Origin of the sequence: Streptomyces griseobrunneus, from assembly GCF_046713465.1 — a bacterium.
Lineage (GTDB): Bacteria > Actinomycetota > Actinomycetes > Streptomycetales > Streptomycetaceae > Streptomyces > Streptomyces microflavus.
On the sequence record NZ_CP177080.1, the window covers coordinates 6,530,885 to 6,757,740 of the forward strand.

The 226,856-nt window shown below is 71.2% G+C and carries 203 protein-coding genes, 1 tRNA gene and 8 pseudogenes (2 of these 212 running past the window's edge); 131 read left to right on the forward strand and 81 right to left on the reverse strand.

Annotated features, from left to right (window positions below; genetic code table 11):
* From ACK8N7_RS29740 to ACK8N7_RS29750, 3 genes are all read left to right on the forward strand, one after another.
* Positions 1-718: the 3' portion of a glycosyltransferase family 4 protein gene (locus tag ACK8N7_RS29740; protein ID WP_403211704.1), read on the forward strand. Its footprint begins 566 nt before the window's first position; the window shows 718 of its 1,284 coding nt (coding positions 567-1,284); the start codon falls outside the window, past its left edge; its stop codon occupies positions 716-718.
* 82 nt (positions 719-800) lie between these two features.
* Positions 801-1,766, forward strand: coding sequence for a helix-turn-helix transcriptional regulator (locus tag ACK8N7_RS29745; protein WP_500444546.1), 966 nt, complete (start codon positions 801-803; stop codon positions 1,764-1,766).
* Positions 1,767-2,132: 366 nt separating this feature from the next.
* A complete protein-coding gene (locus ACK8N7_RS29750; RefSeq protein WP_031123857.1) occupies positions 2,133-2,348 on the forward strand; it encodes an I78 family peptidase inhibitor in 216 nt (71 codons plus the stop codon).
* Positions 2,349-2,427: 79 nt separating this feature from the next.
* Here ACK8N7_RS29750 and ACK8N7_RS29755 read toward each other — a convergent pair whose 3' ends face one another.
* Positions 2,428-3,426 carry a phosphatase PAP2 family protein gene (locus ACK8N7_RS29755; protein WP_403211708.1) on the reverse strand — a complete coding sequence of 333 codons (999 nt, stop codon included), beginning with the start codon at positions 3,424-3,426 and terminating at the stop codon, positions 2,428-2,430.
* 462 nt (positions 3,427-3,888) lie between these two features.
* On the opposite strand from ACK8N7_RS29755, the gene ACK8N7_RS29760 reads away from it, so the two are divergent.
* Positions 3,889-5,667, forward strand: a complete 1,779-nt coding sequence (locus tag ACK8N7_RS29760) for an MFS transporter (protein WP_500444547.1) — start codon at positions 3,889-3,891, stop codon at positions 5,665-5,667.
* 104 nt (positions 5,668-5,771) lie between these two features.
* Complete coding sequence (locus tag ACK8N7_RS29765; protein ID WP_500444548.1) at positions 5,772-6,992, forward strand: acyl-CoA dehydrogenase family protein; 1,221 nt, start codon at positions 5,772-5,774, stop codon at positions 6,990-6,992.
* A 67-nt stretch (positions 6,993-7,059) separates the two neighbouring features.
* Here the strand turns inward: ACK8N7_RS29765 and ACK8N7_RS29770 are convergent, their stop codons facing one another.
* A complete protein-coding gene (locus ACK8N7_RS29770; protein ID WP_355292971.1) occupies positions 7,060-7,503 on the reverse strand; it encodes a cell division protein SepF in 444 nt (147 codons plus the stop codon).
* Between the two features lie 311 nt (positions 7,504-7,814).
* Between ACK8N7_RS29770 and ACK8N7_RS29775 the strand changes: the two genes are divergently transcribed.
* The gene (locus ACK8N7_RS29775; RefSeq protein WP_500444549.1) at positions 7,815-9,023 is read left to right on the forward strand and encodes a DUF5685 family protein; all 1,209 of its coding nucleotides are present in this window, start codon (positions 7,815-7,817) and stop codon (positions 9,021-9,023) included.
* A gap of 25 nt (positions 9,024-9,048) precedes the next feature.
* On the opposite strand, the gene ACK8N7_RS29780 is transcribed toward ACK8N7_RS29775, so the two are convergent.
* Positions 9,049-9,999, reverse strand: a complete 951-nt coding sequence (locus ACK8N7_RS29780; protein WP_500444550.1) for an ABC transporter substrate-binding protein — start codon at positions 9,997-9,999, stop codon at positions 9,049-9,051.
* 482 nt (positions 10,000-10,481) lie between these two features.
* Between ACK8N7_RS29780 and ACK8N7_RS29785 the strand changes: the two genes are divergently transcribed.
* The 10 genes from ACK8N7_RS29785 (at position 10,482) to ACK8N7_RS29830 (ending at position 21,179) form a co-directional block, all read left to right on the forward strand.
* Positions 10,482-11,354, forward strand: a complete 873-nt coding sequence (locus ACK8N7_RS29785) for an amino acid ABC transporter permease (RefSeq protein ID WP_403211718.1) — start codon at positions 10,482-10,484, stop codon at positions 11,352-11,354.
* Positions 11,351-13,192, forward strand: a complete 1,842-nt coding sequence (locus tag ACK8N7_RS29790) for an FAD/NAD(P)-binding protein (protein WP_500444551.1) — start codon at positions 11,351-11,353, stop codon at positions 13,190-13,192. The genes ACK8N7_RS29785 and ACK8N7_RS29790 overlap by 4 nt, the downstream gene beginning before the upstream one ends.
* Positions 13,193-13,280: 88 nt before the next feature.
* Positions 13,281-14,198 carry an amino acid ABC transporter permease gene (locus ACK8N7_RS29795; protein ID WP_403211722.1) on the forward strand — a complete coding sequence of 306 codons (918 nt, stop codon included), beginning with the start codon at positions 13,281-13,283 and terminating at the stop codon, positions 14,196-14,198.
* Between the two features lie 17 nt (positions 14,199-14,215).
* Positions 14,216-14,968: an amino acid ABC transporter ATP-binding protein gene (locus ACK8N7_RS29800; RefSeq protein ID WP_032758278.1), complete on the forward strand. Its 753-nt coding sequence runs from the start codon at positions 14,216-14,218 to the stop codon at positions 14,966-14,968.
* 58 nt (positions 14,969-15,026) lie between these two features.
* On the forward strand, positions 15,027-16,001 hold the full coding sequence (locus ACK8N7_RS29805) for an ABC transporter substrate-binding protein (RefSeq protein WP_500444552.1): 975 nt from the start codon (positions 15,027-15,029) through the stop codon (positions 15,999-16,001).
* A 142-nt stretch (positions 16,002-16,143) separates the two neighbouring features.
* A complete protein-coding gene (locus ACK8N7_RS29810; RefSeq protein ID WP_500444553.1) occupies positions 16,144-17,238 on the forward strand; it encodes an LLM class flavin-dependent oxidoreductase in 1,095 nt (364 codons plus the stop codon).
* Between the two features lie 14 nt (positions 17,239-17,252).
* The gene (locus ACK8N7_RS29815; RefSeq protein WP_403212249.1) at positions 17,253-18,533 is read left to right on the forward strand and encodes an NtaA/DmoA family FMN-dependent monooxygenase; all 1,281 of its coding nucleotides are present in this window, start codon (positions 17,253-17,255) and stop codon (positions 18,531-18,533) included.
* A gap of 4 nt (positions 18,534-18,537) precedes the next feature.
* The gene (locus ACK8N7_RS29820; RefSeq protein WP_403211728.1) at positions 18,538-19,359 is read left to right on the forward strand and encodes a DUF1684 domain-containing protein; all 822 of its coding nucleotides are present in this window, start codon (positions 18,538-18,540) and stop codon (positions 19,357-19,359) included.
* Positions 19,360-19,586: 227 nt separating this feature from the next.
* A complete protein-coding gene (locus ACK8N7_RS29825; protein ID WP_403211730.1) occupies positions 19,587-20,486 on the forward strand; it encodes a S1 family peptidase in 900 nt (299 codons plus the stop codon).
* Between the two features lie 213 nt (positions 20,487-20,699).
* Positions 20,700-21,179: a hypothetical protein gene (locus ACK8N7_RS29830; RefSeq protein WP_403211732.1), complete on the forward strand. Its 480-nt coding sequence runs from the start codon at positions 20,700-20,702 to the stop codon at positions 21,177-21,179.
* Positions 21,180-21,197: 18 nt separating this feature from the next.
* On the opposite strand, the gene ACK8N7_RS29835 is transcribed toward ACK8N7_RS29830, so the two are convergent.
* Entirely contained in the window at positions 21,198-22,127 is a 930-nt protein-coding gene (locus ACK8N7_RS29835) for a DUF4231 domain-containing protein (protein WP_403211734.1), read from the reverse strand.
* A 263-nt stretch (positions 22,128-22,390) separates the two neighbouring features.
* On the opposite strand from ACK8N7_RS29835, the gene fxsA reads away from it, so the two are divergent.
* From fxsA to fxsT, 4 genes are all read left to right on the forward strand, one after another.
* Complete coding sequence (gene fxsA / locus ACK8N7_RS29840) at positions 22,391-22,507, forward strand: FxSxx-COOH cyclophane-containing RiPP peptide (RefSeq protein WP_099127303.1); 117 nt, start codon at positions 22,391-22,393, stop codon at positions 22,505-22,507.
* Positions 22,508-22,558: 51 nt separating this feature from the next.
* A complete protein-coding gene (gene fxsBH / locus ACK8N7_RS29845) occupies positions 22,559-24,856 on the forward strand; it encodes a radical SAM/SPASM protein FxsBH, inactivated beta-hydroxylase extension form (protein ID WP_500444554.1) in 2,298 nt (765 codons plus the stop codon).
* Positions 24,857-24,967: 111 nt separating this feature from the next.
* A complete protein-coding gene (gene fsxC / locus ACK8N7_RS29850) occupies positions 24,968-26,314 on the forward strand; it encodes an FxsC protein (RefSeq protein WP_158819164.1) in 1,347 nt (448 codons plus the stop codon).
* Positions 26,311-30,246, forward strand: a complete 3,936-nt coding sequence (gene fxsT / locus ACK8N7_RS29855) for an FxSxx-COOH system tetratricopeptide repeat protein (RefSeq protein ID WP_500444555.1) — start codon at positions 26,311-26,313, stop codon at positions 30,244-30,246. The genes fsxC and fxsT overlap by 4 nt, the downstream gene beginning before the upstream one ends.
* A gap of 85 nt (positions 30,247-30,331) precedes the next feature.
* Here the strand turns inward: fxsT and ACK8N7_RS29860 are convergent, their stop codons facing one another.
* Positions 30,332-31,240 carry an alpha/beta fold hydrolase gene (locus ACK8N7_RS29860; protein WP_403211740.1) on the reverse strand — a complete coding sequence of 303 codons (909 nt, stop codon included), beginning with the start codon at positions 31,238-31,240 and terminating at the stop codon, positions 30,332-30,334.
* Between the two features lie 437 nt (positions 31,241-31,677).
* On the opposite strand from ACK8N7_RS29860, the gene ACK8N7_RS29865 reads away from it, so the two are divergent.
* Positions 31,678-32,763: a S1 family peptidase gene (locus ACK8N7_RS29865; protein WP_500444556.1), complete on the forward strand. Its 1,086-nt coding sequence runs from the start codon at positions 31,678-31,680 to the stop codon at positions 32,761-32,763.
* A 98-nt stretch (positions 32,764-32,861) separates the two neighbouring features.
* On the opposite strand, the gene ACK8N7_RS29870 is transcribed toward ACK8N7_RS29865, so the two are convergent.
* The 3 genes from ACK8N7_RS29870 to ACK8N7_RS29880 all read right to left on the reverse strand — a co-directional run bounded on the left by ACK8N7_RS29870 (position 32,862) and on the right by ACK8N7_RS29880 (position 35,338).
* Positions 32,862-33,407: a hypothetical protein gene (locus ACK8N7_RS29870; RefSeq protein WP_500444557.1), complete on the reverse strand. Its 546-nt coding sequence runs from the start codon at positions 33,405-33,407 to the stop codon at positions 32,862-32,864.
* Positions 33,408-33,532: 125 nt separating this feature from the next.
* A complete protein-coding gene (locus ACK8N7_RS29875) occupies positions 33,533-34,036 on the reverse strand; it encodes a phospholipase (protein ID WP_403211746.1) in 504 nt (167 codons plus the stop codon).
* Positions 34,037-34,273: 237 nt separating this feature from the next.
* The gene (locus tag ACK8N7_RS29880; RefSeq protein ID WP_403211748.1) at positions 34,274-35,338 is read right to left on the reverse strand and encodes a DUF3533 domain-containing protein; all 1,065 of its coding nucleotides are present in this window, start codon (positions 35,336-35,338) and stop codon (positions 34,274-34,276) included.
* A gap of 182 nt (positions 35,339-35,520) precedes the next feature.
* Here ACK8N7_RS29880 and ACK8N7_RS29885 point away from each other — a divergent pair, with 182 nt between their 5' ends.
* The 3 genes from ACK8N7_RS29885 to ACK8N7_RS29895 all read left to right on the forward strand — a co-directional run bounded on the left by ACK8N7_RS29885 (position 35,521) and on the right by ACK8N7_RS29895 (position 41,114).
* Positions 35,521-39,036: a DNA polymerase III subunit alpha gene (locus ACK8N7_RS29885; RefSeq protein ID WP_500444558.1), complete on the forward strand. Its 3,516-nt coding sequence runs from the start codon at positions 35,521-35,523 to the stop codon at positions 39,034-39,036.
* Positions 39,033-40,043 carry a DNA polymerase Y family protein gene (locus ACK8N7_RS29890; protein WP_500444559.1) on the forward strand — a complete coding sequence of 337 codons (1,011 nt, stop codon included), beginning with the start codon at positions 39,033-39,035 and terminating at the stop codon, positions 40,041-40,043. The genes ACK8N7_RS29885 and ACK8N7_RS29890 overlap by 4 nt, the downstream gene beginning before the upstream one ends.
* Before the next feature lie 177 nt (positions 40,044-40,220).
* Positions 40,221-41,114 (forward strand): esterase/lipase family protein, encoded by an 894-nt coding sequence (locus ACK8N7_RS29895; protein WP_500444560.1) that lies wholly within the window; start codon positions 40,221-40,223, stop codon positions 41,112-41,114.
* A 96-nt stretch (positions 41,115-41,210) separates the two neighbouring features.
* Here ACK8N7_RS29895 and ACK8N7_RS29900 read toward each other — a convergent pair whose 3' ends face one another.
* The gene (locus ACK8N7_RS29900; protein ID WP_403211756.1) at positions 41,211-42,275 is read right to left on the reverse strand and encodes a lytic polysaccharide monooxygenase auxiliary activity family 9 protein; all 1,065 of its coding nucleotides are present in this window, start codon (positions 42,273-42,275) and stop codon (positions 41,211-41,213) included.
* A gap of 419 nt (positions 42,276-42,694) precedes the next feature.
* Here ACK8N7_RS29900 and ACK8N7_RS29905 point away from each other — a divergent pair, with 419 nt between their 5' ends.
* A complete protein-coding gene (locus ACK8N7_RS29905) occupies positions 42,695-43,072 on the forward strand; it encodes a hypothetical protein (protein ID WP_500444561.1) in 378 nt (125 codons plus the stop codon).
* A gap of 125 nt (positions 43,073-43,197) precedes the next feature.
* Positions 43,198-43,782, forward strand: a complete 585-nt coding sequence (locus ACK8N7_RS29910; RefSeq protein WP_500444562.1) for a DinB family protein — start codon at positions 43,198-43,200, stop codon at positions 43,780-43,782.
* 235 nt (positions 43,783-44,017) lie between these two features.
* Here the strand turns inward: ACK8N7_RS29910 and ACK8N7_RS29915 are convergent, their stop codons facing one another.
* Complete coding sequence (locus ACK8N7_RS29915) at positions 44,018-44,233, reverse strand: DUF6243 family protein (RefSeq protein WP_403211791.1); 216 nt, start codon at positions 44,231-44,233, stop codon at positions 44,018-44,020.
* Between the two features lie 245 nt (positions 44,234-44,478).
* Between ACK8N7_RS29915 and ACK8N7_RS29920 the strand changes: the two genes are divergently transcribed.
* Positions 44,479-45,120 (forward strand): hypothetical protein, encoded by a 642-nt coding sequence (locus ACK8N7_RS29920; protein ID WP_403211793.1) that lies wholly within the window; start codon positions 44,479-44,481, stop codon positions 45,118-45,120.
* A 57-nt stretch (positions 45,121-45,177) separates the two neighbouring features.
* On the opposite strand, the gene ACK8N7_RS29925 is transcribed toward ACK8N7_RS29920, so the two are convergent.
* Positions 45,178-45,666 carry a GNAT family N-acetyltransferase gene (locus tag ACK8N7_RS29925; protein ID WP_403212251.1) on the reverse strand — a complete coding sequence of 163 codons (489 nt, stop codon included), beginning with the start codon at positions 45,664-45,666 and terminating at the stop codon, positions 45,178-45,180.
* A 155-nt stretch (positions 45,667-45,821) separates the two neighbouring features.
* Between ACK8N7_RS29925 and ACK8N7_RS29930 the strand changes: the two genes are divergently transcribed.
* Complete coding sequence (locus ACK8N7_RS29930; RefSeq protein WP_403211795.1) at positions 45,822-46,163, forward strand: hypothetical protein; 342 nt, start codon at positions 45,822-45,824, stop codon at positions 46,161-46,163.
* A gap of 64 nt (positions 46,164-46,227) precedes the next feature.
* Here ACK8N7_RS29930 and ACK8N7_RS29935 read toward each other — a convergent pair whose 3' ends face one another.
* Entirely contained in the window at positions 46,228-46,914 is a 687-nt protein-coding gene (locus ACK8N7_RS29935; protein WP_403211797.1) for a response regulator, read from the reverse strand.
* 116 nt (positions 46,915-47,030) lie between these two features.
* Here ACK8N7_RS29935 and ACK8N7_RS29940 point away from each other — a divergent pair, with 116 nt between their 5' ends.
* Genes ACK8N7_RS29940 through ACK8N7_RS29955 form a run of 4 tightly spaced genes read left to right on the forward strand, consistent with a single transcriptional unit; the run spans position 47,031 to position 51,607 of the window.
* Positions 47,031-48,014 carry a Bug family tripartite tricarboxylate transporter substrate binding protein gene (locus ACK8N7_RS29940; protein ID WP_403211799.1) on the forward strand — a complete coding sequence of 328 codons (984 nt, stop codon included), beginning with the start codon at positions 47,031-47,033 and terminating at the stop codon, positions 48,012-48,014.
* A complete protein-coding gene (locus ACK8N7_RS29945; protein WP_403211801.1) occupies positions 48,011-48,550 on the forward strand; it encodes a tripartite tricarboxylate transporter TctB family protein in 540 nt (179 codons plus the stop codon). Before ACK8N7_RS29940 ends, ACK8N7_RS29945 begins: the two co-directional genes overlap by 4 nt.
* Positions 48,551-48,553: 3 nt before the next feature.
* Entirely contained in the window at positions 48,554-50,101 is a 1,548-nt protein-coding gene (locus ACK8N7_RS29950; protein WP_403211803.1) for a tripartite tricarboxylate transporter permease, read from the forward strand.
* 12 nt (positions 50,102-50,113) lie between these two features.
* Positions 50,114-51,607, forward strand: coding sequence for a trifunctional class I SAM-dependent methyltransferase/NUDIX hydrolase/VOC family protein (locus tag ACK8N7_RS29955; RefSeq protein WP_500444563.1), 1,494 nt, complete (start codon positions 50,114-50,116; stop codon positions 51,605-51,607).
* 27 nt (positions 51,608-51,634) lie between these two features.
* Here the strand turns inward: ACK8N7_RS29955 and ACK8N7_RS29960 are convergent, their stop codons facing one another.
* Positions 51,635-52,147, reverse strand: coding sequence for a ribonuclease FAU-1 family protein (locus tag ACK8N7_RS29960; protein ID WP_403211807.1), 513 nt, complete (start codon positions 52,145-52,147; stop codon positions 51,635-51,637).
* Positions 52,128-53,048 carry a GNAT family N-acetyltransferase gene (locus tag ACK8N7_RS29965; RefSeq protein ID WP_403211809.1) on the reverse strand — a complete coding sequence of 307 codons (921 nt, stop codon included), beginning with the start codon at positions 53,046-53,048 and terminating at the stop codon, positions 52,128-52,130. The genes ACK8N7_RS29960 and ACK8N7_RS29965 overlap by 20 nt, the downstream gene beginning before the upstream one ends.
* A gap of 71 nt (positions 53,049-53,119) precedes the next feature.
* Between ACK8N7_RS29965 and ACK8N7_RS29970 the strand changes: the two genes are divergently transcribed.
* Complete coding sequence (locus tag ACK8N7_RS29970; protein WP_015607600.1) at positions 53,120-53,494, forward strand: GntR family transcriptional regulator; 375 nt, start codon at positions 53,120-53,122, stop codon at positions 53,492-53,494.
* Positions 53,495-53,568: 74 nt separating this feature from the next.
* Here the strand turns inward: ACK8N7_RS29970 and ACK8N7_RS29975 are convergent, their stop codons facing one another.
* On the reverse strand, positions 53,569-54,663 hold the full coding sequence (locus tag ACK8N7_RS29975) for a DUF5925 domain-containing protein (protein ID WP_403211811.1): 1,095 nt from the start codon (positions 54,661-54,663) through the stop codon (positions 53,569-53,571).
* A 255-nt stretch (positions 54,664-54,918) separates the two neighbouring features.
* On the opposite strand from ACK8N7_RS29975, the gene ACK8N7_RS29980 reads away from it, so the two are divergent.
* Both ACK8N7_RS29980 and ACK8N7_RS29985 read left to right on the forward strand, forming a co-directional pair.
* The gene (locus tag ACK8N7_RS29980; RefSeq protein ID WP_500444564.1) at positions 54,919-55,728 is read left to right on the forward strand and encodes an SGNH/GDSL hydrolase family protein; all 810 of its coding nucleotides are present in this window, start codon (positions 54,919-54,921) and stop codon (positions 55,726-55,728) included.
* A gap of 241 nt (positions 55,729-55,969) precedes the next feature.
* Complete coding sequence (locus tag ACK8N7_RS29985; protein WP_015607597.1) at positions 55,970-56,233, forward strand: hypothetical protein; 264 nt, start codon at positions 55,970-55,972, stop codon at positions 56,231-56,233.
* Positions 56,234-56,284: 51 nt separating this feature from the next.
* On the opposite strand, the gene ACK8N7_RS29990 is transcribed toward ACK8N7_RS29985, so the two are convergent.
* From ACK8N7_RS29990 to hmgA, 4 genes are all read right to left on the reverse strand, one after another.
* Complete coding sequence (locus ACK8N7_RS29990) at positions 56,285-57,481, reverse strand: CaiB/BaiF CoA transferase family protein (RefSeq protein WP_500444565.1); 1,197 nt, start codon at positions 57,479-57,481, stop codon at positions 56,285-56,287.
* Positions 57,482-57,552: 71 nt separating this feature from the next.
* Positions 57,553-58,827: a type ISP restriction/modification enzyme gene (locus ACK8N7_RS29995; protein ID WP_500444566.1), complete on the reverse strand. Its 1,275-nt coding sequence runs from the start codon at positions 58,825-58,827 to the stop codon at positions 57,553-57,555.
* Positions 58,828-58,933: 106 nt separating this feature from the next.
* A complete protein-coding gene (locus ACK8N7_RS30000; RefSeq protein WP_403212253.1) occupies positions 58,934-59,707 on the reverse strand; it encodes a GntR family transcriptional regulator in 774 nt (257 codons plus the stop codon).
* A gap of 140 nt (positions 59,708-59,847) precedes the next feature.
* Positions 59,848-61,167 (reverse strand): homogentisate 1,2-dioxygenase, encoded by a 1,320-nt coding sequence (hmgA, locus tag ACK8N7_RS30005; RefSeq protein ID WP_500444567.1) that lies wholly within the window; start codon positions 61,165-61,167, stop codon positions 59,848-59,850.
* A 204-nt stretch (positions 61,168-61,371) separates the two neighbouring features.
* Here hmgA and ACK8N7_RS30010 point away from each other — a divergent pair, with 204 nt between their 5' ends.
* From ACK8N7_RS30010 to ACK8N7_RS30040, 7 genes and pseudogenes are all read left to right on the forward strand, one after another.
* A complete protein-coding gene (locus tag ACK8N7_RS30010) occupies positions 61,372-61,983 on the forward strand; it encodes a TetR/AcrR family transcriptional regulator (protein ID WP_403211821.1) in 612 nt (203 codons plus the stop codon).
* A gap of 134 nt (positions 61,984-62,117) precedes the next feature.
* Complete coding sequence (locus ACK8N7_RS30015; protein ID WP_500444568.1) at positions 62,118-64,319, forward strand: molybdopterin oxidoreductase family protein; 2,202 nt, start codon at positions 62,118-62,120, stop codon at positions 64,317-64,319.
* Positions 64,320-64,458: 139 nt separating this feature from the next.
* Entirely contained in the window at positions 64,459-65,901 is a 1,443-nt protein-coding gene (locus ACK8N7_RS30020) for a CitMHS family transporter (RefSeq protein ID WP_500444569.1), read from the forward strand.
* A gap of 58 nt (positions 65,902-65,959) precedes the next feature.
* Positions 65,960-66,807: pseudogene (locus tag ACK8N7_RS30025) on the forward strand (MFS transporter).
* A gap of 140 nt (positions 66,808-66,947) precedes the next feature.
* Positions 66,948-68,327, forward strand: a complete 1,380-nt coding sequence (locus ACK8N7_RS30030) for an ABC transporter ATP-binding protein (protein ID WP_500444570.1) — start codon at positions 66,948-66,950, stop codon at positions 68,325-68,327.
* Between the two features lie 157 nt (positions 68,328-68,484).
* The gene (locus ACK8N7_RS30035; protein WP_500444571.1) at positions 68,485-69,879 is read left to right on the forward strand and encodes an aldehyde dehydrogenase family protein; all 1,395 of its coding nucleotides are present in this window, start codon (positions 68,485-68,487) and stop codon (positions 69,877-69,879) included.
* A gap of 33 nt (positions 69,880-69,912) precedes the next feature.
* Positions 69,913-70,992: a Zn-dependent alcohol dehydrogenase gene (locus tag ACK8N7_RS30040; protein ID WP_500444572.1), complete on the forward strand. Its 1,080-nt coding sequence runs from the start codon at positions 69,913-69,915 to the stop codon at positions 70,990-70,992.
* A 7-nt stretch (positions 70,993-70,999) separates the two neighbouring features.
* Here ACK8N7_RS30040 and ppk2 read toward each other — a convergent pair whose 3' ends face one another.
* The 4 genes from ppk2 to ACK8N7_RS30060 form a co-directional block, all read right to left on the reverse strand.
* The gene (gene ppk2, locus ACK8N7_RS30045) at positions 71,000-72,019 is read right to left on the reverse strand and encodes a polyphosphate kinase 2 (RefSeq protein ID WP_403211836.1); all 1,020 of its coding nucleotides are present in this window, start codon (positions 72,017-72,019) and stop codon (positions 71,000-71,002) included.
* Entirely contained in the window at positions 71,985-72,968 is a 984-nt protein-coding gene (locus tag ACK8N7_RS30050; RefSeq protein ID WP_500444573.1) for a DMT family transporter, read from the reverse strand. The genes ppk2 and ACK8N7_RS30050 overlap by 35 nt, the downstream gene beginning before the upstream one ends.
* 300 nt (positions 72,969-73,268) lie before the next feature.
* Entirely contained in the window at positions 73,269-74,027 is a 759-nt protein-coding gene (locus ACK8N7_RS30055; protein ID WP_500444574.1) for an ArsR/SmtB family transcription factor, read from the reverse strand.
* Between the two features lie 14 nt (positions 74,028-74,041).
* Positions 74,042-74,719 carry a TetR/AcrR family transcriptional regulator gene (locus ACK8N7_RS30060; protein ID WP_403211842.1) on the reverse strand — a complete coding sequence of 226 codons (678 nt, stop codon included), beginning with the start codon at positions 74,717-74,719 and terminating at the stop codon, positions 74,042-74,044.
* Between the two features lie 89 nt (positions 74,720-74,808).
* Here ACK8N7_RS30060 and ACK8N7_RS30065 point away from each other — a divergent pair, with 89 nt between their 5' ends.
* From ACK8N7_RS30065 to ACK8N7_RS30080, 4 genes are all read left to right on the forward strand, one after another.
* Positions 74,809-75,960, forward strand: a complete 1,152-nt coding sequence (locus ACK8N7_RS30065) for an acyl-CoA dehydrogenase family protein (protein WP_500444575.1) — start codon at positions 74,809-74,811, stop codon at positions 75,958-75,960.
* A gap of 97 nt (positions 75,961-76,057) precedes the next feature.
* A complete protein-coding gene (locus ACK8N7_RS30070; protein ID WP_015607581.1) occupies positions 76,058-76,348 on the forward strand; it encodes a YiaA/YiaB family inner membrane protein in 291 nt (96 codons plus the stop codon).
* A 104-nt stretch (positions 76,349-76,452) separates the two neighbouring features.
* The gene (locus ACK8N7_RS30075) at positions 76,453-77,082 is read left to right on the forward strand and encodes a TetR/AcrR family transcriptional regulator (RefSeq protein ID WP_500444576.1); all 630 of its coding nucleotides are present in this window, start codon (positions 76,453-76,455) and stop codon (positions 77,080-77,082) included.
* A gap of 101 nt (positions 77,083-77,183) precedes the next feature.
* Complete coding sequence (locus tag ACK8N7_RS30080; protein ID WP_500444577.1) at positions 77,184-78,302, forward strand: substrate-binding domain-containing protein; 1,119 nt, start codon at positions 77,184-77,186, stop codon at positions 78,300-78,302.
* On the opposite strand, the gene ACK8N7_RS30085 is transcribed toward ACK8N7_RS30080, so the two are convergent.
* The gene (locus ACK8N7_RS30085) at positions 78,259-78,771 is read right to left on the reverse strand and encodes a MarR family winged helix-turn-helix transcriptional regulator (protein ID WP_403211848.1); all 513 of its coding nucleotides are present in this window, start codon (positions 78,769-78,771) and stop codon (positions 78,259-78,261) included. The genes ACK8N7_RS30080 and ACK8N7_RS30085 overlap by 44 nt on opposite strands.
* A 384-nt stretch (positions 78,772-79,155) precedes the next feature.
* On the opposite strand from ACK8N7_RS30085, the gene urtA reads away from it, so the two are divergent.
* The 5 genes from urtA to urtE are packed head-to-tail and all read left to right on the forward strand — an operon-like array spanning position 79,156 to position 83,942.
* Positions 79,156-80,403 (forward strand): urea ABC transporter substrate-binding protein, encoded by a 1,248-nt coding sequence (gene urtA / locus ACK8N7_RS30090; protein ID WP_500444578.1) that lies wholly within the window; start codon positions 79,156-79,158, stop codon positions 80,401-80,403.
* Positions 80,400-81,284 carry an urea ABC transporter permease subunit UrtB gene (gene urtB / locus ACK8N7_RS30095; RefSeq protein ID WP_015607576.1) on the forward strand — a complete coding sequence of 295 codons (885 nt, stop codon included), beginning with the start codon at positions 80,400-80,402 and terminating at the stop codon, positions 81,282-81,284. Before urtA ends, urtB begins: the two co-directional genes overlap by 4 nt.
* The gene (gene urtC, locus ACK8N7_RS30100) at positions 81,281-82,456 is read left to right on the forward strand and encodes an urea ABC transporter permease subunit UrtC (protein ID WP_500444579.1); all 1,176 of its coding nucleotides are present in this window, start codon (positions 81,281-81,283) and stop codon (positions 82,454-82,456) included. Before urtB ends, urtC begins: the two co-directional genes overlap by 4 nt.
* Positions 82,453-83,238, forward strand: a complete 786-nt coding sequence (urtD, locus tag ACK8N7_RS30105) for an urea ABC transporter ATP-binding protein UrtD (protein WP_403211853.1) — start codon at positions 82,453-82,455, stop codon at positions 83,236-83,238. Before urtC ends, urtD begins: the two co-directional genes overlap by 4 nt.
* 5 nt (positions 83,239-83,243) lie before the next feature.
* Positions 83,244-83,942: an urea ABC transporter ATP-binding subunit UrtE gene (urtE, locus tag ACK8N7_RS30110; RefSeq protein ID WP_500444580.1), complete on the forward strand. Its 699-nt coding sequence runs from the start codon at positions 83,244-83,246 to the stop codon at positions 83,940-83,942.
* A 27-nt stretch (positions 83,943-83,969) separates the two neighbouring features.
* On the opposite strand, the gene ACK8N7_RS30115 is transcribed toward urtE, so the two are convergent.
* Complete coding sequence (locus tag ACK8N7_RS30115) at positions 83,970-84,431, reverse strand: MaoC family dehydratase (RefSeq protein WP_015607572.1); 462 nt, start codon at positions 84,429-84,431, stop codon at positions 83,970-83,972.
* 114 nt (positions 84,432-84,545) lie between these two features.
* Between ACK8N7_RS30115 and soxR the strand changes: the two genes are divergently transcribed.
* Positions 84,546-85,037 carry a redox-sensitive transcriptional activator SoxR gene (gene soxR, locus ACK8N7_RS30120; RefSeq protein WP_015607571.1) on the forward strand — a complete coding sequence of 164 codons (492 nt, stop codon included), beginning with the start codon at positions 84,546-84,548 and terminating at the stop codon, positions 85,035-85,037.
* Between the two features lie 45 nt (positions 85,038-85,082).
* On the opposite strand, the gene ACK8N7_RS30125 is transcribed toward soxR, so the two are convergent.
* Both ACK8N7_RS30125 and ACK8N7_RS30130 read right to left on the reverse strand, forming a co-directional pair.
* Entirely contained in the window at positions 85,083-85,829 is a 747-nt protein-coding gene (locus ACK8N7_RS30125; RefSeq protein WP_403211855.1) for a 3-keto-5-aminohexanoate cleavage protein, read from the reverse strand.
* 76 nt (positions 85,830-85,905) lie between these two features.
* The gene (locus ACK8N7_RS30130) at positions 85,906-86,529 is read right to left on the reverse strand and encodes a hypothetical protein (RefSeq protein ID WP_031123776.1); all 624 of its coding nucleotides are present in this window, start codon (positions 86,527-86,529) and stop codon (positions 85,906-85,908) included.
* A 278-nt stretch (positions 86,530-86,807) separates the two neighbouring features.
* On the opposite strand from ACK8N7_RS30130, the gene ACK8N7_RS30135 reads away from it, so the two are divergent.
* Positions 86,808-87,290 carry a GNAT family N-acetyltransferase gene (locus ACK8N7_RS30135; RefSeq protein WP_403211858.1) on the forward strand — a complete coding sequence of 161 codons (483 nt, stop codon included), beginning with the start codon at positions 86,808-86,810 and terminating at the stop codon, positions 87,288-87,290.
* A gap of 111 nt (positions 87,291-87,401) precedes the next feature.
* On the opposite strand, the gene ACK8N7_RS30140 is transcribed toward ACK8N7_RS30135, so the two are convergent.
* Positions 87,402-88,673 (reverse strand): exo-beta-N-acetylmuramidase NamZ family protein, encoded by a 1,272-nt coding sequence (locus tag ACK8N7_RS30140; RefSeq protein WP_403211860.1) that lies wholly within the window; start codon positions 88,671-88,673, stop codon positions 87,402-87,404.
* Between the two features lie 220 nt (positions 88,674-88,893).
* Here ACK8N7_RS30140 and ACK8N7_RS30145 point away from each other — a divergent pair, with 220 nt between their 5' ends.
* From ACK8N7_RS30145 to ACK8N7_RS30160, 4 genes are all read left to right on the forward strand, one after another.
* Entirely contained in the window at positions 88,894-89,667 is a 774-nt protein-coding gene (locus ACK8N7_RS30145; RefSeq protein ID WP_403211862.1) for an SDR family oxidoreductase, read from the forward strand.
* The gene (locus ACK8N7_RS30150; RefSeq protein ID WP_403211864.1) at positions 89,664-91,379 is read left to right on the forward strand and encodes an AMP-binding protein; all 1,716 of its coding nucleotides are present in this window, start codon (positions 89,664-89,666) and stop codon (positions 91,377-91,379) included. The genes ACK8N7_RS30145 and ACK8N7_RS30150 overlap by 4 nt, the downstream gene beginning before the upstream one ends.
* A 49-nt stretch (positions 91,380-91,428) precedes the next feature.
* Positions 91,429-92,022, forward strand: a complete 594-nt coding sequence (locus ACK8N7_RS30155; protein WP_015607564.1) for a TetR/AcrR family transcriptional regulator — start codon at positions 91,429-91,431, stop codon at positions 92,020-92,022.
* A gap of 252 nt (positions 92,023-92,274) precedes the next feature.
* Positions 92,275-93,612, forward strand: coding sequence for a M28 family metallopeptidase (locus ACK8N7_RS30160; protein WP_403211866.1), 1,338 nt, complete (start codon positions 92,275-92,277; stop codon positions 93,610-93,612).
* A gap of 52 nt (positions 93,613-93,664) precedes the next feature.
* On the opposite strand, the gene ACK8N7_RS30165 is transcribed toward ACK8N7_RS30160, so the two are convergent.
* Positions 93,665-94,879, reverse strand: coding sequence for an acyl-CoA dehydrogenase family protein (locus ACK8N7_RS30165; RefSeq protein ID WP_403211868.1), 1,215 nt, complete (start codon positions 94,877-94,879; stop codon positions 93,665-93,667).
* 6 nt (positions 94,880-94,885) lie between these two features.
* Positions 94,886-95,908 (reverse strand): phosphotransferase family protein, encoded by a 1,023-nt coding sequence (locus ACK8N7_RS30170; protein ID WP_403211870.1) that lies wholly within the window; start codon positions 95,906-95,908, stop codon positions 94,886-94,888.
* 140 nt (positions 95,909-96,048) lie between these two features.
* Between ACK8N7_RS30170 and ACK8N7_RS30175 the strand changes: the two genes are divergently transcribed.
* Both ACK8N7_RS30175 and ACK8N7_RS30180 read left to right on the forward strand, forming a co-directional pair.
* The gene (locus tag ACK8N7_RS30175) at positions 96,049-97,353 is read left to right on the forward strand and encodes a glucarate dehydratase family protein (RefSeq protein WP_500444581.1); all 1,305 of its coding nucleotides are present in this window, start codon (positions 96,049-96,051) and stop codon (positions 97,351-97,353) included.
* Positions 97,354-97,442: 89 nt separating this feature from the next.
* The gene (locus ACK8N7_RS30180) at positions 97,443-98,378 is read left to right on the forward strand and encodes an NADP-dependent oxidoreductase (protein ID WP_403211874.1); all 936 of its coding nucleotides are present in this window, start codon (positions 97,443-97,445) and stop codon (positions 98,376-98,378) included.
* 20 nt (positions 98,379-98,398) lie between these two features.
* On the opposite strand, the gene ACK8N7_RS30185 is transcribed toward ACK8N7_RS30180, so the two are convergent.
* Genes ACK8N7_RS30185 through ACK8N7_RS30195 form a run of 3 tightly spaced genes read right to left on the reverse strand, consistent with a single transcriptional unit; the run spans position 98,399 to position 99,644 of the window.
* Positions 98,399-98,713: a DUF202 domain-containing protein gene (locus ACK8N7_RS30185; protein ID WP_403211876.1), complete on the reverse strand. Its 315-nt coding sequence runs from the start codon at positions 98,711-98,713 to the stop codon at positions 98,399-98,401.
* A complete protein-coding gene (locus ACK8N7_RS30190; RefSeq protein WP_403211878.1) occupies positions 98,710-99,105 on the reverse strand; it encodes a YidH family protein in 396 nt (131 codons plus the stop codon). The genes ACK8N7_RS30185 and ACK8N7_RS30190 overlap by 4 nt, the downstream gene beginning before the upstream one ends.
* A gap of 29 nt (positions 99,106-99,134) precedes the next feature.
* The gene (locus tag ACK8N7_RS30195) at positions 99,135-99,644 is read right to left on the reverse strand and encodes an NUDIX domain-containing protein (protein WP_403211880.1); all 510 of its coding nucleotides are present in this window, start codon (positions 99,642-99,644) and stop codon (positions 99,135-99,137) included.
* A gap of 120 nt (positions 99,645-99,764) precedes the next feature.
* Here ACK8N7_RS30195 and ACK8N7_RS30200 point away from each other — a divergent pair, with 120 nt between their 5' ends.
* Complete coding sequence (locus tag ACK8N7_RS30200; RefSeq protein WP_403211882.1) at positions 99,765-101,423, forward strand: FAD-binding dehydrogenase; 1,659 nt, start codon at positions 99,765-99,767, stop codon at positions 101,421-101,423.
* 124 nt (positions 101,424-101,547) lie between these two features.
* Here ACK8N7_RS30200 and ACK8N7_RS30205 read toward each other — a convergent pair whose 3' ends face one another.
* Complete coding sequence (locus tag ACK8N7_RS30205) at positions 101,548-101,994, reverse strand: ASCH domain-containing protein (protein WP_500444582.1); 447 nt, start codon at positions 101,992-101,994, stop codon at positions 101,548-101,550.
* A 204-nt stretch (positions 101,995-102,198) separates the two neighbouring features.
* Here ACK8N7_RS30205 and ACK8N7_RS30210 point away from each other — a divergent pair, with 204 nt between their 5' ends.
* A complete protein-coding gene (locus tag ACK8N7_RS30210; protein WP_403211886.1) occupies positions 102,199-103,170 on the forward strand; it encodes a hypothetical protein in 972 nt (323 codons plus the stop codon).
* A gap of 48 nt (positions 103,171-103,218) precedes the next feature.
* Positions 103,219-104,799 (forward strand): APC family permease, encoded by a 1,581-nt coding sequence (locus ACK8N7_RS30215; RefSeq protein ID WP_500444583.1) that lies wholly within the window; start codon positions 103,219-103,221, stop codon positions 104,797-104,799.
* 88 nt (positions 104,800-104,887) lie between these two features.
* Here the strand turns inward: ACK8N7_RS30215 and ACK8N7_RS30220 are convergent, their stop codons facing one another.
* Entirely contained in the window at positions 104,888-106,285 is a 1,398-nt protein-coding gene (locus ACK8N7_RS30220; protein ID WP_500444584.1) for a GntP family permease, read from the reverse strand.
* Positions 106,286-106,296: 11 nt separating this feature from the next.
* Complete coding sequence (locus ACK8N7_RS30225; protein ID WP_403211892.1) at positions 106,297-106,806, reverse strand: gluconokinase; 510 nt, start codon at positions 106,804-106,806, stop codon at positions 106,297-106,299.
* Between the two features lie 130 nt (positions 106,807-106,936).
* Between ACK8N7_RS30225 and ACK8N7_RS30230 the strand changes: the two genes are divergently transcribed.
* From ACK8N7_RS30230 to ACK8N7_RS30240, 3 genes are all read left to right on the forward strand, one after another.
* The gene (locus tag ACK8N7_RS30230) at positions 106,937-107,638 is read left to right on the forward strand and encodes a FadR/GntR family transcriptional regulator (protein WP_015607549.1); all 702 of its coding nucleotides are present in this window, start codon (positions 106,937-106,939) and stop codon (positions 107,636-107,638) included.
* A 70-nt stretch (positions 107,639-107,708) separates the two neighbouring features.
* Positions 107,709-108,794, forward strand: coding sequence for an S-(hydroxymethyl)mycothiol dehydrogenase (locus ACK8N7_RS30235; protein WP_403211894.1), 1,086 nt, complete (start codon positions 107,709-107,711; stop codon positions 108,792-108,794).
* Complete coding sequence (locus ACK8N7_RS30240; protein WP_500444585.1) at positions 108,794-109,423, forward strand: MBL fold metallo-hydrolase; 630 nt, start codon at positions 108,794-108,796, stop codon at positions 109,421-109,423. Before ACK8N7_RS30235 ends, ACK8N7_RS30240 begins: the two co-directional genes overlap by 1 nt.
* Before the next feature lie 12 nt (positions 109,424-109,435).
* Here the strand turns inward: ACK8N7_RS30240 and ACK8N7_RS30245 are convergent, their stop codons facing one another.
* Together ACK8N7_RS30245 and ACK8N7_RS30250 are read right to left on the reverse strand one after the other, a co-directional pair.
* Complete coding sequence (locus ACK8N7_RS30245) at positions 109,436-110,374, reverse strand: RluA family pseudouridine synthase (protein ID WP_403211898.1); 939 nt, start codon at positions 110,372-110,374, stop codon at positions 109,436-109,438.
* Between the two features lie 62 nt (positions 110,375-110,436).
* A tRNA-Leu gene (locus ACK8N7_RS30250) sits at positions 110,437-110,524 on the reverse strand.
* 182 nt (positions 110,525-110,706) lie between these two features.
* Here ACK8N7_RS30250 and ACK8N7_RS30255 point away from each other — a divergent pair.
* From ACK8N7_RS30255 to ACK8N7_RS30265, 3 genes are all read left to right on the forward strand, one after another.
* On the forward strand, positions 110,707-112,041 hold the full coding sequence (locus ACK8N7_RS30255) for a M20/M25/M40 family metallo-hydrolase (RefSeq protein WP_403211900.1): 1,335 nt from the start codon (positions 110,707-110,709) through the stop codon (positions 112,039-112,041).
* Positions 112,042-112,205: 164 nt separating this feature from the next.
* The gene (gene chpH, locus ACK8N7_RS30260) at positions 112,206-112,439 is read left to right on the forward strand and encodes a chaplin ChpH (protein WP_015607544.1); all 234 of its coding nucleotides are present in this window, start codon (positions 112,206-112,208) and stop codon (positions 112,437-112,439) included.
* A 139-nt stretch (positions 112,440-112,578) separates the two neighbouring features.
* A complete protein-coding gene (locus tag ACK8N7_RS30265; protein ID WP_500444586.1) occupies positions 112,579-113,364 on the forward strand; it encodes a chaplin in 786 nt (261 codons plus the stop codon).
* A gap of 88 nt (positions 113,365-113,452) precedes the next feature.
* Here the strand turns inward: ACK8N7_RS30265 and ACK8N7_RS30270 are convergent, their stop codons facing one another.
* Positions 113,453-113,641 carry a DUF5703 family protein gene (locus ACK8N7_RS30270; protein ID WP_003970138.1) on the reverse strand — a complete coding sequence of 63 codons (189 nt, stop codon included), beginning with the start codon at positions 113,639-113,641 and terminating at the stop codon, positions 113,453-113,455.
* A gap of 47 nt (positions 113,642-113,688) precedes the next feature.
* Between ACK8N7_RS30270 and ACK8N7_RS30275 the strand changes: the two genes are divergently transcribed.
* Positions 113,689-114,351, forward strand: coding sequence for a hypothetical protein (locus ACK8N7_RS30275; RefSeq protein ID WP_031123751.1), 663 nt, complete (start codon positions 113,689-113,691; stop codon positions 114,349-114,351).
* Positions 114,352-114,402: 51 nt separating this feature from the next.
* Here the strand turns inward: ACK8N7_RS30275 and ACK8N7_RS30280 are convergent, their stop codons facing one another.
* Complete coding sequence (locus ACK8N7_RS30280; RefSeq protein WP_500444587.1) at positions 114,403-116,730, reverse strand: helix-hairpin-helix domain-containing protein; 2,328 nt, start codon at positions 116,728-116,730, stop codon at positions 114,403-114,405.
* Entirely contained in the window at positions 116,727-117,710 is a 984-nt protein-coding gene (locus tag ACK8N7_RS30285; protein WP_403211906.1) for an aldo/keto reductase, read from the reverse strand. The genes ACK8N7_RS30280 and ACK8N7_RS30285 overlap by 4 nt, the downstream gene beginning before the upstream one ends.
* 138 nt (positions 117,711-117,848) lie before the next feature.
* Here ACK8N7_RS30285 and ACK8N7_RS30290 point away from each other — a divergent pair, with 138 nt between their 5' ends.
* Complete coding sequence (locus ACK8N7_RS30290) at positions 117,849-118,898, forward strand: LLM class F420-dependent oxidoreductase (RefSeq protein WP_500444588.1); 1,050 nt, start codon at positions 117,849-117,851, stop codon at positions 118,896-118,898.
* 245 nt (positions 118,899-119,143) lie between these two features.
* Positions 119,144-119,932, forward strand: coding sequence for a ferritin-like domain-containing protein (locus ACK8N7_RS30295; protein WP_403211910.1), 789 nt, complete (start codon positions 119,144-119,146; stop codon positions 119,930-119,932).
* 47 nt (positions 119,933-119,979) lie between these two features.
* Here ACK8N7_RS30295 and corA read toward each other — a convergent pair whose 3' ends face one another.
* Positions 119,980-120,966, reverse strand: coding sequence for a magnesium/cobalt transporter CorA (gene corA / locus ACK8N7_RS30300; RefSeq protein WP_403211912.1), 987 nt, complete (start codon positions 120,964-120,966; stop codon positions 119,980-119,982).
* A 123-nt stretch (positions 120,967-121,089) separates the two neighbouring features.
* On the opposite strand from corA, the gene ACK8N7_RS30305 reads away from it, so the two are divergent.
* From ACK8N7_RS30305 to ACK8N7_RS30325, 5 genes are all read left to right on the forward strand, one after another.
* Positions 121,090-121,812 (forward strand): histidine phosphatase family protein, encoded by a 723-nt coding sequence (locus ACK8N7_RS30305; protein ID WP_500444589.1) that lies wholly within the window; start codon positions 121,090-121,092, stop codon positions 121,810-121,812.
* A gap of 71 nt (positions 121,813-121,883) precedes the next feature.
* Positions 121,884-122,474 carry a DUF3090 domain-containing protein gene (locus ACK8N7_RS30310; protein ID WP_015607534.1) on the forward strand — a complete coding sequence of 197 codons (591 nt, stop codon included), beginning with the start codon at positions 121,884-121,886 and terminating at the stop codon, positions 122,472-122,474.
* Complete coding sequence (locus ACK8N7_RS30315) at positions 122,438-123,277, forward strand: SCO1664 family protein (protein ID WP_403211916.1); 840 nt, start codon at positions 122,438-122,440, stop codon at positions 123,275-123,277. Before ACK8N7_RS30310 ends, ACK8N7_RS30315 begins: the two co-directional genes overlap by 37 nt.
* A gap of 132 nt (positions 123,278-123,409) precedes the next feature.
* The gene (mshC, locus tag ACK8N7_RS30320) at positions 123,410-124,639 is read left to right on the forward strand and encodes a cysteine--1-D-myo-inosityl 2-amino-2-deoxy-alpha-D-glucopyranoside ligase (protein ID WP_403211918.1); all 1,230 of its coding nucleotides are present in this window, start codon (positions 123,410-123,412) and stop codon (positions 124,637-124,639) included.
* Between the two features lie 125 nt (positions 124,640-124,764).
* Positions 124,765-127,812 carry an NPCBM/NEW2 domain-containing protein gene (locus ACK8N7_RS30325; protein ID WP_500444590.1) on the forward strand — a complete coding sequence of 1,016 codons (3,048 nt, stop codon included), beginning with the start codon at positions 124,765-124,767 and terminating at the stop codon, positions 127,810-127,812.
* Between the two features lie 70 nt (positions 127,813-127,882).
* Here the strand turns inward: ACK8N7_RS30325 and ACK8N7_RS30330 are convergent, their stop codons facing one another.
* The 6 genes from ACK8N7_RS30330 to ACK8N7_RS30355 all read right to left on the reverse strand — a co-directional run bounded on the left by ACK8N7_RS30330 (position 127,883) and on the right by ACK8N7_RS30355 (position 135,373).
* Entirely contained in the window at positions 127,883-128,932 is a 1,050-nt protein-coding gene (locus ACK8N7_RS30330) for a PAC2 family protein (protein ID WP_403211922.1), read from the reverse strand.
* A gap of 134 nt (positions 128,933-129,066) precedes the next feature.
* Positions 129,067-130,125, reverse strand: a complete 1,059-nt coding sequence (locus ACK8N7_RS30335) for an LLM class flavin-dependent oxidoreductase (protein WP_403211924.1) — start codon at positions 130,123-130,125, stop codon at positions 129,067-129,069.
* Positions 130,126-130,254: 129 nt separating this feature from the next.
* On the reverse strand, positions 130,255-131,865 hold the full coding sequence (locus ACK8N7_RS30340; protein WP_403211926.1) for a glycerol-3-phosphate dehydrogenase/oxidase: 1,611 nt from the start codon (positions 131,863-131,865) through the stop codon (positions 130,255-130,257).
* Positions 131,866-131,880: 15 nt separating this feature from the next.
* Positions 131,881-133,425, reverse strand: coding sequence for a glycerol kinase GlpK (gene glpK / locus ACK8N7_RS30345; protein WP_403211928.1), 1,545 nt, complete (start codon positions 133,423-133,425; stop codon positions 131,881-131,883).
* A 57-nt stretch (positions 133,426-133,482) separates the two neighbouring features.
* A complete protein-coding gene (locus ACK8N7_RS30350) occupies positions 133,483-134,274 on the reverse strand; it encodes an MIP/aquaporin family protein (protein ID WP_500444591.1) in 792 nt (263 codons plus the stop codon).
* Positions 134,275-134,608: 334 nt separating this feature from the next.
* Positions 134,609-135,373 (reverse strand): IclR family transcriptional regulator, encoded by a 765-nt coding sequence (locus ACK8N7_RS30355; protein ID WP_031123735.1) that lies wholly within the window; start codon positions 135,371-135,373, stop codon positions 134,609-134,611.
* Positions 135,374-135,612: 239 nt separating this feature from the next.
* Here ACK8N7_RS30355 and metH point away from each other — a divergent pair, with 239 nt between their 5' ends.
* The 3 genes from metH to ACK8N7_RS30370 all read left to right on the forward strand — a co-directional run bounded on the left by metH (position 135,613) and on the right by ACK8N7_RS30370 (position 141,832).
* Entirely contained in the window at positions 135,613-139,131 is a 3,519-nt protein-coding gene (metH, locus tag ACK8N7_RS30360) for a methionine synthase (protein ID WP_403211932.1), read from the forward strand.
* Between the two features lie 142 nt (positions 139,132-139,273).
* Positions 139,274-139,975 (forward strand): HAD family hydrolase, encoded by a 702-nt coding sequence (locus ACK8N7_RS30365; protein ID WP_015607523.1) that lies wholly within the window; start codon positions 139,274-139,276, stop codon positions 139,973-139,975.
* Positions 139,976-140,236: 261 nt separating this feature from the next.
* Complete coding sequence (locus ACK8N7_RS30370) at positions 140,237-141,832, forward strand: ABC transporter substrate-binding protein (RefSeq protein ID WP_403211934.1); 1,596 nt, start codon at positions 140,237-140,239, stop codon at positions 141,830-141,832.
* An 87-nt stretch (positions 141,833-141,919) separates the two neighbouring features.
* Here the strand turns inward: ACK8N7_RS30370 and ACK8N7_RS30375 are convergent, their stop codons facing one another.
* Positions 141,920-142,591 (reverse strand): response regulator, encoded by a 672-nt coding sequence (locus ACK8N7_RS30375; RefSeq protein WP_015607521.1) that lies wholly within the window; start codon positions 142,589-142,591, stop codon positions 141,920-141,922.
* A 9-nt stretch (positions 142,592-142,600) separates the two neighbouring features.
* On the reverse strand, positions 142,601-143,446 hold the full coding sequence (locus ACK8N7_RS30380) for a RecB family exonuclease (protein WP_500445870.1): 846 nt from the start codon (positions 143,444-143,446) through the stop codon (positions 142,601-142,603).
* 177 nt (positions 143,447-143,623) lie between these two features.
* Between ACK8N7_RS30380 and ACK8N7_RS30385 the strand changes: the two genes are divergently transcribed.
* The 3 genes from ACK8N7_RS30385 (at position 143,624) to ACK8N7_RS30395 (ending at position 146,588) form a co-directional block, all read left to right on the forward strand.
* Entirely contained in the window at positions 143,624-144,874 is a 1,251-nt protein-coding gene (locus ACK8N7_RS30385) for a site-2 protease family protein (RefSeq protein ID WP_403211936.1), read from the forward strand.
* Positions 144,875-144,933: 59 nt separating this feature from the next.
* A complete protein-coding gene (locus ACK8N7_RS30390) occupies positions 144,934-145,845 on the forward strand; it encodes a tRNA (adenine-N1)-methyltransferase (protein ID WP_366389759.1) in 912 nt (303 codons plus the stop codon).
* A 161-nt stretch (positions 145,846-146,006) separates the two neighbouring features.
* Positions 146,007-146,588 (forward strand): hypothetical protein, encoded by a 582-nt coding sequence (locus tag ACK8N7_RS30395; protein WP_500445872.1) that lies wholly within the window; start codon positions 146,007-146,009, stop codon positions 146,586-146,588.
* A gap of 19 nt (positions 146,589-146,607) precedes the next feature.
* On the opposite strand, the gene ACK8N7_RS30400 is transcribed toward ACK8N7_RS30395, so the two are convergent.
* Entirely contained in the window at positions 146,608-146,919 is a 312-nt protein-coding gene (locus tag ACK8N7_RS30400; protein WP_403211938.1) for a ferredoxin, read from the reverse strand.
* A gap of 241 nt (positions 146,920-147,160) precedes the next feature.
* Between ACK8N7_RS30400 and arc the strand changes: the two genes are divergently transcribed.
* From arc to prcA, 6 genes and pseudogenes are all read left to right on the forward strand, one after another.
* Positions 147,161-148,927 (forward strand): proteasome ATPase, encoded by a 1,767-nt coding sequence (gene arc, locus ACK8N7_RS30405; protein WP_403211940.1) that lies wholly within the window; start codon positions 147,161-147,163, stop codon positions 148,925-148,927.
* A 234-nt stretch (positions 148,928-149,161) separates the two neighbouring features.
* Positions 149,162-150,673, forward strand: coding sequence for a depupylase/deamidase Dop (dop, locus tag ACK8N7_RS30410; protein WP_403211942.1), 1,512 nt, complete (start codon positions 149,162-149,164; stop codon positions 150,671-150,673).
* Positions 150,674-150,802: 129 nt separating this feature from the next.
* Positions 150,803-151,021: a ubiquitin-like protein Pup gene (locus tag ACK8N7_RS30415; RefSeq protein ID WP_031123725.1), complete on the forward strand. Its 219-nt coding sequence runs from the start codon at positions 150,803-150,805 to the stop codon at positions 151,019-151,021.
* A 153-nt stretch (positions 151,022-151,174) separates the two neighbouring features.
* Positions 151,175-151,361 (forward strand): annotated as a pseudogene (locus ACK8N7_RS30420) (endonuclease domain-containing protein); the annotation flags it as partial.
* Entirely contained in the window at positions 151,313-152,158 is an 846-nt protein-coding gene (gene prcB, locus ACK8N7_RS30425; RefSeq protein ID WP_403211944.1) for a proteasome subunit beta, read from the forward strand. The pseudogene ACK8N7_RS30420 and the gene prcB, both read left to right, overlap by 49 nt.
* Before the next feature lie 57 nt (positions 152,159-152,215).
* Positions 152,216-153,019 (forward strand): proteasome subunit alpha, encoded by an 804-nt coding sequence (gene prcA, locus ACK8N7_RS30430; RefSeq protein WP_500444592.1) that lies wholly within the window; start codon positions 152,216-152,218, stop codon positions 153,017-153,019.
* Positions 153,020-153,066: 47 nt separating this feature from the next.
* Here prcA and ACK8N7_RS30435 read toward each other — a convergent pair whose 3' ends face one another.
* The gene (locus tag ACK8N7_RS30435) at positions 153,067-154,098 is read right to left on the reverse strand and encodes a LacI family DNA-binding transcriptional regulator (protein ID WP_500444593.1); all 1,032 of its coding nucleotides are present in this window, start codon (positions 154,096-154,098) and stop codon (positions 153,067-153,069) included.
* A 131-nt stretch (positions 154,099-154,229) separates the two neighbouring features.
* On the opposite strand from ACK8N7_RS30435, the gene ACK8N7_RS30440 reads away from it, so the two are divergent.
* The 12 genes from ACK8N7_RS30440 to ACK8N7_RS30495 all read left to right on the forward strand — a co-directional run bounded on the left by ACK8N7_RS30440 (position 154,230) and on the right by ACK8N7_RS30495 (position 166,352).
* Positions 154,230-155,489, forward strand: a complete 1,260-nt coding sequence (locus ACK8N7_RS30440) for an MFS transporter (protein ID WP_403211950.1) — start codon at positions 154,230-154,232, stop codon at positions 155,487-155,489.
* A 9-nt stretch (positions 155,490-155,498) separates the two neighbouring features.
* Complete coding sequence (pafA, locus tag ACK8N7_RS30445; RefSeq protein WP_214961680.1) at positions 155,499-156,860, forward strand: Pup--protein ligase; 1,362 nt, start codon at positions 155,499-155,501, stop codon at positions 156,858-156,860.
* Between the two features lie 128 nt (positions 156,861-156,988).
* Positions 156,989-157,927 carry an FKBP-type peptidyl-prolyl cis-trans isomerase gene (locus ACK8N7_RS30450; protein WP_403211953.1) on the forward strand — a complete coding sequence of 313 codons (939 nt, stop codon included), beginning with the start codon at positions 156,989-156,991 and terminating at the stop codon, positions 157,925-157,927.
* A 43-nt stretch (positions 157,928-157,970) separates the two neighbouring features.
* Positions 157,971-158,342, forward strand: a complete 372-nt coding sequence (locus tag ACK8N7_RS30455; protein ID WP_391461973.1) for an FKBP-type peptidyl-prolyl cis-trans isomerase — start codon at positions 157,971-157,973, stop codon at positions 158,340-158,342.
* A gap of 190 nt (positions 158,343-158,532) precedes the next feature.
* Positions 158,533-159,486 carry a helix-turn-helix transcriptional regulator gene (locus tag ACK8N7_RS30460; protein ID WP_015607505.1) on the forward strand — a complete coding sequence of 318 codons (954 nt, stop codon included), beginning with the start codon at positions 158,533-158,535 and terminating at the stop codon, positions 159,484-159,486.
* A gap of 16 nt (positions 159,487-159,502) precedes the next feature.
* Positions 159,503-160,456, forward strand: a complete 954-nt coding sequence (locus tag ACK8N7_RS30465; protein ID WP_403211955.1) for a helix-turn-helix transcriptional regulator — start codon at positions 159,503-159,505, stop codon at positions 160,454-160,456.
* Positions 160,457-160,478: 22 nt separating this feature from the next.
* A complete protein-coding gene (locus ACK8N7_RS30470; RefSeq protein WP_500444594.1) occupies positions 160,479-160,775 on the forward strand; it encodes a hypothetical protein in 297 nt (98 codons plus the stop codon).
* 37 nt (positions 160,776-160,812) lie between these two features.
* Complete coding sequence (locus ACK8N7_RS30475; protein ID WP_403211959.1) at positions 160,813-161,010, forward strand: hypothetical protein; 198 nt, start codon at positions 160,813-160,815, stop codon at positions 161,008-161,010.
* 217 nt (positions 161,011-161,227) lie between these two features.
* Entirely contained in the window at positions 161,228-161,524 is a 297-nt protein-coding gene (gene tatA, locus ACK8N7_RS30480) for a Sec-independent protein translocase subunit TatA (protein WP_403211961.1), read from the forward strand.
* A 49-nt stretch (positions 161,525-161,573) separates the two neighbouring features.
* Positions 161,574-162,539 carry a twin-arginine translocase subunit TatC gene (gene tatC / locus ACK8N7_RS30485; RefSeq protein WP_403211963.1) on the forward strand — a complete coding sequence of 322 codons (966 nt, stop codon included), beginning with the start codon at positions 161,574-161,576 and terminating at the stop codon, positions 162,537-162,539.
* 18 nt (positions 162,540-162,557) lie between these two features.
* A complete protein-coding gene (locus ACK8N7_RS30490; protein ID WP_403211965.1) occupies positions 162,558-163,448 on the forward strand; it encodes a diacylglycerol kinase in 891 nt (296 codons plus the stop codon).
* Between the two features lie 63 nt (positions 163,449-163,511).
* Complete coding sequence (locus ACK8N7_RS30495; protein ID WP_403211967.1) at positions 163,512-166,352, forward strand: DEAD/DEAH box helicase; 2,841 nt, start codon at positions 163,512-163,514, stop codon at positions 166,350-166,352.
* 144 nt (positions 166,353-166,496) lie between these two features.
* On the opposite strand, the gene ACK8N7_RS30500 is transcribed toward ACK8N7_RS30495, so the two are convergent.
* From ACK8N7_RS30500 to ACK8N7_RS30510, 3 genes are all read right to left on the reverse strand, one after another.
* Complete coding sequence (locus ACK8N7_RS30500) at positions 166,497-166,934, reverse strand: SPW repeat protein (protein ID WP_403211969.1); 438 nt, start codon at positions 166,932-166,934, stop codon at positions 166,497-166,499.
* Between the two features lie 68 nt (positions 166,935-167,002).
* Complete coding sequence (locus tag ACK8N7_RS30505; RefSeq protein ID WP_403211970.1) at positions 167,003-167,977, reverse strand: ADP-ribosylglycohydrolase family protein; 975 nt, start codon at positions 167,975-167,977, stop codon at positions 167,003-167,005.
* 75 nt (positions 167,978-168,052) lie between these two features.
* The gene (locus ACK8N7_RS30510) at positions 168,053-168,700 is read right to left on the reverse strand and encodes a fasciclin domain-containing protein (protein ID WP_403211972.1); all 648 of its coding nucleotides are present in this window, start codon (positions 168,698-168,700) and stop codon (positions 168,053-168,055) included.
* Between the two features lie 678 nt (positions 168,701-169,378).
* Here ACK8N7_RS30510 and ACK8N7_RS30515 point away from each other — a divergent pair.
* The 5 genes from ACK8N7_RS30515 (at position 169,379) to ACK8N7_RS30535 (ending at position 174,891) form a co-directional block, all read left to right on the forward strand.
* Complete coding sequence (locus ACK8N7_RS30515; RefSeq protein ID WP_500444595.1) at positions 169,379-170,653, forward strand: NAD(P)/FAD-dependent oxidoreductase; 1,275 nt, start codon at positions 169,379-169,381, stop codon at positions 170,651-170,653.
* Positions 170,650-171,384 (forward strand): DUF1365 domain-containing protein, encoded by a 735-nt coding sequence (locus tag ACK8N7_RS30520; RefSeq protein WP_403211976.1) that lies wholly within the window; start codon positions 170,650-170,652, stop codon positions 171,382-171,384. The genes ACK8N7_RS30515 and ACK8N7_RS30520 overlap by 4 nt, the downstream gene beginning before the upstream one ends.
* A gap of 152 nt (positions 171,385-171,536) precedes the next feature.
* Positions 171,537-172,745, forward strand: a complete 1,209-nt coding sequence (locus ACK8N7_RS30525; protein WP_403212261.1) for a class I SAM-dependent methyltransferase — start codon at positions 171,537-171,539, stop codon at positions 172,743-172,745.
* Positions 172,742-174,091 carry a class I SAM-dependent methyltransferase gene (locus ACK8N7_RS30530; RefSeq protein ID WP_403211978.1) on the forward strand — a complete coding sequence of 450 codons (1,350 nt, stop codon included), beginning with the start codon at positions 172,742-172,744 and terminating at the stop codon, positions 174,089-174,091. Before ACK8N7_RS30525 ends, ACK8N7_RS30530 begins: the two co-directional genes overlap by 4 nt.
* Entirely contained in the window at positions 174,088-174,891 is an 804-nt protein-coding gene (locus ACK8N7_RS30535) for a DUF1295 domain-containing protein (RefSeq protein ID WP_403211980.1), read from the forward strand. The genes ACK8N7_RS30530 and ACK8N7_RS30535 overlap by 4 nt, the downstream gene beginning before the upstream one ends.
* A gap of 40 nt (positions 174,892-174,931) precedes the next feature.
* Here ACK8N7_RS30535 and ACK8N7_RS30540 read toward each other — a convergent pair whose 3' ends face one another.
* From ACK8N7_RS30540 to ACK8N7_RS30560, 5 genes are all read right to left on the reverse strand, one after another.
* On the reverse strand, positions 174,932-176,287 hold the full coding sequence (locus ACK8N7_RS30540) for a cryptochrome/photolyase family protein (protein WP_500444596.1): 1,356 nt from the start codon (positions 176,285-176,287) through the stop codon (positions 174,932-174,934).
* Between the two features lie 40 nt (positions 176,288-176,327).
* Positions 176,328-177,080 (reverse strand): anti-sigma factor, encoded by a 753-nt coding sequence (locus tag ACK8N7_RS30545; protein ID WP_403211984.1) that lies wholly within the window; start codon positions 177,078-177,080, stop codon positions 176,328-176,330.
* Entirely contained in the window at positions 177,077-177,661 is a 585-nt protein-coding gene (locus ACK8N7_RS30550; protein WP_403211986.1) for a sigma-70 family RNA polymerase sigma factor, read from the reverse strand. The genes ACK8N7_RS30545 and ACK8N7_RS30550 overlap by 4 nt, the downstream gene beginning before the upstream one ends.
* 127 nt (positions 177,662-177,788) lie before the next feature.
* Entirely contained in the window at positions 177,789-178,253 is a 465-nt protein-coding gene (locus ACK8N7_RS30555) for an ABA4-like family protein (RefSeq protein ID WP_500444597.1), read from the reverse strand.
* Complete coding sequence (locus tag ACK8N7_RS30560) at positions 178,250-179,179, reverse strand: hypothetical protein (protein WP_500444598.1); 930 nt, start codon at positions 179,177-179,179, stop codon at positions 178,250-178,252. Before ACK8N7_RS30560 ends, ACK8N7_RS30555 begins: the two co-directional genes overlap by 4 nt.
* 157 nt (positions 179,180-179,336) lie before the next feature.
* Here ACK8N7_RS30560 and ACK8N7_RS30565 point away from each other — a divergent pair, with 157 nt between their 5' ends.
* A complete protein-coding gene (locus ACK8N7_RS30565; protein WP_403211992.1) occupies positions 179,337-180,008 on the forward strand; it encodes a MerR family transcriptional regulator in 672 nt (223 codons plus the stop codon).
* A gap of 156 nt (positions 180,009-180,164) precedes the next feature.
* Here ACK8N7_RS30565 and ACK8N7_RS30570 read toward each other — a convergent pair whose 3' ends face one another.
* The gene (locus tag ACK8N7_RS30570) at positions 180,165-181,016 is read right to left on the reverse strand and encodes a siderophore-interacting protein (protein WP_500444599.1); all 852 of its coding nucleotides are present in this window, start codon (positions 181,014-181,016) and stop codon (positions 180,165-180,167) included.
* Positions 181,017-181,143: 127 nt separating this feature from the next.
* Complete coding sequence (locus ACK8N7_RS30575; protein ID WP_403212263.1) at positions 181,144-182,052, reverse strand: 5'-3' exonuclease; 909 nt, start codon at positions 182,050-182,052, stop codon at positions 181,144-181,146.
* Between the two features lie 260 nt (positions 182,053-182,312).
* Between ACK8N7_RS30575 and ACK8N7_RS30580 the strand changes: the two genes are divergently transcribed.
* The 4 genes from ACK8N7_RS30580 (at position 182,313) to ACK8N7_RS30595 (ending at position 187,525) form a co-directional block, all read left to right on the forward strand.
* A complete protein-coding gene (locus ACK8N7_RS30580; RefSeq protein ID WP_403211996.1) occupies positions 182,313-183,464 on the forward strand; it encodes a quaternary amine ABC transporter ATP-binding protein in 1,152 nt (383 codons plus the stop codon).
* Complete coding sequence (locus tag ACK8N7_RS30585; protein WP_403211998.1) at positions 183,457-186,084, forward strand: ABC transporter permease/substrate binding protein; 2,628 nt, start codon at positions 183,457-183,459, stop codon at positions 186,082-186,084. The genes ACK8N7_RS30580 and ACK8N7_RS30585 overlap by 8 nt, the downstream gene beginning before the upstream one ends.
* 162 nt (positions 186,085-186,246) lie before the next feature.
* Positions 186,247-186,792, forward strand: a complete 546-nt coding sequence (locus ACK8N7_RS30590; protein ID WP_403212000.1) for a helix-turn-helix domain-containing protein — start codon at positions 186,247-186,249, stop codon at positions 186,790-186,792.
* A 22-nt stretch (positions 186,793-186,814) separates the two neighbouring features.
* Entirely contained in the window at positions 186,815-187,525 is a 711-nt protein-coding gene (locus tag ACK8N7_RS30595; protein ID WP_403212265.1) for a helical backbone metal receptor, read from the forward strand.
* On the opposite strand, the gene ACK8N7_RS30600 is transcribed toward ACK8N7_RS30595, so the two are convergent.
* On the reverse strand, positions 187,464-188,651 hold the full coding sequence (locus ACK8N7_RS30600; protein WP_500444600.1) for a TDT family transporter: 1,188 nt from the start codon (positions 188,649-188,651) through the stop codon (positions 187,464-187,466). The two genes, ACK8N7_RS30595 and ACK8N7_RS30600, sit on opposite strands and share 62 nt — an antisense overlap.
* Positions 188,652-188,721: 70 nt before the next feature.
* Here ACK8N7_RS30600 and ACK8N7_RS30605 point away from each other — a divergent pair, with 70 nt between their 5' ends.
* Positions 188,722-189,669 (forward strand): LysR family transcriptional regulator, encoded by a 948-nt coding sequence (locus ACK8N7_RS30605; protein WP_403212004.1) that lies wholly within the window; start codon positions 188,722-188,724, stop codon positions 189,667-189,669.
* 52 nt (positions 189,670-189,721) lie between these two features.
* A complete protein-coding gene (locus tag ACK8N7_RS30610) occupies positions 189,722-190,675 on the forward strand; it encodes a DUF2510 domain-containing protein (protein WP_500444601.1) in 954 nt (317 codons plus the stop codon).
* Between the two features lie 17 nt (positions 190,676-190,692).
* Here the strand turns inward: ACK8N7_RS30610 and ACK8N7_RS30615 are convergent, their stop codons facing one another.
* The gene (locus tag ACK8N7_RS30615) at positions 190,693-191,895 is read right to left on the reverse strand and encodes an amino acid deaminase/aldolase (RefSeq protein ID WP_500444602.1); all 1,203 of its coding nucleotides are present in this window, start codon (positions 191,893-191,895) and stop codon (positions 190,693-190,695) included.
* A gap of 548 nt (positions 191,896-192,443) precedes the next feature.
* Between ACK8N7_RS30615 and ACK8N7_RS30620 the strand changes: the two genes are divergently transcribed.
* The 3 genes from ACK8N7_RS30620 to ACK8N7_RS30630 are packed head-to-tail and all read left to right on the forward strand — an operon-like array spanning position 192,444 to position 195,287.
* Complete coding sequence (locus tag ACK8N7_RS30620; RefSeq protein WP_500444603.1) at positions 192,444-193,328, forward strand: hypothetical protein; 885 nt, start codon at positions 192,444-192,446, stop codon at positions 193,326-193,328.
* Positions 193,325-194,506 carry a type VII secretion-associated serine protease mycosin gene (gene mycP, locus ACK8N7_RS30625; protein WP_500444604.1) on the forward strand — a complete coding sequence of 394 codons (1,182 nt, stop codon included), beginning with the start codon at positions 193,325-193,327 and terminating at the stop codon, positions 194,504-194,506. The genes ACK8N7_RS30620 and mycP overlap by 4 nt, the downstream gene beginning before the upstream one ends.
* 52 nt (positions 194,507-194,558) lie before the next feature.
* On the forward strand, positions 194,559-195,287 hold the full coding sequence (locus ACK8N7_RS30630) for an SseB family protein (RefSeq protein ID WP_500444605.1): 729 nt from the start codon (positions 194,559-194,561) through the stop codon (positions 195,285-195,287).
* A gap of 69 nt (positions 195,288-195,356) precedes the next feature.
* On the opposite strand, the gene ACK8N7_RS30635 is transcribed toward ACK8N7_RS30630, so the two are convergent.
* Positions 195,357-195,719 carry a DUF1844 domain-containing protein gene (locus ACK8N7_RS30635; protein ID WP_032758388.1) on the reverse strand — a complete coding sequence of 121 codons (363 nt, stop codon included), beginning with the start codon at positions 195,717-195,719 and terminating at the stop codon, positions 195,357-195,359.
* Between the two features lie 387 nt (positions 195,720-196,106).
* Between ACK8N7_RS30635 and infC the strand changes: the two genes are divergently transcribed.
* The 9 genes from infC (at position 196,107) to ACK8N7_RS30680 (ending at position 206,041) form a co-directional block, all read left to right on the forward strand.
* Positions 196,107-196,766, forward strand: a complete 660-nt coding sequence (gene infC / locus ACK8N7_RS30640; protein WP_403212267.1) for a translation initiation factor IF-3 — start codon at positions 196,107-196,109, stop codon at positions 196,764-196,766.
* A gap of 121 nt (positions 196,767-196,887) precedes the next feature.
* Positions 196,888-197,082 carry a 50S ribosomal protein L35 gene (gene rpmI, locus ACK8N7_RS30645; RefSeq protein WP_266808799.1) on the forward strand — a complete coding sequence of 65 codons (195 nt, stop codon included), beginning with the start codon at positions 196,888-196,890 and terminating at the stop codon, positions 197,080-197,082.
* Positions 197,083-197,189: 107 nt separating this feature from the next.
* Positions 197,190-197,573, forward strand: a complete 384-nt coding sequence (gene rplT / locus ACK8N7_RS30650; RefSeq protein WP_007457565.1) for a 50S ribosomal protein L20 — start codon at positions 197,190-197,192, stop codon at positions 197,571-197,573.
* A 114-nt stretch (positions 197,574-197,687) separates the two neighbouring features.
* Positions 197,688-198,533 (forward strand): TrmH family RNA methyltransferase, encoded by an 846-nt coding sequence (locus tag ACK8N7_RS30655; RefSeq protein ID WP_403212017.1) that lies wholly within the window; start codon positions 197,688-197,690, stop codon positions 198,531-198,533.
* Between the two features lie 172 nt (positions 198,534-198,705).
* Positions 198,706-199,887: a sensor histidine kinase gene (locus tag ACK8N7_RS30660; RefSeq protein ID WP_500444606.1), complete on the forward strand. Its 1,182-nt coding sequence runs from the start codon at positions 198,706-198,708 to the stop codon at positions 199,885-199,887.
* Positions 199,888-200,003: 116 nt separating this feature from the next.
* Positions 200,004-201,143: a phenylalanine--tRNA ligase subunit alpha gene (gene pheS, locus ACK8N7_RS30665; RefSeq protein ID WP_403212021.1), complete on the forward strand. Its 1,140-nt coding sequence runs from the start codon at positions 200,004-200,006 to the stop codon at positions 201,141-201,143.
* Positions 201,143-203,656 (forward strand): phenylalanine--tRNA ligase subunit beta, encoded by a 2,514-nt coding sequence (gene pheT, locus ACK8N7_RS30670; RefSeq protein ID WP_403212023.1) that lies wholly within the window; start codon positions 201,143-201,145, stop codon positions 203,654-203,656. Before pheS ends, pheT begins: the two co-directional genes overlap by 1 nt.
* A gap of 418 nt (positions 203,657-204,074) precedes the next feature.
* Complete coding sequence (locus ACK8N7_RS30675; RefSeq protein WP_403212025.1) at positions 204,075-205,424, forward strand: NsdA family TPR-like regulatory protein; 1,350 nt, start codon at positions 204,075-204,077, stop codon at positions 205,422-205,424.
* Positions 205,425-205,510: 86 nt separating this feature from the next.
* Positions 205,511-206,041 (forward strand): NUDIX domain-containing protein, encoded by a 531-nt coding sequence (locus ACK8N7_RS30680; RefSeq protein ID WP_403212027.1) that lies wholly within the window; start codon positions 205,511-205,513, stop codon positions 206,039-206,041.
* A gap of 85 nt (positions 206,042-206,126) precedes the next feature.
* Here ACK8N7_RS30680 and ACK8N7_RS30685 read toward each other — a convergent pair.
* The 6 genes and pseudogenes from ACK8N7_RS30685 to ACK8N7_RS30710 form a co-directional block, all read right to left on the reverse strand.
* Positions 206,127-206,249: pseudogene (locus ACK8N7_RS30685) on the reverse strand (3-hydroxyacyl-CoA dehydrogenase family protein); the annotation flags it as partial.
* A gap of 89 nt (positions 206,250-206,338) precedes the next feature.
* The gene (locus ACK8N7_RS30690) at positions 206,339-207,610 is read right to left on the reverse strand and encodes a tyrosine-type recombinase/integrase (protein WP_500444607.1); all 1,272 of its coding nucleotides are present in this window, start codon (positions 207,608-207,610) and stop codon (positions 206,339-206,341) included.
* Between the two features lie 137 nt (positions 207,611-207,747).
* A complete protein-coding gene (locus ACK8N7_RS30695; protein ID WP_403212031.1) occupies positions 207,748-207,987 on the reverse strand; it encodes a helix-turn-helix transcriptional regulator in 240 nt (79 codons plus the stop codon).
* 7 nt (positions 207,988-207,994) lie between these two features.
* Positions 207,995-208,975 (reverse strand): IS630 family transposase, encoded by a 981-nt coding sequence (locus ACK8N7_RS30700; RefSeq protein ID WP_500444608.1) that lies wholly within the window; start codon positions 208,973-208,975, stop codon positions 207,995-207,997.
* Between the two features lie 502 nt (positions 208,976-209,477).
* Entirely contained in the window at positions 209,478-210,752 is a 1,275-nt protein-coding gene (locus ACK8N7_RS30705; RefSeq protein ID WP_500444609.1) for a wax ester/triacylglycerol synthase domain-containing protein, read from the reverse strand.
* Positions 210,753-210,931: 179 nt separating this feature from the next.
* The gene (locus ACK8N7_RS30710; protein WP_403212036.1) at positions 210,932-212,410 is read right to left on the reverse strand and encodes a pyridoxal phosphate-dependent decarboxylase family protein; all 1,479 of its coding nucleotides are present in this window, start codon (positions 212,408-212,410) and stop codon (positions 210,932-210,934) included.
* A gap of 41 nt (positions 212,411-212,451) precedes the next feature.
* On the opposite strand from ACK8N7_RS30710, the gene ACK8N7_RS30715 reads away from it, so the two are divergent.
* From ACK8N7_RS30715 to ACK8N7_RS30735, 5 genes and pseudogenes are all read left to right on the forward strand, one after another.
* The gene (locus tag ACK8N7_RS30715; protein ID WP_403212038.1) at positions 212,452-213,369 is read left to right on the forward strand and encodes a 3-methyl-L-tyrosine peroxygenase-related protein; all 918 of its coding nucleotides are present in this window, start codon (positions 212,452-212,454) and stop codon (positions 213,367-213,369) included.
* Between the two features lie 232 nt (positions 213,370-213,601).
* A complete protein-coding gene (locus ACK8N7_RS30720; RefSeq protein ID WP_500444610.1) occupies positions 213,602-215,656 on the forward strand; it encodes an MMPL family transporter in 2,055 nt (684 codons plus the stop codon).
* A gap of 138 nt (positions 215,657-215,794) precedes the next feature.
* Positions 215,795-216,196: a transposase gene (locus ACK8N7_RS30725; protein ID WP_500444611.1), complete on the forward strand. Its 402-nt coding sequence runs from the start codon at positions 215,795-215,797 to the stop codon at positions 216,194-216,196.
* Positions 216,100-216,354: pseudogene (locus ACK8N7_RS30730) on the forward strand (transposase); the annotation flags it as partial. The gene ACK8N7_RS30725 and the pseudogene ACK8N7_RS30730, both read left to right, overlap by 97 nt.
* Positions 216,355-216,381: 27 nt before the next feature.
* Positions 216,382-216,944, forward strand: a pseudogene (locus tag ACK8N7_RS30735) (IS5 family transposase); the annotation flags it as partial.
* A 104-nt stretch (positions 216,945-217,048) separates the two neighbouring features.
* On the opposite strand, the gene ACK8N7_RS30740 reads toward ACK8N7_RS30735, so the two are convergent.
* From ACK8N7_RS30740 to ACK8N7_RS30780, 9 genes and pseudogenes are all read right to left on the reverse strand, one after another.
* Positions 217,049-217,465: a DUF7144 family membrane protein gene (locus ACK8N7_RS30740; protein ID WP_403212044.1), complete on the reverse strand. Its 417-nt coding sequence runs from the start codon at positions 217,463-217,465 to the stop codon at positions 217,049-217,051.
* Between the two features lie 551 nt (positions 217,466-218,016).
* Positions 218,017-218,304: an SHOCT domain-containing protein gene (locus ACK8N7_RS30745; protein ID WP_403212046.1), complete on the reverse strand. Its 288-nt coding sequence runs from the start codon at positions 218,302-218,304 to the stop codon at positions 218,017-218,019.
* A 6-nt stretch (positions 218,305-218,310) separates the two neighbouring features.
* A complete protein-coding gene (locus tag ACK8N7_RS30750; protein WP_500444612.1) occupies positions 218,311-218,772 on the reverse strand; it encodes a DUF6325 family protein in 462 nt (153 codons plus the stop codon).
* 147 nt (positions 218,773-218,919) lie between these two features.
* On the reverse strand, positions 218,920-220,278 hold the full coding sequence (locus ACK8N7_RS30755) for a hypothetical protein (RefSeq protein ID WP_500444613.1): 1,359 nt from the start codon (positions 220,276-220,278) through the stop codon (positions 218,920-218,922).
* A 142-nt stretch (positions 220,279-220,420) separates the two neighbouring features.
* On the reverse strand, positions 220,421-220,624 hold the full coding sequence (locus ACK8N7_RS30760; protein WP_403212052.1) for a hypothetical protein: 204 nt from the start codon (positions 220,622-220,624) through the stop codon (positions 220,421-220,423).
* Positions 220,625-220,741: 117 nt separating this feature from the next.
* Positions 220,742-222,148 (reverse strand): DUF2252 domain-containing protein, encoded by a 1,407-nt coding sequence (locus tag ACK8N7_RS30765; protein ID WP_500444614.1) that lies wholly within the window; start codon positions 222,146-222,148, stop codon positions 220,742-220,744.
* A 310-nt stretch (positions 222,149-222,458) separates the two neighbouring features.
* Entirely contained in the window at positions 222,459-223,163 is a 705-nt protein-coding gene (locus ACK8N7_RS30770; RefSeq protein WP_500445875.1) for a DUF1214 domain-containing protein, read from the reverse strand.
* Positions 223,164-223,304: 141 nt separating this feature from the next.
* Positions 223,305-223,692, reverse strand: a pseudogene (locus tag ACK8N7_RS30775) (DUF1254 domain-containing protein); the annotation flags it as partial.
* Between the two features lie 466 nt (positions 223,693-224,158).
* A complete protein-coding gene (locus ACK8N7_RS30780; protein ID WP_403212058.1) occupies positions 224,159-224,674 on the reverse strand; it encodes a GAP family protein in 516 nt (171 codons plus the stop codon).
* On the opposite strand from ACK8N7_RS30780, the pseudogene ACK8N7_RS30785 reads away from it, so the two are divergent.
* Positions 224,625-224,879: pseudogene (locus ACK8N7_RS30785) on the forward strand (DNA methyltransferase); the annotation flags it as partial. The gene ACK8N7_RS30780 and the pseudogene ACK8N7_RS30785 overlap by 50 nt on opposite strands.
* 96 nt (positions 224,880-224,975) lie before the next feature.
* Here the strand turns inward: ACK8N7_RS30785 and ACK8N7_RS30790 are convergent.
* Positions 224,976-225,911 carry a DUF5655 domain-containing protein gene (locus ACK8N7_RS30790; protein WP_403212060.1) on the reverse strand — a complete coding sequence of 312 codons (936 nt, stop codon included), beginning with the start codon at positions 225,909-225,911 and terminating at the stop codon, positions 224,976-224,978.
* A 552-nt stretch (positions 225,912-226,463) separates the two neighbouring features.
* Here ACK8N7_RS30790 and ACK8N7_RS30795 point away from each other — a divergent pair.
* A pseudogene (locus ACK8N7_RS30795) lies at positions 226,464-226,856 on the forward strand (DUF6236 family protein) (its annotated part continues 258 nt past the right edge of the window); the annotation flags it as partial.

A 226,856-nucleotide genomic window follows, 5' to 3' on the forward strand; every position in this document is an offset into this window, starting at 1 on the left:
CGCCGTTCCCGAGTCCGCCTTCCCGCCCGCCGACGGCGACCTGAAGTGGGTGGTCGCGGCGGGCCGGCTGCACCGGGTCAAACGGTACGACCTGCTCGTACGGGCCTTCGCCCAGGTCTCCGCGGCCCGCCCCGACTGGCGGCTGCGGATCTACGGCGGCGGGGACGCGTCCGGCGACGAAGAGGCCTCGCTGCGCGCGCTCATCGGCCAACTGGACCTGCGCGAGCAGGTGTCCCTGATGGGCTCGGCCAACCCCATGGAGGCCGAGTGGCCCAAGGGGTCGATCGCCGCCGTCACTTCGGACCGCGAGTCCTTCGGCATGACCATCGTGGAGGCGATGCGCGGCGGACTGCCGGTCGTGGCCACCGCCTGCCCGCACGGACCGGCGGAGATCATCGAGGACGGCGTCGACGGCCGTCTCGTACCGGTGGGTGACACCGACGCGATCGCCGTGGCGCTGCTCCAGCTGATCGAGGACGACGGCCTGCGCCACCGGATGGGCCGCGCCGCGCTCTCGGCGTCGGAACGCTTCGACCCGGCGCGGATCGCCGAGAGCCACGAGAGCCTGTTCACCGAACTGGTCGCCCACGGCGCCCGGGGCCGGGGCCACGGCCCCCTGCGCACCGCGCTGCACCGCACCCGGGGCACCGTCCTCGACGGGGCGTACGCGCTCCGCTGCAAGGCCGCCGACGTCCTTCGTAAGGGCGGGGCCGCCTGACCGGCACAGGGTCGCCCGACCGCCACCGCCTGCCAGGGCTTGCGGACCGAGGCTGTCCGCAAGCCCTGGCAGACTTCTCCCCATGTTGGAGACCTCGGCACGACTGCTGCGTCTGCTCTCACTGCTCCAGGCCCACCGGGACTGGTCCGGCGCGGACCTGGCCGAGCGGCTCGGCGTCACCCCGCGCACCGTGCGGCGGGACGTCGACAAGCTGCGTGAGCTCGGCTACCCGGTGAACGCCAGCCCCGGCACCGGCGGCGGCTACCAGCTCGGGGCCGGGGCCGAGCTGCCGCCGCTCCTGCTGGACGACGAGGAGGCCGTCGCGGTCGCCGTGGGGCTGCGCACGGCGGCGGGCCACGGCATCGAGGGCATCGGCGAGACCTCCGTACGGGCACTGGCCAAGCTCGAACAGGTGCTGCCGAACCGGCTGCGCCGCCGGGTGAGCGCGCTCGGCGCCTTCACCGTGCCGATGCTGCGCGGAGCCGACACCTCCACCGTCGACCCGGCCCTCCTCACCGAGCTGGCCGCGGCCTGCCGGGACAGCGAGCGGCTGCGCTTCTCCTACCGCTCCCACGGCGGCTCCGACTCCCGCCGGACCGTGGAGCCGCACCGGCTCGTCTGCACCGAGCACCGCTGGTACCTGGTCGCCTGGGACCTTGACCGGGCGGACTGGAGGACCTTCCGGGTGGACCGGATCACCCCGACCCCGCCGCACGGCCCCCGTTTCACGCCCCGGCCCCCGCCCGCCGAGGACCTGGCCGCCCACGTCTCCGAAGGCGTCGCGGTCTCCGCCTACGCGGCGCGGGCGGTGCTCCTGGTGAAGGCCCCGCTGGCGGAGGCCGCCCAGCACATCTCACCCTCCGCCGGGGTGCTGGAGCCCGTCGACGCGCAGACGTGCCGGCTCACGGCGGGGGCGCCGAACCTGGAGGTCCTGGTGATCCACGTGCTGCTCATGGGGATCGATTTCGAGGTGGTCGAGCCGCCCGAGCTCATCGAGGTGATGACCCGGGCCCGGGACCGGCTGACCCGGGCGCTGGCCGGATCGTGAGATTCCGCCTGTTGTCCGGGAGACGGAGATCCGTGGGAGAAACGTGAGGAAATATAAGACGGGTATAAGGGAGCATGAAATTCAGGTGTCCCGCCCATTCGGGTGACGGACCATCGGACGGTAAAATCAGCAGGTCACCCCGGGTGTTTACGGAGTGTCGCGACCGGCACCGCCGCGAGACCGTACAGGGGCGTCCAGCCATTTCGCACCCCCACTTCCGGGCGGGCCGTTCGAGTGAATAGGCCGGGCTATACATGTGTGGGGATTCTGTGACACAAGCGTGACCGCGGCGGCACCCGGGGATGCGGGGGACGGCCTCGCGGCCCGGCCTTCCGTCCTCGCCCGCAGCCGCCTACGGTGAGGGGTATGGCCTCACTACCGACCCCTCCCGCACAGCCGGACGACGCCCCCGAGCCGTACGTCGGCCTCGCTGCCGACACCGCCGAGCAGCTGGCGAGAAGCCGTGGCTGGGACACGGTCCGGGCGGTTCCGCCGGGCACGTTCCTGACGATGGAGTTCCGTTCCGGCCGGATCAACTTCCAGGTCGAGGACGCCACGGTGACCCGCTGCTGGGTGGGCTGACCCCCGCACGCGCTCCGATACGACGGAAGGCCCCGACCACGTGGTCGGGGCCTTCCGTCGTATCGGAGCGCGTCGCTTCCTAGCCGCCCGTCATCGGGCGCGCCGGGCTCGCGGCGCCCCGGGAGCCGTGTTCGGGCTGCGCGCAGCGGGTGCCCGCGGGAGCCGCCGCCGGCCGCTCCGGGCAGACGGCGGGCGCCGTGTGCGCCCGCACCCGGGATCCGGTCGCCAGGTGCGCGCCGGGAGCGCCCGCACCGGCCGCGAGGGCGGCGCCCTCGGCGGCGATCGACTGGGGGAGCAGCACCGGCTGCGGCCCGCCTTCGGGGGCCCGGACCGGGCGGCCCGCCCTGCGCCGCTCGCGCCACCGCTCGCGCACGTCGAAGATCCAGCTCTCCGTGCGGGCGATCAGCGGCTCGAACCAGGGCAGCGCCAGCAGGATGAGCAGCCCCGCCGCCCAGCCCAGCACCACATCGCTGAGCCAGTGCGTGCCGATGTAGACGGTGGTGAGGCCGACGCCCAGCGAGACCGTGGCGGAGACCGCCGACAGATAGCGCCTGGCCCGGGGCGTGGTGGCCAGATAGGCCAGGATTCCCCAGGTCACGACGGCGTTCGCGGTGTGTCCGGAGGGAAATATATCGCCGCCGGCGAACATCTCGGCCGAGCCGATCTGCGTCGCGTAGTGCGGGCCCAGCCGCCCCAGCCCCAGCTTGACCGCGCCCACCGTCACATTGAGCAGCAGCAGGGAGGTGCCGAGGACCAGCAGCGGCCGGAGCGTGTGCTGACGCCAGGAGCGCCAGCCCAGCCAGCAGGAGACCATCACCGCCGTCGGGCCGCGCTGGCCGAGCACGACGTAGTAGTCGAGGAAGGCGTGCAGTTCGGGCCACTGCTGGTAGGGCCGGAACAGCATGACCTTCCAGTCCAGGGTCACCAGCCAGGACGTCACGAGCACGGCGAAGACGATGGCGAGATAGAACGCCAACGTCCCGCCGAAGAGGGCGATGCGGTGACGGCTCATCCGCGGTGCCACTATCTTCGGCGGTTCCGGCTCCCGGTCCAGGCGGGCAAAGATGTCGGTACGCACCCAATCGACGTTACAGCGAGTGAGTGTGTGAGCAGGCCAATCCGGCCGCTTTGTGATGACGATGTGATGTGGACTTCGTCTCAGAACGGTGACTTTTTCCGGGTGCGGAGAAGAATCTCCGTGATCTTGCGGCCAATTTCCCCGGGGTTCCGTTCGGAAGCATGTTTGATCTTCCAGGTAATTTCGCACACAGGAATCCGCGGGAATTGATCGGGCCATTCGGGGGAGGCGCACCCCGTCCCGCCCCGCCTCCGGCGGGCCCGGCACGGGGTCACCGGCGGGTCCGGTGTGGCGTACGCCACACTGTGTGGCGGACCGGCGTATGAGGTGGGCCACGTGTCACCAGGCCGAACTCGCGTACGCTGACGGCTCACTCGCCCGTCGATGCCGGGCCCCGGGAGACACGCACACCACGTCCCCGCCGGTCCACCGAGCGCGAGGAACCCATCGGGAGGTAGGCAGATGTCCGGGACGACCACGGCCGGAGTCCGGCTGCGCCGAGCCGCCGACGGCGCCAACCGCTGGGTCGTCCTCGTCGTCCTCTGCCTCAGCCTGCTGGTGGTCGCGCTCGATGCGACCGTGCTCCATGTCGCGGTCCCCTCGGTCACCGAGGATCTGCGCCCGAGCGCCACCGGACTCCTGTGGATCGTCGACGCCTACCCCCTCGTCTGCGCCTCGCTGCTCATCCTCTTCGGCACGCTGGGTGACCGGATCGGCAGACGCCGCGTGCTGCTCTTCGGCTACGCGCTGTTCGGCGTCGCCTCCCTGCTGGCCGCGACCGCCGACACTCCGGCCGTTCTCATAGCGGCCCGCGCCCTGCTCGGTGTCGGCGGCGCGATGATCATGCCGGCGACCCTGTCGATCCTGCGCCAGGTCTTCCCGGACCGGCGGGAGCGGGCCCTCGCCATCGGGGTGTGGACCGCGGTCGCCGCGGTCGGCGCCGCCGTCGGACCGGTCGTCGGCGGCTTCCTGGTCGAGCACTTCTGGTGGGGCTCGGTCTTCCTGATCAACATCCCGCTGATGGCGGTCATCCTCCCGCTCGGCCGCTGGCTGCTGCCGGAGTCGCGCGGCGCCGAGGACGGCCCGTGGGACGTGCTGGGCGCGCTGACCGCCGCCGCCGGGGTGCTCGGAGTCGTCCTCGGCGTCAAGCGCCTGGGCGGCGGCGAGGCTCTCCTGGACCCGGTCTCGCTGGGCCCGCTGGCCCTCGGGCTGGCGCTCCTGATCCTCTTCGTGCGCCGCCAGAAGCGCCGTACGCATCCGCTGATCGACATCTCGATGTTCGCCCGCCCGGCCTTCTGCACCGCCGTCGGCTGCATCGTGCTCGCCATGCTGGCCCTGGTCGGCCTCCAGCTGATTGCCGTCCAGTACCTCCAGCTCGTGCTGGGCCTCAGCCCGCTGGAGACCGGGCTGCGGCTGCTGCCGCTGACCTTCGCCGCGATGGCCGCGGGCGCCACCGGCTCGTACACCCTGCGCCGCGTCGGCCCCCGCAGGATGGTCGGCTGGGGCTTCGTCCTGACGGCCTCCTCCGTCCTGCTGCTCACCTCGATGGGCCAGCACGACCGGCCCGCCCTGCTGACCGCGGCTTTCGTCCTCCTCGGCTTCGGGCTCCAGTCGACGCTCTTCGGGGCGTACGAGTCGATGCTCAGCGACGCCCCCGCGGAACGGGCGGGCGGGGCCGCGGCGATAGGGGAGACCTCCTACCAGCTGGGCGCGGGCCTGGGCATCGCCCTCCTCGGCAGCGTCATGAACGCCGCCTACGCCCCCGGACTCGCCTCCCTGCACGAGAAGGGCGTGCCCGCCCGCGCCGGCGCGGAGGCCTCCCACTCGCTGGGCGAGGCCTACCAGGTGGCCGCGCAGCTCGGCGGCCCGGCGGGGGAGCTGCTGCGTTCCACGGCCCGGCACGCCTTCGTCGGCGGGCTCCACGTCACGCTCTTCGTCAGCGCCGGTCTGCTGCTGCTCGGGGCACTGGCGGCGCTGCGGCTGCCGAGGGTGATGGACTGTGCGCCGAATGAGCTCTGCGCCCTGGGCGACCGCCCGGCCGCCGAGTCCGGCACCTCCGAGCTCCCGGCCGCGGAGCCGAAGGTCCCCGGCCGCCCGGCCGCCGAGTCCCAGACCTCCGACTCCCGGACCTCCGGCGCCCTCCCGGCTCCCGCCGTCCCGGAGCGCCCCGCCCCGCGCCTGACTCTCCCCGCGCGGCGCGAACCGGCTGAGGCCACCGGCTCTGGACGAGCGGCACACTGAGCCGTAACGTCTCCACGACGCTCTGACTACCACTGCTAGTTTTCGGAGGGCCGCGGCCGACCCCCGCCCCTCCGCTCACCGTGCGAGCCGCCGGAGGCACCCTCATGTCCAGCACCGAGTCCGCGAAGCCGTCGAAGCTCCCGCCGTTTGACGCCACCGACCCCCTCGGCATCGACGATCTGCTCGGCCCCGACGACCTCGCGATCCGCGACACCGTCCGCACCTGGGCCACCGACCGGGTCCTGCCGCACATCGCCGAGTGGTACGAGAAGGGGGAGCTGCCGGGCATCCGGGAGCTGGCCCGGGAGCTGGGCGCGCTGGGCGCGCTGGGCATGTCCCTCGACGGGTACGGCTGCGCCGGGGCGAGCGCCGTCCAGTACGGGCTCGCCTGCCTGGAGCTGGAGGCCGCCGACTCCGGGATCCGTTCGCTCGTCTCCGTACAGGGTTCGCTCGCCATGTACGCGATCCACCGCTTCGGCTCCGAGGAGCAGAAGCAGCGGTGGCTGCCCGGCATGGCGGCGGGCGAGATCATCGGCTGCTTCGGGCTGACCGAGCCGGACCACGGCTCCGACCCGGCCGGGATGCGGACGTACGCCAAACGCGACGGCGCGGACTGGGTGCTCACCGGCCGCAAGATGTGGATCACCAACGGCTCGGTCGCCGGGGTCGCCGTCGTCTGGGCGCAGACCGACGAGGGCGACGAGGGCCGGGGCATCCGAGGCTTCGTCGTACCGACCGACACCCCCGGCTTCTCCGCGCCGGAGATCCACCACAAGTGGTCGCTGCGGGCCTCGGTCACCAGCGAACTGGTCATGGACGGCGTCCGGCTCCCCGCCGACGCGGTGCTTCCGGACGCGCGGGGGCTGCGCGGCCCGCTCAGCTGTCTGAGCCACGCGCGGTACGGGATCGTCTGGGGCGCCATGGGCGCGGCGCGGGCCAGCTTCGAGTCGGCCCTCGACTACGCGAGGACCCGGGAACAGTTCGGCCGGCCGATCGGCGGCTTCCAGCTCACGCAGGCCAAGCTGGCGGACATGGCGCTCGAACTGCACAAGGGCATTCTGCTCGCCCACCACCTGGGCAGCCGCATGGACGCGGGACGGCTCCGCCCCGAGCAGGTCAGCTTCGGCAAGCTCAACAACGTGCGGGAGGCGATCGAGATCTGCCGTACCTCGCGCACGATCCTCGGTGCCAACGGGATCTCACTGGAGTACCCGGTGATGCGGCACGCGACGAATCTGGAGTCGGTGCTCACGTACGAGGGCACCGTGGAGATGCACCAGCTGGTGCTGGGCAAGGCGCTCACCGGTCTCGACGCCTTCCGGTGACCACGGCCCGCCCCGGGGGACGCGCCGACCGGAGGCGCTGACCGGAACTTTCCGGCGAGCGCCCTGCTCAGCTCTGGTTGAAGAATCCGCCGGCCTTGCGGCCGGCGGATTCCCCGGCGACCACCTGGGTGTCGGCCGGGGAGAGCAGGAAGACCCGGGTGGCCACCCGGTCGATCGAACCGCGCAGGCCGAAGATCAGCCCGGCGGCGAAGTCCACCACGCGCTTTGCGTCGGCGGGGTCCATGGCCGTGAGGTTGACGATCACCGGGACACCGTCCCGGAACAGCTCACCGATGGCCCGTGCGTCCCGGAAGCTGTCCGGGGTCACCGTGGCGATCCGGCGGTCCTGCTGCTCGGCCGTCTCGGCGGCCACCTGCACCCGCGGGTCGGTGACCCAGGCCTGGTTGCCCGTGCCCGTCTCCGTACCCTCGGCGTACTCGTCGTCGTAGTACCGCTCGTCGTTGTCCTCTACGAGGCCCAGCCACGCACTCGCCTTGCGCACCGATCCCATGGACGCCTCCTCTCAACCGCGGTTCCTTGGTGTTCCGCATCTCTTTCGTATCCCTATGGTCGTCCATGATGCGGATACCGCGCCAAGTGGATAGTCGCCGCGCAGGTGATTCGTGACGGTACTGGTGCAGAACATGTGGCGGTTCGTCAAGGTTCCTCCTGCATAAGGCCGGTCCCGATGGGAAAATATGATGCGCCGGTCCGTACGGGTGACATGGGGGACGTACGGGTGAACGGATCGCCCGATACGATGCACGGCGCTCAGGTGCGCGAGCGGCGCGCACCGGCTGGAACGGCTCGCGGGGGATCGTCGTGTTCGGAATCGTGAGGCCCTGTACCCATCGGCTCTCCGAAGGTCTGCGGACCGAGTGGATGGCCCATCTCTGCGGTCTCTGCCTGGCCCTGAGGGCGGATCACGGGCAGTTCGCCCGGATTGTCACCAACTATGACGGTCTGATCGTCTCCGTCCTGACGGAGGCTCAGACGGGGACCACCCCGGCCGGCCGGCGCACCGCTGGGCCGTGCCCGCTGCGCGCCATGCGGACCGCCCCGGTCGCCAAGGGGGAGGGGGCCAGGCTCGCCGCCGCCGTCTCGCTCGTCCTCGCCTCGGCCAAGGTGCGCGACCACGTCGCCGACCGGGACGGGCTGTTGGCCCGCCGGCCGGTCGCGGCGGCCGCGCGGCGGGTGGCGGCGGGTTGGGACCGGGCGGGCGCCCGTACGGGGGCGGCGCTCGGCTTCGACACCGCCCTCCTGGTCGACGCGGTCGACCGGCAGACCGGCATCGAGACCCTCGCGGGGTCCGGCACCCCGCTGCTGACGGTCACCGAACCCACCGAGACCGCCACCGCGGCGGCCTTCGCCCACACCGCCGTCCTCGCCGGGAAGCCGCAGAACGCCGCCCCGCTCGCGGAGGCCGGACGCCTCTTCGGGCGGCTCGCGCATCTGCTGGACGCCGTGGAGGACCGGGAAGCTGACGCCGCGTCGGGTGCCTGGAACCCGCTCACCGTGACCGGCACCCCGCTGACCGAGGCGCGCCGGCTCTGCGACGACGCGCTGCACGGCATACGGCTCGCACTGCGTGAGGCGGAGTTCACCGACGGCAAGCTCGTCCATGTGCTGCTCGCCCATGAGCTGCGGCGCTCGGTCGACCGGGCCTTCGCCACGTCGTCCTGCTCGCACACGGGGCTCGAGGTGCCGCAGGGCTCCTTCGGGCCGCCCCCCGGCAACCCGTACGGTCCGATGCCGGGCAACCCGTACGGTCCGACGCCCGGCGGTCCGGCCGCCCCGCCCCCGCCCCGGCCGCCGCGCGACCGGCGCGGGCTGATCGCCGGGTGCCTGGTGTGGGCCGGGCTCGCCTGCACCTGCCAGATGTGCTGCGGCAGCTTCGAGGACCCCTGGAGCCGGGAGCGGCGGGAAGGGCTGTGCAACAGCTGCGGCGACTGCTGCGAGGCGTGCGACTGCTGCGGCCAGTGCGGCGAGGGCTGCTGCTGTTGCGGCGACTCCTGCGGGTGCGACTGCTGAGGCCGCAGGAGTCACCGGCGCCGGGCTACTTCGGCGTGGGACCCTTCAGCTCGGGCGGTGAGATCTGCGACGTCTCGATCGCGGACTCGGTGGTGCCCCACTTCTTCAGGATCCGGTCGTAGGTCCCGTCCTTCTTGAGCTGGTTGACCGCCGCCTGGAAGGCCGGGGTCAGCGGGCTGCCCTTCTTGAAGGCGAAGCCCACGTCGAGCCGCTTGAACTCGTTGAGGAAGCGCAGCCCCTCCTGCTGGGTCACCGCGTAGCGCAGTCCGTTGATGGTGGACATGTTCACGTCGGTACGGCCCTGCTTGAGGGAGAGCCAGACCGCCGCCGGGTCGGCGTACGTCTTCACCTCGTAGGGCTTCTTGCCCTTCTCCGCGCACCGGGGCAGGTTCTCCTGAAGTGCGACCTCGAAGGTGGTGCCCGCACCCGTGGACACGTTCAGGCCGCACAGGTCGGTGAGGTCGGTGACCTCCTTCAGCTTGCTGTCCTCGCGGACGGCGAAGCCCTGGCCGTCGTTGATGTACGTCACGAAGTCGATCGTCTTGCGGCGTACGTCGGTGACGCCGAAGTTCCCCGTCCCCAGGTCGTACTTCCCGCTCCCGAGCGCCGGCAGGATCGCCTCGAAGGACGCCACCTCACGCTTCAGCTCCACCCCCAGTACCTTGGCCGCCGCGTCCGCGAAGTCGATGTCCGCGCCGGACAGCGTGGTGCCGTCCGCCTCGTAGAAGGCTCCCGGCGGGGAGCCGGTGGCGGCCGCGATCCGCAGGGTGCCGGCCTTGCGGACCTCCTCGGGCAGCAGCTCCGCCACGGCGTCGACCTTCTTCACCGAGGACACCACGTCGGTGGTCGGGGTCTTCCCCTTGGCCTCGCCCTTGGCGGTGCTCGCCCCGGGCTCCGCCGGGTCCGCGCAGCCGGTCAGGGTCAGCGCTGCGACGGTGATCAAGGCGAAAAGGGCACTGTGGCGCGATCTGGACATGGCTCTGTTTTCTCCGGGTTCGTCAAGGTATGCCGACCGGCCCCGGGCCCGGAAGGGCGCGGAGCGGCGACGGGAGGTTCAGCTGTGCGCGGGAAGGTACGGCGAAGCGAGGGGGAGGGCGACGCGGTGTGGTGGAGGTGAAGTCACGCGAGGAACGGTGCTCGAACGCCTTCAGAGCAGGCGTGAGCAGGGAAAACCGGACAGCAGAGGGTCAGCTCAACAGGAAGAGGACCACACTCGACCGAAGTCGATGTGGGAGCGGGTGACCAGCCACTGCTGCGAATACATGGGGCCAGTGGAACAGGCATCCGGGTGCGCGTCAACTGACGTGAGACATACAGCTCAGAGTGTGGACAGGCTTGACAACGCGCCGTGTTCACCGCTTATCTCGGAGGCGGATCGGCGCTGAGGGGCCCGGTCCGTGTGGTTCATGGTGTGAAGGTACGCCCCGTGTTCGATCTCAGCATCCACGGAGCCCTCGCATGCCCCCGCAGACCGATCTGCTGCCCCCCTCGTCCTCCGCGCCACCACCCGTCAAGCACGACGGTGACGGTGCGGTCCCCCGCATCGTCCCCGTACGCCGAACGGGCCGCTGGACAGCGGCTGTTGCCGTCCTGGTCCTCCTCGCGCTGGCGCTGAGCTCGGTCATCCGCAACGAGGCCTTCGAGTGGGACGTGGTCGTCTCCTACTTCGCCACCGCCTCCGTCCTGCGCGGCCTCTGGCTCACCCTGTGGCTCACCGCGGTCGTCATGGTGCTCGGCTTCGCCCTCGGGGCGCTCCTCGCCGTCCTGCGACTCTCCGGCAACCCCGTTCTGCAGGCGGTCAGTTGGGGCTACGTCTGGCTGTTCAGGTCCACCCCGATCCTGGTCCAGCTGCTGTTCTGGTTCAACATCGGCGCCCTGTACCCGCAGATCCTCGGCGTCTCCACGGTCACCCTCATGGGCCCGGTCACCATCGCCGTCGTCGGACTGACCCTGCACGAGGCCGCGTACGCCGCCGAGGTCGTCCGGGGCGGCATCCTCTCCGTCGAACGCGGCCAGGTGGAGGCCGCCCAGTCCCTGGGGCTCGGGCCCTGGCGGCGGTTCCGGCGGATCGTGCTGCCGCAGGCGATGCGCTCCATCGTCCCGCCGGCCGGGAACATGCTGATCGGCACGCTCAAGGGCACCTCGATCGTCAGCATCATCGCCGTGCAGGACCTGCTCTACTCCGTCCAGCTCGTCTACCACCGCACGTACCAGGTCATCCCGCTGCTGCTCGTCGCCACCCTCTGGTACGCCGGGGTCACCTCCCTGCTGAGCATCGGCCAGCGCTATGTGGAGCGCTACTACGCCCGCGGCACGGCGGGTGCGCGATGAGCGCCGCACCCACCCTCGTGGTGATCGGGGGCGGGCCGCGCGGCACCGGGGTCGTCGAGCGCATCGCCGCCAACGCCCGTGAGCTGTACGGGGACCTGCCCCTGGACATCCACATCGTCGACCCCTACCCGGCGGGTGGCGGACGGATCTGGCGGCCGGACCAGTCGCCGCTGCTCTGGATGAACTCCATGGCCGAGGACGTCACCATGTTCACCGACGAGACGGTGGAGCTGGCCGGACCGGTCGTGGCGGGACCCGCGCTGCACGCGTGGGCCGAGGACGTTCGCGCCGGGCGTGTCACCCCCGATGCCGAGCCCGCCGTACTGGCGGAGATACGGGGCCTGACCGGCCAGGACTTCCCCAGCCGGCGGCTCCAGAGCGCCTATCTGCGCTGGACCTACGACCGTGCGCTGGCGGCCCTGCCGCCCGGGATCACCGTGCACGAGCACCGCACCACCGCCATCGCCGTCACCGGACCGCGCGGCTCCCGCCAGCGCGTACGGCTGCGGGACCGCGCCGAACCGCTCCTCGCCGACCTCGTCGTCCTGACCGTGGGCCACCTCAACGCCGAACAGGATCCGGAACAGGCCGAGTTGAGCGACTTCGCGGCGCGGCACGGGCTGATCCACCTGCCGCCCGACTTCACCGCCGACACCGACCTCACCGCGCTGCCCGCCGGTGAACCGGTCATCGTCCGGGGCTTCGGCCTCGCCTTCATCGACCTGATGGTCCTGCTCACCGAGGGGCGCGGCGGACGCCACGAGAACGACGTCTACCTTCCCTCGGGCCAGGAGCCCGTGCTGTACGTGGGATCCCGGCGCGGGGTCCCGTACCACTCGAAGATCGGCTACACCTGGACCGGCGAACGCCCGCCCCTGCCGCGCTACTTGAACCCCGCCTGGGCCGACGAGCTGCTGAGCCGCCCCGGCCCGCTCGACTTCCGGCGCGATGTGTGGCCGCTGGTCGGCAAGGAGCTCGGCCACGCCCACTACCACCGGCTGTTCACCGCCCACCCCGAGCGCACCGCACTGGACCCCGAGGTCTTCGACGCGAAGTACGCAGCCGCCGACCCCGGCAGCCCCGAACTGGCCGACCTCGTCGCCGGTGCCGTACCCGACCCCGCCGACCGGCTCGACCTGGACGCGCTCGACCGGCCGCTGGACGGCGTGACGTACGAGAGCGCCGAGGCGCTCCAGGAAGGGCTGCGCGACTACATAACCGCCGACCTGACACGTCGTCACGACCCGGACCGCAGCACGGACCTCGCGGTCTTCCTCGGGCTGCTCTCCGCCTACGCCCAGCTCATCCGGCTCGGCGACATCGGCAACTGGTGGCACGGCTTCTTCAGCTACCTCGCATCGGGCCCGCCCGGCCCCCGCCTGGAGCAGCTCCTCGCCCTCTCCCGGGCCGGCGTCGTCCGCTTCCTCGGCGCCTCCGTCGCCGTGGAGGCCGACGAGGAGCACGGCGTCTTCCGGGCGAGCGGCGCCACCGTCCCCGGCGAGCACATCGAGGCCCGAGCCCTGGTCGAGGCCCGCCTGCCGGACCCCTCGCTCCGCCACACCGCCAGCCCGCTGCTGCGCACCCTGTACGAGGGCGGGGCCGCCGTCACCGACACGGGCCTGCTCTCCGTGGACCCGGGCGACAGCCGCATCGTCGACCGCGAGGGCCGGCCGCACCCGCGCCGCTTCGCGCTCGGCCCGTTCACCACGGCACGCAACAGCGGCGCCTTCACCCGCCCCCGCACCGGCGGACCCGCGTTCCGGCAGAACGACGCCACCGCCCGAGCCGCCCTCAGCTACCTGCGCGACCTCTCCTGTAGCGACCGAATCGCCTCCTGAGCGCGCCGCACCCGCGCTCCTGCCCGTACCACCGCCACCCGCGCTCCTGCCCGGACCACGGCCACCACTGCGTCCAAGGAACTCCGCCATGTCGCTGACCAGCGATCCACCCATCGATCAACCCGCCGGGGTCCCCGACGGCCCGCCCCCCGGAAAAGCCGCCGACCCCGGCACCGACTACGGAGAGCTGACCGTCGTCCCGGCCCGCCACCCCTGGCGCTGGGTCGCCGTCGCCGTGACCGCGGTCCTGGTCGCCCAGTTCATCAACGGGCTGGTCACCAACCCCGGCTGGGAGTGGGACGTCTTCGCGCAGTTCTTCACCGCGCCGGTCATCCTCAAGGCCGTCTGGCTCACCCTTCAGCTGACCTTCTACGGCACGGTCCTCGGCTTCGCGCTCGGCATCGTGCTGGCGTTCATGCGGCTGTCGGCCAGCCCGTTCCTGCGGACGGTCGCGTACGGCTACATCTGGGCGTTCCGCTCCATCCCGCTCATCGTGCAGCTGCTGTTCTGGTTCAACCTCGCCTACCTCTACCGGGAGTTGCAGTTCGGCATCCCGTTCGGGCCGGGCTTCTTCACCTTCGACACGATGAACCTGGTCGGCGCGGTGAGCGCGGCCGTCCTGGGCCTCGCGCTGCACCAGGCGGCCTACGCGGCGGAGATCGTCCGCGGTGGCGTACTGGCCGTCGGCGGCGGCCAGTTGGAGGCGGCGGCCGCCCTCGGCATACCCAAGCTCCGGCAGCTGCGCCGGATCGTGCTCCCGCAGGCGATGCGCTCCATCCTGCCCAACGCGGCCAACGAGATCATCTCGCTGTTCAAGGGCACCTCGATCGTCTCCGTCATGGCGATCGGCGAGCTCTTCTACCAGGTCCAGGTCGTCTACGGCCGCAGCGGCCGGGTCGTTCCGCTGCTGATGGTCGCCACCGCCTGGTACATCCTCCTGACCACCGCCCTCTCGGTCATCCAGTACTACGTCGAACGCCACTACTCCAAGGGGGCCGTGCGATGAGCGCACCCAGCGAAGCCATGGTCGAGATCCGCTCCGTACACAAGAACTTCGGCTCCCTCGAAGTGCTGCGCGGCATCGATCTGTCGGTGCGGCCCGGCGAGGTGACGGTCATCCTCGGCCCCTCCGGCTCCGGCAAGTCCACCCTCCTGCGCACCATCAACCACCTGGAGAAGGTCGACCAGGGCTGGATCAGCGTCGACGGCACCCTCGTCGGCTACCGCAGGGACGGCAACAAGCTCTACGAGCTCCGCGAGCGCGAGGTGCTGCGCCAGCGCACCAAGATCGGCTTCGTCTTCCAGAACTTCAACCTCTTCCCGCACCTCACGGTGGTGGAGAACATCATCGAGGCGCCCGTCTCCGCGCTGCGCCGCCCCCGCAAGGAGGCCGTCGAGGCGGCGGAGAAGCTGCTCGCCCGGGTCGGGCTCGCCGACAAGGCGACCGCCTATCCGGCCCAGCTCTCCGGCGGTCAGCAGCAGCGCGTCGCCATCGCCCGCGCCCTGGCGCTGGAGCCCAAGCTCCTGCTCTTCGACGAGCCGACCTCCGCACTCGACCCGGAGCTCGTCGGTGAAGTCCTCGACGTCATCAAGGACCTGGCGCACGGCGGCACCACGATGATCGTCGTCACCCATGAGATCGGCTTCGCCCGTGAGGTCGCCGACACCGTCGTCTTCATGGACGAGGGCCGGATCGTCGAGCAGGGCCCGCCCGCCGACGTACTGGACCACCCCACCCAGGAGCGCACCCGTGCGTTCCTCTCCAAGGTTCTCTGAACCGCCTTTCATGTCCCCTTCATCCGCGTCATTCGCATCACTCGCAAGGAGTACGTACGTGTCCGTCCGCCGCAGCATCACCCTCGCCATCGCCACGCTCACCGCCACCGGACTGCTCACCGCCTGCGGCAACCCCGACGCCTCCACCGATGTGGCCGCGTCCAAGGACAAGAAGGACACCGGCCTCAACACCGGTCCCGACCAGGACCGCCTCAGAGGCAAGAAGGTGGACGCCGTCGCAGGCCTCGTCCCCGAGGCGATCCGCGAGCGCGGCACGCTGAAGATCGGGGCCAGCGCGGACGCCGTGCCGCCGCTGGGCTTCTACGCCACCGACGACAAGACCCGGATCGGCTCCGAGATCGACCTCGCCACCCTCGTCGCCGACACCCTCGGCCTGAAGCCGGAGTTCGAGCAGGTCTCCTGGGAGAACCTCTTCGTCGGCCTGGACAGCTCCAAGTTCGACGCGGTCCTCTCCAACGTCACCGTGACCGAGGAGCGCAAGGAGAAGTACGACTTCGCCACCTACCGGCTCGACAACATCGCGTTCGAGGCCAAGAAGGGCTCCGGCTGGAAGGTGAACGGTCCCGCCGACGTCGCCGGCAAGACGATCTCGGTCTCCTCCGGCACCAACCAGGAGAAGATCCTCGTCGAGTGGAGCGAGGAGAACGTCAAGGCCGGGCGGAAGCCGGTGGAGATCAAGTACTTCCAGAAGGAGAACGACTACTACCTGCCGCTCCAGTCGGGCCGCATCGACGCCCACCTCGGCCCGAGCCCGTCCGCCGCGTACCACGTGGCGACGGCCGGCCAGAGCGAGATCGCCGGACAGATCTCCGGGGCCGGCGGCGACCTCCAGGGCAAGATCGCCGCGACCACCAAGAAGGACAGCGGCCTGGTCAAGGCGTACGCCGCCGCGATCGACCACATCATCGAGGACGGCTCGTACGGCAAGGTCCTCCAGCGCTGGGGGCTGACCGGCGAGGCCGTGGAGAAGTCGGAGATCAACCCGCCCGGCCTGCCCAAGACCAAGAGCTGACCCACCGGGCACCCCTCGCAGGACCGGCAGCAGGCCGGTCCTGCGAGGCCCGGCAGGTCTCCCTCTACGGGGCCTCGCACCGCCGATGACCACGACCGCCCCGCGAGGCCCCCGCCCGACCGTCGACCCGAGAGGTCCCGCAATGTCCGCCCGTACCCCCCTCCACCTGGCCGCCGAGATCGGCGGCCCGCCCCACTACGACGCCGGGCACTACCTCCGCCTCGCCCGGCTCGCCGAAGGCGGTGCCCTCGACTACGTCACCCTCGGCGACTCCTTCGCCCGCCCCGGGCTCGACGCGCTCGCGGTCCTCGCCCGCGTCGCGCCCGCCACCGACCGCATCGGCCTCGTCCCGACCGTCACCACCACCCACACCGAGCCCTTCCACGTCTCCTCGGCCGTCGCCTCCCTGGACTGGGTCAGCAACGGCCGGGCCGGCTGGCACGCCGACGTCTCGACCACCGAGGCGGAGGCCCGGCTCTTCGGCAGACGTTCCGCCGCCCCGCCCGCCGCCCTGTGGCAGGAGGCCGGAGAGGTGGCCGACGTCTCCGCGCGGCTCTGGGACAGCTGGGAGGACGACGCGGAGATCCGGGACACCGCGACCGGACGCTTCATCGACCGGGACAAGCTGCACTACGTCGACTTCGAGGGCTCCACCTTCACGGTGCGGGGCCCCGCGATCGTGCCGCGCCCGCCCCAGGGCAGGCCCGTCACCGTCATCGACGCGACCAGCGCCCCGGCCAGGGCGGCGGCGGCCCGGCACGCCGACGTCGTCCACATCCGGGCCACCACTCCCGAGCAGGCCGCCGCGGTCCGGGACGACCTGCGCGCCGGGGCGGCCGCCCACGGGCGCGACCCCGACGCACTGCGGGTCCTGGTCGCGCTGACGGTCGACCTCGGGGACGTCGAGACGGCACCGGAACCCGGCCTGGAGAGCGGACCGCAACTCGCCGGGCGGGGCACCTACTTCCGGGGCGGACCGGTCGACCTCGCCGACCTCATCGCCCAGTGGCACCGGGCGGGTGCCGCCGACGGCTTCCACCTCACGCCCATCACCCCGGAGCGCGACCTCGAAAGGATCGTCAACGACACCGTGGCCCTCCTCCAGCACCGCAGCCTCTTCCGCACCTTCCACCCCGGCGGAACCCTGCGCGAACACCTGGGGCTCGTCCGCCCCGCCAGCCGCTACGCGACCGCCAAGGCCGCGGCGGCCCCGTCGGCTTCGTCGAAGGAGGCCTGACCGTGCCCCGCACCATGCATCTGGCCGCACACTTCCCGGGCGTCAACGCCACCACCGTGTGGGCCGACCCCCGCTCCCGCAGCCAGATCGACTTCTCCTCCTTCGTGCATCTGGCCCGGACGGCGGAGCGCGGCAAGTTCGACTTCTTCTTCCTCGCCGAGGGGCTGCGGCTGCGTGAGCACAACGGCCGCGTCCACGACCTCGACGTGGTCGGCAGGCCCGAGTCGCTGACCGTGCTGAACGCGCTGGCCGCCGTCACCGAACGGCTCGGCCTCGCCGCCACCGTGAACGCCACCTTCAACGAGCCCTACGAGCTGGCCCGCCGGCTCGCCACCCTCGACCACCTCAGCGACGGGCGCGCCGCCTGGAACGTGGTGACCTCCTCCGACGCCTTCACCGGGGAGAACTTCCGCCGGGGCGGCTACCTGGACCGCGCCGACCGCTACAACCGGGCCGCCGAGTTCGTCGCCACCGCCCGGGAGCTGTGGGACTCCTGGACCCCGGACGGCGAGTCGCGGCCCTTCGCACACGACGGGGAGCAGTTCACGATCTCCGGCGAGTTCACCGTGCCGCGCTCCCCGCAGGGCCACCCGGTGGTGATCCAGGCCGGGGACTCCAGCGAGGGCCGGGAGTTCGCCGCCTCCGCCGCCGACATCATCTTCACCCGGCACGGCACCCTGGAGGCGGGCCGCGACTTCTACGCCGACGTCAAGGCGCGGCTCGCGGCGTACGGGCGGCAGCCCGACGACCTCAAGATCATGCCCGGGGTCACCGTGGTGGTCGGCGACACCGACGCCGAGGCGCAGGAGCAGGCGTACGAGATCCGCCGCCAGCAGGTCTCCCCGCAGAACGCGATCCTCGCCGCCGAGCAGCTCTGGGGCCTCGACCTCTCCGCGTACGACCCCGACGGGCCGCTCCCCGAGATCGACCCCGTCACCGACTCCGGCCTCGTCAAGGGGAGGGTCCTGCACGGGGACCCGTTCGCCGTCGTCGCCCGCTGGCGCGAGATCGCCGCGGCCAAGGGGCTCTCGCTGCGGCAGACGGTCATCGAGACGACCACCCGGCAGTCGTTCATCGGCTCCGCGCAGACCGTGGCCGCGGAGCTCACCGCGTTCGTCGACGAGCGGGCGGCCGACGGGTTCATCCTCGTACCGCATCTCACCCCCGGCGGCCTGGACGACTTCGTCGACCGGGTCGTCCCGCTCCTCCAGGAGAGCGGAGCATTCCGCTCCGAATACTCCGGCTCCACGCTGCGGTCGCACCTCGGCCTGGCGGAGCCGGTGTGGAAAGGTTGACCGCATGAGCACGGACGCACAGCAGCACCAGCAGGCCGGTGGGCCGGATGCCGCACAGGACTGGCAGCGGTGGCACGAGGAGCGGGTCCTCGCGGTCGCGGCCCCCTACGGCCCCCTCTCGCTGACCGGAACCCACTGGCTCTCCGACTACCCGGAAGGGCGAATTCCGGCCGTCCCGGGGCAGTGGCGCGAGGATGGCGACGAGGTGGTGCTGACCGCCACCGCCGAGGACGGCCTCGTTGTCGACGGCAAGCCGCTGACCGGCGAGGTCCGGCTCTCCGCGGACCGCGGCCCCATCGACGACTCCCGGGTGGCGCAGGGGGAGCGGCGGCTGGTGGTGCTCCGGCGCGAAGGGCTCTGGGCGGTACGGGACTTCGACCCGGATTCACCCTCCCGGCACGCCTTCTCGGCCATCGACGCGACCCCGTACGACCCGCGCTGGTCGCTGGCCGGGACCTACCGCCCGTACGCCGAGGAGCGGGCCGTGCGGGTCCCCAACGCGGACGGGGTCGAGCGGGGTCTCGGGCTCGGCGGGGAGATCGCCTTCACGGTGGACGGGGACGAGCACACGCTCCAGGTCGCGGTCGAGCCGGACGGCTCGCTCTGGGCCGTCTTCGCCGACGCCACCAGCGGGAACGGCAGCTACCGCTTCCGTTTCCTGCGCCCCGGCGCACCCGCCGGTGACGGCAGCGTGCACATCGACTTCAACCGCGCCCTGCTGCCGCCGTGCGCCTTCGCCGATCACTTCATCTGCCCCTTCCCGCCCCCGGGCAACTCCCTCACCGTGCCGGTCCCGGCGGGGGAGCGGAACCGCCTGGACGCCTGAACCGCGCGAACCTCCCGGCCCCGGCAGCCCGACGGCTGCCGGGGCCGGTGTGCGTGGGGCGCGCGTGGCCGAAAGACATGCTTGCGCCGCCTGTACGGACCCCTCGATACTCCCGTCAGCGATTGTCAGGGGCACGGCAACTCCGGAATCCGGACAGGCCCTCGACTGCGCCTCACGGGCCCGCCACCCCACAGGAGGGCCCCCGATTCCCCTCGGAGGAACCCGAAGTGAGGATCAAGCGCACCAACCCCCGCCGCAACCAGGCGAGACGCGTCCGTACCACGGCCGTCCTCGCCGGACTCGCCGCTGTCGCGGCGTTCACCGTTCCCACCGCCAGTGCCGAACCCACCGGCACGTTCAGCGCCACCCAGCTGACCTCCGCGAGCGACGCCGTACTCGGCGCCGACATCGCGGGCACCGCCTGGAACGTCGACCCGAAGACCAACCGCCTCCTCGTCACCGTGGACAGCACGGTCACGCAGGCGGAGATCGCTCAGATCAAGAAGTCGGCCGGCGCCAACGCCTCCGCCCTCAAGATCGAGCGCACGCCCGGGAAGTTCACCAAGCTGATCTCCGGCGGCGACGCGATCTACTCCAGCACCGGACGCTGCTCGCTGGGCTTCAACGTCCGCAGCGGCAGCACCTACTACTTCCTGACCGCCGGTCACTGCACCGACGGCGCGACCACCTGGTGGGCGAACTCCGCCCGCACCACGGTGCTCGGCACGACTTCCGGCTCCAGCTTCCCGAACAACGACTACGGCATCGTGCGCTACACGAACACCACCATCGCCAAGGACGGCACGGTCGGCAGCCAGGACATCACCAGCGCCGCCAACGCCACCAACGGGATGGCCGTCACCCGCCGCGGCTCCACCACCGGCACCCACAGCGGATCGGTCACCGGCCTCAACGCCACCGTCAACTACGGCGGCGGCGACGTCGTCTACGGCATGATCCGCACCAACGTGTGCGCCGAGCCCGGCGACTCCGGCGGCCCGCTCTACTCCGGCACCCGGGCGATCGGTCTCACCTCCGGCGGCAGCGGCAACTGCTCCTCCGGCGGTACGACCTTCTTCCAGCCGGTCGTCGAGGCCCTGAACGCGTACGGCGTCAGCGTCTACTGACAGGCGCACCGGGTCGTCCGGCCGGCGCACCGGGTCACCCTCCGGCGCACCGGATCCACCCGGCCGACGTAGCGGCCACGCCCGGAGCTGTCCGTACATACGAGCCCCCGTCCGGAATTCCGGACGGGGGCTCCCGCACGCCCCCCGGCTCTTGAGAGGATGTCGCCACGACCGGTCGCACGGGTAGCGCCGACACCAGGGGGTTCCAGGTCCGTGAATCGCATCGGAATCACCGGTCACCGGTCCATCCCCGACGGGGCCCAGGCCCATGTGCTCGCCGCTCTGCGCGCGGCCCTGTGCGGACTCGACGGCGCCACGCAGGCGCTCTCCAGCCTGGCGGTCGGCGCGGACCAGCTCTTCGCCGACCTCGCCCTCACCTGTGGTGCCGAGCTGACGGTGGTGATCCCCAGCGGCGACTACGAGGCCTGCTTCGAGAACGCCGTCGACCTGGCCCGCTACCGGCTGCTCAAGTCCCGCGCCGCCCGGGAGATCCGGCTGGACTTCCCGCACTCCACCGACGAGGCCTACTACGCGGCGGGCGCCTACATCGCCGACCACTGCGACCGGCTGCTGGCCGTCTGGGACGGCCGCCCGGCCCGGGGCCTCGGCGGCACGGGCGACATCGTGACGTACGCCCGGACGCTGGGCCGCCCGGTCACCGTCATCTGGCGGGACGGGGTGGAGCGGGGCTGAGCCGGAGGGAAGGGCGCGTCAGGTGCGGTGCCGCACCAGCCAGTCGGTGTGCTCCGGCGAGACGATCCGCTCGGTCTCGAAGACCGCCACCGGCCACTGCCGCTCGGTGAGCGTGGTCTCCATCGCCGCCTGCATCGACTCCAGGTCGTCCTCCACCAGGGAGTGCGCCGAGATCAGCGGGTGGTGGCGGCGCAGCTCGTTCCAGGCGAGGCAGGCCGCACCGGCCGCGGACAGCACCCCGGTCAGCCCGAGGGAGCGCCCCACGCCGAAGGTCTGCAGCACGCTCAGCGCCAGCGCCGGCAGGGTCAGCGCGACGATCGCCCCGGACCAGACGAGCGCGCCGCGCCGGGAGACCAGCCGCCGTCTGCGGTACCACCGACGCTGCTCGATCAGCCGGTCCCGTACATAGGTCTCCTTGCGTACGGTGAAGGCCCTGTCCCGTAACTCCCGCATGGATTCCGTGATGACCGCGCCGTCGGCGTCCGTCATCGCCTCGCGCGGATCGGCCCAGCCCACCTTGCGCAGTTCCTGAAGCCCTTCCTCCAGCCGGTTGGCGAAGAGCGCCTCGGGGTGCGGAGCCGCGGTCTCGAAGGGCGAACCGTGGACCGCGTACCGCCAGCAGAGGGACTTGATGAACTCCGCTGCGGAGCGGTTGAGTTGCCAGTGCGACTTTGCTTTGCGGCGGGAGGAGAGGTACGTCGTGAACAGGACACCCAGGTACGCCAACACGGCGGTGCCGTAGAGGAGTTGCACCGCGAGGGTCTCCTCGGCGTGCCACGGGAGCGCCGCGGGCACCGTGCCCGCCACGAGCAGCGCCAGCTGGACGCGGGTGGTGTTCACTGCCTCGCGCTGGCGGGCCACCGCGACGGCGTCCGTGCGGTGGAAGAGCGCGGGCAGGTCGGCGTTCCTGAAGACCATGCTCTGGAGAGGTCCGGGAATCGCCGTCATGTTCACTCCCGTATCCCACGTAGTCGGGGTTCCGTTGTCGGAATGAAAGATTCCGAACCATTTGGAGCAGTCCCGTATGTCACTCGGCTTACGAGGGTGCGACACGAGTTGCACACCTAGGTCATGAGAGTAAAGTCGTGCCGCCAGGCACTGCAATGGTGCAACTGCCGGTGTTGTCCCCCTGACCGGAAACGAGCCCCCCTAGGACGGCCGTGAAGACCTACGAATCATCCCCTGCCTTCGCTGATGCGAAGAAGAGCCGTGTGCCGCTCGCCAAGATCGACATTTCCGGTGGCTCCGCTGCCCGGAAGCTTGCGCGAGTGATCCCCACGGCCGCCGGTCGCCCCCCTCGGATTTCCACCTTCAACTCGGCTCTCTGAGGCGCCCGCACCGTCGGATTCCGGTGCGGAACGCTGCACTAGACTGGTGGAATGACAGGACCCGCGGTCCCATTCCGCGAAATCGTTCTGAAGGTTCACAGCAGGTGCGATCTGGCCTGCGACCATTGTTATGTCTACGAACATGCTGATCAGAGCTGGCGAACCCGGCCCAAGACAATCTCTGACCATGTTGTTTCCCGGACGGCTCAACGCCTGGCGGAGCACGCCAGGACCCACGCCCTGCCCTCCGTGTCAGTGATCCTGCACGGAGGGGAGCCACTGCTGGCAGGACCGGCCCGACTGCGCCGCGTCTGCGAGGAGTTCTCCTCGGCCCTCGCGGGCATCGCCGAACTGGATCTGCGCATCCACACCAACGGCCTCCAGCTGAGCCCCCGCTATCTCGACCTGTTCGACGAGTTCGACGTCAAGGTGGGCATCTCCCTCGACGGCGACCGCGCCGCCAACGACCGCCATCGCCGCTACGCCGACGGGCGCAGCAGCCACCCCCTGGTCCTCAAGGCCGTGGAACTGCTCCGCCAGGAGCGCTACCGCCACCTCGATCTCGGCCTCCTGTGCACGATCGACATCGCCAACGACCCGGTCGCGGTCCTCGACGCGCTCACCGAACTCGCCCCGCCGCTCATCGACTTCCTCCTCCCGCACGCCACCTGGGACGAGCCGCCGCCGCGCCCGGACGGATCCCCCACCGCGTACGCCGAGTGGCTCCTCACCATCTTCGACCGCTGGCAGGAGCAGGGGCGGCCGGTGCCGGTCCGCCTCTTCTCCTCGGTGCTCTCCACCCTGGGCGGCGGCCCCAGCCTCACCGAGTCCCTCGGGCTCGCCCCCACGGACCTGGTCGTCGTCGAGACCGACGGGCAGCTGGAGCAGGTGGACTCCCTCAAGAGCGCCTACGAGGGCGCCGCGGCCACCGGATTCGATGTCTTCACCCACAGCTTCGACGAGGTCGCGGCGCACCCCGGGGTCCGGGCCCGCCAGCTCGGCCTGGCCGGCGTCAGCGAGACCTGCCGCCGCTGCCCCGTCGTACGGTCGTGCGGCGGCGGGCTCTACACCCACCGGTACCGCTCACCGGGCGGCTTCGACAACCCCTCCGTCTACTGCGCCGATCTGGCCGCGCTGATCCGGGGCATCGAGGAGAGGACGGCCGCCGCCACCGAGTCGCCCGCCGTCAGTGACCCGTACGAACTGCTCGCCGCCCAGCAGGATCTGACCCGCACCCTGCTCGCCGTCCTCCACGACAGCCTCGACGGCAGCGGCGGGGAGGTCTGGGAGACGGCCTGGGCGCTGGCCGCCGAGGTCGAGAGCGACCCGGCCGGGCAGGCGGGGATCGACCGGGTCCTCGCCCACCCCTACACCCGCACCTGGCTGCTCGGCACCCTCGAAGCGGTACGGGCCGGCCGGCCGGTGCAGGGCCCCCCGGTGGAGCGGCTCGCCGCCTCGGTGGCCGCCGCAGCCGTGCACGCCGGGCTCGGCCTGGCCGTCCCGGTCGTCCACCGCGACGGCCGCCTCTTCCTGCCCACCCTCGGAGCGGTCCGGGTCGGCGGGCCGGGGGAGCAGGGCACGGCTCTGGTGCGCGCCGACGGCGAGGGGTTCGCCGTCCACACCCAGGGGGGCGTGCTGCACATCGCGCGCGGCGCGGGGGAGGGGCCGCACTGGCAGCCCGTACGCCGCCTCGGGGCGGCCGGGGGGCTCGGCCCCGAACCCGTACGCGTACTGGACGATCTCGATCCGTACCGCACCTGCTTCGACACGCCCGCCGCCGGCCGGCTCGGACCGCAGGCCGCCGACGCCTGGTCCGCCGCCCTCGCCCAGGCCTGGGAGCTGCTGGCGGACACCGTCCCGGACCAGGCGGCCGAGGCGACCGCCGTACTCACCACGCTCACCCCGCTCACCCCGCTCGCCGCGGGAGAGGCGGCCCAGGTGGGGCGCCACGGGTACGGAGCGCTCGGCATCGCGGCCGGGAGCGATGCCCACGAACTGGCCCCGGCGCTGCTGCGCGGGTTCCGCCGGGCGAAACTGCGGGCGCTGGCCGAGGTCACGGACCTGTACGCCTCGGACGGTTCCTGGGATCATCGGATGCCCTGGCAGGAGGAGCCCGTTCCGTTCTCCCGGCTGCTGTCGGAGACCTATGAACGGGTCGGGCTCGGCCTCTTCGCACCACGGTTCCTCGCCGGGGTACCGCAAGCGCTCGACATGATCGAAGAAGCGGCCGAAGCGACCGTCGACGGAAAGCAATTGCTCGCCGGGATGCGCAAAGAGATCAACGGTACACACGGGACATCCGGGAGGAACGGTTGCAAGACCGATACGGAGCGCGCCGCAGTGCGGTGAACACGGGCACGGTTGACTGAAAAATAGCGTTCAATGACCGAACGGCAGGGGGGTGGAGTGCAGTCCGCTCCGGAATGATGAATTCGCTCGCATTCCTTTCCCAATCCTCGGATGCGAGTGCTCACACAGGACGGGGGTCGTGTGCACGCATCGACGCAGCAGCGAGCGGCGGACCATCGGCCGTACTTCTTTCTGAGTTACGCGCACACTCCGGGATACGGCAGCGGAACCGACCCCGATATGTGGGTCGAACGGCTTTTCCGTGACCTGTGCGGTCATGTGATGGCCATGACCGATCTCCCCGCAGGCGCTTCCGCGGGCTTCATGGACCGCGAGATACGCTCCGGAGAGGGCTGGTCGGAGCGGCTCGGCGAGACCCTCGCCACCTGCCGGGTCTTCGTCCCGCTGTTCTCGCCGCGCTACTTCGCCAGTGAGATGTGCGGCAAGGAGTGGCACGCCTTCGAACAGCGCGCCATCCACCACCGGGCCCGCTCGAACCAGCCCGCCGAGGCGATCGTCCCGGCCCTGTGGGTACCGGTCCCGCCGAGCCAACTCCCGGGATCCGCCGAGCGGTTACAGTTCAACCACCGCGACTTCGGGGAGCGGTACGTCACCGACGGCCTCTACGGCCTCATCAAGCTCAGACTCTTCGCCCAGGAATACGAACGGGCCGTCTACGAACTGGCCAAACGCATCGTCCGCGTCGCCGACACCGTCCGTATCGACACCGGCAGGCCCGTCGACTACCGCCTCGCACCCAGCGCCTTCGGCTCCGTGAGCAGCGGGGTCGGCGCCCCCCGGCCGATGCAGATCACCATCGCCGCACCCACCCGCCACGACCTGCCCGACGGGCGCAACAGCGACTACTACGGCGACCACCCGCAGGACTGGAACCCCTACCACCCGGCCGCCGCCCGCCCCCTGGCCTATGTCGCCGAGGAGCTGGTGCGCTCGCTCAACTACCAGGCCCGCATCACCTCGTTCGACGAGGAATCCGGCAGACCCGAGGGCAAGGCGCCGCCCAGCACCCCCGAGATCCTCCTCGTCGACCGCTGGGCCCTCCAGGACGAGGACCGCCGGCGCAGACTCGCCGCCTTCGACGCCGAGAACCGGCCCTGGGTGACCATGGTCGTGCCGTGGAGCCGCGAGGACCATCAGAGCCGGGCGGCCGAGGCCGAACTGACCGAGAAGCTCGAAGCGACCATGCCGGCCAAGATGCGCCACGGCCGGACCTTCTGCCGCGCCGCCGCCAGAGGGGTGCCGACGATGGAGGCGTTCGGCCAGATCCTGCCCCAGGTCGTCGAGGTGGCCGCCCAGCAGTATCTGAAGCACGCGACGGCCTACCCGCCGGTCACCGGCGGTGGACACGGCGAACGGACACGGCTCACGGGCCCCATGGGCAGCACCAGCTACACACCGGACCCGCACGACCCTGCGACGGAAGCGGAGGACCTATGAGTGCCGGTCGTGACGGGCGCATCGTCACCTTCTACTCGTACAAGGGCGGTACGGGGCGCACCATGGCCCTGGCCAACACCGCCTGGATCCTCGCCGCCAACGGCAAACGGGTCCTGGCCGTCGACTGGGACCTGGAGGCACCCGGACTCCACCGGTTCTTCCACCCCTTCCTCGAACCCGCCACCCTCGGCGCCACCACCGGCGTGATCGACCTGATCACCGAGTACGCCTGGGCCGCGACCAGCCCCGCCGAGCGCGCGGAGGACTGGCACCGCGACTACGCCCGCATCCAGCCGCACGCCGTCTCGCTGACCCCGGAGGCGCTCGGCTGGGAGTTCCCGCAGGGCGGCACCCTCGACTTCGTCTCCGCCGGACGGCAGAACCGCGAGTACTCCGCGACCGTATCCACCTTCGACTGGGACAACTTCTACGACCGGCTCGGCGGCGGCCACTTCTTCGACGCGCTGCGCGAGGACATGAAGGCCAACTACGACTACGTCCTCATCGACAGCCGGACCGGCCTCAGCGACATCGCCGACATCTGCACCGTCCACCTCCCCGACGTCCTCGTCGACTGCTTCACCCTCAGCGACCAGTCCATCGACGGCGCCGCCTCCGTCGCCCGCCAGATCGCCGAGCGCTACACCGGCCGCCCCATCTCCATCTTCCCCGTCCCGATGCGCATCGACGAGGGCGAGAAGGAGAAGGCGGACGCCGGACGGGCGCTGGCCCGGCTCAAGTTCGACCGGCTGCCCCGCGACCTGTCCGGCGACGAACTCACCGCCTACTGGGGCGCGGTGGAGATCCCCTACCGCCCCTACTACGCCTACGAGGAGACGCTCGCCACCTTCGGCGACGAGGCAGGCCTCACCAACTCCCTCCTCTCCGCCTTCGAACGGCTCACCGCGGTCATCACCGGCCGCGAGATCACTTCGATGCCCCCGGTCGGCGAAGAGGTACGCCTGCGGATCCGCGACGCCTTCACCCGGCGCAGGCCCGCCCTGCCCGCCGACCTCTTCCTCAGCTATGTGGCGGAGAACCGGATGTGGGCCGACTGGATCGAATCGGTCCTCACCCGGGCCGGCTTCCGCGTCGTCCCGCGCGACGTCTCCGCCGAGCGGACCGAGCGGGAACCGGCGGCGCTCAACGCCGAGACCGCCGCCCGTACCGTGGTGCTGCTCTCCAGCGCCTACCTCAAGTCCCAGCGCGCGGTCGACCTGTGGGAGCGGGCGGTCGCCGAGGACCCGGGCGGCGGCCGGCGCCAGCTGCTGCCGCTGCGCGTCGGGGACGTACGCCTGTCCGCCCCGTACATCGACCGCAACCCGGTCGACCTCTTCCGGCTGGACGAGGTGCACGCCACCACCGCCCTGATGCGCGCCCTGGACCGGCCGGTGCAGCCGGCCGACGGGGTCTCGCCCGGGCCGCGCTTCCCCGGCACCGTCCCCAGGATCTGGAACGTACCGCCCCGCAACCCGGGGTTCACCGGCCGCTCCCTCGTCCTGGAGCGGATGCGCGACCAGCTCGGCGGCGGCATGGCCGTCGTCCTGCCGCAGCCCCAGACCCTGTACGGACTCGGTGGCGTCGGCAAGACCCAGGTCGCCCTGGAGTACGTGCACCGCTTCATGGCCGACTACGACCTGGTCTGGTGGATATCGTCCGAGCAGGGCGACGACGTGGTCGCCGCGCTCGCCGAACTCGCCGTCCGGCTCGGCGCCCAGGGCGGCGAGGACATGGCGGCCGCGTCCCAGGAGGCCGTCGACCTGCTGCGGCGCGGGGTGCCCTCGGACCGCTGGCTGCTGGTCTTCGACAACGCCGACGACCCCGAGACGCTGCGCCGCCACTTCCCGCAGGGCGGCTCCGGCCACATCCTGGTGACCTCGCGCAACCAGAGCTGGTCCCAGCACGGGGACGCGCTCCCCGTCGACGTCTTCCTCCGGGAGGAGTCGATCGAGCACCTCCAGCGCCGGGCCCCGGGGCTGAGCGACGAGGACGCCGACCAGGTGGCCACCGCCGTGGGCGACCTGCCGCTCGCCGTCGAGCAGGCGGCGGCCTGGATCGCGGAGACCGCCACCCCCATCGACACCTACCTCGAACAGCTCGGCCGGCAGGCGCCCCAGGTCCTCGCCCTCAACCAGCCGGTCGGCTACCCGGAACCGGTCGCCGCGACCTGGAACATCTCCATCGCCCGGCTCAAGGAACGCTCGCCCGCTGCGGTGCGCCTCCTCCAGCTCTGCGCCTTCTTCGCCCCCGAGCCGATCTCTGCCAACCTCCTCTACAGCAAGGAGATGATCGAGGCGCTGAAGCCGTACGACTCCTCGCTCCAGGAGAAGCTGGTGCTGGGCCGGGTCATCCGGGAGATCGGCCGGTTCGCCCTCGCCAAGGTCGACCAGGTCTCCAACTCCATCCAGGTGCACCGCCTCGTCCAGGCGGTGATCAAGGCCCAGCTCACCGAGGAGGAGCAGCGCGAGGCACGGCACGTCGTCCACCGCATCCTGGCCGGCGCCCGGCCCGACGACGACGAGCCGATCGACAACCCGGAGACCTGGCCGCGCTTCGCCGCGATCTGGCCGCACCTGGGCCCCTCCGACGCCCGCCACTGCAAGGAGCCGGAGACCCGCAGGCTCCTCATCGACCGGGTCCGCTACCTGTGGAAGCGCGGGGACGTCAGGACCGCGGGGTCGCTGGGGGAGGAGCTGCGGCAGACCTGGCTGGAGATGCTGGGCGAGCGCGACCTGCAGTACCTCTACCTCTGCTTCCACCTCTCCAACATCCTGCGCACCCGCGGGCGGTACGTGGAGGCCAAGGAGCTCGACGAGTTCACCCTGCGCCGGCAGCAGGAGGTGCTCGGCGCCGAGCACCCGCACACGTACATGACCACCAGCAGCCTGGCGATCGACCTGGGGCTGCTCGGGGACTACGGCCGGGCGATCGAGCTGGCCACCGAGGCCCACGACGGCTTCAGCCAGATCTTCCACGACTCGCACCCCAGGACCCTGGCGGCCGCCAACAACCTGGCCCTGAACCTGCGCAGCATCGGCCAGTACGCCCGGGCCCGCGAGATCGACCAGGACGTCTACGACCGGCGCACCGAGGTGCTCGGCCCGAAGCACCCCTACTCCCTCTCCTCCGCCATGAACCTGGCCCGAGACCTGCGGGAGGTGGGGCGGTACGAGGACTCCGTGGGCCTCCTCAGCCGTACCTACGAGAGCTTCAAGGAGACGCTCGGCCGCACCTACCCGACGACGCTGAGCGCGGCCAAGAGCCTGGCGGTGTCGCTGCGGCGGGCCGGCCGGTTCGAGGACGCCCACCGGCTGACGGTCGCCACCCGCGCCCGGTACCGGGCGAAGTACACCTCCGCCAACCCCGATTCGCTGGCCTGCGACCTCAACCTGGCGGCCGACCTGTTCGCCGCGGGGGAGGCGGTCGAGGCCAGGGACACCGCCCAGGAGGTGGTGGACCAGTACATGAAGGTGCCGGGGGAGAAGCACCCGTACACCCTGGCGGCCCAGAACAACCTGGGCGTCTACCTCTCGGGGACCGGGGAGGCGGAGCGGTCGGAGAAGATCCTGCAGCTGGTGGTGGCCTCGATGCGGGAGCGGTTCGGCCGGGAACACCCGAACACGCTCTTCTGCGTCATGAACCTGGCCAACGCCACGGCGGACCGCGGCGATCTGCCCCTGGTGCTGGAGACGGAGCAGCGGCTGGCGACGCAGCTGAGGGTGGCGCTGGGGGCCCACCACCCCGAGACCCTGGCGATGATCTCGAACATGGCCGTCACGCTGGACGCGATGGGGCGCGAGGAGGAGGCGGCGCAGCTGCGGGCCGAGCTGCTGGGCGAGCTGTCCCGGCAGCTCGGTGACGCGCACCCGCTGACGCAGATCGCCCGCGACGAGCGGCGCTTCCGGCGCGAGCTGGAACCGCTGGCGGTGTGAGACCGGCCGGGCCGGTCACGGCGGGCCCCGGTGGGTTCGGTCGGCCCGGTGGCCCCGGCCGGCTCGGTCGCCCCGGCCGGGCCGGTCATCCCGGTGCCGGGGCGGGCAGCGGTTCGCCCGGGGGCTCCCGCTCGTCCAGCAGCCAGTTGAGGATGCCGGGGAGTACGGAGAGCGCGTCGAAGTGCGCCGCCGCCGGTTCCAGTACGGCGGTGGCGCCCGGGATCTGCCCGGCCAGCCAGCGGGAGTGGCCCACGGGCGAGAAGACGTCCTTCACCCCGTGCCAGAGCAGCACCCGGCCGGTGATGTCGGCCGGGTCGAACCCCCAGGGGCTGCAGAACGCGATGGCGTCGTCGATCCAGCCGTACGCCGAAGTGCGCAGCCCCTCGCTGTAGTTGCGCAGCAGCATGGACCGGATCCCCGCGTCGTTGACCACCATCCGGTCGGAGTCGGTCAGCTCCCGGCGCAGATCGTCCAGGAGCCGGACCGGGTCCCGCCGGATCTGCGCCGAGCGGACGATGAAGGACTCCGCGAGGGAGTCCGGATCGGCGGCGGCCGTGGAGTACGCGAGCACATTGGACGCGGCCATCCCGTCGAACCAGTCGAGACCGGCCGCACCCCAGGGAGCCAGCGTGACGAGGGCGGCGGTACGGGTCACCCGCTCGGGCAGCAGCGCCGCGCATGCCAGCGCGTGCGGGGCCCCGCCGGACCGGCCCACGACGGCGAACCGCTCCAGCCCCAGCGAGTCGGCGATCGCCCGGACGTCCTCGACGACATCGCTGACCCGGCGGCCCTCCTGCCGGTCGCTGCCGCCGTACCCCGGGCGGTCGTAGGTGATCAGCTGCGTACGGCGCTGATAGAGGACCATGCCGCGGGGCGCGGGCCCGAGCCGGCTGCCCGGCGTCCCGTGGAGCAGGAACACCGGTCTGCCCCGGGGATCCCCCAGCCGCTCCACCGTCAGATGCCGTCCGTCCGCCGCGCGCACCCGATTGCGCACCAGCGCCTCCTCAGCTCGGTCCCCCCGGCGTGTGCTGCCTTCTCGATGATGACCCATCAGGTGAGTTACCGGGACTCCTTGTCGACTCTTGGTCGACTGTTCGTCGGCAGGAACTGTGAAGGTCCCGAGGTGTTCGCGGCGGACGATTTCCGTCTCCATCCGGACGGGTACGTACAACATCCGGACCCGCAGGGGCGAATACCGGACAGGACTAGTCCTCACCCAGGGGCCGCCACCAGTTGCACCGGGTGTTCGCGAACGGAACCGACATGGCATGACCGTGGGTAAGTGAACGTGGCGCGTGTGAAGCATCGGTGTCGTGTGCACGTCTGGAAGTCGACCTTGTGTGCGCTTCACCGCCTCGGAATAGTGGGCGCCCCATCCTCCGTGTACGGGCACCCCACTTGCTCCGTGCACGGCCCCACAGGAGGTCGAAGTTGAAGCATCGACGCATATCCAGGAAGCGCGCGACGGTGGCCGGGTCGGCCGTCGTCGCCCTGGTCGTAGCGGGATTCACGTTCCAGACTGCGAACGCCAGCGATGAAGTGCCGCAGTTCACGGTCAAGACGCTCAGCGCGGACGCGGCCGGAAAGCTGGCCACCACGCTCGACCGGGACCTGGGCGCGGACGCGGCCGGCTCGTACTACGACACGAAGACGAAGGCCCTCGTCGTGAACGTCGTCGACGGGACCGCCGCCGAGCAGGTCCGCCAGGCGGGCGGCAAGGCCAGAGTCGTGGAGCACTCCCTCGCCGAGCTGAAGTCGGCCCGGCAGACCCTCACCGACAAGGCGACGATCCCGGGCACCTCCTGGGCCGTCGACCCGGTGAGCAACAAGGTCCTCGTCACCGCCGACAGCACGGTCGACGGCGCGGCCTGGAAGAAGCTCTCGGCCGTGGTCGAGGGTCTCGGCGGCAAGGCCGAACTGAACAAGACCGCGGGCGAGTTCAAGCCGCTGATCGCGGGCGGCGACGCGATCTGGGGCTCCGGCTCCCGCTGCTCGCTCGGCTTCAACGTGGTCAAGGACGGCGAGCCGTACTTCCTGACCGCCGGCCACTGCACCGAGTCGGTCACCAGCTGGTCGGACACCCAGGGCGGCTCGGAGATCGGGGCGAACGAGGGCTCCAGCTTCCCCGAGAACGACTACGGACTGGTCAAGTACACCTCGGACATCGCGCACCCGAGCGAGGTCAACCTCTACAACGGCTCCACGCAGGCGATCACCCAGGCGGGCGACGCGACGGTCGGCCAGGCGGTCACCCGCAGCGGATCCACCACCCAGGTGCACGACGGTGAGGTCACCGCGCTGAACGCCACGGTCAACTACGGCAACGGCGACATCGTCAACGGCCTCATCCAGACGACGGTCTGCGCCGAACCGGGCGACAGCGGCGGCGCCCTCTTCGCGGGCGACACCGCGCTCGGCCTGACCTCGGGCGGCAGCGGCGACTGCTCCTCGGGCGGCACGACGTTCTTCCAGCCGGTTCCCGAGGCGCTCGCCGCCTACGGGGCCGAGATCGGCTGACGTAACACCGCGTCACACGGCAGCAGGAAAGGCCCCCGGTCCGCCGGGGGCCTTTCCCGTCCGGGCCGCGGCCCCTCCCACGACTCCGTCGTCGTGCCTCACGACTCCGTCGTGGAGATGCCGAGGTCCTGACGCATGGTGCGCTGCATCGCCAGGATCGCCTCCCACATCTCCATCAGGAACGTATGGGCCTCCTGCCACTTCTGTTGATCGTGCCCGGCGTCCCCGGCCAGCGGAATCAGGAGCTTTCTGGCGTCCGCCAGTGCCACCCGTACCGTTTGGCACCGCCGCAGGACGTCGTCGGGGACGAGCATCTGAGCCTTGGCGTAGGTGTCCTGGAACTCGACGCAGGCGACCTCCGTCGCGGGGTCCGGGGCCGTCCCGGAACGGACGGCGTAGAGGTCTTCCATCATCCGGAACCGATACCGCCGGGCACCGGAGTTCAGGGCGACGTAGGTGTCGCGCAGGCGTTCCAGGTTCGCCTGATCGTCGTCCATGTGCCGTTTGGTGAGCTCGGAGCGCTGCTGGAGCTCGAACTCCTGGCGGCGGGAGCGCGAGCTCACCCACGCGGTGGTGACCGGCGCCAGCAGGGTGCCCGCCACCCCCACCACGGCCACCAGTAACGCCACGGTCCCCGTGTTCATCTCTCCCCCTGTCGTACGACCCGGACCAACTCCTCGGTGAACGAACACACTCGGACCCCCGGGGGCGGGCCGTCAAGGGGGCCCGGACCGCGCTGTGCGGCCCGGGCCCGAAGGGGCGGTGGCGGTCAGGCTGCCTGGGTCAGGCGGCCGGAGTCAGCCTTGGCCGGGGCGATGCCGAAGATGTCCACGGCGTGGTAGTAGGTCCAGGCCGTGCTGTTGCACGACGTCCGCTTCGCGCCGGAGTAGGCGGCGCACACCCGCTTGAGGTCCTCGTAGAAGGCGGAGTCGACGCGGGCCTTGTTGGCGGAGAACGTGCCGGCGGCCTTGTGGTTCCGGTAGCCGAAGTCGTGGCGGGCGCAGGCGGTCTGGAAGGGGAAGCCGAACGGGTTGTCGGGGGAGCTGCTGCAGTAGTCCGTCGACCAGTCGAAGCCGTACGCGGACCAGGCGCCCTGGTTGTTGCGGGCGGCGTTCCAGGCGTTGTAGCTGGAGGCGCTCGTCTGGGTCCAGGAGCTGAGCACCTGGGGCTTGTCGGACGGGGCGGCCGAGGCGGAAGCGGCGGTGATCAGGGTGAGCGGGAGCGACAGGGCGACTGCGACTGCGGCGAGCGGAGCCATGGATCGGCGACGCATGAGCGACCTCCGTGGGGGTGAAAGGAGTTGTCCTGGCCGTGCTCCTCGTCTGGGTGGTACGAGGCCGCTCCAGAATGTCGTCATGGACCTGCCATGCCTAGCCGTCTCGCCGACCGGACATCAAGAATTGGGGTGAACGTCAGACGGGGCCGCCATCAGGGCGGCCCCGCGGACGGATCATCACGGAGAAAAGGGGCGAAGGGGAGAGGGGGAATGGGGGAATGGGGGAGAGGGTCTTCAGGCCGCGGTTGACCCGCCGGTGCCCGGTGCCGGGGCGGCGGCCGGGCCCGAGGTGTCCGTCCGGTCCGCTCCCGGCCGGTGCCGCATCGACAGCAGCAGGGTCAGTGCCGTGCCCACGACCGCCCAGGCGGAGAGCACCAGCAGCGGGCCGGTGACCGCGTTGCCCCGGAAGTAGGCGATCGAGCGGGCCACCCAGGTGCCCGCCCCCGGGGGGAGGGCCGGGCCGATCGCCCGCCAGAAGTCCGGGAGCATCGGCAGCGGGAAGGCGCCGCCCGCGCTCGGGTTGCCCGCGATGACGATGATCAGCACGGCCAGGCCGATGCCGACGATGCCGGTGAGGGCCTCCAGGGCGAGCGTGATCATGCCGACCGAGAAGACGACCAGGGCCCCGAGGCCGGCCAGGCCCCAGACGCTGCCCGGCAGGGCGCCGAGGATCGGGCCGATGATGATCGCGCCGCCGATGCCGCCCGCGATCGCGTACAGCGCCATCACCCCGGTCCGGATCACCGCACGCTGACGGTTGGCGGGCTTGGTGCCGGCGCTGATCGCCAGGATCGAGGCGCAGAGGTAGCCGCCCACGCACCAGCCGACCACCAGGTAGAAGGACGAGAGTCCGTCGAAGTCGTCGGGGGAGGCCGGTGCCACGTCCACGGTCCGTACCGCTCGCTGCTGGGAGCCCTCGACCTGGGTGAGGATCTGCTCCAGCGCGCTGGACAGGACGGTCCCCCCGCCGGAGGCGACCAGCAGGGTGTCGGTGCGGCCTTCCGGCGAGACGATCAGGGCCCCGTCGATGTCGCGGTTCATGATCTGCTCACGCGCCTCGGCCGCGCTGCTCACCGCGCGGGGGTCCAGCGGTCCGCCGGGGAGCCCGTCGAGCTGGGTGACGAGCTGCCGGGACATCTGCTGCGGGGCCACCACCCCGAAAGCGACATCCGTCGGCTTCGGCTTGTGCAGCGCCCCGACGTAGGACGCGATGAACAGCAGTTGCAGTCCGAGTACGCCGATGACGAGCAGGGCGGCCCGTGGAGTGACGGCGTTCTTCAGCTCATCGACGAAAGTCATGCCCCCACCGTCCGGGCAGGGCGGTGTTCGCGCAGGCGGGGCGGGCCGAACGGCGTAGGGGGTGAGCGCGGCGGGCGTGGTGCTCCGCACACTGCATATCGTACGAGTGTTCGAAGATTGGTCTATGGTGGAGAGCGGGGGTGGTGAGTGACGGAACGGTCGGAACGGTTCAGGAGGTGCGGATGTCCGGTTTCACGCATCTCCATACCGCTTCGGGGTTCTCCCTGCGGTACGGGGCCTCGCACCCCGAGCGGCTCGCCGAGCGGGCCGCCGGGCGGGGCATGGACGCCCTCGCGCTGACCGACCGCGACACCCTCGCGGGAGCGGTCCGCTTCGCCAAGGCCTGCCAGGAGGAGGGGGTCGAGGTCCGGCCGCTCTTCGGGGTGGACCTCGCGGTGACCTCGTACGCGGAGGGAGCGAGCCGGGCTGTCGTGCGCCCGCGCACTCCCGCGCGGGGCGGCGCCTTTGTCGATGAATCCGCGCCCCGGGTCACCTTCCTGGCCCGGGACGGCGCACGCGGCTGGGCCGAGCTGTGCCGACTCGTCACCGCCGCCCATGCCCGTGGCGCCATCGGCCCGATTGAAGGGTCCGGGCCGCCCCTGGTCGGCCGGGCCGCGCTGCCCGCCGACGGGCTGACCGTGCTGCTCGGGCCCGCATCCGAGGTGGGCCGGGCGCTCGCCGCCGGGCGCCCCGACCGGGCCGCCGCGCTGCTCGCGCCCTGGCGGGAGATGTACGGCGACGACCTGTGCCTCGAAGCCGTCCACCACGGCCGCGCGGGCACCGGTCCCGGATCGCTGCGGCTGGCCGCCCGTACCCTCGGCTTCGCCGCCGGACAGGGCGTACGGGCCGTGCTGACCAACGCCGTCCGGTACGCGGACCCGGGCCGGGGCCCGATCGCCGACGTGCTCGACTCCGCCCGCAGGCTCGTCCCCGTCGACCCGCGCCGCTCGCCCCTGGACAGCGGTGAGCGCTGGCTCAAGGACGAGGACGCGATGCGGGAGGCCGCGGAACGGATCGCCTCCGCCGCCGGTCTCGGGCAGGGCGCCGCGGCCCGGCTGCTGGCGGAGACCCGGCACACCGCCGAGGCCTGCCGGGTCGACCCCGCCGCCGACCTCGGCCTGGGCGGCGTCCACTTCCCCGAGCCGCACCTGGTCGGCGCCGGCCGGCGTACCGCCCAGCGGGTGCTCGCCTCCCGGGCCGCCGCCGGGATGGTGCTGCGCGGCCACGACCGTAACCCCGTCTACTGGGAACGGATGCACCGGGAGCTGGACATCATCGCCCACCACAACTTCGCCTCGTACTTCCTGACGGTGGCTCAGGTGGTCGACGACGTAAGGGAGATGGGCATTCGGGTCGCCGCGCGCGGCTCGGGGGCCGGCTCCCTGGTCAACCACCTCCTCGGCATCGCCCACGCCGACCCCGTCGAGCACGGGCTGCTCATGGAGCGCTTCCTGTCGAAGCGCCGCTTCGTGCTGCCCGACATCGACATCGACGTCGAATCGGCCCGCCGGCTCGACGTCTACCGCCGGATCATCGAACGCTTCGGACCCGAACGTGTCGCCACCGTCGCCATGCCCGAGACCTACCGGGTGCGCCACGCCATCCGGGACGTCGGGGCCGCGCTCTCGATGGACCCGGCCGAGACCGACCGGCTCGCCAAGGCGTTCCCGCACATCCGGGCCCGCGACGCGCGCGCCGCGATGGAGGAGCTGCCCGAGCTGAAGGAGGTCGCGCGGAACCAGGACAGGTACGGGCGGCTCTGGGAGCTGGTGGAGGGGCTGGACGCGCTGCCGCGCGGTGTCGCCATGCACCCGTGCGGGGTGCTGCTCTCGGATGCCGGGCTGATGGACCGTACGCCGGTGATGCCCACCAGCGGCGAGGGCTTCCCGATGGCGCAGTTCGACAAGGAGGACGTGGAGGACCTCGGGCTGCTCAAACTCGATGTGCTGGGCGTACGGATGCAGTCGGCGATGGCGCACGCCGTCGCCGAGGTGAAACGTGCCTCGGGCGCGGACGTCGACCTGGACGCCGTACCGCCGGACGACCCGGAGACGTACCGCCTGATCAGGACCGCCGAGACGCTGGGCTGCTTCCAGATCGAGTCGCCCGGCCAGCGCGACCTGGTCGGCAGGCTCCAGCCCGCCACCTTCCACGACCTGGTCGTCGACATCTCGCTGTTCCGGCCGGGGCCGGTCGCCGCCGACATGGTGCGGCCGTTCATCGAGGCCCGGCACGGCCGCGCGCCGGTCCGCTACCCCCACCCCGACCTGGAAGGACCGCTGAGCGGCACCTACGGCGTGGTCGTCTTCCACGAGCAGATCATCGAGATGGTCGCCATCATGACCGGCTGCGGCCGGGGCGAGGCCGACCGGGTGCGGCGCGGGCTCTCCCACCCCGATTCGCAGGGGCTGATCAAGGTCTGGTTCGCGCGGCGCGCGGCGGCCAGGGGGTACGACATCGAGGTGATCGCCCGCACCTGGAAGATCATCGAGGCGTTCGGCAGCTACGGCTTCTGCAAGGCGCACGCCGTCGCGTTCGCCGTACCGACGTACCAGTCGGCCTGGCTCAAGGCGCACCACCCGGCCGCCTTCTACGCCGGTCTGCTCACGCACGACCCCGGGATGTACCCGAAGCGGCTGCTGCTCGCGGACGCCCGGCGGCGCGGGGTGCCGGTGCTGCCGCTGGATGTGAACCGGTCGGCGGTCGCTCACCGAATCGAACTGGTGTCTGATGATGGGAAAGGGGAGGGCGCGGGGGCCTGGGGGCTGCGTCTCGCACTCTCGGACGTCCACGGCATCGGCGAGGCCGAGGCCGCCCGGATCGAGGAGGGGCAGCCGTACACCTCGCTGCTGGACTTCTGGCAGCGAGCCCGCCCGGGCCGCCCGGTCGCTGAACGGCTCGCGCAGGTAGGCGCGTTGGACGCCTTCGGTGCCAACCGCCGCGATCTGCTGCTGCACCTCTCCGAACTCCACCGCGCCCACCGGAGCTCCGGCTCCGGCGCCCGGGGAGCGCAGCTCCCGCTGGGCGACGGACACCGCACGGCCTCCGTCGGGCTGCCCGACCTCAACGAGGCGGAGCGGCTGAGCGCCGAGCTGGGGGTGCTGAGCATGGATGTCTCCCGCCACCTGATGGGGGATCACCAGGCCTTCCTGGATGAGCTGGGCGTGGTCTCCGCCAAGCGGCTGCGTGAGGCCCGGCACGGCGAGACCGTGCTGGTCGCCGGGGCCAAGGTGGCCACCCAGACGCCGCCGATCCGCTCCGGCCGCCGGGTCGTCTTCACCACCCTGGACGACGGCAGCGGCCTGGCCGACCTGGCGTTCTTCGAGGACAGCCACGCCGCCTGCGCGCACACCGTCTTCCACTCCTGGCTGCTGCTGGTGCGCGGGGTGGTGCAGCGGCGCGGCGCGCGCAGCCTGAGCGTGGTGGGCGCGGCCGCCTGGAACCTGGCCGAACTGGCCGAACTGCGGCGGACCGGAGGGCTCGACGCGGTCGCGGCGCGGCTGGCGGAGGAGATACCGGAGGAGGGTGCCGAAGGGGAGCCGGGGGAGGGCGCCGAAGCGGAGACGCCCGGCGCCGGACGTCGTATACGGATGGAGACCGGTTACGAGATGAATCCCTGGGCCGACCTTCAGCCACCCGGCGAAGGGACCCCCACCGGAAGGAAGTTGTGGCACCAGTCACCGGGGAGCGCGGGATGAGCGACGGCAGCGGAGACCCGGGAGGAGTCCTGTACCTGCGGTTCCGCAGGACCGCCGGCGGACCCCCCGACAGCGCCGGCTACACCGGGCTGCTCGCCCTGCTCGGCGCGTTCACCCCGGTCGTCGAGGCCGCACCGCCCGACGGGGCGCTCGCCGATGTGGGCGGCGCGCTGCGCTACTTCGGGCGGGACGTGCAGGGCCTGGCCTCGGTGATCCGGGTCCGGGCGCTCGCCCTGCACGGCGTGGACTGCGCGATCGGGGCGGGGGCCAACCCCATGGTGGCCCGGATGGCGGCCCGGCGGGCGGCGCCCGGGACCACCTTCGTGGTGGGCCGGGGCGAGGAGGCGGACTTCCTCGCGCCGCTCCCGGCCGCCGCCCTGGACGGCGTCGGGGCCGCCACGGCCCGCACCCTGTGCGGATACGGGCTCGACTCCGTCGGCCGGATCGCCGGCGCACCCCTGGCCACCCTCCAGCGGATCACCGGCGTACGGACCGGGCGTGAGCTGTGGGAACGGGCGCGGGGCATCGACCGTACGCGGGTCGTCCCGAACGCCGCCGCCCGCTCGCTCGCCGCCGAACGCTCCTTCCCGCGCGACGAACTGGCCCCCGAGCAGCACCGCCGCGCCCTCCTCTCGCTCACCGAGGAGCTGGGGGCGCGGCTGCGGGGCGAGGGGCAGGTGTGCCGGTCGCTCGCGGTCTCGGTGCGGTACGCGGACCGGACCGGTTACGCGACGCTGACCCGGAGCCGGATGCTGGGGGAGCCCACCGCGCACTCGGCCGCGCTCACCGCGCTCGCCTACCGGATCCACGAGTCCTTCGGGCTCCAGCGGGCCCGGGTGCGGGGGATCGCGCTGCGCGCGGAGGGGCTGGCCGACGCCGGCCGGGCCTCCCGCCAGCTCACCTTCGACCCGGCGGACGAGCGGTCGCGCCGGATCGAGGAGGTGGCGGACCGGCTGCGGGAGAGGTTCGGACCCGGTGCGGTGAAGCCGGCCGGACTCGCGGCCTGAATGGCGTGGTTGACGCGCCTACTCGATCTACGGTGAGGCCGCGTCATTTTTTACCGACGCGTAACTTCCCACCCAACCTTACTCATGCGTAATTTGGCATGAGCACACAAAGCTTGTGGTCCGGGCCACAGGGCGCACCGCCATCGCACCTCCCTTGAGCCGCAAGGAGACCACACGATGCTGCCCTGGTTCCGTGCTGCGCGCACCCCACGCACGCGCAGCGTATTCGCCGCCTTCCTCCTGGCCGTCACCCTCCTGGCCGCCCCCACGGCGACCGCGACCGCGGCTGCCCCCTCCGCCGCGGTGGCCACCTCCCGTGGCTGGAACGACTACTCCTGCAAGCCCTCCGCCGCCCATCCCCGCCCCGTCGTCCTGGTCCACGGAACCTTCGGGAACTCGGTCGACAACTGGCTGTTCCTCGCCCCCTACCTGGTCAACCGGGGCTACTGCGTCTTCTCCCTCGACTACGGCCAGCTCCCCGGCGTGCCCTTCTTCCACGGCCTCGGCCCCATCGACAAGTCCGCCGAACAGCTCGACGTGTTCGTCGACAAGGTGCTCGCCTCCACCGGAGCGCCGAAGGCCGACATCGTCGGCCACTCCCAGGGCGGCATGATGCCGAACTACTACCTGAAGTTCCTGGGCGGCGCCCCCAAGGTCAACGCCCTCATCGGCCTCGCCCCGGACAACCACGGCACCACGCTGCTCGGCCTCACCAAGCTCCTGCCGTACTTCCCCGGCGTCGAGAAGTTCATCAGCGACAAGACCCCCGGCCTCGCCGACCAGGTCGCAGGATCCCCCTTCATCACCAAGCTCACCGCGGGCGGCGACACGGTCCCCGGCGTCCGCTACACCGTCATCGCGACCAAGTACGACCAGGTGGTGACCCCGTACCGTACGCAGTACCTGGACGGACCGAACGTACGCAACGTCCTGCTCCAGGACCTGTGCCCGCTCGACCTGTCCGAGCACGTGGCGATCGGGACCATCGACCGGATCGCCTTCCACGAGGTGGCGAACGCGCTGGACCCGGCACGCGCCACGCCGACCACGTGCTCCTCGGTCATCGGCTGACGCACGACGCACGACGCACGACGCACGACGGGGCCGAGGCCACTGTCCGGTGGAGCGGACGGTGGCCTCGGCCCGTGTTCGTCACTTACGCGTGGTTCATCGGCTGTGCCGGCCACCGGAGGCGGTGGCCCGGCGGCGCTGCGAGGAGAACAGCACGGCCGCACCGACGGCGAGCGCGGCGGCCCCGCCCATCGCGAGATAGGTGCTGCTGCTCGAACCACCGGTCTCGGCGAGCACATCCTCCTGACCGGCGGCGTTGGCCTGCGGCGCGTTGCCCTGCTCCGCGTCGGCCTCGGGCTCGGCGGCAGGGGCGGCGGGAGCGGCGGCGTTGACCTTGGCCCCCGTGCCGGCGTCGTCGTCGCCGTGCCCGTTGTGCTCGACGGAGGACTTCTCGGCGCCCTCGGTGATCGCGTCCTCGGAGGGGGCGGAGGGGGCAGGCGCGGGAGCACCTTCCTCGTTCTTCGGCGCCTCACCCGCGGGCTTCTCCTCCTGACCACCGCCGCCCGCGCCACCGGTCCCCGCCGACCCGCCGCCGAAGACCACATCGGAGCAGGCGTAGAACGCCTCGGGGGAGTCGGAGCGCTGCCACACCGTGTAGATCAGCTGCCGCCCCGCGCCGTCCGGGATGGTCCCGTCGAAGACATACGAACCGTCCACCAGCGCCGGGTCGGTGGCCTGGGCGAAGGGCTTCGCCTCCAGGTCCGACCAGGCCAGCGGCTTAGTCGGGTCGTATCCGGCCTTGGTGAGGTACAGCTCGAAGGAGCCCTTGTGCGGGGCCGTGGCACGGAACTCGAAGGTGTGCTTGCCCGCCTTCACGGGGGAGGCCGGCCAGTCGGCGCGCGGCAGGTCGAGCCCCTTGAACTTGTCGTTGGCCGCGCTGCACAGCTTGCCGTCCGGGATCAGCTCACGGTGCTTGCCCGCCGCGTTGGCGATGTTCACCCCGTTCCAGTCGTACAGCGCCTGCGTCCCACCCGCCGCGACCGCCGCCTTGCACGCCGCCGACACCGGGCTCTCCGGCCCCTCCGCGAAGCACGCGGACACCCGGCTCACCGGGTCGGTCAGCGAACCGTGGGCGAGCGCCGGAGTGGCGGCGAGTCCGGCCAGCGCGAACGGTGCGAAGCCGAGGGCGACGATCCCGGCGGCCTTGCGACGAGCGGTCATGGAGGGTTCTCCTTCGGAGCGGCACAACGGTGGGACGCCTGGACCGAATCCGTCCCGGCGATCAGCAAGCTAGCCGCTCGAAAGGACGAAAACGCCTGCTGGGACGCAGGGGAGGGAATCCTTATGGTCGCTTTAAGGTGCGGCTAAGCCGTCGTTTCATTTGGCGGGTCGTGGACCTGTTTCGGATACGAGGTGCGCCAGCTGGTGAACGGTGCGCGCATATGTTCCTGCCACAAGTGGGACACGAGGGCTTCGGGCTCATCAGCTCTGTCCACGCGACCGTCATCGGACAGCAGCAGAAGTGTCCAAGACGGCTCCGACGCCGTGATCACAGCCAGCCCCCGCTGAATCATCTCGGTTGCAGACGTTGCTGGTTCCGGCTGGTCCTTTGCGTATTCGACCATCTGGGGGAGAGCGACATGGGGCTGATTCTGTTCCCGGGGGACGGAGACACGAGCAGTCCGGATGTCGGCTGGTCCTACAGCGGCTTCGCCGAGTTCCGACGGGAGCTGGCGCGCGCAGAGGGGTTCGATCTCGGCGAGATGTGGGGCTTCGGCGGAGACCGGCCCTGGAGTGATGTCTCAGCCTCCCTGGAGCGACTCCTCGATCGCCCCGATGACGGTGGAGGCGAGCTTTCTCCCACCGAATGCGCCGTGCTCCTGCCCCGGATCGAGGCGATCGCCGACCACTGGCGAAGTGAGGCAGGCTTCCCTCGGACACACATCGATGCGGCTCAACAGCTGGCGGTCGTTCTGCGTCTCTGTATCGCGAAGGACGTCGAACTTCTCTTCCTGTGATGCCGCGCAGCGAGGGCAGGTCCTCACGCTCCCGCAGCTACGGGACAGGCCTCGACTCTGCCGGTCGTTGCGGACCACATACCGGATCTTGAGACCACGAGCAGCCCATGGCAGGCTCGTTCCGCATGATCGATGAATTCGCGAAAGGCGACCTGCACGGGAGACTGCGGCGGGACCGCAAGGCACTGCTCTGGAAACTCGACGGCCTGTCCGAATACGACGCCCGCCGGCCTTTGACGGCGACCGGGACCAACCTCCTCGATCTGGTCGAACACGTGGCCACCGTCGAGGCCAGGTACTTCGGCGAGGTCTTCGACCGCCCTTCCCCGGAACCGCTGCCCCGGTGGCAGGACTCCGACGGCAGCGATCTGTGGGCGGCCGAGGACGAGACTCGCGGTCAGATCATCGGCTTCTACCGGCGCACGCGGGAACACTCGGACGCGACGATCAACGAGCTTCCCCTCGACGCCCCCGGCCACGTGCCGTGGTGGCCGGAGCCTTATCCCAACACGAACCTGTTCGCCATCATGGTCCATGCCCTCGGCGAGTCCATCCGGCATGCCGGGCACGCCGATATCCCGCGCGAGGGCCTCGACGGCCGGACCGGGTTGCGCGCCGAACACGAGAAGCAGATCGACGAGGAAGCCCGTGCGGCCCACTGCGCGAAGATCGAGCAGGCCGCCAGGTCGGCCGCACCCATCGAGGCTTGAGAGGACGCCGAGGTGAGAGGCGAGGCCTGTCACCGGGCGCCTGGGTGTGGCAGGGGGACACACCGAGCGGACCCAGCTGTCTGCCGGACCCTCCCTCTCGTTGCACGGTTCGAAGACCAGTCACGGCCGAGAGCCGAGCGGGACCGGCCGCGCCCGGTACGGCAGCGGGGCCCGGACCGCGCATCACGGTCCGGGCCCCGCTGTCCGTGCGATGCCGCCCTGCGGCGGCGGTGCGTCAGCTCTGGGCGGTGTCGTCGCCCGTCTGCCCGGCGCCCTCGGCCCCGCTTGCCTTCTCGCGCATCTTGCGCACCAGCTCCGCCTTCTGGTCGGCCGCGCCCTGGCGGTCGAGGTTGCGGTGGGGGCCGTTGTTCTGCCGCTCGGCGCGGGACAGCTTCTTGCGCTGGCCGCCGCCCATGCCCACGGGGTTGTTGATGTTCTTGCTCACGGTCACGGGTTCTCCCGGTAATGATGTGAAGTGATCTACGGATTCATCGGTGAGGGACGGGCGGCGACGTCGAAGGACGTCAGCAGAGGCCCATCACGCTCTCACTCGTAGATCGGCGTCTGGAAGAATATGACAAAGACGTTACCCGGTTCCGTCGGCCCCGCACACCAACCCTCTCGCCGCCCCGCCGTCGGCCGGGCCTTCCTGCTGGTGGGCGCCATGCCGGCGGGGGATGCGGAACACTTCGCCGGGTGATCGTGATGCAGCCCGTCCTGGAGATATACGTACCTGACGGCTTCGACCTCTGGCCCGTCGCCGAGGTCGAGTCGTTCGGCTTCTTGCCTCTCGGCGGTGAGCTTTCGCCTGATGAGGTCGGGACAGCGGTGGCGTGCATCGTCGGCTGCAATGACATCGACCCCGACGGAGGCCGCCCGCCTCGCCCCGCCGCCGCACTTGACTCGTTCCTTCACGGGCTGCTCACCTTCGACAGCCCTTTCGCTGCCGGCGGCCTCCGGGTCAGCGACACGTCCACAGGTGTCGCCTTCCTGCCCGGCTGCTGCGACGGACTGGAGGACTGGCGCGACTGGCACCGGTTCGCCGACGACGCCAGGCTCCTCGGTTTCGGCCACGAGCCCGTGTCACCGGTTGCGGAGCGCTTCGGCGACACCGTCCGGCTCACGGTCGACTCCGAGCAGAGCGCCAGTCCGGTGATCGAGCTGCCCACCGCTGAACTCCGCGACCTGCTGACCGGCGTCGAGCGCGACTTGGGCGGCTTCCTGGCGCTGGCGGCCGATTGGGCCGCCAGGCAGCTGCCCGGCCACTCCGCTCCCGTAACAGCCGCCCTCGCCCGCGTTCTCGACCTTCCCTCGCCGGGCCTACCGCCGCAGGCCTAGGGCGGCGAGCCTTGCTTCGTCGGCCAGGAAGGTGGGGCCCTGGGCTGTCACTGGGCGCTATGAGAGTTCCTTCCGCATCAACGTGCACATCCTTTCGTAGCGGCGCAATGATCCATCAGGGGCTTGTTCGTCCCACGAGTCCGGCCGGCGGTCGTACGCGGCATAGCCCAGCCGTTCGTACAGCGCACGCGCCCGGGGGTTGCTCTCCTCCACAGCCAGCTCGGCCTGGTGCAGACCGCGGCTTCTGATCCGTCGTTCTGCGGCTTCGACAAGGAACGTACCGATCCCGCACGACTGCAATGCGGGGTGGACCGCCAGCTGCCACAGAATGCCGACGCCCTCCTTGACCTGGTAGTCGATGCCGCCCTTCGCCACAGGGATGTCCGTCGCAGGGCAGATCGCCAGGTAGTCGACCTCGCCGGTCCGCGCACGTTCCAACTGCCCGACAACGTTGGCCAGGTGGTGGTCAGAGCCTGCCCACCCGCACGAGGCCAGGTCTGCGTGCACCAGATCGCGGGCCGACAGTTTCAGCACGACATTCTTCATCTTCAGCATCTCCGGCCGGTCAGTACCTCCGGACAGTCAGCATCCCCGCCGGTCGACAGAGGCTCAAGCCGGTTTCCCGGCCGTTGTCAGTGCTGTGCGTGATACTCGGCAGCAGAGGGTGAACGCCGAGGGCGTTACGGGGGCGGGGCCGGGAGATGACGAACCGTTGGGGTGAACACGAGGCGGCGGCGGAGGACGAGAGCCTGCCGATGGAGTACGCCGTGCTGCCCGGGCAGCGCAGACTGTGGCGGTGGATCGCCGCAGGGTGGGCGGTGACCTACGCCCTGGCCGCTCTGTACATGGGGGCGGGCAGTGATGCCGCACTGCCGATGTCGGTGGCGGCGCTCGTCTGTCTGCCGGTGACGGCGGGGGCGGTGCACTCGTGGCGCAAGGCCGCCGGAGGGACGCGCATCGATGACGACGGGGTCACCACCGGGGTCTGGCCATACCGGCGGCTCTGCCGGTGGGAGGAGCGGTGCGCCGGCGGCACGCCGTGAGGCCAGGTGTGCGGGACCGGACGGGCGTACGCCGATGGCGCGGCGGCAGGGCAGGGGCGGGGCCTCAGCCGATCCAGCGGTAGCGGCGTTCGGGGCGGCCCGTGCCGCCGTAGCGCAGGGTCACCTCGGCCCGGCCTGTTCCGGCGAAGTACTCCAGGTAGCGGCGCGCGCTCACCCGGGACAGCGCGCCCGCCTCGGCGCACTCCGAGGCGGACAGGCCTTCGGGGCGGGCACGCAGGGTGCGTTCCACCAGGTCCGCCGTGGGAACCGCCAGGCCTTTGGGCAGTTCGCGGGAGCCGGGCGGGCGGGTGCCGAAGATCTGGTCGACGTCCTCCTGGCGCGCCTCGCCCAGCTCGTCCAGGCGGGTGCGGAGCGCGGCCACATGGCGCAGCTGCTCCTGGAGGGCGGACCGGCTGAACGGCTTGATGAGGTAGTGCAGGGCCCCTGCCCGCAGCGCGGCCCGGATCACTCCGGCGTCCCTGGCCGCCGTGATGAACAGGGCGTCCGTGCTGGAGCGTGAGGCGTCCTGTTCCTCCGCCGTGCGCAGTGCCCGCAGTACGTCGATCCCGTCCATATCGGGCAGGTAGATGTCGAGCAGCACCAGGTCGGGGCGCAGCCGCTCGGCCGCCCGCAAGGCATCGGCGCCGTTGTGCGCCACCCCGACGACGGTAAAGCCGTCCATTACGGACACATAGCGGCTGTGCAGTTTCGCGACCATGAAGTCGTCGTCCACCACCAGCACCGTTGTCACGCCGCACACGCTAAGCCGCGACCGCAACGACCACAACGTCCGTTGATTCCGGAAGAGAGACAGGTTCTTGACGCGCGGGCAACATGTGGGCCACTTCACAGCGAAAGGCGGAACCCGTGCGACTACGCACTCCCCTCGCCCTGGCCGGGGCCGCGTTGCTGGTGCTGGTGGGGCCACCCCTGCTCGCCACCGGCGACGGCTCCGACACCGGCACCCAGATTCCCGGGCTCCGCTTCATGGTCCCCAACACCCCCGGCGGCGGCTACGACATCACCGCCCGCACCATGGCCAAGAACGCCGAGGACGCCGGACTCACCCACAACATCGAGGTGTTCAACCTGCCCGGGGCCGGTGGCACGGTCGGCCTCACCCGGCTGGTCGGCGAACACGGCAACGGCAAGCTCGCCCTCTCCATGGGCCTCGGCGTCGTCGGCGCCGTCCACACCAACAAGTCCCCGAGCACCCTCGCCGACACCACCCCGATCGCCCGGCTCACGGAGGAGCCGGACATCGTCGTCGTCGCCAAGAACTCCCCGTACCGCACCATCGGTGAACTGCTCACCGCCTGGAAGAGGAATCCGGCCGCCGTGCCGGTCGGGGGTGGCTCCTCGCCCGGCGGCCCGGACCACCTCGCCCCGATGCTCATGGCGCAGGCCGCCGGGATCGCACCGAAGGCGGTCAACTACATCCCGTTCGACGGCGGCGGAGAGCTGCTCGCCTCCGTCCTCGGCAACAAGGTCGGCTTCGGCGTCTCCGGCCTCGGCGAGTACCGCGACCAGATCGAGGCGGGCGAGCTGCGGCTGCTCGCCGTCACCGGCCCGAAGCGGGTGCCGGGCATGGACGCGCCCACCCTGCGCGAGGCGGGCCTCGACACCGAGTTCACCAACTGGCGCGGCATCGTCGCCCCGCCCGGCCTCTCCGACGCCGAACGCACCAAGCTCACCGGCCTGATCCGGAAGCTGCATGCCTCGAAGGAGTGGAAGGAGTCGATGAAGAAGAACGGCTGGGACGACGCCTTCCTCGCCGGTGAGCCCTTCGGTGACTTCCTCGCCGAGCAGGACCGGCGCGTCGCCACCGTGCTGAAGGAGCTGGGGCTGTGACCACCGAACCAACAGGGCCCGCCCCGAAGAGCGACACCACCACCCGCTCCTGGCTGCGCGACCACTCCGAACTCGGCGTCTGCGTCCTCCTGCTGGCCATCGGCACCCTCGTCCTCACCGACGCCCTCACCATGAACGTCGACATCGCCCAGCGCGGCCCCATCGGCCCCCGCACGGTCCCCTTCGCCGTCGGTTCGGCGCTCCTCCTGGTCGCCGTCCTCCTCGCCGTCGACGTCCTGCGCGGCGGGCGCGGCGAGGCCGAGGGCGGCGAGGACGTCGACCTCGACGAACCGGCCGACTGGCGCACCGTCCTCCTGCTGAGCGGTGTCTTCCTCGCGGCCGCCGTCCTGATCGGCCCGCTCGGCTTCCCGATCGCCGGGGCGCTCCTCTTCTGGGGCTCCGCCTACGCGCTCGGCAGCCGCCACCACGACCGCGATCCGCTCATCGCCGCCGTCCTCTCCCTCGCCACCTACTTCCTCTTCGACAACCTGCTCGGCGTCCCCCTTCCGGGTGGCCCGCTGATGGGAGTGATCTGACCGATGGACTCCCTCAACTCCCTCCTCGACGGCTTCGGTACGGCGCTCACGCCGGCCAACCTGCTCTGGGCCGCCCTCGGCGTCCTGCTCGGCACCGCGATCGGCGTGCTGCCCGGCATCGGGCCGGCCATGGCCGTGGCCCTGCTGCTCCCGGTGACGTACGGACTCGACCCGACCGGCGCCTTCATCATGTTCGCCGGCATCTACTACGGCGCGATGTTCGGCGGCTCCACCACCTCGATCCTCCTCAACACCCCCGGCGAGAGCGCCGCCGTGGTCGCCGCGATCGAGGGCAACCCGATGGCGAAGGCCGGACGCGGCGCCCAGGCGCTGGCCGCCGCCGCGATCGGCCACTTCGCGGGCGGCATGATCGGCACGATCCTGCTGGTCGTCCTCGCCCCCACGGTCGCCTCCCTCGCCATCGGCATCGGCGCGCCCGACTACTTCGCGATCATGGTGCTGGCCTTCATCGCCGTCACCTCCGTCCTCGGCGCCTCCCGCATCCGGGGACTCGCCTCGCTGCTCATCGGCCTCACCATCGGACTGGTGGGCCTCGACCAGATGACCGGGCAGCAGCGCCTCACCTTCGGCTCGCTCCAACTGGCCGACGGGGTCGACGTGGTGATCGTCGCGGTCGGCCTCTTCGCGATCGGCGAGGCCCTCTGGGTCGCCGCCCACCTGCGCCGTTCCACCGGCGAGCCGATCCCCGTCGGCCGCCCCTGGCTCGGCCGGGCCGACCTCCGCCGCACCTGGAAGCCCTGGCTGCGCGGCCCGCTCATCGGCTTCCCGTTCGGGGCGATACCCGCGGGCGGCGCGGAGATCCCCACCTTCCTCAGTTACGTCACCGAGAAGCGGCTCTCCAAGCACCGCGGCCAGTTCGGCAAGGGCGCCATCGAAGGCGTCGCGGGACCGGAGTCGGCGGCCTCCGCCTCCGCCGCCGGAACCCTCGTCTCGATGCTCACCCTGGGCCTGCCCACCACCGCGGTCGCCGCCGTGATGCTCGCCGCCTTCCAGCAGTACGGGATCCAGCCGGGGCCCCTGCTGTTCGAACGTGAACCCGAGCTGGTCTGGGGCCTCATCGCCTCGCTCTTCGTCGGCATGGTGCTGCTGCTCACCCTCAACCTGCCGCTCGCCCCCGTCTGGGCGAAGCTCCTGCGGATCCCGCGCCCCTATCTGTACGCGGGCATCCTCTTCTTCGCCGCCGTCGGCGCGTACGCGGTCGGCGGCGAGGCCCTGGACCTGGTGATCCTCCTCGTCATCGGCCTCATCGGGCTCGGCATGCGGCGCTACGGACTGCCGGTGCTCCCCGCGGTCATCGGGGTGATCCTCGGCCCGGCCGCCGAACAGCAGCTGCGGCGCGCGCTCCAGATCAGCGACGGCAGTGTGACCGGTCTGGTCAACACCCCGTTCTCCATCACGGTCTACGCGATCGTGGCGCTGATCGTGGCCTGGCCGCTGGTGCACCGGCTGGTCGCCGTACGACGGCGCGGCGGGCACGAGGAGGGTGAGGAGAAGAAGGCCGGGGAATCCGGCACTGTCAGTGGCGGCTGAGATTATCGACGTATGACGACGATCGACTGGGACGCGGCGGCCGAATCCTTCGACGAGGAGCCCGACCACGGGCTCCTCGACCCCGCCGTGCGCGACGCGTGGGCCGGGCGGCTGGAGAGCTGGCTGCCCGCCACCCGCGGTGACCTGCTGGACCTGGGCTGCGGTACGGGGAGCCTCTCGCTGCTCGCCGCCGGTCAGGGCCACCGGGTCACCGCCGTCGACCGGTCGCCCAGGATGGCCGAGCAGGCCCGCGCCAAGCTCGCCGGGACCGGTGCGGAGGTCCTGGTCGGGGACGCGGCCCGGCCTCCGGTGGGGGAGCGGGCGTTCGACGTGATCGTGGCCCGGCACGTGGTCTGGCTGCTGCCCGACCCGGCAGCCGCCCTGGCCCACTGGTTCGGCCTGCTGAAGCCGGGCGGCCGGCTGGTGCTGATCGAAGGGGTGTGGGGCGGTGTCGGGCTCTCCGCCGCCCGGGTCACCTCCCTGCTCGCCCGGCACACCGAGCGCGTCCACCACGAGGACCTTGCCGCCGACCCGCGGCTGTGGGGCAAGGAGGTCGACGACGAGCGGTACGCCCTGGTGGCCCGTGCGGAGCCGCCCCACCGGCACACCGAGGTCGTCGACGTCCACCTGATCCTGCGCCGCGGCCCGGACGTCCTGCTCGCCCGCCGCGCCAACACGGGTTACGGGGACGGCCTGCTGAACATGCCCTCCGGCCACGCGGAGGACGGTGAGGACGTCCGTGAGGCGATGATCCGGGAGGCCGCCGAGGAGATCGGTGTCGTGCTGGACCCCGACGAGCTGCGGGTTGCCCTCGTGATGCAGCACCGGGGCCCCGGCGGCGGGGCGCGCATGGGCTGGTTCTTCGTCGCGGAGTACGACGCGGAGCGCCCGCCGCGCAACGCGGAGCCGGAGAAGTGCTACGAGCTGGACTGGTTCCCGCTGGACGCCCTGCCGGACGACATGGTCGCGTACTGCCGTGCGGGCCTGGACGGTTACCGGGCGGGTGAGCACTTCATGCTCCACTGGCACGAGGACGGCGACCCGATCGCCCACCGGCCGGGCGGCCCGCGCCGGGCCGTGGCGCTGCCGCCCGCCGCCGAGCGGACCGGCCGGGTGCACCACATCGAGCTGTGGGTGCCCGACCTGGCGGGTGCGGAGCGGCGCTGGGGCTGGCTGCTGGAGCGGCTCGGCCACCTCCCGTACCAGCGCTGGGCGGACGGCCGCAGCTGGCGGCGCGGCGAGAGTTACGTGGTCGTCGAGCAGTCGCCCGACCTCTCCGCCGACCACCACGACCGGCACCGTCCCGGCCTCAACCACCTGGCGTTCCATGTCGCGGACCGGGCCGCCCTCGACTCCCTCACGGCCGAGGCCCCCGCACACGGCTGGCGCCTGCTCCACCCCGACCGCCATCCCCACGCGGGCGGTGAGGGCCACGTCGCCGCCTATCTGGAGGACGAGGCGGGGTACGAGGTGGAGCTGGTGGCCGCGTCCACGCCCCGCCCCTGAAGCTCCCAGGCACCCGGTCCGCGACGGTCAGGTGAGCAGGCTCGCCAGCCCCTCCGCCCGGGCCAGCGCCTCCAGCTCGTCCAGGGCGCGGGCCGCCGCCCCGGCCGCCCCGGGATCGCGTCCGGCCAGGCCGCTCGCCTCGAACTCGTCCTCGTCGAGCCGTAGTACGGAGGAGCCGTCCGCCGACACCCACAGGTCCAGGTCGAGATCCTCGACCGCCAGCACCCCGTCGGCCAGGACCGCGGGCCGGGTGATGTCGCAGTACCAGCCCTTCAGCTCGCCGTCACCGGTGCGGACCTCCTTCACCGCGAACCACCGGTCCCGCCAGTAGTGCTCGGTGAAGACATCGCCCGGCTCGAACCGGACGAAGCCGAAGTCCCGCACCCCGGGCGCGGCCCACGGCGCCCGGACGGTGACGCGGGTGCCGTCGTCACGGACCAGCTCCGCCGGATATCCGATCTTGGTGCGGCCCGCTTTGGTCAGGGCGACGACGAGGCCCTTGGAGCGGGGCGCGCGGGGCTCAGCCGAGGGTGCGGGCATGGCGGACCTCCGTGGCGCAGACCGTGTAGCCGAACGCCTTGTTGATGGCCAGCATGGGGCCGTTGCCGGTGTCGTTGGCGGTGTAGGCGTCCGTGTATCCGGCCGCCCGCGCCCGGTGCAGCGAGTCGTTCTTCGCCAGCTTCGCCAGACCCCGCCCCCGGAACGCCCGCAGGGTGCCGGTCATGTTGCTGGAGTACGTCCGGCTCCCGTCGGTGCCCGCCGCGCTGAACGCGGCCACCCGACCGTCCACCAGGACCACCGTCGTGAGCCCGGTGTCGAAGGTCGGGTGGCGCCAGATGTTCGTCAGCCAGTCCTCGTAGTCGTCCAGCTCGGTGGGTACGTCGGTCGGCTCGTCCAGCGTCACCTCAGCGTCGGCCTCGAAGAGCGGCCGGGGATCGTCGGCGAAGTCGGCCCCCGACCTCAGCTCCACGCCCGCCGGGGCCTCCTGGAGCGGCGGCAGGGACGCGCCCGCCAGATACAGGTGCTGGAAGTGCGCGGAGCGGCCCGGCCGGTAGCCCCGGCCGCGGGCGAACTCCAGGCTCTGAGGCGTGTCCAGCACCCAGGCGTGGACGACCGTGGCCCCCGCCTGCGCGAGGTGCTCCTCCGCCGTACTCAGCAGCAGCGAGCCCGCCCCGCGACCGGTGTGGCCGGGCAGGACGTGCGGGGTGCAGGATCCCTGCCCCGGCTCCGTGCTGTCGTGGGCGATCCCGGCCTGCGCGGTTCCGATGATCTCGCCGTCCCGCTCGGCCACCAGCAGCCGGTAGTGCCGGTCCGGATGGGCATGGGCCAGATCGTGGGTGATCTGCTCGGGGGTGGACACCAGGTAGGGGACCGCGGCCCGCCGGACGCGGGTCCACGCCTGGGCGTCGGACGGCCGGAAATCCCGCACAATCACTGTCATGCGGCGGAGGTTACGCGCGGCCCTGCCGCGATCGCCTCCCGTTTTTCCGCCCGCGGGGGGAGAATCGGTCCGTGACTGAGAAGATCGTCCTGGACCCGGACTCCGGCATCGCCCCGTACGAGCAACTGCGCACCCAGCTCTCCGAACTGGCCCGCTCCGGCGTGCTCCCGGTCGGCCACCGGCTCCCGACCGTACGGGGCTTCGCCGAGGAGCTGGGCCTCGCCGCCAACACCGTGGCCAAGGCGTACCGCGCGCTGGAGGCCGACGGTGTGATCGAGACCCGGGGGCGGAACGGGACCTTCGTCGCGGCCGCCGGGGGAGCGGCCGAGCAGAAGGCCGCCGCCGCCGCGCAGAGCTACGCGGAAGCCGCCCAGCGGCTCGGGCTCCCCCGGGACCGGGCGCTGTCGCTCGCCCAGGACGCGGTCCGGGCGGCGTACGCGCGCTGACCCGACAGGCCTCACGAGCTACGGCCCCCAGCCCCGCAGATACGGCCCCCACCCGTTCAAATACGGCCCCCGCCCTACAGATACAGCCCCGCGTCCGCCCCCGCGTCCTGCTTCGGCACCGACGCGGGGCCGATGCCCCGGCGCAGCGCGTACAGCTCCGCGAGCGAGCTGCCCTCCCGGCTCACGCCCTCCTCCGTACCCAGCCAGGCCACCGACTCCTGGCGGGTCAGCGGGCCGACCTCGATCCGGGCCAGGCAGCGTCCCGGCCGGACGACCGCCGGGTGCAGCCGCTCCAGGTCCTCGTTGGTGGTGACCCCCACCAGCACGTTCCGGCCCTGGCCGAGCAGACCGTCCGTCAGGTTCAGCAGCCGGGACAGGGCCTGGCCCGCGGTGTGCTTGGCCTCGCCCCGGATCAGCTCGTCGCAGTCCTCCAGGAGCAGCAGCCGCCACCGGCCCTTCGCCGTGCCGTCGTCCTCACCGATCGCGATGTCCATCAGATAGCCGACGTCGTTGAAGAGCCGCTCCGGATCCAGCACGCAGTCGACCTGGCACCAGTCGCGCCAGGACCGGGCCAGGGTGCGCAGCGCGGACGTCTTGCCGGTGCCGGGCGGGCCGTGCAGCAGGAGCAGCCGGCCAGCGATGTCGTCCGGGGTGACCTTCATCAGCCGGTCCATGGCGTCCGCCACCGGGGCGGTGTAGTTGGGGCGGACCTCGTCCCAGCTGCCGGCGGTGATCCGCCGGGTGGTGCGGTAGGGGCCGCGGCGCGGGGAGACGTACCAGAAGCCCATGGTCACGTTGTCGGGCTGCGGCTCCGGTTCGTCCTGGGCGCCGTCGGTCGCCTCCCCGAGGACCTTCTCCGCCAGCTCGGGGCTGGTCGCGGTGACCGTGACGTCCGCGCCCCGGTTCCACCGCGAGATCAGCAGGGTCCAGCCGTCGCCCTCGGCCAGCGTGGCGCTGCGGTCGTCGTCGCGGGCGGCCCGCAGCACCGAGGCGTGCGGGGGCAGCAGGGTCGCCCCGGCCTTGACCCGGTCGAGGGACGAGCTGTGGGAGTAAGGCTGCTCGCCCGTCGCGAAGCGGCCGAGGAAGAGCGCGTCGACGACGTCGGACGGGGAGTCGCTGTCGTCGACGGTGAGCCGGATCGGCAGAGCGGACTCGGGGTTGGCAGACATGGCGCCCATGATCCGGCACGGGGACACCCCGCGCACCCAGGTTTCACCGGTCCGGCGGGACGTGCGGCGGCTCGGCAGGCCGTCTCCGTACGCGCCGGAGGTGACGCTACGACACCGGCGCGTCAAGGCGCGTGCGTTGAACTCCGGAGGGCGGGCGGAAGCACTCACCACTTATTTTTGGCATGAACACTTCCAGTGAGCCGGGTGCGCTGCTACTACGGAGTAACGCAGATACCCCCTGCTCAAGGAGCCCCCATGAAAATGTCCAGACTCGTGGCGTTCTCGTCCTCACTCCTGCTCGGTGCCGCCCTCGCCCTGACCGGTGCGGGGATCGCGAACGCCGACTCCTCCGTCAAGGCCGTCGACTACGTCGCACTCGGCGACTCGTACTCCTCCGGCGTCGGGGCCGGCAGCTACGACAGCGCCAGCGGCGACTGCAAGCGCAGCACCCGGGCCTTCCCCAGGCTCTGGGCCAACGCCAACTCCCCCTCCAGCTTCGCCTTCACCGCCTGCTCCGGCGCCCGGACCAACGACGTCACCAGTGGTCAGCTCGGACCGCTCAACGCCTCCACCGACCTCGTCTCGATCTCCATCGGCGGCAATGACGCGGGCTTCGCCGACGTCATGACGACCTGTGTCCTGCAGTCCGAGTCCACCTGCCTCAGCCGCATCGCCACCGCCCGCGCCTACGTCGACTCGACCCTGCCCGGCCGGCTCGACTCCGTGTACTCGGCCATCAAGGCCAAGGCCCCCTCCGCCCGGGTCGTCGTCCTCGGCTACCCCCGCTTCTACCAGCTCAGCGGCAGCTGCGTGGCCGGCCTCAGCGAGCGGGAGCGCTCCGCCATCAACGGCGCCTCCGACTACCTGAACGCGGCCACCGCCAAGCGTGCCGCCGACCACGGCTTCGCCTTCGGTGACGTCAGGACGACCTTCACCGGACACGAGATCTGCTCGGGCAACTCCTGGTTGCACAGCGTGAACTGGCTCAACATCGGCGAGTCCTACCACCCCACCGCCGCCGGACAGTCGGGCGGCTATCTGCCCGTCTTCAATTCCGCTGCCTGACAGGTGAGTTGAGCGGCCAGTCGTCCGCCTGTGCGGGAGGCCCCGGCCCCGGGGCCTCCCGTTCCGTCGAACAATCCATCCGAACTGTCCGAACTCGCCCTGGAATCGGGCGGATTCGGTAACAGGTCGTCAACCTCCGTATGTGTGTGCTCGATCCTGCGGGCGGGATACCCGTGTGTCACCGTGGGGCGATAGGGTTAACCTGCCCGGACCGGGTGCCCTCGTACGGGTGGGGAGTGACATGGAACAGATAACGATGCGGAGCAGGCCGCGGGTGCCTGCCATCACATGCGGGAGCGGTGCGACCAGTACGCGCCTCGACCGCCATCTCGCGGTGCTCGGCGGCCCTGTCGTCCCGCAGCGCGAGTCGGCGGAAGCGACGCTGCTGATGCGCGAGCTGACCTCGCGTGATGCCGCGCACACCCGCCGGAGCAGGAGCGCCCGTGTGTCGCTCTTCGCACCGCTGCGGCGACTGCGGCGCTCGCTCTTCGGCAGCCGCCGCTGACCGACGCCACGTCGACGACTGGGCCGGCCCACCGCTCGGGACAGGGACGGCTCAGGCGATCACCCCGTCCCGGCGCAGCACCGATGTCTGCTCGTCCGTCATCCCCAGGGCTCGCAGCAGTTCATCGGTGTGTTCACCCAGCGCCGGTACGGCACCCATCCGAGGCTCCGCCCCGCCCGGCAGCGTGATCGGCGGCAGCGACGCCCGCAACGGCCCGACCGGTGATTCCACTTCCCGCCACCGGTCCCGCGCCGCGAGCTGCGGGTGCGCCGCCACATCGGCGACCGTGTTCAGCCGGGCGCAGGCGATCCCCGCCGCGTCCAGCGCGTCGAGCGCCTCCCGGCCCGTCAGCCGCGCCAGCGCCCGCCCCACCACCTCGTCGGTCCGCTTCCGGTTCGCGGTGCGCGCGGTGTTCGTCGCGAAGTCCGGGTCGTCCGCCAACTCGGCCAGTCCGAGCACCTGTTCGGCCAGGCGTCGCCACTCCCGGTCGTTCTGCACCGAGAGCAGGACCTGTTCGCCGTCGGCCGTGCCGTAGGCGTCGTACGGGGCGATCACCGAGTGCGCGAGCCCGGTACGCGGCGGGGGAGGGGCCCCGTGCATCCCCTGGTGCAGCGGATGCCCCATCCACTCGGCCAGCGCGTCCAGCATGGAGACCTCCACCGGCCCGCCCCGGCCGGTCGTACCCCGCCGCAACAGCGCCGCCAGCACTCCGGAGAACGCGTACATGGCCGCCGCGATGTCCGCCGCCGGGATGCCCGCCTTCACCGGCTGATCGGCGGTCCCGGTGACGGAGACCAGGCCCGCTTCGCACTGCACGAGCATGTCGTAGGCCCGCTTGTGCGCGTACGGTCCGCTCTCCCCGTAGCCGGAGATGTCCACGGCCACCAGCCGCGGGTGCGCCGCACAGAGCGTGGCGGCGTCCAGCCCGAGCCGGGCCGCGGCGCCCTGGGCCAGGTTCTGCACGAACACATCCGCCCCGGCGACGAGTTCACGCACCACCGCCAGGCCGCGCGGGTCCTTCAGATCGACGGCGAGGGACTCCTTGCCCCGGTTGCACCAGACGAAGTGCGAGGCGAGACCGCGCGCCGCCGTGTCGTACCCGCGCGCGAAGTCGCCGCCGTCCGGGCGCTCCACTTTGATGACCCTGGCCCCGAGGTCGGCGAGCTGCCGGGTGGCGAAGGGGGCGGCGACCGCCTGTTCGACGGCCACCACGGTGATGCCGTCGAGGGGGAGTGGCTGAGTGCTCATGGCCCGTGCTTACCCTGCCGACCGGCCCCTTCGCCACCTCCCGCCCCCACAGGAAGGCCGTCCGCCCGCTCTCACAGCAGCGCGAACTGCCCCTCCGGCCCCTCCTCCTGGTGGCCGAGGACCGAGGCGGGAAGCCGTACTGAGGCCGGGACCGGCAGCACCCCCGCCGCCCGCAGCTCGTCGCGGGAGATCAGGGGCGCCCGGTCCAGCCGGGCCCGCAGCGCCTCCTGCCGGGGCCGCAGCCCGTCCAGGAGGGCCAGTACGGAGACGAGCTCCAGCAGCTCCGAGGTCCACTCCGGGGTCCACCCGCGCGCCCCGACCGCGTCCAGCCCGACCCCACCTGGCCCGTCCGGGGCCGCGCCCTCGGGGACCGCGCCCACCGCTGCCGCCGCCCGGCGTTCGAACCAGAGCTCCAGCACCCGTACGCCGCTCACCGTGAACTCCCAGGCCCCCGCGGGCACCGGCGAGATCCGGCCGTCGCCGATGACCAGGGCCTCGGCCTCCGCGTCGTACACGATCCCGGCGGGCCGGGGCGGGAGCGCCGCCCGCACATAGGGCCTGCGCCCGCCCGGCAGCCGGGGCCGTTCGCCGCCCCGGGCCCCGCGCAGCTGCACCCGTACCAGCTCCCGGCCGAGCTCCACCCCGGCCGCCCACACCTCGGCGTCGGCGGGCAGCGGGACCCGGCAGCCGGACGGGGAGGGCAGGGCGGCGGCCATGATCCAGGCCAGCACGGACTCGGGCGCCACCTCCGGCCCCAGCCGCGTCCGCAGTACGTCGAGCAGACCGGGTGCCAGGTTGGGGTCGGTGGCGTCGGGCCGCCGGTACAGCGGCCGGATCCGGCCCGGGCGTCCGGCGGGGGAGTGCCCGTCGGGGAGCAGGTGGGTCACCGACAGGGCGGGCCCGGTGGCCTGGGGCACGTAACCGTGTTCGACCGTGAAGAGCTGCCGCTCGTCGCCGACCCGCCACAGCTCCGGGCGGGCCGCGTCGATCAGCCGGTGGTCGGGGAGCAGCCACTGTTCGTCGAACGGGCCGTGCAGGATCCGTGCGGGATCGGGGCAGGCGCCCGGTTCGCGGGCGAAGCGGCCGGTGCCGGTGGACCGGCCGGGCAGCGCGGCGACCGGGATGTGCGGCGTACGGGAGCGGCTCGGGCGGAACAGCCGCTCCTGCTCGGCGCCCTCGGCGGCGGCCAGCCGCTCCCAACGGGTGCGGAGCGCTGCGGGATCGGGGCCCATCACCCAGGAGCGGCCGGTTCTCAGGGGGCGTACCGACCACGGCATCAGCTCGTCCAGCGGCAAGGACTTCCCGTCCTCGCCGGATCCGGCCGCCGCCGTCCTGCGCGCTGCCACCGAGCCGTCCTCCCCAGTCCGCTCTCCGCCGGCCCTGTCCGCCATGACCCGTTCGCATCGTAACGGCGGGGGCAGGCACCCCCTAGTGGGCGCCCTAGCGGGCGCCCTAATGGGCCTCCACCGTCACCGAGAACGAGAACCGGTCGCCCCGGTAGCGGATCCGGGCCACATCCACCACGCGCCCCTCCTCGTCGTACGTCACGCCCGTGTAGTGCAGGATCGGGCTGAGCAGCGGGACCTGGAGGAGCTCGGCGGTGGCCGGGTCGGCGAGCCGGGCCTCCACCGTGTCGGTGATCCGGGAGATCCTGACCCCGGCCACATCGCGCAGCACCTTGGTCATCGGCCACCGTTCGAGGTCGGCCACGTCGATCCGGGCGGCGATGTCGGGGCGTACCGCGTTCTCCGCCCAGTTGGTCGGCTCGTCGCTCTCGCCGTCGCGGCGCAGCCGCCGGTAGGTGACCACCTCGCCGCAGTCCGGGAAGAACTCGGCGAGATCGCCCGGCACCGGCACCGCCCCGTGGCCGAGAATCGTCGTCGCCTCCCCGGACTGCTGGGCGACGATCGCGTCGACCGAGCCCAGCAGCCGGACCGGGGAGACCCGACGGGCGCGCGGCTCGATGAACGTGCCGCGCCGCCGGTGCCTGCTGATCAGCCCCTCCGTCTCCAGCTCCTTCAGCGCCTGGCGCATCGTGAGCACGCTGACCCCGTAGTGCGCGGCGAGCTGCTCCTCGGTGGGCAGCCGGGGGGAGGCGTCCTGCGGGCGGCCGAGTATGGAGGCCCGCAGGGACTGGGAGACCTGGTACCAGAGCGGCAGCTTCCGGTTGAGGACGAGCGAGTCGGGGGCGAAGGCGGGCGGGTGCGGCCGGCCCACCGGGTTCACCCCGCCCCCCGCGTCCCCGCCCGTCCCCGCTCCGGCCGTCCCCGCTCCGGTAGTCCCCGCCTCGGCCGTCGTCGTCTCATGGCTCTCTGTCACGTCGTCCCCGTCCCGTCCCTCCGGGCCCCTCCGTCCGCCTGGCTCTTCTACGGCCGGAAGTTGCGGCTCAGACCCTGCCACACGTCGTCGTAGCCGCGCTGCAGATGGCCGGCGCCGGCCGCCTGCGGGGTCGCGATGATGGGCCAGCGGGTCTCGAACATGAAGGCCAGACCGTCCTCGATCTTCTGCGGCTTCAGCTCCGCCGCGCTCGCCCGGTCGAAGGTCTCGCGGTCCGGTCCGTGGGCCGACATCATGTTGTGCAGCGAGCCGCCGCCGGGGACGAAGCCCTCCGCCTTCGCGTCGTACGCGCCGTCGATCAGCCCCATGTACTCGCTCATCACGTTCCGGTGGAAGTACGGCGGCCGGAAGGTGTCCTCGCCGACCAGCCAGCGCGGGGCGAAGACGACGAAGTCGACACCGGCGAGGCCCGGGGTGTCGGACGGCGAGGTCAGCACCGTGAAGATCGAGGGGTCGGGGTGGTCGTAGCTGATCGTGCCGATGACGTTGAACCGGCGCAGATCGTAGACGTACGGGGTGTGCGTGCCGTACCAGGCGACGACGTCGAGCGGGGAGTGGTCGTACGTGGCCGTCCAGAGGTTGCCGCAGTACTTGTTGACCACCTCCACCGGCCGGTCGTCGTTCTCGTACGCGGCGACGGGGGCCAGGAAGTCCCGGGCGTGCGCCAGGCCGTTGGCGCCGATCGGCCCGAGTTCCGGGAGCGCGAACGGGCGGCCGTAGTTCTCGCAGACGTACCCGCGTGCGGTCTCGTCCAGCAGCTCCACCCGGAAGCGGACGCCACGCGGGATCAGCGCGACATGGCCCGGTTCGGCGCGCAGCAGGCCCAGTTCGGTGCGGAGCAGCAGTCCGCCGCGCTCCGGGACGATCAGCAGCTCGCCGTCCGAGTCGCTGAACACCCGGTCGGTCATGGAGGAGCTGGCGTGGTAGAGGTGAACCGCCATGCCCGTGCGCTGGGTGGCGTCCCCGTTGCCGCCCAGGGTCCACAGCCCGGCGAGGAAGTCCGTGCCGGGCGCGGGGTCGGGGAGCGGGTTCCAGCGGAGCCGGTTCGGGTCCGGCACGGACTCGGTGAAGGGTGCTGTTCGCAGGCCGCCGTTGTCGGCCCGGGTGAAGGCCGGGTGCACGGCGGAGGGGCGGATCCGGTAGAGCCAGGAGCGGCGGTTGTCCGCGCGGGGCTCGGTGAAGGCGGAGCCGCTCAGCTGCTCCGCGTAGAGCCCGAGGGGCGCGCGCTGGGGTGAGTTGCGGCCGTGCGGCAGCGCCCCCGGAACCGCCTCCGAGCTGTGCTCGTTGCCGAAACCGGAGGAGTACGTCAGCCCCTCCGCCGTCTTCCTCGCCTGCTCGATGCCGCTCATCCCGCACTCCCGGTGCCCATGAAGCCCTTGAATCCGCCGGACAACGAATCCTATGGGACACCGTAGGAATAGGAGGCGGTCGCGTCAACGGCATGGATCGCGCCATTCGGGGGGTGTGGGGGCACGATCCGGGGTGTAAGGGGTGAGCGACCGCCCCGGAGGCCTACGGGACGGCCCCCGGAAGGACCACGGCATCATGGGTCCGTGCCCCACCCGAACCCGAACCTCCGCCGCGCCCCCGTGCAGCAGCGCAGCGCCGACCGGCTCGCCCGGATACTCGACGCCTGCGCCCGGCTGCTCGACGAGACCGGTTACGAGCAGCTCTCCACCCGTGACGTCGCCCTGCGCGCCGAGGTGCCCATCGGCTCCGTCTACCGCTTCTTCTCCAACAAGCGGGCCCTGGTCGAAGCCCTCGCGCTGCGCAACCTGGACCTCTACGCCGAGCGCATCACCGCCCGGCTCGACTCCCTCCCCGCCGACGACTGGCGCGGGGCCATCGACGCGGTGCTGGACGAGTACCTGGCGATGAAGCGGACCGTGCCCGGCTTCACCCTCGTCGACTTCGGGCCCCCGTCGCCCGCCGAGGAAGCGGCGGACGACGCCAACCGGCGGCTCGCGGGCCGGCTCGGCGAACTCCTCGCCGGACACCTCGGCCGCCACCCCGGCCCGGAGCTGCTGCGGGCCGTCCTGGTCAGCGTCGAGGCGGCGGACGCCCTGCTCCAGCTCGCCTTCCGTACGGACCCGGCGGGGGACCCGGCGATCGTCGCCGAGACCCGGACGCTGGTACGGGCGTACCTCGCGCAGATCCTGGACTGAGGGCGCCGGGGGGCGGGCCGGGCGCGTGGAGTGCTCGCCAAGTACCGCCCTCCAACGCCTCCCCGACATGCCTACCGGTCGGTATGCTCGCGGTGTCGTCAGCATTGCCACCGCCGTCGCCCCGGGGAGGGCCCATGTCCCACGACTCCCGTACCGCACCGCGTATCTGCCCCCTCTGCGAAGCCACCTGCGGCCTCACCCTGACCATCGAGGGGACCACCGTCACGGGTGCGCGCGGCGACCGTGACGACATCTTCAGCCGGGGCTTCATCTGCCCCAAGGGGGCGTCCTTCGGGGGACTGGACGGCGACCCCGACCGGCTGCGCGTCCCCCTCGTACGAGGGGAGGACGGGGAGCTGCGGGAGGCGACCTGGAGCGAGGCGTTCGACCGGATCGCCGAGCGCATACCGGCCCTGGCCGGGGCCTACGGCCCGCAGGCCGTCGGGGTGGTGCTCGGCAACCCCAACGTCCACACCATGGCGGGCTCCCTCTACCCGCCCCTGCTGCTCGCCGCCCTGCGCACCCGCAACGTGTTCACGGCGAGCACCCTGGACCAGATGCCCAAGCACGTCTCCAGCGGGCTGCTCTTCGGTGACGCGCACGCCATCCCCGTACCGGACCTCGACCGCACCGACCACCTCCTGCTGATCGGCGCCAACCCCCTGGAGTCCAACGGCAGCCTCTGCACCGCGCCCGACTTCCCCGGCCGGCTCAAGGCGCTGCGCCGGCGGGGCGGCACCCTCACCGTCATCGACCCGCGCCGCACCCGTACCGCCCGCCTCGCCGACCGGCATGTGGCGATCCGGCCGGGAGCCGATGCCCTGCTGCTAGCCGCGATGGCGAACGTCCTCCTCCAGGAGAAGCTCGCCGACCCCGGCCCCCTCGCCGAACACCTGGAGGGCGCGGATGAACTCGCCGCCGCCCTAGCCGACTTCACCCCGGACGCGGTCACCGCCGCCTGCGATGTGGACGCGGCCACCATCACCTCCCTCGCCCGGGAACTGGCCGCCGCCCCCACCGCCGCCGTCTACGCGCGGATCGGCAGCTGCACCGTCGAGCACGGCACCCTCGCCAGCTGGCTGGTGGACGTCCTCAACATCCTCACCGGCAACCTCGACCGCCCCGGCGGCGCCCTCTTCCCGCTCTCCGCGACCGCGCGCGCCCCGCGCGAAGCCACCCCCGGCAAGGGCTACGCGCCCGGCAAGGGCTTCGCCCTGGGCCGCTGGGCGAGCCGGGTCTCCGGCCACCCCGAGGCCAAGGGCGAACTCCCCATCGCCGCCCTGGCCGAGGAGATCGAGACCCCGGGCGAGGGCCGCATCCGCGCACTGGTCGTCCTCGCCGCCAACCCCGTCCTTTCCGCCCCCGACGGCGACCGGCTCGACGCGGCCCTCGCCGGCCGGCTCGACTTCATGGTCAGCGTCGACCCCTACCTCAACGAGACCTCCCGCCATGCGGACGTCGTCCTGCCCCCGCCGCCGCCCTCGCAGAGCGCCCACTTCGACTTCGCGTTCAACTCCTTCGCCGTGCACAACCAGGTCCGCTACACCCCGGCCCCCGTACCGCTGGAGGACGGCCGGATGGACGAGAGCGAGATCCACGCCCGGCTGATCCTCGCGGTGAGCGGGATGCACGGTGCCCCGCCCTCCGCCGTCGACGACCTGGCCATCGCCACCGCGATCACCCGGGCCGGGGCCCCGGAGGAGCTGGCCGGCGAGCTCACCGGGGAGAGCGGCCCCGAACGCCGCCTCGACCTCATGCTGCGGCTCGGCCCGTACGGCCTGACGCTGGAGGAACTCCTCGCCCACCCGCACGGCATCGACCTCGGCCCGCTGGGGCCCCGCGTCCCGGAGATCCTGCGCACCCGCTCCGGCCGCATCGAACTGCTCCCCGCCCCGATCGCCGCCGACCTGCCCCGCCTGCGCCAGGCACTGGGCGAGCTGCCCGCTCCGCTCGTGCTCGTCGGCCGCCGCCATCTGCGCTCCAACAACAGCTGGATGCACAACGTCGGTTCGCTCAGCGGCGGGTCCAACGTCTGCACCCTCCAGATCCACCCCGACGACGCGGCCCGGCTCGGGCTCGTGGACGGTGCGACCGTACGGATCGAGTCGGCGGGCGGCGGGGTCGAGGCCCCCGCCGAGATCACGGACACCGTACGCAGCGGGGTGGTGAGCCTCCCGCACGGCTGGGGCCACAGCCGCCCCGGCACCCGTCTGTCGGTGGCCGCCGCCCACCCCGGGGTGAACGTGAACCAGCTGCTCGACGGCACCCTCCTGGACCCGCTCTCCGGCACCGCCGTACTCAACGCCATCCCGGTGACGGTGACCCCGTCCCTCTAACGCCACCGTGTTGACCTGGGGTTTTGCTCGTATTGCTCACGTGTCAACGTCTTGTTAACTCTTCGAGGAGGCCCCTAACGTCGTCCGGACCGACCGCCGAGACCGGTGGGAGTTCAAGGATGAACGTTAGGTATCCCCCATGCTGACAATCCTCGGATTCGCCATGATCGCGACCTTCCTGGTCCTGATCATGACGAAGAAGATGTCGCCGATCGCGGCGCTGGTACTGATCCCCGCACTCTTCTGCGTCGCCGTCGGACAGGGAGCGAAGCTCGGCGACTACGTCATCGACGGCGTCGGCAACCTGGCGCCGACCGCCGCCATGCTGATGTTCGCCATCGTCTACTTCGGCGTGATGATCGACGTCGGCCTCTTCGACCCGATCGTCCGGGGCATCCTGCGGTTCTGCAAGGCGGACCCGATGCGGATCGTCGTCGGTACGGCGGTGCTCGCCGCGATCGTCTCCCTCGACGGCGACGGCTCCACCACGTTCATGATCACCGTCTCGGCGATGTATCCGCTCTACAAACGCCTCAAGATGAGCCTGGTCGTCATGACCGGTGTGGCGGCCACGGCGAACGGCGTCATGAACACCCTTCCCTGGGGCGGCCCCACCGCGCGTGCCGCGACCGCGCTCAAGCTGGACGCCTCCGAGATCTTCATCCCCATGATCCCGGCGCTCGCCGTCGGACTGCTCGCCGTGTTCCTGCTCTCGTACGTGCTGGGCCTCCGCGAGCGCAAGCGCCTGGGCATGCTCACGCTGGACGAGGCGCTGGTACGGGAGCCGGAGCAGGAGACCGTCCTGGCCGGGGCGGGCGGGGGCGGGGACCGTCTCCGCAAGGGCCCCGCGACATCGGGGGCGGGCTCGGCGGACCTCACGGCCGGGAACGACGACGGGGCGGGGCACAGCGACGGGGACAAGGACGGGGACGAGGACGACTTCAAGGGCCTCGACCCCAACCGCTCCACCCTGCGGCCCAAGCTCTACTGGTTCAACGCCGGTCTCACCGTCGCCCTGCTGACCGCGATGATCATGCAGCTGATGCCGATCCCGGTGCTCTTCCTCCTCGGCGCCGCCCTGGCCCTCACCGTCAACTTCCCCCACATGCCCGACCAGCGGGCCCGGATCGCCGCCCACGCCGACAACGTCCTCAACGTCTCCGGCATGGTCTTCGCCGCCGCCGTCTTCACCGGCGTCCTCACCGGCACCGGTATGGTCGAGAACATGGCCGGCTCGGTCGTCAGCGCCGTCCCCGACGCGATGGGCCCGCACATGGCCATCGTCACCGGGCTGCTCAGCCTGCCGCTCACCTACTTCATGTCCAACGACGGCTTCTACTTCGGCGTCGTCCCCGTCCTCGCCGAAGCCGGCGCGGCCCACGGCGTCTCCCCGCTGGAGATCGCCCGCGCCTCCCTGGCCGGCCAGGCCCTGCACATGTCCTCGCCGCTGGTCCCCGCCGTCTACGTTCTGGTGGGCATGGCCAAGGTCGAGTTCGGTGACCACACCCGGTTCACCGTCAAGTGGGCCGTGCTCACCTCGCTCGTGGTGCTCGGGGCGGGCATCCTCTTCGGCACGATCTGATGTCACCCGCGCCGATGCCACCCGCTCTGACGTCACCAGCACTCATGGGCACCCTCTGATGTCACCCGCACCGCGACCCGGGCCCGGCAGGGGCTGGCTGCTGCGCCTCGTCATCGCCTTCGCCTTCGCGCAGGGGGCGGTGTCGATGGCGCGGCCCGCCGTCTCCTACCGGGCCCTCGCGCTCGGTGCGGACGAGGGGACCATCGGCGTCATCGCCGGGGTCTACGCCCTGCTGCCGCTCTTTGCCGCCGTCCCGCTCGGCCGCCGCACCGACCACGGCCGGTGCGCGCCCCTGCTGCCGATCGGCGTGGTGCTGATCTCCGGCGGCTGCGCGCTCAGCGGTGTCGTGTCCTCCCTGCCCGCGATGGCCGCCTGGAGCGGGGTGATGGGCCTCGGCCACCTCTGCTTCGTGATCGGCGCGCAGTCGATCGTGGCCCGGCAGTCCGCCCCGGCCGAACAGGACCGAAACTTCGGCCACTTCACCATCGGTGCCTCGGTCGGCCAGCTGATCGGCCCGATCGCGGCGGGTGCACTGATCTCCGGTGAGAGCGGTGCCTCGGGTTCTGCCTCGGCGCCGGCCAGCCGCTGTCGATGACCACGGTGGTCCAGGCGGCCCCCGCCGAAGCCCGGTCCACCGCACTGGCCCTGCGCCTCACCGGCAACCGGCTGGGCCAGGCCGCCGCTCCCGCCGCCGCGGGCCTGATCGCGGGTACGGCGGGGGCGGCGGCCCCGTTCGCGCTGCTCGGCGCCCTGCTCCTCGCCGCGGCGGGCCTGGGCCTGCGCAGCGGACGAACGGCCCCGGCACCCGTACGGCCGGAGCCCACCCCCGTACCGCCTGCGGCAGACCTCGTACGCGAACGGGAACGGGGCACCAACGCGCCCCCGGCCACCCGCAACCGTTCCTGACGCACCCGCCCCGCCCAACCCCGTACGCCCCACACGTCCCAACCTTCGCGCGAGTCATTCCCACACCCCGCCCGGTGGGCTAACTTCCCTCCACAGCCGCTCCCCACCGCGACGCCACACCTTCATCCCGGGGACCCCTCATGACGCGCGCCATCTCCCTGCACCACGTCAGCAAGAGCTACGGCCGGGACCGGCGTGCCGTCGACCGGTTCACGCTCTCCATCGACCCCGGCGAGTTCGTCGTGCTGCTCGGCCCCTCCGGCTGCGGCAAGTCGACCGTGCTGCGCATGATCGCGGGTCTGGAGGAGATCAGCGAGGGCGAGCTGATGCTCGACGGCGAGTTCGCCAACCACATCCCGCCGCGCGAACGCGGGATGGCCATGGTGTTCCAGAACTTCGCGCTGTACCCGAGCATGACCAACCGGGCCAACATCGGCTTCCCGCTGAAGCTGGAGAACCCGCGCGAGGACAACACCGCCCGGATCGAGGCCACCGCCCGGATGCTCGGCATCGAGCACGTACTCGACCGCTACCCGGCGCAGCTCTCCGGCGGCGAGCGCCAGCGGGTGGCGATGGGCCGGGCCATCTCCCGCAGGCCCTCCGTCTTCCTGATGGACGAGCCGCTCTCCAACCTGGACGCCAAGCTCCGCAACCATCTGCGCGCCGAGATCGCCCTGCTCACCAGGGAACTCGGCGTCACCACCGTCTATGTGACGCATGATCAGGCAGAGGCGATGTCCCTCGGGGACCGCGTCGCGGTGATGCGCGGCGGTGTACTGCAGCAGGTCAGCCCGCCCCGGGACGTCTACGCGCTGCCCGACAACGTCTTCGTGGCCGCGTTCATCGGCACCCCGCGCATCAACCTCCTCCAGGCCGTCGTCCACGCCCCGCTGGAGGGACGGATGTCGATCGACCTCGGCCGTCAGTGGCTCGCCCTGCCCGAACCCCTCAGCCCCGACCACCAGTTGCTCCGCATCCAGCAGGGCCGCCGGATCATCGTGGGGCTCCGCTCGGAGGCGGTCCGGATCGCCCCGCCCAGCCAGGCCCGCCCCGGCGAGGTGGCGCTCAGCGGGATCGTCGAGCACGTCGAGTACCAAGGGCACGAGGCGCTGGTCCACCTCAACACCGGTTCGCAGGCCGCCATCGTCCCCGACCTCGAATCGGCCCAGCCCCGGGCCATGCCCCGGCGTCGCAGGGCAGCGGCGGGCCGTCCGGGCAGGGTGCTCGGCGGTCAGGGCGGCCTCCGTGTCCTGGACCGGCTGAAGGGGCGGGCCGCGGGCCGGATCAGCGGGCCCGTCGTCACCCTCGACGAACCCGCCCCGGACCCGGCGGCCGTCCGCACCCCGGACCGGCCCTCCGTCATCTCCGGCGACCTGGTGGTGCGCACCGGCCCCGACATGCGGCTGCGGACCGGCGGCCAGGTGCCGCTGCTGGTGGACCTGGCACACCTGTACGTCTTCGACCACTACGGCCGCCGCATCTGCCCGCTGCCGCAGGACGTACCCGGGCTGGACGGCTGAGGCCTCCTCTCCGGACCGGGGCGCACGCCTCCCGGCGTGACCGGCGTCTCCGGGAGCTCTCTGGCGCCGGAAAACTAACGGCGCTAGTTTGGGGCGGGTGCGAGGGCACCCCGCACCCGCCAGAGCGCCGGCACAGCCCGTCCGGGAGGAAACAGCCATGAAGGCCCATGACCAGATGTACATCGGCGGCGCGTGGCGGCCCGCCGCCGGCCAGGACACGATCGCGGTCGTGAACCCGGCCGACGAGCAGCTCATCGGCCATGTACCGGCGGGCACGGCCGAGGACGTCGACGCGGCGGTGAAGGCCGCCCGCGCCGCGTTCCCCGGCTGGGCCGCCACCCCGCCCGCCGAGCGCGCCGCCCGGCTCTCCGCCCTGAGCGACGCGCTGGCCGCCCGCAAGGACGAGCTGGCCGAGACGATCACCGCGGAGCTGGGCTCACCGCTGCCGCTCTCGCAGATGGTCCACGCGGGCGTCCCGGTCCTGGTCGCCGCCTCGTACGCCGAACTGGCCGCGTCGTACGCCTTCGAGGAGAAGATCGGCAACTCCACCGTCCTGCTGGAGCCGGTCGGGGTCGTCGGCGCGATCACCCCCTGGAACTACCCGCTCCACCAGATCGTCGCCAAGGTCGCCCCCGCGCTCGCCGCCGGCTGCACGGTCGTCCTCAAGCCGGCCGAGGACACCCCGCTCACCGCCCAGCTCTTCGCCGAGGCCGCCGAGGCCGCCGGGCTGCCCGCCGGGGTCTTCAACCTGGTCACCGGCCTCGGCCCGGTCGCCGGTCAGGCGCTCGCCGAGCACGAGGACGTCGACCTGGTCTCGTTCACCGGCTCGACCGCCGTGGGCAGGCAGATCGGCGCCACCGCCGGAGGCGCGATCAAGCGCGTCGCCCTCGAACTCGGCGGCAAGTCCGCCAACGTGATCCTCCCCGGCGCCGACCTCGCCAAGGCGGTCAACGTCGGCATCGCCAACGTGATGACCAACTCCGGTCAGACGTGCAGCGCCTGGACCCGGATGCTGGTGGACGCCGAACGGTACGAGGAGGCCGTGGAGCTCGCGGCGCACGCCGTGCTCAAGTACGCCCCTGGCGAGCGGGTCGGCCCGCTCGTCAACGCCAAGCAGCAGGCCCGGGTGCTGGGTTACATCCGGAAGGGGATGGACGAGGGTGCCCGGCTGATCGCGGGCGGCCCCGACGCGCCCCTGGAGACCGGCTACTACGTCAGTCCCACCGTCTTCGCCGACGTCACCCCGGACATGGCCATCGCCCAGGAGGAGATCTTCGGCCCGGTGGTCTCGATCCTGCGGTACGAGGACGTGGACGACGCCCTCCGTATCGCCAACGACACCGTGTACGGCCTCGCGGGAGCCGTGTGGGCGGCCGACGACGAGGAGGCGGTGGCCTTCGCCCGCCGGATGGACACCGGACAGGTCGACATCAACGGCGGGCGGTTCAACCCGCTGGCCCCCTTCGGCGGTTACAAGCAGTCGGGGGTCGGCCGCGAGCTGGGCCCGCACGGTCTGGCGGAGTACCTCCAGACCAAGTCGCTCCAGTTCTGACCCCCGTAACCCTGCTGCTGAAGGAGCCTGTTCGTGGTCCGCGCCGCTGTACTGCCCGCCGTCGGAGCTCCCCTGGAGATCACCGACATCGTCCTGCCGGAGCCCGGCCCCGGCCAGGTGCGCATCTCGCTGGCCGCCGCCGGGGTCTGCCACTCCGACCTGTCCCTGACGAACGGGACCATGCGGGTGCCGGTGCCCGCGGTCCTCGGCCACGAGGGAGCCGGTACGGTCCTGGCGGTCGGCGAGGGCGTCACGCATGTCGCCCCCGGCGACGGCGTGGTCCTCAACTGGGCGCCCTCCTGCGGGGCCTGCTTCCACTGCGGGATCGGTGAGGTCTGGCTCTGCGCCGACGCCCTGAAGGGGACCGCCAACCTCCACGCCCGTACGGCGGACGGCACCGACCTCCACCCCGGCCTCAACGTGGCGGCCTTCGCGGAGGAGACCGTCGTCGCCGCGAACTGTGTGCTCCCGGCCCCCGACGGCATCCCGCTCACCGACGCCGCCCTCCTCGGCTGCGCGGTCCTCACCGGCTACGGGGCGGTCCACCACAGCGCCAAGGTCCGCGAGGGCGAGAGCGTGGTCGTCTTCGGGATCGGCGGCGTCGGCCTCGCCGTGCTCCAGGCAGCCCGGATCGCGGGCGCCTCCCGGATCATCGCGGTCGACGTCTCCCCGGCCAAGGAGGAGCTGGCCCGGCAGGCCGGGGCGACCGACTACGTCATCGCCTCCGCCACCACCCCGCGCGAGATCCGCAAGCTCACCGGCGGCCAGGGCACGGACGTGGCCGTGGAGTGCGTCGGCCGGCCCGCGACCATCCGGGCCGCCTGGGAGTCCACCCGGCGCGGCGGGCGCACCACGGTCGTCGGGATCGGCGGCAAGGACCAGGAGGTCACCTTCAACGCCCTGGAGATCTTCCACTGGGGCCGGTCCCTGACGGGCTGCGTCTACGGCAACAGCGACCCGGCCCGCGACCTGCCGGCCCTGGCCGACCACATCCGCGCGGGCCGCTTCGACCTGTCGATGATGGTCACCGAACGCATCGCCCTGGACGGCATTCCCGCCGCCTTCGACAACATGATCGCGGGCAGGGGCGGCCGGGCGCTGGTGGTGTTCTAGAGACTCGCTAGAAGTCCGTCGTCCGGGATGTCGAGGTGACCGGCCCCAGCAGCCGGGCGTCCATCTCCCCCTCCTCGAACAGCCGGGAGGCCGGGCCCACGATCAGCGGGTCCGGCACCCCGACGACCTCCGGGTCCTTGCCCGGGTAGTCGAAGCGGTCCAGCACGTGCCGCATCGCCTCCAGCCGTGCCCGCTTCTTGTCGTTGCTCTTCACCACCGTCCAGGGCGCGTCGGCCGTGTCGGTGTGGAAGAGCATCAGCTCCTTCGCCTCCGTGTACTCGTCCCACTTGTCCAGCGAGGCCAGGTCGACGGGGCTCAGCTTCCACCGCCGTACGGGGTCGATCTGCCGGATCATGAACCGGTTGCGCTGCTCGTTGCGGGAGACGGAGAACCAGAACTTCACCAGGTGGATACCGTCCCGGGCGAGCATCCGCTCGAAGCCGGGTGCCTGGTGCATGAACTCCAGGTATTCGCGGGTCGAGCAGAATCCCATCACCCGCTCCACCCCGGCCCGGTTGTACCAGGAGCGGTCGAACAGCACGATCTCCCCGGCGCTGGGCAGATGGGCCGCGTACCGCTGGAAGTACCACTGGGTGCGTTCACGTTCCGTCGGCTTCTCCAGGGCCACGATGCGGGCACCACGCGGATTCAGATGCTCGGTGAACCGCTTGATGGTGCCGCCCTTGCCCGCCGCGTCCCGCCCCTCGAAGAGGATCACCAGCCGCTCGTCGCGCTCCTTCACCCAGTGCTGGAGCTTCAGCATCTCGATCTGGAGGGCGCGCTTGGCCTTCTCGTAGTCGCGGCGCCGGAGCTTGTGCTCGTACGGGTAGTCCTCCCGCCACGCGTCCCGGGCATGGCCGTCCGGCTCGACCAGGACCGGGTCGTCGTCACCGCTGTCGGCCACGTGGAAGCCGTCGAGGTACGGCCCGCCGAAGCGGGCCGCCCGCGCGTCTTCCTCGCGGGCGGCTTTCTTCCTCGCCCCGTTGCGGTCGTTACGGTCGCCGTGCGCTCCGGTACTCCGCGTCATGACGGTTTCCCTCCACCGGCCGGTCCGGATTTCCGCGTGTGGGCCCAGTCTGCTGACGGCTCCGGGAGACCGCCACCCCGGCCAGGCAGAGCAGTCCGCCGAGGACCCCGAGCGGGGTCGGCACCTCGTCCAGCAGCACCCACGCCATGAGCACCACGATCGCCGGGACCGCGTACGTGGTGGCGCCCATCCGGCCCGCGGTGGTCCGGGCCAGTGCGTAGCCCCAGGTGGTGAAGGCCAGTGCGGTCGGGAAGACGCCCAGGTAGATCATGTTCAGGGTGGCGGACATCGGTGCGTCGGCCGCCTCGGAGATCAGTACCCCGGTGAACGGCAGGCAGGCGACGGCGCCGATCAGGCAGCCGAAGGTGTTGATCTGGAGCGAGGAACCGTACGCGAGCGCCGGCTTCTGGCTCACCACGCCCAGCGCGTACACCACCGCCGCCAGCAGGCAGAGCGCCACGCCCAGCACGGACGAGGTGCCGTGCCCGGACATCGCGAGGCCGACGACGACGGCGCCCGAGAACGAGATGCCCATCCCCAGCAGCAGGCGGCGGGGCAGCCCCTCGCCGAGCATCCGGGCGCCCAGCAGTGCCATCAGGATCGGCCCGATGTTCACCAGCATCGCCGCCGTACCGGCGTCGACCTCCTGCTCGCCCCAGTTGAGCGCCACCATGTAGAGCCCGAACCACAGCACCCCGGACGTGATGATCCCCCGCCAGGCGCCGCGTCCCGGCAGCCCCTCCCGGCGTACGAGGAGGATCGCCCCGAGCACCAGCACGCCGGCCAGCAGCCGGCCGAGGGCCAGTGCGCCGGGGGAGTAGGCCTCGCCCGCACTGCGGATGGAGACGAAGGCGGAGGCCCACAGCACGACGGTGGTGCAGGCGGCGGCGGTGGCGCGCCAGGATCGGGCGGGGGCGGAGTCGGCGGGGGCGGCCGGGGTCGTCGTCATGGCCACGACCGTAGGGCCGAAACGGTTCGGCCCCCACCGAATTGTCGAGGACCGTCAATCGACTGCCCACACCCCCAGCCCGCCCGCACACCCTCAGCCTGTCCGGCGTTTGAGGGCGGAGGCCGTCACCCTCAGCCTGTCCGGCGTTTGAGGGCGGAACCGTGGCGGTGGCACCGGGCACCCCCTTCCGTGTCCGGGAAGCACGGGTGCCGCCCATCCCGGGCAAGGGTTCCGTCCTCAAACGCCGGACGGGCTGGGGATGGCGCCGCCCTCCGGCCCCAGGCACGCCGGACGGGCTGATCAGGCGTGGCCGGCCAGCGACGCCGGCTCGATCCCCAGCACCTCTCCCAGCACCCGCACCCCCGACGGAGTCACCCGCACAGCCCGCCCCGACCCCACCCGCTCGCACCACCCCGCCCCCAGCGCATGCGCACAAAGCGCCGCCCCCGCCGCCCCCGCGAGATGCGGCCGGCGTTCCGTCCAGTCCAGGCACCCCCGCACCAGCGGCCGCCGCCCGGCCCGGTCCAGCGGGATGCCGAGCGCGTCGAACCAGTCGAGCCCCGGCTCGGTCAGCGCGAACCCGGTGTCCTGCCGCAGCAGCCCCCGTACGGTCATCGCGTCGGTGATCCGGATGCCGAGGCGCCCGGCGAGATGGTCGTAGCAGGTACGCCCCCTGGCCAGCGCGCTGCTGACGCTCGCCGCCCGCAGGGTGCGCGGCGGATCCGGCGCGCCGGGCAGTACGTGCGAGGCCAGCTCCTCCACCAGGTGCGCGACCCGCTCGTCGGCCAGCCGGACGTACCGGTGCCGCCCCTGCCGCTCCTCGGTGAGCAGCCCGCCGCCCACCAGCCGTCCCAGGTGCTCGCTGGCGGTGGAGGGGGCGACGGAGGCGTACCGGGCCAGCTCCCCCGCGGTCCAGGCGCGTCCGTCGAGCAGGGCGAGGCAGAAGGAGGCGCGGGTCCCGTCCGCGAGCAGGGCGGCCAGCGCGGCGAGGCGCGACGCGGTGGCGTCGTGCGGCCGGGCGCGCGACGGCCGGTCCGCAGGGTGCGGTGAACGGTCCATGGGTCCAGGGTGCGTCAGGGACGGTTCGGCGCACGCCGAACCGTTTCCGTGGGCCGTGCGTACTCCTCGTACTGGAGCGCCAGGCCGTCCAGCAGGGCCCGCAGCCCCGTCTCGAACGCCCCCTCGTCCACCTGCCGCCGGTGGTCGGCCAGCAGGTGCGCCTGGCCAAGGTGCGGGTAGTCGGCCGGGTCGTACGCGCTCTCGTCGTCCACGAAGCCCGCGGCGAAGGAGCCCAGCGCGGAGCCGGTGATGAAGTACCGCATCAGCGCCCCGATCCGGGTCGCCTGCGCGGGCGGCCACCCCGCGCCCACCATCGCCCCGAACACCGCGTCGGCGACCCGCAGCCCGGCCGGCCGGCGCCCCGGGCCCCGGGCGAGGACCGGGACGATGTGCGGGTGCGCGGCGAGGGCCGCCCGGTAGGAGAGCGCCCAGTCGTGCAGCGCCTCGCGCCAGTCCCGGGGATCGGACTCCTCGAACATCGACAGATCGACCTGTACGGAGACGGCGTCGGCGACCGCGTCGAGGATCTCGTCCTTGTTCCGGAAGTGGTTGTAGAGCGAGGGTCCGCTGACCCCCAGGACGGCCGCCAGCCGGCGCGTGGAGACGGCGTCGAGCCCTTCGGAGTCCACGAGCGAGCTCGCCGCCTCGACGATGCGGTCTCTGCTGAGAAGGGGCTTGCGCGGTCGGGCCATGCGGCTCATAGTAGGCGCTGCGAACCAGAAACTAGCAGTGCTAATTAAAGTGCTGCGCGAGAAGCCGTGACAGAAGTGGGTGGCGCGCGATGAACCTGGAGCTCAGCGAGGAGCAGGAAGCCGTCCGGCGGCTGGCCGAGGAGTTCGTGGCCCGTGAGGTCACGCCGCACGTCGTCGCGTGGGACCGGGCCGAGAATGTCGACAGGTCGATCGTGAAGAAGCTTGGAGCGCTCGGCTTCCTCGGCCTCACCGTCCCCGAGGAGTACGGCGGCTCGGGCGGCGACCACCTCACGTACTGCCTGGTCACCGAGGAGCTGGGCCGGGGCGACTCCTCCGTGCGCGGGATCGTCTCCGTCTCGCTCGGCCTGGTCGCCAAGACCATCGCGTCCTGGGGGAGCGATGAGCAGAAGCGGCAGTGGCTGCCCCGGCTCACCTCCGGCGAGGCGATCGGCTGCTTCGGCCTCACCGAGCCCGGCACCGGCTCGGACGCCGGAAACCTCGCCACCAGGGCCGTACGCGACGGCGGTGACTACGTCATCAACGGCACCAAGATGTTCATCACCAACGGCACCTGGGCCGATGTGGTGCTGCTCTTCGCCCGCACGAACGACGCCCCCGGCCACCGCGGCGTCTCCGCCTTCCTGGTCCCCGCCGACACCCCCGGCCTCACCCGCCGCACCATCCACGGCAAGCTCGGCCTGCGCGGCCAGGCCACCGCCGAACTGGTCCTCCAGGACGTCCGCGTACCGGCCGCCACCCTCCTCGGCCCCGAGGGCAAGGGCTTCACCGTCGCCATGTCGGCCCTCGCCAAGGGCCGGATGTCGGTCGCCGCGGGCTGCGTGGGCATCGCGCAGGCGGCGCTGGACGCGTCCGTTCGGTACGCCGGTGAGCGCGAGCAGTTCGGCAAGGGCATCGCCGGTCACCAGCTCGTCCAGGAGCTGCTCAGCGACATCTCCGTGGACGTCGAGGCGGCCCGGCTGCTCACCTGGCGGGTCGCCGACCTCGTCGACCGGGGGCAGGAGTTCGCCACCGCCGCCTCCCAGGCCAAGCTGTACGCCTCCGAGGCGGCCGTCCGCTGCGCCAACAACGCCATCCAGGTCTTCGGCGGCTACGGCTACATCGACGAGTACCCGGTCGGGAAGTTGCTCCGGGACGCCCGCGTGATGACGCTCTACGAGGGCACCAGCCAGATCCAGAAGCTCATCATCGGCCGAGCGCTGACGGGCGTCTCCGCGTTCTGAGAGCGGCCGCCGTCACCCCTGCTCGTACGTGTGTCTGAGTACCCGCCTGAGTACGGGCGCGGATGTGGCGTGCGCCACGTCGGCGGATGCTGAACCCATGAGTGACACGACATCGGTAAAGCAGCAGAGCACCGCCGCCTTCTACGGCCAGGCCGTCGCCTCCTTCCTGGTGGCGATGGGCGCGGTGGCCCTCGGTATCTTCTTCCTCGACGCCGATGCCTGGGTGCGCGGCTTCCTCGCCATCGGGGTGCTCTACCTCGTCACGTCCTGCTTCACGCTGGCCAAGGTGATCAGGGACCGGCAGGAGGCCGGGCAGATCGTCAGCCGGGTCGACCAGGCCCGGCTGGAGAAGATCCTCGCCGAGCACGACCCCTTCCAGAAGCTCTGACCCTTCCAGAAGCTCTGAACCCGCACCGCCCTGAGACGCCCCTAAGCGCTTGCTCAGGTTCGGGGTATGGTGTTCGTCCTGTTGACGGAGAGGGGTACCGGGTGATGAGCACGGCGGAGGAGACGAGCGGCGACGACGCTCCCTGGGGCGAGGTCACGCCCGAGGCGGCGCGGCGGCTCCTGGTCGCCGCGGTCGACGCCTTCGCCGAGCGCGGGTACCACGCGACCACCACCCGCGACATCGCCGGCCGTGCCGGGATGAGCCCGGCCGCGCTCTACATCCACTACAAGACGAAGGAAGAGCTGCTCCACCGGATCAGCAAGATCGGTCACGACCGGGCGCTCCACCTCCTCCAGGCCGAGGCCGACGGGGACGGCACGGCCGCCGAGCGGCTCGCCGGAGCCGTACGGTCCTTCGTCCGCTGGCACGCGGAGCGCCACACCACCGCGCGCGTCGTGCAGTACGAGCTCGACGCCCTCGGCCCCGAGCACCGCACCGAGATCGTCGAACTGCGCCGCAGGAGCGACGCGGTGGTGCGCGGGATCATCAGCGAGGGGGTGCGGGCAGCGGAGTTCGACGTCCCCGACATCCCCGGCACCACCCTCGCCGTGCTCTCCCTCTGCATCGACGTGGCCCGCTGGTTCAACGCCCAGGGCAGCCGCACGCCCGACGAGGTCGGCGCGCTCTACGCCGACCTGGTCCTGCGGATGGTCGGCGCCCCGCCGCAGCCGTAGGGTCCGCCGGACCCGGGCCCCACGGGCGCGTACGTCTACGAATCGGTCTCGATCGTGGCGCTCGTCCGGATCCGGCCACGTGGTGGGGCGATCATGGCTGCATGTCACTGCCTCCGACGCGTCTCCGTACCCCCGAGTGGTTCACGGTGGACGCGTCGGTGCTGAACGTGGCGCTGGTTTATCCGATGCAGGGGCCGGCGGGGATCTTCGGGCCGGGGTGTGAAGCCTGTGCGCGGCTGGCCGTGGAGGAGGTCAACGCTGCGGGCGGAGTCCTCGGGCGGGAGCTGCGGCTCCTTGAGGTGGACGGCGGGGCTGAGCCGTCGAGGGTGGCCGCGGAGGTCGAAGCGCTGGTCGCGGCCGGGGCGGTGCAGGGAGTCACCGGATGGCACATCAGCTCGGTGCGGCAGGCGGTGGCACCGCGGGTCGCGCACCGGGTGCCGTATGTGTACACAGCGCTGTACGAGGGCGGTGAGCGGACCGAGGGCGTCTTCATGACGAGCGAGACCCCCGCGGGGCAACTGCTCCCGGCGATGCGGATGCTGGCACGGATGCGGGACGTGCGCCGCTGGTTCGTCGTCGGGAACGACTACATCTGGCCGCGCTACACCGCCCGGGCGGCCCGCCGGTACGCGCGGGAGTCCAGGGGGCGGGTGTGCGGGGAGGCCTATCTGCCGCTGGGCACGGACGACTTCGCCGATGTCCTGCGCCGCATCGAGCGGACGGACGCCGACGCCGTGCTGGTGCTGCTCGTGGGCAGCGACGCGGTCCGGTTCAACCGGGCGTTCGCCGCGGCCGGGCTGGACGCCCGCTCTCTGCGGCTGAGCACACTGATGGACGAGAGCATGCTCCTCGGCAGCGGTCCCGAGGCGACCGTCGACCTCTACAGCACGGCCGGTTTCTTCGCCTCGCTCGCGGACGGGCACAGCATGGACTTCCACGGCCGTTACGCCGCCCGCTTCGGCGCGGACGCGCCGGTCCCCGGCAGCCTCGGCGAGTCCTGCTACGAAGGCGTGCTGCTGCTCGCGGCGCTCATCGAGCGCGCCCGCAGTCTGGACGTCTCCGCCATCGGCGCGGCCGCCGACCACGTCCGGTACGAGGGGCCGCGCGGCCTGCTCGGCCTGGACGGGCGGCATGTGCGCCAGCGCATCTATCTGGCGGAGGCCGACGGTCTCGACTTCACCGTGCTCGCCCAACTGGATTCCCCGCAGCGGTTGTTGTGACCCCCTCGCCACCTCCGCCGCTGCCACCACCGACACCGCAGTCGCCGCCCGCCAGCGCGCCGGACAACCGGCCGAGCAGCGGCAGCAGCTGATCCTCTTCGTCCTCCGTGAGCCCCGGGGACGACGGTCCCCACTCCGCCCGTACCGCGCGGGAGAGCTCCCGGCGCCGGCGCAGACCTCGGGGGGTGAGCTGGGCGAGGACCCGGCGGCGGTCGGCGGGGTCGACGCGGCGGAACACCAGGTTCTGGTCGACGAGTTGGTCGACGATCTTGGTGAGGGTCGGCGCGGGCAGGGCGGCGTCCTCGGCGAGGGACGTCATGTTCCGGCCCTCGTCGCCCGAGAGCAGGTCGAGGACCCGCCACGCGTCGACGGAGCAGCCGAACGCGTCGAGCACGGACTGGATACGACGCGCCGCGAGGCGCTCGGCCCGGGTCAGCAGGTGGAGCAGGTCCTGGGGCTGCCTGGCCATCGCACTCCTCGGGGCTCACGTCAGCACGGCCCCCGCGGCGGGGGTGCGATGGAGCCTACAACCGATCACCGCGCTCCCGGCAGGCCGTACGCCGATTCTGATCCTTTCCGGTGGAAGTAATGAATACCTGCATCGCGAATTCGTTCACCACTCGGCCGGTTGACGCCGACTCACATGAGTTCGAAACGCGATTACTTCCGCCGGAAACTGTTCTTCAACTGCGCCGCAACGCACCCGAAACAGTTCCGCCGCAGGCTGTGGACCACTTCAGAGAACAGCCCGGAGGCCACCCCGGAACGGCTGGGCCCTCCCCTTTCCCTCCCCTTCCTCCCCTCGCTCGGAGGAATCCGCTCGCACCGCCCTTCGGGGCAAGGAGGTACTGCCATGTCCGGGCTCATGACCAGGCGCGGTCTTCTGACCGGCATTTCCGCTCTCGGCGCCGGCGCCGCGCTCAGCGCCTGCGGCGCGAAGACCGGCAGCGACACGTCGAAGGCCGCCGGCGCCAAGGCCGACACCTCCGGCGACACCGTCAAGGTCGGCCTGCTGAACTCGCTGTCCGGCACGATGGCGATCAGCGAGGTGACCGTCCACAACGCGCTGCTGCTCGCGGTCAAGGAGATCAACGCCGCCGGCGGCGTCCTCGGCAAGAAGCTCGAACCGGTCAGTCAGGACGGGGCCTCCGACTGGCCGACCTTCGCCGAGAAGGCGCAGGCGCTCATCACGGACTCCAAGGTCGTCGCGACCTTCGGCTGCTGGACGTCGGCCAGCCGCAAAGCGGTGAAGCCGGTCTTCGAGCGGAACAAGTCGCTGCTGTTCTACCCGGTGCAGTACGAGGGCCTGGAGCAGTCCCCGTACATCTTCTACTCGGGCGCCACCACCAACCAGCAGATCGTGCCCGCGCTCGACTACCTCAAGAAGCAGGGCCTCACCAAGCTCTACCTCGTCGGCAGCGACTACGTCTTCCCGCGCACCGCCAACAAGATCATCAAGACGTACGCGAAGGCGAACGGCATGGAGGTGCTCGGCGAGGACTACGCGCCCCTGGGCTCCACGGAGTTCGCCACCATCGTCAACAAGGTCAAGGGCGCGGGGGCCGACGCGGTCTTCAACACCCTGAACGGCGACAGCAACGTGGCCTTCTTCAAGGAGTACAAGTCCGCGGGGCTGACCGCGAAGAAGCTGCCGGTGCTCTCCGTCTCCATCGCGGAGGAGGAGGTCAAGAGCATCGGAACGCAGTACCTGGAAGGGCAGTTGACGGCCTGGAACTACTACCAGACCACGCCCGGTGCGGCGAACGAGAAGTTCGTCGCCGCGTACCGGGCGGCGTACGGCAAGGACAAGCCCACCAGCGACCCGATGGAGGCGGCGTACATCTCCGTCCACCTGTGGAAGGCGATGGTCGAGAAGGCGGGGTCCTTCGACGTCGAGAAGGTGAAGGCGGCCTCGGACGGGATCGAGTTCGACGCACCGGAGGGCAAGGTGACGGTCGACGGTGCGACGCAGCACGTCCACAAGACCGCCCGCATCGGCAAGGTCACCGCGAGCGGGCTCATCGAGGAGGTCTGGAACTCGGGCGGGCCCATCAAGCCCGACCCGTACCTGAAGGGCTACGACTGGGCGGCGGACCTGTGACGGTCATCCTCAACCAGTCCTTCACCGGCGTCAGTATCGGCGCCGTCCTCCTCCTCATCGCCCTCGGCCTGACCCTCACCTTCGGTCAGATGGGCGTCATCAACATGGCCCACGGCGAGTTCATCATGGCCGGCGCCTACACGACGTACGTGCTGCAGAAGCCGATCGAGAACGCCGGTATATCGCTCCTCCTCGCCCTGCCGGTCGCGTTCCTCGTCGCCGGGTCGATGGGCGCACTCCTGGAGTGGCTGCTCATCCGGCGGCTCTACGCGCGCCCGCTGGACACGCTGCTGGTGACCTGGGGTGTCTCGCTGATGCTGCAGCAGCTGGCGCGGGACGTCTTCGGTGCGCCGAACGTCCAGACGACCGCGCCGGACCTGCTGACGGGGAGCGTGTCGGTGGCGGGGGTGACCCTGGCCAACAGCCGGCTGTTCATCCTCGGGTTCGCGCTGCTGTGCGTGTGCGGCCTGGCGGCGATCCTGCGTGTCACACCGCTGGGCCGCCGGATCCGGGCGGTGGTGCAGAACCGGGACCTCGCGGAGGTGTCCGGGATCGCGACGGGGCGGGTGGACCGGACGACGTTCTTCATCGGCTCGGGTCTGGCGGGGATGGCGGGGGTCGCGCTGACGCTGATCGGCCCGATCGGTCCGACGACGGGGACCAACTACATCGTGGACGCCTTCCTGGTCGTGGTCGTCGGCGGCATCGGACGGCTCAGGGGCGCGGTCATCACCGCGTTCGTGCTCGGCCTGCTGCAGTCGGTCCTCGAATACTCGACGACCGTGAGCGTGGCGAAGGTGGTGGTCCTCGTGGGGATCGTCGCCTTCCTGCAGTGGCGACCGCAGGGCCTGTACACCGTGCGCACCAGGAGCCTGGTATGACGACGACGAGCACACCTCCGGCCACCGTCCCGGCCGCCGGCCCCCCGGCCGGACCGCCGGGCCGGCCGTTCCTGAACCGATTCCGGATACCCGCCGCGTTCCTGCTCGGCGCGGTGCTGCTGGTGGGCGTCGCCCCCCTGGTCCTGTCGGACTTCCGGCTCGGGCTGCTGGCCAAGTACCTCTGCTACGGGATCGTCGCGGTCGGCGTGAGCCTCGCCTGGGGCCGGGGCGGGCTGCTGGTGCTCGGGCAGGGCGTCTTCTTCGGCCTCGGCGGCTACGCCATGGCGATGCACCTCAAGCTGGCCGACGCGGCGGCGACGGGACAGCCCCTGCCGGACTTCATGCAGCTGTACGGCACCGAGGGCGGGCTGCCCTGGTGGTGGCAGCCCTTCGCCGACCCGGCGTTCGCGCTCGCCATGACGGTGCTGCTGCCGATGGCCGTCGCAGCCCTGCTCGGCGTCCTCGTCTTCCGCCGCCGGGTGAAGGGCGCGTACTTCGCGATCCTCAGCCAGGCGCTGGCGGCCGCCCTGGCGATCTGGCTGGTCGGCCAGCAGGCCACCACGGGCGGCACCAACGGCCTGACCGACTTCCAGGGCTTCTTCGGCTACGACCTGAACGACCCGGTCAACCAGCGGATAGTCTACATCATCATCGCCATCGCCCTGCTGCTCCTCATGGCCCTCGCCCGGCAGCTGTTCGTCAGCCGTTACGGCGAACTCCTCATCGCGGTACGGGACTCGGAGGAGCGGGTGCGCTTCCTCGGCTACAACCCGGCCAACGTCAAGCTGGTGGCGTACGTGGTCGCGGCCGGCATGGCGGGGCTGGCCGGCGCGCTGTTCGTGCCGGCGGTGGGGATCATCTCCCCGGCGCTGATCGGGATCGTGCCGTCCATCGGCTTCGTCATCGGCGCGGCCGTCGGCGGGCGGGCGTCCCTGGTGGGCGCGGTGCTCGGGGCGATCGCGGTGGCCTGGGCACAGAGCACGCTCTCGGACGCGTGGCCGGCCGGGTGGACGTACCTCCAGGGCCTGCTGTTCGTCGTCGCGGTCGGCTTCCTGCCCGGCGGGCTGGCCTCGCTGCGGACGGTGCTGCGCGGGCGGCGGACCTCCGACCGCATCTCCGACCCGGCCCCGGACCGGGCGTCCGACAAGACGACGACGGGAGTGACCGCATGAGCGGCGAGGGACTGACCGTCCGCGACCTCCGGGTGACGTTCGACGGGGGCGTCACCGCCGTCGACGGCGTCGACCTGGACATCCACCCGGGAGACCTGCGCTTCCTGATCGGACCGAACGGCGCCGGCAAGACGACCCTGGTCGACGCCGTCACCGGCCTGGTCCGGGCGAGCGGATCGATCCGCTTCGGCGGTGAGGAGATCACCGGCGAGCCGGTACACCGCATCGCCCGCCGGGGCATCGGCCGCACATTCCAGACAGCGACGGTCTTCGAGCAGCTGACCGTCGAGCAGAACCTCGACATCGCCGCGGGGGCCGGCCGCAGCGCGCTGACTCTGCTGCGGCGGCGCAGAAACCTCCCCGAGTCGGTGGGGAAGGCGCTGGAGATCACCGGCCTGGCCGCGCTCCGCCACCGACCGGCCGGGGTGCTGGCCCACGGCCAGAAGCAGAGCCTGGAGATCGGCATGCTCCTCGTCCAGGACGTGAAGCTGCTGCTGCTCGACGAGCCCGTCGCCGGGATGAGTCACGACGAGCGTGAATCCGCCGGTGAGCTGCTCCGGCGGATCAGCGAGGACCGCACCGTCGTCGTCATCGAGCACGACATGGACTTCATGCGCTCCTTCGCCCGCAGCGTCAGCGTCCTGCACGCCGGCAAGGTGCTCAGCGAGGGCACGGTCGCCCAGGTCCAGGCCGACGCCGAGGTCCAGGAGGTCTACCTCGGCCGCGCCTCGGAACCCGAGCCGTCGGCCGCCGTTCCCGTCCCCGTCCGCGAAGAGGTGTGACCGCCGTGCTGGAGATCGACGAAGTCCGCGCCGGCTACGACCGCACCACCGTTCTGCACGACGTGACCGTGGCCGTGCCGGACGACGGCGTCGCCGCCGTCCTCGGCCACAACGGCGCCGGGAAAAGCACCCTCCTGCGCACCGCCATGGGCCTCATCAGGCCATCGCGAGGGAGTGTCCGCCTCGACGGTGAGGACATCACCCACCTGGCCCCCCACCGGCGCGTCGCCCGCGGCATGGCTTACGTCCCCCAGGGCCAGCAGTCCTTCCCCCACCTGACCACCGCCGAGAACCTCCAGCTCGTCGCCGACGGCTCCCCGCGCGGGGGCGGCCGTGAGGCCATCGCCGAGGCCCTCGACCTCTTCCCCGCCCTCCGCGAACTCGCCCACCGCCGAGCCGGCCTCCTCTCGGGCGGACAGCGCCAGCAACTCGCCATCGCCCGCGCCCTCGTCACCCGCCCCCGGCTCCTCCTCCTCGACGAACCGACGGAGGGCATCCAGCCCTCCGTCGTCGCCGAGATCGAGGCCACGATCCTCTCCCTGGCCGCGCGCGGCGGCCTCTGCGTCCTCCTCGTCGAACAGCACGTCGGCTTCGCCATGCGGGCGGCGGAGCGCTACTACGTCCTGGAGGCGGGCCGGGTCACGTCGTCGGGTGAGGGGGGTACGGGTGCCGAGAAGACGGTCCGGGAGGCGCTGAGCGTGTGAGCGCCTCCGGGCCTTCCGCGGCGCGGGTCAGAAGTAGTAGCGCGACACCGACTCGGCCACGCACGCGGGCTTCTCGCTGCCCTCGCGCTCGACCGTGACGACCGCGGTGACCTGCACGCCGCCCCCGGCCTCCTCCACGCTGCTGAGCACCGCGGTGGCCCGCAGCCGTGAACCGACCGGGACGGTGGAGGGGAAGCGGACCTTGTTGGTCCCGTAGTTGATGCCCATCTTCATGTTCTCGACCCGCATCACCTGCGGCACCAGCGCGGGCAGCAGCGAGAGCGTCAGATAGCCGTGCGCGATGGTCGTGCCGAACGGCCCGGCCGCCGCGCGCTCCGGGTCCACATGGATCCACTGGTGGTCCCCGGTCGCCTCGGCGAACAGGTCGATCCGCTTCTGGTCGACCTCCAGCCAGTCGCTGTGTCCCAGCTGCTCGCCCACCCCGTCGAGCAGCTCCTGTGCGGACGTGAAGATCTTCGGCTCTGCCATGTTCCCGGTCCCTGCCTTCCGGCTCTCCGCACCTTCAGATGCGATGTCTAAGCGCTTGCTCAGCATCGTTGTGCGCCGCGTTCCTGTCAACGACATGGCAGTAGGGTCTGAGGAGTGCCACAGATCCCACAGACACTCCACGAACTCTCGGTCGGCCAGCTCTCGGCGCGCAGCGGCGCCGCGGTCTCCGCTCTGCACTTCTACGAGTCCAAGGGCCTGATCAGCAGCCGCCGCACCAGTGGCAACCAGCGCCGCTACTCGCGCGACGCCCTGCGCCGCGTCGCCTTCGTACGGGCGGCCCAGCGCGTCGGCATCCCGCTGGCCACGATCCGGGACGCACTCGCCTCACTGCCCGAGGAGCGCACGCCGAACCGGGACGACTGGGCCCGCCTCTCCGAGGCCTGGCGCCAGGAACTGGACGAGCGGATCAAGCAGTTGCACCGGCTGCGCGACCATCTGACCGACTGCATCGGCTGTGGCTGTCTGTCGCTGGAGAACTGTGTGCTGTCCAACCCCGACGACATCTCCGGCGAACGGATCACCGGCTCGCGTCTGATGCCCGAGCGCCGGCGGGACCCGGCGGCGGAGGAGGACGGGACCGGCTGACCTGGGGCACGTCCCGGCGGCCCCCGGCCCCCGGACGGGGCCGACCTAGGGCACGGCACCCCCGCCCCTGCCCCCGCACGCTGCCTGCCGCAACCGCACCGCAGCGGCGACCAGTTCCGCGTTCGAGCGCGCGGGGCTCCCGTCCGGCAGCGCCGTCACATCCTCCGCGCCGATCCGCGTCCCGAGGCCGAGCCGGAAGGCCAGCGCCGCCACCGGCCACGCTCCGCCCTCCTCGCCGTGCAGCAGCACCGGGCGGCCGTGCGCGGCGCCCACCTCGGCGAGGAGCAGTCGGGCCGAGCCGGTCGCCGTCGCCGGGTCGGTGTCGGTGACCTCGGCCAGCACCCGCAGAACCCGGGGCGCCACCGGGGAGCGGCGGAAGAGGCGGTGCCCCTCCGTGCCCGACCAGAGCCCGGCCTCCACGCCCACCCCACGCTCCAGCAGCGCGGCGGCCAGTTCCTCGGCGCCCGGCTCGTGCCAGTTGACCGAGGCGTGGTCGGGCAGCACCGTCCACTCCCGCACGCGCTCCACCCGGCGGCGCGGATCCGGTTCCGCCCAGGCGCCCGTCGTCACCCCGACCGGGACGCGCACCGCCGCCCGTATCGCCGTCAGCGTCGCGGCCACCACCCGGGGCGAGAGCGTGTCCTGCCCGCAGGGGGTCCGCGGATGCACATGGATGTCGGTGGCACCGGCGGCGACGGCCTCGGCCGCCGACCGGGCCAGCGCTTCGGGGGACAGGGGCACGGCCGTCGAAGCATCCGCACCGCGCCGGCCGTTCAGGCAGACCTGGATCATGTTCCCGATGGTGACATCCGCCACTGACAACGGGCCCGGGAACGCCCTCGCCCCCGGCGACGTACCCCGCCGGTCCCTACGCCGCTGCCGCCGCGGCGAGCCTGCGGTGCCGTACCAGCCGGGCCCTGGCCAGCGTGCGGTCCGTCAGCACCGGCTGCGGCACCGCGATCCCGCACGCCGTGCACACCGGACCCGACCACGGCTCGTGCCCGCGCTCCCGCTCCTGGCGCCACTCGATCCCGGTGTCCGCACAGACCGGGCATGCGGAGCCGGGCCCGGAGCCGAGCGCCGCGATGAGGCGGCGCAGCACCTCGGCGAGCGGCTCGCTGGGGTGGACCTCCGGATCCGCGCAGCGGGCCACCCCGTGGCCGCCCCACGTCCGGCGGTGCCAGTCGTCGAACGCGCCGGGCCGCCGCAGGCCCTCGTGCTTCTCGCGCCGCCGCCGCTCGGCGAACCCCGCCTCGTAGGCGAGCCAGATGGCCCGCGCCTCCTCCAGCTCCTCCAGGGCGCCCAGCAGGCGCGCCGGATCGGGTGCCCGGTCCTCGGGATCGATCCCGTGCCGGGCGCACAGATGGTCCCAGGTCGCCCGGTGACCATAGGGGGCGAACCTCTCCAGGCACTTGCGCAGCGAGTACCGCCGCAGGGCCAGATCGCCCAGCGGGTCGCGGACCTGTCTCGCAAGACTCCGGAAACCGGCCATGTCTGCCACCTCCGTCGTTCGTCCTTCGGCGTCAGGGAGTGGACGTACGCCTGCCCGTTCCGGCTCCATCGAAAGACGGAAACCGTCCATTGGCTGAGACTCCCCATGTGGGACGGGCGCCATGGGCAGAAGCGGAACGGCGCGCGGACGGGTGGTGAGAGGGCGCGCGGCCGTGCGGGGGGTCTTCGGCGCCCCGGCACCCGGGAGCCGCCCGCACCCGCCCGCTGACCAGGGAAAATAAGTGGCGGGGCCTCGCGCGGGTGCGGTTGGGTGCCCGTATGACAGCAGTCTCTCCCCGCCTGGAAAAGGTCACGCCCGACACGGTGCTCGACGCCTGTCGGCTGGAAGTCGCCCCCGAGCAGCGGAAGTTCGTCTCGCCGGTCGCGCAGTCGTTGGCCGAGGCCTATGTGCACCCCGACACCGCCTGGCCCCGGCTGATCTGTGACGGCGACCGCATCGTGGGCTTCGTGATGGCCTTCTTCGACGTTCAGTTCGACTACGACGCCGATGTGCCGGACGCCCCGCGGCGCTCCGGCCTCTGGCGGCTGGCCATTGCCGCCGGTGAGCAGGGCCGGGGGTACGGGCGGTTCGCGGTGGGCGCGGTGAACGAGGAGATCCGCCGCCGGGGCGGGACGGTCTCGACCGTGACCTGGCACGGAGGCGAGGGTGGTCCGGAGGAGTTCTACCTCCGGCTCGGCTACCGCAAGCGGGGCCTGACCGACGACGACGAATACCTCGGCGACCTGGACCTCACGGGCTGAGACGGGCGGAGGGCCGGCCCCGGAACGACGGGCGCCGGCCTTCCGGCGGGGGCGCCCGCCGTTCGGTGCGCGCCCCCACCCGCCGTTCCGCGTGCACGCCCCCCGCCCGCACTACCCCCCGTACCGCAGATACCTCCGCCGCTTCGCCCGGAACGCCGTCAGGTCCGACCGCCACGCGTCCACCACCGCGTCCGTGTCCGCCCCCGCGTCGATCATGGTGCGGACCCGGGTGTTCCCGGTGAGCTTGTCGATCCAGTTGTCCGGGCGCCAGGCGAAGCCGCTCCACGTCCGCTTCGCCGTCACCAGCAGGGCGATGCCGGTGCGGACCGGGTCGAAGACCTCCCGGTCCTGGACGTGCACCTGCACCCCGCCGACCGTCTTCCCCTGGAACTTGGAGAACGTCGGCGCGAAGTACGCCTCCCGGAAGGCGACCCCCGGCAGCCCCAGCGCGTTCACGGCGGCCGCCCAGCGGTGGTCGATGCCCTCCGCGCCCAGCAGCTCGAAGGGGCGTGTGGTGCCCCGGCCCTCGGAGAGGTTCGTGCCCTCGAAGAGACAGGTCCCGGAGTAGACCAGGGCCGTCTCCGGCGTCGGCATGTTCGGGCTCGGCGGCACCCACGGCAGCCCGGTGTCGTCGAAGAAGTCCGAGCGCCGCCACCCCGACATCGTCACCACGTCCAGCCGCACCGGGTTCTCGTGCAGGAACTCCGCGTCGAAGAACAGCGCCAGCTCCGCCACCGTCATCCCGTGCGCCTGGGCGATCTCCCGGCGGCCGACGAACGTGGCGAACGCCGGGTCCAGCACCGGCCCCAGCGCCGCCCGCCCGGTCACCGGGTTCGGCCGGTCCAGCACCACCAGGCGCTTGCCCGCGAGCGCGGCGGCCTCCATGCAGTCGTACAGCGTCCAGATGTACGTGTAGAAGCGCGCGCCCGCGTCCTGGATGTCGAAGAGGACCGTGTCCACGCCGGACGCGGTGAAGATGTCCGCGAGCGGCTGCCCGCTCTTGAGGTACGTGTCGTAGACCGGCAGCCCGGTCGCCGGGTCGTCGTAGCGCCCCTCCGAGCCGCCCGCCTGCGCGGTGCCCCGGAAGCCGTGCTCGGGGCCGAAGACGGCGGTCAGGTTCACCCGGGAGTCCGGGTGCATCACATCGACGATGTGCCGGACGTCGGCGGTGATGCCGGTCGGGTTGGTGACGATGCCGACCTTCTGGCCCCGCAGCAGCCGGTAGCCGTCGGCCGCCAGCCGGTCGAATCCGGTACGGACCCGGGGGCGCCCGGGTCCGTGGCCACGTCCGGAAGCGGCGGCTCCACCGGTGCCGGCGGCCGTCGCCGCGAGCGCTCCCACGGCGCCTCCCGCGGCCAGCACACCACGTCTGGAAAGGCTCATTCCGCTACCTCCATGATCGCGCCGACTGTCATGGCCACGCACGCTAGCGCGGCTGGGGGCCGCACGGAACGACCCCGGCCGCGCCGATTCCCTCAGCCGGGCAGCCGCCCCCGCCGACCTGCCCCGGGGCCTTTCCCGACCCTTCCCCGATCACATACCGACCGGTTAGTCTGCCGGTGCGGAGGGACCGGAGAGCAGGCGGACGGAAGGCGGGACGACGATGGATTCGGCGGATACGGTGCGGGGCGCCGGTGTGGTGGTCACAGGGGCCGGAGGCGGCATCGGTGCCGCTCTGGCCCGCAGGTTCGCGGCGGAGGGTGCGCGGGTCGTCGTCAACGACCTCGACCTCGCGCGCATCGAGCCGCTGGCCAAGGAGATCGGCGGGACCGCCGTCGCCGGGGACGCCTCGGACATCGTGGCCGCCGCGCGTGACGCGCTGGGCGGCACGGTCGACGTCTACTGCGCCAACGCCGGACTCGCCTCGCCCGGTGACGCGTTCGCCGACGAGGAGGTCTGGGCCGCCGCCTGGGACGTCAATGTGATGGCCCACGTCCGCGCGGCCAGGGCCCTGCTGCCGCAGTGGCTGGAGCGCGGCAGCGGGCGCTTCGTCACCACCGCGTCCGCCGCCGGGCTGCTGACGATGATCGGCGCGGCCCCCTACAGCGTCACCAAGCACGGGGCGGTCGCCTTCGCCGAGTGGCTCTCGCTCACCTACCGCCACCGCGGCGTCAAGGTTCACGCGATCTGCCCGCAGGGCGTGCGTACGGATATGCTCACCGCCGCGGGTTCGGCCGGCGAGCTCGTTCTCGCCCCCGGAGCCATCGAGCCGGACGCCGTCGCCGACGCGCTGTTCGACGCGATGGCGGCCGACCGCTTCCTGGTCCTGCCGCACCCCGAGGTCGCCGGGTACTACCGGGCCCGCGCCGAGGACCCCGACCGATGGATGGGCAACATGAACCGCCTCCAGCAGAAGTGGGAGGCGAGCGGAGCATGAGCGACCCGGCCGGGCCCGCCCCCGCTCACGACGGCACGCCCCTGGGCGGCTCCCTCTACGCGGCCAAGCCGTGGCTCGCCCTCCTCAGCGACTCCCAGCGCGCCGAACTGCACCCCGCCGAGACCGTGCTGCACGCCTTCCGGGACGCCGTCGGGCGGGCCCCCGACGGCCACCCGGCCCTCATCTACTTCGACGGGCGCCTCAGCTACCGCGAGACCGACGAGCTCTCCGACTCGGTGGCCGGACACCTCGCCTCCCGGGGCCTGCGGCGCGGCGACCGGGTCGCGATCATGCTCCAGAACAGCCCGCACTTCGTCCTCGCGCTCCTCGGCGCGTGGAAGGCGGGGGCCACCGTCGTACCGCTCAACCCGATGTACAAGTCCGGCGAGGTCGGCCACGTACTGAAGGACGCCGGGGTCGCCGCGCTGATCTGCGGGGAGAGGGCCTGGGCGGCGTATCTGCGGGAGACCGCGGCGGGTGCCCCGGACCTCACGATCGCGCTGACCGCCTGCGAGCTGGACCTCCAGAGCGTGAACGACCCCCGCGTCCTCGGCTTCGAGCGGCTCCCCGCCCCCGGCCCCGACGACCTCGCCGACGATCTGCTGACCGTCGCCCGCGCGGGTCACGGAGCCCCGGACGGCCGGGGGCTCACCGCCGCCGACACGGCGCTGATCAGCTACACCTCCGGGACCAGCGGCACCCCCAAGGGCGCCATGAACTCCCACGCCAACATCATGGTCAACGCCGAACGGCAGCGCGCCGGGCATCCCCTCGCCGAGGGCTCCGTCTACTTCGCGCTCGCCCCGCTCTTCCACATCACCGGCATGGTCTGCCAGCTCGCCGCCTGTATCGCCAACGCGGGCACCCTGGTCCTGGCCTACCGCTTCGAGGCGGGCGTCGTCCTCGACGCCTTCGCCACCCACCGCCCCGCGTACACGGTCGGGCCGTCCACCGCCTTCATGGCCCTGGCCGCCCACCCGGACGTCACCCCGGACCACTTCGCCTCCTTCCAGGTGATCTCATCCGGCGGCGCCCCGCTGCCGCCCGCGCTGGTGGAGAAGTTCCGCGCAGGCTTCGGCCCGTACATCCGCAACGGCTACGGCCTCACCGAGTGCACCGCCCCCTGCGCCTCGGTCCCGCCCGAGCGCGAGGCTCCGGTGGACCCGGTCTCCGGCACCCTCTCCGTCGGCGTACCCGGCCCCGACACCGTCGTACGCATCCTTGACGAGACGGGGCAGGAGGTGCCCTTCGGGGAGCAGGGCGAGATCGCGGTGCGCGGCCCCCAGGTCGTCTCCGGCTACTGGAACCTCCCCGAGGCCACCGGGGCCGCCTTCCCGGACGGCGAGCTGCGCACCGGTGACATCGGCTTCATGGACGCGGCGGGCTGGCTCTACGTCGTCGACCGCAAGAAGGACATGATCAACGCCTCGGGCTTCAAGGTCTGGCCCCGCGAGGTGGAGGACGTCCTGTACACCCACCCGGCGGTGCGCGAGGCGGCCGTCGTGGGCGTGCCCGACGCCTACCGCGGGGAGACCGTACGGGCCTATGTCAGTCTGCTTCCGGGCACATCCGTCGAACCGGGCGAGCTCGGGACGTACTGCAAGGAAAGGCTCGCCGCCTACAAGTATCCGCGCGAGGTGGAGATCCTGACCGAGCTGCCGAAGACGGCGAGTGGGAAGATCCTGAGGCGGGAACTGCGTTCCCCCCGTTAGAACCTCGTCGGAACAGCGAACGCACAGTATGAAAGGCAGGTGGCGGCTCATGGCCAAGGCGACGGAGCAGAACGGCACTCCCGTCCCTCAGAGGCTGCTGGCCGCCGCCACCCGTCTCTTCGCCGAGCGCGGGTACGACCGCACCTCGGTCCAGGAGATCGTCGAGGCGGCGGGCGTCACCAAGGGGGCGCTCTACCACTACTTCGGCTCCAAGGAGGACCTGCTCCAGGAGGTCTACGCCCGGGTGCTGCGGCTCCAGCAGGAGCGGCTCGACGCCTTCGCGGGCGCCGAGGCCCCGGTCGAGCAGCGGCTGCGCGACGCGGCGGCCGACGTGGTCGTCACGACCATCGACAACCTGGACGACGCCGCGATCTTCTTCCGCTCCATGCACCACCTGAGCCCGGAGAAGAACAAGCAGGTACGGGTGGAGCGCCGCCGCTACCACGAGCGGTTCCGGGCGCTGATCGAGGAGGGTCAGCGCAGCGGGGTGTTCTCCACCGCCACCCCCGCCGACCTGGTGGTCGACTACCACTTCGGTTCGGTCCACCACCTCTCCACCTGGTACCGCCCGGACGGCCCGCTCAGCCGCCAGCAGGTCGCCGACCACCTTGCGGACCTGCTGCTGCGGGCCCTGCGCCCGTAACTCGCGATACGGCACTGTTCAGGGCCGGTTGAGCGTCTTCAAACACGGTTCGGTGTTCGTTAATAGAACTGACATGTCCGTTTTCCGCTCTTGACGGAACACTGTCACCTCATTGACCATCGGTCACGCATCGCACGGACCACCGGTCCTGCGGTGCGCACCACCAGCTCCAGGACCCGGCCGTACGTTCCGCGCGGCCGGGTGCCCCCCGCACGTTCCGTCAGTCCCCGAACGGAATCCGGAGCCCCACCGATGAGACCGAACCGACTCACCCTGCGCAGATCCCCGGCGGCCGTCGCCGCCGTCGCCCTCGCAGCCCTCCTCGGGACCGCCGCGCCCACCGCGCAGGCAGCCCCGGCGACGGCCACGGCGACAGCCGCCGTCGCGGCGCCCGACATACCCCTGGCCAACGTCAAGGGCCACCTCACCCAGTTCTCGACGATCGCCGCGAACAACGGCGGCAACCGCGCCCACGGCCGCCCCGGCTACAAGGCGTCCGTCGACTATGTGAAGGCCAAGCTCGACGCGGCCGGATACACCACGTCCCTCCAGCAGTTCACCTCCAGCGGCGCCACCGGCTACAACCTCATAGCCGACTGGCCGGGCGGTGACCCGAACAAGGTCCTGTTCGCCGGGGCCCACCTGGACTCCGTCTCCTCCGGCGCCGGGATCAACGACAACGCCTCCGGCTCGGCCGCCGTCCTGGAGACCGCCCTCGCCGTCTCCCGCGCCGGCTACCAGCCCGACAAGCACCTGCGGTTCGCCTGGTGGGGGGCGGAGGAGCTGGGCCTGATCGGCTCCAAGTACTACGTCAACAACCTGCCGGCCGCGGAGCGTTCGAAGATCTCCGGCTACCTCAACTTCGACATGATCGGTTCGCCGAACGCGGGCTACTTCGTCTACGACGACGACCCGGTCATCGAGAAGACCTTCAAGGACTACTTCGCGGGCCTCAACGTCCCGACGGAGATCGAGACCGAGGGCGACGGCCGCTCCGACCACGCCCCGTTCAAGTCGGCGGGCGTCCCCGTCGGCGGCCTCTTCACCGGCGCCAGCCGGACCAAGACCGCGGCCCAGGTGCAGAAGTGGGGCGGAACGCAGGGCCAGGCCTTCGACCGCTGCTACCACACCTCCTGCGACACCACGGCGAACATCAACGACACCGCGCTGGACCGCAACAGCGACGCCGCCGCCCACGCCATCTGGACCCTCTCCGCGGGCTCCACGGGCGAGCCGCCCACGGGCACCGTCTTTTCCAACGACGCCGATGTCGCCATCCCCGACGCCGGGGCGGCCGTGACCTCCTCGGTCACGGTCTCCGGCCGGACCGGCAACGCCCCCGCCGCACTCCAGGTGGGCGTGGACATCAAGCACACCTACCGCGGTGACCTCGTGGTCGACCTGCTGGCACCGGACGGCACCGCCTACCGGCTGAAGAACTCCAGCAGCGGCGACTCCGCGGACAACGTCGTCGCCACGTACACCGTCAACGCCTCCTCCGAGGTGGCCAACGGTGTCTGGAAGCTCCGGGTGCAGGACATCGCCGGGCAGGACACCGGCTACATCGACAGCTGGAAGCTCACCTTCTGATCTCCCGGCGCTCCCGCTGTGGCCCCCTCCTCAGGAGGGGGCCACACGCGGTTCACAGGTACTGCTTGATCTCCCGCCGGGCCAGCGACCGCTGGTGCACCTCGTCCGGCCCGTCCGCCAGCCGCAGCGTCCGCGCCGCCGCCCACAGCTCCGCCAGCGGGAAGTCCTGGCTCACCCCGCCCGCACCGTGCAGCTGCACCGCCGAGTCCAGGATGTCCACCACCGCGCGCGGGGTGGCGATCTTGATGGACTGGATCTCGGTGTGCGCCCCCTTGTTGCCCACCGTGTCCATCAGCCAGGCCGTCTTCAGCACCAGCAGCCGCAGCTGCTCCACCGTCACCCGGGCGTCCGCGATCCAGTTCTGCACGACGCCCTGCTGGGCGAGCGGCTTGCCGAACGCCGTACGTGCCACCGCCCGGCGGCACATCAGCTCGATGGCCCGCTCCGCCATACCGATCAGCCGCATGCAGTGGTGGATCCGTCCCGGACCCAGCCGCGCCTGCGCGATGGCGAAACCGCCGCCCTCCTCACCGATCAGGTTCGCGGCCGGCACCCGTACGTCGTGGAAGACCACCTCGGCGTGGCCGCCGTGGGAGTGGTCCTCGTACCCGTACACCTGCATGGCGCGCCGCACTTCGAGGCCCGGGGTGTCGCGCGGCACCAGGATCATCGACTGCTGGCGGCGGATGTCGGCGCCGTCCGGGTCGGTCTTGCCCATCACGATGAAGACCGCGCAGTCCGGGTTCATCGCCCCGGAGATGTACCACTTGCGGCCGTTGATGACATAGGAGTCACCGTCCCGGGTGATCCGGGTCTCGATGTTCGTCGCGTCCGAGGACGCCACCTCCGGCTCCGTCATCGCGAACGCCGAGCGGATCTCCCCGTCCAGCAGCGGCTCCAGCCACTGCTTCTTCTGCTCGTCGGTGGCGAACTGGAAGAGCACCTCCATGTTCCCGGTGTCCGGAGCCGCGCAGTTCAGCGCGGTCGGCGCGAGATGCGGGGAGCGGCCGGTGATCTCCGCGAGCGGCGCGTACTGGAGGTTCGTGAGCCCCGCCCCGTACTCCGCGTCCGGCAGGAAGAGGTTCCACAGCCCCTGTCGCCGGGCCTCGGCCTTCAGCTCGTCCACGACCGCCGGGGTGTCCCACGGCGAGGCGAGGAGCGCCCGCTGCTCCTCGGCGACCTGCTCGGCCGGGTACACGTACTCGTCCATGAAGGCGAGCAGCCTGCTCCGCAGCTCCTCGGTACGGGCGTCGAATGCGAAGTCCATGGGTGTTCAGCCTTCCTGGAGAGTGGTGAGGCCGTGCTCGATGAAGACCGGGACCAGATCGCCGATCTGATCGAAGCCCGCGCCGACGGTCTGGCCGAGGGTGTAGCGGTAGTGGATGCCCTCCAGGATCACGGCGAGCTTGAACCAGGCGAACGCGGTGTACCAGGAGATGGCGGAGGTGTCCCTGCCCGACCCGGCGGCGTACCGCTCGATCAGCTCGGCGGGCGAGGGGTGCCCCGCCGCGCCGCTGGTGGTGGAGACGGGGGAGTGCGGCAGATCGAGGTCGGAGCTGTACATCACGAGGAGTCCTAGGTCCGTCAGCGGATCGCCCAGGGTGGACATCTCCCAGTCCAGGACGGCGTTGATCCGGTCGTCCGGGCCGAGCAGCACGTTGTCCAGGCGGTAGTCGCCGTGTACGACGGTGGGCGCGGGGGAGGAGGGCAGCTCGCGGCCCAGGGAGGCGTGCAGCTCGTCGATGCCGGCCAGCTCGCGGTTGCGGGAGGCGTCCAGCTGCTTGCCCCAGCGCCGCAGCTGCCGGTCCAGAAATCCGTCCGGGCGCCCGAAGTCCCCGAGTCCGACGGCCTCGGGGTCCACCGCGTGCAGGTCCACCAGCGTGTCGACGAGGGCGAGGACGGCGGCCCGGGTGCGCTCGGGGCCCAGCGGGGCGAGCTGCTCGGCGGTGCGGTAAGGGGTGCCTTCGACGTGCTCCATGACGTAGAACGGCGCACCGAGCACCGAGTCGTCCTCGCAGAGCAGCACCGGCTCCGGCACGGGGACGGCGGTGGGGTGCAGGGCGCTGATCACCCGGTGCTCGCGCTTCATGTCGTGCGCGGTGGCCAGCACATGGCCCAGCGGCGGTCTGCGCACCACCCACCGGCCGGCCCCGTCGGTGACGGTGTACGTCAGATTCGAGCGGCCGCCCTCGATCAGCCGCGCCTCCAGCGGCCCGCGCACCAGCCCGGGACGCTCGCGGTCGAGGTGTCCGCGCAGCAGCTCGGGGTCGAGACCTGGTGGGGGGAGTGAGCTCATGGCGTACCTCCGGGGCGACGGAACGATCGCTGACCATGATGCCGACCAGTCGGTATGTCGTCCAGTGAACTCCCGTGATCCGATGCGGGAAGTGCGTCCCGACCCTGGTGGACGATCCCATCCCTGAATACAGTTCACGTATGCATACCGACCTGGTGATCGAAGACGTCCGGCTCACCCCGATCCTCGTGGCCGATCCTCCCCTGCTGAACACTCAGGGGGTCCACCAGCCGTACACGCCCCGGCTCATCGTGGAAGTGGTCACGCGGGGCGGGGTGACCGGGGTGGGGGAGACGTACGGGGACGGGAAGTACCTGGACCCCGCGGGCGCGCTCGCCCGGGCGCTCCCCGGCCGCGCGGTCACCGATCTGAACGGGCTGTTCGCCCTGGCCGACGAGGTGTGCGGCGACTCACGGCCCGCCGGCGACCGGGCGGCCGACCACCGGGTGGACGCCGGCGGGCTGCGCGGGGTCCAGAGCGCCGACAAGATCCGCCTCTCCGTCGTCTCCGCCTTCGAGGTCGCCTGCCTGGACGCCCTCGGCAAGGCGCTCGGCCTGCCCGTGCACGCGCTGCTCGGCGGGAAGGTCCGCTCCACCGTCGAGTACAGCGCGTACCTCTTCTACCGCTGGGCCGCCCACCCGCAGGACGGGGAGCGCGACGACTGGGGCGCGGCGCTCGACCCGGCGGGCATCGTCGCCCAGGCCCGGCGCTTCGCCGACACGTACGGCTTCGCCTCCTTCAAGCTCAAGGGCGGCGTCTTCGCACCCGACGACGAGATCGCCGCGATCCGCGCCCTGGCCGAGGCGTTCCCCGGCCGCCCCCTCCGCCTGGACCCCAACGGCGCCTGGTCCGTCCCCACCGCGCTGTACGTCGCCGACCAGCTCAAGGGCGCCCTGGAGTACCTGGAGGACCCCACCGGTTCCACGGAATCCATGGCCGCCGTCGCCGCGTCCACCGACGTCCCGCTGGCCACCAACATGTGCGTCACCACCCTGGCCGAGGTCCCCGAGGCCTTCGCCACCGACGCCGTACAGATCGTCCTCAGCGACCACCACTACTGGGGCGGCCTGCACCGCACCCGCGAACTCGCCGCCCTCTGCCGCACGTTCGGCGTCGGGCTCTCCATGCACTCCAACACCCACCTCGGCATCAGCCTCGCCGCGATGACCCACGTCGCCGCCACCGTGCCCGACCTCGCGTACGCCTGCGACAGCCACTACCCCTGGCAGACCGAGGACGTCATCACCGAACGCCACACCTTCACCGACGGCCGGCTGACCGTCTCCGACACCCCCGGCCTCGGCGTCGAACTGGACCGTGACCGCCTGGCCGCTCTGCACCACCGCTGGCTCCAGGACGACGGCATCCACCGCGAACGCGACGACGCGGCGGCGATGCGCCGGGCCGACCCTGGGTGGACGGCGCCGGAGATCCCGCGTTGGTGAGGGGGCGCGGGGCCCACGGCGTGCGGGGGCGGGCCCACGTCCGTACCGCCTGAGTTGCGTCCACCCCGACCTGCACCGAAGGTCGAGGGATGAAGGCGATCAGCTACAGCGCGTACGGCTCGGCCGACGTCATGGAGTACGGCGAGCGGCCCGACCCCAAGGTCGGCCCCGACGCGGTCCTGGTGAAGGTGCGGGCCGCGGCCGTCAACCCGGTCGACTGGAAGGCCCGCGAGGGCTACCTCCAGGGCGGCCTCGAAGCCGTCTTCCCGGTGATCCCGGGGTGGGACGTCTCCGGTGTGGTCGTGCAACCGGGCATCGCCGTCGACGAGTTCGCCGTCGGGGACGAGGTGATCGGCTACGTCCGCGAGGACTTCCTCTCCCGCGGTACGTTCGCCGAGTACGTCGCCGCCCCCTTGCGCACCCTCGCCCGCAAGCCGCTCAGCCTGAGCTTCGAGGAGGCCGCGGGCCTGCCGCTGGCCGGGCTGACCGCGTACCAGGTGCTGCACCGCACCCTGAAGGTCCGCGAGGGCGACACCGTCCTCGTCCACGCGGCGGCGGGCGGGGTCGGCTCGCTCGCCGTGCAGATCGCCCGCCACAGCGGCTGCCGGGTCATCGGCACCGCCAGCGCCCGCAACCACGAGCACGTGCGGAGCCTCGGCGCCGAACCCGTGGAGTACGGGGACGGGCTCGCCGACCGGCTGCGGGAGCTGGCCCCCCAGGGCATCGACGCCGCCTTCGACACCGTGGGCGGCGAAGCGTTGCGGGTCTCGGCCGAGACCCTCGCCGAGGGCGGCCGGCTCGCCTCGATCGCGGACAGCGAGGTCTTCTCCTACGGCGGCCGCTACGCCTTCGTCCGGCCCGACGCCGCCGACCTGGCCCAGCTCGCGGAACTGGCCGAACAGGGCATCGTCACCGTCCATGTGGACCGGGTCTTCCCACTGGAGCAGGCGGCCGACGCGTACCGCCTCAACCAGGAGGGACGCACCCGCGGCAAGATCGTGGTCACGGTGGACTGGGAGGGCTGAGCAGCCCCGGGAGGGCGCTCTCAGAACAGCATGGCCGCCGCGAACACCGCGAACGCCACCGTGCACAGCGCCGCCGTCAGCGCCCCGCGCGGCGCGAGCGGCTCCGGCCGCGCCACCCCCATGCGCGCCACCCTGCGGTGGGCCACCACCAGTAACCCCAGCCAGGCCAACGCGCTCAGCGCCACCGCCACCAGCGAGGCCGGGGTCGCACCGCTGTGCAGCGCCTGCCGCCCGGCGAGCAGCGCCACCACCGTGGCCGACAGGGTGGTACGCCGCCACGCGAGCCGGGTCCGCTCGGGCTGGAGCCCGGGGTCCCGGTCCGCCACCGCCGTCACCGGCCCTCCCAGCCGAAGAGGACCACCACCACCATCGCGACGGCCACGACGGCGACCACGATGCCCAGCACCGTCGGGAACCGGGAGACCGGCAGATCCTCCCCGCGCCGCATCGCCTGCTCGCACCGCACCCAGTGGTTGACCGCCCGCAACGCGCACAGCACCCCCGCGGCGAGCAGCCCGAGGGCGAGCCCCGCCCGGACCCCCCAGGCCAGCTCCGGCAGGAACTGGTCCACGGCGAAGCCCCCGCCGATCAGGGCCAGCGCCGTCCGGATCCAGGCGAGGAACGTCCGCTCGTTGGCCAGGGAGAACCGGTAGTCGGGGGTGTCCCCCTCGTCCCGGATCCGCTGCGGCGCGAACCACAGACGTACGCTCTGCGCGATCTTGTTCACAGGGGCACCCTAGGGCCTGTCGTCGCAGATCAGGCGGACCGGAACTCCTGCAGCCGCCGGTACGCCTCCACCCCGTCCGGCACCCACGGCCACTCCCCGAGACGCTCCTCCAGCTCCGCCTCGTCCAGGAAGGTGTGCCAGGCGACCTCCTCGGCCTGCGGGGCCACCGGCAGCTCGCACCGCACCTGGTAGACCGCGGACCACCAGGTGTGCTCGCCACCGGTGTAGAGGAACCGGAACAGCGGCTCGGGGGCCGGCAGCCCCGAGACCCCCAGCTCCTCCTCCGCCTCGCGCAGCGCCGCCTCGTCGTAGGACTCGCCCGCGCCCACCACCCCGCCCACGAACATGTCGTAGTGCGAGGGGAAGACCAGCTTGGTGGCCGTCCGGCGGTGGACGAAGAGACGCCCTTCGGCATCGCGTGCCTCGATGAAGACACAGCGGTGGCGCAGGCCCCGGGCGGTCGCCTCGCCGCGCGGGGCCTGCCCGATGACCTCGTCGTTCTCGTCGACGATGTCCAGGATCTCGTCAGAAGGCGTCATGCGTTTCATCCAACAGCACCCGGGTGGTTGACGTGGCAGCGGCCGGTACCCAAGATCTGACGCACGGGTAACTTGCACGCCCGCTGAGCCCTCCCGAGCCTTCACGACAGGATGGAACCCATGGCGTACGACGCTGATGTGATCGTGATCGGGGCAGGGCTCGCCGGACTCGTGGCCACCGCCGAACTGGCCGACGCCGGCCGTTCCGTGATCCTCCTCGACCAGGAGCCCGAGCAGTCCATCGGCGGACAGGCCCACTGGTCCTTCGGCGGCCTCTTCCTCGTCGACTCGCCCGAGCAGCGCCGGCTGCGGATCAAGGACGGCCGGGAGCTGGCCCTCCAGGACTGGTACGGCACCGCCGGGTTCGACCGCAAGGAGGACCACTGGCCGAAGAAGTGGGCCGAGGCGTACGTCGACTTCGCGGCCGGGGAGAAGCGCTCCTGGCTGCACCAGCAGGGGCTGCGGATCTTCCCGGTGGTCGGCTGGGCGGAGCGCGGCGGCTACGACGCGACCGGCCACGGCAACTCCGTACCCCGCTTCCACATCACCTGGGGCACAGGACCCGGTGTCGTCGCCCCCTTCGAACGGCGGGTCCGCGAGGGCGTCGCCAAGGGGCTCGTCCAGCTGAGGTTCCGCCACCGCGTCACCGGCCTCGCCCGTACGGCCGGAGCGCTGGACACGGTCACCGGCGAGATCCTGGAGCCGAGCGCGGCCGAGCGCGGCACCGCCAGCGGCCGGGAGGCGACCGGCGCCTTCGAGCTGAAGGCCCAGGCGGTGATCGTCACCTCCGGAGGCATCGGCGGCAACCACGAACTCGTCCGCTCCCAGTGGCCCGAGCGGCTCGGCACCCCGCCCGAGAAGATGCTCTCCGGCGTCCCCGCCCACGTCGACGGCCTGATGCTGGGCATCGCGGAGGAGGCGGGCGCGCACCACATCAACCGCGACCGGATGTGGCACTACACCGAGGGCATCGAGAACTGGAACCCGATCTGGGCGAAGCACGGCATCCGTATCCTGCCCGGCCCCTCCTCCCTCTGGTTCGACGCCCGGGGCAAGCGCCTGCCGGTCCCGCTCTTCCCGGGCTTCGACACGCTCGGCACCCTCGAACACATCATGAGGTCCGGCCACGGCTACACCTGGTTCGTCCTCAACCAGCGGATCATCGGCAAGGAGTTCGCCCTCTCCGGCTCCGAGCAGAACCCGGACCTCACCGGCAAGTCGGTACGCGATGTGATCGGCCGGGCCCGCGCGGACGTGCCCGCACCGGTCAAGGCGTTCATGGACCACGGCGCGGACTTCGTCGTGGAGAAGGACCTCGACGCCCTGGTCCGGGGTATGAACGCGATCACCGGTGACGGCCTGATCGACGCGGAGGACCTGCGCCGCGAGATCACCGCCCGCGACCGCGAGATCGCCAACCCCTTCACCAAGGACCTCCAGGTCACCGCGATCCACGGTGCCCGCGCCTACCTCGGCGACCGCCTCATCCGCACCGCGAAGCCGCATCGCGTCCTGGACCCGGCGGCGGGCCCGCTCATCGCCGTACGCCTCAACATCCTCACCCGCAAATCCCTGGGCGGCCTGGAGACGGACCTGTCCTCCCAGGTCCTCACCTCCGACGGCACCCCGCTCCCCGGCCTGTACGCGGCGGGCGAGGCGGCCGGTTTCGGCGGCGGCGGAGTCCACGGCTACCGCTCCCTGGAGGGCACGTTCCTCGGCGGCTGCATCTTCTCGGGCCGAGCAGCGGGCAGGGCAGCGGCGCAGGCGGTGGCTGACTGAGCCCCTCCGGCACACAGCGGACCGGGGCACAAAAATAGGCCCCTCCGGCGATTGAGGAGCGGGGCCCGGGGCAGCGCCCCGGCGTCCACCCGGCCGAAGGCCCGCCGCGACCCCGAGGAGCCCCTCACCCCGAGGAGACCCCACCCGCACCCAACACCCGCACCACCCGAAACCGCTCAGCCACAATCATCGTCCCGTCATCCACCGTGAACGACGGATCCCCCATCGCCTCCCGCATCTCCGCCCCGTGCCAGAACGCCTCATGCCCCGCACGCCATTCGGCCACCGACCGATACCCCTCGCCCTCATCGAGTGCATGCTGCAGATCCACCTCCCCGAGCGCCAGCACCCGTACCTCGGTCATCTCCAGCACCGCCACCTCCCGCCCCTGGGAGTCGATCAGCGCGGACCGTTCGCCCACCGGCGGAAGCTCCTCCTGCTCCAGCTCGTATTCGGCCAACAGCCCGGAGGTGGAGACCTTTTCGCCGGACAGGACCGCCGCCACCAGCCGGTCGCGCAACGGGCCCGGAAAGGCGAGAAGAAAGGGTTTCAGAGGTTCGCGAGGCTCCATGCCACCAGTGTGTCAGGCGTCACTCCGCACCCGCCCACCCCACCCGCACGCTGGGCAAACACCTCTCCCGGCGCGACGACTTCCAGCCAACTATCCGGAATGCAAGAGGAGTTGGTAGAGACCTCCTCTTGACTCGGAGCATTCCCTACCGCTTTGCTGTGCGCGATCATCTGCTCGCACACCGCGTCGAAAGAAGTCTGCGGCATGTCCCCGCCTCCGCCGCCCCTGGGCCGCTCCCGCCGCCGGGGCGGTCGCTCGGACCACGCCTTCGACCCGGCCCTGGACGACCACGAACTCATCGACGCCCGGAACCAGTTCACCCAGGGCCGCTGGAGCGACGCCCGCGCCCTGCTGGTGACCACCGGGAACGACTGGGACCGCCGGGGACACCGCGTCCTGGGCCTCGCCGAGATCCCGTCCGCCGTCGACTGGGCCAGCGACTGGCTGCTCGCCGAACCCGAGAGCGCGGACGCCACCACCCTCCTCGGCTGCGCGTGTGTCGTACGGGCCCTGCGCCCCAGGGCCAAGGCCGACGAAGCCGCCCGGGCCCGCCAGGCCTGTCTCGCCGCCGCCCGGATCACCCCCGAGGACCCCACCCCCTGGCTCGCCCTGCTCCTCCTGGACCGGGGCCGCGAGGACGGCGGTGACGAGACCGGCAGGCTCTTCGAGGAGGTCCGCTCCCGCCACCCCGAGCACCACCACGCCCACCACGTGATGACCGCGCAACTCGCCGAGAGCCGCCCCGACAGCGGCCAGGACCCGCTCCACGAGGTGTACGACTTCGCCGCCTGGGCCGCCGAACAGGCCCCCGCCGACTCCCCGCTCGCCGTGCTCCCCGTCATCGCCCACGCCGAGCGCTACCGCGTACTCGTGGCGGCGGGCAGCGAGCCGGACGACCCGGTGGCGTCCGGGCACTGGTCGGGGCGGCGGGCCCGGCAGGTGATGAAGGCCGCCTTCGACTGGTGGCTGGAGTGGGAGCGCGAGGACCACCCCCGCCACCGTGTCGACCTCAACTTCCTGGCCCACGCCAAGGTCTGCGAGGGCCGGACCGCCGAGGCCGCCGCCCTCTTCCACCGCATCGGCCCGCACGCCACGGCCGCCCCCTGGTCGTACGCGGGCCGCGACCCGTACGCGGCGTTCACCGCCGCCCGGGACCACGCACTCGGCACCCCGTGATCACGGCCCCACCGAGGACCGAAGACCGAAGAAGGGACCACCCCCGCCATGTCGACGGGCAGTTCATTTCCAGGCAAGACCCGGCAGGCCGGCACCACCGGGCCGACGGGCGATTCCGGCGGGATCAACACGTACAAGGGTGAGGAACGCGCCCTGCGGGCGAACCGCCTCGGCACCCCCGGCCTGCTGCTCTCCGTGCTCGCCGCCAGCGCCCCCCTGATGGTGGTCGCCGGGGTGATGCCCACGGTCTTCGGCGTGATGGGCATCGTCGGCCAGCCCCTGCTCTACGTCATCCTCGGCGCCGTCCTGATGCTGTTCAGCGTCGGCTACGCGGAGATGAGCCGGCACGTCCACAACGCCGGCGCCTTCTACGCGTACATCGCCCGGGGCCTCGGCCCGACGGCCGGCGCGGGCGCCTCGCTGGTGGCGCTGGTGGCGTACAGCGCGATGCAGGTCGGCATCTACGGGATCCTCGGCTTCGAGGTCTCCGGCATCCTCTCGACCTACGCCGGCATCGACGTGGAGTGGTGGATCCCCGCGCTGACCTCGGTGGTCGTGGTCGGCGTCCTCGGCTGGCTGAAGATCGACCTCAACGCCAAGGTGCTCGGCGTCCTGCTGGTCATCGAGTGCCTCCTCGTCGTGATCTTCGACATCGCCGCCGTCTCCGACCCCGGCCCCGAGGGGCTCTCGTTCCAGGCGTTCAACCCCGAGACCCTCACCGGCGCCGGGCTCTCCACCGCGCTCTGCTTCTGCATCGCCGCGTTCGTCGGCTTCGAGCAGGCACCGGTCTACGCCGAGGAGACAAGCCGCCCGCAGATCGTGGTCTCCCGGGTGATGTTCCTCGCCGTGGGCTATGCCGCGCTGTTCCTCGCCATCAGCTCCTGGGCCCTGACCGTCGCCGCCGGACCCGGCTTCATCGCCGACACCTCCCTGAAGGAGGGCCCCGGCATGCTGTTCGGCCTCACCGAGGAGCGGCTCGGCTCCACCTTCACCGACGTCCTGCACATCCTCTTCGTCACCGGCATGTTCGCGGCGCTCCTCAGCTTCCACAACGTGGTCGCCCGCTACGCGTTCGCGATGGGCCGCGAGGGCCTGCTGCCCGCCCGCTTCGGCCGCACCAACCGGGCGAGCGGCGCACCGGGCACCGGCTCGCTGCTCCAGTCCGTCATCTCCGTCGTGATCGTGCTGGCCTTCGCCTTCACCGACGACAACCACATCGGCGACCCCACCGTCCCCGTCCTGCGCCTGTTCACCTGGATGGGCAACGTCGGCGCGCTGGGCGTCATCCTGCTGATGGCCGCCGCCTCCTTCGCCGTCATCGCCTTCTTCGTCAAGCGCGGTGCGGGCCGCGCCCAGGCCCCGCGCCTGGTCGCCTCCGCCCTCGCCGGGATCGCGCTCCTGGCGATCGCCGTCTTCACCGTCCGCGACTTCGACGTCCTCGTCGGCTCCGGCCCCGGCTCGGTCCTCGACTGGCTGCTGCCCGGCGTGATCGTCCTCGCCCTGGTCGGCGGCCTGGTCTACGGAGTGGTCCTGCGCAAGGTCAAGCCCGAGGTGCACGCCCGGATCGGCCTCGGCAACGAGGCGTTCCAGCTGGAGAAGGCGGCGGAGAGCGAGTCCACCCGCCGCTGAACAGCCCGTACCGCTTCGGCCGTACACGAACGCGTCCGCCCCGGGGGATTCCCTCGGGGCGGACGCGTTCGTACGTAACAGGGTGCCGCTACAGCAACAGCGACAGCAGCATGATGAAGGCCATCGCGACCACGGAGATGATCGTCTCCATCACCGACCAGGTCTTCACGGTCTGGCCGACGTCCATCCCGAAGTACTCCTTCACCAGCCAGAACCCGGCGTCGTTCACATGGCTGAAGAAGAGTGAACCGGCACCGACGGCCAGGACCAGCAGGGCCGCGTGCGAGGTCGACATGTCGGCGGCGAGCGGGGCGACCAGACCGGCGGCGGAGATGGTGGCGACCGTGGCCGAGCCGGTGGCGAGGCGGATCGCGACGGCGATCAGCCAGCCGAGCAGCAGGGCGGGGATCGACCAGTTCTCGGAGAACTCCAGGATCATCTGGCCGACCCCGGCGTCGATCAGCGTCTGCTTGAAGCCACCGCCGGCGCCGACGATCAGCAGGATCCCGGCGATCGGGGCGAGCGACTTCTCCACGGTCCCGGCGAGCCGGCCCTTGGTGAACCCGGCGGCCCGGCCGAGGGTGAACATGCCGAGCAGTACGGCGGCGAGCAGGGCGATCAGCGGCGAGCCGACCACGTCCGTCACCCGCTGGACGCTGTTGTCGGGGTCGTCCACCACGATCTCGACGAGCGCCTTGAGCAGCATGAGCACGACCGGCAGCAGGATCGTCACCAGGGTGGCGGCGAAGCTGGGACGGCGGTCCAGGTCCTCGGAGGGGCGCTGCGGGATCATCTTCTCGGGCGGCTCGATGTCCACCCAGCGCGCGGCGTAGCGGGCGAAGACCGGTCCGGCGATGATCACGGTCGGGATGGCGACCAGCACACCGAGCGCCAGCGTCACACCGAGGTTGGCGTCCAGGGCGTCGATCGCGACCAGCGGGCCGGGGTGCGGCGGGATGAGCCCGTGCATCACGGAGAGTCCGGCCAGCGCCGGGATACCGATCCGCATCAGGGAGAAGTTGCCGCGCTTGGCGACGAGCAGCACCACCGGGATCATCAGCACGATCCCGACCTCGAAGAAGAGCGGCAGACCGATGATCGAGGCGATGAGGACCATCGCCCACGGCATGGCCCCCCGGCTCGCCTTCGCCAGGATGGTGTCGACGATCTGGTCGGCCCCGCCCGAGTCGGCGAGCAGCTTGCCCAGGATGGCGCCGAGCGCGATGAGCACGCCCACGCTCGCGACGGTGGAGCCGAGGCCCGCGGTGAAGCTGGCGATCGTGTCGGCCGGTGCCGCTCCCGCGAAGGAGCCGAGCGCCAGCGACCCCATGGTCAGCGCCAGGAACGCGTGCATCTTGAGCTTGGTGATCAGGAGAACGATGACGGCTATGCCCGCCAGTACGGCGATGCCCAACTGAGCGTTGCCTGCCGAAGTGATCGGTTCGGCGGCGTCCGCTGCCAGCATCTCGACGCTGAGACTGGTCACGGTGATGATCCTTAGGTGTCGAGCCGGCGCAGCGCGGCGACGGCTCGCTGGGTGATTTCCTCGGGGGTGCCGGACACGTCGACGCTCACCCCGGCCTCGTCGGCCTGGAGCGGCTGCAACGTCGCGAACTGGGAGTCGAGCAGCGCGGTGGGCATGAAGTGGCCCTTGCGGTCCGCCATCCGCTCCTCGATCAGTGCCCGGTCGCCGGTCAGATGCAGGAAGAGGGCGTCGGGCGCCCCGGCCCGCAGCCGGTCCCGGTAGGACCGCTTGAGGGCCGAGCTGGAGACGACCCCCCCGTGCCCCGCCCGCCCGCTCGCCCACGCGCCGATGGCATCGAGCCAGGGCCACCGGTCGTCGTCGTCCAGAGGGGTGCCGGCCGACATCTTCTCGATGTTCGCCGGGGGATGGAAGTCGTCGCCCTCGGCGTACGGAACGCCGAGTTCGGCGGCGAGCAGGGGACCGATCGTGGTCTTGCCGGTTCCTGCTACGCCCATCACCACGACGACGTGGGGGGTGCTCATGGGTGCCTCGCTGTCTTCCTCGACATCGGTCCGTCGCGCTACTGAAACCTATTAGGTACGACTTATTCAAGAGTCTGTGACACATACGTCGTACTTTTTGTTCCCGAGGGCCGCCCCGTAGGCTTGCCCCATGACCACACAGAGCCAGGGGCTGCATACACATGTGCTGGACACCCTGGGTCTGGAGATCTCCTCCGGCCAGTGCCCGCCCGGCAGCGTCCTACGCACCGACGAGCTCGCCCAGCGCTTCGACGTCTCCCGTACGGTCGTCCGTGAAGTGGTCCGGGTCCTGGAGTCCATGCACCTGGTCGAGTCCCGCCGCCGGGTCGGGGTGACCGTCCGCCCCACCGAGACCTGGAACGTCTACGACCCCCAGGTCATCCGCTGGCGCCTGGCCGGCTCCGACCGCCCCCGCCAGCTGCGCTCCCTCACCGTGCTGCGCTCCGCGATCGAACCGGTCGCAGCCTCCCTCGCCGCCCGGCACGCCACCGCCGCGCAGTGCGCCGAGCTCACCGAACGCGCCCTCGGCATGGTCGCCACCTCCCGCGGCCAGCAGCTGGAGGGCTACCTCGAACACGACATCGCCTTCCACCGGATCGTCCTCAACGCCTCCGGCAACGAGATGTTCGCCCGGCTCGGGGACGTAGTCGCCGAGGTGCTGGCGGGCCGCACCCACCACCAGGTGATGTTCGAGGACCCCGACCCGGCCGCCGTCACCCTGCATGTCCGGCTCGCCGAGGCGGTCCGCGAGGGCGACCCGGAGGCCGCCGAGCGGATCACCAAGGAGATCGCGGTGGGCGCCCTGCACGAGCTGGACGTGCTCGCACCGTAGAGGGTGTCCCGGGGCGTACGGTTGTCCGCGTTCGATCTTCGCGAAAGTCCGGGAGCAGGGAGAGCACGGTATGGCGCAGCAAGTGCAAGGGGTCATCGCACCGGGGAAGAACGAGCCGGTGCGGGTCGAGACGATCGTGATCCCGGACCCCGGTCCCGGAGAGGCCGTCGTCAAGATCCAGGCGTGCGGCGTCTGCCACACCGACCTGCACTACAAGCAGGGCGGGATCAACGACGAGTTCCCCTTCCTCCTCGGCCACGAGGCGGCGGGCGTCGTGGAGTCGGTCGGCGAGGGCGTCACGGACGTCGCCCCCGGCGACTTCGTCATCCTCAACTGGCGTGCGGTGTGCGGGCAGTGCCGTGCCTGTCTGCGCGGCCGCCCCTGGTACTGCTTCGACACGCACAACGCCAAGCAGAAGATGACCCTGCTCGACGGTACGGAGCTGTCGCCCGCCCTCGGTATCGGCGCCTTCGCTGAGAAGACCCTGGTCGCCTCCGGACAGTGCACCAAGGTCGACCCCGAGGTCTCCCCGGCCGTCGCCGGACTGCTCGGCTGCGGAGTCATGGCGGGCATCGGCGCCGCCATCAACACCGGCCAGGTCGGCCGCGGCGACTCGGTCGCCGTCATCGGCTGCGGCGGCGTCGGTGACGCGGCGATCGCCGGAGCCCGGCTGGCCGGCGCGGCGAAGATCATCGCGGTCGACATCGACGACCGCAAGCTGGAGACGGCGCAGAAGATGGGCGCCACCCACACCGTCAACTCCCGCTCCTCCGACCCCGTCGAGGCGATCCGCGCCCTCACCGACGGCAACGGCGCCGACGTCGTCATCGAGGCCGTCGGCCGCCCGGAGACGTACCAGCAGGCCTTCTACGCCCGCGACCTCGCCGGAACGGTCGTCCTGGTCGGCGTCCCCACCCCGGACATGAAGCTCGAACTGCCGCTCCTGGACGTCTTCGGCCGCGGCGGCTCGCTCAAGTCCTCCTGGTACGGCGACTGCCTGCCCTCCCGCGACTTCCCGATGCTCGTCGACCTCCACCAGCAGGGCCGGCTCGACCTCGCCGCCTTCGTCACCGAGACGATCGGCCTGGGCGACATCGAGCAGGCCTTCGCCCGGATGCACGACGGCGACGTCCTGCGCTCGGTGGTGGTCTTCTGATGACCGCCCGCATCGACCACCTGGTCACCTCCGGCACCTTCGCCCTCGACGGCGGCGAGTGGGACGTCGACAACAACGTCTGGATCGTCGGCGACGACACCGAGGCCATCGTCATCGACGCCGCCCACGACGCCGCGGCCATCGAGGCCGCGCTCGGCGGCCGTACGCTGCGCGCCATCGTCTGCACCCACGCGCACAACGACCACATCGACGCCGCTCCCGCCCTCGCCGAGGTCACCGGCGCCCCGATCCTGCTCCACCCGGACGACCTGGAGCTATGGGGGCAGACCCACCCGGACCGAGCCCCCGACGCCGAACTGGCCGACGGCCAGGAGCTGGAGGTGGCGGGCACCACCCTCAAGGTCCTCCACACCCCCGGCCACGCTCCCGGCGGCATCTGCCTCTACGCCCCCGAGCTGGCCACGGTCTTCACCGGCGACACGCTCTTCCAGGGCGGCCCCGGCGCCACCGGCCGGTCCTTCTCGGACTTCCCGACGATCATCGACTCGATCCGGGACCGGCTGCTCACCCTGCCGGGCGACACCACGGTCCGTACCGGCCACGGCGACCCCACCACCATCGGCGCGGAAGCCCCGCAGCTCGACGACTGGATCAAGCGCGGCCACTGAGGACCGCGTACGTCACCCCTCCGGCCAGGCGGAGAGCCGAAGCCCGCTCTCGAAGCGGCGCGGCTCCCCGCTGACCGGATCGGTGAACTCCAGCCGCCGCGCCAGCAGCTGCAAAGGCCGGGAGAGGTCCTCCACCGCACCCTCCGCCTCCACCACCGGATACAGCGGATCGTGGAGGATCGGCACCCCCAGCGCGTTCATATGGACCCGCAGCTGATGCGTCCGCCCGGTCGCGGGCAGCAGCCGGTAGCGGCCCAGCCCGCCCCGCCGCTCCACCAGCTCCACCCGGCTCTCACTGTTCGCCTCACCGGGCTCCTCCCGGGCGGCGAGCACCCCGCGCTCCTTCACGATCCGGCTCCGTACGGTCCGGGGGAGGACCAGCTCCGGGTCGTACGGGGCCACCGCCTCGTACTCCTTGCTCACCAGCCGGTCCCGGAACAGCGTCTGGTACGCGCCCCGCTCCCCGGGCCGTACCACGAAGAGCACGAGCCCCGCGGTCAGCCGGTCCAGCCGGTGCGCGGGCTGGAGCGCGGGCAGCCCCAGCTCCCGCCGCAGCCGCGCCACCGCGGTCTCCGTGATGTGCCGCCCCCGGGGCGTGGTGGCGAGGAAGTGCGGCTTGTCGGCGATCACGAGATGCGCGTCCCGGTACACGATCCCGATGGGGAACGGCACCGGCTCCTCGGCCGCGAAGTCCCGGTGGAACCAGAGGCTCCGCCCGGCGGTGTACGGCTCATCGCCCCGCACCGCGCCCCCGTCGGCCCCCACGAACCGCCCCTCGTCGAGCATCGCCGCGACCCGCCCGGCCCCGATCGCCCCGCCGAACCGCGCGACGAGATGCTCCCCGACATCTCCCCAGAACCCGTCCGGATCCTCCGGCAGCCGCACCCGCACCGCGTCGATCCCGTCCCGCTGGGGGAGAGGCGCGGCGGGCGCCTTCCTGCGACCCCTCATCGTCGCCCCTCTCCGCTCCGGCCCGGTGACGCAAAAGAGCCCCACCGAAGTGGGGCTCCTGCTGGTGTCCGAGGGGGGACTTGAACCCCCACGCCCGATAAAGGGCACTAGCACCTCAAGCTAGCGCGTCTGCCATTCCGCCACCCGGACAAGGTGTCTGTCTCACGGGCCGTGCCCGTTCCGACGTGGAAAACCATAGCAAACATTCGGGGGTGCTCGATCACGCCCGATGGCTGTGAACGGTACGTGACGGGGGGTGCACGGCCTTGGGTGTGAGCCCCGGGCGCGGGAGGATGAAGGAGAGCACCACAGCGACAGCGGAAGGAAGCAGCGTGAGCGAGAGCAGCACGGGCAGCACCGTCAGCGGCGGCAACGCCGAGAGGGAGGTCGTGGACCTCTGTCGTGACCTGATCCGGATCGACACCAGCAACTACGGCGACCACTCCGGCCCCGGTGAGCGGCTCGCCGCCGAGTACGTGGCGGAGAAGCTCGCCGAGGTGGGTCTGGAGCCGCAGATCTTCGAGTCGCACAAGGGCCGCGCTTCCACCGTCGCCCGGATCGAGGGCGAGGACCCGTCCCGGCCCGCCCTGCTCATCCACGGGCACACCGACGTCGTCCCGGCCAACGCGGCGGACTGGACGCACGACCCGTTCTCCGGCGAGATCGCGGACGGCTGCGTCTGGGGCCGGGGCGCCGTCGACATGAAGGACATGGACGCGATGACCCTCGCGGTCGTACGCGAGCGGATGCGCACCGGCCGCAAGCCCCCGCGCGACATCGTGCTGGCCTTCGTCGCCGACGAGGAGGCGGGCGGGACGTACGGGGCCCGCTATCTCGTCGACAAGCACCCGGGGCTCTTCGAGGGCGTCAACGAGGCGATCAGCGAGGTCGGCGGGTTCTCGTTCACCGTCAACGAGAAGCTGCGCCTCTATCTGGTGGAGACGGCCCAGAAGGGCATGCACTGGATGAAGCTCACCGTGGACGGCACCGCCGGGCACGGCTCGATGATCCACAAGGACAACGCCATCACGGAGCTGTCCGAGGCGGTCGGGCGGCTGGGGCGGCACAAGTTCCCGGTGCGCGTCACCAAGACGCTGCGGCACTTCCTGGACGAGCTCTCGGACGCGCTCGGCACCGAGCTGGACCCGGAGAACATGGACGAGACGCTCGCCAGGCTGGGCGGCATCTCCAAGCTGATCGGGGCCTCCCTGCAGAACACCGCCAACCCCACCCAGCTCGGCGCCGGCTACAAGGTCAACGTGATCCCGGGCCAGGCCACCGCCCATGTCGACGGCCGGTACCTGCCGGGGTACGAGGAGGAGTTCCTCGCCGACCTCGACCGGATCCTGGGCCCCAACGTGAAGCGGGAGGACGTGCACGCGGACAAGGCGCTGGAGACCACGTTCGACGGCGCCCTGGTCGACGCCATGCAGACCGCGCTGGTCGCCGAGGACCCGATCGCCCGGGCCGTGCCGTACATGCTCTCGGCCGGTACCGACGCCAAGTCCTTCGACGACCTGGGGATCCGGGGCTTCGGCTTCGCCCCGCTGAAGCTGCCCCCGGAGCTGGACTTCGCCGGGATGTTCCACGGCGTCGACGAACGTGTCCCGGTCGACGGTCTGCAGTTCGGCGTGCGGGTGCTCGACCGGTTCATCGACCACTGCTGACCGGCCCGCACGAACTGCCGACCGGGCCCGTACGTAATTCGCCTGCCTGTGCGTACGTGACCGAAAGGGTGAAACGCGCCGTTCACGCGTAGCTCCGTCCCACCCTCCTCGTTACAAGGTTTGCGGTCCGCGGCTGGGACCGCACTTTCCAACTAGGAGGAATCATGATCAAGAAGGTCGTCGCAGTTGCGGCTGCTACCGGTGGCCTCGTTCTCGCGGGTGCGGGCATGGCTTCCGCCGACGCGGGCGCCCAGGGTGCGGCCATCGGCAGCCCCGGTGTGCTCTCCGGCAACGTCGTCCAGGTTCCGGTCCACGTGCCGATCAACCTGTGCGGCAACACGGTCTCCGTGATCGGGCTGCTGAACCCCGCCTTCGGCAACACCTGCGTCAACGCGTGACGTTGTGCGTCAACCCGTAAGGGTTTGAGCTCGGTCGGTCCCGGAGTGCGTGCCATGCACTCCGGGACCGTTCGGCATTCGGCTCCCGCACGGTCATGTCCGGGGGTTTTTCGGAAGGCAGAAGGCAGGAAACGAACCTATGCGACAGGTCACTCGTAAAGGCCTGATCACCATGGCGGCGGCGGGCGGTGTGCTCGCGCTCAGCGGCGGGTACGCCCACGCCGACGCCGGTGCGGCCGGAACGGCCTCGGGCTCGCCGGGCGTGCTGTCCGGCAACTCGGTCTCGGTCCCGATCGACATCCCGGTCAACGTCTGCGGCAACTCGGTCACCGTCGGCGGTCTCATCAACCCGACCTTCGGGAACGACTGCGAGAACGGGTCGGCGGAATCGAGCCAGGACGCCGGACCGCAGAACCGTATCGGCGGAGGCTCCGGAGACGGGGCCCAGGCCGGTAACGGCGCCCAGGCCGGGAGCACCGACGCGTCGGACCGGCACGGCGAGCCCGGAACGGGCCGTCACCGGGCCGGCGGCGCGGGTGCGGAAGGGGTCGCGCAGGGTTCGCCCGGCATCCTCTCCGGCAACACGGTCCAGGCTCCGATCGACATCCCCGTGAACGCCTGCGGCAACAGCGTCTCCGTGATCGGGCTGCTGAACCCGACCTTCGGCAACAGCTGCTCCAACGACGCCGAGCCGCCGCCGCCCCCGCCGCCGCCGGTGAAGCCCCCGGTCACGCCGGAGACGCCGGTCGACCCGCCGGCCAACCAGCCGCCCGAGCCGAACGTCCCCGGGCCCCAGCTCGAACCTGAGGAGCAGCTCGCACAGACCGGTGCGGGCGGTATGGAGATGCTCATCCCGGCCAGCGCCGGACTGCTGCTGGCCGGACTGGGATCGGTGCTCTACCGCCGCTCCCGCAGCGCCGCCTGATCCGGGCGCGCACACCGGGCACAGCGGAACGAACACGGACGGGCCCCGCATCCGCGGGGCCCGTTCCCTGTAACCAGATCGTTCCCTGTCACCAGGTGGCCCGTAGCTGACGGATGATCCGTCTGCGCAGCCGCACTCTGCGGCTGCCGTCGCGGCGCAGCGTCAGGCGGTCCAGCTCCCAGTGTCCGTACTCGGCGTGGTCGGTCAGCAGTCGGGCCGCTTCCTTGCGGGAGACCCCGCGCGGCACGTACACGTCGACAAATTCGTATTCCGGCATCGCATCTATTGTGCGGGCAGAGCCCCGGTACGGATAGCGTCTGCACTATGTCTGATGCTGCGCAGCCCACCGCTGCCGAGGTACGTGCCGCCGCCGAGGCGGTCAAAGCCGCGATCGACCGTCACCTCGACGCGGTCGAACGCCGTACCGGGGACGACGACCCCGCCGTCTACGAAGCGTTCAACTCACTGGCCGCTGCGGCCGAGGTCTACGACGAGCTCCTCTACGACCGCTACGACGAGGTCACCCCCTTCGAGATCCCCGGCGTGGACGACTCCCTGCCGCCCTACGCCGGCCCCGCCGAGCCCAGCGCGCTCAGTGTGCTGATCCGGCGCGACTACGCGGTCGTGGAGCCCCCGCGTCTGCTCGCCCAGGCCCAGCGCCTCGCCGACATCGACGCGGGACCCGGCGCGGACGGTTACACGGGCGCCGTGGTCGGCACCAGCGTCCACTCCGCGCTCGGCGTGCTGTTCGGGGAGTACGAGCCGGACGAGATCGCCTCCCGGCACAAGGAGTTCGGCCTGGAGGAGGGCGACTCCACCCTCTGGGTCTCGGCGGCGGAGGCGCTCCCGGAGCCGGGGGAGTGGCTCGGCGCCCCGTTCGAGGACGCCGACCCCGAGCTCGTCGTGTGCCGCTTCGACGTCAGCGCCGTCTTCGACGAGGAGGAGCTGGACGAGGAGCTCGACGAGCCGGCGGCCGGTCGCGCGTGACATGACGGCGGGCCCCGGCGCAGTGCGCCGGGGCCCGCCGTCATGCGTCGCTCAGGAAGCCGCGTCGGGCGTCGGGAGCGCCTCCAGCAGCGGGCGCAGCCTGGTGGTCCGCTCCTGTGCCGGGACCTGCGCCACCGCGTGCGGGAGCGCCTGGTCCACCCCGTGCACCACGGACAGATGGAGCTCGCCCCGGCCGAACGCGGTGTAGACCCACGGCCGGCTCAGCCCCGCCGCGGCGTCGCCCGGCAGCACCACCACAGCGGCGGGCCAGCGCATCCCGGCCGCCTGATGGGCACTGAGCGCCCAGCCGTGCCGCACCGCCGATTCCACCCGCTCCTGCGGTACGACGACGGGGACGCCCGCGCACTCCAGGTGCAGCCCCTCGGCGTCGGCCGAGCGCACCACCCCGGGCACCGCACGGCCGGGCGCGGGGACATGGATCACGCGGTCGCCCGGGTCGAACCCGCCGAACCGGCCAGGACCCGGGTTGAGCCGCTGCTTGAGGGCCTCGTTGAGCACCCGGGTCCCGGCCGCCCCGCCATGGCCGACGGTGATGACCTGGGTGTCGGTGGCGGGGATGGAGAAGGCCCGGGGCACCGAGTCCGCGACCAACTGCACCGTGCGGTGGACCGCCTCGCCCGCATCGCGGACCGGGACGATCACGACCTCCTTGCCGGGGGCCTCGACCTGGAGCAGCTCACCGATGCCGATACCGGAGACCAGCTCGCCGATCGGCCCGGGGTCCGGCGTACGGGAGACGACCTGCGGGCACGCCCGCGCGGCCAGCACATCGGCGAAGACCCGCCCGGCGCCCGCCGAGCCCAGCACGCCGGGGTCACCGCTCAGCACCAGCCGGGCGCCGTCCGCCAGCGCCTCGACCAGGACGGCAGCGCCCTCCACGTCCAGCTGCGGGGCGTCCAGCACCACCAGCAGGTCCAGCGCGAGCGCCCCGTCCTCGTCCCGGCCGGGGCCCTCGGTGCCGGAGAGCAGCCCGGCCAGGGTGACGGCCGCGTCCGGGGCGCCTGCCGCGTCGGCCAGCCGGCGGCGGCCGTCCTCGCTGTGGGTGGCGCCCAGGGCCCGCAGCCCCAGGCCCCGCGCCGCCGCGATCAGGGCGGCCGGTTCGGCCCGGGCCGCCTCGCCGCCGCTGTGCGCGACCAGTCCGGCGGCGGCCGCCGTACGGATCAGCTCGGCGGCCGAGGGGGACGGGGCGGCGGCTGCCGCCTCCGCCCAGTCGGCCCCCTTCTCGCAGGCGTTCATCAGGCGGGCCAGGCCGTCGGCGAGGCTCTCCTCGGCCAGCGCGTAGCGGTCCAGGCCCAGCAGCACCTGGACCGGCTCCGCGGCCTCGGCGGTCTCTCCGGTGTCCTCGCCCTCCTGGTCCTCGTCGGAGCCGTCCAGCTCCGTGGGGTCGGCGCCCTCCTGGAAGACCAGGACGACCCCCTCCTCCACGGCGTTGCGCACGGCCTCCTCCGGGTCGCTCACCGCACGCTCGGCGAGCGCCGCCCGTACGGCCTCGGCGTCCAGCGCGGTGTGGCCCTGGAGGGCGGCGCGCTCCAGCAGCCAGCCGACCAGCGCCGACGTGCGGCGCCCGTCGTCCGGGCCGCACGCGGCTCCCAGCAGGGCCCGGGCGAAGCCGTCCGCCTGCTCGGGCCGGACGCCCGGCACCGCCAGCAGCTGCCAGGGGTCGGCGCGCAGCAGCTCGGCGGCCTGCTCGCCCAGGGTCCCGGTGGCCGGGCGGGCCAAGGCCTCGGGTGCCCCGCCCTCGGTGAGGACCGCCCGCACCGCGTCCATGGCCTCGGGCGAGGCTGTCCGGTCGGTGGGTGCGGCCGTGGCGGGGGCGGGGCGGGGAGGCTGTCCGGCGGGGGCCGGGGCGGCGCGGCGGGGTGCGGGGGTGGCGGCGGGGGAGTCGAAGAACTCCGTGCCCGCCTTCTCGCCGCTCTCCACGGCCCGTACGGCCGCGAGCAGGTCGGCGGCGGTGCCGCTCAGCTTCGCACCGGCGGCCACCGGGCCGTCCTTCTCCGCCTTGCGCTTCGCGATCCGCTCGCGCAGTTCGCGCTGGGCGGCCAGCTCGGCCTGTGCTTCCGACAGCACGGCAGCGGCCGCCGCGTCGCCCTCCGCGTCGGCCGATGCGTCACCGCCCTCCGTGCCGGCCGATGCGTCACCTGCGGCCGCGTCGGCCGCAGGCGTGTCCACCTCGGAGCCGTCCGCTGCGGGGTCCCCGGACTTCTCCGAGCCCCCGGACTTCTCCGAGCCCTCGGACTCCTCGGTGTCGGGCGCTTCGGCGTGCGCGGGGCCTTCGGCGTCGGTGGCCGCCGGGGGCTCGGCGCCCTGCGGTGTGTCCGTGCCGACGGTGCCGGGGGTCTCCCCGGGAAGCGCAGTCACAGCGTGCTCCAGTCCTGGTCGGGATAGCGGTGCACGGGCGCTGACACATCGTCGAGCGCCTGGCAGATCTCGTAGGGAAGACTAAGCGCCTCCACTGACAAAGCCTCCGCGAGCTGCCCGGCGTTGCGCGCGCCGACGATCGGCGCGGCCACCCCGGGCCGGTCCCGCACCCATGCCAGTGCCACATGGAGTGGGCTCGTCGCCAGGCCGTCCGCGGCCGTCGCCACCGCGTCGGTGATCCGGGCCGCCGCGTCGTCCAGATAGGGCTCGACGAACGGGGCGAGCCGCTCGGACGCGCCCCGGGATCCGGACGGGGTGCCCTGCCGGTACTTGCCCGTCAGCACGCCCCGGCCCAGCGGGGAGGACGGCAGCAGCCCGATCCCCAGGTCCAGCGCGGCGGGCAGCACCTCCCGCTCGATGCCGCGCTGGAGCAGCGAGTACTCCATCTGCGTACTGGCCAGCCGGGTCCGCACCCCGGGCGCGGTGAGCTGCCAGGTGGCAGCCTTGGCCAGCTGCCAGCCGCAGAAGTTCGACACGCCCGCATACCGGACCCGGCCGGACGAGACGGCCAGGTCCACCGCCTGGAGCGTCTCCTCCAGCGGGGTCTCCGGGTCGAAGGCGTGGATCTGCCACAGGTCCACGTAATCCGTGCCGAGCCGCTCCAGGGAGGCGTCCAGGGCGGCCAGCAGGTGCCCGCGCGAGCCGTTGAAGCGGCGGTAGGGGTCCGGGACGTTGCCCGCCTTCGTGGCGATGACCAGATCCTGGCGCGGCACCAGGCTGTCCACGAGCCGCCCGAGCAGGTATTCGGCCTCCCCGCCCCCGTACACATCGGCGGTGTCCACCAGGGTGCCGCCCGCGTCCCAGAAGGCCTTGAGCTGTTCGGCGGCGTCGTGCTCGTCCGTGTCCCGGCCCCAGGTCAGGGTGCCGAGCCCGATCCGGGACACGCGTAGGCCGGTGCGGCCGAGATGCCTCTGCTCCATGGGCGCTGAGATTACTGGCCGGAGCCTCACCGGGTGGAGGCCTGTGGACAACGGGAGGTCGCGCGGGCCTGCCGGATCGCCGCCACCCGCGCTAGAGTCCGGAGAAAGGGACGTTACTGATCAGTAAGGGGAGCGGCTATGCGGCTCGGCATCAATCTCGGTTACTGGGGCGCTGGGATGGACGGCGACAACCTCGCCGTCGCCCAGGAGGCCGACCGGCTCGGCTACGACGTCTGCTGGGCGGCCGAGGCCTACGGCTCGGACGCGCCGACCGTGCTGACCTGGGTCGCGGCACAGACCGAATCCATCGACGTCGGCTCCGCGATCATGCAGATCCCGGCCCGCCAGCCCGCCATGACCGCGATGACCGCCGCCACCCTGGACTCGCTCTCCGGCGGCCGCTTCCGGCTCGGCCTCGGTGTCTCGGGTCCGCAGGTCTCCGAGGGCTGGTACGGCGTCAAGTTCGACAAGCCGCTGGCCCGCACCCGCGAGTACGTCGAGATCGTCCGCAAGGCGATGACCCGCGAGCGCCTCTCGTACGAGGGACAGCACTGGACGCTCCCGCTGCCCGGCGGTCCCGGCAAGCCGATCAAGCTCACGGTCCACCCGGAGCGCGAGCACATCCCGCTCTACATCGCCGCGATCGGCCCCAAGAACCTGGAGCAGACCGGCGAGATCGCCGACGGCGCCCTGCTGATCTTCCCCTCCGCCGAGCACCTGGAGGAGACCGCGCTCACCTATCTGCGCGCGGGCCGCGAGAAGGCCGGGAAGACCATGGAGGGCTTCGACGTCTCCCCGACGCTGCCGCTCGCCGTCGGTGACGACGTCAAGGGCCTCGCCGACATGTTCCGCCCGTACACCGCCCTGTACGTCGGCGGGATGGGCAGCCGGAAGCAGAACTTCTACAACCAGCTCGCGCAGCGCATGGGGTACGAGAAGGAGGCCGCCGAGATCCAGGACAAGTACCTGGACGGGGACAAGGCCGGGGCCGCCGCCGCCGTACCGCACCAGCTGATCGACCAGACCACGCTGCTCGGTCCGATCGAGCGCATCGCCGAGCGGATGCAGGCGTACGCCGCCGCCGGGGTCACCACGCTCAACCTCGCCCCCGCCGGCTTCACCCTGGACGAGCGGCTCACCGCCCTGCGCGCCGGTACGGACGCCCTGGAGCGCTCCGGGCTCGCCTGAGCCTCCATGAGCTTGCAGGGGCAGCACTACGGCCGTGGTGGGGGCTCGGGGGTCTTCCCCGCCACGGCCGTCACCGGGAACAACGCGCCGCGCGCCCCGGGGTTACGCCGGGCCGCGCGGCCCGGCGTTGCGCCGCCGTCTCCGCTGCTCCGGTTGCCGACTGCTCCCCGGCGCATTTGACTGCTGCTCTGCGCACTACTGCTCCGCGGCGCGATGCCGCGGAGACCGGTACGGAGGTGGCCGTCATGCTCTCAGCCCGAAGCCTGTTCCAGGAGATCCTGGACGACGACGAGGCCTACCGGCTCTTCTGTTCCATCGCCGCCAGCGGGGAGTCCCAGGGCGGCTGGGAGAACGCCCGCATCGCCGCCCTGGTCCCCGAGAGCCACCGAGGCCTGGCGCCCAGGATCGTCCGGCACGGCGCCGACGAGGACAAGCACGGCCGGATCTTCAACGCCCTCCTGAAGAAGCGCGGGCTGCGCCCGGCCGACGTCCCGCCGGAGACCGACTACACGATGCTGCTGGAGCAGCAGGGCATCGGCCTCGCCCACTCCCGGCTGCGCGGCGAGGAGCGGCTCACCGAGCGCGACATCATCACCTATCTGGCCCACAGCCGGATCACCGAGCAGCGCGCCTCCGAGCAGATGCGGCTGCTGCGGCGGTACTTCGCCGACCACCCCGACATCGGCCGCGCGGTACGGATGATCTCCGACGACGAGGACGACCACCTCGCGTACTGCCACGAGGAACTGCTGCGGCTCGCCCGCCGGGGGCACGGCCGGACCATCCAGCGGATCATGCGGGAATGCGCCCTGGCGGAGATCCGGGTCTACCGTGACGTGAGCCTCGCGGTGATGGGCCGTATGGGCCGGTTGCTGGACTGGCCGCGCCCCAGGGCCGTGGCCCTGGCGGCGGGGATCCGCGCGGTGTACGCGTACGAGCGCCTCGTCGGCTGGCGGCGCATGGTGAGCCTGGAGATGCCCGAGCGGCGCGACGTGCTCGGTGGCCGGGCCGTGCCGGAACCCGAGTACGCGTGAGCCCCCATTACGAGCACGCGAGCTCCTATCAGGTGCACGCGTGATCCTCAGAGCCACCCGCGCCGCTTGAACTGGCGGTGGAGGCCGAACACAGCCAGGGCCATGAACAGGACGACGGCCGGATACGTCCACGTCCAGTGCAGCTCCGGCATGTGGTCGAAGTTCATGCCGTAGATGCCCGCCACCATCGTCGGGACGGCGGCCATGGCCGCCCACGCCGAGATCTTGCGCATGTCGTCGTTCTGCCGCACCCCCATCTGCGCGAGATGGGCCGAGAGGATGTCCGACAGCAGCCGGTCCAACCCCTCCACCTGCTCGTTGACCCGCGTCAGGTGGTCGGCGACATCACGGAAGAACGGCTGCGCCTCCTGGTGGACGAACGGCACCCCGGCCCCCGCGAGCCGGGTCATCGGCGCCGTCAGCGGACCCGTGGCCCGGCGGAACTCCAGCACCTGCCGCTTGAACGTGTAGATGCTCGCGGCCGTGTTCGAGGAGTCGCCGCCGCCGCTCGGGGCGAAGACCTCGGTCTCCAGCTCCTCCAGGTCCACCTGGAGCTCCCCGGCCACGTCGATGTAGTGGTCCACCACCGCGTCGCTGATCGCGTACAGAACCGCGGTCGGCCCGTGCGCCAGTATCTGCGGGTCCGCCTCCAGCCGGCTGCGCACATCCGCCAGCGGAGCGCTGTCGCCGTGCCGGACCGTCATCACGAACGAGTCCCCGATGAAGATCATCAGCTCATCGGTGCTCACCGTGTCGCTGCTCGACTCGTAGACGACCGGCTTCAGCACCGCGAACAGGGAGTCGTCGTACACCTCCAGCTTGGGGCGCTGGTGTGCGCGCAGCGCGTCCTCGACCGCGAGCGGGTGCAGCCCGAACTCATGGCGTACCAGGTCGAATTCCCGCTCGGTCGGCTCGTGCAGGCCGATCCAGAGGAAGGCGTCGTCGGACTTCCGCGCCGCGTCGAGGGCGTCGGAGAAGTCGGCGGGCCCATCGGTCCGGCGTCCGTCCTGGTAGATGGCACAGTCCACGATCATTTCGGCATCCTCGGGAGGTTAAGGACCACAACGTACAAGGTCGGCGGGGTCGGCCCACCGCCCCCTCCTTCCCCGGCAGGCCCGTCCTCGCACCCGGATCCCCGGGACATCTAGGCTGCCGGTATGCCCACGCTGATCCTCGTACGCCACGGACGCTCCACCGCCAACACCGCCGGAGTGCTCGCGGGCCGCACCCCCGGGGTCCTCCTCGACGAGCGCGGCACCGAACAGGCCGCCGCCCTGCCTGCACGGCTGTCCGCCATCGCCATCGCCGCCGCCGTCACCAGCCCCCTGGAGCGCTGCAGGCAGACGCTCCAGCCGCTGCTCGACGCCCGCCCCGGGCTGCCCGTCCACACCGAGGAACGCATCAGCGAGTGCGACTACGGCGACTGGTCGGGCCGCAAGCTCGCCGAGCTCTCCGACGAACCGCTGATGTCCGTCGTCCAGCAGCACCCCTCCGCCGCGGCCTTCCCCGGCGGCGAGTCGATGCGCGCCATGCAGGCCCGCGCCGTCGACGCCGTACGCGACTGGAACGACCGTGTCGAGGCGGAGCACGGCGAGGACGCCACATACGTGATGTGCTCGCACGGCGACATCATCAAGTCCCTCGTCGCCGACGCCCTCGGCATGCACCTGGACCTCTTCCAGCGCATCCACGTGGACCCCTGCTCGGTCACCGCGATCCGCTACACGCGGCTGCGCCCCTTCCTCCTGCGGGTCGGCGACACCGGCGATCTCACCCCGCTGGCACCGCGCGAACAGCCCGTGGCGGCGGACGCCGTGCCGTCCGGCGAGGGTGACGGCACGTCCGATGCGGCGGTAGGCGGCGGCGGGGGCGCGCCGTGATCTCTGCGGGCAGTAGGGTGGACGCGCCGTAGCGCCGCTATCCACCCATCGATTCTCAAGGGAGACAGGACGTGTCCCGTCAGGTGTTCCTCTATGACCCCCCGGACCGATTCGTGGCCGGTACGGTCGGGTTGCCTGGCCGTCGTACGTTTTTCCTGCAGGCCTCCTCCAAGGGGCGGGTCACCAGCGTCGCCCTGGAGAAGACCCAGGTGGCCGCCCTGGCCGAGCGGATCGACGAACTGCTCGACGAGGTGGTCCGGCGTACCGGGGGCAACTCGCCGGTACCCGCCGTGGCTCCCGCCGCCGTCACCGACACCGCCCCCCTGGACGTCCCCGTCGAGGAGGAGTTCCGGGTCGGCACCATGGCCCTGGCCTGGGACGGTGACGAACAGCGCATGATCGTCGAGGCGCAGGCCCTCGTCGAGCTCGACGCGGACTCCGAGGACGACCTCGCGGAGGCCGAGGAGAAGCTCCTGCAGGACGAGGAGAACGGCCCGCCGATGCTCCGCGTCCGGCTCAGCGGCGCCCAGGCCCGCGCGTTCGCCAAGCGCGCCCTGGACGTCGTCAACGCCGGTCGCCCGCCGTGCCCGTTGTGCAGCCTCCCGCTCGATCCGGAAGGACACGTATGCCCGCGCCAGAACGGATACCGTCGCGGAGCCTGACGGACACCGAGCTGCTCACCCTGCTCACCGAGGGCACGCTCACCGTGCTCGGGCAGGTCGGCGGAGCGTCCAACGCGGTGCTGCACTGCACCGTCGCGCACGAGGGCGAGGAGCGCACCTGCGCCTACAAGCCGGTCGCGGGGGAGCAGCCGCTGTGGGACTTCCCGGACGGGACGCTCGCGCAGCGGGAGGTGGCCGCGTACGAGATCTCCCGGGCGACCGGATGGGACCTCGTACCGCCCACCGTGCTGCGGGACGGGCCGTACGGCGAGGGCATGTGCCAGCTCTGGATCGACGGGCCCGAACCCACGGAGGGCGAACAGGCGCTGCTGGCCCTCGTCGAGGACGACGAGCCGGGCGAGGGCTGGAAAGCCGTGGGTTTCGCCGACGTCGGGGAGGGGAGGACCGCGCTGCTGGTGCACGCGGACGACCCCCGGCTGCGGCGGCTCGCGGTGCTGGACGCGGTGATCAACAACGGTGATCGCAAGGGCGGCCATCTGCTGCGGGCCCCCGGCGGACTGCTGTACGGCATCGACCACGGGGTCACCTTCAACGCGGACGACAAGCTGCGCACCCTCCTGTGGGGCTGGGCCGGCGAGCCGTTCACCGAGGAGGCACTGCGGGTGCTCGGTCTGCTCGCCGGGGAGCTGGCGGCGGGGGAGCCCCTGGCCACCCGGATGGCGCAACTCATCACGGCTGCCGAGCTGGAGGCCCTGCGGGAGCGGGTGACGGGGCTGCTCGCCGACGGGGTGCACCCGAAGCCGGGCGGTCAGTGGCCGCCGATCCCCTGGCCGCCGGTGTAGCGGCCGGCCCCGGGGCGTCGGCGGGGCGCCCCGGCCGTACAGCCTTTCGGGGGTTTATCGCAAGAGTGCCTCTTCGGACAGGATTCCGGATCCGGTTCGTATCCGGAAGCATCGTCCGGTTACGCTCATGACATGCATGCCTGGCCCGCTTCTGAGGTCCCCGCCCTGCCTGGCAAGGGCCGCGACCTTCGGATCCACGACACCGCGACCGGCGGACGGATCACCCTTGACCCCGGTCCCGTCGCCCGCATCTACGTCTGCGGCATCACGCCGTACGACGCGACCCACATGGGTCATGCGGCGACCTACAACGCGTTCGACCTCGTTCAACGCGTGTGGCTCGACACCAAGCGGCAGGTTCACTACGTCCAGAACGTGACCGACGTGGACGATCCGCTCCTGGAGCGGGCCGTGCGCGACGGTCAGGACTGGACCGAGCTCGCGGAGCGCGAGACGGCACTCTTCCGCGAGGACATGACCGCCCTGCGGATGCTGCCCCCGCAGCACTACATCGGAGCGGTCGAGGCCATACCGGGCATCGTGCCGCTCGTCGAACGGCTGAGGGAGGCGGGCGCCGCCTACGACCTCGAAGGCGACGTGTACTTCTCCGTCGACGCCGACCCGCACTTCGGCGAGGTCTCCGGGCTCGACGCGGCGGCGATGCGCCTGCTCTCCGCCGAGCGCGGCGGCGACCCCGAGCGCCCCGGCAAGAAGAACCCCCTCGACCCGATGCTCTGGATGGCCGCCCGCCCGGGCGAGCCGAGCTGGGACGGGGCCTCCCTGGGCGAGGGCCGCCCGGGCTGGCACATCGAGTGCGTCGCGATCGCGCTCGACCACCTCGGCATGGGCTTCGACATCCAGGGCGGCGGCTCCGACCTCGCCTTCCCGCACCACGAGATGGGCGCCTCGCACGCCCAGGCGCTGACCGGCGAGCACCCGTTCGCCAAGGCGTACGTCCACGCCGGCATGGTCGGCCTCCACGGCGAGAAGATGTCCAAATCCCGCGGCAACCTCGTCTTCGTCTCGGCCCTGCGCCGCGAGGGCGTGGACCCGGCGGCCCTGCGCCTCGCACTGCTCTCCCGCCACTACCGCTCCGACTGGGAGTGGACCGACCAGGTGCTCGCCGACGCCGTCGAGCGCCTCGCCCGCTGGCGGGCCGCGGTCTCGCGCCCCGACGGGCGGCCGGCCGACGCGCTGGTCGAGGAGGTCCGCGAGGCCCTCTCCGACGACCTGGACACGCCCACGGCGCTCGCCGCGGTGGACCGCTGGGCCGAGCTCCAGAGCGCCGAGGGCGGTACGGATGAGGGGGCACCCGGCCTCGTCTCCCGTACCGTCGACGCCCTTCTGGGGGTCGCGCTGTAGTACGGAGGGCGGCCCGCCGCCGCCCGATCCGATTCTCCGGACCGGCCTCGGACTTCTCTACGAAGTTCGGGGCCGGTCCCCTTTTGTCCGTAGTCACATGCTCGAAGTTGCGCTAAAAGCTTCCTATGCAATCAACAACACGCATCAGAGCGGCAGCTGTTGCTGTGGCGCTCGGGTTGTTCGCCGCCCTGGCCGGGCCCGGCAACGCCCGCGCCGAAGACGCCCCGCCGGAGGCCACCACGGTCGGCGACGTGACCGGGTTCCGTGCCGAGGGGCCCGTGTACCGGCTGAGCGCCGGCCCGGCCGAGGCCCGCGTCAGCTTCGTCTCCGAGGAGACGTTCCGCATCGAACTCGCCCCCGACGGCCGGTTCACCGACCCCACGGGCGACGACATCGTCCTGCCGCAGGGCAAGGCGCCCCGCACCCGCTGGAAGGACCGCGGCGACCGCTACGAGCTGTCGACCGGCGAGGTCACCCTGCGGGCCTACAAGAAGCCGCTGCGCTTCGCCCTGCACCGGGCCGACGGCAGCCGCGTCTGGTCCGAGGCGAAGGGGCTGAGCTGGACCGGCGACACGACCGTCCAGACCCTGGCCCGGGGCGCCGGGGAGCAGTTCTACGGCGCCGGGATGCAGAACGGCCGGGGCAACACCTCCCACCGCGACAAGACCGTCCAGGTCGCCGTCGACTACAACTGGAACGACGGCGGCCACCCCAACTCCGTACCCTTCTACCTCTCGTCGGCCGGCTACGGCGTCTTCCGCAACACCTACGCCCCGGGCACCTACGCGTTCACCGACCCGGTGACGACCAGCGCGAAGGAACAGCGTTTCGACGCCTACTACTTCGCCGGGGGCGGGGCCAAGGACGTCATCGGGCAGTACACCGACCTCACCGGCAAACCCTTCCTGCCGCCCGTCTACGGCATGGAGGTGGGCGATGCCGACTGCTACCTCCACAACGCCAACCGGGGCGAGCGCCGCACCCTGGACGCGCTGAAGGTGGCGGACGGGTACGTCGAGAACGACATGCCGAACGGCTGGATGCTGGTCAACGACGGCTACGGCTGCGGCTACGAGGACCTGGAGGAGACCGCCCAGGGCCTGAAGGACCGCAAGATGGAGCTCGGCCTGTGGACCGAGGACGGCATCGAGGACCTTGCCGCCCAGGTGAAGGCCGGTCAGCGGGTCGCCAAGCTGGACGTCGCCTGGGTCGGGGAGGGCTACAAGTTCGCCCTCGACGGCTGCAAGGACGCCTACAAGGGCATCGAGGACAACAGCGACGCCCGGGGCTTCACCTGGGCCCCCGAGAGCTGGGCGGGCGCGCAGCGCTGCGGAGTGCAGTGGTCCGGCGACCAGTCCGGCACCTGGGAGTACATCCGCTGGCAGATCCCCACCTACGCGGGCGCCACGATGTCCGGACTCGCCTACACCACCGGTGACATCGACGGCATCTTCGGCGGCAGCGCCAAGACGTACACGCGTGACCTCCAGTGGAAGATGTTCCTCGGCACGACGATGACCATGGACGGCTGGGCCCCCATGGACAAGCAGCCGTTCCGTCACGGGGAGCCGTACACCTCCGTCAACCGCGACTACCTGAAGCTCAAGGAGTCGCTGCTGCCCTACCAGTACTCCTACGCCCACGAGGCGACCAAGAGCGGTGTCGGCATGGTCCGTCCGCTGGTCCTCGAATACCCGGACGACCCCAAGGCGTCGACGGAGGCCGCGAAGTACGAGTTCCTCTCCGGCGAGCACTTCCTCGTCGCGCCCGTCTACCAGGACACCACCGAGCGCCGGGACATCTACCTCCCCAAGGGCACCTGGATCGACTACTGGAGCGGCCGCACCTACGAAGGCCCCACCACCATCGACTCCTACAGCGCCCCGCTCGACACCCTGCCCCTCTTCGTGAAGGCGGGCGCCGCCGTCCCGATGTGGCCCGGCATCCGCTCCTACCGCGACCGCACCGCCTCCTCCCCGCTCGCCTGGGACATCTACCCGCAGGGCAACACCTCCTTCACCCTTTACGAGGACGACGGCGTCACCCGGCAGCACCGGGACGGCAAGTACGCCACCCAGCGCGCCGACGTCCGCGCCCCCGTGCGCGGGGCGGGCGACGTCAAGGTCACCATCAACGAGAGCCGGGGGAGCTTCACCGGCAAACAGAGCAAGCGCCCCTACGAGTTCACCGTGCACACCGGCTCCGAGCCTCGCGCAGTGCAACTGGACCGGGCCCTGCCCCGGCTGACCTCCGAGGCCGCGTACAAGGCCGCCCAACAGGGATGGTGGTACGACCGGGACGACCGCGGCGGGGTGGTGCACGTCAAGACCGCGCCCCAGCGCACGGACAAGAAGTTCACGGTCGAGCTGAGCGGCACCAGCGCGGTCGGCGGCAAGAAGGCTTCCGCGGCAGCCGTGCTCACCGCCCCCACGGGCCAGGAGGCCGGCGCGGGAACGCCCGGCCAGGTCCAGGTCGACATCACCGCGGGCAGCGCCGATCTCACCGATGCCTCGGTCACCCTCCAGGTGCCCGCGGGCTGGAAGAGCGCCCCGGCGAAGGTCCCGGGCCGGATACCGGCGGGCGCCACCCGCCGGGTCGCGGTGGAGGTGACCCCGGCGAAGGACGCGGAGGTACGGGAGACCAGGCTCACCGCCCTCGCCCGCTACCGGGTCGCCGGAGAGACCCGCAGCAGCGAACAGCGGCTCGCGCTCTCCGTACTGCCACCGCCGCCCACCGGCCAGGCCTGGGCGAGCGACCTCGTCTGGCTCTCGGAGACCAACGGCTACGGGCCCGCCGAACGCGACCGCTCCAACGGGGAGTCAGGGGCGGCCGACGGCAGGACGCTGACGCTCGCGGGCACCACGTACGAGAAGGGCATCGGCACCCACGCGGACTCCGACATCGCGATCCACCTCGGCGGCCGCTGCACCGCCTTCACCGCCGATGTGGGGATCGACGACGAGATCAACGGCTATGGAGAGGTCGCGTTCTCAGTAGAGGGTGACGGCAAGGTGCTGTGGACCTCGCCGAAGCTCACCGGAGCCTCGGCGACCGTACCGGTGGACGTGAAGCTCGACGGCGTACGGCAGGTGCGTCTGAAGGTCACCGACACCAACGGGTCCAAGACCGGGGACCACGGCGACTGGGCCGCGGCGAAGTTCCACTGCGCCTGAGCCCCGCACATGAGGAAGGGGGTGCTGTACGGGATGACCTCCCGTACAGCACCCCCGCCCGCGAGCCTCGTCACTCCTCGTCCGGGCTCTCCCCGGACGCCTCGTCAGGGCCCTTGTCCTCGGGCTTCTTCCCCGGGCCCTGACCGGGCCCCGGACCCTGACCCGGCCCGGGCTCCGGCCGGGGCGGCTTCGGCGGCCGGGTGCGGCCGGTCGACGGGTCCCGCAGGTACGTCGAGTCCCCGCTCTCCGTCGCATGGCCGCCGGGGCCCGGCCCGGGGCCGCCGTCCCGGCGCCGCAGATACCGCTCGAACTCCCGGGCGATGGCCTCTCCGGACGCCTCGGGCAGCTCCGCGGTGTCCCGCGCCTCCTCCAGCGTCTGGACGTACTCCGCGACCTCGCTGTCCTCCGCCGCCAGCTGGTCCACCCCGACCTGCCAGGCCCGCGCGTCCTCGGGCAGCTCGCCCAGCGGGATGCGCAGCCCGATCAGGTCCTCCAGCCGGTTCAGCAGGGCCAGCGTCGCCTTCGGGTTCGGCGGCTGCGACACGTAGTGCGGCACCGCCGCCCACAGGCTCACCGCCGGCACCCCGGCATGGGTGCACGCCTCCTGGAGGATGCCGACGATCCCCGTCGGGCCCTCGTACCGGGTCTCCTCCAGGTCCATCGTGCGTGCCAGGTCCGCGTCGGAGGTGACCCCGCTCACCGGCACCGGCCGGGTGTGCGGGGTGTCACCGAGCAACGCGCCCAGGATGACGACCATTTCGACGCCCAGCTCATGGGCGAAGCCGAGGATCTCGTTGCAGAACGAGCGCCAGCGCATCGACGGTTCGATACCGCGCACCAGGACGAGGTCCCGCGGCTTCTCCCCGCCGACGCGCACCACCGACAGCCTGGTCGTCGGCCAGGTGACCTTGCGCACTCCGTTGTCCAGCCACACCGTGGGCCGGTTGACCTGGAAGTCGTAGTAGTCCTCGGCGTCCAGCGCCGCGAACACCTCGCCCTTCCACTCCCGGTCCAGATGGCCGACCGCTGTGGAGGCGGCGTCACCGGCGTCGTTCCAGCCTTCGAACGCGGCCACCATGACCGGGTCGATCAGCTCGGGCACTGACTCGAGCTCGATCACCCGGGCCCCCTTCCGATGTCTCCATACGTACGGAGCAACCTTACGGCTTCGGGACCCTTGGACCGCAGCCCGTTTGCACGGCCGGGTGAACCTTGCCAGCAGGTGTGGATCATCGGCCCCAACAGTGCATCAGCTCACTCCCAGAGCGAGGACGGCGCTTCCCGCCGCACCACCGGGGCGATCTCCTCGGCGAACCGCTGGAGCGTCTCCAGCTGTTCCGGCCGGCTCAGCCCGAAGCCGTCCACGGTGATCGACTGGAGGTCGTGGCGGTAGACCGTGTGCCAGCCGAGGATCTTGTCGATGATCTGCTGCGGGGAGCCGATCAGCTGGGGGCCGCCCTCGATCGCGTCCTCGATCGTCCGGAACGGGGTGTTGTAGCCGGCCTTCCCCGCCAGGTGCGGCTTGAACGTCTGCCGCACCCGCGCCTCGTACAGCTCCTTGTACTGTTCGACGGCCGCCTGCGAGCTGTCCGCGATGAGCAGCCCGCCGGAGCCCGCCGCCACCCGGGCGTCCGCCGGATCGTGGCCGTACGCCTCGAACCGCTCCCGGTAGTGCGCGATGAGTTTCGCGTACGCCTCGCGCGGCTGGATGGCGTTGGCGGTGAACAGCGGGTCACCGTGTTTCGCCGCCAGCTCGGGGGAGTTGAGGCTGGTCGCCGAGCCGTGCCAGATGCGCGGGAGGCCGTCGTGCGGACGTGGCACGGTCGTCACGTTCTTCAGCGGCGGGCGGAACTCGCCCTCCCAGTCGACGCCCTCCTCGCTCCACAGCCGACGCAGCAGCTCGTACTTCTCCTTCTGGAGGTCCCACTGCCGTTCCTCGTCGAGCCCGAAGAGGTCGAAGTGGCCCGCCTCGGCGCCCTTCCCGACGACCAGTTCGATCCGGCCCCGGGATATCTGGTCGAGCGTCGCGAAGTCCTCCGCCACCCGGACCGGGTCGAGGATCGCGACGACGGTCACCCCGGTGAGCAGCCGGATCGTGGTGGTACGGGCCGCGATCGCGCCGAGCACGACGCTCGGGCTGGAGGAGAGGAAGGCTCCGGCGTGCCGCTCGCCGACCGAGTAGGAGTCGAAGCCGAGCTCCTCCGCGACGGACGCGGTGGCGATCACCTCCTCGAACCGGTCGGCGGGGGAGGGGAGTTCGCCGGTCAGAGGGTGTGGGTCATGGCCGATCAGGGAAAGCACCGAGAATCTCATGCCCTCCACTTTCCTCGCGGCACATTGCACGGGTATGGCGGGAGTGTGGCGCGTGCCGGGGACACGCCCGTACGCGCGAACGGGGGCCGCTCCCCCCAGGAAGCGGCCCCCGTCCACGTCACACGCCGGTCAGTCCCGGTCGGCCAGCAGCTTCTCGACGCCGTCGCGGACGTCGTCCGTCGCCAGGCCCCGGATCGTCAGCGTGGTCCGGCGGCGCAGCACGTCGTCCGCCGTCTCGGCCCACTCGTGGTCGCGGGCGTAGGCGACCTGCGCCCAGATCTCCGGGGCGTCCGGGTGGACGCGCTCGGCCAGCTCCGGGCTCTCGTTGGCCAGCCGCGCGATGTCGAAGGCGAGCGAGCCGTAGTGCGTGGCCAGGTGCCGGGCGGTGTCCGGCGCCATCCGCGGGCCGGGGGCGGGGCCGTCGATCAGCAGCCGGTGCGCGACCGCGTTCGGGTTGGCGATCCCGGGCAGCGGCAGCTTCCTCGGCAGCCGGTTCATCGGCTCCATGTCCTCCGCCAGCGGGTGCCCAGGCAGGGCGGCCAGCTTGTTCATGACCGTGCGGCCGATGTGGCGGAACGTCGTCCACTTGCCGCCCGCGACCGACAGCATCCCGCCGCGGCCCTCCGTGACGACCGTCTCGCGCTTGGCCTTGGAGGTGTCGCCCGGACCGCCGGGCAGCACCCGCAGCCCCGCGAAGGAGTAGGTGATCAGGTCGCGGGAGAGCTGCTGGTCCTTGACCGAGAACGCCGCCTCGTCAAGGATCTGCGCGGTGTCCGCCTCGGTCACCGACACGTCCGCCGGGTCGCCCTCGTACTCCTCGTCCGTCGTGCCGAGGAGCAGCATGTCCTCCCACGGCAGGGCGAACGTGATGCGGTACTTGTCTATCGGGGTGGCCAGCGCCGCCCGCCACGGACGGGTCCGCTTGAGGACCAGGTGCGCGCCCTTGGAGAGGCGGATGGAGGGGGCCGCGTTCGGGTCCTCCATCTTCCGCAGGTGGTCGACCCAGGGGCCGGTCGCGTTCAGCACGAGCCGGGCGGTGACGCCGAACTCCGTACCGTCGACGCTGTCCTTCAGGTCGGCGCCCGTGACCCGGCCCCGGGTGAAGCGGAGTCCGGTGACGGCCGCGTGGTTGAGGACGGCCGCGCCCGCGTCGACGGCTGCGCGGACCGTCATCAGCGCCATGCGGGCGTCGTTCATCTGGTCGTCGCCGTAGACCGCGACGGCCTTCAGGTTGTCGGTGCGCAGCTCGGGCACGTCACGCTGCGCCCTGGCCGGGGAGATGACATGGCCGACGCCGTCGCCGAACGCGGAGAGCGCGGAGTAGGCGAAGACGCCCGCGCCGAGCTTGGCCGCGCCGTGCGGGCCGCCCTTGTAGACCGGCAGGTAGAAGGTGAGCGGGTTGGCCAGGTGCGGGGCGACCTCGCGGGAGATCGCGCGGCGCTCGAAGTGGTTCTCCGCGACCAGCTTGACCGCGCCGGTCTGGAGGTAGCGCAGACCGCCGTGGAGCAGCTTGGAGGAGGCGGAGGAGGTGGCGCCGGCGAAGTCACCGGCGTCCACCAGTGCCACCCGCAGCCCGGACTGCGCGGCATGCCAGGCGGTGGAGATGCCCAGGATGCCGCCGCCGATGACCAGGAGGTCGTAGGTCGCCCGGGACAGCTGCTCCCGGGTCTCGGCGCGGCTCGGCAGGGAGCCGGAGGCCGGGTGCGTTCCGAGGGCGGGAACGCTCTGCAGGGTGGTCATGGTGAATGCTCCTCGTCAGCTTTCTTCGTCCTCGATCCAGCCCATGGTCCGTTCGACGGCCTTGAGCCAGCTCTTGTACTCGCGGGCACGGGTGTCCGCGTCCATGCGGGGGGTCCACTCGGCGGCCCGGCGCCAGTTGGCGCGCAGCGCGTCGGTGTCCGGCCAGAAGCCGACGGCCAGGCCGGCGGCGTAGGCGGCGCCGAGGCAGGTGGTCTCGGCGACCATGGGGCGCACCACGGGTGCGTCCAGGAAGTCGGCGAGCGTCTGCATCAGCAGGTTGTTGGACGTCATGCCGCCGTCGACCTTGAGCGCGGTCAGCTCGACGCCGGAGTCCTTCGTCATGGCGTCGCTGATCTCGCGGGTCTGCCAGGCGGTGGCCTCCAGGACGGCACGGGCGATGTGCGCCTTGGTGACGTATCGGGTGAGACCGGTGATCACCCCACGGGCGTCGGGACGCCAGTAGGGGGCGAACAGGCCGGAGAAGGCGGGCACGAAGTAGGCGCCGCCGTTGTCCTCGACCGAGGAGGCCAGCGTCTCGATCTCGGCGGCCGACTTGATCAGGCCCATCTGGTCGCGCATCCACTGCACCAGCGAACCGGTGACCGCGATGGAGCCCTCCAGGGCGTACACCGGGGGCTTGTCGCCGATCTGGTAGCCGACGGTGGTGAGCAGACCGTTGTACGAGTTCACCGGGGTACCGCCGGTGTTCATCAGCATGAAGGTGCCGGTGCCGTACGTGGACTTGGCCTCGCCCTCGGCGAAACAGGTCTGGCCGAACAGGGCCGCCTGCTGGTCGCCGAGCGCGGAGGCGACGGGGACACCGTCGAGGATGCCGCCCTTGGCGTGGCCGTACACCTCGGCGGAGGAACGGATCTCGGGGAGGACCGCGGCCGGGATGCCGATGGAGGAGAGGATCTTCTCGTCCCACTCCATCCGGTGCAGGTTCATCAGGAGGGTGCGCGAGGCGTTGGTGACGTCGGTGACGTGCACGCCGCCGTCGGTGCCGCCGGTCAGGTTCCAGATGACCCAGGAGTCCATGGTGCCGAAGAGGATGTCGCCGGCCTCGGCGCGCTCACGCAGCCCCTCGACGTTGTCGAGCAGCCAGCGGACCTTGGGCCCGGCGAAGTACGAGGCGAGCGGCAGCCCGGTCTCGCGGCGGAAGCGGTCCTGGCCCACGTTGCGGCCGAGCTCCCTGCAGAGCGCGTCGGTGCGCGTGTCCTGCCAGACGAGGGCGTTGTGCACCGGCTCACCGGTGTTCTTGTCCCACAGCAGGGTGGTCTCGCGCTGGTTGGTGATGCCGATCGCCTTGACGTCGGCGGAGGTGATGCCGGCCTTGACGATGGCCCCGGCGACGACCTCCTGCACGTTCTCCCAGATCTCGGTCGCGTCGTGCTCGACCCATCCCGGCTTCGGGAAGATCTGCTCGTGCTCCTTCTGGTCGACCGAGACGATCCGGCCGTCCTTGTCGAAGACGATGCAGCGGCTGGAGGTGGTGCCCTGGTCGATGGCCGCGATGAACGGGCCGGTGCCGTGGGTGCCGGTGGTGTGTGCTTCGGTCACGGTGTGCTCCCGGAAGTCTGTGGGTGAAAGGGGTTACGGCGCTGATACCCGCGTGGGCTAGGCGAAGGCGAGGTTGTAGAGCCCACCGGCGAGGGCGCCGCCGATGAGCGGACCCACGATGGGTACCCACGCGTAGCCCCAGTCCGAACCACCCTTGTTCGGCAGCGGGAGCACCGCGTGCACGATGCGCGGTCCGAGGTCGCGGACCGGGTTGATGGCGTAGCCCGTGGGCCCGCCGAGCGAGAGGCCGATACCGACGACGACCAGGGCGGTGACCAGGGCGCCGAGCGTGCCGAGGCCGTTGCCCTCGTCGTTGAGGCCCTGGGTCAGGATCGCCAGGACCAGCACGAGCGTGGCGATGATCTCGGTGACGACGTTCTGCACGCCGTTGCGGATCTCGGGGCCGGTGGAGAAGATCCCGAGCACCGGGCCGGCCTTGGGGGCGGCGGTCTGGTCGACCATGGCCTCGTCGGCGGGCTGCGCCTTGATGATCTCCGGGTCGGTGAGGTGGGCATGGAACTGCCCGTAGTACACCGCGTAGACCAGTACGGCGCCGATCATCGCGCCGAGCAGTTGGGAGGCGAGGTAGAGGGGCACATCGCCCCACGCGGTGCCGCCCTGAATGGCGAGGCCGAGGGTGACCGCGGGGTTGAGGTGGGCCCCCGAGACGCCGCCGGCCAGATAGGCGCCGGTCAGCACGGCGAAACCCCACCCGAAGGTGATGGCCAGCCAGCCCGCGTTCTGGGCCTTCGAGCGCTTCAGCGTGACGGCGGCACAGACACCGCCGCCGAGCAGGATGAGTATGGCGGTACCGATGGTCTCGCCGATGAAAATGTCGGAGCTGGACACCCGCGACTCCTTTGTCCTTCGTCCAGGGGAGAGCGGAACACATCGGGTCCCTCCGATGGTCCGCGCCCCAGATGGGTATCCACAAAGCGTGGGCAGCCCACCTGTAAGGGCTTGACCGGCCCTTGGCACTGTCACACCCTAACGCGTATTGCCGTTAGGCGTTCGACAATGCCGACCGTTGAACGGCAGTGTTTCCCCCGAGTGAAGGAAGCGTCAAGGGTTCTGTGGTGCAGGACTCGGTGCGCGACGCGATCGTTACCCCACGATGCGCCCGGACGCGCGAGGGCGCGAGCGGGCGGATGCGGAAGGTGTTACGGGGGTGGTCGCCCGGCCCTCAGAAGCGGCCGGCGCCCAGGTCCCGGGAGACCGCGCGGGCACAGTCCCGTACGGCGGCGATCAGCTCGGGGCGCAGGACGCCGCCCGGCGCCACCCGCTCCACCGCGCCCGTCACGGCCACCGCGCCCACCGGCATCCTGCGCCGGTCGTGGACGGGGGCCGACACGGCGGCCACGCCCTCCCAGGTCTCCTCGGCGTCGGCGGCCCAGCCCTGCGCGCGGATCAAGTCGAGCATCGCCTCGAACTCGTCGGCGGCCGTGACCGTGCGCCCGGTGAAGGAGCGGCGCTCCGCCTCCATGACCTCGCTGTGCGCCACCGGGTCGAACGCGGACAGCACCTTGCCGAGCGCTGTGGAGTGCAGCGGCTGCATCGCCCCGACCTCCAGCACCTGGCGGCTGTCGTCGGGCCGGAACACGTGGTGGACGATGAGCACGCCGTGCTGGTGCAGCACGCCGAGGTGGACGCTCTCGCCGCTGGAGCGGGCCAGGTCGTCCGTCCAGACCAGGGCGCGGGCCCGCAGCTCGTGGACGTCGAGATAGCTGTTGCCCAGCCGCAGCAGCTCGGCGCCGAGCTGGTAGCGCCCCGACGTCGCGTCCTGCTCGACGAACCCCTCCAGCTGGAGGGTGCGCAGGATTCCGTGGGCGGTGCCCTTGGCCAGCCCCAGGGAGGAGGCGATGTCGGAAAGCCCGAGCCGCCGCTCGCCGCCCGCCAGCAGACGCAGCATCGCGGCCGCCCGCTCCAGCGACTGGATGTTCTTGGCCATCGCGCCGTACTCCTCCACCTCGGTTCGACAATGCTGAACACTATCGGTCGATGTCGACCTCTGTCTGACTCCGGGGGAAAGTCGCCTCCGGCCGGCCGACGGTGCCGCACCCGCAAAGCATGCAGTCCGTCTCCTGGACGCACCGACCACGGGCAGGGGTGTCCGGCTACGCTGACGGGGTGCGCCTTCCCCAAGAAGGACGCAAAGCCGACAGCCGTCGCATCCCTGGGAGATCATCCATGGCCTCGTTGCCGACACCCGCCCCCGACAGCCGGACCCGCGCAGCAGCCCTGCGCGAGGCACTCGCCACCCGGGTGGTGGTAGCAGACGGTGCGATGGGCACCATGCTCCAGGCACAGGACCCGACCCTTGAGGACTTCGAGAACCTCGAAGGCTGCAACGAGATCCTCAACATCACCCGCCCCGACATCGTGCGCTCCGTCCACGAGGAGTATTTCGCGGTCGGCGTCGACTGCGTCGAGACCAACACCTTCGGCGCGAACCACTCCGCGGCCAACGAGTACGAGGTCGCCGACCGGATCTTCGAGCTCTCCGAGTCGGGGGCCCGCATCGCCCGTGAGGTCGCGGACGAGTACTCCGGCAAGGACGGCCGCCAGCGCTGGGTCCTCGGCTCGATCGGCCCCGGCACCAAGCTGCCCTCGCTCGGCCACATCACGTACGACGTCCTGCGCGACGGCTACCAGAAGAACGCCGAGGGCCTCCTCGCGGGCGGCTCGGACGCCCTGATCGTCGAGACCACCCAGGACCTGCTGCAGACCAAGTCCAGCATCATCGGCGCGCGCCGGGCGATGGACGCCCTCGGCATCGACGTGCCCCTGATCTGTTCCCTCGCCTTCGAGACGACCGGCGTCATGCTGCTCGGCTCCGAGATCGGCGCCGCCCTCACCGCCCTGGAGCCGCTCGGCATCGACCTGATCGGTCTGAACTGCTCGACCGGCCCGGACGAGATGAGCGAGCATCTGCGCTACCTCGCCCGCCACTCCCGTACGCCCCTGATGTGCATGCCCAACGCGGGCCTGCCCGTCCTCACCAAGGACGGCGCGCACTTCCCGCTCGGCCCCGACGGCCTCGCCGACTCCCAGGAGACGTTCGTCCGGGACTACGGCCTCTCCCTCATCGGCGGCTGCTGCGGTACGACCCCGGCGCACATGAAGGCCGTCGTCGAGCGGGCCCGCGGGCTCACGCCTGGCGAGCGGAACCCGCGCCCCGAGCCCGGCGCGGCCTCCCTCTACCAGACGATCCCCTTCCGCCAGGACACCGCCTACCTGGCCATCGGGGAGCGCACCAACGCCAACGGCTCCAAGAAGTTCCGCGAGGCCATGCTGGAGGCCCGCTGGGACGACTGCGTGGAGATGGCCCGCGACCAGATCCGCGAGGGCGCGCACATGCTCGACCTCTGCGTCGACTACGTGGGCCGCGACGGCGCCGCCGACATGGCGGAGCTGGCCGGCCGCTTCGCGACCGCCTCCACCCTCCCGATCGTGCTGGACTCCACCGAGCTGCCCGTCCTGCGCGCGGGCCTGGAGAAGCTCGGCGGCCGTGCGGTGCTGAACTCGGTGAACTACGAGGACGGCGACGGCCCCGAGTCCCGCTTCGCGCAGGTCAGCGCCCTGGCCTCGGAGCACGGCGCCGCCCTGATCGCCCTGACGATCGACGAGGAGGGCCAGGCCCGCACGGTCGAGCACAAGGTCGCCATCGCCGAGCGGCTGATCGAGGACCTCACCACCAACTGGGGCATCCACGAGTCCGACATCCTCATCGACACCCTGACCTTCACCATCTGCACCGGTCAGGAGGAGTCCCGCGGCGACGGCATCGCGACGATCGGTGCGATCCGCGAGCTGAAGAAGCGCCACCCGGACGTCCAGACCACGCTGGGCCTCTCCAACATCTCCTTCGGCCTGAACCCGGCCGCCCGGGTCGTGCTGAACTCCGTCTTCCTCGACGAGTGCGTCAAGGCGGGCCTGGACTCCGCGATCGTGCACGCCTCCAAGATCCTGCCCATCGCACGGCTGGAGGAGGAGCAGGTCAAGGTCGCACTCGACCTGATCTACGACCGCCGCAGCGAGGGTTACGACCCCCTCCAGAAGCTCATGGGCCTCTTCGAGGGCGTCAACATGAAGTCGATGAAGGCGGGTCGGGCCGAGGAGCTGATGGCCCTTCCGCTCGACGAGCGGCTCCAGCGCCGCATCATCGACGGCGAGAAGAACGGCCTGGAGGCCGACCTGGACGAGGCGCTCCAGGACACCCCGGCCCTGGACATCGTCAACAACACGCTGCTCGAAGGCATGAAGGTGGTCGGCGAGCTGTTCGGCTCCGGCCAGATGCAGCTGCCGTTCGTCCTCCAGTCCGCCGAGGTCATGAAGATCGCGGTGGCCCATCTGGAGCCGCACATGGAGAAGTCCGACGCCGACGGCAAGGGCACGATCGTGCTGGCCACCGTCCGCGGCGACGTCCACGACATCGGCAAGAACCTCGTCGACATCATCCTTTCCAACAACGGCTACAACGTCGTCAACCTCGGCATCAAGCAGCCCGTCTCCGCGATCCTGGAGGCCGCCGAGGAGCACCGCGCCGACGTCATCGGCATGTCCGGCCTCCTGGTGAAGTCCACCGTGATCATGAAGGAGAACCTCCAGGAGCTGAACCAGCGCAAGATGGCCGCCGACTTCCCGGTGATCCTCGGCGGTGCCGCGCTGACCAGGGCCTATGTGGAGCAGGACCTGCACGAGATCTACGAGGGCGAGGTCCGCTACGCCCGTGACGCCTTCGAGGGCCTGCGCCTTATGGACGCGCTCATCGGCGTCAAGCGCGGCGTGCCGGGTGCCGTCCTGCCCGAGCTCAAGCAGCGCCGGGTCCCCAAGAAGAACACCGACACCGCCGTACTGGAGGTCGAGGAGCCCGAGGGCTCGGTGCGCTCGGACGTCTCCACTACCAACCCCGTCCCCGAGCCGCCGTTCTGGGGCACCCGGGTCATCAAGGGCATCCCGCTCAAGGACTACGCGTCCTGGCTCGACGAGGGCGCCCTGTTCAAGGGCCAGTGGGGCCTCAAGCAGGCCCGGACCGGCGACGGACCGACGTACGAGGAGCTGGTGGAGACCGAGGGACGCCCGCACCTGCGCGGCTGGCTCGACCACCTCCAGTCCAACAACCTGCTGGAGGCGGCCGTCGTCTACGGCTACTTCCCCTGCGTCTCCAAGGGCGAGGACCTCATCCTCCTCCACGACGACGGCTCCGAGCGGACCCGCTTCACCTTCCCGCGCCAGCGCCGTGGCCGCCGCCTCTGCCTCGCCGACTTCTTCCGCCCCGAGGAGTCCGGGGAGACCGATGTGATCGGCCTCCAGATCGTCACCGTCGGCTCCCGGATCGGCGGGGCCACCGCCGAACTGTTCGCCGCCAACTCCTACCGCGACTACCTGGAGCTGCACGGCCTCTCCGTCCAGCTCGCCGAGGCCCTCGCCGAGTACTGGCACGCCCGGGTCCGCAGCGAGCTGGGCTTCGCGGGGGAGGACCCCGCGGACGTCGAGGACATGTTCGCGCTGAAGTACCGGGGCGCACGGTTCTCGCTCGGTTACGGGGCGTGCCCGGACCTGGAGGACCGGGCGAAGATCGCCGATCTCCTCGGGCCGGAGCGCATCGGCGTGGAGCTCTCCGAGGAGTTCCAGCTCCACCCGGAGCAGTCCACCGACGCCATCGTCATCCATCACCCCGAGGCGAAGTACTTCAACGCACGGTAGTCGGCTCTTCCCCCTGCCGCCTCGCGTCGTTCGCGCACCGTCGCCGGACAGGTCGTACACTGGTCGGTCCAGTGCAGGCCGGTCGCCCTCCCCATCCGGGAGTGGCGGCCGGCCTTCTCGTCCCTTACGGAAGGTGTGCCGGATGACCAGTACGGTCCCCGCGTCCTTGACCCGCACGGCCGAAGGCGCCGCCCTGCAGGCGGTCCTTCTCGACATGGACGGAACCCTGGTCGACACCGAGGGCTTCTGGTGGGACGTCGAGAAGGAGGTCTTCGCCGACCTGGGCCACGGGCTGGAGGAGTCCTGGCGGGACGTGGTCGTGGGCGGGCCGATGACCCGCAGCGCCGGCTACCTCATCGACGTCACCGGTGCGGACATCGCCCTGGACGAGCTGACCGTGCTCCTCAACGACCGCTTCGAGAAGCGCATCCGGCACGGCGTGCCCCTGATGCCGGGCGCCGAGCGGCTGCTCGCCGAGCTGTCCGCGTCACGGATTCCCACCGCGCTCGTCTCGGCCTCGCACCGCCGGATCATCGACCGGGTGCTGGACTCGGTCGGCCACCACCACTTCGCGCTCACGGTCGCCGGTGACGAGGTCACCCGCACCAAGCCGCACCCCGAGCCCTATCTCACCGCCGCTGCGGGCTTCGGCGCCGACCCGTGGCGCTGCGCGGTCATCGAGGACACCGCGACCGGGGTGGCCGCGGCTGAGGCGGCGGGGTGCCGGGTCGTCGCAGTACCGTCCGTGGCACCCATCGCACCCGCCTCGGGACGGGTCGTCGTCGGCTCCCTCGAAGAGGTCGACCTCGCCTTCCTGCGGAAGCTCATCACCGCCACGAGCTGAAGGATCCGTGTGCGTTCCGGCAACTTTTCGTGGACGTGAATCAGCCACAGCCCGCATATGTGAAGAGGTCGGACGGGTGACCTTCCTCACCCAGAAGCCGCCTGTGACCTGCCGTGATCGGTTGATCTGTCCGGAATGGCGATCAAATATCGCCCCCTTCGAACGCCGGGGCAGGGCAAGCCGCTCCGAGCGCGGTCGGAGCGGCCACCGGCGGCTACTAACTTTGATTCCTCACCCACCGTGATGAGGGAGAACGCCCGTATGAACCGCAAGACCCTGGTGCTGCCGGCCGTCGTCGGCCTGCTCGCCCCCGTGCTCGCCGCCTGCGGCAGCACGGACAGCGGCGCCGGTGGCTCCAACGCCATCGTCGTCGGCACCACGGACCAGCTCGTGGCCTCCGAGGAGAACCCCGCTCCTCTCGACCCGGCCATCGGGTACGAGGCAGGCGTCTGGAACGTCCTGCGGCAGACCGTGCAGACCCTGACCACCGTGCCCGGCGGCGGCGGCGAGCCGGTGCCCGAGGCCGCCCGAAGCTGCACCTTCACGGACAACGCGAACGAGAGCTACCGCTGCACCCTGCGCGCGGGCCTGAAGTTCGCCGACGGCACCCCCGTCACCGCCGAGGATGTGAAGTTCTCCATCCAGCGCGTCATCGACATCAACTCCGACAGCGGGCCGGTCGGGCTCCTCGCCAACATCGACACGATCGAGACCAAGGGCGACAACCAGGTGATCTTCCACCTGAACACGCCCGACGCCACCTTCCCGTACAAGCTCGCCACCCCCGCCGCCGGCATCGTCCCCAAGGGGAAGTACCCGGCGAAGGAGGCGCGCGACGGCTTCCAGGTCGACGGCTCGGGGCCGTACACCATGAAGCCGCAGACCGAGGACGGCCGGGTCACCCGGATCACCTTCACCAAGAACCCCTCCTACAAGGGCGAGTTGAAGGTCCTCAACGACAAGGTCGACATGGACCTCTTCCCCGACGCCGAGGCCATGGGCAAGGCGCTGGAGGAGAAGAAGATCCACATGATGACCCGGGCCATGTCGCCCGAGCAGGCCCGCGACATGCTCGTGAAGCCGAAGGAAGGCATCGAGCTCACCGAGATGCCCGGCCTCGCCATCAGCTACCTCGGCTTCAACACCAAGGACCCCGTGGTCAGCAAGGCCGTACGGCAGGCCGTGGCGCAGCTCATCGACCGGGGCGAGATCGCGGGCAAGGTGTACGGCACCACCGCCGAGCCGCTCTACTCGCTGATCCCCTCCAGCATCACCGGGCACACCAACGCCTTCTTCAACAAGTACGGCGAGCCCAGCGCGGCCAAGGCCGCGAAGACCCTCAAGGACGCCGGGATCAAGACGCCGGTCAAGTTCACCCTGCACTACACCAACGACCACTACGGCTCCGCCACCGCCAAGGAGTTCAAGGCGCTCCAGGCACAGCTGAACGGCTCGGGCCTCTTCGACGTCGACGTGCAGGGCAAGGAGTGGTCGAAGTACCGGCCGGAGCAGAAGCGCGGCGACTACGCGGCCTACGGCATGGGCTGGTTCCCCGACTTCCCGGACCCGGACAACTACACCGCCCCGTTCCTGGACAAGAACAACTTCCTCAACTCCCCCTACCGGTCGCGGGAAGCGCAGAACGTCCTCATCCCGGCGTCGCGCCGGGTGGCCGACCGCAGTGCCGCCGCCACGACCTACGAGAAGCTCCAGGAGATCGTCGCCGACGACGTGCCCGTCCTGCCGATCTGGCAGGGCAAGCAGTACGTGGCCTCCCGCAGCGGGGTCGCCGGGGTCGAGCGGTCCGTCAGCGCCACCTCCGAACTCCAGCTCTGGGAGCTCAACAAGACCGCCTGACAGCCGGCCCGGAACCGCGAAAGCCGTCCGGCCCGCCCCGTCCTGCGCACAGGACCGGAGCGGGCCGGACGGCTTCGTCCACGGCACCTACTGCGCGCCGGGGCGCACCAGGCCGCTCTCGTACGCGTACACCGCGGCCTGCACCCGGTCGCGCAGGCCAAGCTTCGTGAGCACATGGCCCACATGCGTCTTGACCGTCGTCTCACTGACGAACAGATCCGCCGCGATCTCCGCGTTGGACAGGCCGCGCGCCACCAGCTTCAGGACCTCCACCTCACGGTCCGTCAGCGTGTGCAGGGCGTCCGGGACCGGGTCCTCGCCGGACGGCAGATGGTCCGCGTACTTGTCGAGCAGCCGGCGCGTGATGCTCGGGGCGAGCATCGCCTCGCCCGCCGCCACCACCCGGATCGCCTGGACCAGCTCGTTGGCCGGAGCGTCCTTCAGCAGGAAGCCGCTCGCCCCCGCCCGCAGCGCCTCCACCACGTACTCGTCGAGATCGAACGTGGTCAGCACCAGCACCTTCGCCGGACCGTCCTTCCCGGGGCCGGAGATCTGGCGGGTCGCCTCCACCCCGTCCATCCGCGGCATCCGGATGTCCATCAGCACCACATCGGGCTGGAGCGCCCGCACCTGGTCGATGGCCTGCAGACCGTCACCGGCCTCACCGACCACCGCCAGATCGCCCTCGGCCTCCAGAATCATCCGGAAACCGGTGCGCAGCAGCGGCTGGTCATCGACCAGTAGGACGCGGATCGCCACGGAAACTCCTCACAGGCCCTCAAGAGCCACTGTTCGGCCGGCCTCGGCCCGGACGGGGCCCATTGTGCCCTGGTCATCCTCGCCCGGCCCCGCCGGGCGTACCGACAGCGGGTATACCGGGGGAGTCCCGCCGAATTCCGGACACACCGCCTGGTGGTCGCACCACCCGCACAGCTTCGTCGGACGCGGACGCCAGTCGCCGGTCTCCGTCGCCAGCGCGATCGCCTCCCACAGCGCGAGGAGCTTGCGCTCCACCCGCTCCAGATCCGCCACCACCGGGTCGTACGTCAGCACATCGCCGCTGCCCAGATAGACCAGCTGGAGCCGGCGCGGCACGATCCCCTTCAGCCGCCAGATCACCAGCGCGTAGAACTTCATCTGGAACAACGGACCCTCGGCATACTCCGGCCGCGGCGCCTTCCCCGTCTTGTAGTCGACGATCCGGACGTCACCGGTCGGCGCCACATCGATCCGGTCGATCACCCCGCGCAGCCGCAGCCCCGACTCCAGCTCCGTCTCGACGAACAGCTCACGCTCGGCCGGCTCCAGCCGCGTCGGGTCCTCCAGCGAGAACCACCGCTCCACCAGCCGCTCCGCCTCGCCCAGCCAGCGCGACAGCCGCTCGCCCTCGGTGTCCCCGGCGAACAGCTCGGTCAGCTCCGGCTTCGACTCCAGCAGCCGGTCCCACTGGCCGGGAATCAACGCCCGCGCCCGCGGTGCCGTACGGTCCGCCGCCGGGGCGTCGAAGAGCCGCTCCAGCACCGCATGGACCAGCGTGCCGCGGGTAGCCGCCTCGCTGGGCTTCTCCGGCAGTTTGTCGATGACCCGGAAGCGGTAGAGCAGAGGGCACTGCATGAAATCGCTCGCCCGCGACGGCGACAGGGACGAAGGCGGCTGCGGCGGCCGGGGCACGGAAGTCATGTCTCCAGACCCTACGGCCCGCCACTGACAGTCAGCGGCATACCATCGACCGCAGACCCTCGCAGACTGCATGATCGTGGCGCAGGCCACGCACCGAACCGAAGGGACCACGTGGACGAGAGCGGCGACAGCGGGCGGCCGCAGCCCGGCGCAGGGGGAACGGGCCCCGCCGCCGCCCCCGACGGCGGCAAGCCGAAACGCCCCGCCGACCCGGGCGGTGGCCTGCTCATGGGCCGCCCCTTCGGTGTGCCCGTGTACGTCGCGCCCAGCTGGTTCGTCGTCGCCGCACTGATCACCTGGGTCTTCGGCGGCCAGCTCGACCGGGTCCTGCCCGAGCTCGGCGGCGCCCGCTATCTCGTCGCCCTCTTCTTCGCGATCGCCTTCTACGCCTCCGTACTCGTCCACGAACTGGCCCACACGGTCGCCGCCCTGCGGTACAAGCTGCCCGTCCGCCGCATCCAGCTCCAGTTCTTCGGCGGCGTCTCCGAGATCGAGAAGGAGACCGAGACCCCCGGCCGCGAGTTCGTCCTCGCCTTCGTCGGCCCCCTCCTCTCCCTCGTCCTCGGCGGTGTCTTCTACGGCGCGATGCAGTTCGTCGAGCCCGGCACCGTCCCCGGCGTCCTGCTCGCCGGGCTGATGATCTCCAACCTCATCGTGGCCGCCTTCAACCTGCTGCCCGGCCTGCCCCTCGACGGCGGCCGGATGCTCCGCGCCATCGTTTGGAAGATCACCGGCAAGCCCATGAGCGGCACCATCGCCGCCGCCTGGGTCGGCCGGGGCCTCGCCGTAGTCGTCCTCATCGGGCTCCCGCTGCTCACCCACACCGGGGCGCTCGGCAGCGGCAACGAGGGCATCGGCGGGGTCGAGACCGTCATGGACGCCCTGCTCGCCGCGATCCTCGCCGGCATCATCTGGACCGGCGCCGGGAACAGCCTGCGCATGGCCCGGCTCCGCGAACACCTCCCCGACCTGCGGGCCCGCACCCTCACCCGGCGCGCAGTCCCCGTCGAGTCCGCCACCCCCCTCTCCGAGGCCCTGCGCCGGGCCAACGAGGCAGGGGCCCGCGCCCTGGTCGTCGTCGACGGACAGGGCAACCCCAAGGGCGTCGTCCGCGAGGCCGCCATCGTCGGCGTCCCCGAACACCGCCGCCCCTGGGTCGCCGTCAGCGGCCTCGCCCAGGACCTCACCGACGGCATGAAGGTCCCCGCCGAGCTCGCCGGAGAAGCCCTCCTGGACCGGCTCAAGGCCACCCCGGCCACCGAGTACCTGGTCGTCGAGGAGACGGGCGAGATCTACGGAGTCCTCTCCACCGCCGACGTGGAGCGCGCCTTCGTCAAGGCCATGGCCCGCCCCGAGGCATAGGCCCCTTCGCCCCGAGGGCAGGCGGTCGGCGGTCCGGGAAACACCGGTACGCTGGTCACATGTCTGAACCGACCGGTGCCGCCCGCCGACGTGGGCCCTTCAAGGTCGGGGACCAGGTCCAGCTCACCGACCCCAAGGGACGCCACTACACCTTCACGCTCGAAGCCGGAAAGAACTTCCACACCCACAAGGGTTCTTTCCCGCACGACGAGCTGATCGGTGCTCCCGAGGGCAGTGTTGTCCGAACCACGGGGAACGTCGCCTATCTCGCGCTGCGCCCCCTGCTCCCCGACTACGTCCTGTCCATGCCCCGCGGCGCCGCCGTGGTCTACCCCAAGGACGCGGGGCAGATCCTGGCCTTCGCCGACATCTTCCCCGGCGCCCGCGTCGTGGAGGCCGGGGTCGGATCCGGCTCGCTCTCCACCTTCCTGCTGCGCGCCATCGGTGAGCAGGGCATGCTGCACTCCTACGAGCGCCGCGAGGACTTCGCCGAGATCGCCCAGCAGAACGTCGAGCGCTACTTCGGTTCGCCGCACCCCGCCTGGCAGCTGACCGTCGGGGACCTCCAGGACAACCTCTCCGACACCGACGTCGACCGCGTCGTGCTGGACATGCTCGCCCCCTGGGAGTGCCTGGAGGCCGTCTCAAAGGCCCTGGTGCCCGGCGGCATCCTCTGCGCCTACGTCGCCACCACCACCCAGCTCTCGCGCACCGTCGAGTCCATCCGCGAGATCGGCTGCTTCGCCGAACCGCAGCCCTGGGAGTCGATGATCCGCAACTGGCACGTCGAGGGCCTGGCCGTGCGCCCCGACCACCGGATGATCGGCCACACCGGCTTCCTGGTCACCGCCCGCCGGCTCGCGGACGGCGTCGAGCCGCCGCTGCGCCGCCGCCGCCCCTCCAAGGGTGCCTACGGCGAGGACTACGACGGACCGGGCAGCCAGAGCGGCTCCGCCGCCTCCCGCGGCTGATCCGCCCAACGTACCGGCGCCGCCCCACGCGCCCCCGCGGTGAAACCGGCGCACACCCCGCCGTTCCCCATGCGTGTGAGGTGTGGCACGATGCTGGCCACCCCTCGGGGGTGCCCCCGCCCCCTCCCCGGGCTCCCACGAACCACATGGAGACACACCGCGTGCAGACCTCCGCGCTCCCGGACCTCGCGCACACCGCCACGAAGCCGGTGCACTGGCTCGCCACGGCCGCGGCCATGGCCGGCGTCGTCGCCGCGGCCGGACTGCTCCAGCCCGGTACGGCCACCGCCACCGCCACGGCCCCCGAGCAGCGGACCACGACCCAGCAGGGCGCGCCCCCGGCCGCTCCGGACCCGGCCGGGGTGGATTTCCCCCTGGAGTGCGGCGGGGCCGGGACCACCGTGGCCAAGCAGGCGCCCGGAGACCTCGACGGCGACGGGCGGCCGGAAACCGTCGCCGTGGTGCACTGCGACGCGGGCTCCGGCACCCCGCCGAGCGGCATCTACGTCCTGACACAGGGAAGCGGGGCCGCACCCCGGGTCGTGGCGACCCTGGTGGACCCCGCCGACAAGAAGACCGTGGGGGAGTTCGCCGTGAGCGAGGGGCGCGTCTCGGCGACCCTGCTCGGCTACTCCTCCCTGGAAGTGCCCCGCTGCTGCCCCGACCAGGAGGAACAGGCCTCCTGGCGGTGGAAGGGCAACGCCTTCGTCCGTACCTCGGGAGACCTGGCGCGCGCCGTCTGAGAGGGCGCCGCCCCCGCGATCAGGCCGCGTCCGGCCCGTACACCTCGACGCTGTCCTTCACGCGCCGCACGTGGATGCAGTCCCCGGGGCACTCCTTGGCCGAATCGACCACGTCCTGGAGGAGCGGCAGCGGCACCGGAGTGGTCGCCCCCGGGTTCTGGAGGAGCTCGTCGTCGCCGCTCTTCACATACGCCAGACCGTCGATGTCCAGCTCGAAGACCTCCGGCGCGTACTGCACGCAGATGCCGTCCCCCGTACAGAGGTCCTGGTCGATCCAGACCTCCAGGTCCTGCGTGTCACCGTCGCCCGGCGCGTCCTGCTGCACGGTCATGTGGTCCTGCCGTTCCCTGCGTATCGAACCCATTGGAGCCAGCCCTGACGGGTGTTGAACGCTTCGACGATACAACCGGCGGCTTTCCGATGCCGAAGGGTGGGTATTCCCTTGACGTGAGGGAGAGCGCAAGGGTGAAGATCGGACACACCCCGCAGTCTTTGTGATCTAGGGGTTTCAATCACCACCCACCCAGGTAGGGTCAGGAAGCGTCCAGCTCCCCATGGAGGAGGTGAGGACCGTGGCAGCCCACGACGACGACATCAACCGCGGCATCCGGCCCGCGCGAGGGTCAGAAGACCCGGCCGGCCAGGTTGCCTATCTCGAGCAGGAAATCGCCGTCCTGCGACGTAAGCTCGCCGACTCTCCGCGTCATACGAGGATTCTCGAAGAGCGGATCGTCGAGTTGCAGACGAGTCTGGCAGGCGTGTCCGCACAGAACGAGCGGCTCGCCAACACGCTCCGTGAGGCGCGTGACCAGATCGTGGCCCTCAAGGAGGAGGTCGACCGGCTCGCACAGCCGCCGGCCGGCTTCGGTGTCTTCCTGCAGGCCAACGAGGACGGCACCTGCGACATCTTCACCGGGGGCCGAAAGCTCCGGGTGAACGTCAGCCCCAGCGTCGAGCTCGAGGACCTCCGGCGAGGCCAGGAGGTCATGCTCAACGAAGCGCTCAACGTGGTCGAGGCCATGGAGTTCGAACGGGCCGGGGACATCGTCACCCTCAAGGAGATCCTTGAGGACGGCGAGCGCGCCCTGGTGGTCGGGCACACCGACGAGGAGAGGGTGGTACGGCTCGCCGAGCCCCTGCTGGACATCACCATCCGCTCGGGGGACGCCCTGCTGCTCGACTCCAGGTCCGGATACGTCTACGAGGTGGTCCCCAAGAGCGAGGTCGAGGAGCTCGTCCTCGAAGAGGTTCCGGACATCGACTACGACAAGATCGGCGGTCTGGGCGACCAGATCGAGCTGATCCGCGACGCGGTCGAGCTCCCCTACCTCCACCCCGACCTCTTCAAGGAACACGAACTGCGACCGCCGAAGGGCATCCTGCTCTATGGTCCGCCCGGCTGCGGCAAGACGCTCATCGCCAAGGCCGTCGCCAATTCGCTCGCCAAGAAGGTCGCCGAGGTGACCGGGCAGCCCACGGGGAAGAGCTACTTCCTCAATATCAAGGGCCCCGAGCTCCTCAACAAGTACGTCGGCGAGACCGAGCGGCACATCCGCCTGGTCTTCCAGCGTGCCCGGGAGAAGGCGAGCGAGGGTACCCCCGTCATCGTCTTCTTCGACGAGATGGAATCCCTCTTCCGCACCCGCGGCAGCGGCGTCAGCTCGGACGTGGAGAACACCATCGTCCCGCAGCTGCTCGCCGAGATCGACGGTGTGGAGGGCCTGGAGAACGTCATCGTCATCGGCGCCTCCAACCGCGAGGACATGATCGACCCCGCCATCCTGCGACCCGGCCGACTCGATGTGAAGATCAAGATCGAGCGTCCGGACGCCGAGGCCGCGAAGGACATCTTCGCGAAGTACCTGACCCCGTCGCTCCCGCTGCACGCGGACGATCTGGCCGAGCACACCGGCTCCCGGCCGGCCGCCGCCCACGCCATGATCCAGTCCGTCGTGGAGCGGATGTACACGGAGTCCGAGGAGAACCGCTTCCTCGAGGTCACGTACGCCAACGGCGACAAGGAAGTCCTTTACTTCAAGGACTTCAACTCCGGCGCGATGATTCAGAACATCGTCGACCGGGCAAAGAAAATGGCCATCAAGGCATTCCTGGAACACGGCCAGAAGGGTCTGCGCGTCTCCCATCTCCTCCAGGCATGTGTGGATGAGTTCAAGGAGAACGAGGACCTGCCCAACACCACCAACCCGGACGACTGGGCCAGGATTTCCGGCAAGAAGGGTGAGCGGATCGTCTTCATCCGCACACTCGTCACCGGAAAGCAGGGCGCGGACACCGGTCGCTCCATCGATACGGTGGCCAATACCGGCCAGTACCTGTAATACGCCGACCGGCTGCGGATGCCTGGAGGGGCATCCGCAGCCGGTCGTTTTCCCCCGTTCCGGCCATGCCGGAACAATGTCGTAATTGATCTCCCCACCGGCGCAGAGGCGCTCTAGGCTCTGCGGTACCGCCGAGTCGCGCAGTGCGGTGACGGGCACCGCATACGCACCGGACAAACAGCGGTACTTGAGCGTCGCTCCCGGACGGGACCGACGCCGGGCAAGGAGGGCCGCATGACCGTACGGCGAGTAATGGGCATCGAGACGGAGTACGGGATCTCCGTCCCCGGCCACCCCAACGCCAATGCCATGCTCACCTCGTCCCAGATCGTCAACGCCTACGCGGCGGCGATGCACCGGGCCCGACGCGCCCGCTGGGACTTCGAGGAGGAGAATCCGCTGCGCGACGCGCGAGGCTTCGACCTCGCCCGTGAGACCGCCGACTCCAGCCAGCTCACCGACGAGGACATCGGCCTGGCCAATGTCATCCTCACCAACGGTGCCCGGCTCTACGTCGACCACGCGCACCCCGAATACAGCTCACCGGAGATCACCAACCCGCTCGACGCGGTGCTCTGGGACAAGGCCGGCGAACGGATCATGGCCGAGGCCGCCGAACGGGCGGCCGCCATCCCCGGCGCCCAGCCGATCCACCTCTACAAGAACAACACCGACAACAAGGGCGCCTCCTACGGCACGCACGAGAACTATCTGATGCAGCGGGAGACCCCGTTCTCGGACATCGTGCGCCATCTGACGCCGTTCTTCGTCTCCCGCCAGGTCGTCACCGGCGCGGGGCGGGTCGGCATCGGCCAGGACGGCCATGAGCACGGCTTCCAGATCAGCCAGCGCGCCGACTACTTCGAGGTCGAGGTCGGCCTGGAGACGACCCTCAAGCGCCCCATCATCAACACCCGGGACGAGCCGCACTCCGACGCGGAGAAGTACCGCCGGCTCCATGTGATCATCGGCGACGCCAACCTCTCGGAGATCTCGACCTACCTGAAGCTCGGCACCACATCCCTGGTGCTGTCCATGATCGAGGACGCCTTCATCAACGTCGACCTCGCCGTCGACCAGCCCGTACGCACGTTGCACCAGGTCTCGCACGACCCGGAGCTCAGGCAGCTCATCACGCTCCGTAACGGCCGGACGCTCACCGCCGTACAGCTCCAGATGGAGTACTTCGAGCTGGCCCGCAAGTATGTCGACGAGCGGTACGGCGCCGACGCCGACGAGCAGACCAAGGACATCCTGACCCGCTGGGAGGACACGCTCAACCGGCTGGAGACCGATCCGATGAGTCTGTCCGGGGAGCTGGACTGGATCGCCAAGCGGGAGCTCATGGAGGGCTACCGCCGCCGCGACTCGCTGGACTGGGACGCCCCCCGGCTCCACCTGGTCGACCTCCAGTACGCGGACGTACGCCCCGACAAGGGCCTCTACAACCGTCTGGCGGCCCGCGGGAAGATGAAGCGGCTGCTGGACGAGGACGACGTCACCAGGGCCCGTACGAAGCCTCCGGAGGACACCAGGGCCTATTTCCGGGGCCGCTGTCTGGAGCAGTACGCCGACGACGTGGCGGCCGCCTCCTGGGACTCGGTCATCTTCGATCTGCCGGACCGCGACTCGCTCCAGCGGGTGCCCACGCTGGAGCCGCTGCGCGGCACCAAGGAGCACGTCAAGGACCTGCTCGACCGCTGTCGTACGGCGGAGGAGCTGGTCCGGGTGCTGTCGGGCGGCTGAAAGGTGTCCGGGCTGGGAATCAATCAACCGAGACCCGGACGTTGAACAACTACCGGGCCAAATGTCGGGCCTCGTGGGTAGGGTCTGATCAAGAGCTTCGATTGCTTCGAACCGAGCGGGGTGAGCTACATGGCGACCAAGGACACCGGCGGCGGACAGCAGAAGGCGACGCGTTCCACCGAGGAGACCGAGGAGCAGACGCAGGACGCGCAGGCCTCCGAGGACCTTGCGGAGCGCCAGGAGAAGCTGAGCGACGATGTCGACTCGGTGCTGGACGAGATCGACGACGTCCTCGAAGAGAACGCCGAGGACTTCGTCCGCTCCTTCGTTCAAAAGGGTGGACAGTAGTTCATGAATGTGAACGCCCGGTAGCGTTCCGGGCGACCGCGGTACTCGGGGGAGACGGGGTGACGGCGACCGCCACGGCGTGCGCCGTCACCCCGCTCGCCAACCGGTGGAGCCCCTCCGGTTCGCGGGCGCGGGATCGTCGCAGATCCCTCCGCCGAACATGTGGATCACCGCCCCCGGGCGGGTAGGGTCCGTGGCGTACGTTGCTTCAACTGCAATTCGGCCATCGGCAAGTTGGGGGATGATCCTGACTCTCTTGCGCAGGGCCATCGCATACCTGGAGGGAAACGCGTGGAAGCCAACACTCGTAGCACCGGGCGTCTACCAGCTGCCTTCCTGACGCCGGGTTCGTCCTCGTTCATGGACTTCCTGTCCGACCAGTCGCCCGAGATGCTCCCGGGCAACCGGGTCCTACCGCCGCTCCAGGGGGCCATCGAGGCACCGCACGGGACGACCATCGTCGCGGCGTCCTTCCCCGGTGGCGTCGTCCTGGCCGGTGACCGGCGCGCCACCATGGGCAACATGATCGCGCAGCGCGACATCGAGAAGGTCTTCCCGGCCGACGAGTACTCGGCGGTGGGCATCGCCGGCACCGCCGGACTGGCCGTGGAGATGGTCAAGCTCTTCCAGCTGGAGCTGGAGCACTTCGAAAAGGTCGAGGGCGCCCAGCTCTCCCTGGAGGGCAAGGCAAACCGGCTCTCCACCATGATCCGCAGCAACCTGGCCATGGCCATGCAGGGCCTCGCCGTGGTGCCCCTCTTCGCGGGCTACGACGTCGACCGCGAGAAGGGCCGCATCTTCTCCTACGACGTCACCGGCGGCCGCTCCGAGGAGACCGGCTACGCCTCCACCGGTTCCGGGTCGATCTTCGCCCGCAACGCTATGAAGAAGCTCTACCGCGAGGATCTGACGGAGGAGCAGGCCCTCACCCTGGTCGTGCAGGCGCTGTACGACGCCGCGGACGACGACTCGGCGACCGGCGGTCCGGACGTGGCCCGCCGGATCTACCCGATCGTCACCGTGATCACCGACGAAGGCTTCCGGAGGCTGGGTGACCAGGAGTCCGCCGACATCGCGCGCTCCATCCTGGAACGCCGGCTGGAGCAGCCCGACGGCCCGCGCGCCGCGCTGCTCTGAGCAGGACTCCAGCCTCCCCCGACGCACTCGTCACTGACAGAAAGGGACGGATAGCCGGTGTCGACGCCGTTCTATGTCTCACCCCAGCAGGCCATGGCCGACCGGGCGGAATACGCCCGGAAGGGCATCGCCCGTGGTCGCAGCCTCGTTGTGCTGCAGTATGCCGACGGCATTGTGTTCGTCGGCGAGAACCCGTCCCGTGCGCTGCACAAGTTCAGCGAGATCTATGACCGGATCGGCTTCGCGGCCGCCGGCAAGTACAACGAGTACGAGAACCTCCGGATCGGCGGAGTCCGCTACGCCGATCTGCGCGGATACACCTACGACCGGGACGATGTGACGGCCCGTGGGCTGGCCAACGTCTACGCACAGACGCTCGGCACCATCTTCTCCAGCGCGGCCGAGAAGCCGTACGAGGTGGAGCTGGTCGTCGCCGAGGTCGGCTCAGCGGCCGAGGGCGACCAGATCTACCGGCTGCCGCACGACGGTTCGATCGTGGACGAGCACGGCTCGGTCGCGGTCGGCGGCAACGCCGAGCAGATCAGCAGCTTCCTGGACCAGCGCCACCGCGACGGCATGACGCTCGCCGAGGCGCTCAAGCTGGCCGTCCAGGCGCTCTCCCGGGAGCCGGGCGGCGGGGAGCGGGAGATTCCCGCCGAGCGTCTCGAAGTCGCGGTGCTGGACCGTACGCGGCCCCAGCAGCGCAAGTTCAAGCGGATCGTCGGCCGCCAGCTGACCCGGCTGCTCGACGCGGACGCGGCGGGCACCACGCCGACGGACGCCCCGTCCGACATCGAGGAGACCGACTCCACCTCCACCGGCACCTCCACCGGCACCGCGCCCGGTTCCACGGAGGAGTAGGCGCCCGCGACTCGGCGTGCCCCCGGGCCCCCAGCCCGGGGGCACGGTCATGCCCGGGCGGCGGGCGGCCCGGTGGAGCCGCGTACGACCAGCCGGACCGGCAGTCCGCCCGGCTCGGCGGGGCGGCCCTCCAGCACTGCGAGCAGCGCCGCCATGCCCCGCTCCCCGACCTGCTCGGCGGGCAGCTGCACGGTGGTGAGCTCCGGTTCGACGGCGGTGGCCAGGGCGAGGTCGTCGAAGCCGGTGACCGAGAGGTCGTCCGGCACCCGCAGCCCGAGCCGGCGGGCCGCCTTGCAGGCGCCGGCCGCCAGGATGTCGTCGTCGCAGACGATCGCGGTGGGCCGCTCCCCGGCGACGGCCAGCGCCTGCTCGGTGGCCTCCCGTCCGGCCCCTACGTCGAGCGGGGCCCGTACCGTACGCATCTCGGCACCCCGCACCGCGCCCACCGCCTCCCGCAGCGCCTGCGCCCGGACCGCGAACGTCCAGGTGTCCACGGCGGACGCCAGATGGACGAAACTGCGGTGGCCGAGGCCCAGCAGATGGTCCGTCACCTGGCGCATGCCGTCGGCGATGTCCAGGTTCACATGGGCCGCCGCGTCCGTCCCGGCCGGGTCGCTGTCCAGCATCACCAGCGGCAGCTCGGCCCCGTGCAGGGCGCTCAGGGCGTCGGAGGCCATGGAGGAGGCGATCACCCCGTCCAGGGCGGCACGGGCCGAGGCGAACGGGTCCCGGGCCGGTCCGGTGCCGTCCGGTGAGGGGTAGAGCACCACCCCGAAGTCGTGCTCGGCGGCGACGGCGGCGGCCCCGGTGTAGACCCGGGCGAAGAACTCGTTGGTGAGCGCCGGGACCACCAGCAGCGCGGTCCTGGTGCGGCCGAGCCGCAGGTTGCGGGCGGCCAGATTGGGCCGGTAGCCGAGCTCCGCCGCGCACTCCCGGACCCGCTGCGCCGTGGCCTCGGACACCCTGCCCGGCCACTTCCCGCCGAGCACGAGCGAGACCGTCGCCTGCGAGACACCCGCCGCTCGGGCCACGTCGCGGCTGGTGGGCCGGGGCGGGACGGGCTGGTGCGAGTCGGTCACTCGGGCCTCCGTGCGGGATGTTCCGTGATGCCGCGAGGTGGACCCGCGGGCTGCGCACATGGTACGTATGAGCCTCGACGTTATACGTAAAACCTCGGGTGGCGGCAGTCGTCCGGCGGAAAGGGGCGGGAATGGCCGCGGGATATCTGGACATCCTCCGGGAGCGGCATGCCGCCCGGCTGCTGACGGGCACCCTGGTGGGGCGGCTGCCCAACGGCACCGCCCACATCGCGATCGTGCTGTTCACCCGCGCCGAGGGGGGCAGCTACACCCTGGCCGGCGCCCTGGCCGCCGCGTACGGGCTGGCCACCGCCGTCGGGCAGCCGTTGCTGGGCCGGGCGGTCGACGTCTACGGGCAGCCGCGCGTCCAGCTCCCCGCCGCCGTGCTCTCCGCGCTCGGCATGGCCCTGCTGGCCCTCGCGGGCCTCGGCTCGCTCCCGCTGGCCTACGCGGCCGTCGTCGTCGCCGGAGTCGCCACACCGCCCCTGGAGGGCGGGCTGCGGGCCCTGTGGCCCAGCGTGCTGAAGCGCGAGGACCAGGTGCACCGGGCGTACGCCATGGACGCCGTGGCGCAGGAGATCATGTTCACGGTCGGGCCGCTCCTGGTGACGGTCCTCGTCTCGCTCTGGTCCCCGTCCGCCGCCCTGCTCGTCATCAACGCCATCGGCGTCCTGGGCGCGTTGTCGGTCGTCCTGTCGGAGCCCTCGCGCACCTGGCGCTCCGCACCCCGCGAGGCGCACTGGCTCGGCGCCCTGCGCTCGCCCGGACTCCTCGCCCTGCTCGGCGCGTTCTTCTTCGTCGGGCTCGCGCTCGGCTCCATCACGGTGGCCGGTGTGGCCTACGCGGACGACCACGGCCGCGAGTCGGTGTACGGCTGGCTGATGGCCGCGCTCGGCCTCGGAGCCCTGATCGGGGGCCTGGGCTACGGGGCGCGGCAGTGGGCCGGGGCGCCCGAGCGGCGGCTGCGCGTCATCGTCGGCCTCCTGGCGCTCGGCTACCTGCCGTTGATGCTCACCCCTTCGGTCCCCGCCATGACCGCTCTCGCCGCCCTGGCCGGTGTCTTCCTCGCCCCGGCCATCGCGTGCTCGTTCATCGTGGTGGACCGGCACGCCCCGCGCGGCACGGTGACCGAGGCGTTCTCCTGGCTCGTCACCACCTTCGGCGTCGGCGCGGCAGCCGGAACAGCCGTCGCGGGACCGGCCGTCGAGCTCGGCTCGACCGCCTGGAGCTTCGGCGTGGCGGGTGTCGGCGGAGTGCTCGCCCTGGTGGTCCTGCTGGCCACCGGGAACGTCCTCGCAGCTCCCGTACATGACCCCGTCGTCGTGACGGGATCGGAAAATGATCGAAACGGTGCTGTCGAACCCGGTTTCAGCACCGGCCGTAAGGCGTAATGTTCAGTCATGGACCGCCGCATTTTCGGGCTGGAGAACGAGTACGGCGTCACGTGCACGTTCAGGGGACAGCGCCGACTGTCACCTGACGAAGTGGCGCGCTACCTCTTCCGCCGTGTTGTGTCATGGGGCCGCAGCAGCAATGTCTTTCTGCGGAACGGCGCCCGCCTCTACCTCGACGTGGGATCGCATCCGGAATATGCAACCCCCGAATGCGACGACGTGACCGAACTGGTCACGCACGACAAGGCGGGCGAGCGCATTCTCGAAGGCCTGCTCGTCGACGCCGAACGCCGCCTGCACGAGGAGGGAATCGCGGGCGACGTCTATCTCTTCAAGAACAACACCGACTCGGCGGGAAACTCCTACGGATGCCACGAGAACTACCTCGTGGCCCGGCACGGAGAATTCTCCCGGCTCGCGGACATCCTCATCCCCTTCCTCGTCACGCGTCAGCTCATCTGCGGTGCGGGCAAGGTGCTCCAGACCCCGCGCGGAGCCGTCTACTGCGTCAGCCAGCGTGCCGAGCACATCTGGGAGGGCGTCAGCTCCGCGACCACGCGCTCCCGGCCGATCATCAACACCCGGGACGAACCGCACGCCGACGCGGAGCGGTACCGCCGCCTCCACGTCATCGTCGGTGACTCGAACATGTCCGAGACGACCATGCTGCTCAAGGTCGGCGCCACCGACCTGGTGCTCCGCATGATCGAGGCGGGCACGGTGATGCGCGACCTGACCCTGGAGAACCCGATCCGGGCCATCCGCGAGGTCAGCCACGACCTCACCGGCCGGCGCAAGGTGCGTCTGGCCAGCGGCCGCGAGGCCTCGGCCATCGAGGTCCAGCGGGAGTACTACGAGAAGGCCGTGGACTTCGTCGAGCGCCGGGGCATCCGCACCGGCACCGTCGACCAGGTCCTGGAGCTGTGGGGCCGCACGCTCGACGCCATCGAGGCCGAGGACCTCGACCGGATCGACACCGAGATCGACTGGGTCATGAAGTACAAGCTCATCGAGCGGTACCGGGCCAAGCACAACATGACCATGTCGAACCCGCGGGTCGCCCAGATAGACCTCGCCTACCACGACATCCACCGTCGCCGCGGTCTGTTCTACCTCCTGGAGAGGAAGGGCCAGACCGCCCGCATCTGCAACGACCTGAAGATCTTCGAGGGCAAGTCCGTGCCCCCGCAGACCACCCGGGCGAGGCTGCGCGGCGACTTCATCCGCAGGGCCCAGGAGCAGCGGCGGGACTTCACCGTGGACTGGGTCCACCTCAAGCTCAACGACCAGGCGCAGCGCACGGTGCTCTGCAAGGACCCGTTCCGTTCAGTTGACGAGCGAGTGGAGAAGCTGATCGCGGGCATGTGAGCCGCTCCGGGGGTACCTCTCGGCCGGCTGTCGCGTGACAGGGCCCCGTACGTTCCTCGTACGGGGCCCTGTCCACGGCCTAGAGTGGTCGGACTCAACCACAGTGCCCCCTGAGATCTGAGGAACCAGTGCGCCGAATTGCCGGCCTTCTCGTCGCCCCCCTCCTGCTGCTGTCGGCAGTGGCCTGCGGCAGCGACGACAAGGCCTCCGACTCCGCCTCGTCCAAGAACGGCGTGCCCGCGATCACCGCAGGCGCGAAGTTCGGCGAGAAGCCCACCCTCTCCAAGGGCAAGGGAGAACCGCCCAAGGAGCTGAAGACCGAGGTCATCAGTGAGGGCGACGGTGCGAAGCTCAAGAACGGCGACGCGATCCAGGTCAACTACCTCGGTCAGTCGTGGGACTCCGACAAGCCGTTCGACAACAGCTTCGACCGCAAGCAGCCGTTCGATCTGACGCTCGGCGCGGGCATGGTCATCCAGGGCTGGGACAAGGGTCTCGTCGGCCAGAAGGTCGGCAGCCGCGTCCAGCTGGTCATCCCGCCGGAGCTCGGCTACGGCGAGCAGGGCCAGGGCGACATCAAGCCGAACGCCACCCTCGTGTTCGTCGTCGACATCCTGAAGGCCACCCAGATCCCGGCCTCCGCCAAGGGCACCGAGGTCGCCCAGGACAACATCGACCTGCCCAAGGTCGGCACCAACGACGACGGCAAGGCGCCGAAGGTCACCATCCCCAAGAACGACCCGCCGAAGAAGCTGGCCTCCAACTACATCCTGGAGTCCGACGGTGAGGTCATCAAGGAGAGCGACAGCGTCGTCGTGAACTACGTCGGTCTGGTGTGGAAGGGGGCCAAGGAGTTCGACAGCACCTACGCCCAGGGCAAGACGCAGACCTTCCCGCTGGCCCAGGTCACCCTCAAGGGACTCAAGGACGGCCTGATCGGCAAGAAGGTCGGCAGCCGGGTGCTCCTCGTGATCCCGCCGGACCAGGCCTTCGGCGACCAGCAGCAGCAGGCCATCCCGAAGAACTCCACGCTGGTCTTCGCCGTGGACGTCCTGGCCAAGATGTAAGACTGTCCCGGTTGCCCAGTTCATCATTTAGAGGAGCAGTTCAGTGAGCATCGAGAAGCCCGAGATCGACTTCCCGGGTGGCGAGCCGCCGGCCGACCTGGAGATCAAGGACATCTGGGAGGGCGACGGCCCCGTCGCCAAGGCCGGCGACCAGGTCAAGGTCCACTACGTGGGCGTGGCCTTCTCCACCGGCGAGGAGTTCGACGCCTCCTGGAACCGCGGTACGCCGCTGGCCTTCAACCTCGGCGCCGGCCAGGTCATCGCCGGCTGGGACCAGGGCGTGCAGGGCATGAAGGTCGGCGGCCGCCGCCAGCTGACCATCCCCGCGAACCTCGCCTACGGCGACCGCGGCGCCGGCAGCGCGATCGCCCCGGGCGAGACGCTGATCTTCGTCTGCGACCTGGTCTCGGTCTGATCATTTCGGGTCGCGTGAGCAGTGCGATCCGCTCCGTTCCGGTCCCGTACGCTCCGTTCCGGTCAGCAGAATGAGGGCCCCCGCCGCACGGCGGGGGCCCTCACCGCTGTCCGGTCCACGAGCCCGCTTTGGTCCCCACACCCCGGGGCGGTACGGTCGACGGTCGTAGAGCACAAGAGAAAGGGCGTCGATGGCGATTGCCAAGGCCGAGCGGTTGATGAACCTCGCGCTGTGCCTGCTGGGGACCCGGCGCCCGCTCAGCAAGCGCGAACTCCGCGGCTCCATCGAGGCCTACCTCGAAGCGGGCTCCGACGACTCCTTCAACCGGATGTTCGAGCGCGACAAGGACGATCTGCGCGAGCTCGGCCTCGTCATCGAGACCGTCGAGAACCTCGACGGCGACACCGGATACCTGGCCCGCCGCGACAGCAACCGGCTGCCCCCCATCACCCTGGACGCCGAGGAGGCCGCGGCCCTCGGCCTCGCCGCCAAGGTCTGGCAGCAGGCCCGCCTCGCCGGTGCCGCCAGCGGCGCCCTGCAGAAGCTGCGCGCCGCCGGAATGCCCGAGGCCGAGGACGCCTACGAGGTGCACAGCGCCCTCGAACCCCGCATCCCCGTCCACGAGGCCGCCTTCGAGCCCCTGATGCTCGCCTGCCGTGACCGCCGCCCGGTCACCTTCGACTACCGCAAGGCCAACTCCGCCGCCCCCGTGCAGCGCCAGGTCGAGCCCTGGACCCTCGAATGCTGGCGCGGCCACTGGTACCTCGCGGGCTGGGACCGGGGCCGCGGCGCCGAGCGCGTCTTCCGGCTCTCCCGCATCACCGGCAAGGTCCGCTCCCGCGCCGGAGCCTTCACCGCCGAGGTTCCCGACGTCGTCACGGTCCGCGAGACCGTCGAGAGCTGGGCCGGCGAGACCGCCACCCGGACCGCCCGGATCAGGCTCCGCGCCGGGTCCGGCTACCCGCTGCGTTCGCGGGCCATATCCGTCCACGAGCGCGGCGACGGCTGGGACGAGCTGGAGATCCCGTACGGACACGGTCTCGACGCCTGGCTCGTCGAGTTCGGGCCGGACGTCGTCGTGGAGGAACCCGCCGATCTGCGGGCCGATGTGGTGGACCGGCTGCGCGCCGTGGCCAAGGATTAGGGACGGGACCGTAGCGATGGCCACGAACGCGATCGACCAGACCCGCCGGATGCTCTCCCTGGTGACGTACCTGCGTGAGCGCCCCGGCGCCCACGTCCAGGACGTGGCGCGGGCCTTCGGGATCACCGAGGACGAGCTGATCTCGGACCTCGACGTGCTGCCCATGTGCGGGACCAGCTTCCGCGGCGGCGACCTCCTCGACATCGACACCGACGGCGACCGGATCTGGTGGCACAACCCGGACGACGTCGCCGAGCCCCTCCGGCTCGCCGCCGACGAGGCCACCGCGCTGCTGGTCGCCGCCCGCGCCGTCGCGACCCTGCCCGGACTGCGCGAGAGCGACCGGCTCGCCCTGGTCCGCGCCACCGCCAAGCTGGAGACCGCGGCGGGGGAGTCCGGTGCGGCCAGCTCCCGGCTCTCGGTGACCTTCGAGGCGGAGGGCGGTGTCTTCGCCGACGTCGACCGTGCCATCTCCGAGCGCCGCCGCCTCTGGTTGCGCTACTACTCGCCCGCCCGCGACGAGCTCACCGAGCGCGAGGTCGACCCGATCCGGCTCTTCGCCGTCGGCCACACCTACATGGAGGGCTGGTGCCGGCTCTCCGAGGCCCGCCGGACCTTCCGCCTCGACCGCGTCGCCGAGATCCGCCTCCTCGACGCCCCCTCCGCACCGCCGGAGCTGGAACTGCGCGACCTCTCCGAAGGTCTGGTCCAGCCCGCCGCCGAGGACCCCGAGGTCGTCATCGAGGTCGGCACCGGAGGGCGCTGGGTCGCCGAGTACTACCCGCACGACTCCGCCGAGGAACTGCCCGACGGCGGACTGCGGATCACCTTGCGCACCCCGGACCCGGCCTCCCTGCGCCGCCTCGCCCTGCGCCTCGGCGGCGAGGGCCGCATCGTCGCCCCGCCGGAACTCGCCGACAGCGCCCGGACGGCGGCCCGCGAGGCGCTCACCGCCTACGACACGGCCTGAGCGGGCCCGGAGCGGAGACGAGATGAACCCGACCCACCTCGTACCGGTCACCACCGGCACGGCCGTCCGCACCGGCCCGGTCCCGGTACCCGTACCCGCCGCCGTACGGTTCCGGGCCGCCTGCCCCGACTGCCGCGGGCGCTTCGATCTCGCGGCGGGCGCGCTGCGGCTGGCGATCGGAGCCAGCAGCCGCACCACCTTCTACACCTTCACCTGCCCGGAGTGCGCCGCCCCGGTCCGCAAGCCCGCCGGGGAGCGCATCATCGAACTGCTCACCGGCGGCGGCGTACGGACCCTGCGCCTGCACGCCACCCCGTAGCACCGCCCCACCGCCCCGTAGGAAGAGGCACCGCCGCATGTTCTGGCCCATGCTCGCCATCGTCCTGGGATTCCTGGGGGTCGCCGTCCTCGGCGTACTGGCCATCAAGGTCTTCGTCGAGGCCCAGCGTCTCGGGCGTCAGGTCACGACCACCACCGAGCGGATCAACCAGGCGTCGGAAGAGCTCGAACGGGCGGCGACGCGCCTCGCGGCCACCGGCGACAGCCTGCGATAACGGGGCCGCGGCCTGATGTTCCAGGGCCCCGAGGGGTACGCTGCAAGGGACGGCCCAGGCAGGGAGGCGCGGGCCGCAAGCCGCAGTACGCACGGGCATTGCCTCGCGTTTACCCCTGCGGGTTACGATCGCTGCCAAGCGCAACGATCGGACGTATGCCCGGTCGAACGGGTAGCGAGCCCACCCTCCAGCCGCCTCAGTGAGAAGGAAGTCGCACATGATCGGCAATCTGAAGCCCCTCGAGATCGTTCTGATCATCGCTGTCATCCTGCTGCTCTTCGGTGCCAAGAAGCTTCCCGACATGGCGCGTTCGCTCGGCAAGTCGGCCCGCATCCTCAAGAGCGAGGCCAAGGCGATGAAGAAGGACGACGCGGCGACCGCCACGCCCACGACGGAGACCGTCGCGGACCCGACCCCTCCGCAGTCCACCACCGCGCGCACCATCCAGGCCGCTCCGGGTGACGTCACCAGCTCCCGTCCGGTCAACGAGCCCAAGCCCACCACCCAGAGCTGACAGCTGACGCGCTCCGCCGACAGCCGCCGCACGAGACGAGGGAAGTGGGTTGCTCAAGTCTGCCCGCAAGCAGGAGAAGGACGAAGAGGGGCGGATGCCTCTCCTCGATCACCTGCGTGAGCTGCGTAACCGGCTGCTGAAGGCCGTGCTGGCGATCGTCGTGGTGATGATCGTGGCTGCGTTCTACCAGAAGGAGATCTACGAGTTCCTTCTGGCTCCCATCCAGGACTCGGTCGGCTGCCGCAACGGTGTGGTCACCACGGTCGACGGCAAGTCCTGCGCGCTGCTGAAGACCGACACCCTGATCGGTCCCTTCACCAACGCGCTCAAGGTCGCGCTGATGTCCGGCGTGCTGCTGGCGACCCCGGTCTGGCTGTACCAGGTGTGGGCCTTCGTCGCCCCGGGCCTGCACAAGGGCGAGAAGCGCTACGCCTACGGCTTCGCCGTCGTCGGTGCGCCGCTCTTCCTGTCCGGCGGTTACCTCGCCTACAAGATCCTGCCGCAGACCGCCGAGATCATGCTCGGATTCAGCCCCGACGACGTGCAGAACCAGATCGGCCTCGACAGCTACCTGGACCTGCTCGTCCGCATGGTGATCGTCTTCGGGCTCGCCTTCGAGCTGCCCCTGCTGCTCATCGCGCTGAACATGACGGGCGTCGTCACCGGAAAGCGGATGCTCGGCTGGTGGCGAGGGATGATCGTCGGTCTCACCGCTTTCGCGGCCATCGCCACCCCCGGCGGTGAACCCATCTCCATGCTGCTGCTGGCCGGTCCGCTCGCGGTGCTCTACTTCGTCGCCGTCGGCTTCTCCCTGCTGAACGACAAGCGGCGCAACCGCAACAACCCCGACGCCGAGCTCAGCGACGACGAGGCCTCCCACCTGGACCTGACCCCCGAGCCGGTCGGCGGGATCGAGCCCGTGGCGGCCCCGCGCAGAGCGCTGCCGGAGCAGGCGTCCGGCGAGAGTGACGGTTCCCGTTCGCACCGGCTCAACGGTTACGACGACATCACCTGACCTTGTAGGGTCCGGCGCGTGACCAGCGAGATCACCCTCTTCGTCAATCCCACCGCAGGACGCGGCCGGGGCGCGCACGCCGCGCAGCCGGCCGCTTCCGCGTTGCGGGACGCCGGCTTCTCCGTCCGTACGGTCCTCGGCGAGGACGCCGACGACGCGCTGCGCCGGGCCCGCGAGGCCGTGGCGGCGGGGACCGGGGCGCTGATAGCCGTGGGCGGGGACGGGCTGATGTCCCTCGCCCTCCAGGCCGTCGCCGGGACGGCCACCCCGCTCGGCGTCGTCGCCGTCGGCACCGGCAACGACTTCGCCCGCGCGCTGGGCCTGCCGATCCGCGACCCGGCCGCCGCCGGACGGCTGGCCGCGCGGGCGCTCAAGGAGGGGAACCACCGCGCGATCGACCTCGGACGGGTAGGGGAGCGCTGGTTCGGCTCGGTCCTCGCCTCCGGCTTCGACTCCCGGGTCAACGACCGGGGCAACCGGATGCGCTTCGTCGGCGGCCGGTTCAAGTACGACCTCGCGATCCTCGCCGAACTCGCCGCCTTCGCCCCGATCCCGTATCGCATCCGGCTCGACGGGGGAGAGGCCCGCGAGATTGAGGCCACCCTCATCGCGGTGGGCAACGGCACCACGTACGGCGGAGGCATGCGGATCTGCGCCGACGCCGAGATGGACGACGGGCTCTTCGACGTGACCGTGGTGGGGGAGTGCACCCGCACCACGCTTCTCAAGGTCTTCCCGAAGGTCTACAAGGGCACGCACCTGGGCCACCCCGCCGTCACCGTCCACCGGGTCTCCTCGATCGAGCTGGCGGCGGCCGGTGTCACGGCGTACGCGGACGGTGAACCCCTGGGCCCGCTGCCGCTCACCGCGACCTGCGTACCGGGTGCCGTACAGGTGCTGGCAGGGTGAAGGACCGAGGGGATTTAAAGATCGGGCTGAGTGTCAGAGGTGACGGGTAGGCTCGTAGCCAAGATGACAGAGGACCTCTCACCAGCTGAGCGATACCAGGCATCCCGCGCCCGTGCGGCCGAGATGGCGACGGCCCTCGGGCCCTTCCGGGAGATGTACGAGTTCGGACTGGACCCGTTCCAGATCGAGGCCTGCCAGGCTCTTGAGGCGGGCAAGGGGGTGCTGGTCGCGGCCCCGACGGGGTCGGGCAAGACGATCGTCGGCGAGTTCGCCGTGCACCTGGCCCTGGAGCAGGGCCGCAAGTGCTTCTACACCACGCCGATCAAGGCGCTCTCCAACCAGAAGTTCGCCGACCTGGTCAAGCGGTACGGCGCGGACAAGGTCGGCCTGCTGACCGGCGACAACAGCGTCAACTCCGAGGCGCCGGTGGTCGTGATGACCACCGAGGTCCTGCGGAACATGCTGTACGCGGGCTCCCAGTCGCTGTCCGGCCTCGGCTATGTGGTCATGGACGAGGTGCACTACCTCTCCGACCGCTTCCGGGGCGCGGTGTGGGAGGAAGTGATCATTCACCTCCCGGAGTCGGTGACTCTGGTGTCCCTCTCGGCCACCGTGTCCAACGCGGAGGAGTTCGGCGACTGGCTGGACACCGTGCGCGGCGACACCGAGGTGATCGTCTCCGAGCACCGGCCGGTGCCGCTCTGGCAGCACGTCATGGCCGGACGCAAGATGTACGACCTCTTCGAGGAGGCGACCGACCACGGGGGTCGCGGCGCCGGACGCCGTGAGGTCAACCCGGACCTGGTCCGGCTTGCCCGGCAGGAGAACCAGAACGTCTACAACCCCCGGGACCGCCGCCGGGGCAAGATGGTGCGCGAGGCCGACCGCGAGCGCGAGAGGCGCCAGCGCAGCCGGATCTGGACGCCCGGGCGGCCCGAGGTCATCGACCGGCTGGACAACGAGGGGCTGCTGCCCGCCATCACGTTCATCTTCAGCCGGGCCGGCTGCGAGGCCGCCGTGCAGCAGTGCCTGCACGCCGGACTCCGGCTCAACGACGAGGACAAGCGCCGGCTGGTGCGCGAGATCGTCGAGGAGCGGACCGCCTCCATCCCCGGCGAGGACCTGCACGTCCTGGGCTACTACGAGTGGCTCGAAGGCCTGGAGCGGGGCATCGCGGCGCATCACGCGGGCATGCTGCCGACCTTCAAGGAGGTCGTCGAGGAACTGTTCGTACGGGGCCTGGTGAAGGCGGTCTTCGCCACCGAGACCCTGGCGCTCGGCATCAACATGCCCGCGCGTTCCGTGGTGCTGGAGAAGCTCGTCAAGTGGAACGGCGAACAGCACGCCGACATCACCCCCGGCGAGTACACCCAGCTCACCGGTCGGGCCGGGCGCCGCGGCATCGACGTCGAGGGCCACGCGGTGGTCCTGTGGCAGCGCGGCATGGACCCGACGGCGCTGGCCGGGCTCGCGGGGACGCGTACGTATCCGCTGCGCTCCAGCTTCCGCCCCTCGTACAACATGGCCGTCAACCTGGTGCAGCAGTTCGGGCGGCACCGGTCGCGGGAGCTGCTGGAGACCTCGTTCGCCCAGTTCCAGGCGGACAAGTCGGTCGTCGGTATCTCACGGCAGGTGCAGCGCAACGAGGAGGGCCTGGAGGGCTACAAGGAGGGCATGACCTGCCACCTCGGTGACTTCGAGGAGTACGCGCGGCTGCGCCGCGACCTCAAGGACCGGGAGACGGAGCTCGCCAAGCAGGGCGCGGCGCAGCGGCGGGCGGCGGCGGCCTCCTCGCTGGAGAAGCTGAAGCCGGGCGATGTCATCCATGTGCCGACGGGGAAGTTCGCGGGACTGGCGCTCGTGCTGGACCCGGGGCTTCCCGCCGGGCGGGCCAACGGGCACCGCGGGTTCGACCACCACGACGGGCCCCGGCCGCTGGTGCTGACCGCCGAGCGACAGGTCAAGCGGCTGGCCTCGATGGACTTCCCGGTGCCGGTGGAGGCGCTGGACCGGATGCGCGTGCCGAAGTCGTTCAACCCGCGGTCGCCGCAGTCCCGGCGCGATCTGGCCTCCGCGCTGCGGACGAAGTCCGGGCACATCGTGCCCGACCGGCACCGCAGGGAGCGGGCGGCGGCCGCCGACGACCGCGAGATCAGCCGGCTGCGGACCGAGCTGCGCGCCCACCCCTGCCACGGGTGCGACGAGCGCGAGGACCATGCGCGCTGGGCCGAGCGCTACCACCGGCTGCAGCGGGACACGCGGCAGCTGGAGAACCGGATCGAGGGGCGGACGAACACGATCGCCCGGACCTTCGACCGGATCGTCGCGCTCCTGACCGAGCTGGACTACCTCCGGGGCAACGAGGTCACCGAGAACGGCCGGCGGCTGGCCCGGCTGTACGGGGAGCTGGACCTGCTCGCCAGCGAGTGTCTGCGGGACGGGGTCTGGGAAGGGCTCAACCCTGCTGAGCTGGCGGCTTGCGTCTCGGCGTTGGTGTACGAGGCGCGGCAGGCCGATGACGCGGTGGCGCCCAAGCTGCCGTCCGGTCCCGCGAAGCTCGCCATGGGCGAGATGGTGCGGATCTGGGGGCGGCTGGACGCGCTGGAGGAGGACTTCAAGATCAACCAGACGGAGGGGGTCGGGCAGCGTGAGCCCGATCTCGGCTTCGCCTGGGCGGTCTACATGTGGGCCTCCGGGCACACGCTGGACGAGGTGCTACGCGAGGCGGAGATGCCGGCGGGGGACTTCGTACGGTGGTGCAAGCAGGTGATCGACGTGCTGGGACAGGTGGCTGCGGCGGCTCCTCGGGAGGGGAGTGCGGGGGCGAGCTCTGTGGCTCGGAATGCCCGGAAGGCCGTTGATGCGGTGCTTCGGGGGGTTGTGGCCTACAGCTCTGTCGGCTGACGCCGACGGGGGCGGGGGCGGGGTGTGGGGCGCCTGCGGCGGGCCTGTTCCCCTACCCGCCCCTTCCCGAAACCGGGGCTCCTCCCCCCGGGGCTCCCCCCCCGGGACCCCGCTCCTCAAACGCCGGAGGGGCTGAGTGGGGCTTCAGGTGCTGCGGCTTCTTGTCGCTGCTCCGGCGCAGACCATGCCCAGCAGTACCGTCAGTCCGCCGACGATGATGTTGTTGAGGACGATTCCGGCGTCCGGGCTGTTCCCGACCACCCAGGTCGACACGATTATCCACACACCGATGGCGCACATCGCCCAGCTCAGGCCGTACATCCGCTCGGGCATCATCGTGAAGCCCAGGGCCAGGACCGCGATCGCGATGCCCATGACGAGGTTGTGCGTCACCAGGGCGGGCTGGCTGGCCGTGAAGTGGAGCACCCAGGGGGAGACGGCGCAGTAGAGGCCGACGAGGAACACCGGCGCGTCCACCAGCGCCACATCGCGGCCGCCCATCACCCTGTCGTACCGCGCGCGCATTTCGGAGGCATCGGGGTGACCCGATATGTCACTCCTGGTGTCTGAGACGTTGGTCATGAGATTTCGTCTCCTTCGATCCTGTGGGCTCCGGCGCCAGAGGGAATTGGCGTCAGGCGCCCACATGTCTATTCTGCTCTTATCTGCCCCTTATGTGCACCCTTGTTATCCAGTTGTTCGGCGAGGATCAGAAGATCCGGGGTCCGCAGCACCCGGTCCCCGTGCCCGGGCAGCGGTACGTGCAGAAGCCCGGTCCAGCGGTCCGGGACGGCGTCGATGCCGTACACCGCGCCGGCCAAGCCGCCCGTCACGGCGGCCACCGTGTCGGTGTCCCCGCCCACGTCCACGGCGGCGGCCAGCGCGGCCTCGAACGTGTCCGTCGTGCGCAGCGCCCACAGGGCGGCGCCGAGGCAGGGCCAGACCGCTCCGTTGAACTCGGTCGCCAGGGCGGGGTGCCAGTCGGGTGCGAGGACCGCGGCCCATCGTGGCCGGTGGTCCGCGTGGACCTCGCCGAGGGTCTCCGAGAGGGCGGCGAGCGGGTCGTCCCCGGCCAGGGCCACCCGGACCAGCTCATGGAAGACGGCGGTGCCCTCCCAGGCCGCCCGGTCGCCGTGGGTCAGAGCGGCGAGTCGGCGGGCCGCGTCCATGGTCCGTGCCCGGCCGGCGGGGGCGAAGTAGACCGCCGACGTCGTTGCCCGCATGAGCGAACCGTTGCCCGCGGCCCGTCCGTTGACCTGGAAGTGCAGGGCCGCGGCCAGGTCCCACGGTTCGCCGTTGGTCAGTACGTCCTCGGTCTGGAGGCCGATGTCCTTCGGTTCGCCCGCCGCCCACCGTCGGAACCGGTCGAACACGTCCGGCAGGTCCAGGCCGCCCCGCTCCAGCAGCGATTCGCCGACCAGCACCGCCATCTGCGTGTCGTCCGTCGCCTCGCCCGGATCCCAGCCCCCGCCTCCGCACAACGTGGAGACGCCGTCGGGGAAGCGGGCGGAGAACACCCCTGCCGGGCCGAACTCGAAGGGGGCGCCGAGCGCGTCGCCCACGGCCGAGCCGACGACGGCTCCGGCCACCCGGCCGGCCCGGGAGGCTGCGTGCGGAGAGATCATCGGGTCAGGCTAGGGCACGGCGAAAGGCGGTGTGCCGCGATCCCCTGCGGCAAACCGCCCCTCACACCCGGGAAATTACTTCGGGGGCATCAGGACCGAGTCGACGATGTAGACCGTCGCGTTGGCGGTCGGGACGTTGCCGCAGACGATCTTCGAGGCGTCGTTCACGGTGTACTCCGTGCCCGAACCGGCCGTCGTCAGCTTGCTCTTCTCCAGCGTGTCGAACGAGCCCTTCTCCAGCTGCTGCGGCGTCAGCTTCTCGCCCACCACGTGGTAGGTGAGGACCTTGGTGAGCTCGGCCTTGTTCGCCAGCAGCGCGTCCAGGTCGGCCTTCGGGATCTTCGCGAACGCGTCGTTGGTCGGCGCGAACACCGTGATGTTCTCGGCGTTGTTCAGCGTGTCGACCAGACCGGCCTGCTTCACGGCGGCCACCAGCGTCGACAGCTCGGGGTTGTTCGAGGCGGCCGTCGCGACCGGGTCCTTCGCCATGCCGTCGAACGAGCCCGCGCCGTCCTGCGGCACCGACGCACAGCCCGGACCGAACGGCTTGTCCGTGGTCATGGAGTCGTCGGCCGAGGCGCTCGTGGAGGCGGCCGCGCTGGGGGTCGAGCCCGCCGCCGAGTCCTTGGAGGAGTCACCCGAGGAGCAGGCGGTCAGGGCCAGCGGCAGCACGGCTGCGGCGGCCACGGCGACGGCGGTGCGGCGGAAGTGGAGGGTGTTCATGGTGTTTCTCCTGGATCGAAGGTGCTGAGCGGGGGAAATGAACGGTGCTCAGGGGAGGGGGAGTGGGGAGGGTGAGAGGGAGAGATCGTGTAGGGGCCTTGCGGGGGCGGATTCCGGCGTTCCGCGGTCCGTCTCCCAGCCGCGGGAGACGGACCCGGTGCCGGAGCCGGTCGTCCGACCAGGAGCCGCCTCGCTCCTGCGGCCGGCCCGGCTCTCCCGACCGGTGACGGCGCACCGCCCGGACGGCTCCCCGGCCGTCCGGGCGGCGCTGCCGCCGCCGACCGCATCGCAGACCGGATCCGCCGACGGGGTGGACCGCCTGCCCGCCCCGCCCACCGCGGTGACCGGCGCCGGCCGGTGCACGTGGGGCACGGAGGGCGAGGGGGCGGTACACCGGGCACCGGGCCCGGTGGCCCGTCCGCCGGACGCGGCGAAGAAGGCACGCGCCGGGCGGGACCGCCGGGGCCCGAGGGCGCCGTCCGTCCGCGAAGTGTTCCGATCTGCTCTCACGCAAGAGATTCGGCGCGGGGCGCCCGGCGGATTGGTCCGGCCGGGTCATTCACTCGATCGAGGTAGTTCCGATCATCGACCAATCCTTCCGGCCACCTGCGACGAATGGAGTGCGAGGAGCGTCTCTGTACTGCTCCGAACAGCGCAGAAGGACCGGAGGGAGCCGGGATGGCAGGGGAGCGGCGGCGGACAGCCGTGGTGGGGAGCGGAGTGGCGGGACTGACCGCCGCCCACGTCCTGCGGGAGGCGCACGACGTCACGCTGTACGAGGCGGACGACCGGGTCGGAGGCCACGCCCACACGCATGAGCTGGGCTCGTCCGACGGCCGGGTGCACCGCGTCGACTCGGGCTTCATCGTGCACAACCGGCGGACCTACCCCCACCTCCTGCGGCTCTTCGACGAACTGGGTGTCGCGACCCAGGAGTCCGAGATGTCGATGTCCGTTCGGTGCGAGGGGTGCGGCCTCGAGTACGCGGGCGCCCGCGGCCCCGCCGGACTCCTCGCCCAGCCGCGCTCGCTCCTGCGCGGCCCGTATCTGCGGATGCTCGCCGAGGTGCCGCGCTTCCACCGGGCCGCCCGCGCGCTGCTGGAGCTGCCGGAGGGCCCGGCCACCGACATGACCCTCGGGGAGTTCGCCCGGCGCGGCGGCTTCTCCCCGTACTTCCACGCCCACTTCCTCACCCCCATGGTCTCCGCCGTCTGGTCCTGCGACCCGGTCACCGCCCTGCGCTACCCGGCCCGCTACCTCTTCGCGTTCCTGTCCCACCACGGCATGCTCACCATCGGCGACTCCCCGGTCTGGCGGACCGTCACCGGCGGCTCGCACGCGTACGTCGAGCGGGTCGTCAAACAGCTCACCGCCGTCCACACCGCCACCCCGGTCCGCGCCATCACCCGCCACGCGGACGGCGTCGAGCTCACCACCGAGGACGGCACGACCACGCCGTACGAGTCCGTCGTCATCGCCACCCACCCCGACCAGGCGCTCCGGCTGCTGGCCGACCCGACCGACGCCGAACGCGCCACGCTCGGCGCCTTCACGTACTCCCGCAACCCGACGCTCCTGCACACCGACACCACTCTGCTGCCCCGCAGCAGTGGTGCCAGGGCCTCCTGGAACTACCTGATGCCCTCCTGCGCCGCCGACGCCGACCGGGTCACCGTCAGCTACGACATGAACCGGCTCCAGCGGCTCGACGCACCCGATACCTTCGTCGTCACCCTGAACGGCTCCGACCGGGTCGACCCCGATTCCGTACGCGCCCGCATGGTCTACGAACACCCCGTCTACACCCCGGAATCCGTCGCGGCCCAGGCCCGGCTGCCCGCCCTCTCCGGACCCGTCACCGCCTACGCGGGGGCGTACCACGGCTGGGGCTTCCACGAGGACGGCTGCCGGTCGGGGGCCGAGGCCGCCGGGGCCCTGGGGGTGACGTGGTGAGCGGCCACAGCGGATCCCTGTACCCGTGCACCATCACGCACGTCCGGACCCGGCCCGGCAAGTACGCGCTGCGGCACCGGACCTACCTGTGGCTCATCGACCCGGACGCCCCGCCCCGGCTGCCGCGCGCCCTGCGGCCCCTGGCCCGGTTCGATCCCCGGGACCACTTCGGCGGCACCGCACCCACGATCCGGGCCGGGCTGAGCCGGTTCCTGGAAGCCCGCGGCGTTGACCTCGACGACGGCACCGTCACCATGCTCACCCAGGCCCGGGTCCTCGGCCATGTCTTCAACCCGCTCACCGTCTACTGGTGCCGCCGTGCCGACGGCTCCCCGCTCTGCGTCGTGGCCGAGGTGCACAACACGTACGGGGAACGGCACGGCTATCTGCTCCACCCGGACGGGAACGACCGTGCCACGACCGGCAAGGAGTTCTACGTCTCGCCGTTCTTCCCCGTCGACGGCGGGTACCGGATGCGGCTGCCCGAACCCGGCGACCGGCTCGACCTGAGCGTCCATCTGGAGCGCGAGGGCGGCCGCCCCTTCACCGCGACCGTACGGGGCACCCGCCGCCCGGCCACCCCCCGGGCGCTGGCCCGGCTCGCCCTGCGCCACCCCCTCTCCACCGTCGCCGTCTCCCTCGCCATCCGGCTGCACGGCATCCGGCTCTACCTGCGCGGCCTCCCCGTGCAGCCCCGTCCCCAGCACCGCCCACAGGAAGGCATGCAGTGACCGCGCCCACCCACCAGCTGCCGGCAGACCGGACCCCCGACCCGGCCGACCGGACCCCCGATCCGGCGGGACACGTCCCCGCGCCGAGGGGCCACGCCTCCGCCCCGGCCCGGCAGCAGCCCCCCGCAGTCGACCCCGAGCGCTGGCCCGACATCGTCACCCGGCCCCGCGCCTCCCGCGCCCGTACGGCACTCGCCGGCCGCATCGTCCGCCACGCGCTCGCCGGACTCCCCCTGCGCGCCCGGCTCGCCGGCGTCGAGGACATCGGCCTCGGCGGGCCGCTCATGGACATCCGGGACCCCGACGCCTTCTTCCGGCGGATCGGCGCGAGCGGGCTCATCGGGTTCGGCGAGTCCTACATGGCCGGCGAGTGGGACGCCCCCGACCTGGTGGGCGTGCTCACCGTCCTCGCCGACAACGCGGCGGAACTGATCCCCGCCCCGCTGCAACGGCTGCGCGCTCTCTGGGCGTTGCGCAAGCCCGAGGCACAGCTCAACACCCCCGAGGGCTCCCGGGAGAACATCAGCCACCACTACGACCTCTCCAACGAGCTCTTCGCCCTCTTCCTGGACGAGACGCTCTCCTACTCCTCCGCGGTCTTCCGGGGCTTCCCCGCCGAGCAGTCCCTGCTGCCCGCCGCCCAGCACCGCAAGATCGATCTGCTGCTGGACGCCGCCGGCGTCGGCGAAGGCACCCGGCTCCTGGAGATCGGCACCGGCTGGGGCGAACTCGCCGTCCGCGCGGCGGCCCGCGGCGCCCGGGTCGTCAGCGTCACCCTCTCCGCCGAACAGCGTGAACTGGCCCGTACGCGCATCCGCGAGTCCGGTTTCGAGGACCGGGCCGAGGTCCGGCTCTGCGACTACCGCCAGGTCACCGGCGAGTACGACGCCATCGTCAGCGTCGAGATGATCGAGGCGGTCGGCGAGGAGTTCTGGCCCGTCTACTTCCAGACCCTGGACCGGCTCCTGGCGCCCGGCGGCCGGGTCGCCCTCCAGGCCATCACCATGCCGGACGACCGGCTGCGCGCCAGCCGCTCCACATACACCTGGATCCACAAGTACATCTTCCCCGGCGGACTGCTGCCCTCCACCGAGGCGATCGAGCGGGTCACCACCGAGCACACCCGGCTGCGGACGGTCCAGCGCATCGGCTACGGCGCGCACTACGCCGAGACGCTGCGCCTGTGGCGCGAACGGTTCACCGAACGCTCCGCCGAGGTCGACGCCCTCGGCTTCGACGCCGTCTTCCGCCGTATGTGGACCTTCTACCTGGCCTACTCCGAAGCGGGCTTCCGCTCCGGCTACCTCGATGTGCAGCAACTGCTCCTGACCCGTGAACCGACCCACCAGGAGAACCTGTGACCACCACCGCCGACAGGCCCCCTGCTAAGCCGGCCGCCCGGCGCACCCCCACCGGCGCCGCCCAGCGGCTGGAACCCCTGGCCGAGCGGCTGCTCGGCGGTGGCCTGCCGGTCCGGGTACGGATGTGGGACGGCAGCGAGGCCGGACCCGAGGACGCCCCCACGGTCCATGTACGCTCCCGGCGCGCACTGCGCCGCCTGCTCTGGGAGCCGGGCGAACTGGGTCTGGCCGAGGCGTACATCACCGGGGAGATCGACCTGGACGAGGATCTCGGCGACGGGCTGCGCGCCATGCGCCGCGCGGTGAGCGAACGCGGTCTCACCCCGCCCGCGCCCTCGCTCGCCGACCGTCTCAGAGCGGCGGGCACGGCCCTGCGTCTCGGTGCCGTGGGGCCCCGCCCGCCGGTCCCCGCGGCCCGGGCGGGGCTGCGCGGGGCGCTGCACAGCAAGGCCCGGGACCGGGCGGCGATCAGCCACCACTACGACCTGTCCAACGCCTTCTACGCGCTGCTCCTCGACGAGACCATGGCGTACTCCTGCGGCTACTGGACCAGTGACGCGCCCGGCTACGGACCTGCCGACGCGCAGCGCGACAAGCTGGAGCTGATCTGCCGCAAGCTCGGACTGCGGCCCGGCGCACGCCTGTTGGACATCGGCTGCGGCTGGGGCTCGCTGACCCTCTACGCGGCCCAGCACCACGGCGTCCGGGTCACCGCCGTCACGCTCGCCGCCGAACAGGCCGCGTACGTACGGGGGCAGGTCGCGACACGCGGCCTGGAGGAGCTGGTCGAGGTCCTCAACATCGACTACCGGGACATCGCCGGGCGGCCGGAGACCCGGGGCACGTACGACGCCGTCTCCACCATCGAGATGGGCGAGCACGTCGGGGACGCCGAGTACCCCGCCTTCACCCGGATCCTGCACGACTCGCTGCGGCCGCAGGGCCGGGTGCTGGTCCAGCAGATGTCGCGGGGTGCCGACGCCCCGGGCGGCGGCGCGTTCATCGAGTCGTACATCGCCCCCGACATGCACATGCGGCCCGTCGGCGACACCGTCGGGCTGCTGGAGGGAGCGGGCCTCGAAGTGCGGGACGTCGAAGCCCTGCGCGAGCACTACGTGCTGACCGTGGACGCCTGGCGGCGGACGCTGGAGGAGCGCTGGACGGAGTTCACGGCCCTGGTGGGGGAGGAGACCGCGCGTGTCTGGCGGCTCTACCTCGTCGGCGGCGCCCTCGCGTTCGAGGAGCGGCGCATGGGCGTCGACCAGATCCTGTGCGTACGCCCCGACAGGACCGGCAGGGCCGCGATGCCGCCCACCCGGCGCGACTGGTACGAGGCGCAGCGGTGAGTGGCTTCGCCTGGGCCGCGTTCGCGAGCGGACTCGCGGGCGCGGCCGGCGCCGCACTCGCCGTCATGCTGGTCACCTTCGCCATCGCCCTCAGGAAGGGCGTCCACCGCATCGTCGACGTCGCCTGGGGCATCGGCTTCGCCGCCGTCGCCCTCGTCTCGTACGGCCTCTCGGCCGGTGAGGGCGACGACGTGCGGCGCCTGGTGGTGACCGTGCTGACGGTGGTCTGGGGCCTGCGGCTCGCCGTCCACATCGGGCGGCGCGGGCGCGGCCACGGCGAGGACCCGCGTTACGAGAAGATGCTCGCCAAGGCCCCCGGCCACCCCCAGCTCTACGCCCTGCGCAAGGTCTACCTGCTTCAGGGCGCGCTGGTCTGGCTGGTCTCGCTGCCGGTGCAGGCCGCGCAGTACCTGACCGGGCCCCTGGTCTGGTGGGCCTGGGCGGGCGCCGTCCTGTGGGCGGTCGGGCTGGCCTTCGAGGGGATCGGGGACCATCAGCTCGCCCGGTTCAAGGCCGACCCCGCCAACAAGGGGAAGATCATGGACCGGGGCCTGTGGTCATGGACCCGGCACCCGAACTACTTCGGTGACTTCTGCGTCTGGTGGGGCCTGTTCCTCTTCGTCTGCCAGGCACCCGGGGCCGCCGCTGCTACCGTCGTCGCCCCGCTGGTGATGAGCTTCCTGCTGACGAAGGGGAGCGGAGCGGCCCTGCTGGAGCGGCACATGGCCGACCGCCCGGGGTTCGCCGAGTACAGGGCACGCACCAGCGGGTTCTTCCCCCGGCCGCCGCGGCGCGGCTGACCTCTGTGGGGGGTCTGTACGCGCTCACGCGTACAGACCCTCACTCCAGCCCGCGCGCCTTCTCGAACCGCGCCCGCGCCTCGCCCAGGTCCACCACCGGGTCCGGGTAGTCCGGCGCGTCCTTCACCTTCCACGGCTCGTGGATCGCGGACCCCTTCACCTCCGCCAGCTCCGGCACCCACCGGCGTACGTAATCGCCGTGCGGGTCGTAGCGCTTGCCCTGGGTCACCGGGTTGAGCACCCGGTTGGGGCGGGTGTCCGTGCCGGTGCCCGCGGCCCACTGCCAGTTGAGCTGGTTGTTGGCGATGTCGCCGTCGACCAGCAGCTCCAGGAAGTGCCGGGCGCCCACCCGCCAGTCCACGTACAGCGTCTTGGTGAGGAAGCTCGCGGCGAGCAGCCGGCCCCGGTTGTGCATCCACCCCTCGTGGGCCAGCTGCCGCATCGCCGCGTCCACCACGGGATAGCCGGTCCGCCCGGTCTTCCAGGCGGTGGTCTCGTCCTCGTCCGAGCGCCAGCGGTCCCGGCGCGGCCGGTAGTCGGACCAGGAGGCGTCGTGGCGGGCGGCCAGCACCTGGTGGTGGAAGTCGCGCCAGGCCAGTTGCCGGACGAACGCCTCCCCGCCCGGCCCGCCCTTCTCCCGCGCCCGGCCGACCAGTTCGGCGGCGGAGACCGTACCGAAGTGGAGGTGGGGGGAGAGCCGGGAGGTGGCGTCCCCGGCGAGATCGTCGTGGCCGTCGGCGTAGTCGGCCATGTCCCCGTCCAGCCACGACGTCACCAGCTTGCGGCCCGCCTGCTCGCCCCCATCGGCGAGACCCGGGGAGAGGTCGGCGAGGTCGTCCCGGGAGGGGAGGGGATCGGAGGAGAGCTCCCCGTCCGGGAGCCGGACCGCGCGGGGTGCGGTCAATGTGCCCCGCACCCCCGCCGCCTCCCAACGGCGGAAGTACGGGGTGAACACCGCGAAGTGGTCCTTGCCCGTCGGGACCACCCGGCCCGGAGCGAGCGCGGTTACCACCGCGTCATGGAGGCGCAGCTCGCAGCCGCTGTCCGCCAGGGCGGTACGCAGCTGCTCCTCGCGCCGTTCGGCGTACCCGCTCACCCCGGCGGCCAGGTGCACCGCCCCCGCCCCGGTCTCCTCGACCAGCCGGCGCACCTCCTTCGCCACCGGGCCGGTACGGATGATGAGCCGGCCGCCCCGTTTCCGTAGCCCGGCGTCCAGGTCCGCCAGGCAGTCGGCGAGGAAGGCGAGCCGGTTGGGGGCGTCGAACCCGGCCCGGTGGACGGCGTCGTCCCGGACGAAGAGCGGGACAACCCGGTCCGCGTCCCGCAGGGCGGAACGCAGCACCGGGTTGTCGTGCAGACGCAGATCGGAGGTGAACAGCACCACCGCGACGTTCATGGAACGGATGCTCCTTGCAGAGAGGGCCGGGGTCGATCGGTCAGGCCGTCGGGAAGTCCATCAGGGCCACCGGGTCGGACGTCGGTTCGGCCGATCCGCCCGCCGGTTCGACCGTGATGCCCATCCCCGTCGCCCGGTCCACGGGCCCGTCCAGCAGCACCGCGTCATCGCTCGCCGCCGGGTCCATCAGACCGGCCGAACGCATCGTGCCCTCGTCGTTGAACCAGAGCTGGTACACCTTGCCGCTCGGCGGCCGCTCCATCCCCGAGGCGAGGAACACGGCCTGGTTCCGGTCCTGCGAGACGACGACGGTGCCGCGGGCCCCGCCGGTCAGCTCGCCCGACGTGGTCTTCGCGTCGGGCGCCGAGAGCACCTGCGCCAGCTGCTCGTTCTGCCGCGTGGCCTGGTTCGCCTCCTGGCGGGCGTCCTGCGCCACCTGGTTCTGCCACACCGCCACTCCGCCGAAGGCGGCCGCCGCCGCGATGCAGGCGGCCAATGCGTAGGCGGACCAGCGGCCGGTGCGGCCGGTGCTGACCGTACGTCCTCGTCTGCCGTGCGCCGGAGCCTCCTGGCGTACGGTCGTGATCTCCCGCAGCACCCTCTCGCGCAGCTCGCGCGGCGGGGTCTCGGCGACAGCGAGCCCGAGCCGGGCGGCCGTGGCCGACAGCTCCCGCACCTCCTGGGTGCAGGCCTCGCAGTCGCCCAGGTGACGCTCGAACTCGCGGCGCTCGTCGTCCGGCAGCGCATGCAGGGCATAGGCCCCGGTCAGCGTGTGCAGATCGGCCGTGGTCATGCGCTCACCCCCAGGCAGTCGCGCAGCCGGATGAGGCCGTCGCGGAGTCGTGTCTTGATGGTTCCCAGCGGCACGGTGAGGAGTTCCGCCACCTCACGGTAGGTCAGACCCCGGTAGTAGGCCAGGGTCACGGACTGCCGCTGGAGCTCGGACAGGGTCCGCAGACAGCGGCGTACCTGCTCTCTCTCCAGCCGCGTCTCCACCTGTTCGGAGACCTCGTCGAAGGCGGGCGTCCGGTCCAGCAGCGCCGCCTTGTGCTCCCGCGCCGCCGACGCCTCGGCCGAGCGGACCCGGTCGACGGCCCGGTGGTGGGCGAGGGTCAGCACCCAGTTCATCGCGCTGCCCCGGGAGGCCTGGAAGCGCGGCGCGGTACGCCACACCTCCACCAGGACCTCCTGGGCGACCTCCTCCGACTGGGCCGGATCGCGGAGCACACTGCGTACGAGCCCGAGCACGGGCCCGGAGACGGCGTCGTACACCTTGGCGAACGCGTTCTGGTCCCCCCGCGCGACCCGGACCAGGAGTTCCTGGAGGTCGGGTCCTGGCGAGGGCACCCCGCGGATCTGTACGGCTTCGTTCACGCGGGTTTCCTCCCGGGAGGTCATCGGTTCCAGGAGTGATTCGGAGCCGACGGCCGTGCGGATTGGTCGAATGCCCGCGATCCTTCCAGACCCGGCCCCGCCCGGCCGTGCGACGCAGCGGTGCGATTCAGCCCCGCGTCCCCACCGGCCCGGTGCGCGGCTCCACCGGCTTCCCCGCGCCCCGCCGGGTGGCGCGCAGGGCGAGGAAGACCAGCAGTCCGAACGGCGAGAGCAGGATCGTCAGGACGAGCAGAGGGCCCATCAGCCACGGGGAGAATCCAAGCTTCCGGGCCTGGAGGAACATCCACTGGCCGACCAGCAGATCCCAGGCGATCACCTGCGCCCACAAGGCCCCGGCGCCCTCGGCCGGCGCTGCCAGCTCCCGGAAGGTGTCGATGTCCGGGCTGCTCACCGCCGTCCAGAGCTCCGGGAAGACCTGCACGGCCAGGACGGTGTAGACGCCGAGGAGCGGCAGGACCGTCAGCGGTGAGGAGACGATGCGGGTGGTGACGGACCACCCGGGAGCGAAGATCATCAGCAGCCAGAACGGGGCGGCCAGATAGAACGTGACCTCGAAGAGGGTGCCGGTCATGCGGTGAACTCCTTGCTGTCGGAAGCCGGTTCGGTCTCTGCGTGTACGGATTCGGGTCCGGGCGCGGTGCGCAGCGCCGCCCATATCCCGGCCGCCACCGCCGCCACCAGCGCCCCGGCCGCTATGAGGGTCGCCGCGTCCGGGTGGATCAGGGGCTGCCCCCGCAGCGCCTGCCAGGTGGTCAGCGCGACGAGGCCCGCGTAACCGGCCGTCGCCACCCGTACGAGACGCAGCCGCACCCCCGCATCGCGCAGCCGGGCGAGCCGGGGGGCGAGCAGCACCAAGGCGATCAGGAACAGCGGGATCAGCTGGAGCGCGTGCATGCCCACGAAGTGCGGGGCCCGCAGATCGCCGCCGGTCGTGGACCAGCCGGTCAGCGGCATCGCGGGGCCGCCGTCCGGCACGCCGACCGAGTGGGCGCCGATCACCTCGGCGGTGTCCAGGTTCCCGGCCGCCTGCTGCTCCGCGCTCGGCAGCGTCATCAGGAAGCCGAGCCCGGCGCCCACCAGGGCGATCAGCACGCCGCCCCGGATCGCCCAGGCCGCCGCCCGGTCCGCGATCCGGGCGCGCAGCAGCAGGATCCCGATCGCCAGGGTCGCCGCCCACAGCACGATGATCGTGATCCCCATCGCGCTGAACAGGGCCGTGTCGAGCGGAGTCGCGGCGTTGAAGTGGCTGCGCTTCCCTCGGACCACCTGCACGGTGATGATCGCCATCTCGACGAGACTCGTGAGGACGACCACGTTCCCCGCCCACCAGCCGGTCCGGCGCCCCCGGGTGAGATGCGCCAGCATCCAGGCCAGCGTCAGGCCGTAGGCGGCGAAGGAGGCGGCGAACTTGAACGGCTTCGCCCAGATCGGGGCTCCCACCAGCACCCGGTCGTCGGCCACGAGGCCCACGGCGGTGACGAGGGCCCAGAGGACCATCGCGGCGGAGAGGACGACTAAGGGGCGATGCCAGGAACGCCAGGACGACATGAGGGGCCCCCGTAAGATGTATGGATAGTGGCACTTACCGCTATCGGTTAGTGGAACTATCTATGATGGGGCTCTGATCTGGCAAGGGCGGAAGGATGAACACGCGGTGCGCATCGGTGAGTTGAGTCGCAGGTCCGGGGTCCCGGTCCCGACGATCAAGTTCTACGTACGGGAGCGGCTCCTGCCCGCAGGAGAGCTGACGAGCCCCAACCAGGCGGACTACGGCCCGGACCACGAGAGGCGGCTGCGCCTGATCCGGGTCCTGCTGGAGGTGGGCGGTCTCTCGCTCGCGGCCATCGGCGAGGTCCTGGAAGCCGCGGACGACCCCGAACAGCCGGTGATACGGGTGCTGGGCCGAGCGGCGGAAGGCGTCCCCCCGCTCGGCGAGGGCGAGGCCGGGCCGGAGCTGGAACAGGCCCGGGAGGATGTGGCCGAGCTGCTGCGGCGGCGCGGCTGGCAGGTCGACGAGGGAGCCTCGGCCGCCGAATCGCTTGCCGGAGTCATCGCCGCACTGCGCGGGGTCGGGCACGGCGGGCTCGTCGACCTGATGGACGTCTACGCGGACGCGGCCGAGACGGTCGCCGGCGCCGACCTCGCCTACGTCATGAGCCGGGTGGCGCGCGAGGAGCTGGTCGAGGGCGTCGTCGTCGGTACGGTCCTGGGCGAGGCGATGTTCGGCGCGCTGCGCAGGCTCGCCCACGAGGACGTCTCGGTCCGGCGGTACGAGTCGCGGGGAGCCGGCGGACCACGGGCCGAGGGCGTCGCTCCGGGCGCCTGACGCCCGCCCGCGCGCGACCGGGTGCCGCAGTCGCGTGGACGCGCACCGGCTGCCGCAGCCACGCGGACGTGCACGGACCCCGCCCGCCGGGAACGGCGGACGGGGTCCGGTGGGCCCTGTGCGGGCCTTGCGGGTGAGACCTCGCGGCAGGCGCCCCTAAGCGGCCGCCCCCGGCCCCTCCTGCTCGCGCTCCACCTGCTCGTTCCACTCGCGCTTGACCTCGCGCCAGGCGTCGTCGTTCTGGCCGAGGCGCCAGTAGCCGGAGATCGACAGCTGCTGGAGGGGGATCTGCCGCTCCACGCGCAGATGGCGGCGGATCTCCTTCACGGAGGCCGCCTCCCCGTGCACGAACGCCTGGACCTCGCCCTCGGGGAAGTCCAGCTCCTTCACGGCTGCGGTCAGCAGCTCGCCGACCGGCCGGTCGCCGCGGTGCAGCCAGGTCACGGCCACCCCGTCGGGCGTCACGATCTTCTGCTCCTCGGAGGCGTCCAGCACCTCGACGAAGGCGTGCACCAGGGCGCCCGCGGGCATCTGCTCCAGCGACGCGGCGATCGCCGGCAGGGCGCTCTCGTCGCCGGCCAGGAGGTGCCAGTCGGCCGAGGCCTGCGGCCCGTAACCGCCGCCGGGGCCGAGGAAGGTAACCTGCTCGCCCACCTGGGCACGCTGCGCCCACGGTCCCGCGAGGCCCTCGTCGCCGTGGACGACGAAGTCCACGGCCATCTCCCGGGCGGCCGGGTCCCACGAACGCACCGTGTACGTGCGCGTGGTGGGCCACAGCTCGCGCGGGTGGCTCTCGCGGATGGCGGCGATGTCGAACGGGTGCGCGTAGTCCGCGCCCTCGGGCGCGAAGCACAGCTTGATGTAGTGGTCGGTGAAGCCGGAGAGGGAGAAGTCGGCGAGCCCTTCGCCGCCGAGGACCACCCGCACCATGTGCGGGGTGATCTGCTCGGTGCGCACGACCTGCGCCCCCTGGGCCTTGGGTCCTTGCCGGGCCGGCCGCTCTGCCACGAGGTACTCCCTGGGTTCGACGTACGGGCACGCGCGTCGGGTGGACGTGCCGGTGCGGCGTACATATCGGCGCACCGGGCCCGGACACCTCCGGCCCCGATGACTTAGGTATGCCTAAGTTAACACCTCAGGCATGAAGAGTGGTGAGGAGCCGCTGAAGCGCCCCGCCCAGCCCCCACTGGTCCGCAAGCGCTTCCAGCGCGGCCGGATCGCGCGGCTCACGCGGCAGCGCCGGGTCGAAGTCGGGCAGCGGCACATCCTGGGCCACCCGCACGACCTTCGGCGCGACCGCCACATAGTCCCGCGCCTCGTCCAGCCGCTTGCGCTGCGAGGGGGTCAGCTTCGCGGCCGGATCGTCCACCGCCGCCATGATCCCGGCCACGTCCCCGTAGGCGTCCAGCAGCTTGGCCGCCGTCTTCTCGCCGATGCCGGGCACGCCCGGGAGGCCGTCGCTCGGGTCGCCGCGGAGCAGGGCCAGATCCACATAGCCCGCGCCGTCCACCCCGTACTTCTCGCGGAGCCACGCCTCGTCCGTCATCTGGAGCGTGCCGACGCCCTTGAGCGGATAGAGCACCCGCACCTGACGGGCGTCGTCGACCAGCTGGTAGAGGTCGCGGTCGCCGGTCACGATGTCCACCGGCCCGGTCGCGCGGGCGGTGAGCGTGCCGATCACGTCGTCCGCCTCGTACGGCGTGACGCCGATCCGGGCGATCCCGAGCGCGGCCAGCACGTCCTCGATGATCGGGACCTGTGGGGAGAGCGTGTCTGGGATCTCCTCCTCGTCGGTCTGCCCGGCGGGCGTCTGCACGGCCACCCGGTGCGCCTTGTACGTCGGGATCAGGTCCACCCGCCACTGCGGGCGCCAGTCGTTGTCCCAGCAGGCGACCAGATCGTCCGGCCGGTGGTCCTGCACCAGGCGGGCGATGAAGTCGAGGAGTCCGCGCGCGGCGTTGACCGGGGTCCCGTCCGGCGCGCGCACCGAGTCGGGGACGCCGAAATAGGCGCGGAAGTAGAGGGAGGCGGTGTCGAGGAGCATCAGGCGTCGCGTCACGGAACCGATGATGCCCCACACCACTGACAGTCGCCGTCGATGGCTCCCGGTGACCGGAAACCGCCCTGCCCGTGACCTGGATCACTGTTGTGTTTGTGCTGTGTAAGTAGGGGCAGGCGCGCCACCGGAGCGGACCACGTCGCATTTTCACCTTGCGTACGTGCCATGCGGACCGAACCCGCACCGCTCCACGGTCTGCCGGCGGGGGTGGCAGACCGTTTTTCAGTTCAACCCGTGAGGTGTATGTGTCCAGGCTGCAAGCCGAGAACTTGTACAAAGTGTTCGGCCGACGACCCGATCAAGCCGTCCGAAAGCTGGAGAGCGGCACCGACCGCGACGAACTCCGCGCCGAAGGAACGACCGCAGCGGTGATCGACGCCTCCTTCACGGTGGAGCCGGGCCAGATCTTCGTCGTCATGGGCCTGTCCGGTTCGGGCAAGTCCACGCTGCTACGGATGCTCAACGGGCTGCTCGAACCCACCGCCGGACGCGTGCTCTTCGACGACCAGGATCTGACCGCCCTGAGCCCCCGCGAGCTGCGCCATGTGCGCTCCTCCAAGATCAGCATGGTCTTCCAGCACTTCGCGCTCTTCCCTCACCGAAGTGTCCTGGACAACGCCGCGTACGGCCTTGAGGTCCAGGGTGTACCCCGTTCCGAGCGGATCAGGCGTGCCACCGAGGCGCTGGAGCTCACCGGTCTCGCCGGCTGGGAGAACTCCTGGCCCGACGAACTGTCCGGCGGTATGCAGCAGCGCGTCGGCCTCGCCCGCGCGCTCGCCACCGACGCGGATCTGCTCCTCATGGACGAGTCCTTCAGCGCGCTCGACCCGCTGATCCGGCGCGACATGCAGGACCAGCTCCTGGAGCTCCAGAAGCGGCTGAAGAAGACCATCGTCTTCATCACCCACGACCTCAACGAGGCCATGCGCCTGGGCGACCGGATCGCCGTGATGCGCGACGGGAAGATCGTCCAGCTCGGCACCGCCGAGGACATCCTCGTCACCCCGGCCAACGACTACGTCGCCTCCTTCACCCAGGACGTCGACCGCTCCCGGGTGCTCACCGCGGGCGCCATCATGGCCGAACCGCACACCGTCATGGGCTCCACCACGAAGGACGGCAAGGAGCTGCGCACCCCGCAGGACGTCATCGCGGCGGCCCCCGCCACGGTCTCGGAGTCCACGCCGATCATCGAGCTGTTCACCCCCTGCTCGCAGAGCGGGGACCCGGTGGCCGTGACCGACGCCAAGGGCAGGCTCGTCGGTGTCGTCCCGAGCTCCCGGCTGCTCGCCGTGCTCGGCGACCCGATGACTCCCACCGAGACCATGAAGGGCTCCGAGGCGCCGTCCGCGACGCTCTCCGACAACGATGCCGTGAAGAAGGTGGCCAGTGTTTAGGCTCCCTCTCGGCGAATGGGTCGACTCCGCCGTCGACTGGCTCCAGACCCACCTCGCCTGGCTCTTCGACGCGATCAGCTCCGTCGTCAGCGGCATGTTCGACGGCATAGCCGCCGTACTCTCCGCCCCCCACCCGCTCCTCTTCGCGGGCATCGTCGCGGTCATCGCCTGGTGGCTGCGCGGCCTGCCGGCCGGGCTGCTGAGCTTCGTCGGCTTCGCCCTCATCGACTCCGTCGAGCTGTGGGCCGAGGCGATGGACACCCTCACCCTGGTGCTCGTCGCGACCCTCGTCACACTGGTCATCGCCGTCCCGCTCGGCATCTGGGCCTCCCGGTCCAAGACCGTCAGCGCGGTGGTCCGGCCGGTCCTCGACTTCATGCAGACCATGCCCGCCATGGTCTACCTGATCCCCGGCGTCATCTTCTTCGGCGTCGGCGTGGTCCCCGGCATCATCGCCACCATCATCTTCGCGCTGCCCCCGGGCGTCCGGATGACCGAACTCGGCATCCGCCAGGTCGACGGCGAACTCGTCGAGGCGGCCGAGGCCTTCGGTACCACCTCGCGCAACACCCTGCTGCGGGTCCAGCTGCCGTTGGCGCTGCCCACGATCATGGCGGGCATCAACCAGGTCATCATGCTGGGCCTGTCCATGGTCGTCATCGCGGGCATGGTCGGTGGCGGCGGCCTCGGTGGCTCCGTCTACCGTGCCATCGGCAACATCGACGTCGGTCTCGGCTTCGAGGCGGGGATCTCCATCGTCATCCTCGCCATGTACCTGGACCGGATGACCGGCGCGCTCGGCCGCGAGGTCTCCCCGCTGGCCCGACGCGCGGCCGCCAGGGTCCAGGCCTCGGCCGAGGGCTGGAAGATCTGGACCTACCGTCCGCAGCCCGTCGTCGCGGTCGCCGGCATCGTCGCCCTCGCGCTCGTCGCGGGCGGCATGGGCATCTTCGGCGGCTCCGCCAAGGACACCGCGTCCGGCGCGGGCGCGCAGGTCGGCGACGGCAAGAAGGTCTCCATCGGCTACATCCCGTGGGACGAGGGCATCGCCTCCACCTTCCTCTGGAAGGAGATGCTGGAACAGCGCGGCTACGAGGTCGACGTCAAGCAGTACGAGGCCGGCTCGCTCTACACCGGCATGGCCAACGGCCAGATCGACTTCCAGACCGACTCCTGGCTCCCCACCACCCACGCCAGCTACTGGGAGAAGTACCAGGACCGCCTGGAGGACCTCGGCGCCTGGTACGAGCCCACCTCGCTGGAGCTCGCCGTCCCCGCGTACATGAAGGACGTCCGGTCGATGGACGACCTCAAGGGGCGGGCCTCGGAGTTCAAGGGCCGGATCGTCGGCATCGAGCCGAGCGCCGGTGAGATGGGCCTGCTCAAGGACAAGCTCCTGCCGGGCTACGGCCTGGACAAGGAGTACAAGCTCATCGACGGCTCCACGCCGTCCATGCTGGCCGAGCTGAAGCGCGCGTACGCCAAGAAGGAACCGATCGTCGTTCCGCTCTGGTCGCCGCACTGGGCGTACAACGAGTACGACCTCACCAAGCTCAAGGACCCCAAGAAGCTCTGGGGCGAGGGCGACGGCGTCCACACCCTGGCGCGCAAGGGCTTCTCCGCGGAGAACCCCGTGGTCGCCAAGTGGCTCAAGGACTTCAAGATGAGCGAGAAGCAGCTCACCAGCCTTGAGGCCGAGATCCAGAAGGCCGGCTCCGGCAAGGAACAGGAGGCCGTCCGCACCTGGCTGAAGGCCAACCCGGGCGTCGCCGGGAAGTGGTCCCCGGCCCCGAAGGACGCCAAGGCCGCCCCCGGGGGCAAGGACGAGCGTGACCGTGCCCTGGAGGTCGCCTGGTTCCCCTGGGAGGAGGACATCGCCGCCACGTACCTGTGGAAGGCGGTCCTGGAGGAGCGCGGCTACAAGATCAACCTCAAGCAGTTCGAGGTCGGCCCGATGTACGCCGCCATGTCGCGCGGCCAGATCGACGTGCAGTTCGACGGCTGGCTGCCGTACACCCAGAAGAATTACTGGGACAAGTACGGCGACAAGCTGACGGACATCGGCTCCTGGTACGGGCCGACCTCCATCGAGGTCGCGGTCCCCGACTACGTCAAGGACGTCAGGACCCTCGACGACCTCAAGGGCAAGGGCTCCGACTTCAAGGGCCGGATTGTCGGCATCGAGCCCGGCACCGCGACCATGGAGAACCTCAAGAAGAACGTTCTGCCGCAGTACGGCCTGGACAAGGAGTACGAGGTCCTGGACTCCTCCACGCCCGGCATGCTCGCCGAGCTGAAGCGCGCGTACGCCAAGAAGGAGCCCATCGCCGTCCTGCTCTGGACCCCGCACTGGGCGTACAACGAGTACGGCATGACCAAGCTGAAGGACCCGAAGAAGGCGTTCGGTGACGGCGACCGGCTGCACACCATCGCCTCCAAGGAGTTCCCGAAGCAGTACCCGCAGCTGACGAAGTGGTTCAAGGACTTCGAGCTGAGCGAGAAGCAGCTCGGCGGACTGGAGAACGAGATCCAGAAGCGCGGTGCGGGCCACGAGGAGGAAGCCGTGAAGGCCTGGATGGGCGACAACCCGGGCATCGCGGACGCCCTGGCACCCCAGTAGGGGATCCAGGGCCGGAAAAGCGCAGGTGAGGGGTGGGCGCCGCCGTCGGGCGGGGCCCACCCCTTCCGGCTGTCCGGGGGCCGTTTACCGGACGTCTTGCGTAACCATGTGCGTAAGGTGCTGGCAGCCGGGAGGATGGCTGAGGCGGGAGGGAGCCGGTTCATGGACGACAAGGACACACCGCGCGTGGGTGCCGCGGTCCGCCGTCGGCGCCGCACCCTGGGCCTCACGCTGGCCGTGGTCGCCGGGCGCAGCGGGCTCTCCGTGCCCTTCCTCAGCCAGATCGAGAACGAGCGCGCCCGCCCCAGCGCCCGCTCCCTCGACCGGGTCGCCGAGGCGCTGGAGACCACCACCTCACGGCTGCGGGCCGCCGCCGACTCGGCGCGCGCGGTCGATGTCGTACGGGGCGAGGAGGGCGACGGCGTACGCCGGGTGGTGCGCGGGCGCCACCAGCTCAGCGCCCTGGAGTTCACCGGCGAACAGGACCTCGGGCGCGAGTTCCAGCACCGCAACGACGAACTGATGTACGTCGTCGAGGGCGCCGCCGAGGTGGAGGCCGAGGGCCAGGCGTACCGGCTGGAGCGCGGCGACACTCTCTTCCTCTCCGGTGGCGTGCGGCACCGCTGGCGGGCCACCCGGCCCGGCACCCGGCTGCTGCTCGTCGCGGTCGCGGAGCACATCGACGCCACGTACGACTCCCGCCGCTGAGAGCCGGGACCCCACCATGCCGATGCGCGTCGTCTCCCTGGTCCCCTCCCTCACCGAGGCCGTCGCCGCCACCGCCCCCGGGCTGCTCACCGGGGTCACCGACTGGTGCACGCACCCCGCCGGCCTCACCGCCGCCCGGATCGGCGGCACCAAGAACCCGGACGTGGCCGCCATCACCGCCCTCGCGCCCGATCTCGTCATCGCCAACGAGGAGGAGAACCGCGCCCCCGACCTCGCCGCCCTCCGCCAGGCCGGGCTCGATGTCCTGGTCACCGAGATCCGCACCCTGGACCAGGCCTTCGCCGAACTGGACCGGGTCCTCACCACCGGCTGCGGCCTGTACCGCCCCCGCTGGCTCGACGAGGCCGAGGCCGCCTGGGCCGCGCTGCCCGCCCCTTCCGGGAGCCCGCGCCCCGCGATCGTGCCGATCTGGCGCAGACCCTGGATGGTGCTCGGCAGCGACACCTTCGCCGGTGACCTGCTCGCCCGCCTCGGGGTGCGCAACGTCTACGCGGACCACGCCGATCGCTACCCGCGCATCCCGCCGGACGAGCTGAACGGATCCGGGGCCGAGCTGGTCGTGCTGCCCGACGAGCCCTACCGCTTCACCGCCGACGACGGACCCGAGGCCTTCCCCGGACTGCCCGCGGCCCTCGTCGACGGCCGCCTGCTCACCTGGTACGGGCCGTCGCTGCTGCAGGCTGCACAGGAGCTGCCGTCAGCGCTCCGCTGACCACCCCTCGCACGGTCCGCGTCCCGGCCACCGCCCACGCGACCACCAGGAACACATACAGCGCCACGGCCAGCCAGGTCAGGGCGTCCAGACCGGTGTGCCGGGCCAGCCCGGCCGCCCCGGTCACACACGTACCCACAGGGAACGTGAACGCCCACCATGTCATCGCGAAACCCATACCGTCACGCGTCGCCCTTATGACCATCGCCCCGGCCAGCGCCAGCCACAGCAGCGCGAAGCCCATCACCGGCACCCCATAGAGCACCGCGAACGCGCCGAAGGCCGAGGCATATGGCCCCGCGACCGCCCCCGGAGCCGCGTCGGCCAGCTGGTTGACGGCCGTCGTCGACTGGCCCAGCGGCCCCAGCACCAGAAACAACGTCGGGGTCAGCGCGAGCGGCAGCGGCCCCTGGTGGACGAGCCGGGCGAAGACGAGCGGCAGCACCACCAGCGTGGCCAGCAGCGACAGCCCGAACATCGCGTAGCAGGCCAGCAGCAGCGCCTCCCGTCCCTGCCCGGCCGCCACGTGGGGCACCAGCAGCGCGCCCTGCGAGGCCGAGACCATCGGGGCGACCAGCGGCAGCAGCCAGACCGGCGACGCGGTCCCGGGCGCGGGACGGTGGCGTACGACCATCAGGTACGGGACCACGACGGCGGCCACCAGACCGATCGCCGTCCCCGCGACGAACAGCACCACATCCACGGCAAGAGCGGCCGGTACGCCGACGACGTCCCGGCCCACCGTCAGCGTGGCCCCGCCGACCGCGAGCAGCGCCATGGCCAGGCACCCGTAGAAGGGGGCGACGGCCGGATCCAGGAGGTGGGCGCGGGCCTGGTCGCGGTGGTGGAGCCAGTGGCCGGCGCGGGCGGCGAGGACGGTGGCGAGCAGGACGGCCGACAGCGCCCACACCACCGTGCAGGCGGCGCGCAGGCCGGTGATGTCCACCGGGAGCGCCACCCCGGCGCTCGCGACGATCGCGGTGCCCATGACGCTCGCGTACCAGTTCGGGCCGATGTGCCGCAGGGACGGCAGCCGCCCCGCACCCCCCTGCGCGCCCGTCCGGTGGGGGAGGAGGGCGATGACAGGGAGCGGTCCGGCGGTCCGGGTCTGCGGAAAGATGGCCATGCCACGATTCTTCGCGCGCCCGTCGCCGCCCACCAGGGACCCCGTTCCTATGAGGTCATAAGCTGGCTTTATGCCCAGCGACGACCAAGCCCCCCGCGCCCCCCTCTCCCACCGGGTCCCCGACCTCGGAGCGCTGGAGCTGCTGCTCGCCGTCGCCCGGCACGGCAGCCTGGGACGGGCCGCCAAGGACGTCGGCATCACCCAGCCCGCCGCCTCCAGCCGCATCCGGTCCATGGAACGGCAGCTCGGTGTCGCCCTGCTCGACCGCTCCCCGCGCGGCTCCCGGCTGACCGACGCGGGCGCGCTCGTCACCGACTGGGCGCGCCGGGTGGTGGAGGCCGCAGAGTCGTTCGACGCGGGGGCCCAGGCGCTGCGCGACCGGCGGGACTCCCGGCTGCGGGTCGCGGCCAGCATGACGATCGCCGAGTACCTGCTGCCCGGCTGGCTGATCGCCCTGCGCGCGGAGCGCCCGGACACGGCCGTCTCGCTGCTCGTCGGCAACTCGGCGGATGTCGCCCGCCGCCTGGTCACCGGCGAGGCCGATCTGGGCTTCGTCGAGGGCCTGTCGATACCGGAGGGCCTGGACGGCACCGTCATCGCCCACGACCGCCTCGTCGTCGTGGTCGCCCCCAGCCACCCGTGGGCCCGTCGCCGCACCCCGCTGCTCCCCGACGAACTGGCCGCCACCCCGCTGATCCTGCGCGAGCGCGGCTCCGGCACCCGGCAGGTCCTGGACGCGGCCCTAGCCGTCCACGGCGGCCTCGCCCAGCCCTTGCTGGAGCTCTCCTCCACGACCGCCGTGAAGGGAGCGGCCGAGAGCGGCGCCGGACCCTGCGTCCTGAGCGAACTGGCCCTCGGCGAGGAGCTGTCGTCCCGCCGCCTGGTCAAGATCCCGGTCGCCGGTGTACGGCTGCGCCGCCAGCTGCGGGCCGTCTGGCCGGCGGGTCACCGCCCCACCGGACCGGCCCGCGACCTGCTCTCCCGCACCGGCCGGGACCCGGTGACCTCCGCCCCGTAACCGTGCCCGCAACCGCTTCGAACACGCTGTGGACGCCGCCTAGAGTGGCTCCATGAGCTTCGCGACACCGCCCGGCTGGTACCCGGACGCGGGGACACCCGGCACCGAGCGCTGGTGGGACGGCACGGCCTGGACCGCCCACACCCGCCCCCTCGCCGTCGCGCACCCCGTCCCGTACGAGCCGGTGCACGAGGCGTACGCTCCCCAGGCGTTCGGACCCCCGCCTTCTTTTCGGGGCGGCAGCCGTACGCGAGTCCTGGCCATCGCGCTCTCGGGCCTGCTGGTCCTGGGCGCGGCCACCGCAGCCTTCCTCCTGCTGGGCCCCGACGACAGCGGTACGCGAACGGCCCCGGCGCCGAGCACCTCCGACCCGGCCCCCACCGCACCCGCCACCTCCACGGCCTCCGCCACGCCCTCCGGCGAAGGCGGCCCGGCCGGCGACCCCGCCGTCCTCGTCGACCAGCTCAACGGCATCACGCTGGTGGTGCCCGACGGCTGGGAGAAAGCGAAGAACACCTCCGACGACGCCCCCGCCATCCGTACCCCCGTCTCCTACGACTGCCCCGGCACCGCCGCGTCCTTCTGCTACCGGGGCACCGTCTCCACCCGCACCGCCCGGGCCGGCCAGACCGACCCGAAGGCCATCGCGGAGGCCGACATCACCGCCGCCGCCGACCGGGCCTACGAGGAAGACGTCCTCGGGCAGCGCACCCACGGCGGAATCACGTCCCACAAGGTGCTCAAGGCGGAGCCGGTGACCGTCACCGGACGCACCGGGTACCTGGTGCGCTGGCAGGTCGTCACCGCGAAGGGCCCCGGCGGGGTGGTGCAGTCCGTGGCCTTCCCCTCGGAGACGGGCAGCGGGGCGCCGGTGATCGTCCGGCTCGCCTTCGACGCGGACCGGCCGGAGCTGCCGGTCTCGCTGATGGACACGATCACCCGGTCCATCCGCCCGATCGGGGACAGCGCCACCAGCGGCGGCGTGGGCGCGTCGATCGGCCCCTGAGCCACGTCACGCCGGGTTCAGAGGAAGGTCTTCCCCTCGCCCCGGTACGTCGGAACGGTCGCCGTGATCCGGTCGCCCTCGATCAGCTGCAGCGCGTCGAAGCGCTCGCACAGCTCCCCGGCCTTGGCGTGCCTGAACCAGACCTTGTCACCGATCAGCAGATCGTCGGCGGGGGAGCCCAGCAGCGGCGTCTGGACCTCGCCCGCGCCCTCCTGCGGGTCGTAGCGCAGCCCTTCCGGGAGGTACGGAACCGGGGAGCGGTCCGCCCCGGCCGCGCCGGATGCCGGATAGCCGCCGCCGAGCACCGTCACCACGCCCACGCCCGGCCGACGCACCACGGGCTGTGCGAACAGCGCGGCCGGGCGGGCGCTGAACGACGTGTAGTTGTCGAAGAGACGGGGCACGTACAGCCCCGACCCCGCCGCGATCTCCGTCACCGCGGCCTCGGCCGCCGTGTGCTGCACGCTGCCGGTGCCGCCGCCGTTCACGAACTCCAGGTCCGGGGCGACCGCGCGGACCGCCCGCACCACCTCGGCCCGCCGGGCCGCCAGCTCCTTGCGGGCGGCGGCCTGCATCAGCCGGATCGCCCGGGACCGCAGCGGCCGCCCCACCAGAGAGTCGCCGACCCCGGCGACATGCCCCTCGTACGCCATCAGCCCCACGGGCTTGAAGCCCGGCCTGCGGGCCACCGAGCGGGCCAGCTCGGCGAGCTGGGCGGGGGAGCGCAGCGGTGAACGCAGTGCCCCGATCCGGATGCGGCCCCCCAGCAGCTGGAGCGAGGTGTCGAGCTCCAGGCAGACCCGGATCTCCTCCTGCCCGCCGGCCCGGGAGGCGTCGATCAGCTCCAGCTGGGAGTGGTCGTCCACCATCACCGTCACCGCGCCGGCCAGCTTCGGATCGGCGGCCAGCTCGGCGAAGCCTCCCCGGTCGGCCGACGGATAGGCGAGCAGGACGTCCTCGAAACCGGCCCGGGCCAGCCAGAGCGACTCCGCCAGCGTGAACGACATGATCCCGGCGAATCCGGGGCGCGCGAGCACCCGCTCCAGCAGGGCCCGGCACCGCACGGACTTGCTCGCGACCCGGATCGGCTTCCCGCCCGCCCGGGCCACCAGATCGTCGGCGTTGTCGTCGAAGGCGGCCAGATCGACGATCGCGATCGGGGCGTCGAGATGGGCGGTGGCCCGGTCGTACCGGGTCCGGTCAGCGGTGCGGGCAGTCATGGCCGCAGCTTGCCAGAGAGCCGCTACGGCTGGGTAGGGGACGTTCGGGGCAGATCCGCCGAGGCCGGGCGTCCCGTTCCCCGTGGTGCGCCCGCAGCCCGTAGAGTGACGGGCACGCGAGCACCAACGCGCCTGACGGTGGCGGTGATCCGTGGTCGGTACGGGGACGTGAACCAGGGGGCCGGATGAGTACCGAAGCGCAGCGCGCTCCTGTGCCGCCCCGCCCGACGACACCACCGTCACCGACGCCCCCGCCACCTGCGCCGACGTCTCGCACGGCGCGCGCCCCACAGGCATCGGGCGCCCCACAGGCATCGGGCGCCGCATCCGCACAAGCTGCCCCACAGGCACGGCCCGCCCCGGCGGCCCCGCGCCCCTCCCAGGCGCCGCCCGCCCCACCCGTACCACCGAACACGGCGGCCCCCGCGGCCCCGACGGCGCCCGCACCGCCCGGCCCCGTACCGCAGGCGCCCGCGCCTCCCGCCGCCCCGTACCCCACGCACCCCGGTTCCGGGCCGCCCGCCGCCTTCACCACCCGGCGCAGGCCCGTGGGGGCCGTCGACCTGACCCCCGCGCCGGGGGCCGCCCCGCCGCCCCCGGGCGCGTACCGGGTACCGGCCCGCTACGGCTACCCCGAGACCCCCGTGGAGACCACCACCCGGCTCCGCCCGGTCCCGCCCCGGCAGCGGTGGCGGGGCGCCGCGGCCGCCGCCTGCGTCGTCCTCGGCCTCGGGCTGATCGGCGGCGCGGCCACCGGGGCCTGGCTGACCGGCGACTCCTCCGCCGAACCCACCCGGACCCCGTACACCACCGGCCGTACCGTCTGGCACAGCGTCCCCGTCGACACGCTCTTCCCGCGCACGCTCAAGGGCACCGGGGCCGGACCCGGCGGTACGAACCGCAACTGGACCCGGCTCGCCGTCGCCCCCGACAGCGACTGCTCCAAGGGGCTCGACCCGCTGCTGCGCACCACTCTCCGGTCCGTCGGCTGCGAGCGGATGGTGCGAGCCACCTACACCGACGCGACCCGCTCCGCCGTCACCACCGTCGGCATGGTCGTCACCGAGACGGACGCCGCGGGGATGCAGGCCCTGAGCACCCGGTTCGCCGAGCAGAAGCTCGCCGCGCGCAAGGACCTGATGCCGCGTACGTACGCCCCCGAGGGCACCCTCGCCGCCGGTTTCGGCGACCGGCAGCGCGCCAGCTGGACCGTCCGGCCGCTCACCGAGATCCCGGTCGTCGTCTTCGCCGTCTCCGGCTTCGCCGACGCGCGCACCGTCGACGAGCCGCAGCCCGCCGAGGCGGCGCTGGAGACACCCGCCACCACGGACATCGCCCAGGCCGGGCTCGGCCACGAGGCGAAGGGCATCGCGGACCGGGTGGAGCGAGGGGTGCGCACGACCGTCACCGATCTCGTGGAGCCGCCCGAATGACCCGACGACGACCCCACCGCGCCCTCGCCGCGGTCTGCGCCGCCGCCGTCCTCGCGCTCACCCCCGTCCCCGCCCACGCGGACGCCATCCGCGACCAGCAGTGGGCCCTCGCGGCGATGCACACCGACCGCGCCTGGCAGACCACCCAGGGCCGGGGCATCACCGTCGCGGTCCTGGACACCGGGGTCGACGGCTCCCACCCCGACCTCGTGGGCCAGGTGCTCCCCGGAAAGGACCTCGTCGGCTTCGGTGCCACCCTGGGCGATTCCTCCTGGGCCCTGCACGGCACCGCGATGGCCGGGATCATCGCCGGACGCGGCAACGGACCGGGCCGCGCCGACGGCATCCTCGGCATCGCGCCCGAGGCCAGGATCCTTCCCGTCCGGGTGATCCTGGAGTCCAAGGACCCGGCCCGTGCCAAGGCCCGCAAGACCCGGGGCACCGCGCTCGCCGACGGCATCCGCTGGGCCGCCGACAACGGCGCCGACGTCATCAACCTCTCCCTGGGCGACGACAGCGAGTCCGCCCACCCGGACCCCGGCGAGGACTCCGCCATCCAGTACGCCCTGTCCAAGGGCATCTCCCTGGTCGCGTCCGCGGGCAACGGCGGCGAGAAGGGGGACCGGATCTCCTACCCGGCCGCCTACCCGGGCGTGATCGCGGTCGCCGCCGTCGACGAGTACGGCACGCACGCCTCCTTCTCCACCCGCCGCTGGTACGCCACCGTCAGCGCCCCCGGCGTGGACATCGTCGTCGCCAACCCGGACGGCCACTACTACATCGAGTGGGGCACCTCGGCGGCCGCCGCCTTCGTCTCCGGCGCCGTCGCCCTGGTCCGCGCGGCCCATCCCGGCCTCGACCCCGCCCAGATCAAGAAGCTGCTCGCGGACACCGCCCGGGACGCCCCCACCGAGGGGCGCGACGACGCCCGGGGCTACGGCATCGTCGACCCGGCGGAGGCCATCGAAGGGGGCTCCCGGCTGCGCCCCGGGGACCTCAGCGCCCAGGCCGCCACGGCGGGCCACCGCAAGAACTACTTCGGCCCCGGCCCCACCCCGCCGCCCGCCGGCGACGACCCGGTCAACTGGGCGGCCCCGCTCGCGGGCGGCTTCGGCGCGGCCCTGCTGGCAGCGGCCGTCGTCCTGTGGCGCGGCCGCAACGCCCCCGGTCGCCGCTGAACCCCCGGCCCCGGCGGCCGAGGGCCGCACGTCCAGGCACTACGCTCGTCCCGTGGCGCTCAAGAACATCCCGGACTCCGGTTTCTCCGACGACGACGGCTCGGCATCTCCCGCCCTGACCAGCGCACTCGACGCCTGGTCGCGGGACCGGAGCGCCGTCGGCCCGGTCCTGGCGGCCCTCAGGGAGGCCCGCCTCCTGGTCCCCGTCGTCGCTGTCCTCGGTGAGGTGGAGGAGGACGAGAACGGGCTGCGGCGCGAGAAGACCAGCGACATGGCCGTCCCCACCCTCAAGGCGGGTGACCGGCGTGCGCTGCCAGCCTTCACCTCGACCGGCTCGCTGGCCCGCTGGGACCCCGAGGCGCGCCCCGTCGCCGTACCGCTGCACCAGGCCCTCCAGGCCGCCGCGCACGAGAAGGCCGACACCGTGGTGCTGGACCTTGCCGGGCCCGTCGCCTTCGAGCTGACCGGCCAGACGCTCCTGGCCCTGGCGGAGAACCGCACCAGCACCGACCCGCTCCAGGACCCCGCGGTGATCGACGCGGTACGGGACGTGGTCGCCGCCGAGCCCGCCGTGCTCCGCGCCCACCTCGGCCCGGGCCCGGCGGACGGCACCCTCGCCCTCGTCCTCGCCCCGGACGCGGCTCCCGCCGCGGCGGCCCGCCGGGTCGCCGAGGCGCTCTCCGGCAGCGAGGCGCTGAGGGCCCGGCTGGTCGGCGGACTGGACCTGGCGCTGCTGCCGGCCGGGGCCGCCGCACCGGGGGAGCCGCTGTTCAGCCGCTGAACGCGGACACGCGAGAGCCCGCCGCCCCGGCAACGGGGAGGCGGGCTCACGTACGTACGAGGAGGGTGTCTAGCCGTAGACCGGGCCCGTGTACTTCTCGCCGGGACCCTGGCCGGGCTCGTCCGGCACCAGCGAGGCCTCGCGGAAGGCGAGCTGGAGGGACTTGAGGCCGTCGCGCAGCGGCGACGCGTGGAAGGTGCTGATCTCCGTGGTGCTCGCGTCCAGCAGCCCGGCCAGCGCCTGGACCAGCTTGCGGGCCTCGTCGAGGTCCTTGTGCTCCTCGCCCTCCTCGGTGAGGCCGAGCTTCACCGCGGCGGCGCTCATCAGGTTGACGGCGACCGTCACGATCACCTCGACGGCCGGGACCTCCGCGATGTCGCGGGCCATGGCGTCGAAGCCGGGATTCTCAGTGCTGGGGGTCGCGTCACTCATGCCCACACGATAAGGCCAGGGAGCGGCCGCCCTGTCCGCGGGAGTCGCGCAGGCTGCGGATTAGCGCCTCCGCGAGCGGGCTGCTAACCTTGTGTAACGACCGGCCGGACACCTATGTGCCCGGCCCACAAGTGGAGGCTCCGATCTCCCACCCGACTGTCCTCACGGACGGCGGGTCACCGGTCAGGCGGTCCCCATCGTTCCGTACGGACGATGGAGCCGCTCGATGCGCCCCGCGGTTGACCGCGGCGGTGCTCCGGTATTTCCAGGAGCCCCGCCTGTGTCCCGTCCGGGGCATTTTTGCCGTTCCGGCTCGGTTGGTCTTGACGTCACACACGTAACGCGGCTGTCCGCCAGGCGGTCGCGTGGTGCTACCGAGGAGGATCCATCAGCGCCGAGCCCCGCATCAACGACCGGATTCGCGTTCCCGAGGTCCGACTTGTCGGTCCCAGCGGCGAGCAGGTCGGGATTGTTCCGCTTGCCAAGGCCCTGGAACTCGCACAGGAGTATGACCTCGACCTGGTCGAGGTGGCGGCGACAGCCCGTCCGCCCGTGTGCAAGCTCATGGACTACGGGAAGTTCAAGTACGAGTCGGCCATGAAGGCCCGTGAGGCGCGCAAGAACCAGGCGCACACGGTCATCAAGGAGATGAAGCTCCGGCCGAAGATCGACCCGCACGACTATGACACCAAGAAGGGTCACGTCGTCCGGTTCCTCAAGCAGGGCGACAAGGTCAAGATCACGATCATGTTCCGTGGTCGTGAGCAGTCCCGCCCCGAGCTGGGCTTCCGACTGCTCCAGCGTCTCGCTTCGGACGTGGAGGACCTGGGCTTCATCGAGTCCAACCCGAAGCAGGACGGCCGGAACATGATCATGGTTCTGGGCCCGCACAAGAAGAAGACCGAAGCCATGGCCGAGGCCCGCGAGGCCCAGGCCGCCCGCAAGGCGGAGCGTCAGGGTACGACCGACGCACCTTCCGAGGGTGACACCGCCGAGGCTCCGGCCGAAGCGGCCGAGGCTCCGGCCGAGACACCTTCCGAGGCGTGACCTTCGGGGGCTGCCATCCAGGCGCCCCCGGGTCCCCCCGGAATCCCATAGAGATCTGACGCCCCTGCAGTCCGGTGCCCAGCACCGCGAGGGGCGCCACTGACGAGGAGAGAACGGCGCGATGCCGAAGAACAAGACGCACAGCGGTGCCAGCAAGCGCTTCAAGATCACCGGCTCCGGCAAGGTGCTCCGCGAGAGGGCCGGCAAGCGCCACCTGCTCGAGCACAAGTCGTCCAAGAAGACCCGCTCGCTGACCGGCACGGTCGTCGTGGCTCCGGCCGACGTCAAGAAGATCAAGAAGCTTCTCGGCAAGTGAGGCTCGGCCCCCGGTCCGTTCCGGGGGCACGACCTCGATCACACCGGGACCAATTCGTTTCCGGGCCGTGTGAAGACACCCACGGCCCCGCTACAAGGAGTTAACAAGTGGCACGCGTCAAGCGGGCAGTCAACGCCCACAAGAAGCGCCGGGCAATCCTCGAGGCGGCCAAGGGCTACCGCGGGCAGCGTTCGCGCCTGTACCGCAAGGCCAAGGAACAGGTCACCCACTCCCTGGTCTACAACTACAACGACCGCAAGAAGCGCAAGGGCGACTTCCGTCAGCTGTGGATCCAGCGCATCAACGCCGCTGCCCGCCAGAACGGCATGACGTACAACCGCCTCATCCAGGGTCTGAAGGCCGCCAACATCGAGGTGGACCGCAAGATCCTGGCCGAGCTCGCGGTCAACGACGCCAACGCGTTCGCCGCTCTCGTCGAGGTCGCTCAGAAGGCCCTCCCGAGCGACGTCAACGCCCCGAAGGCCGCCTGATCCAGGCGCCACCTTCCAGGTACGTGAACCGGACCCGCAGGCGCACGCCGTCTGCGGGTCCGGTGCGTTGCCGCTGAACTTCACCGCCGTCACCAGAGAGGCTCGCCGCCGACCATGGGCACCCCCGAACTGATCTCCCCGCGCTCCCCGCGCGTCGCCGCCGCCCGCCGGCTGGCCCGCCGCAACTTCCGCGGCAAGGAGCGCAGGTTCATCGCCGAGGGGCCCCAGGCCGTACGCGAGGCCGCCGCCCACCGGGGCGGTGACGGCGAGCCGACGCTCATCGAGCTGTTCGCCACCCCCGAGGCCGCCGACCGGTACGCCGACATCATCGACGCCGCCCATACGGCGGGCGCCCGGGTCCACCTGGCCGGCGACGACGTCCTCGCCGACGTCTCGCAGACCGTCACCCCGCAGGGCCTCATCGGCGTCTGCCGGTTCCTGGACTCCCCGTTCCAGGAGATCCTGGACGCGAAGCCCACCCTGGTGGCCGTTCTGGCCAACGTCCGCGACCCCGGGAACGCCGGTACGGTACTGCGCTGCGCCGACGCGGCCGGCGCGGACGCCGTGGTGCTGACCGACGCCTCCGTGGATCTGTACAACCCCAAGTCCGTACGGGCGTCCGTCGGTTCGCTCTTCCACCTGCCCGTCGCCGTCGGCGTCCCCGTCGAGCAGGCCGTGCAGGGGCTCCGGGACGCCGGGGTGCGCATCCTCGCCGCCGACGGGGCCGGGGCCGACGACCTGGACGACGAGCTGGACGCGGGCACCATGGGCGGGCCCACCGCCTGGGTCTTCGGCAACGAGGCCTGGGGCCTGCCCGAGGAGACCCGCGCCCTTGCCGACGCCGTCGTCCGCGTCCCCATCCACGGCAGGGCGGAGAGCCTCAACCTGGCCACCGCCGCCGCCGTCTGCCTCTACGCCTCCGCCCGCGCCCAGCGCCCGCGTCGCGCCTCCGAGGCGTAACTCCTGGGCTTCCGACGGTCCGTCACCGATCGGTCCCGGCCATTCCGCTTTCCCGCCCACCGGCGCACTCCCACCGCGCGCCCCCACAGGGTGTCGCCGGTTCGCCGGCGACTAGTAGGGTGACGAACTCGGGGGCCCACTGCACCGGTTCGAGAGGTGGGGATACGGGAGAATGGCTGTCGGCATGAGCTCGCCGGGACCGGCGCAAACCGCCGCCGCGCGCGCCGCGGGCGAGGACCGGGGAGGGGAAACGGCCGCTCCGGACACCACCGGCACCGCACACCTGGACGCCCTCTCCACCGGCATCGACCCCGACGACCTTCCCGACGGGCTCGTCGTCGCCGACGAGAGCGGCCGCGTCATCTGCTTCAACGCCGCCGCCGCCCGCATCACCGCCACCCCCGGCACCGAGGCGATCGGCCGCCCCCTGGACGTGGCCCTCCCGCTGGAGGACCTCAAGGGGAAGCGCTGGTGGACGCTGACCGACCCGTACGGCGGCCTCGCCACCCGTAACGGCCAGCCCGAGCGGAACCTGCTGCTGCCCGGCGGCCGTGAGGTGCTGGTCTCCGCCCGTTACGTACGCGAGCACCCGCTCGGCCCGGTGCGCCGGGTGGTCGTCTCGCTGCGCGGCACCGAGGCCCGCCGGCGTACCGAACGCAGCCACGCCGAGCTGATCGCCACCGTCGCCCACGAGCTGCGCTCCCCGCTGACCTCCGTCAAAGGCTTCACCGCCACCCTGCTCGCCAAGTGGGAACGGTTCACCGACGACCAGAAGCGGCTGATGCTGGAGACCGTCGACGCCGACGCCGGCCGGGTCACCCGGCTCATCGCCGAGCTGCTCGACATCTCCCGGATCGACTCCGGCCGCCTGGAGCTGCGCCGCCAGCCGGTCGACATCTCCGCCGCCGTCGCCCGCCACATCCAGGCCCTCATCGCGGGCGGCCAGGACCCCGAGCGCTTCCGGGTCCGCGCCCGGGGGCCGCTGCCCGACCTGTGGGCCGACCCCGACAAGATCGACCAGATCCTCGGGAACCTCCTGGAAAACGCGGTGCGCCACGGCGAGGGAACCGTCACCATGGAGATCGCCCCCGCACCCGCGCCGGGGACGAGCGACGAGATGGGAACGGCTGTCACCGTGAGCGACGAAGGCCCCGGCATCCCCGAGGAGTCGATGGGCCGTGTCTTCACCCGCTTCTGGCGGGGGAGCAAGCGCGGCGGCACCGGGCTGGGCCTGTACATCGTCAAGGGCATCGTCGAGGCCCACGGCGGCACCATCACCGTCGGCCGGGGGCCCGGCGGCGGAGCCGAGTTCCGATTTATTCTGCCCGTGAGCATGCCCGCCTACCTGGTGTGAGCGGCCCACGGGCGCCCCGACCGTCCTGCGGCCTTTAGACTCGACCTTTGGCACCTTTGCGTCCTCCAGTCGTCGAGCGGGGTCGCGCCATCAGCCAATCGGAAGCACGGGAAGAGATGTCGGCACCGAACAAGTCGTACGACCCAGTCGAGGTCGAGGCACTGAAACCGGAAGAGATCGAGCGCATGCGGGACGAGGCGTTCGCCGCCTTCGCCGCCGCCGGCGACCTCGACGCGCTCGCCCAGGCGAAGACCGCGCACACCGGAGGCACCTCGCCCCTGTCGCTCGCCAACCGCGAGATCGGCGCCCTGCCCCCGCAGGCCAAGGCCGAGGCGGGCAAGCGCGTGGGCCAGGCCCGCGGCGCCGTCTCCAAGGCACTGGCCGCCCGCCAGGCCGAGCTGGAGGCCGAGCGCGACGCCCGGGTGCTCGTAGAGGAGGCCGTGGATGTCACGCTGCCCTACGACCGCATCCCGGCCGGCGCCCGCCACCCGCTGACGACCATCATGGAGCGCGTCGCGGACGTCTTCGTGGCCATGGGCTACGAGATCGCCGAGGGCCCCGAGGTCGAGGCGGAGTGGTTCAACTTCGACGCCCTGAACTTCGTGCCCGACCACCCGGCCCGTCAGATGCAGGACACCTTCTTCGTCCAGGGCACCACGCCCGACGGGAAGGCGACCGAGGGCGACGAGTCCGGCGTCGTGCTGCGTACGCACACCTCCCCGGTCCAGGCCCGCTCGCTCCTGGAGCGCAAGCCCCCCGTCTACGTGGTCTGCCCCGGCCGGGTCTACCGCACCGACGAGCTGGACGCCACGCACACCCCGGTCTTCCACCAGATCGAGCTGCTCGCCGTCGACGAGGGCCTCACCATGGCCGACCTCAAGGGCACCCTCGACCACATGGTCCAGGCGCTCTTCGGACCGGACATGAAGACCCGGCTGCGGCCGAACTTCTTCCCGTTCACCGAGCCGTCCGCCGAGATGGACATGGTCTGCTACGTCTGCCGCGGCGAGTCCGTCGGCAACCCGGACCGCCCCTGCCGCACCTGCGGCAGCGAGGGCTGGATCGAGCTCGGCGGCTGCGGCATGGTCAACCCCAAGGTGCTCACCGCCTGCGGCGTCGACCCCCGGAAGTACAGCGGATTCGCCTTCGGGTTCGGCATCGAACGGATGCTGATGTTCCGCCACAACGTCGAAGACATGCGAGACATGGTCGAGGGTGACGTCCGGTTCACCCGGCCGTTCGGGATGGAGATCTGATGCGCGTCCCGCTTTCCTGGCTGCGGGAGTACGTCGACCTGCCGGCGACGGAGACCGGCCGTGACGTACAGGCCAAGCTCGTCTCCGTCGGCCTCGAGGTCGAGACCGTCGAGCAGATCGGTGCGGGCCTCAAGGGCCCCCTGGTCGTCGGCAAGGTCCTGACCATCGAGGAGCTGGAGGGGTTCAAGAAGCCCATCCGCTTCTGCACGGTCGACGTCGGCACCGCCAACGGCACCGGCGAACCGCAGGAGATCGTCTGCGGCGCCCGTAACTTCTCGGTCGGCGACAAGGTCGTCGTGGTCCTCCCGGGCGCGGTCCTGCCCGGCGACTTCGCCATCGCCGCCCGCAAGACGTACGGCAAGACCTCGCACGGCATGATCTGCTCCACCGACGAGCTCGGCATGGGCGACGACGGCACGCACGGCATCATCGTGCTGCCGCCGGAGCACGAGGTCGGCACCGACGCGATCGAGCTGCTCCAGCTCGTCGACGAGGTCCTCGACATCGCCGTCACCCCGGACCGCGGCTACTGCCTGTCGATGCGCGGTGTCGCCCGCGAGACCGCCACCGCGTACGGGCTGCCGCTGCGCGACCCGGCGCTCCTGGACGTCCCCGCGCCCAACGCGTACGGCTACCCGGTCAAGATCTCGGACCCGATCGGCTGCGACCGCTTCACCGCGCGCACCGTCACCGGTCTCCAGCCCGAGGCCCGCTCCCCGATCTGGATGCAGCGCCGCCTGCAGAAAGCCGGGATGCGGCCGATCTCGCTGGCCGTCGACATCACGAACTACGTGATGCTGGAGCTCGGCCAGCCGCTGCACGCCTACGACCGCACCCGGGTCGACGGGCCGATCGGCGTGCGCCGCGCCACCCAGGGCGAGAAGCTCACCACGCTGGACGGCACCGTGCGTGTGCTGGACGCCGAGGACCTGGTCATCACCGACAACCGCGGGCCGATCGGCCTCGCGGGCGTCATGGGCGGTGCCAACACCGAGATCGCCGACGCGGACGGCGAGCACGCGCTCACCACCGAGGTCGTCATCGAGGCCGCGCACTTCGACGCGATCTCGATCGCCCGCACCGCGCGCCGCCACAAGCTGTCCTCCGAGGCGTCCAAGCGCTTCGAGCGGGGCGTCGACCCGCAGGCCGCCGCCGCTGCCGCACAGCGCACGGTGGACCTGCTGGTCCTCCTCGCGGGAGGCACCGCCGAGGCCGGGGTCACCGAGATCACCTCGCCCCACGCGCCCCGCACCATCGCCATGCCGGCGAACCACCCCGACCGGGTGGCCGGTGTGGAGTACGGCCGGGAGACCGTCGTCCGCCGCCTCCAGGAGGTCGGCTGCGACGTCTACGGGCAGGACGAGCTGATCGTCACCGTCCCGTCCTGGCGGCCCGACCTCAACGAGCCGAACGACCTGGCCGAAGAGGTCATCCGGCTGGAGGGCTACGAGAACCTGCCCTCCACCCTGCCGACGCCCCCTTCCGGGCGCGGTCTCACCGACCGCCAGCGGCTGCACCGCCGCATCGGCCGGGTGCTGGCCGGAGCCGGGTACGTCGAGGCGCTGAGCTACCCGTTCATCGGTGACGCGGCCCTGGACCAGCTCGGCCTGGACAAGGACGACGAGCGCCGCCGTACGGTGAAGCTCGTCAACCCGATCTCCGACGAGGAGCCGGCGCTGCGCACCACGCTGCTGCCGGGCCTCCTCGGCGCACTGCGGCGCAACGACGGCCGCGGCAGCCACGACCTGGCGCTCTTCGAGACCGGTCTGGTCTTCCGGCCGACCGGTCAGGAGACGCCCGCCGTCCGGCTGCCCGTCGACCGCCGGCCCACCGATGAGGAGATCGCCTCTCTCGACGCGGCCCTGCCGCGTCAGCCGCGCCGTGCCGCCGTCGTCCTCGCGGGCGCCCGCGAGCAGGCCGGCTGGTGGGGCAAGGGCACCCCGGCGACCTGGGCGGACGCCGTCGAGGCGGCCCGGTCGATCGCCGCGGAGGCCGGTGTGGAGGTCATCGTCCGCGCCGACCAGCACGCCCCTTGGCACCCGGGCCGCTGCGCCGCGCTGTACGTCACCGTGAGAGGCGAGGAGACCCTCTTCGGACACGCGGGCGAACTCCACCCGCGCGTCATCAAGGCGCTCCACCTGCCCGAGCGGACCTGCGCCGCGGAGGTCGAGCTGGACGTCCTGGAGCGGGCCGTCGACGGAGCGCTCCAGGCACCCCGGATCTCCACCTTCCCGGTGGCGACCCAGGACGTCGCGCTCGTCGTCGCCGGGGACGTCCCGGCCGCCGACGTGGAGCGGGCGCTGCGCGAGGGCGCGGGTGAACTCCTCGAATCGCTGCGGCTGTTCGACGTCTTCACCGGCGAGCAGATCGGCGGGGGCAACAAGTCCCTGGCGTACGCGCTGCGCTTCCGCGCCGCCGACCGCACGCTGACCGTCGAGGAGGCCTCGGCCGCCCGGGACAGCGCGGTGGCCCTGGCCGCCGAGCGCACGGGCGCGGTGCTGCGCGGAGCGTAGTACGCATACGCGACAGCGTCGAGAAGGGGCGTATCCGGCCACCGGATACGCCCCTTCTCCTTCTCCCGCAGAGCGGCGGAGGGACCGCACGCGGACCGGACACGGAACCGGGAGGAAGCGCGGTTCCGGCCCCGACCCGCAGCCACCCTCCTTCTTCGTTGGGCAGTGGGTCGTGCGATCCGGCGCCGTCCGCACGGCCACGGAGTGTCGGGCAGGCCGGCGGTGCGGACGGCGCGGGTGCGGGTCGTCAACCGTTACGAGGGGGAGCCGACGACCCGGCCGCCTCTTGCGAGGAGCTCATTCAACCGAGCCCCGGTGGTGCGCGGCAGAGTGCACAGCAGGAGGGTTCGGGCATTCCGTTCACACCCCGTGTGAATCGTGCTCCACTAGGCTCATTGCGACACGCACTGGGGGGACGATGGAGCCGAATGTCCTGCTCGAATCCCTGATCGACGAGGCCGGGATGTCCCGGGCGGGGCTCGCCGGTCACATCAACCGGGCGGGCCGGGCCCGCGGCCTGAGTCTGCGGTACGAACACACCGCGGTCTCCCGCTGGCTGAAGGGGCAGCGCCCACGCGGTCAGGTGCCGGACCTCATCTGCGAGGTGCTGGGCGGCCGGCTGGGGCGCCCGGTCGCACTGGACGACATCGGTATGGGCATCTCCGGCGGTCACGACACCGGGACCGCACCGCACAGCGCCTCCCTCTCCGGCTTCGTCGAGCGGGCCACCGCGCTCTGGCGCTCCGACGAACAGCAGCGCCCCCACCTGGCCACCGTGCCCGCCGTCACCGGTACGACGGCGGTGATGCCGGTCTGGGAGTGGGAGAACCCGCCGGAGGACACCGACGTCTCCCGCCCGGGCCCCGCCCTGGTCAGCGCGGCCGACATAGAGACCCTCCGGTCCGCGCGCGACCACTACGAGCAGATGTACCGCAAGGCGGGCGGCATCGCGACCAGACCCCGGATCGTCCGCTTCCTCAACGCCGAGGCCGCACCCCTGCTGCGCGGCGGCCACAGCGACGCGCTCGGCCGCAGGCTGCACCGGGCGACGGCGGCACTGGTGGCGGTCGCCGGTATCTGCGCGTACGACTCCGACGCCCACGGCCTCGCCCAGCGCTACTTCCACCAGGCCCTGCGGCTCGCCAAGTCCAGCGGCGACCGCGCGCTCGGCGGCTATGTGATCGCCCTGCTCGTCACCCAGTCGCTCTTCCTCGGCGACCACCGCCGTTCCATCGCCTTCGCCGAGGCCGCGCTGCGGGCATCGGGCGGCCACATCACCCCGGCGCTCGCCGCCGATCTGCACGCCATGCAGGCCAAGGCGTACGCCCACCTCGGCGACGCGGCGGCCGCCCGCGCCTGCATCGGACGGGCCGAGGCCCAGGCGGGCCGGATCCACACCGGGCGGGAGCCGGACGAGACCGGATACGTCCAGCCGGGTCTGGTCGACGTCCAGGTGGCGGAGGCGCTGCTCAGCCTCGGGGATCTGCCCGCAGCACGGGAGCACGCGGCCTCCGCGGTGCGCGCCCCGGCGCACGACCGGGGGCGCGTGCACCGCCTCGCGATGCTCAGCCATATCGAGCTGCTCCAGGGCGAGCCGGACCGGGCGGCCGGTACGGCGGCCGAAATGGCCGAGCGGGCCCGGGGCATGGAGTCCCGGCGGCTGCGCGACCGGCTGCGCGAGGTCCGGCAGCAGCTCGCGGAGAGCGGCTGCGCCGATGCCGTACAGACGGCCGATCTGATCGGCGGGGCGCTCCGCGTGCCTCTGTGAGCTCCGCCGCGCACCCGCTGTTCATTCCGCTTCGCGGCCGACCCTGCTGGCATGTTGCCACCAACATGTCGAAAGGCGGCAGAACCGTGCAGTGGACGAACTTGAGTGAACAGAATGTGTATCAGAACCGTTGGTTCCGGGTGAACCTGGCGGATGTCGAGCTCCCCGACGGCAGCCATCTCGACCACTTCGTCATCCGGCTGCGGCCCGTCGCCGCGGCCACCGTCGTCAACGAGGCGGACGAGGTGCTGCTGCTCTGGCGCCACCGGTTCATCACCGACAGCTGGGGGTGGGAGCTGGCCGCGGGGGTCGTCGAGGACGGCGAGGACATCGCGGCGGCGGCGGCCCGCGAGATGGAGGAGGAGACCGGCTGGCGCCCCGGCCCGCTGCGCCCGCTGCTCACCGTGGAGCCCGCCAACGGCCTCACCGACGCCCGCCACCACCTCTACTGGGCGGAGGAGGCGCAGTACACGGGCCCTCCGCAGGACGCCTTCGAGTCCTCGCGCCGGGAGTGGATACCGCTGAAGCTGGTCCCGGACATGATCGCCCGGGGCGAGGTGCCCGCGGCGAACATGGCGGCCGCGCTGCTGATGCTGCACCACCTGAGGCTGGGCTGAGGCCTTTCCGGTACCTGAGCGCCTCGTACGCACGAGGAGCCGGCCCCGGGGTGTCCGGGACCGGCTCCACGAGGTGACGGGGGCGTCAGGCGTACGGGTAGAAGCCCGACCCCGTCTTGCGGCCGAGGCGGCCCGCGTCGACCATGCGCTGGAGCAGCGGGGGAGCGGCGTACAGCGGCTCCTTGTACTCGGCGTACAACTGGGCGGCGTTGCGCGTAGCCCTGTGACCTGCGGTTTCGTCGGTTGCGCGGCGGCTTTGGCGGCGCCAGGGACTTCTCGGGGACTTTCGATCCTGCATCACACGAGCCATGTGTCCATCGCGGCCAGCCCGCGCTTGCCTGCGTCAGGCATGAAGTGAGCGTAGTAGTCGAGCGTGACCTTCGGGGAGGAATGCCCCAGCCAGGTCGCCACGCTCACGATGGACTCGCCGGCTTCCAACTGCACGCTCGCGAAGGTGTGGCGCAGGACGTGGAACATGTCCGGCCGTGAGCGCTCGTAGATGGGGTGGAGGCGGACGCGGGAACCGTAACTCTCCGCCTTCTCGCCGACCTGGCGCAGGACCCCTGCGGCTACGAGAGCGGGCTTCCAGCTGCGCTCGTTCCAAGTACCGGGATTGATACGAAGCCCGTGGGAGGTGCTCAGCACGAGTCGCACGGTGATCGGCTTGCGCTGACGCTCTTCCAACTCGGTCTCCGGCGTCTCAGGATTACGCCACGGCAGGGTGCACTCGACCGGCGGGAAGAGCTGGAAGTGGAGCCGAACGCGGCGGGCGAGGTTCGGCGGAAGGGGAACATCACGGGTCTTTCGGCCCTTGGGGAGGCAGAAGTACGGCCTCCCTTTCCCGTCCCAGCGGAGCTGGCGCCGTATGTGGACCACCTCCGCCCCGTAGTCGAAGTCCTCTTCCGCGAGGCCGAGCGCCTCGCCTTGGCGAACTCCGAGTGCGAGCCCGAGGTCCACGGCGATTCGGTACCGCTCCTGTAGTCCGTCCCGCACCACGTCGACCGTGGTTCGAGACCACGCTTTCGCCTTCCTGCCGACCGGCTTGGGCCGCTTGATCGATCGGTGGGCAGCGACGGGGCTCTTCAGCAGGCGCTTGTCATCAACTGCGGCATTCAGGATGGTGGTGAGGTGTATCCATATGATCTCGGCAGAAGACTCCTCGACTCGAGAGAGCAGGTCGGCCCTGAACCGGCGAAGGGCCGAGGCGTCGATCTCGCGCAGAGGATACGAGCCGAGCAGGGGAATCAGGTGGTTCCAGATCCGGCTCCGCATGGGGCCCGCAGTTGACGGCTCATCCGTTCGACTGGGCCACCAGTGGTCGGTGATGTAATCGGCGAGCAAGATGGCACCATTCCGTGGGTCGACGAAGTCGCCCCTGCTGGAGTCCGTCTGAGCCTCAGCGAGCCAGCGCTTGGCGTCTTCGCTTGTGTTGAAGGACCTGTCCTGGATACCAGGAATGCCCTTGACTCGGTACCGCTTCCCCTTCCCCCAAATGGAAGTATGCTCTCGCTTGCCGGTCGCCTTGTCCGGCCTCTTCTTGAGCCAACGATCCTCGATGTAGCCCGCCATGGGGCCTCCTGCCTGCGCGAATAATGCGTTCCGAGTGCTTGGCGTGTTGGGAACGCTTCTTCGCGACAGGTCATATCCCGCTGTGGCAGTCGGAATTGATGTCGGGTTGATGTCGATGCTCTGTGCTGCCGTGGACGTCACGATGTGCGAAGCAGCGGCTTGCGGTTCAGTGGATTCAAGGCAGGATTCGATCGAGAATCTGTCCTTTCTTGCCGGTCTACCCACTCGTCAAGCGCGGAAATCCTATACATCACGCGTCGGCCCATCTGGAAGCTGGGCGGCCCTTGTCGGCGATGGCGCCACACGTAAAGGGTGTTGGGAGAGATACCGAGATAGACCGCTGCCTTGTGCAACGTGAGGAATGCCATTTCGGGCATGTATTGATCAGAAACTCATGGGGTTCTCGTCCAGGACGTAGCGGACGTGCGGGCCGCCGAAGTAGTCGCGGATGATGTGTGGCTGACGTTGTCGGCGGTGGAAGAACCTTCGGGTTTCGGCGGCGAGTTCGGCCTGGTTCCTGGCCCGGTGGGTGTGGGGCAGGCTGCGTTTCAGGTCGGCGTTGACCAGCTCGTCGGGGTTCAGTTCGGGTGAGTACGAGGGCAGGAAGTGCAGCTCGATCCGGTCCTGGTGGTCGGCGAGCCAGGCCCGGACGGTCTTCGAGCGGTGGGCCGGGTGCCGGTCGACGATCAGGTGGACCTTGTGGTCGAAGTGCCCGACGAGCCGGGAGAGGAAGCGGCACATCACCTTCGCGTCGAACGACTCGGTGAAGACCATGAAGTGCATCCGGCCGCGGGTGCTGATCGCGGACATCGCGTTCACGGAGAACCGGTTCCCGGTCCGGCGGACGATGGGGGTGGAGCCTTTGGCGCCCCAGGTGCGGCCGGTGACCTGGTCCGAGCGGATCCCGACCTGGTCACCGAAGAGAACCTCGGCGTTCTCCGCCTTCGCCCTGGCCCGGATCGCCGGCCAGGTCTCCTCGCGCCAGACGCGGACCGCTTCCGTATCCTGCTCGACCGCCCGCTTGTCCGGACGCTGGAAGGTCAGCCCCCAGCGCCTGAGGTACTTGCCCACCCCGGGCTCGGTGAACCGGACCCCGTACAGCTTGAAGATCAGCTCGCCTATTTGCCCCCGCGTCCACAGCTGACCCGAAAGCCCCAGGTCAGAGGGGATGTGATCGAGGACAGTCTGCCGCACAGCGGCCTGCTCGGCCTCGGACAGGACCTGGTGCTCGCCCGCGCGGCGGCCTCGCGGGCGGGACAGCAGTGCGTCCCGGCCACCGGCCCGCCACCTCACCCACCAGTTGTCCACGGCCTTGACCGACACCTTGAACAGGGCGGCGACCTCCACCCGGTCCCGGCCCTCCATCAACGCGGAAACCGCCAGCTACCGCACAGCTTCCTGCGCGTTCGGCGACCACGTCCGCGCGTCCCCCACCAGATCACTCACACACCATCAACGAGCCTGAACTCAAAGCGTTTCGGATCAATAGTGGCCGTTCGTGCTGCTGGGCAGCGCCGTGTCCCATCGCCATCCGTGCCGGGATCCGGACCACCGGCAGCCGCGCCAACACGACGTTCGACTTGGCGCGGTAGATGGCCGCCGCCGGAGATGCGTACAGCGGGTGCGGGTGCGGGATTTGAAGAACGAAGGCTGGGTTCGCTAAGGCTCTCTTTCGTCCGCGTCGTTGGAGATGCCCCGCAGCGACAGAAATGGACCTGACAAGACAGCGGCCGAATGAGCCGAAGCACGCTAGGTGTCACCGGCCGAGGCGGATGAGCTGGCGGACGGGAGCGATCGAAGCAGTCTGGTTGTCACCAGTGAGGCACGCGGCTTGTCACACATACCCATTCCGAGTACGTCCCGGCCGTCACCGCGCTGACCGAACATTGGTATCCGAAGGTCGTCGGGGTTGCGTGAAGGTGGCTTCGAGCGCGTTGAGTTCGGCGAGCCAGCGGGTGGGAAGTTCGTCGATGCCGGACAGGCTGGGATCGGCGACGACGGCCAGGTGCGCCGTTCCGGCGTATTCGCCCAGGCAGACCGACAGGTGGTGTCCTGCGGGCAGGAACATCAGCGGTAGCAAGGCCTCGATGCTACGGCCGTCGAGTTCGAGGGGATGTGCGGGACCGGGGACATGGGTGGCCACCATAGTGGTGCGCCGCGGGTGCAGGATTCGTGCCAGGGCTCTGCCATGCCAGCGCGAGGGCAGGACGTCAAACAGAACATCCGCGTCGGGATCGCGGCGGCTGGTCAGGATGTTCGCGGTGGCCAGGTGTGTGGCGGCCAGGCGCTCGGCGGCGGTGGGCATGTGGCAGGGCAGGACGACGGGGACGCCGCGGTGGAAGTTGCCCAACTCGGTGCTCGTACTGCTGCGCCGGGTGTTGAGAGGGACTATCGCCCGCACGGTGCCAGTGGCACGGTCGGGCAGACCGGGGCGCAGGGCGCCGGCGAGGGCGGCCAGGTAGACGTCGTTGAGGCTGGTGCCGGCCGCCCGCGCGATGGCCTTGATGCGGGGCAGCGGAGTGTGAACCCACAGGCGCCTGGGTGGGCCGGTGGGGGCCTGGCCGCGCGTGGGGCCGAGGCTGATGGTGCGCGCGGGCAGCGCGAGGCCGGCGACCGCGCGTACCAGGGCTCGCACGCGTCCTGTCGTCCAGGAGGGTGAGGGCGCAGGAGGCGTGCGGCGGTGCGGGAGGCGGGGTTCCCGCACCGCGGCGAGCATGATCCCAATCAGGGACATGCCGTCCAGGAGGCCGTGGTGGGCGCGAAGGAGCAGGGCGAACTCGTTGTCGCGGTGGCCGTGGAGCAGGGTCATGCCCCAGGAGACGTCCGCCAGCGGATGGGCGCAGACGCGCTCGATCGCCGCGTGCAGCGCGACGTCACCGCCGTGCGCGCGCAGCGCGACCTCCTGGAGGTGCTCGGCGGGCTCCGCCCGGCCCCCCGCGTTCGCGCCCCGGGGGCGGGCCCGGTCGCGCAGCGGCGGGTGGGCCGCCCGGACCAAGTCGATCAACGCGCGCAGCTCGGCGGTCGAAGGGGCGGGGCCGGCGATGACAGCAACCCCGCCGATCTCCATGCTCGCGTGCGGGTGTGCTGCCGCGTAGTCGAACCAGCGTTCGCCCGCCGTGGCCGCGTCGTCATGGTCGTGCACGGTGTTCTCCGCTGAAGGTCGTTCGCGTGGTGAGGATGTGGGTCATGGGCTGTGTGCCCAGGGGCGCGTCATGTCCCGGGATACGGCATCGACGGGGGGCCGATGCGGCCGGATCCCATGTGCTGACGTCCAGGGTCCGCGGCCTGCCAGGGCATGGCGCTGACGGGCACGTTTCCTGGTTACCGGGCGCCTACCGGGGTCGTCGGCGTCGTTTCGGATGACGCGGGCCGGTCGTCGGGGATCGAGGCGGCGACCTCGCGCACCAGCGCCCAGGCGTTGCGTACGGACGTCTGGGACGCCAGGCGCGAGCCCAGGGCCGCGCGCAGGATGTAGCGGCCGTCCACGGTGGTGGGGGTCACCAGGATCCGGTGGGTGGCGTCGAGCTCGGTACGCAGGCGCTCGGTTCGGACGTTGTCGCCGGCGAGGCGGAAACACACCAGTCCGAGTGAGTGCGAGACCAGTTCGAAGCCGGGGCTCTCCCGGACCAGACCGGCCAACAGCGCGGCGTGGGAGAGCTGTTCGCGGATGTGCGCGCGCAGGCCGTCGACGCCGTGGGTGCGCAGGACGAACCACAGCTTCAGGGCGCGGAAGGGGTGCATGAGCGGCACTTGCCAGTCCCGGAAGTCGGTGACGTCACCCGAGTCGCTGGCCTGGTTGCGCAGGAAAGCCGGGCGGATGTCCATGGCGGCGGTGAGGCTGTGGCGGTCGGCCACCCACATGGCGTCGCAGGGCGGCCCGGTGAGCAGCCACTTGTGGCAGTTCACGGCGTAGGAGTCGGCGTGCTCGACACCCTCGTTGATCGAGCGGTTCTCCGGGCAGATGGCCGCCGACCCGGCGTAGGCGGCGTCCACGTGCAGCCAGGCCCCGAACTCCCGGCATACGGCAGCGATGTCGGCGACCGGGTCGATGGCACAGGTGCCCGTGGTGCCGACCGAGGCGACCACGATCGCGGGAACGACGCCCGCGGCGCGATCGGCTGCCAGTCGCTCGCGCAGGGCGCGGGGGTCCATCTCGCAGGTGCCCGCCCTGGTGGGGATCAGGGTCGGTTCCCCCAGACCGGCGATGCGCGAGGCCTTGGGGACGCAGGAGTTCGCCTGGTCGGTGCAGTACAGCCTGTAGCGCCCCTCGGTGCCGTGCTCGCGCCAGCGCCCACCCGAGGCCCGGTACAGGGCGGCGACCAGAGCCACCAGTACCGCCGATGAAGCGGAGTCCTGCAGGACCCCGCCGCCGTCCCCGGTGCTGAGGAACCGCTCCGGCAGGCCCAGCGCGACCGCGAGATGGTCCAGGACCGCCTCCTCGAGTTCGGTGGCGGCCGGGCCCGTGGACCACATCATGTGCTGGACCGCCAGGCCGGAGGCCAAAAGCTCGCCCACCACCGACGCCGGGCTGGTCTGCGTCGGGTAGTAGCCGAGAAACGAAGGATGCTGCCAGTGCACGAGACCGGGCAACACCACACGCTGTACATCGGCCAAGACGTCCCGGATCGGCTCGCCGTGCACCGGTACGCAGTCGGGCAGCATCGCGCGTACGTCCCCGGGGCGAAGGTCCGGCGTCACCGGCAGGCGTTCCTCTCGCAGGTCCTCCCAGTAGCCCTCAAGGATCGCGGCGACCTCGCCGATTGCGCTGCGAAACGAATCATCACCAAGAGTCACTGACATGCCGGGTAACGTACCGCATAAAAACTAATGAAATGGCCCAGATGACAAGCGAATCCGTGCTGTGGCTCGCTCCGCCGCAGCACTTGCCCCACAGCCTGGCGGCCCTGCGCGAAGCCACGAACCGGCGTGACCGTCACCACACACCGCCCGACCACCGTCGAATCCCCGAACGAGATTCCCGCGAAGCCGTGTTCGACGAATACTTCGCGGTCTCACGCTGTGCCTGCGCCCCCGCCCCCCTGCTGATCGACGCCCTCGACGACACCCTCGCCACAGTGCGGGCCCTCTCCCGCCACCCGGACGGATCTTCGACGGAGCCCGACCTCGATCTCGCCGCACACGCGGCCGGGCTGGACTTGCGAACGGACAACCGCGAGCCCCGGACGCAGGCCACGGTGCGCCAACGCTGGATTCAGGGACACCGACTGTTCTTCGCCCTCACCCAGGCGACCGTCGTCGCCCTGCGGCACGCCCTTCGCGCTCCCTCGCCCGCAGGTTCCGCCCTCGGCCTTGAAAGCGCCGCTCACTTCCTGCGCGCCAGCGCGTCCGCCCTGCGCATCACCGCGTCCTTCGACGCACAGGACTACCACGACACCGTCCGGCCTTCGATGGCCCCACCGCAGGCTCCCCGAGGATTCTCCGGCCTGTGGTCGGCCGATCACCGCGTCCTGGTGCAGAGCCTGCGCGAGTGGGGTCTGGCCGCACCGGCGAAGTCCTCCACCCTGCGCCCCGCCCACAGGCGCCTGGTCGAGGTCCTGTCGGATGTGCACCACGCCCACGTGGGCGTCTGCTCGCGCTTCGTCGGCTCCGGACCCTCCCTGCTCCGCGGCGCGGAACCGGGGGTGCAGGTTCTGGACCGCCTGTGCCAGCGGCGCCGCACCGACTTGGACGCCGCGCCCGCCGCCAGGCCGACCCAACTGCCCGACACCCGCAACGAAAACCTCACCCTTCACCACTGAACGCACCCTTGACGTGCCCGGAACGGGCCGGGAAATCCGGCTCGGTCCGGCTGCTTCGGCAGCCTTCCGGCCACAAGCAACAGCACTGCTGCGCGGGTTGCTCGTTAGTGCGGGCATGCCAGTACGCGGAGAGAACGGGACAGGGAGGCGGGCGTGGTCGGCGTCCCGGGCTAGGGGGGTGGCGGCATGCGCGGCGGTTGCGCTGGTCGTGGCCGCTCTGAGCCTTCCCGCGGTGTCCGACGCTTTCGGCGCCGGAGGGACCATTGCCACAGGCACCGAGTCAGCCAAGGCTCAGAAGCAGGCTGAGCTGCTGGGCGTCGGCACCCCGGATCTCGTGCTCGCCCTGACAATGCGCGACGGGGGCGCACGGCCGGCGGTTGCAGCCGGTGCCGGTGCTGTTGCCCGCGTGCTGGCAGGCGAGCCGGCGGTGCGTACGGTGCAGTCCGCTGCCACGGGGGACCCGTGGCTGAGTTCGCGTGACGGGCGCACCGGACTGGTGACAGTTTCGCTGTCGGGCAGCGACGGGGACCGCAAGGAAGCGGCGCTGCGTCTGGTGCCCAGGGCACGGGCGGCTGTGCCGGGGATGCGGGTGGATGCCAGCGGGGCCTCATGGGCGACGGCCGAGATCGACCAGCAGGGCGGGGGCGATCTGCTGAGGGCCGAACTCTGGGCTGCGCCGCTCATCGTGCTTCTCCTGCTGCTGACCTACGGTTCGTGGGCTGCAGCCGCGCTGCCGCTCGTGGTCGCGGTGCCGGCCGTCGTCTGCTCTGCTCCATTGCTGGGCCTGCTGGCCCACGTGACTGATGTGTCCGCGTTCGCGGTCAACGCGGCCGCCGCCATCGGCTTCGGCCTGTCGATCGACTTCACCTTGTTCGTCCTCGCCCGCTACCGCGAGGAGCACGCGAAAGGAATGCCGCGCCCCCGAGCACTGGAAGTAGCTCTCGATACATCGGGGCGCTGTGTGCTCTGTTCGGCGGTAGTGATCTCTTCATGCCTGGTGGCGGTGGCCGCCATCCCCGTTCCGCTGCTGCGCGCACTGGCTCTTGCGGGTGTGGCGGTGACGCTGCTGGCGGCGCTGGCCGCGTTGACGGTGCTGCCGGCCGCGTTGACGCTGCTGGGTGACCGCGTCGATGGCGCCGACCCGCTGCGCCGGCTGCGCCGGGATCCCATTGGGGGCCCCAGCCGGTTCTGGCGGGAACTCGCTCGCCGTGTCACCGCCCGGCCTGCGGCGGCGGGCGTAGGGGCGCTGGCAGTGCTGGTCGTGATGGCTTGGCCGGCAATGGGTCTGCGGTTGGGCGCGATCGACGAACGGACGCTGGCGCCGACGGCCTCGTCCGCCGCTGCTGCCGCAGACGTGCGCGACCGATTCGAGGTCTCGCCGGAGCGAGTCCAGGTGGTGATGCTGGAACGGCCGGACGCGAACCTGGCGAACTACACGGCCGCCGTGGCCCGGCTGCCGCATGTGGGTGCGGTGCGCGTTGTACCGACCTCTGCGGCGGGTGGACCTGCACAGGCGAAGCGAGAGCGGCGCCCGGCGGTGGTGCTGGTGGCGGCAACGGTGGGGCCCGACACGCCCCAGGGCGCGCACCTGGTCGATGCGTTGCGGAAGACTCCCGCGCCGGGCCCGATCCTGGTAGGTGGTCGGGCCGCGCAGATCACCGACACCACGGACGCGGTGCGCGGTGCGCTGCCCTGGGTGGCGGTGGCGATGTGTGTGTTCCTGCTGACCGCGCTCACCGCATTCACCCGCAGTGCAATGGCACCGCTGAAGGCGCTCGCGGTGGCCGTCATCAGCTTGGCCGCCGGTCTCGGATGGATCGTGTGGATCTTCCAGTCCGGACACGGGGCGGACGTGCTGGGCGGGTTCACGGTCACCGGCTCCCTCGACGCAAGTCTGCTGCTGTTCACCCTGGCCGTGGCGTTCGGCCTGTCCCTCGACTACGAAGTCTTCCTCCTCGGCAGGATCAGGGAGGAGTTCGACCGCGGCCTGGACAACCAGACGGCCATCGTCACGGGCATCTCCCGCACCGGCCGGCTGATGACCTCAGCCGCAGCGGCCCTTGCCATCTCCACCGCTGCCATCGCGACCTCCCACGTCACCATCCTGAAACTCATGGGTGCGGGCATCGCCTCCGCGGTGATCCTCGACGCGATCCTGGTCCGCGGAATCCTCGTTCCCGCAGTCATGACACTTCTCGGTCCCGTCAACTGGTGGAGACCCGCGCGCATCGGCCGACGACGTCGCCGCGGCCCGCGCACCGCACCAAGTGAAGCCGTGGCTGGCTGACCGCCCGGCTACCCGGCCACAGCGATCGGCAACGGCCTCGCGGGTGACAACAAGCCTGCCTACGAGCTCGTAACACGATCTTGGTGAAACGTGCTGGTTGGCCGTGACCGGTGTGAGGATTCGGCCGTTCGTGACGGTGTGAGTACTCGGCCGTGGATCGTGGACGACGACTTGTGGGCGCTGATCGAGCCATTGCTGCCGCCGTGGCCTGAGCGGTCACCAGGGCCGCGGCCGGTGTCGGACCGGCTCTGCCTCCAAGGCGTCCTGTTCGTTCTCCACAACGACATAGCCTGGCAACTCCTGCCCTTGGAGCTGGGGTTCGGCTCCGGCCAGACCTGCTGGCGTCGCCTGGACCGGTGGCAGAAGGCAGGAGTCTTCGACCAACTGCACCAAGTCCTGCTCGCGGGAATGAACGCGGCCGACGAACTCGACTGGTCACGGGCGTGCGTGGACGGCTCCCACATCCGGGCGAAAAAGGGGGCGCCGACACCGGCCCGTCGCCGGTCGACCGGCGGAAGACGGGCAGCAAACACCACTTGATCTGCGACGGTCGTGGCACCCCGCTCAAGGTCATCACGACCGCGGCTAACGTCAACGACGTCACCCAGACCCTCGCCCTGGTCGACGGCATCCCGTCCGTCGCGGGCCGCCCCGGACGGCCCCGCCGCCGGCCCGAAGCCCTGCTCGGCGACAAAGGATACGACTCCAACCCGAACCGGGACGCGCTGCGCGAGCGCCTGATCCTGCCTGTCATCTCGCGCAAGGGATCACCCAACGGGGTTCTCTACCGGGTCCGGACGGGCGTTCAGTGGAGAGATCTGCCGGAGCGGTTCGGGCCGTGGGAGACGGTCTATAAACGGCATCGCCGCTGGTCAGCTGACGGAACTTGGACGATGCTCCTGTCGCGGATTCAGGCTGCCGAGGACGCTGCGGGCCGAATCGACTGGGACGTATCGGTGGACTCGACAGCGGTGCGAGCTCACCAGCATGCCGCCGGTGCGAGGAAGGCACCGCCGGCCACGTCGCCTCAAAGGGGGAATGTTCGAGGGACGAAACAGGTCGATCCGGTACTGCGGAAACTCGTCGTCCGGCTGGAGGAGGTGGTCAGATCGGCGAGTGTCTGGGACGCTCCCGCGGCGGATTCACCACCATAATTCACCTCGCCGCCGACGGACGATGCCGGCCCCTCGCCTTCGTCCTGACACCCGGACACTACGGCGACGGCCCCCAGCTCGAGCGCGTACTGGAGCAGGTCTCGGTGCCCCGAACTCGCACTCGTCGGCGCCATCCTGGCCCCTGACCTGCGCGAGGGCACACCCACACCTGAGACTCCTGGGCGTCGCAGGCCCGGCCCGCTGGACGAGCCCGAGACGTGAGGGGGCGGTAGGGCCTTTAGCGCTCCGAAGGGCTGGGAGCCGCGCACAGTGCCCAGATGACGAAGGCGTCGATGGCGATCAGCACGATCGCCCAGAACGGTGCGTACGGCAGCCACAGGAAGTTCGCGATCATGCCGAGGCCGGCCAGCAGTACACCCACGACCCTGGCCCATGTGGCGCCCTGAAACAGGGCCATTCCAGCGAGAACGATCACGGCCCCCAGGATCAGATGGATCCAGCCCCATCCGGTGAGGTCGAACTGGAAGACGTAGTTACGGGTGGAGACGAACACGTCGTCGTTCGCGATGGCGGCGATGCCCGTGAAAACGGCCATCAGGCCGCCGCAGATCATCATGACTGCGGCGAACACCAGCCAGCCGCTGCCACCCTTCGCCACGCCGCCCGTTCGGGTGTCGCTCATTTGAGTCGTCATGACCGCTCCTTCGTGTCGGAAGTCCGCATGGGCCGGACGGGCTGCCGTTCGGTCGATCGGGGTCACTTCCAACATCGCGCTCCGAGGCTCGCTGCGCATCTTGGAGCCGTTCGGCGACGAAGCACCGAACGGCTACAGGGATCGGTCGGCCCAGGCGTCAGCCAACCGCGTTGGCGTTGAAGGAGTCAGGGCGTGATGCTCATGGACTGGCATCGATGGCGGGAGATGCCCAGGAACCGTCAAGAACATTCTGGTGTGGCCGGTAGAGCCGAACCAGGTAGTTCCAGCCATCCATGATCGGGAGGCAGAGGCGCGGCGGGAGAACAGTGCGAGGAGACTACGCCGTCCGCTTAGCAGGTCCGGCCGTCTCGGATCCCTTTCACTTCTTACGGGTCGGCCTCCGGCAGATCGGGCTCGGGTTCAGCGAGCGTGAATGGCCCCATTCGCAGTTACAGTGCCTGCTTCAACAACAGCGGGCCAGCCTGCGCGAGGGCAGGTACCCCTGCGACCGTCATCGTGATGGTCGTCCGCCCTCGGACCCCATGTGCGAGTCAGCCGAGAATCTTGCGCTTCTGCGCTTCGAACTCCCCTTCTGTCAGCACCCCTTGGGCCTTCAGCTCACCCAGCTCTTTGAGCTTGCCGATGGTGCTGCCCATGTCGTCGCCGACGGGTGGGGACTGCGGGGCTGAAGCGACCGCCTGGGGCTGTTGTGGCGCCTGCTGCGGAGCGTCCTGCTCCGCCCATCGGCCCGCCTGCCTCCGCGACACACGGTTGGAAACCGCTGTGGCCGTTCCGGCGACCGCAGCTGTACGTGCGATGCCACGAAGAAGTCCCGGCATGATCACTCAACTCCCAGTCTGCGTGTCTGCGGCCTCGGCGGCTTCCAGGGAGGCCAGTAGGGCCTGGACGGGAATGCGTCCGTTCGCCACAAGTCGCGCACCGCTGCGCCGCATGGCCTGGGCGAAGGGGGCCGCCCACACGTTCTCGTACACGATGACTCCGGCAGAATTGCCCGGCTCCAACGCGGTACCTGCCTCGTTGATGTCCTCCTGGTCCAGCAGGCCGGACGAGGCGCCCTCGAAGACGGAGAGGTCGATGTCGCCGCCGATATCTCTCAGTTCCGCCGCGGTGACCGACCCATCGCTGTCCTTGCGGACGAAAACGAGGTCGAGGATGCGGATGATGCCGCGATCGACGAGGTCGAGGAGGATGGGGAAGCCCTCGCCCGTCATTTTATTGCCGGGAAACTCGAGGATCAGGTAGTCGACGGGCCCCATCTCGTCCAGCTCAGCAAAATTTTCGCTCATGGCCGCTCCTCGCGAGCACTAGAGGTCAGGGCCAGGCTCGGCCGCCGATGGCCAGTGGGGCCAGCCTCTGCCCCAGCGACGGGACGGCCCTCCCAGCCATTCCAACACTCCTGACATGCCGCCGCACTTTCTGAGGGCGGGGCGTCCTCAGCTGGTCAACTGTCCCGGCGGGACGTCTGCCGCCTGTGCATTTTCGCTTTCCGGGTTCGCCGCGAGGAACTCCACCAGTGCCATCACGATGAGCCAGACCAGTGCGATGCCGACAATGACCAAGGCCGTCGGGTAGTTCCACAGAATGGACGTCAGTACGGCCAGACCCACCAGGACCCAGGTGATCCACTTGCGGTGGCGCCGGATGAACGGTCCGACCGGACCGGTGCGCATACCCGCACGGTCGGCGGTGGCGCGGACGGAGCCGATGCCGGAGTGCCACGACTGCCGTACGAACTTCGCCCATCGGCCGTGACCGCTCAGCCAGGCAGCCAGGGCGATCACCACGCCGACCGTCACCGCCATACGGACCGTGGTGCGCATGTAGTGGGTGAGCGTGTCGTAGACGGACTCGGCCGCAGGCTGCGACACGGTGTCCGGCAGCGCGTTCAGGTATGCCACGCGGAAGAGGGTCAGGCCGCCACCGAGCAGCAGCAGGGCGAAGGCGAATCCGAGCGCGGCGACCACCAGAATCCGGCGGCGATGCGTGGACAGCAGGACCCCGGCGGCGATGAGCAGCACGGAGAGCACGGGCAGCCAGAAGCCGGCCATCTGCAGAATCCGGAAGTACGTCTTGACCTTGCCGATGTCGTCGGCGCGCAGCACCGTGAAGTCGGTGTGTAATTCCGGGATCTTTGCGGCCGCCGTCATCCCCTCGTCGATGAGGCGCTGCTTGACCTGGGCGACGACCGGCCCGAGGTCGACGGATACCGAGTCGTTGTTGATCTTCACTGCACCACCGCCGCTGCCCGTCAGGGCCTTGTCGACGGCTGAGTGGATCCGGCGGTTGGCCTCGGTCCAGAAGCTCTCGAAGTTGTCGGAGGCGACAATCTCCTCCGACTTGTCGTGGACGAAGCTGCGGACAGCGCTCTCCAGTGAGTCGCCGAGTTTACCTAGGGCCTTCTCGGCGAGCGGCCGGTCAGCGGGCGCCACGCCCTCCAGCAGGGTCGGCAGGTCGATGTGCTCCATCACCGCGTTGGTGACCCGGTTAGCGGCGGCCGCCTGGATGTCGGGGTCGGAAGCGAGCGGGGCGACCGTGTCGACGTATCGGTCTGTGTCACCGATCTCGTCCGCCGTCCAGGCAGCGACAGCTGCCAACGGGGCGAGGATGCAGCCGATGACGATGACCAGCGCGGAGAAGAAGGAGCGCCACCGGCGACGGGGAGCCCGTGCCGATTTGTCAACCTCCAGCGCGGCGACACGTGAGCGTAGCTGCTCCACTTCGGAGCGTTCGCCGCCGACACCGGAAGCGTCGGCACGCTCGCCGTCGGAGCCTACTGTTCCGTCGTTCGGCATGCCCGACCTCCGTGTACCTATGAGTCGGATGCCATGAGATCCCGGAGGCCGGCCAAGCGCGAGCGCTCGGCGACCGTCAGGGTGAACGGCGGATGTGTGTGCAGCCCTTCCGCGGCGCGTCGGCCTGGGCCGAGGTACGGGATCAGGTCTCGGCGTGGACACGGATGGCGCGCAGGGCACGGCGCTGCAGAAGTCTGATGACCGGGTTGCTCATCCACATCAACGGGGTGACCAGTGGGCGGGCCTTGATGGCCATCGTCCAGGTGAGGCGCGAGCGGCCTGCGGGCTCGATGCGCCAGCCCTCCGCCGCTTGGCGGAGACCGGGCAGAGATACCGCGAAGCTCATCGTGGATGCGGACAACGAGATGCAACGCACATGGCCCGTCAGTGAGCCCGCACGGTTGACATGCCACATCCGGCGGTGGAATACCGCTGGATATGGCACGTTACGTTGCACTTCGAGTCAGGCGGCCACTGCCTCGGCGGTGACCCGGCCGGTCCGTACGGCGTCGACGAGGGCCTGATGGTCGCGTTCGTTCTGGTCCGCGTAGCTTTCGGCGAAGACGGTGAGCGCACGATCGAAGGAATCGCCGCCGCCGAGGTAGGCGGCAATGGCGATGCGGTCTCCGGAACGGGCATGGGCGCGGGCGAGGGTCGCACCGCAGAGCTCGCCGAAGGCGCTCATGTCCCGGGGGACCATGAGCTGGGGTTCGGCGATGCCCTTCCAGTCCCGCAACTGGCGGACATAGAAGTCGCGTTGGCGTCCGTCCAAGCCGGTGACACGTTCCCAGCCGAGGAAGATGTCACTGGTGGCCTGCATCAGCCGCTGCCCGGAGACGACCCGTTCACCCTGGTTGTCGTATTCGCTCGCTCCTGCGTACGGGGCCAGCACGGAATGGTCAGCTTCCTTGGCCTGCAGCAGCAGCGGGTCCTGGTCGCCGCTGCCGAGGAGGAGGATGATCCAGCAGCGGGTTCCGACGCTGCCGACTCCGACGACCTTGCGGGCCATGTCGACGATTTGGTATTGCCGGAGCAGATGGCGGCGGTCGGACTGCAGACTATGGCTGTACCGCTCGATCAGATCGCGGAGCTGGTCCTCTACCGCGCCGCGCTCGACGCCCGGCAGCAGGTCCTGGATGGGCACGATCAGCGGCGGATCAGAGGTGATCCTGCGCCGGCCGTCGACCACCTGCGTGAGCTTCTCAAAAGCCTGGAGACTGTCGCGACTGCGTGCCTTCGTCATGGCCCTCTGGGTACGCGTGCGGGCCTTCGCGCCCACTCTCTGCTCCGCCAGAGCCTGCAACACGGTCATGTCAGCCCGGGTGTACCAGACTTCGAGGTTGCCCAGACCGGCGAAACGACGCATCTGCTCGCGGTACGACCGCACGGCGGTGCCCACCACGGAGGCCCGCTCGACGTCCGTATAGCCATTCTCGCGTCCGGCGATGACCAGGCTGGCAGCCAGCCTCTTCACATCCCACTCCCACGGACCGGGCAGGGTCTCGTCGAAGTCGTTGATGTCGAACACCAAATTCCGCTCAGGCGACGCGAGCAGCCGGAAGTTCAGCAGATGCGCATCCCCGCACAGCTGCGCGGTGATCCCCGAGCGGGGAGTGCCGGCCAGATCACCGGCCATGATGGCGGCGGCGCCCCGGTAGAAGCGGAAGGGCGACTCAGTCATCCGGCCATAACGGATGGGCACGAGCTCCGGCACCCGGGTGGCCGACTGCGCTTCGACGACGCCTACAGGGCCCGGTCGCTTCGCTGAGGACTGGTACTCCGCATGAGAGGAACGCGGCGCATCCGCACGCGCGGCCCTACCCCGCGCGGCCCGTTCTTCTGGGGAGCTCCAGCTGCATTGGTCGGCCATGACGCCACCTCCTGGCCGGAGCGGCCCCGCAAGAGGCATCTGGCTTCTTCCGGGCCGTGCTATCCGCAACCCTCTCCACCGTTGCACACTCTGCTCTGGTGGGCATCCCGGCTACCCACCCCGGCACAGCCCTGGCCGTAGGCGCTGGGACGCCACCGGTGGACGAACGCTCGACAGTCACGATGGGCGGGGAATCAAAGTGAGCAACTCTGGCTACTACCTGAAGCGTGGGGGAGATTCAGGGAGCCTCATCAGCGGTTCGGAGGTGCGTCGATCTGTCCCGGGACGCGGTGTTCGCCGCGGGTGGGGTCTACGCCTTGCGGACGGGTGGGGGGTTCCATCGCCCGTCCATGGCCTCGGGCTTGGGTGCGTAGAGGCGCATCGTGACGCCGAGGGGGCCGGGCGGTGTGGGGAGCCAGTTTGTTTCCCCGCCGGGTCCGGGGTTGTGGTGTTGGAGGAGGATGTCGAGGGAGCCGTCGTCGTTGTAGGTCAGCGGGTCGCGGTCTCCGAGGGCGAAGCGGTTGAGCTCGTTGGCGACCTGAAAGCCCTCCGCGTCGTACATCGCGATGGACCAGAAAGCGTGAACGGGCGGCAGCTGGTCCGCATCGAAGTGGATGCGGTAGTCGTGTTCGCCGGACAGCGGTTCGCCGTCGGCGTCGGCCATGAGCACGGGATAGATGGCGTCCTCGGCGGGGTTGGCGCCGAGCCCGACCGCGGTGACCACGGCGCGCTTGAAGTAGTAGTTGCCGTAGACCCCCATGGTGTCGGTGAACGTCGTCCACCCGTTGACCTTGGTGCCCAGGGTGGGCAGTGCCGCAAGGATCGCCTCGCGGGCCGTGCTCGCTCCGGCCTCGATCTCGGAGAGCTGTGCGGCATCGAACCGGCCCGCGTCGAACTCCTTGCCGGGCACGAGGCCCAGGTGTGCGATCCGAGCGAGGACGGAGAAGTCGGTGAGGTGCGGCGGGTTGACGGCCAGGGCGCGGGCGGCGTGGGTGAAGAACTCCACCGCGTTCATCCTGTTGACCAGGGTCAGCGGCTCCGTGGTGGTGTCGTGGTCCGGGTCGATCACGTGGGCAGGCGCGGAGTTCACCGTGCTGAGGGTGTAGCCGTCCTGTACGGCGTGCACCGCCTCGTAGTCACCGGGACCGTTGGTCTGGGTACGGCCGATCACCCACACGTACGGGGTCGGGGCCGCGATGACCGGGAGGCCGTGCGGCGTGGGGGGTGTAGCCCGGCCCCACGACCACGAAGTCACGCGCGTCGGTGCCGGTAGTTCGCTTGCCAGGATTGGCGAAGACATCGGTCCACATGTCCAGCATGGGCAGCATGTAGTAGCGGTCCGCGGTGTCAGGGCTGTGCAGCACCACCGGGCCGGCCGTCAGGTCGAGCCAGGCAGCCGAGTACAGGGTGTCGAAGTTCGGGCGCACCACCAACCGGAACGTCGCGTCGGGGAACTCCCGCATGTGGTGGAACTCGTTCGAAGGCCCGCAGCCGGGCTTGGCATCCGCCTCGACGTTCACCATCTGCAAACGCGTGATGTCCATGGTCACCAGTGGATACAGGTAGACGTACGCCTCGTGGCTCAGCGTCCGCAGATCACTCGACAGTGTGCTCACGTGCTCTCGCCCTCCGCCTCGAAGACATTACGTCCCGAGACTGCCACTCGTCCTCGTCCTGGCCTCGCAGCCGGCGCCGTTGGCACCACCGTCCCGCCTAGCACCTGGCGCCGCAACGCAGACCGGGCTAGCGGGTGACGCCGCCAGCGAGTCAACGGGGCTCACGAGCGTATGAGTCATGAGGTTCCGCCCCTTGCCCGACGACCTCGTCACCGCCCGGCCGCGCCGGATCGGGCGGAACGCGCGTTCTGCCCTGACGCCGCCGTCGGCCCGCCCTGACCCTCCAGGAAGAGCGACATGCCCACCCTCGGCCCCGCGCCCGGCCCTCGGGTGTCGCCAACGCCAGGATGACCGCGATCAGCGGCACGGGCTGATGGTGATGCCGCCTCTTGCCTCAGTCGACCAGTTCGGCAATGCTCCGCGCCGTCAGCCACAGGCCGGTCACCAGGGAAAGCGTGACGATCAGCTGTTCCTGGCGCCGCTCCAACCGGCTCCGCAGGGCATTCAAGCGTGCGTTCGCGATCGTGGGCGCCCAGACCACGTACATCTCCATGACGATGAGGCTGAGTGTGGCCAGCAGGCAGTAGCCGGTCAGCGCGAGCCAGTCGGCGAGGGTAGAGAGGTCCGCGTCGACGGCGGTCGCGGCGCCGGCGCCGACCAGGGCCCAGGGCTGTAGAAGCCATGCCAGAGCGGCTGCCGTGACCGGAGAGGCATTGTCGATCCGGGCCGTCCAGCGTGGCGGGCCATGCGGGCGCGGCGGTCGGCGGTGCCGGTACGCGCTGTACAGCACCAGCGCCAGACCGATGGCGAGTTTCGCAGTGATCGCGGCGGTCGAGGGCACGCTGTGACGGGCCGGGGTCCAGCCCCGCAAGGGCCGTGTCCACATCACCCAGAAGCCGGTCGAGGTCATGCAGCAGCTCGTCCAGGTCTGTCCCGAGGGCGGCACCGTGCTCGACCCGTTCACCGGCAGCGGCTCCACGGGGGTCGCGGCCCTGCGCGAGGGACGCCGCTTCGTGGGCGTCGAGCTGTTCGCGCACTACGCCGACGTCGCCGAGGAGCGGCTGCGCGCCGAACTGACAAAGGACGACTTCGAGCTGGCCGGTCCGGAGGCATGAGCATGAGAGCGGAGAGCCCGGGGTCCGTGGACCGCAGACGCCAAAGGGCGGCTGGAGCATCGAGTAACCGATGCTCCAGCCGCCCTTCTGTTTGCGTCAAGCCGCCTCGAATGCCCGCCGGATCAACGGTGCCGCCTTCTCCAGGTCGGCTGCCGAAGCGAGGCGTACCTCCAGGTCCCCGGTCCCGAGGTGCCCGATGCCGCGCATGTCCCGGGTGAAGCCCTCCTCCAGCTCGACCGTGTCCGGGTCGAGTCTGAGATAGACCAGGATCGCCTCGTGCTTTGGGCGGAAGATCACCGATGCCACGTTCACCAGCCGCCGGTAGGCGATGTAGTGGCGCAGCGGCGCCACCTCGACCTCGCCCCATGCCGTGAGCGCGTCGTCTATCTCGGCGTACAGGTCCCGCAGGCACTCCGGTACGAGGCTGGCATCCGCCGGCGAAGGAGCCACCGGGGCCGCCGCCGCGACGTCGACCGCCGTCTCCCGCTCCCGATTTCGCCGGGACGAAGCGGCGGTCGGGAAGCCGGGCGAGGAGTCGACGAGCAGCAAGCTCAGCAGGCCGCCCTCGAAGATCCGGTAGCGCACCAGGTCGATCCGCTCGGGCAGCCGCTGCACGGCCACACGGTCGTGGTGGGAGAAGCTAGCCGCGATGCAGACCATCCGCGGTCGACGCCAGTCAATCGACCCGGCAGCCTCCGCGCCCAGCACCTTCCGCACGAGCGCCTCGAACTCGTGGTGCGCCGACTCCAGCCAGGACAGGTACGAGACGGCCTGCGACAGCACCCCGCTGTCGGAGCCCTTTTTGAACTCGATCACTACCGGGCTGCCGTTCTCGTCCAGCCCGAGGGTGTCGATCCGGCCCCGGTGCCACGGACCGGTCGGGTACTCCGACGCCAGGAACCGGATGCCGAGCATCGCCTCCAGGCCGGCCTCGACCCGCCGCTGCAGTTCGACCTCCAGCGCCACCGTCGAACCGGGCAGCTCGACGTCCCGCCCGCCCGCGTCTCGCCGGAACAGCATCAGCTCGGCCATCACCGTCCCCCTCCCGTGATCGGTACAAGAGAAGCAATCGAAACGGGCAGAGGGATTTTCCAGAGGGAAGGGAGCCGACGGCCTCGGGACGGTGGACCGCACTCGCGCAGCATCACCCACGGTGACGAGCGCGCGGCGTCGCATCAGCGGCTACCCTCCCGAACCCGCCAAGCTCGGCTTCGGTGGCCAGCCGTCACGAGGGGTGAGCACTGGCGTCCTGGGGAAGCTCCATGCCCGCCCTCGGCAGACGCCCTGTGGATAATCGTGCAGAGCAAGCGTGTACGGCGAAAGACATCGCAATGGGGTGCCCAGCGGATACATGCGATGGCGGCGTCATCCCGCCTCAACCCGCGCCGCTGGATGATGATCAGTACAGAGGTCAGGCTGGAATTGACTAGGGGTAGTGGGAAGCATGCGGCAGACCGGGTTGTATCACCCGTACGTGCACGTCCAGAACGATGACTGGATGAAGGTGGCGGCCTTGTACTGGCCGCAGTTGGCCCGCGTCGTCCCCGGGACTACCCCGTCCGGGATTCAGAGACAGGCAAGGCCCTGGCCGATGGACTCGACTTCTTCGTTCCGGTTGAGCCCGGTGCTGCCCCCGCAGCCGTGGAGGCCCCCTTTCTGGAGACCATCCGCGAACACGCCGGGACGTTGCGCCGGTACTACGAGATCCGCGAATGGCAGATCCGCGAGAGCACGGTCGTACCGCCGTCGTTGCGGCGTACCAACCTCTACGTCCCTAACGCCCGTAGAGATCCCCATTCCGACGGCCGCCCTGGTGGGTACATCGCGCATCTGTACTGGCAGGAGGTTTCACCGGTCCTGCGTGAGGCGCTGATCGCCGAAGGGCTGGCCATCAACGCGGACCGCCCCACATTCGAGGGGCGGGAGCCGTCCGGCACGTGGATCTCTATGGACCCGATGCTGGCGTGGGTCTACAAG

What these genes read in the sequence shown, in the direction of transcription:
- mshC (WP_403211918.1), top strand. Translation starts at nt 123,410, where the DNA reads ATGCATGCCTGGCCCGCTTCTGAGGTCCCCGCCCTGCCTGGCAAGGGC.
- ACK8N7_RS30355 (WP_031123735.1), bottom strand. Translation starts at nt 135,373, where the DNA reads ATGGCCAAGAACATCCAGTCGCTGGAGCGGGCGGCCGCGATGCTGCGT.
- ACK8N7_RS30085 (WP_403211848.1), bottom strand. Translation starts at nt 78,771, where the DNA reads ATGGCCAGGCAGCCCCAGGACCTGCTCCACCTGCTGACCCGGGCCGAG.
- ACK8N7_RS30285 (WP_403211906.1), bottom strand. Translation starts at nt 117,710, where the DNA reads ATGGAGCAGAGGCATCTCGGCCGCACCGGCCTACGCGTGTCCCGGATC.
- chpH (WP_015607544.1), top strand. Translation starts at nt 112,206, where the DNA reads ATGATCAAGAAGGTCGTCGCAGTTGCGGCTGCTACCGGTGGCCTCGTT.
- fxsT (WP_500444555.1), top strand. Translation starts at nt 26,311, where the DNA reads ATGAGTGCCGGTCGTGACGGGCGCATCGTCACCTTCTACTCGTACAAG.
- ACK8N7_RS30175 (WP_500444581.1), top strand. Translation starts at nt 96,049, where the DNA reads ATGCATACCGACCTGGTGATCGAAGACGTCCGGCTCACCCCGATCCTC.
- ACK8N7_RS30050 (WP_500444573.1), bottom strand. Translation starts at nt 72,968, where the DNA reads ATGACGACGACCCCGGCCGCCCCCGCCGACTCCGCCCCCGCCCGATCC.
- rpmI (WP_266808799.1), top strand. Translation starts at nt 196,888, where the DNA reads ATGCCGAAGAACAAGACGCACAGCGGTGCCAGCAAGCGCTTCAAGATC.
- ACK8N7_RS30765 (WP_500444614.1), bottom strand. Translation starts at nt 222,148, where the DNA reads ATGGCCGACCAATGCAGCTGGAGCTCCCCAGAAGAACGGGCCGCGCGG.
- ACK8N7_RS30065 (WP_500444575.1), top strand. Translation starts at nt 74,809, where the DNA reads ATGAACCTGGAGCTCAGCGAGGAGCAGGAAGCCGTCCGGCGGCTGGCC.
- ACK8N7_RS29745 (WP_500444546.1), top strand. Translation starts at nt 801, where the DNA reads ATGTTGGAGACCTCGGCACGACTGCTGCGTCTGCTCTCACTGCTCCAG.
- ACK8N7_RS30290 (WP_500444588.1), top strand. Translation starts at nt 117,849, where the DNA reads ATGCGGCTCGGCATCAATCTCGGTTACTGGGGCGCTGGGATGGACGGC.
- ACK8N7_RS29955 (WP_500444563.1), top strand. Translation starts at nt 50,114, where the DNA reads ATGACGACGATCGACTGGGACGCGGCGGCCGAATCCTTCGACGAGGAG.
- ACK8N7_RS30505 (WP_403211970.1), bottom strand. Translation starts at nt 167,977, where the DNA reads ATGATCTCTCCGCACGCAGCCTCCCGGGCCGGCCGGGTGGCCGGAGCC.
- ACK8N7_RS29795 (WP_403211722.1), top strand. Translation starts at nt 13,281, where the DNA reads ATGTCGCTGACCAGCGATCCACCCATCGATCAACCCGCCGGGGTCCCC.
- ACK8N7_RS30400 (WP_403211938.1), bottom strand. Translation starts at nt 146,919, where the DNA reads ATGACCGTGCAGCAGGACGCGCCGGGCGACGGTGACACGCAGGACCTG.
- ACK8N7_RS29990 (WP_500444565.1), bottom strand. Translation starts at nt 57,481, where the DNA reads ATGAGCACTCAGCCACTCCCCCTCGACGGCATCACCGTGGTGGCCGTC.
- ACK8N7_RS30305 (WP_500444589.1), top strand. Translation starts at nt 121,090, where the DNA reads ATGCCCACGCTGATCCTCGTACGCCACGGACGCTCCACCGCCAACACC.
- ACK8N7_RS30465 (WP_403211955.1), top strand. Translation starts at nt 159,503, where the DNA reads ATGGCCACGAACGCGATCGACCAGACCCGCCGGATGCTCTCCCTGGTG.
- ACK8N7_RS29900 (WP_403211756.1), bottom strand. Translation starts at nt 42,275, where the DNA reads ATGACCGCTCGTCGCAAGGCCGCCGGGATCGTCGCCCTCGGCTTCGCA.
- ACK8N7_RS30195 (WP_403211880.1), bottom strand. Translation starts at nt 99,644, where the DNA reads ATGACGCCTTCTGACGAGATCCTGGACATCGTCGACGAGAACGACGAG.
- urtA (WP_500444578.1), top strand. Translation starts at nt 79,156, where the DNA reads ATGTCCGGGCTCATGACCAGGCGCGGTCTTCTGACCGGCATTTCCGCT.
- ACK8N7_RS30060 (WP_403211842.1), bottom strand. Translation starts at nt 74,719, where the DNA reads ATGGCCCGACCGCGCAAGCCCCTTCTCAGCAGAGACCGCATCGTCGAG.
- ACK8N7_RS30690 (WP_500444607.1), bottom strand. Translation starts at nt 207,610, where the DNA reads ATGGCGGGCTACATCGAGGATCGTTGGCTCAAGAAGAGGCCGGACAAG.
- ACK8N7_RS30270 (WP_003970138.1), bottom strand. Translation starts at nt 113,641, where the DNA reads ATGCCGGAATACGAATTTGTCGACGTGTACGTGCCGCGCGGGGTCTCC.
- ACK8N7_RS30660 (WP_500444606.1), top strand. Translation starts at nt 198,706, where the DNA reads ATGGCTGTCGGCATGAGCTCGCCGGGACCGGCGCAAACCGCCGCCGCG.
- hmgA (WP_500444567.1), bottom strand. Translation starts at nt 61,167, where the DNA reads ATGAGCGGCATCGAGCAGGCGAGGAAGACGGCGGAGGGGCTGACGTAC.
- urtD (WP_403211853.1), top strand. Translation starts at nt 82,453, where the DNA reads ATGAGCGGCGAGGGACTGACCGTCCGCGACCTCCGGGTGACGTTCGAC.
- ACK8N7_RS30560 (WP_500444598.1), bottom strand. Translation starts at nt 179,179, where the DNA reads ATGGTCCTCTGGGCCCTCGTCACCGCCGTGGGCCTCGTGGCCGACGAC.
- mycP (WP_500444604.1), top strand. Translation starts at nt 193,325, where the DNA reads ATGACCCGACGACGACCCCACCGCGCCCTCGCCGCGGTCTGCGCCGCC.
- ACK8N7_RS30740 (WP_403212044.1), bottom strand. Translation starts at nt 217,465, where the DNA reads ATGACGACTCAAATGAGCGACACCCGAACGGGCGGCGTGGCGAAGGGT.
- ACK8N7_RS30315 (WP_403211916.1), top strand. Translation starts at nt 122,438, where the DNA reads ATGCCCGCGCCAGAACGGATACCGTCGCGGAGCCTGACGGACACCGAG.
- ACK8N7_RS30470 (WP_500444594.1), top strand. Translation starts at nt 160,479, where the DNA reads ATGAACCCGACCCACCTCGTACCGGTCACCACCGGCACGGCCGTCCGC.
- ACK8N7_RS30230 (WP_015607549.1), top strand. Translation starts at nt 106,937, where the DNA reads ATGACCACACAGAGCCAGGGGCTGCATACACATGTGCTGGACACCCTG.
- ACK8N7_RS30700 (WP_500444608.1), bottom strand. Translation starts at nt 208,975, where the DNA reads ATGGAGGGCCGGGACCGGGTGGAGGTCGCCGCCCTGTTCAAGGTGTCG.
- ACK8N7_RS29770 (WP_355292971.1), bottom strand. Translation starts at nt 7,503, where the DNA reads ATGGGATCGGTGCGCAAGGCGAGTGCGTGGCTGGGCCTCGTAGAGGAC.
- ACK8N7_RS30610 (WP_500444601.1), top strand. Translation starts at nt 189,722, where the DNA reads ATGAGCTTCGCGACACCGCCCGGCTGGTACCCGGACGCGGGGACACCC.
- ACK8N7_RS30145 (WP_403211862.1), top strand. Translation starts at nt 88,894, where the DNA reads ATGGATTCGGCGGATACGGTGCGGGGCGCCGGTGTGGTGGTCACAGGG.
- corA (WP_403211912.1), bottom strand. Translation starts at nt 120,966, where the DNA reads ATGATCGTGGACTGTGCCATCTACCAGGACGGACGCCGGACCGATGGG.
- ACK8N7_RS29815 (WP_403212249.1), top strand. Translation starts at nt 17,253, where the DNA reads ATGCATCTGGCCGCACACTTCCCGGGCGTCAACGCCACCACCGTGTGG.
- metH (WP_403211932.1), top strand. Translation starts at nt 135,613, where the DNA reads ATGGCCTCGTTGCCGACACCCGCCCCCGACAGCCGGACCCGCGCAGCA.
- pheS (WP_403212021.1), top strand. Translation starts at nt 200,004, where the DNA reads ATGTCGGCACCGAACAAGTCGTACGACCCAGTCGAGGTCGAGGCACTG.
- ACK8N7_RS30500 (WP_403211969.1), bottom strand. Translation starts at nt 166,934, where the DNA reads ATGACCAACGTCTCAGACACCAGGAGTGACATATCGGGTCACCCCGAT.
- ACK8N7_RS30590 (WP_403212000.1), top strand. Translation starts at nt 186,247, where the DNA reads ATGGACGACAAGGACACACCGCGCGTGGGTGCCGCGGTCCGCCGTCGG.
- ACK8N7_RS30075 (WP_500444576.1), top strand. Translation starts at nt 76,453, where the DNA reads ATGAGCACGGCGGAGGAGACGAGCGGCGACGACGCTCCCTGGGGCGAG.
- ACK8N7_RS30030 (WP_500444570.1), top strand. Translation starts at nt 66,948, where the DNA reads ATGACGCGCGCCATCTCCCTGCACCACGTCAGCAAGAGCTACGGCCGG.
- ACK8N7_RS30015 (WP_500444568.1), top strand. Translation starts at nt 62,118, where the DNA reads ATGTCCCACGACTCCCGTACCGCACCGCGTATCTGCCCCCTCTGCGAA.
- ACK8N7_RS29875 (WP_403211746.1), bottom strand. Translation starts at nt 34,036, where the DNA reads ATGCGTCGCCGATCCATGGCTCCGCTCGCCGCAGTCGCAGTCGCCCTG.
- ACK8N7_RS29800 (WP_032758278.1), top strand. Translation starts at nt 14,216, where the DNA reads ATGGTCGAGATCCGCTCCGTACACAAGAACTTCGGCTCCCTCGAAGTG.
- ACK8N7_RS29880 (WP_403211748.1), bottom strand. Translation starts at nt 35,338, where the DNA reads ATGACTTTCGTCGATGAGCTGAAGAACGCCGTCACTCCACGGGCCGCC.
- ACK8N7_RS30240 (WP_500444585.1), top strand. Translation starts at nt 108,794, where the DNA reads ATGACCGCCCGCATCGACCACCTGGTCACCTCCGGCACCTTCGCCCTC.
- ACK8N7_RS30675 (WP_403212025.1), top strand. Translation starts at nt 204,075, where the DNA reads ATGGAGCCGAATGTCCTGCTCGAATCCCTGATCGACGAGGCCGGGATG.
- ACK8N7_RS30755 (WP_500444613.1), bottom strand. Translation starts at nt 220,278, where the DNA reads ATGCCGAACGACGGAACAGTAGGCTCCGACGGCGAGCGTGCCGACGCT.
- ACK8N7_RS29785 (WP_403211718.1), top strand. Translation starts at nt 10,482, where the DNA reads ATGCCCCCGCAGACCGATCTGCTGCCCCCCTCGTCCTCCGCGCCACCA.
- ACK8N7_RS30160 (WP_403211866.1), top strand. Translation starts at nt 92,275, where the DNA reads ATGAGACCGAACCGACTCACCCTGCGCAGATCCCCGGCGGCCGTCGCC.
- ACK8N7_RS29980 (WP_500444564.1), top strand. Translation starts at nt 54,919, where the DNA reads ATGAAAATGTCCAGACTCGTGGCGTTCTCGTCCTCACTCCTGCTCGGT.
- ACK8N7_RS30170 (WP_403211870.1), bottom strand. Translation starts at nt 95,908, where the DNA reads ATGAGCTCACTCCCCCCACCAGGTCTCGACCCCGAGCTGCTGCGCGGA.
- ACK8N7_RS29950 (WP_403211803.1), top strand. Translation starts at nt 48,554, where the DNA reads ATGGACTCCCTCAACTCCCTCCTCGACGGCTTCGGTACGGCGCTCACG.
- ACK8N7_RS30495 (WP_403211967.1), top strand. Translation starts at nt 163,512, where the DNA reads ATGACAGAGGACCTCTCACCAGCTGAGCGATACCAGGCATCCCGCGCC.
- ACK8N7_RS30745 (WP_403212046.1), bottom strand. Translation starts at nt 218,304, where the DNA reads ATGCCGGGACTTCTTCGTGGCATCGCACGTACAGCTGCGGTCGCCGGA.
- tatA (WP_403211961.1), top strand. Translation starts at nt 161,228, where the DNA reads ATGATCGGCAATCTGAAGCCCCTCGAGATCGTTCTGATCATCGCTGTC.
- ACK8N7_RS30020 (WP_500444569.1), top strand. Translation starts at nt 64,459, where the DNA reads ATGCTGACAATCCTCGGATTCGCCATGATCGCGACCTTCCTGGTCCTG.
- ACK8N7_RS30210 (WP_403211886.1), top strand. Translation starts at nt 102,199, where the DNA reads ATGTCCCCGCCTCCGCCGCCCCTGGGCCGCTCCCGCCGCCGGGGCGGT.
- ACK8N7_RS29975 (WP_403211811.1), bottom strand. Translation starts at nt 54,663, where the DNA reads ATGTCTGCCAACCCCGAGTCCGCTCTGCCGATCCGGCTCACCGTCGAC.
- ACK8N7_RS30790 (WP_403212060.1), bottom strand. Translation starts at nt 225,911, where the DNA reads ATGGCCGAGCTGATGCTGTTCCGGCGAGACGCGGGCGGGCGGGACGTC.
- ACK8N7_RS30225 (WP_403211892.1), bottom strand. Translation starts at nt 106,806, where the DNA reads ATGAGCACCCCCCACGTCGTCGTGGTGATGGGCGTAGCAGGAACCGGC.
- ACK8N7_RS29835 (WP_403211734.1), bottom strand. Translation starts at nt 22,127, where the DNA reads ATGACGGCGATTCCCGGACCTCTCCAGAGCATGGTCTTCAGGAACGCC.
- ACK8N7_RS30070 (WP_015607581.1), top strand. Translation starts at nt 76,058, where the DNA reads ATGAGTGACACGACATCGGTAAAGCAGCAGAGCACCGCCGCCTTCTAC.
- ACK8N7_RS30135 (WP_403211858.1), top strand. Translation starts at nt 86,808, where the DNA reads ATGACAGCAGTCTCTCCCCGCCTGGAAAAGGTCACGCCCGACACGGTG.
- ACK8N7_RS30760 (WP_403212052.1), bottom strand. Translation starts at nt 220,624, where the DNA reads ATGAGCTTCGCGGTATCTCTGCCCGGTCTCCGCCAAGCGGCGGAGGGC.
- ACK8N7_RS30615 (WP_500444602.1), bottom strand. Translation starts at nt 191,895, where the DNA reads ATGACTGCCCGCACCGCTGACCGGACCCGGTACGACCGGGCCACCGCC.
- ACK8N7_RS29765 (WP_500444548.1), top strand. Translation starts at nt 5,772, where the DNA reads ATGTCCAGCACCGAGTCCGCGAAGCCGTCGAAGCTCCCGCCGTTTGAC.
- ACK8N7_RS30335 (WP_403211924.1), bottom strand. Translation starts at nt 130,125, where the DNA reads ATGAGATTCTCGGTGCTTTCCCTGATCGGCCATGACCCACACCCTCTG.
- ACK8N7_RS30460 (WP_015607505.1), top strand. Translation starts at nt 158,533, where the DNA reads ATGGCGATTGCCAAGGCCGAGCGGTTGATGAACCTCGCGCTGTGCCTG.
- ACK8N7_RS30275 (WP_031123751.1), top strand. Translation starts at nt 113,689, where the DNA reads ATGTCTGATGCTGCGCAGCCCACCGCTGCCGAGGTACGTGCCGCCGCC.
- ACK8N7_RS30515 (WP_500444595.1), top strand. Translation starts at nt 169,379, where the DNA reads ATGGCAGGGGAGCGGCGGCGGACAGCCGTGGTGGGGAGCGGAGTGGCG.
- ACK8N7_RS29890 (WP_500444559.1), top strand. Translation starts at nt 39,033, where the DNA reads ATGAGCGACGGCAGCGGAGACCCGGGAGGAGTCCTGTACCTGCGGTTC.
- ACK8N7_RS30325 (WP_500444590.1), top strand. Translation starts at nt 124,765, where the DNA reads ATGCAATCAACAACACGCATCAGAGCGGCAGCTGTTGCTGTGGCGCTC.
- ACK8N7_RS30150 (WP_403211864.1), top strand. Translation starts at nt 89,664, where the DNA reads ATGAGCGACCCGGCCGGGCCCGCCCCCGCTCACGACGGCACGCCCCTG.
- ACK8N7_RS30540 (WP_500444596.1), bottom strand. Translation starts at nt 176,287, where the DNA reads ATGAACGTCGCGGTGGTGCTGTTCACCTCCGATCTGCGTCTGCACGAC.
- ACK8N7_RS29780 (WP_500444550.1), bottom strand. Translation starts at nt 9,999, where the DNA reads ATGTCCAGATCGCGCCACAGTGCCCTTTTCGCCTTGATCACCGTCGCA.
- urtC (WP_500444579.1), top strand. Translation starts at nt 81,281, where the DNA reads ATGACGACGACGAGCACACCTCCGGCCACCGTCCCGGCCGCCGGCCCC.
- ppk2 (WP_403211836.1), bottom strand. Translation starts at nt 72,019, where the DNA reads ATGACGCGGAGTACCGGAGCGCACGGCGACCGTAACGACCGCAACGGG.
- ACK8N7_RS30200 (WP_403211882.1), top strand. Translation starts at nt 99,765, where the DNA reads ATGGCGTACGACGCTGATGTGATCGTGATCGGGGCAGGGCTCGCCGGA.
- ACK8N7_RS30265 (WP_500444586.1), top strand. Translation starts at nt 112,579, where the DNA reads ATGCGACAGGTCACTCGTAAAGGCCTGATCACCATGGCGGCGGCGGGC.
- ACK8N7_RS30510 (WP_403211972.1), bottom strand. Translation starts at nt 168,700, where the DNA reads ATGAACACCCTCCACTTCCGCCGCACCGCCGTCGCCGTGGCCGCCGCA.
- ACK8N7_RS30605 (WP_403212004.1), top strand. Translation starts at nt 188,722, where the DNA reads ATGCCCAGCGACGACCAAGCCCCCCGCGCCCCCCTCTCCCACCGGGTC.
- ACK8N7_RS30140 (WP_403211860.1), bottom strand. Translation starts at nt 88,673, where the DNA reads ATGAGCCTTTCCAGACGTGGTGTGCTGGCCGCGGGAGGCGCCGTGGGA.
- dop (WP_403211942.1), top strand. Translation starts at nt 149,162, where the DNA reads ATGACCGTACGGCGAGTAATGGGCATCGAGACGGAGTACGGGATCTCC.
- ACK8N7_RS30390 (WP_366389759.1), top strand. Translation starts at nt 144,934, where the DNA reads ATGTCTGAACCGACCGGTGCCGCCCGCCGACGTGGGCCCTTCAAGGTC.
- ACK8N7_RS29910 (WP_500444562.1), top strand. Translation starts at nt 43,198, where the DNA reads ATGATCGATGAATTCGCGAAAGGCGACCTGCACGGGAGACTGCGGCGG.
- ACK8N7_RS30770 (WP_500445875.1), bottom strand. Translation starts at nt 223,163, where the DNA reads ATGAACGCGGTGGAGTTCTTCACCCACGCCGCCCGCGCCCTGGCCGTC.
- ACK8N7_RS30125 (WP_403211855.1), bottom strand. Translation starts at nt 85,829, where the DNA reads ATGATCCAGGTCTGCCTGAACGGCCGGCGCGGTGCGGATGCTTCGACG.
- ACK8N7_RS30555 (WP_500444597.1), bottom strand. Translation starts at nt 178,253, where the DNA reads ATGACCGGCACCCTCTTCGAGGTCACGTTCTATCTGGCCGCCCCGTTC.
- fxsBH (WP_500444554.1), top strand. Translation starts at nt 22,559, where the DNA reads ATGACAGGACCCGCGGTCCCATTCCGCGAAATCGTTCTGAAGGTTCAC.
- ACK8N7_RS30055 (WP_500444574.1), bottom strand. Translation starts at nt 74,027, where the DNA reads ATGGACCGTTCACCGCACCCTGCGGACCGGCCGTCGCGCGCCCGGCCG.
- ACK8N7_RS30710 (WP_403212036.1), bottom strand. Translation starts at nt 212,410, where the DNA reads ATGTCAGTGACTCTTGGTGATGATTCGTTTCGCAGCGCAATCGGCGAG.
- ACK8N7_RS30235 (WP_403211894.1), top strand. Translation starts at nt 107,709, where the DNA reads ATGGCGCAGCAAGTGCAAGGGGTCATCGCACCGGGGAAGAACGAGCCG.
- ACK8N7_RS30370 (WP_403211934.1), top strand. Translation starts at nt 140,237, where the DNA reads ATGAACCGCAAGACCCTGGTGCTGCCGGCCGTCGTCGGCCTGCTCGCC.
- ACK8N7_RS30380 (WP_500445870.1), bottom strand. Translation starts at nt 143,446, where the DNA reads ATGCAGTGCCCTCTGCTCTACCGCTTCCGGGTCATCGACAAACTGCCG.
- ACK8N7_RS30115 (WP_015607572.1), bottom strand. Translation starts at nt 84,431, where the DNA reads ATGGCAGAGCCGAAGATCTTCACGTCCGCACAGGAGCTGCTCGACGGG.
- ACK8N7_RS29985 (WP_015607597.1), top strand. Translation starts at nt 55,970, where the DNA reads ATGGAACAGATAACGATGCGGAGCAGGCCGCGGGTGCCTGCCATCACA.
- ACK8N7_RS30215 (WP_500444583.1), top strand. Translation starts at nt 103,219, where the DNA reads ATGTCGACGGGCAGTTCATTTCCAGGCAAGACCCGGCAGGCCGGCACC.
- fsxC (WP_158819164.1), top strand. Translation starts at nt 24,968, where the DNA reads ATGCGAGTGCTCACACAGGACGGGGGTCGTGTGCACGCATCGACGCAG.
- ACK8N7_RS30695 (WP_403212031.1), bottom strand. Translation starts at nt 207,987, where the DNA reads ATGCCCGAAATGGCATTCCTCACGTTGCACAAGGCAGCGGTCTATCTC.
- pafA (WP_214961680.1), top strand. Translation starts at nt 155,499, where the DNA reads ATGGACCGCCGCATTTTCGGGCTGGAGAACGAGTACGGCGTCACGTGC.
- ACK8N7_RS29905 (WP_500444561.1), top strand. Translation starts at nt 42,695, where the DNA reads ATGGGGCTGATTCTGTTCCCGGGGGACGGAGACACGAGCAGTCCGGAT.
- pheT (WP_403212023.1), top strand. Translation starts at nt 201,143, where the DNA reads ATGCGCGTCCCGCTTTCCTGGCTGCGGGAGTACGTCGACCTGCCGGCG.
- ACK8N7_RS30245 (WP_403211898.1), bottom strand. Translation starts at nt 110,374, where the DNA reads ATGAGGGGTCGCAGGAAGGCGCCCGCCGCGCCTCTCCCCCAGCGGGAC.
- ACK8N7_RS30715 (WP_403212038.1), top strand. Translation starts at nt 212,452, where the DNA reads ATGACAAGCGAATCCGTGCTGTGGCTCGCTCCGCCGCAGCACTTGCCC.
- ACK8N7_RS29930 (WP_403211795.1), top strand. Translation starts at nt 45,822, where the DNA reads ATGACGAACCGTTGGGGTGAACACGAGGCGGCGGCGGAGGACGAGAGC.
- ACK8N7_RS29760 (WP_500444547.1), top strand. Translation starts at nt 3,889, where the DNA reads ATGTCCGGGACGACCACGGCCGGAGTCCGGCTGCGCCGAGCCGCCGAC.
- ACK8N7_RS29750 (WP_031123857.1), top strand. Translation starts at nt 2,133, where the DNA reads ATGGCCTCACTACCGACCCCTCCCGCACAGCCGGACGACGCCCCCGAG.
- ACK8N7_RS30155 (WP_015607564.1), top strand. Translation starts at nt 91,429, where the DNA reads ATGGCCAAGGCGACGGAGCAGAACGGCACTCCCGTCCCTCAGAGGCTG.
- ACK8N7_RS29965 (WP_403211809.1), bottom strand. Translation starts at nt 53,048, where the DNA reads ATGACAGTGATTGTGCGGGATTTCCGGCCGTCCGACGCCCAGGCGTGG.
- ACK8N7_RS29790 (WP_500444551.1), top strand. Translation starts at nt 11,351, where the DNA reads ATGAGCGCCGCACCCACCCTCGTGGTGATCGGGGGCGGGCCGCGCGGC.
- ACK8N7_RS30600 (WP_500444600.1), bottom strand. Translation starts at nt 188,651, where the DNA reads ATGGCCATCTTTCCGCAGACCCGGACCGCCGGACCGCTCCCTGTCATC.
- ACK8N7_RS30440 (WP_403211950.1), top strand. Translation starts at nt 154,230, where the DNA reads ATGGCCGCGGGATATCTGGACATCCTCCGGGAGCGGCATGCCGCCCGG.
- ACK8N7_RS30545 (WP_403211984.1), bottom strand. Translation starts at nt 177,080, where the DNA reads ATGACCACGGCCGATCTGCACACGCTGACCGGGGCCTATGCCCTGCAT.
- ACK8N7_RS29820 (WP_403211728.1), top strand. Translation starts at nt 18,538, where the DNA reads ATGAGCACGGACGCACAGCAGCACCAGCAGGCCGGTGGGCCGGATGCC.
- ACK8N7_RS29960 (WP_403211807.1), bottom strand. Translation starts at nt 52,147, where the DNA reads ATGCCCGCACCCTCGGCTGAGCCCCGCGCGCCCCGCTCCAAGGGCCTC.
- ACK8N7_RS30475 (WP_403211959.1), top strand. Translation starts at nt 160,813, where the DNA reads ATGTTCTGGCCCATGCTCGCCATCGTCCTGGGATTCCTGGGGGTCGCC.
- ACK8N7_RS30130 (WP_031123776.1), bottom strand. Translation starts at nt 86,529, where the DNA reads ATGGCCGGTTTCCGGAGTCTTGCGAGACAGGTCCGCGACCCGCTGGGC.
- ACK8N7_RS30780 (WP_403212058.1), bottom strand. Translation starts at nt 224,674, where the DNA reads ATGACCTCGACCGGCTTCTGGGTGATGTGGACACGGCCCTTGCGGGGC.
- ACK8N7_RS30295 (WP_403211910.1), top strand. Translation starts at nt 119,144, where the DNA reads ATGCTCTCAGCCCGAAGCCTGTTCCAGGAGATCCTGGACGACGACGAG.
- ACK8N7_RS30180 (WP_403211874.1), top strand. Translation starts at nt 97,443, where the DNA reads ATGAAGGCGATCAGCTACAGCGCGTACGGCTCGGCCGACGTCATGGAG.
- ACK8N7_RS30575 (WP_403212263.1), bottom strand. Translation starts at nt 182,052, where the DNA reads ATGCTCCTCGACACCGCCTCCCTCTACTTCCGCGCCTATTTCGGCGTC.
- ACK8N7_RS29810 (WP_500444553.1), top strand. Translation starts at nt 16,144, where the DNA reads ATGTCCGCCCGTACCCCCCTCCACCTGGCCGCCGAGATCGGCGGCCCG.
- ACK8N7_RS30415 (WP_031123725.1), top strand. Translation starts at nt 150,803, where the DNA reads ATGGCGACCAAGGACACCGGCGGCGGACAGCAGAAGGCGACGCGTTCC.
- ACK8N7_RS30035 (WP_500444571.1), top strand. Translation starts at nt 68,485, where the DNA reads ATGAAGGCCCATGACCAGATGTACATCGGCGGCGCGTGGCGGCCCGCC.
- ACK8N7_RS30165 (WP_403211868.1), bottom strand. Translation starts at nt 94,879, where the DNA reads ATGGACTTCGCATTCGACGCCCGTACCGAGGAGCTGCGGAGCAGGCTG.
- ACK8N7_RS30635 (WP_032758388.1), bottom strand. Translation starts at nt 195,719, where the DNA reads ATGAGTGACGCGACCCCCAGCACTGAGAATCCCGGCTTCGACGCCATG.
- ACK8N7_RS29885 (WP_500444558.1), top strand. Translation starts at nt 35,521, where the DNA reads ATGTCCGGTTTCACGCATCTCCATACCGCTTCGGGGTTCTCCCTGCGG.
- ACK8N7_RS30595 (WP_403212265.1), top strand. Translation starts at nt 186,815, where the DNA reads ATGCGCGTCGTCTCCCTGGTCCCCTCCCTCACCGAGGCCGTCGCCGCC.
- ACK8N7_RS29870 (WP_500444557.1), bottom strand. Translation starts at nt 33,407, where the DNA reads ATGAACACGGGGACCGTGGCGTTACTGGTGGCCGTGGTGGGGGTGGCG.
- ACK8N7_RS30365 (WP_015607523.1), top strand. Translation starts at nt 139,274, where the DNA reads ATGACCAGTACGGTCCCCGCGTCCTTGACCCGCACGGCCGAAGGCGCC.
- ACK8N7_RS30750 (WP_500444612.1), bottom strand. Translation starts at nt 218,772, where the DNA reads ATGAGCGAAAATTTTGCTGAGCTGGACGAGATGGGGCCCGTCGACTAC.
- ACK8N7_RS30655 (WP_403212017.1), top strand. Translation starts at nt 197,688, where the DNA reads ATGGGCACCCCCGAACTGATCTCCCCGCGCTCCCCGCGCGTCGCCGCC.
- ACK8N7_RS29925 (WP_403212251.1), bottom strand. Translation starts at nt 45,666, where the DNA reads ATGAAGAATGTCGTGCTGAAACTGTCGGCCCGCGATCTGGTGCACGCA.
- ACK8N7_RS30205 (WP_500444582.1), bottom strand. Translation starts at nt 101,994, where the DNA reads ATGGAGCCTCGCGAACCTCTGAAACCCTTTCTTCTCGCCTTTCCGGGC.
- ACK8N7_RS30340 (WP_403211926.1), bottom strand. Translation starts at nt 131,865, where the DNA reads ATGACCACCCTGCAGAGCGTTCCCGCCCTCGGAACGCACCCGGCCTCC.
- ACK8N7_RS29895 (WP_500444560.1), top strand. Translation starts at nt 40,221, where the DNA reads ATGCTGCCCTGGTTCCGTGCTGCGCGCACCCCACGCACGCGCAGCGTA.
- ACK8N7_RS30080 (WP_500444577.1), top strand. Translation starts at nt 77,184, where the DNA reads ATGTCACTGCCTCCGACGCGTCTCCGTACCCCCGAGTGGTTCACGGTG.